Here is a 230,686-nt window from a genome sequence, read left to right on the forward strand (position 1 = left end):
CTGGTCGAGCGCTTCTTCAACAAGCTCAAGCACTTCAGGCGCGTCGCCACGCGCTTCGACAAGCTCGCACGCAACTTCCTCGCTGCGGTCGCCATCGTTTCAATCCGGATATGGGCCCGTGCTTATGAGTCCACTACCTAGCGGCCCAGGGCCAACGCGAAGAAGGCATGAGCATCGGCCAAGGCGTCGCGCATGGCATGACGATCGGGTTCAATCCCATGATGCGCGAACTCTACGCGCTGCCGAAACCGATCGTCGCGGCAGTGAACGGCGTTGCGGCGGGTGGCGGCGTCGGTCTTGCGCTTGCCGCCGACATCGCCATCGCCTCGCATTCGGCTTCCTTCGTGCAGGTGTTCGGGCCGAAGCTTGGCCTGATCCCCGATCTCGGCTGCACCTGGCACCTGCCGCGCCTTGTCGGGCGCGCCCGCGCGCTCGGGCTTGCGCTGACAGGCGACAAGCTGCCTGCCGAGACGGCAGCCGAATGGGGCCTGATCTGGAAATGCGTCAAGGACACGGCGTTGATGGAGGAGGCCATGACAGTTGCCACCAAACTCGCCAATGGACCGACCAATGCCTTTGGCGAAATCCGCAAGGCGATCGACGCCGGCGCGCGTAATGGTTATTCCGAGCAGCTCGATTATGAGCGCGACGTGCAAGGTATGCTGGGCGACCATCCGAATTTCGCCGAGGGCGTCAAGGCGTTCCTGACCAAGAGGGAACCGGCGTTCAAGGCCTGACGACAGGCATCCAAAACAATTGCGATATACAAAACAGGGAGACGGACATGGACTTCGAGCGCGTCAAACTCGACATCGACGGCAATGTGGGCGTTTTGACGCTCAATCACCCCGAGGTGATGAACGCCGTTTCGCCGGAGATGCTGGGCGGGCTTATGAAAGCCATGGATGCGGTTGAAGACCCGAAGAACGGCATGCGCTGCCTTGTCATGACCGGGGAAGGCCGCGGTTTCTGTACCGGCGCCAATCTGCAGGGGCGCGGCGACAATTCGGGTGCGCGGCCGGACGCAGGCTCGGCGCTCGAAACCATGTACCACCCTTTTCTGCGGCGGCTGCGCAACCTGCCGATGCCCTTCGTCACCGCCGTCAACGGTCCGGCAGCCGGCGTCGGCATGAGCTTCGCGCTGATGGGCGACCTGGTGCTGTGCGCTCGATCCTCCTATTTCCTGCAAGCCTTCCGCCGGATCGGGCTGGTGCCGGATGGTGGCTCGACCTGGATTCTGCCGCGTCTCGTCGGCAAGGCGCGGGCGATGGAGCTTTCGCTGCTGGGCGAGAAGCTGCCGGCCGAAACGGCGCTTTCGTGGGGGCTCGTCAATCGCGTGTTCGACGACGAGACGCTGATGGCTGAAGCGCGCAAGCTTGCCGCCGATCTCGCAAACGGCCCAACCAAGGCGCTCGGCATGATCCGCCAGCTCTATTGGGAGAGCACCGACAACACCTATGAAGAACAGCTCAATCTCGAGCGGCAGCTTCAGCGGACGGCCGGCAATGGCGACGACTTCAAGGAGGGCGTGCGCGCCTTCCTCGAGAAGCGGCCGGCGCAGTTCAAAGGTAACTAGCCGATGATGCAGCTCGCCAGCAGGGCGAGAAACATCACGGCGATGAAGAAAATCATGTGAGGCATTTTTGTCTTTCGGGCCGCGCGTCCTATTTTCCGGGGCGCGCGGCTTTTTTTCGCGGGCTCCGACTTTTCCGGGGAACGGGTTTTGCCGCTCTGGCCGCCAGCGCGGCGTCGAGCGCCTTGCGCGCCCAGAGGATCAATTCATCGGGTTCATCATAGAGCCGTTCGGGCAGTTCGTAATACGACATGGCGACCGTCTTGCCCGAGGGCGGCTCGTAGACGAAGGGGCCGCTGTCTTCCGCTTCGTAGTCGGCACGGTTGCGTTCGTCGACCTTGAAGAAAAGCGTCTCGCCGGCAATGAGGCCGAACATCAAATTATCCAGATAGATGCCGGCGCCGCCGAACATGTTGCGAATGCGGATCGGGCCCAGATGCTCAAGTTGCTCGGCCACGAATTCCTTATATTCGTCGCTGACAGCCATGACGACTCAGGCAGTCGCCGGGACAATGGTCACGCTTTCGCCGCAACCGCAGGCGTCGGTCTGGTTTGGATTGTTGAAGCGAAAGCCTGAGGCAAACTTGTCTTCCTCGTAGTCCATCTCGGTGCCGAGCAGGAACAGGATCGCCTTGGGATCGATCAGAATCCTGACTTCCCGATCCTCGACCACTTCGTCGAGCGGCTTGGCGGCTTCGGCATATTCCATCGTGTATTCCATACCGGCACAACCGCCGTTCTTCACGCCGATACGCACCCCGACATATTTTCCGTCGGACGCTGCCATGATTTCCTTCATGCGCGCGGCGGCGGCTTCCGTCAGTGTGATCGCTTTGGGCATCTGTCGCGCCATTTTCGGCTCCATCAGAACATATTCAATGCGACACGCGCTTCTTCGGACATCCGGCTCGGGTCCCAGGGCGGGTCGAAGGTCATGTTGACGCGGACATCGGCTATTCCCTCGACGGTACGCACCGCATCCTCGACCATGATCGGCATGGTGCCCGCGACGGGACAGCCCGGCGCCGTCAACGTCATATCGATGACGACGTCGCGATCGTCGGAAATATCGACCTTGTAGATCAGTCCGAGCTCGTAGACATCGACCGGAATCTCCGGATCGTAGACCGTCTTGAGCGCGGCAATGATGTCGTCCGTTATCTGGTCGATTTCATCCTGCGGGATCGTCGAAGCGCGCGGCGTCTCATCGGCGCTGGCCGGCACCGTTTCCGCATTTTCCATCATGTTCGCGTCTTCGGCCATGATCCGCCTATCCAAAGAACTTCTTGCTGTCGATCAACGCATCGACCAGCCGGTCGACTTCATCAAGTGTATTGTACATCGCGAAGGAAGCCCGTGTCGTCGCGCCGACACCGAAACGCTCCATCGCCGGCTGGGCGCAATGATGGCCCGCCCGGACCGCGACGCCCGCCCTGTCGATGACAGTGGCGATGTCGTGCGGATGGGCGTTGTCCATTACAAAGGAAACGATGCTGCCCTTCGCCTTCGTCGTGCCGACGATGCGCAGACTGTTGATTTCCGAGAGGCGGCGGGTCGCATAGTCTCTCAGGTGCGCCTCATGTGCGGCAATCCGCTCGCGGCCGATATTCTCGATATAGGAAAGCGCCGCGCCAAGACCAATAGCCTGAACGATGGGCGGTGTGCCAGCCTCGAAGCGGTGCGGCGGCGCCGCATAGGTGACGTCGTCCATGCCGACCTCGCGGATCATCTCGCCGCCGCCGCGATAAGGCCGCATCGCCTTCAGATGTGCAGATTTCCCGTAAAGCAGGCCGATGCCGGTCGGTCCATAGAGCTTGTGGCCCGTGCCGACAAGGAAATCGCAATCGAGATCGCAGACGTCGGTCGGCAGGTGAACGATGCCCTGGCAGCCGTCCACCAGCACCGGTAGGCCGCGCTCATGCGCCATGTGGATCATGGTCTTCATCGGCGTGATCGTGCCGAGCGCATTCGACATTTGCGTCACAGCGACAAACTTTGTGCGCGGTGTGAAGAGCTTTTCATAAGCGTCGAGATCGAGATCTCCCTCGTCCGTCGCCGGTATCCATTTCAACACGGCGCCGTGCCGTTCGCGCAGGAAATGCCAAGGCACGATGTTCGAGTGATGCTCCAGCACCGAAAGGATGATTTCGTCGCCCGGCTCGATGCGTGGCGCCAGATATGACGACGCAACCAGATTGATCGCGTCGGTACCGCCCGAGGTGAAAATAATCTCGTCGGTCGAAGCCGCATTCAGAAACGCCCGGGCCGTTTCGCGCGCTTCCTCGAACTTCTCGGTCGCCGCATTGGCGAGGAAGTGCATACCGCGATGGACGTTCGAATATTCATTGGCATAGGCATGCGCCACGGCATCAATCACCGATTGCGGCTTTTGCGCCGAGGCGGCGTTGTCGAGATAGACCAACGGCTTGCCATAGACCTCGCGCGACAGGATCGGGAAATCGGCGCGAATGCGGGCGACGTCATAAGTTTCGGATTTCAGAACCGGACTGTTCATGCCCTGCCCTCCCCGTCCGCGAACCAGCCGGCGGCGAGCAGCTTCAACGCTTCGCGCGCAGCCTCATGCGGCACGAGGTCCAGCGCTTCGTCGAGAAAAGCCGACACAAGGAGCTGGCGCGCTTCCATTTCCGGAATGCCCCGCGAACGCAGGAAGAAGATCGCCTCGCGCGACAGCTCGCCGACCGTCGAGCCATGTGCGCATTGAACGTCGTCGGCGTAGATTTCAAGCTCGGGCTTGGCGTTCATCGCCGCGTCGCGCGACAGCAGCAGCGCGTGCGTCATCTGACGGCCGTCGGTCTTCTGGGCGTGAGGCCGCACGATAACCTTGCCTTGAAAAATACCCTCTGACGCACCGTCCAGCACACCCTTGAAGAGTGTATGGCTGGTGCAGCCCGGCACGGCATGATCGATCACGCAGAACTGGTCGGCATGCTGCGCCGCCTTCAGCGCATAGGCGCCGTTGACATGTGCCTGCGCACCCTCGCCTGCGAAGAGGACGAAATTCTGCGTGCGCGAGATGCCGCAGCCGAGCGTCAGCGTGAAACTCGACAGGCGGGACTTCGCGGCGAGGCGGGTGCGCAGGGTCGCCAGATGAACGGCGCCCGCCCCTTCGTCCTGAAGTTTCACGTGAGAGAGGCGCGCCTCATCGCCCAGCGCCACATCGGTGACGATGTCGGCGAAGGCAGCGGCACCGCCGATATGACTCTCGAAGATCGTCGCATCCGCATCCTCTTCCAGCAAGATCAGGTTGCGGGTGTGCGACGCACCGCCATCGGCGGCAAGGAAAAGCAGGTGCAGCGGCTTGTCGAGGCGAACGCCTTTGCGAATACGCAGGGCCGCTCCGTCGTGCATCAACGCCGTATTGAGATCGACGACATTCTCGGACTGGCGCGCATCGTCGAAACGGCGTTCCACAAGCTCCTTCACCCATTGCTCGTGCAACACATCGTTCAGCGAATGCAACTCGACACCCTTCGGCAGGCGGACCGCTTTCGAAAGATCGGGCCGGTGCCGGCCGTTGACGAAGACGACGACATGGCGGTCGATGGCGGCGAAGGCGGATGCCACGGCCGTGTCGGGCAGGACGACCGCGCCTTCGTGCGCCGGCGCCGGCACAAAGGCGGCCTTCTCCAACGCCTGCTTCAGATCGGTATATTTCCATTCTTCGAGGCGGCGATGCGGCAGGCCGGCCTCGACGAAGGATTTCAGCGCCGCGTCGCGGCGGCGCGCCAGCCAGCCGCCGGCGCCAGGCAGCACCGCGCGCTCCCGGTCATATGTTTCTGCGAAAATCTGTGCAGCCTTGTCGTTCATAGGTTCCTCACGCCGCATCCGCGTCATAAGCGGCATAGCCGGTTTTCTCGAGTTCGTGCGCCAGCTCCCTGCCACCCGTCTTGACGATGCGGCCGCCGGAAAGCACGTGCACAGCGTCGGGCACGATGTAGTCGAGCAGGCGCTGGTAATGCGTGATGACCAGCATCGCGCGCTCCGGATTGCGCAGTGCGTTGACGCCTGCCGCAACCGTTTTCAGCGCGTCGATATCGAGCCCGGAGTCGGTCTCATCAAGCACGGCCAGAGCGGGCTCCAACAGCGCCATTTGCAGGATTTCGGCGCGCTTCTTCTCGCCGCCCGAGAACCCGACATTCAAGGCGCGCTTCAGCATCTCGTCCGGCACATTGAGCGGTTTTGCCTTTTCGCGCACCAGCTTCAGGAAACGCACCGCGTCGAGTTCGGCTTCGCCGCGCGCCTTGCGCTGCGCGTTCAGTGCCGTTTTCAGGAAGGTCATTGTCGTGACGCCAGGAATCTCGATCGGGTACTGGAAGGCGAGAAAGATGCCTGCAGCCGCTCGTTCGTCGACATTCAGTTCCGTCAGGTCGCGACCCTTGAAGCGGATCGAGCCCTCGGTCACTTCATAGCCTTCACGACCGGACAGAACATAGGAAAGCGTCGACTTACCGGACCCGTTCGGACCCATGATGGCATGGACTTCGCCTGCACGGATATCCAGATCGATCCCTTTCAGGATTTCCTTGCCGTCCACCGACACATGCAGGTTCTTGATCTCAAGCATATTCATTCTTTCACATTCCAGCGTCAGCCGACGCTACCTTCGAGGCTGATGCCGACGAGCTTCTGGGCCTCGACGGCAAATTCCATCGGCAATTGTTGCAGCACGTCGCGGCAGAAGCCGTTGACGATCAGCGCGACCGCCTCTTCCTCGCCGATGCCACGCTGCCGGCAATAGAACATCTGGTCGTCGCTGATTTTCGACGTCGTCGCCTCATGTTCCAACACGGCGCCCGGGTTCTTCGTTTCGATATAGGGCACCGTATGCGCCGAACAACGATCGCCAATCAGCAAGCTGTCGCATTGCGTAAAATTTCGAACGTTCTCCGCCTTGCGGTGCACGCTGACGAGACCGCGATAGGTGTTGGACGAACGGCCGGCCGAAATGCCCTTTGAGACGATGCGGCTCGACGTGTTGCGCCCGAGATGGATCATCTTGGTGCCGCTGTCGACCTGCTGGCGTCCGTTCGAAATCGCGATCGAGTAAAACTCGCCGCGCGAATTGTCGCCGCGCAGAATGCAGCTGGGGTACTTCCAGGTGATGGCCGATCCTGTTTCGACCTGGGTCCATGAGATTTTCGAGTTCGCGCCGCGGCAATCGCCGCGCTTGGTGACGAAATTGTAGATGCCGCCCTTGCCGTCTTCATCGCCCGGGTACCAGTTCTGGACGGTCGAATATTTGATCTCGGCATCGTCCAGCGTAACCAACTCGACAACCGCCGCATGAAGCTGGTTCTCATCGCGCTGCGGCGCCGTGCAGCCTTCGAGATAGCTCACATAAGAGCCCTTCTCGGCGATGATAAGCGTACGCTCAAATTGACCCGTCTGCTTCTCGTTGATGCGGAAATAGGTCGACAGCTCCATCGGGCAGCGAACGCCTTCAGGAATGTAGACGAAGGATCCTTCCGAAAAGACCGCCGAGTTCAGCGTCGCGTAGAAATTGTCGGAAGTCGGCACGACGGAACCGAGATATTTCTGTACAAGCTCCGGATGGTCGCGCACAGCCTCGGACATCGGACAAAAGATGACGCCGACCTCGCGGAGTTTCTCCTTGAACGTCGTCACCACCGACACGCTGTCGAACACCGCATCGACTGCGACCCCGGCCAGCATTTTCTGTTCGGTCAGCGGAATGCCGAGCTTCTTGTAGGTTTCAAGAAGTTTCGGATCGACTTCGTCGAGACTGTTCAGCTTCACCGACTGCTTGGGGGCCGCGTAGTAATAGGCATCCTGGAAGTCGATCGGCGGATAACTGACCTTCGCCCATTTCGGCTCTTCCATCGTCAGCCAGCGGCGAAAGGCGGCGAGCCGCCACTCGAGCAGCCAGCCGGGCTCACTCTTCTTCGCCGAAATAAAACGCACCGTCTCTTCCGTCAGCCCCAGCGGGGCCTTGTCGGATTCGATGTCGGTGGTGAATCCGTATTTGTATTTCTCGACTTCACCAACCGTTTTGACGGTCTCTCTCACGGCAGCCATTTCAACTCTCCACAACCGCAAGCCGAGGCGACGGCGCCCTGCTCGCGTAAACAACGGTATCCGCCTTCGAGCGGTTGCGGTCATAGGCACGCAACCAGCTCTCGACAAAGCGGTCGACATCGCGGGCAACGCTCGACCAGCCGAGGCTGACGCGAACGGCACCCTTCGCTAACGCCGGATCAATACCCATTGCGTCCAGCACGCGGGGACGGCCGACCTTGCCCGACGAACAGGCAGCGCCAGCACTGACCGCCACGCCGTCGAGATCGAGGGTCATCAGCAGCGTCTCGGAGTCGAGGCCCGGCGCCGCGACATAGCTCGTGTTGGGCAGGCGCCGTGCACCCCGCCCAAAAAACACGACATCGGGCACGGCGGCAGCGATGCGTGCCTCCAGTTCGTCGCGCAATTCTGCCAGCGCGGCAAATTCTTCGAGCGCATCGTGCGCCGCGCGCGCGGCCGCGCCGAAACCGGCAATGCCCGAAACATTCTCGCTTCCGGCGCGACGGCGCATCTCCTGACCACCACCGACGGCGTCGGTTGCGAACGGCAAGCCGTCACGAATGACGAGTGCGCCGACACCCAGCGGGGCACCGAGCTTGTGACCGCCCAGCATCATCATGTCGGCGTCCAGCGTGGCGAAATCGAGCGGAACTTTGCCCACGGCCTGAACCGCGTCGCAAAGCAACAATCCTCCGGCCTCATGTGCCAGCACCGCGGCCTCGGCGACCGGCTGAAGAACACCGGTTTCGTTGTTGGCATACATCAGTGCGACCAGGGCCCGCTTGTCCGAGGCCGCCAGGCACGCTGCCAAGGCAGCCAAATCGAGCCGGCCCTCGCCGTCCACAGGCGCTATTTCGATGGCAAGGCCCGAGGCCTCAGCCGCGGCGCGTACCGCGTCATGCTCGACGGCGGAAACAATCAGGCGCCCAACGCCCTGCGCCGCCTTCGCGGCATGGAACGCGAGACGCGCGGCCTCAGTGCCGCCGCTGGCGAAAATCACCTCTGCGGGCTTGGCGCCAGCCAGTACCGCGACCTCGCGCCGGGCCGCCTCGATGAGCGCGCGCGCCGCCCTGCCCTCGGTATGAACCGAGGACGGGTTGCCCGTCACCTCCAATGCGCGCAAGACCGCCGCGCGCGCCTCGGGGCGCAGCGGCGTGGTCGCATTGTGATCAAGATAGGCACGCTTCATCGTCATCGCGCAGCGAAACTCCCGTTCATCGACAAACTTGCGGTCAGTCGGCAGCGTTGGCGATGCCAGCCGATTTGCGGCGCGTGTCCGAGCTGACAACCTGCTGTTCCGCGACCCGACCATCGATCACATCGCCGAGAGATACAGAATTCAGGTAAAGCTGAATCTGGTGGCTGAGACCCTCCCACAAATCATGGGTGATGCAGCGTCCTGACGATGGCAAGCAGCCCCGGGGTGAGCCCAGCTCGCAACGGGTTGCCTTGATCGGTTCGTCGACCGCGAGGATAACGTCCGCAATCCGGATGTCGTCGGCGACGCGCGACAGCAGATAACCGCCGCCCGGCCCACGAACGCTCTTCACCAAGTCGCCACGGCGCAGCTTGGCGAAAAGTTGTTCCAGATAGGACAATGAGATCTCCTGGCGATCGGCGATTTCTGCCAACGCCACGGGACTGCCGTCCGAATGCCGTGCCAAGTCGGCCATGGCCATCACGGCATAACGCCCCTTGGTTGTGAGCTTCACGGCCAACTCCCTCGTTTGGCAGGCAAAGAACGGTCAAAAGCTTGCACAACCGGCCATTGCCTGTGTTAAGAACATGCGCCCCGATGGACCGGAAAACGGGCCTGCGACAGTAATAAACGCAGGCGGCAGATCCGGATCGGCGAGGCTGGCAGCGCAAGGCTCAACGATTTCCGAGCGCCGTAGTCAACTATTTAGCATCTCGCGGCCGAATTTCCAGAGGAATTGCTGAAACAAAGCAAAAATATCTCCCTGTTCTTTAGTGGGATATTACGCGTCAGCACCTCGCCGGCCGCATAGCCCGAGACAGACCCAGACATGCCTGAAGTGATTTTCAACGGCCCCGCCGGCCGGATCGAGGGCCGGTACCACCACAGCAAGAAGTCGAATTCGCCGGTCGCGCTGGTGCTGCACCCCCATCCGCAATTTGGCGGGACCATGAACAACCCCGTCACGTATGCCCTTTACCAGGCATTCGTAAACCGGGGTTTCTCGGTGTTGCGGTTCAATTTCCGTGGCGTCGGGCGCAGTCAGGGCGCGTTCGATTCCGGCATTGGCGAGCTTTCGGACGCCGCCTCGGCGCTCGACTGGCTGCAATCTCAAAATCCGGATGCGGCACAATGCTGGATCGGCGGTTTTTCATTCGGCGCCTGGATCGCAATGCAGGTTCTGATGCGGCGCCCGGAAATCGAGGGTTTCATCTCCGTCGCCCCGCTGGCCAACATGTATGACTTTTCCTTCCTGGCGCCCTGCCCCTCGTCCGGCATCATCATCAATGGCAGCACCGATCAGGTGGCGCCGCCTGCGGATGTGCTGAAACTCGTCGAGCGGCTGAAGACGCAAAAGGGCATCACGATCGAACACGCGTCCGTAGAAGGCGCCAATCACTTCTTTGAATCGCATCTCGAGCCGCTGGCGAATACCATTGGCGCCTATCTCGACAAGCGGCTCGCGGTGGCGCCGGAGAAAGCCTGACCCTCAGTCGTCGGCCGTTCCGCCCGCCCGGTGGATCGTGCCGCCGGGCATCGGCTTCGGAACGCCCGTCGTCGTCGGCAGGCTGAGCGGCAACCCGCGCAGCGAACGCACCGCGAGATAAGCAAAAGCCTCGGCCTCCACATCGTCGCCGCGCCAGCCAAGGTCCTCGGCCGGAAGGACGCCGCCCTGCAGTCGCTTGCTCAGCATCGCCATCAGCACTGGATTGTGCCGTCCCCCGCCACAAATGACGAAGCGCGAGGGTATTCCGGGTACATGTGCAAGGCTGCGCGCGATGGCCTCGACAGTGAAGGCTGTCAGCGTCGCCGCGCCGTCGGGCGGAGACAGATGTCTCACGGCATCCGGCGAGAAGGAGAAACGATCAAGCGATTTCGGCGGCGGTGTTTCGAAAAACTCATGCGACATCAAGTGCTCCAGCACATCCATGTCGACATCGCCGCCAGCCGCCAGCGCGCCGTCGCGGTCAATCGGTTCACCGATATGCTCCAGCGCCCAATCGTCGATCAATGCGTTGCCGGGGCCGGTGTCGAAAGCCAGGAGCACGCCATCGGGCGATACATAGGTGACATTTCCGACGCCGCCGATATTGATGATTGCGACTGGCTCCACAATCCCGGTGCTGCCGACAAGTGCCTGATGATAGAGCGGCACCAGTGGCGCGCCATGGCCACCGGCGGCAACGTCAGCGCTGCGGAAATCGTTGACCACGTCGATCCCGGTCAGCCGCGCCAGCACATCGCCAAGACCGATCTGCACCGTCCGGTGGCGGCCCGGTTGGTGGAGCACCGTCTGACCGTGAAACCCGATCACCGAGATATCGGCGGGCTTCAGCCCGGCCTCAACCAGCAGCGCCCGCACTGCCAGCGCATGGGCGAGCGTCAGATGCCGCTCGGCCTCGGCCACCTCCTCGGGCATGGGTTCGTCCGGCTCCCAGCTCATTGCGGCGTCAAGCGCCAGGCGAAGAAGCAGGCGCTCCTCCGGCTTGTAGGGGACGGCGAGCGACGCGCCCGGGCGCACCGCACCCTCGCCGTCGGTTTCGATAATGGCGGCGTCGATGCCGTCGAGCGAGGTCCCGCTCATCAGGCCCAAAGCGCGGATCATGGCTGTTTGTCCGTTTTTCACTCAGCCAAAGCGTGATACACCAGCCGCGCCTTCAAGCCTATCCGAAACCCGAGCCGATCATGACCAGCTTCAAGTCCGACTTCCTGCGCGAGCTTTCCGCCCGCGGGTTCATTCACCAGACCTCCGACGATGCGGGCCTCGACGCGCGCGCGCTGGAAGGACTATTGACGGGCTATATCGGCTTCGATGCGACGGCGCCGAGCCTTCATGCCGGTAGTCTCGTCCAGATCATGCTGTTGCGCTGGCTGCAGAAGGCCGGGCACCGGCCGATCGCGCTGATGGGTGGCGGCACGACGCGGATCGGCGATCCGAGTTTCCGCGACGAGGCGCGGCCTCTGCTGACCGACAAGAAAATCGAAGAGAACCTCGCCGGCATCAAGGCCGTGTTCTCGAAATTCCTGAAATTCGGAAACGGCAAGACAGATGCCGTCATGGTCAATAATCGCGACTGGCTCGACAACCTGAATTATATCGACTTTCTGCGCGACTACGGCCGCCACTTCTCGGTCAACCGGATGCTGTCTTTCGACAGCGTGAAAATCCGGCTCGAACGCGAACAGAACCTGTCGTTTCTCGAATTCAACTACATGATCCTTCAGGCCTATGACTTCGTGGAGCTGAACCGCAAATATGGCTGCACGCTGCAAATGGGCGGCTCGGACCAGTGGGGTAACATCGTCAACGGAATTGAGCTCGGACGGCGCACTGATGGCGCGCAGCTTTATGGCCTGACCAGCCCGCTGCTCACGACGTCATCGGGCGCCAAGATGGGCAAGACCGCGTCAGGTGCGGTGTGGCTCAACGCCGACATGCTGTCGCCCTATAACTACTGGCAGTACTGGCGCAACGCCGAGGATGCCGATGTCGGACGCTTCCTGCGACTCTTCACCGAGCTGCCGCTCGACGAAATCGCGCGCCTCGAAAAATTCGAAGGCGCGGACGTCAACGAGGCGAAGAAGATCCTCGCCACAGAGGCGACAGCGATGGCGCATGGTCGCGCCGAGGCCGAAAAAGCGGCCGAAGCCGCCCGCACGGCTTTCGAGGAGGGCGCGATCAGCGCCGATATGCCGACCGTCGAAATCGACGCCGATGCGCTCAAGGTCGGACACGGCCTGCTCAACGCCCTTGTTCAGGCCGGGCTCGTCGCTTCGACCAGCGATGCCCGCCGCCAGATCAAGGGCGGTGCCGTGCGCGTCAACGATGCGCAGGTCGGCGACGAAAAAATGGTGCTTTTCTGCGAGAACCTGACACCGGAAGGCGTCATCAAGCTCTCGCTCGGGAAGAAGAAGCACGTGCTGCTGAAGCCCAGGGGCTGATCGGCGGCGACCGGAACGAATGAGCCCTCCCCGGTTTCCCGGGAAGGGCTTCTTCCTGAACGCTCCCTAAAGCGCGTTCCACGGCTTATTGAGCTGCCGCGTTTGTGGCTCCTGTCGGTCCGTCTATTCGGCGGCCGTCGACGTGCCGAGCGCGAAAATTGCCGCGTCGCCGCCGGCGCCGTTGATCGCCTGAAGATATTTGATGCCTTCCTCGGCAATGTCGTCGCCGACCATACGGTCGCCTTCACCGTAAAGCTCGGCCATGTCCACATAGGCCGCATACATCGGCGCCGTGCGGCTCGTCACGATGCCGGCCTTGACCAACGTCTTGATGAGTACGCGGAAGATGTTGGTCGCTTCCTGCAACTCGCCACGCATGTTCTTGTCGGTCAGTGCTTCGGCCAGCGCACCTTGCACCCAGCGCCAGTCGAGGCCGACCTTCTCGTAGATCGCCTTCTTCTGTTCGGGGCCAGTCGAATTGCGCATCAACGTCATGAAGACTTCAAGCGCCCAATCCTCGATCATGTCGCGCTCGGCCGGCGGCAGGTTCGGCACAGTGCGGTCGGCCCAGATCTTGCCGAACTTGTGATGGAAGGCTTCGTCGGTCATCGTGAGCTGCATCAGCCGCCGCATCACCGGATCGTTGGTCTTGGCATAGAAAGTCGCGAAGGCGCCCATCGCCAGCCCTTCGACGATCATCTGCATGCCGACGAGCTTTTTCCACACAAGCGGCGAGGCGACGATCTCGCAGAGCAGCTTTTCGAGCACCAGACCGCAGGCCGTCGGCCTGCCCCAACGCGCCTGGATGTATTTTGCAAAGCCGGTGACGTGACGCGCTTCCTCGCGCGTCTGGTTGGCGGCATATTCCTGCGCGCCGGGATCTTTCAGAATGTGGCAAAGGCTCGCCGACAGCGCCAGCGCGCCCTGCTCGCCATGCAGAATCGACGACATGCCCCAACGGACATTCTCGTTGACCAGATATATCTTCTGCCTCTCGTCGAGCTTGTCCGACACCGCCGTCTTCAATTCCATATTGAAGTCGATCGGCATCAGCAGTTCGTTGTCGAGGTCCCACGGTTCGGAGAAGTCGATGTACTTGCTGTCGAGTGGATCCCAGAAATGATCGTGGGTCGCCGAAATGATCTTGTCGAAAGCGCTCGAACGTTTGCCGTAACGGTCGACATCCATCATGGCCGGAAAGTCGTCCGGTGCGACCGCTTCATAGGCGGCGTCCATCGTCATTTTCTGATTGGTGGACATGGGCTTCCTCCCCTTGCCAAGGCAATAGCGAAGTCAAAGCTTACATATACGGAGTGACACTCCGCAATCCTGAATCGTACATGGCTGTCAGTTTTGCGGTGCGGGAGAAATATCAGGCATCAGTACAGGCGGCCCGACATCTTCCGGCTGTGGCGCGGAGTCCTGAACGGGCGGCAGCTCGGAGGACGTCGTTGCGCCGCCAAACTCAAACATCCGGCGCAGGAAGCCCGGCGCAAGCGCCGAGAGCGGATTGACGATGACCGTCGGGTCATCAGACGGTCCGCGCACCCGGTAGGTCAAGGCGAATATCCCCTCGCCCTCGCGACCGACAATCAATGGTCCGAACAGCGGCACCTGCCCGAGGAAGGAATTGATGGTGTAGGCGGGAACCAAGGTCCCTTCCATATCGATCCGGTCCGTCGCACGGTCGACGTGACCCTTCATCGTCAGTCCGATGGCCGGGCCGGAGGTTCGGGCATCGTCGACGTCGATGCGACCTTCGGAAATGCCAAATGCCAACTGCAATCCGTTGAACAGGATTCCCTCGCCATTCAACGTGTCACGAATGCCAGTCAGAGATCCCACCGTCAGAATGTTCGCCAGCACTGGCGCATCGACAATGCGAAACTCGTCAATGGTCGCGGTGCCCTTCAATGGCGATCCCGCGATTGTGTCGTCATAGATACCCGTCGCACTGAGCGTTCCGCCTCTCATGCTGTCGGTGAAATCGAGGGCACGAAAAACACTGCCGGCATCGTTCGATGCCAGCGCCAGATGGCGCACACCGGCATCGTCTGGGCCGATTTTGATCGTCAAGGGCGCTTCCTGCATATCAACTGCAGTCACGTTCAGTGTCCAGATATGACCGTCCACCTGAACGATGTTCGCGCTGACGGCATTGAACGTCGTGTCGTTGTTGCCCGTTGCCCGTGCAATTTCGGCGTGTATCGCGGTTCGACGCGCCGGATCGGCGACCACCTCGGGGGACAATAATGGAGGTTGGGGCCCTTCATCGTCTTGCGCTTCTTCGTCATCTCCCTTTCGGCCAGATATGATTTCGGCGAGAAGCCGACGGGCATCGAACCGCGCACCGCGAACGGTCATTGTCACCGACGTATCGTCAGTCGGGCCTGCCACAAAAGAAAAGTCGTTGTCGGGACCGAGCCTGACAACGGGCAGATTCGCAGCCGTCAACCGACCATCGGACCCGAGAGAAAAGTCGCCACGCGCCTCGATTTTGTCCCCCGTCAGTTGGAAGCCGGAAACCTCAAAGCCGCCGCTCAAGAATGCCAGCCGGAGGTCCGCCGTTGCCGGAACGCCTGCCGCCTTCCACCAACCGGCGTAGTCAAGCTTGACGATGGCATCCGTCAGATCGGCCTTGATGGCGGCGCGATTTACGTCCTTGCCGTCGCCGCTGAATGTGGCGTCGAACGCCGCGGGGCCATGGAGAAAATCGTTCAGACCGACGCCCACTGCTGTGCGCCCGTTATCGTCCAGTACGCCGGACAGTCGATAGGACGAACCGACACCGCCGGCGCGTGCGAAGTTTTCGCGCCATTCCAGATCGAGCGGCGGCGCGCCGTTGATGCCGACCGGGCCGCGTGCAACCAACCCGCTGCGCGAGACATCAATGTCGAGTGTGCCGGAGGTGATGGAAACGTTCTTCAATATGCCGGGAATGGCGAGATCGACAGCCTTGGCCGTACCGGAAAAATCGATATCTTCCATGGTCACGTCCTTCACCAGCGGCAATTCGAGACGGCCCTCCACATGGCCGCTGCCCCCGACATCGCGCGGATCGACACTGAAATTTCGGATCAGGTTCAGCGGTTCGTGGTCGAGAAGCGCCAGAATGTCGGCCGTCGGACCGTCGACGGTGAACGCGATGCGGCCGGGGGCGCCTTTCCTGTTCAACTCGTCGGCGTCGAAATGCCCTTTGCTGACCGTGAGCGTCCCGCCGCCGTCGAGACCGATCTCGGCCGATGACACCCAGGCGTCGAACCGATTACCGGTCACCCGGCCGTTTGCCTCGACATTCTCCATCGGCGGCATCTGGCCGATATATCTCAGCGTCGCTCCCTTGACCGCGAATTCGACATGAAGGTTTTCGTCGGGAATCGGGATCCGGTTGTCGGCGTCGTCGATCATGCCGGCGGGCATGTCGATCTCGAACGATCCACCGGTGACGTCGCCGCCGGAGAGATTCTTTCCCACCCATTCGCGGGCGCCCTTGGCGAGCGGCAAGGGCCAGATCGCCTTGAAGGCATCGAGCGGCATCGCATCGAGGCGCCCGGAGACACGAACCGCCGGCGATCTCTCGCCATCGCGCACGGTTCCGTTCACCGAAACGCCGCCGCCCGCCGTTTCGATGGTCAGTTCCTCGATTTCGGCGCTTAATGATTCAAAATCGAAGTCACCCTTGAGGCGCGCCGTTTCGAGATCGACGGGCCCCTCGAAGAAGCCGGGCACCTCGGTGTGGATATTGCTGGCGACCAAATCGACCGTTGCACCGGCAATATTGAGGCCGTCGCCAATGCGGTAGTCGAGCTGTCCGACCAGCGACGCAAAGTGGGGTCCGGCCTCGAATGTCAGCCCGATAAGATCGATGCGACGCGCGACGCCGTCGAATTCGACTTCGGCATGCGCCTTCTCGATCGGTATCGACGCATCCCACGGGTTCGGCAGGTCGATCTCGCCCGGGCCGGCATCGAGCGTCAATCGTGCGGACAGCATATCGCCATTTGCCCTGATCCGCAGCTCACCGCGCGCGTCGACAGGCGCATTGAACACCGCATAGTCGGCGAAGGCGGACGACATGCGCGCAAAGGCAGCCGGAACCACATTGGTTGCGCGTGCCTCAATGTGGGCGGAATCGGCACCGGATGGCAGCAACCCGTTCATTTCGACGGTTGCGAATGTGTCGTCGATCGCGATGTCGGCCTGCAATGTGGCGGCAAGTCCGCCCACGCCTCGAAACACCACCAGATTGGCGGAAGGTGCGTCGAAGGCAACGCCATTGACCTCATCGACAAGCCGCAATGTTCCGTCGCGTATGCCGACATGCGTCAGATAGTCCAGCGGGGTCCCGGTTTCCTCACCAGCCGAAAGGGCTTCGATCAGCCGCCCGACAAATGCGGCGGCCTCCGGATCGGCCGGCTGTGCCGGCGTCCCGGCGCCGGCCATGGCCAGCGTGATGCCGGAATCGGGGCGCCGGAGAACGGTGGCACTGACGCCATAAAAATCGATCGCGGTCGGCGCCAGCACACCACGCAAGAGCGCCGGCATACTTATCTGAAAAGCGAGTTCGGGAACGAATGCAACGGTGTTGTCGTCAGCGCCGGTCAGCCTGACATCGACCAGGCGCAACGACAGTCGACGATCAGCTGCAGACCAGCGCAGGACAGTGTCGCCAACGTTGAGCTTGCCGCCCTGCAGCGAGGGCGCAGCGGCAGTTTCGATCATGCCCCCGAGAAAGGCCACGGATACCGGACCGGAAGACAGGCGCCATGCAAGAACCGCCAGCAGAACAGCCGTCGCCGCCACGGCAACGCCAACAACTTCCAACGCGATTTTACTGGTCCGGCGGATCAAGAAGCGACATCTCTCCCAATGCTGCCTGCCCATGCAAACAGCAGAAATAAGGCAAAAACGAGTCGGTCACCTATCTAGCCGCAGTCCACCGTCAAGTCTGCAAAATTGGCGCCGTGCGGCGCGGTTCTGCACAAATAAGCTTAACACGGCTGGCCTCGAGGGCGGCGGCAATCCATATTGTGCCCTGCCCGGCCAAGGCGGGCATAAACATCTCCTGCAAGCGAGAATGAGGCTGATATCGATGGCGACGGCACCCACGCGCAAGACGGCCAAGGCCGCTCCGAAAACCGCAGCAAAGGCCGTCGTGCGGCCCCGCGCGAAGGCAGCGGCACCTGCCGACAGCGCCCTTCCGGCGGCCGGTGCCAAGGCGCCCGCCTTCAAGCTGCCGGCCGATGACGGAAGCGCGGTAACGCTGAAGCAGCTCGCCGGCAAAAAGGTCGTCCTCTATTTCTATCCCAAGGACGACACGCCGGGCTGCACCACCGAGGCAATTGCCTTCAGCGCGCTGAAGAAGAAGTTCGATGCCGCCGGCGCCGTCGTGCTCGGTGTTTCAAAGGACACGGTCGAGAAACACTGCAAATTCCGCGACAAGCACGGCCTGACCGTCCGGTTGCTCTCGGACGAAGATGGCAAGACGCTGGAGGCGTATGGCGTCTGGGGTGAAAAAAGCCTTTATGGCCGCAAGTTCATGGGGATTACCCGGACAACCGTTCTGATCGACGGCAAGGGTATGGTGAGCAAGGTCTGGCCGAAGGTGAAGGTCAAGGACCATGCGGAAGAAGTGCTCGCTGCCGTCAAGGAACTCTAGGCCTGTGACCGGGACGTCGCTGGTCGAAGGCGCCTATGCGGTACTCGCCTGCGCCGATCCCGATGAAAAGGCGCATCTGGCGGGGAGTGTTGCCGAAGCGTGGCGCGCTTCGGCGCTGACATTGATGCCCGCCAATGGCGCCATGATCGCAATGCCCGACCGGCCGTCGCGGCCGGCAACACCGGCCCTGCTTGCGCCGCGCGATATGCCGCGACGAACCTTCAAGGGAACCCGCGGGCGCATCGCGCTACTGCATTCGCTGGCCCATATCGAACTGAACGCCATCGATCTTGCCTTCGATCTCGTCGGGCGTTTTGCCGGCGCCGATCTGCCGCGCGCCTTTTTCGACGACTGGGTTTCGGTCGGCAATGACGAAGCGCGGCATTTTGCGATGCTGCAAACGCGGCTCGCGGCCCTCGGCGCCCGCTATGGCGACCTGCCCGCTCATGACGGTTTGTGGCAGGCCGCGACCGAAACGCGCCACGACCTGATGGCGCGGCTGGCTGTCGTACCGCTGGTGCTCGAAGCGCGCGGTCTCGATGTCACGCCGGGCATGATCGAACGGCTTGAAACGTCAGGCGATTCCGAAAGCGCTACGGTGCTGAAGACGATCTATCGCGACGAACAGGACCATGTGCGCGCCGGCGCGATCTGGTTTTCCCATTTGTGCCACGCGAAGGGCCTCGAACCGCAGGAAACCTTTCAACAGCTCGTGCGGCGGCATTTTCGCGGTGTGCTGAAGCCGCCCTTCAACGAGGCGGCAAGACGCGCGGCCGGGCTCACGCCCGAATTTTACGAGCCATTGGCCAGCCGCCCGGACGGCGAAATTCAGACGCAGCGGACGCCTATGGTGAATTCAGATTAACCATTAACATCAAATGTTAAGGCGAGTATGTTGTAATTCTGTGCCAATTTGGGTGAGATGGGGCAGCAAACAGAGGGGGACGTGGGGCATTGAGGGGCATGCACCATCGGGCGGGGTGGCCTGATAGATTCCGGGGTTTTCTGCGGCATATGTACGTGGAGCGGCAGATTTATATCCGCAGCCACGGGCATGTTCAGTTCATTTCGCTGTCGCCGCTGACACAGACTTTTTTTGCGACAATTGCCCTGGCTTTCGTCGGCTGGATCGCTTTTGCGTCGGTCAATGTGGTGTTCAAGGAGCAGATCATCGCTTCGAAGGACCGCCGCTACGTTAAAATGCAAGGCGCCTATGAAGAGCGGATGGCGCAGCTGCAATCGGCCTATGATGCGCTTAATGGCCAGCTGGTCATTACCGAAGAGCGCTTCATGGCGACGACCATGCAGCTTGAGGACAAGCACCGCCAGCTGGCCGCGCTGATGAGCCAGCGCCAGACCGCCAGTTCCCGGCTCGAGACGATGCGCCGGCACTTCGCGGCCACCACGGGCGGAAAAACCGAGGGCGAACGGGGCAACAAGGTGCTGATGCGGGTCGAGCGGCACTCCGAGGGACCGGATTTCGCCGACACGACGACCGGACCCCGGCAGATGGCCGGAACCGACCGTTTTATCATCGATACGGCCGAAAATACCGGCGGACCGATCGACCTTGCCGGCCTGACCGAGCTCACCGGCATGGCGGGCCTGGCCGGCAACGAGGCCGACGGAAACGGCACAGTGGCCCAGATCGACACCCGGCTGGCCCAGATTGACCGGGCCCAGCTGACGCTGATCAACAATATCGAGGAAGTGACCGACCGGCGGGTCCGCGAGCTCAAATCGATCATCGGCATGACCAAGGTGATCGACCCCGAGACGCTGATCGAGCGCCGCGGCAAGGCCAAGGGCGCGGCGCAGGGCGGCCCCTTCATCAGCCTGGCAGACCACGAGGCGCTGGCCGGCGGCGCCGGCGACAGCGGCTTCGGCAAACAGCTTTACCGGGTCAGCCAAAATCTCAGGACATTGGCCGATCTTGAGGAAACTATTGCACAAATGCCGCTCGCCGAGCCGCTTGTCAGCTACCGCAAAACCAGCAGCTACGGCTCGCGCCGCGACCCTTTCAACGGCCGCATGGCTTTCCATTCGGGCGAGGATCTGGCGGCGCCTTATGGCGAGCGCGTCTATGCGCCCGGCGCCGGCACGGTGAGCTTTGCCGGCTGGCGTGGCGGCTATGGCCGCATCGTCGAAATCGATCACGGCAACGGCTTCCGGACCCGCTACGGGCATCTCGGCCGCATGGACGTCAAGACTGGCCAGAAAGTTGCATTCCGGGAGATCATCGGCAGAGTAGGGTCTTCTGGCCGCAGCAGCGGGCCCCATCTTCACTATGAGGTCTGGTTCGACGGTATCGTTCGTAACCCCTCCAAGTTCATTGAGGCAGGGCATTATGTTTTCGCGAAGCAAGGATAGAGACACCGACAAGGCAGCGGCTCCCGCAGTGGCGGCCCCTGCCCCCATGCCGGGCAAGCGCCCCGGCCCGCGCACCGCGCCGTCGATCATCTCCAACGATCTGGTGGTCCACGGCAACATGACGGCGACCGGCGACATCCAGGTCGACGGCACCGTTGAGGGCGATATTCGCAGCCAGTCGCTGACGATCGGCGAAAAGGCTTCGATTACCGGCGAGATCGTCGCCGAGGACATCGTGATCCGCGGCCGCGTTATCGGCACCATTCGCGGCCGCCGCGTGCAGCTTTCCTCGACCTGCCATGTCGAGGGCGACATTCTGCACGAAGCGCTGGCTGTTGAAACCGGCGCCTTTTTCGAAGGCAATTGCCGCCATTCGGACGACCCGATCGGCCAGGCCTCGTCCGGCGCCAGCCTGCGCCCGTCGGCGCCGCGCCCGGGACCGGCCGCCAACAGCCCCGACGCCCCGCGCCCGGCACCGCGCGCCGCGCTGGGCGAGAGCCCGGTGGTGGTCAATGACGGCGGCGTCGTCGTCAAGCGGCCGGCCGCACAGTAAGACAGATCGACCGTTCTTCGGGGGGAGAACGGCAAAACCGGGGCGGTGCGCGCAAGCGCCTGCCCCGGTTTTTCGTTGCGCGGCGGCACAGACTGTCATCGTTCTGTCACAAAACCCCGCGCCGCGCCTGAAAGCGCAATGGCCCCAGAGACTTGCGCCCGATTTGCGCGGATCGCGACAGCAGCGCGGCGACAGCGCACCCCCCCTCTGTCACGGAACTGTCAAAAAACTGTCACAAACGGATTTGGGCGCTGGAATGGCGCGGGGAGAAAGCATGTTTATCCCCGGGGCAAACATGATTTATCCCCGAGGAGGAGATCATGCTTATCCCCCGGGGATAAAGCCATGCCGCGACGGCGGCGGGGAGAAAGCATGTCGCCGGCGGCAGCGTTGCGGTGAAGGGCGACAGGCGTCGATCTACAACACCAGGTCTACATGCGCCTTCAGTTCGCGCTTCACGGCGTGCCCCATATGGTCGAGATAAACGCGAACACCTTCGCGCCGGGCGAACTTGAAGGCGGGAACCATGTCGCTGTCTCCCGTTACAACCACAATAATCTCTGCCAGCCGGCGCAAGGACAAACGCGCGATGTCGAGACCGATGCGCAAATCGACCCCTTTTTGTTCGATGTTCGGAACGAAATCCCTTGCCTCCAGAACCCGTGGCCCCTTTTCCACGATGCTGCGCAGCGCGGCATCGCCGAGCGCCCATCCGTGAACGGATGTTTCGCCGGAACGCAATGCAAAATCCGGCTGGAGCTCCAACCGCTGCTGAAGACCGATATTGTCGGCAAAGTTCCGATTGGCGGTGAGGTCGACAATCGAGCTGTCGACGGGGTTTGTCAAAATGCCGGATGCGGGGGGTGCATCGTAGTAATAAACCCGAAGGAGCTGGTGGTCGGCGAGCACCGGGTTTGCCTTGATCCGGTCGATCTCGGCCTTGATCTCGTCCACCGTCGGGAAGTGCTTGTTGCGTTGCCTGAGCTTGACGCGGATAAACCCGCCATCGATGAGAATGGCAAAATTTGCCTTCATCTGCCCCCACAAATGAATTGACCCTGCCCACTCGTAGCGCTTGCACGCTTTCCATCAAGGACGAATGAACAGGGCCGTCTTCTATCAGCTCAATATAAATAGGAAGAGTTGACGATTTCGTCAATATTGGAGATTGCGGCAAGCGGAAGCGCGGGAGCGGATGGCGGCGGCGCGGGCTACGACATTCTTTCATTCACCGCGCGCGGCGAGGAACGCTTTCTCGAAGTGAAGACGACGTGTCTTCACCTCGCCACCCTTCGGTGTCACCCCGGCACTTGTTGCCGGGGCCCACTCGCCTCTCCATCCACCGAAGCGCTTAACGGATTTGAGGTTGTCGCGCCCATCGTGCGCTATCGCGCTTGCTGAGGGAACCAATGGGTCCCGGGCACAAGGCCCGGGATGACACCTGTGGGTGGGGGGCGCGCGGAGTTTCAGCGGCAGAAGGAATTTTGCGAAGAGAGAAGGCGCGTGTGGGGGCAAAGGAAATCGTCGCGCAACGCCTCACTCAATGCCGCTTCATCCCCCGCCCCAGCCACCAGAAGGCCGCGCCGGGCAGAACGATCCACTGGGCGACCGGCGAAAGGCCGGCGTTGAGGATGGGGATGACCGGCATCAGGTCGCGATAGGCCCATGAAGCGCGGATGACGATGTTGAGCCATTCGCTGAACAAAGTGTAGGCAAGGCCGATCGCGATGGTGGCGGCGGCGACGCGGCCATAGGTCTGCGCCGGCCAGAAGCCGTTGCCGAAAAGGAAGAGAGCCGCCATGAGGGCGGCAAGCGCGATCAGGATGTCGCCGCCGGTGCAATGGATCGCGGCGAAGACGATTTCGCTTCGCGTTCCGGTTTCCCAGAGCGTGTAGAGCGGCATATGCGCAAATTCCCAGGCGAGATTGCCCAGCGCCATGAAAACGATGTAGCGCCGCAGGAAGGGGAGCCAGTCGTTCCGGCCGTTGTTCAACATCGGCAGCCGCCTCACAGCGTGAAGACCTGGTCCTGGCGCGGAACGGCGACGTTCCAGCCGAGCTCCCGGGCGATGCGGACGCGCAAGGCTTCCGAGGCGTCGGGCTCGCCATGGACGACGAAGGCCTGTTGCGGCGGGCGGCGGAGGCCGGAGAGCCAGCGCATGATTTCGTCGCCATCGGCATGGGCCGACAGCATCGGCAAATCGGCGATCTCGGCGCGGACCGGCACCCACTGCCCATGGATCTTCGTTTCGCGGGCGCCCTGCAGCATGGCGCGGCCGCGCGTGCCGGCGGCCTGAAAGCCGGAAAAGAGGATCGTGTGCTTGCGGTCCGGCGCGAAGGACTTCATGTGATGCAGGACGCGGCCGCCGGTCGCCATGCCGCTCGCGGAGATGACGATCTTGGGATAGGCGTTGGCGGTGACCTCTTTCGAGTCGTCGACCTCGCGCACATAGGTCGCGATGTCGCAAACTTCCTTGCAAAGTGGTGGCGACAGACGGTGGTCGTCGAGATGGGCGCAAAGGAGCTCGCTCGCATCGATCGCCATCGGGCTGTCGAGATAGACCGGCACGTCGCGGAGGCGCCCGGCCTGCTTCAGCGCCCAGATGTAATAGAGAAGCGACTGGGCGCGGCCGACCGCAAAGGCGGGGATCACGACCGTGCCGCCGCGCGCCACCGTGTTCTCGATCACGGCGCCGAGCTGTTCGACCGGATCGGCCCCGTCATGCGCGCGATTTCCATAGGTCGATTCAACGACGACATAATCGGCCTCCGGCACCGGTTCGGGATCGACCATCACCGGGTCGCCGTAGCGGCCAAGATCGCCGGAAAAGAGGATATTCCTGCCGCCCCAGCCGATCTCGGCCGTGGCGGCGCCAAGAATGTGGCCGGCATGGCGGAAGGTCAGCGTGGCGCCGCCGGGCAGCGAAACGGATTTGTGGTACGGGACGGCGGTGAAGGCCTCGATTGCGCGCTCGGCGTCGCGAATGCCGTAGAGCGGCAGCGCCGGCTTGTGCTTCGAAAAAGACTTGCGGTTGGCGTATTCGGCGTCCTTCTCCTGAATATGACCGCTGTCCTTCAGAATGAGCGCCGCCACTTCGCGCGTCGCGTCGGTCGCGAAGATGCGGCCGCGAAAACCCTCACGCACGATCTTCGGCAGATAGCCCGAATGATCGAGATGGGCGTGGGTGAGCACGATGGCGTCGATCGAGCGAGGCTCGACCGGGAACGGCGCCCAGTTGAGTTCGCGCAGGTTCTTCAGCCCTGGAACAGGCCGCAATCGACGAGGATGCGGTGTCCGTCCAGCGTCAGCAGATGTTTGGAGCCGGTGACGGTGCCCGCGCCGCCCAGCGAAGTCAGCGTGAACATGCGATGCTTTCTCCTGTTGAAGGCCGGCTGGATTGCCGGCCCTTTTCGACCGGCATCATCCATGCCGCCTGTAGAAGCGCAGGAATTGTGCGTTGATGGCAACGATGACGGTGCTCGCCGACATGAAGACGGCGGCAACGGCCGGCGTCATCATGAAGCCGGTTCCGAAAGTGATGCCGGCCGCCATCGGGATGGCTATGGCGTTATACCCCGTCGCCCAGATCAGGTTCTGGACCATCTTGCGATAGGTCGCACGCGACAGGCCGAGGATCGCGGCCACGTCGCGCGGATCGCTCCTGACCAGCACGACGTCGGCCGATTCCACCGCCACATCCGTGCCGGCTCCGATGGCGATGCCGAGATCGGCCTGCACCAGAGCAGGGGCATCGTTCACCCCGTCGCCGGCCATGGCGACCTGAAGCCCGCGGTCCTGAAGTTCCCTGATCTTGTCCGACTTCCGGTCGGGCAGCACTTCCGCAAAATACTCGGCGATGCCAAGTTCGTCCGATACCGACTGTGCCACACCCCTGGCGTCCCCGGTCAGCATGACGGACCTGATGCCGAGACGCGCCAGCTCGGCGATGGCTTCCTTCGACTCCGGCCTGACGATATCGGCCAGCGCGATCAGCGCGCGCGGTTGCCCGCCGCGCGTCAGCACCACCACCGTCTTGCCTTGCGCTTCGAGTTGCTTCAGCCGTTCGCCGCCCGCGGCCCTGCCCTGCCGCGCAAGATGCCCGGGGCTGACAATGCGCACATCCTCTCCCCCGACGTTTGCCGCGATGCCTTCGCCGGTGATGTTCCGGACATCGCTCGCCCTGGGGACAACCAGGCCCCGCCGTCCGGCTTCCGCCACGATGCCACGGGCTATCGGATGCTCGGACTGACTTTCGGCCGCCGCCGCGAAGGCAAGTTCCTTCGCTTCGTCGCCATCGTCCAGCATGACGATGTCACTCACGCCGAACCGGCCCTCGGTCAGGGTGCCCGTCTTGTCGAAGACCACGACGTTCAGATTGCGCGCACGCTCGAACGCGGCACGATCGCGGATGAGAAGGCCGTTGCCGGCACTGAGCGACGTGCTGACGGCGACCACCAGCGGAACGGCAAGACCGAGGGCATGCGGGCAGGCGACGACCATCACCGTCACCATGCGCTCGAGAGCGAATTCGGGCGACTGTCCGAGCGCGAGCCAGACAACCAGCGTACCAAAACCGACAATCAGGGCGATATATGTCAGCCAGGATGCGGCGCGGTTCGCGATGTCCTGGGTGTGCGAACGCGTCGCCTGGGCTTTCCTGACAAGATCTATGACCTGGGCGAGGTAGGTTTTATCGCCAGTGGCCGTTACCTCGATCGTGACCGCATTTGCGCCGTTGATCGCGCCGCCAATCGCGCGGTCGCCCGCCGATTTGGCGACCGGGCGGGATTCGCCCGTCAGCATCGCTTCGTTGAAACCCGAAGATCCCTCAATGATCGTGCCATCCACAGGGACCTTGGCACCCGGCCGAACAAGGACCCTGTCGCCCGGCCGCAGGGCGGAGATCGGCACTTCGTGCATTCCGCCATCGGCATCGACCTTCGTCGCGCTGTCCGGCAACAGCCGCACGAGTTCCTCAAGGGCACGCGACGCGCCCATGACGGAGCGCATTTCGACCCAATGACCGAGAAGCATGATGGCGACCAGCGTTACCAGCTCCCAATAGAAGGGTTCGCCGGGAAAGCCGAACGTCGTCGCGGCGGAGAAAAAGTACGCCGCCGAGATCGCCAGCGCGATCAGCGTCATCATTCCGGGCTGCCTCTTGCGCAGCTCGGACAGGAAGCCGGTGAGGAAAGGCCAGCCGCCATGGAGGTAAACGATGGTGGAGAGCCCGAAGAGCACGAGCCCATCGCCGGGAAACGCCAGCGTTTCGGCAAGGCCGAACCAGCGCTGGATCATCGGCGAGAGCAACAGGACGGGCGGCGTCAGGGCCAATGCAACCCAGAACCGGCGCCGGAAATCCGCAACCATGGCTGTGTGATCATGGCCGACATGTTCCGCGTGAGAAGAACCGGCCGCCGCCACGATCACAACCCCGCCTGAAGCGTGATGATGTTTTCCGGCGCCGGCGGGTTCTTCGCGGTCGTGGCCGGGCGGCGCGTTGCCATCCTTCACCATCTTCAGGCGTTCCCGGATTTTGCGCCGCGCGCGACGAAGAAATTGTAGATCGGTACGAAGATCACCGCGACGTACCAGCCGAAGACGAATACCCATACAAGGCCGATGAAGAAGCTCGGCCATGTGATCCAGGTGAAACCGGGCAACAAATCGGACAGGAGCCGGTGCATGCCGGGGTCCGACACCAGAAGGCCGAAGAGCACGCACAGAATGTAGGTAACGACGAGGAACGTCCCGAGGGTCATTCCCAACGGAACAATTGCCATACGTCCTGTCTTGTCCATAGCCATTCTCCCTTTGTCTCGACACCATCGATATTGCGCCGGCCCTGAACGGGCCTCTTTCAAGCCTGAAACCTCAGCCCACGACGATCCGGCCTTTCATGCCGACTTCGGAATGACCGATCAGGTTGCAGGAAAATTCGAAGGTTCCCGCCCTGGTGAATGTCCAGACAAGCTCCTTCGTCTCGCCGGCATCGAGCGTGAGGGTGTTGCCGGCAGGGGCGTGCATCGCCGCATGTTCCGGCGCGGCCGGATCCATTCCCATCTCGATCATGTGCCTCATCATCTTGCGCGCCGTTTCCTGATAGGCCGTGTCGCCGATCGTGAATTCATGCGGCTGCTCGCCATTGTTGACGACCACGAAACGCACCGTCTCGCCGACATTGAAACTCAGCCCGGTTGTGCCGAACCTGATATCGGCGGCTTCGATCTCGACGGTCCTTGTGGCTTTCGCCGCGTCGCCCTTGTGGCCGAAGGCCGAGGTATCGGCCATCTGCCGGTCCATCTCCGCCATCATGCCCGTCATATCGTCCGCCATGCCCGGCATCGATCCATGGTCGTGACCTTCCCCGGCGGCGACGGCCGGGCCCGCCAACAGACCGAGGGCCACCGCCATCAAGAACGATTTCCGGATTGCGTGTTTCATTTTTCACAGCTCCTTGAGGTTTGAATGATGCGCCGTCAAAACCAGGCCCTGACGCCGACGCGCAATGTCGTGTCCTCGACATCGCCGCCGGCGGCGCGGGTGAACGATGCCGTCTCGCCAAGATCGCGCTCCCAGACGAGGTCGATGTAAGGCGCGAATTTCCGCACCACTTCGTAGCGAAGCTGAAGGCCCGCCTCGATGCTGCTGAAGCCGGCGCCGATCCCGCGCTCGGGGACGTCCTGCGCGAAGAGGTTCAGCTCGACATGCGGTTCGGCGATCAGCTTCTGCGTGACCGGAAGATCGAAGCTCTGTTCGAAGCGCGCCGACAGATCGCCTTCCGTCGAGAGGAAAGCGGTCGCTTCCGTTTCGAAGAAGTAAGGCGCGAGGCCGACGGCGCCGGCGGCGAGATATGTTTCGCCGCGCGGCGCGAAATCCTGCCGGACGCCGATGAGCAGGTCCCAGAAGGGATGGACATTCCGGCCGTAGAAGAGCTGGGCTTCCGCTTCCTCGAAATCGCCATCGGCAATCTCGCCCTCCGACCTTATCCAGAGGCGCTCGACATCGCCGCCGACCCAGCCATCGAGGTTCCAGTTCCACAAGCCGTCATGCGCATCGGCATAATCGGCCTCCAGCTTGATCATGTTGAAAAGACCGGGGCCGTGATCGTCCGGCACCGGTTCCTGCGCACGGGACGCCGAGGCGATGCCGACAACGAGGAGGAGAGCGAGCGCAAGGGTGTTTTTCATCACATGCCTCCATGCCCGGCATGCGACCCATGCGCCGCACCGTCTTTCGTGACGCCAATCGGCACCACCGCGCCATCCGGCGTGATTGCACTATCGGCCGTCTCCGGCGGTTCGACGATGAAGGTCGTCATCATGCCCGACACCATGTGATAGAGCAGGTGGCAATGAAGCGGCCAGCCGCCGACCTCGCGCGCGGTCAATACGACGGACACGGACTGCCCCGGCGGCACGATGACCGTGTCTTTCAAGGGCCGGCGATCCTTGCTGCCGGTTTCGAGCTCGAAGAACATGCCGTGCAAATGCATCGGATGCGCCATCATCGTTTCGTTGACGAAGGTGAGACGAACGCGCTCGCCATAGCGCACGCGGACCGGCCGGGCCTCGACGAAGCGCGCATCGTCGAGCGTCCAGACATAACGTTCCATGTTGCCGGTGAGGCGCATTTCGATGGTGCGGGTCGGCTCGCTGTTGTCGGCGTTCGGGCGCAGGGCGCGCAGGTCGCTGTAGGCCAGTACCTTTGCGCCTGGCGGAAAGCCTGAGGCCCAGCCGACCGGCCGGCTTTCAGGCGCGTCCGCCTCCATGGCGTTGCCCGCGGCGGCGTGCCCCATCGCACTGTGGTCCATGGTGCTGTGATCCATGGTGCCGGGATCCGGGGCGCCGGAATCCATCGCTTCCATGTCGTGCCCCTCATGCGCCATACCCATATCGGCCATGCCGAGCAGCGCACGCGGCCGCCGCTCCGGGATCGGTCCCGCCTCGCCTTCCGAGGTCGCCAGCGTCGCGCGCGCATAGCCCGCGCGGTCGATCGACTCGGCAAAGAGCGTGTAAGGCATGTCTTCCTTCGGCTCGACGATGACGTCGTAACGCTCGGCGACACCCATCCTGAGTTCGTCGACGGGCACCGGGTTCACATCATTGCCGTCCGCCGCGACGACGGTCATTTTGAGGCCCGGAATCCGCACGTCGAAAAGCGTCATCGCGGCGCCGTTGATCAGGCGCAGGCGAATGCGTTCGCCCTTGCGAAAGAGAAAGGTCTCGTTCCGTTCGGGCGTCTTGCCGTTGACGAGGAAAGCGTAACCGGTGACGTCCGCGAGATCGGTCGGGTCCATGCGCATGGCGCCCCAGTCGAGACGATCCTGGACGGCGGCGCCGACGCCCTCCTCGCCGACATCGGCAAAGAAGTCGAGCAGCGTGCGCTTGTTGTAGTTGTAGTAGCCCGGATCGGCCTTGAGATTGCGCAGGACGCGATCGGAATCCTCGGGCGTGGCGTCGCCGAGAAGCACGACGTAGTCGCGGTCCGCGCTGAAGGGCGTGGGCTTTGCCGGTTCGATGACGATCGCGCCGAGCACCGTCTGATCCTGCGTGCCCGAATGGCTGTGATACCAGTAGGTGCCGCTCTGGCGGATGGGGAAGGTGTAGGTGTAGGAGGCGCCGGGCGCGATCCCCATGAAGCCGTTGAAACCCGGGGAGCCGTCCATGATGCCGGGCAGAAGGATGCCGTGCCAGTGGACCGATGTCGCTTCATCGGTCTTGTTGGCGACCGTGATCGTCGCGTCCTCGCCTTCGCGGAGGCGCAAGGTCGGCCCCGGAACGCCGCCATCGATCACCATTTTCTCGACCATGCGGCCGCCGACCTCAAGTCGCGCCGTGTCGACGGTCAGGTGGTATTCACCGGCGACAGCCGGCGCGGCGCCGGGCAGCGCCCAGAGCAGCGCGGCGCCGAGGATTGCACTTGTCCGTCCACGCATGAAACGCGCAGGGCCGGGGAAAATTTTCGGAAACATCGTGAAGCACTCCATTCAATGGCAAAAAGGACGCGCGGGGCGCCCCGTTCCAGAGAATGGAGGCTCTAGATCAGCAGACGCCCGGTGCGGGCGAAGGCTTCGGCATAGCTGTGGAGGGAATGCGTTCGTCGGTCCGGCGGCCCGCGGGAGGTGAAGGCGCCGGCGGGCATCGCGAAAGCCCGCGCGGCCGGTGCCGGCAATACGACGTTTTTCGACAGCGGATCGGGCAGCGCCGCCAGGGCGGGCAGCAGCGCCGGGGACGAGATCGCGATGGCGCAGGCGGTTTTGTCGCCAAGGCATCCTTCGGCGGAGACGCCGTCGGGCTGCCCGTGCGCCCCGTGTGCAACAGCTTCATCGTGACTGTGAGACGCGGACGCCGCATTTGCCGGCGCGGCGTTGGCCGGGGACGCGGGCCAGCAATGACCGAGCGCGACGAAGACCACGCTCAGGACGTACAAAGCCGATATATGGGCCCGGAACCGTTTCATCTTTTTATAATGCGACCTTCCACCATGGGAAGGTCAAGCATCAAATTGCGACGGTTGTGCTTCGGAGGGCTGACGCCGCCGCGAAGGCCGACGACCAGGCCCATTGGAAGTTGAAGCCGCCGAGATGGCCGGTGACGTCGAGGGCTTCGCCGATGAAATAAAGGCCGGGGACGGTTTTTGCTTCCATCGTCTTTGAGGAGAGATCGCGCGTGTCGATGCCGCCGGCGGTGACTTCGGCGGTGCGGTAGCCTTCGGTGCCGGCGGGGGTGAGGCGCCAGTCGTTGACGCTGTCGGCCAGCGCGCGCAAGCGGGCATCCGAAATGTCGGCGAGGCGGCCGGTGACTTCGGCCTGTTCGCAGAGGCGATCGGCGAGGCGCTTCGGGACAAGGCGGGCCAGCGCGGTTTCGGCTTCCTGCTTTGGATGAGCGGCGCGTGCTTCCTTCAGCATACGGAAGACATCGGTGCCCGGCGCGAGGTCGATGGCGATTTCCTGTCCGGGGCGCCAGCAGGACGAGATTTGCAGGATGGCGGGGCCCGACAGACCCTTGTGGGTGAAGAGCAGCGCCTCGGCGAAGCGCGCCTTGCCGCATGTGACAGTGGCATCGACGGCGACGCCGGCGAGGCCGTCGAGCGCGGCCTTCTGCGCGCCGTCGAAGGTGAAGGGGACCAGGGCGGCGCGCGGCTCGACGACGCGAAGCCCGAATTGCCGGGCGATGTCGTAGGCAAAGCCGGTGGCGCCGATTTTCGGGATCGATAACCCGCCGGTTGCGACGACGAGGCTTGTGCAGGCAAGCACGCCCTCGCCTGTCGTCACACGGAAGCCGGTTCCGTCTCTTTCGACGGCGGTGATTTTCGTCTGTAGACGGACGGCGGCGCCGGCGGCGGCGCATTCGGTGAGCAGCATGTCGATGATCTGTTGCGAGGAACCGTCGCAGAAGAGCTGGCCCAGCGTCTTTTCGTGCCAGGCGATGTTGTGGGCTTCGACCTTCGCAATGAAATCATGTTGCGTGTAGGAGGCGAGCGCCGAGATGCAGAAGCGCGGATTTTCGGAGAGGAAGTTTTTCGGCGTCGTGTGGAGGTTGGTGAAGTTGCAGCGGCCGCCGCCGGAGATGCGGATTTTCTCGCCCGGCGTTCTGGCGTGATCGAGGACCAGGACCGAACGCCCGCGCCGGCCCGCTTCCGCGGCGCAGAAGAGCCCGGCGCCGCCCGCGCCGAGGATGATGACGTCGTGATGTTCGGGGGCGGTCATGCGGGGGTCCTGGTTGGTGTGGAAGGAGGGAGCGCGTATTCCGGCCCTTCGCTTGCGCTTCGGGCGTTCGAGGCTCGAAAAGGTCCAGCGGACCTTTTCGTTCGCTGGCGCGAACCGCCTCTCACCCCCCGCCCCGAAAAATTCTACGAATTTTTCGACCCTCCCCCCAGGGGAGGGTGGGAAGCTGGGGTTGGCCTTCGGGCACCGTTCCGGATCGCATCCCTTTCAAATAGAAACAACGCCGTCATTGCGAGCGCAGCGAAGCAATCCAGAAGCGGCAGGTGCCGAGATTGCCGCTTCTGGATTGCTTCGTCGCTTCGCTCCTCGCAATGACGATTCAGATTAAATCTGGAACGCGCTACTCGATATCCTCGACTTCCGCCGTCGTGCCCTTGACGCGGGCGGCAAGGGCGGCGGCCATGAAGGGGTCGAGGTCGCCGCCGAGGACGCCGTCGGGGTCGGAGGTTTCGACGCCGGTGCGCAGGTCCTTCACCATCTGATAGGGCTGCAAGACGTAAGAGCGGATCTGGTGGCCCCAGCCGATATCGGTCTTGCCGGCGGCTTGCGCGGCGGCGGCGTCTTCGCGCTTCTGCAATTCGGCTTCGTAGAGGCGGGCGCGCAGCATGTCCCAGGCGGTGGCGCGGTTCTTGTGTTGCGAGCGCTCGTTCTGGCAGGCGACGACGATGCCCGTGGGCAAGTGGGTGATGCGCACGGCGCTGTCGGTCGTGTTGACGTGCTGGCCGCCGGCACCGGAGGAGCGATAGGTGTCGATGCGAACATCGGCCTCGCTGACCTCGATGTTGATCCTGTCGTCGACCACCGGATAGACCCAGACGGAAGAGAAGCTCGTGTGGCGACGGGCGGCGCTGTCATAGGGCGAGATGCGGACGAGGCGGTGGACGCCCGATTCCGTCTTCAGCCAGCCGAAGGCGTTGTGACCCTTGACGACGATGGTGGCCGATTTGATGCCGGCCTCTTCGCCGTCATGACGCTCGATCAGCTCGACCTTGTAGCCCTTGCGCTCGGCCCAGCGCGTGTACATGCGGAGCAGCATCTGCGCCCAGTCCTGGCTTTCGGTGCCGCCGGCGCCGGCATGGACTTCGAGATAGGTGTCGTTGGCATCGGCCTCGCCGGCCAGCAGCGTTTCAAGCTCGGCTTCGTCGGTTTCAAGCTTCAGCGCCTTCAGCGCCTGCTCGGCTTCGCTGACGATGTCGGCATCGCCTTCCGCCTCGCCCATTTCGATCAGTTCGAGATTGTCGGCAAGCCCGGCCTCGAAGCCGCGCAGACGGGCGATCGCCTCTTCCAGCCGCGTACGTTCGCGCATCAGGTTCTGCGCGTTTTCGGGGTCGTTCCAGAGATCGGGGTCTTCGGCCTTGGCCGTCAGTTCGTCATAGCGACGCAGCGCTGCATCCCAGTCAAAGATGCCTCCTCAGCAGCGCGAGCGACTGCTTGATTTCATCGGCCAGGGTCTGGGTTTCGGCGCGCATGGGATTTTTTCCGGTGCCTCGATTGGAGGCGGAAAATAGGGGGTTGGGGCGTGGGTGTAAAGGGTTTGGCGGCGCGGGCTGCGTCGAAGGCTGTTTTTTGCACGCGGAGACGCGGAGGCGCGGAGAAGGAAGAATTGGTCACGCGAAGGCGCGAAGACGCGAAGAAGGAAGAAGGGTTCACGCAGAGGCGCAGAGACGCAGAGGTTCAGAACATGCGGGTAAGGCACTGCGTCGCCCCGACCGGATGTGTCATCCCGGCGCAAGCCGGGATCCATGGGCGCATCCGCAGCGATGAAGGAGAAGGTTTTCTGGCGCTTCCACCTTCGCTCCTAGCGGAGCTTCGGTGGACAGGTCGCGCCGGAAGACTCTTCGCGCCGCAGGCGCAGTCATTGAGACAATATAGGCACGGCCGGCCTCAAGGGCACGGCACCTCTGCGTCTCTGCGCCTCTGCGTGCCCATTCCAAAAGCACGTAGCGCACTGAAGCTGCAACTGGCCTCAGTACAAGCCGCCGGTACCGGCGCTTGCGAAGGCATGGCCCTCGGGCCTTACCTTTGGAAATACGCGCGGATGACCTGAAAGTCGTCCCGGCTCATCTCGACCCCGAATGCCGGTATCTTGCCGGGACTGCCACGCACCTGCCTGGCCTCTTCGGGGGACACGGCGGCGTCGATGAAGAGCACGGCAAGCGTCGAGTCGAAACGAAGGATCTCCACCCTGTATTTCGACAGATCGAGGCCGGCGCGCTCGAATTCCGGCATCGCCACCTGCAAGGCGCGCACGCCTTCAGCCGAAACCAGTTCGGTTTGCGCTTCAAGGTCGCGCGCGAATGAGAGGCTGTGCGGGAGAAAGATGGAAAGGCCGAGCAAGAAAGCGAAAAGACCTCTCATCGTCGTGCTGCCATCTCAATAAAGGCCGCCGGTGCCGGCGCCGATGTCGCGGCTCTGGCCGGTGGCGGTGCGGGGCGGCGGCGGGGGGCGGTCTTCGTCTTCAACGACACCGGTATCGCTGGGTTCGCCACCGGAGGCGGCGTCGTTGTCGTCAAGGGCGATGGCGTCGTCGGCCGACATGCCGGCGAAGGGGGCGCGCGGGCGCGTGTCTTCGGGGCGCGCCTCTCCGGCGCCCCCCTCTCCGGCGCGAAGCGTTTCGGGCAGCGCGAAGGGATCGACGGCGCGGACCGGCATGGCGCCGGGTGCATCGTAACCGGGACCGCCGCGGCCGGGCGTGCGGTCGGTATTGATGTCGCCCGACATGTCGCCGCGCAGGAAATCGCCGGAGATGTCTTCGCCGCGGTCGAGCGGACCGGTGTCGCCGGGAATGCCGCCGGCAATGCCGAGCGTCGGGGCGACCGAGGTCAGTTGCGGTTCGGTGCCGGCCTTGAAGGCTTCGAGGATCGTGCCCGGACCGTCGCCATTGGCCAGTGCGCCGGTCTTGCGGTCGACCTTGACGAGGCTGATGCCCGAGGGCACGCGGAAGGGAATGGCCGGCTTGCTGCCGATCGCCCTGGTCATGAAATCGCGGAAGATCGGCGCCGCGGTGCGGCCACCGGTTTCGGCGCGGCCCAAGGGCGCCGGTTCGTCGAAGCCGACAAAGACGCCGACGACCAGATTGGGCGAATAGCCGAGGAACCAGACGTCGCGGGCCTCGTTGGAGGTGCCGGTCTTGCCGGCCAGCGGCACGCCGACCGCCTTGACCGCCGTGCCGGTGCCGCGCTGGACGGCGCCTTCGAGCATCGAGGTGATCTGATAGGCGGTGCGCGCATCCTCGATGCGCTCGCGGGTGTCGGGGAGCACCGGCGGCGCGGGCGCGTCCTCGAAGTCGAGCGTGCAGGCCTGACAGGCGCGGGCATCGTGTTTGTAGACGGTGCGGCCGAAACGGTCCTGCACGCGGTCGATCAATGTCGGTTCGACTTTCAGGCCGCCATTGGCCAGCACCGCATAGGCGCCGGCCATGCGCAGCAGCGTGGTTTCGCCGGCGCCCAGCGACATCGACAGCACCGGCAGCATGTTGTCGGCGATGCCGAAGCGGCGCGCATAGTCGGAGACGGTTTCGGGGCCGGCATATTGGGCCAGCCGCACTGTCATCAGATTGCGCGAATTTTCGAGACCGAAGCGCATGGTGGAGGGGCCGTGAAACTTGCGCTCGTAGTTTTCGGGCTTCCAGAGGCCGAGGCCCGGACCCTGGTCGATGACGAAGGGCGCATCGAGGACGAGGCTTGCCGGGGTGAAGCCGCGATCGAGGGCGGCGGCATAGACGAAGGGCTTGAAGGAGGAGCCGGGCTGGCGCAAGGCCTGCACCGCGCGGTTGAACTCCGACATGCCGAAGCTGAAGCCGCCCTGCATGGCCAGCACGCGGCCGGTATGCGGGTCCATGGCGATGATGGCGCCGTTGACGGCCGGCACCTGCTGCAAGGTGTGACGGCCCTTCTCTTCCGCATGCGGCGCGGCATGGACGACATCGCCGACCTTCAGCACATCGGCGGGTTTCGTCAGTTCGGGGCCGAGATGGATGCGGTTGACGTTGGGCCGCGCCCATTTCATGTCTTCGAAAAGGATCGTGCTCTTGACGATTTCGGTGGCGATGCCGCCGCCCGGCAGGCGCGCGGGGCGCAGGCCGATGGTGACGCGGTCGCTCGCGAGTTCGAGAACGACGGCCAGCGTCCAGGGCGCGAGGTCGGCGGGTATGTCGATGGCGGAGAGCGCGTCCTGCCAGTTGGCGCCGGGTTCGAGCTCAGCCACCGGGCCGCGCCAGCCATAGCGGCGGTCATAGGCGATCAGGCCGTTCTTCAGCGCCTCGGAGGCATATTCCTGCAAGGCCGTGTCGATGGTGGTGCGGACCGAGAGGCCGCCTTCATAGAGTTTCTGCTCGCCGAACTGCGCCAGCAATTCGCGGCGCGCCTGTTCGAGGAAATATTCGGCGTCGCGCATCTGCAAGCCGCGCGGGCGCAGCGTGACATTGAGATCGGTGGCACGCGCCTCGGCGGCCTCATCGGCGGCGATGAAGCGCTCCTCGGCCATGCGCGAAATGACCCAGTTGCGGCGTGCCAGCGCGCGTTCGCGGAAGCGGAAGGGATGATAATTGCCGGGCGCCTTGGGCAGCGCGGCCAAATAGGCGACTTCGGCAACGGTCAGTTCGTCGAGCGGCTTGTCGAAATAGTTCAGCGCCGCGGCGGCGACGCCGTAGCTGCCGGCACCGAGATAAATCTCGTTCAGATAGAGTTCGAGGATCTGGTCCTTGGTGAAGGCGCGTTCGAGACGCAGCGCCAGCAGGGCCTCGCGCAGCTTGCGGTCGAAGGTGACGTCGCTCGAGAGCAGGAAGTTCTTGGCCACCTGCTGGGTGATGGTGGAGGCGCCGACGAGACGGCGGTCCTGCATGACGTTGTAGACGTTGTCGATGGTGGCGCGCAGGATGCCGGCCGCATCGACGCCGCCATGGGTGTAGAAATTCTTGTCCTCGGCGGCGAGGAAGGCCTGAACCAGGCGCGGCGGGATCGCCGTGATCGGCACATAGAGACGGCGCTCGCGCGCGAACTCGCCGATCAGCTGGCCATCGCCGGCATGGACGCGCGTCGTCACCGGCGGCTGGTAATTGGCAAGCCTTGTGTAGTCCGGCAGGTCCTGGTTGAGACGCCAGGCATAATAGCCGCCGGCCAGCACGGCGCCGGTTATCAGCACCAGAATGACGCTGGCAACGATCGAGAGAATTTTCAGTATCGAGGGCATCGGGGCGCTTTGCCCTCCGTCAATTCATGGCTCAACATTATCGCCGTCAGCTAAAGCCGAAATATGGCCACTCCGTGGCCAAATTCCGCCTATCCCTTAAAGAGGCCCCTCGGCAAGACGGTCACCGAAATAGCGGTCGATGGCGCGGGTGAAGGAACCGGCAACGCCGGCGCGCCAGGCGGACGAAACCAGCTGCTTCTCGTCGTTGGGATTGGTGAGAAAGCCGAGTTCGATCAGCACCGAGGGCACATCGGGCGCCTTCAGCACGACGAAACCGGCGAAACGGTGCGGCTTCTGCAGCACCGCCGTTTTCTGACCGGCATAATCGACGATCGATTTGGCGAAGCGCGAGGAATAGTTCTTGGTCTCGCGCTGGGCGAGGTCGATCAGAATGCCGGTCACTTCCGGGCTCTCGCCCTGGAGGTCGAGACCGCCGATCAGGTCGGCCTGGTTTTCCTGACGCGCCAGCGCGGCCGCTTCCTGGTCGGAGGCGGTTTCGGAGAGCGTGTAGACCGAAAGCCCGCGCACATCCGGCCTTTCGATCGCATCGGCATGGATCGACATGAAGAGATCGGCCTTGTGCTGGCGGGCAATGGCGACGCGCTGGCGCAGCGGGATGAAAACGTCGGTCTCGCGGGTCAGATGGACGTCGTAGCGGCCGGTGGCGCGGAGCTGGGAGGCCAGCTCGCGGGCAAAGGCCAGCACGATGTTTTTTTCATGGACGCCGCTCCTGCCGGTGGCGCCGGGATCGACGCCGCCATGGCCGGGATCGATGACGATGATGCGGCGGCGCTCGAGGCGCTGGGCCGGCGGGCTCATCGGCACGGCGGCGACGGCCTGAATCTGTTCGGCAGCCTCAGCGGCGGCGGCGATGTCGGCGGCCGGGGCGCCGGCGCTTTGCGCGAAGGTGGCGCCGTCGGTCGGGGCGAGGTCGAGGACGATGCGGCGGCCGAAGCCGGCCTGCGGGTCGAGAACGAAATTGCGGGCAATCGCCACCGGCTGCTTCATGTCGATGACGACGCGGAAGATGTCGTTCTGGAAGCGGCCGAAGCGATAACCGGCAACGACGCCCTGCGCGGCGGGCACGGCGGTCTCGTCGAGACGGAAAGGCACTCCGGTCATGTCGATGACGACGCGCCAGGGATCGGCCAAAGTGAAGACGCTGTACTGGACGGGGGCATCGCCCGTCAGTTCCATCACGAAGCGGGTCTGCGCGCCCTGATCGCCGAGCCGGATGTCGGTGACGGCCGACATGCCGGGCGGCAGGGGGGCGCCGCGCGGGACGGCGGCGGCCGGCGGCGCATCGCTGAGCGCGCCGGTGGTCAAAAGATCGTTTTCGAGATCGCGGGCCAGCAGATCGGCCAATTCGTCGAGGGTCAGGCCGTCGGCCGAAAAATCGGCGGCCTGGGTCGCCGGCCGGCCGAGGGTCAGGACGACAAACAGCACGGCCGCGCCCGCCAAGCCGAGCGGCCGCAGGAAACGCCCCCAGAACTGCCGATTTCGTCCCATTTACACCCGCCGCAGCGACACCGTGGGACCTGCTCCTGTGTGCCGTCCGTCACGGTCTCCCGAACGCCACTGCCGATCGGGTCATCCGGCCGGACGGCCCGGGAAAACCCGGCAGACCGCCGCGGATCGAGGCCCGCAAACAATTCACCTCAATATAAAGGCGAGATTACTTCATAATTGGTTATCACGCCAAAATTTACGGAATTTCAACGGGTCGAATGGTTAATAACCGGGCCGTTGGCGGCAATGGAGGCCGCCGAGACCGAGCTTGCCAAATCAACGCAGCAGCGGGTACAAACGGTTCGCGTCCGGCGGGCCCCAGGCTTGCCACGGCGCCGACACAGGATTTCGGGCAAACCGTCGCGCCATTCCCCCCAAACCGCCTCAAAACGGCCGGGAGACGGCATCGACCGCGTCAAGCCCGGCGTTTCCCCAGGCAATCATCCCGGACAACGCCAAACAGACGCGGAAAGCGGGCCCTCGCGCCCGCAACGCCCGTCCGGCCGCAAGGCCTGAGTCGACGCGGCGGAGACCAGAACACGCCGGCACCCGGCGGCTTATCGGGTGCGCCACAGGTAGAGATGCACAACGCAGTTCCGCGACTTCACAACCGGCAGACCGGACAGGGCTTTTCCAAAAGCCAGGTCCGCCCGGTTGCGACACCGGCCGCGCGGCGCGCACCTGCCCTTCTTTTACATATCCCGTCCGGATCTGCCGCGGCGCGCCTCGATGGCGCCGGCGCGGACGCCTGGACGCGTATAACAACCGGCGCCCGCCCGCGCCTGGCCTCCCGCATGAATGTGCGGCGGGGCAGGCGCGGCGGACAGCGCCCCGGAGACATTCCCAATGGCAAAGACCATGCTGATCGACGCGGCCCACCTCGAGGAAACTCGGGTTGTGGTCGTGAGCGGCAATCGCGTTGAAGAGTTCGACTTCGAGTCGGAAAACAGAAAGCAGCTTCGAGGAAATATCTATCTCGCCAAGATTACGCGCGTCGAACCGTCGCTGCAGGCGGCGTTCGTCGAATATGGCGGCAATCGGCACGGCTTCCTCGCCTTCAGCGAAATCCATCCCGATTATTACCAGATTCCGGTCGCCGACCGCGAAGCGCTGCTGAAACAGCAGGCCGCCGAAGCGCGCCGCGAACGCGAAGAGGAAGACGCCGAAGACGCACCCGCGAGCAACGAGGCCCGCAGCGAAGCGGCGGCGCCTGCCGAGGGCGATGACAGCAATGGCGACGGCGAGGACCAGGGGGCGGATGCCGACGGCGCGCCGAGCAATGGCGAGGCCGACGACAATGGCGGCGCGGAAAGCAAAAGCGAAGCCGCTGTCGAGCGCGGCGAGACCGAAACCGTCACCTCCGACGAGACGATCGAGTCGGTGGGCGCCGAAGACGCGATGGAAGAAGCCGCGCCGCGGCGGCAGCGCGTCAATTATCGTTCCTACAAGATCCAGGAAGTCGTCAAGCGCCGGCAGATCATGCTGGTGCAGGTCGTCAAGGAAGAACGTGGCAACAAGGGCGCCGCGCTGACGACATTTCTGTCGCTGGCCGGACGCTATTGCGTGCTGATGCCCAATACGGCGCGCGGCGGCGGCATTTCGCGCAAGATCACGGTGGCGGCCGACCGCAAGAAGCTCAAGAGCATCGCCGAGACGCTCGACGTGCCGGAAGGCATGGGACTGATCGTGCGCACCGCAGGCGCCAAGCGCACCAAGGCCGAGATCAAACGCGACTATGAATATCTGCTGCGGATGTGGGAGAGCGTGCGCGAGCTGACGCTGAAATCGACGGCGCCGGCGCTGGTCTATGAGGAAGGCAGCCTGATCAAGCGTTCGATCCGCGACCTTTACGACAAGGACATCGACGCGATCCATATCGAAGGCGACGAAGGCTACCGCGAAGCCAAGGGCTTCATGCGGATGCTGATGCCGAGCCATGCCAAGAACGTGCAGCCCTACAAGGACAAGCAGCCGCTCTTCCAGAAATACGGCGTCGAGCAGCAGCTCGACTCGATGCTCAATCCGACCGTGACGCTGAAATCGGGCGGCTACATCGTCATCAACCCGACCGAGGCGCTGGTTTCGATCGACGTCAATTCGGGGCGCTCGACCAAGGAGCGCAATATCGAACAGACGGCGCTGAAGACCAATCTCGAAGCGGCCGAGGAAATCACGCGGCAGATGCGCCTGCGCGACCTTGCCGGTCTCATCGTCATCGATTTCATCGACATGGACGAGAACCGCAACAACCGCGCGGTCGAACGCAAGCTGAAGGATTGCCTGAAAACCGATCGGGCGCGCATCCAGGTCGGCCGCATCAGTCATTTCGGTCTGCTGGAAATGTCGCGCCAGCGCATGCGCTCCGGCGTACTCGAAGGGTCGACCATCACCTGTCCGCATTGCGCGGGCACCGGGCTTGTGCGCTCGGTCGAATCGATGGCGCTGCATGTGCTGCGCGGCGTCGAGGCCGAGGCGGTCAAAGGCCGCGCCGCCGCGTTCACCGTCAAGGTGCCGGCAACGGTGGCGATCTACATTCTCAACCAGAAGCGCGGCAAGGTGCTCGATATCGAGGACCGCTACGGCGTGTCGGTCTATATCGAAGCCGATACGACGCTGACCGGATCCGATCACCGGATCGAACAGGCCGAAGCCCGCGCGCTGACACGGACGCGGCCGGCGCTGGGCGCGATCAATATCGAGAGCGGTTATATGGCGGAAGACGAGGATATCGTCGATGCCGTTGAAGAAGACGAGGCCGAAGCCGAGGACGAGGCCGAACAGACAGCGGAAGCGGTGTCGACGCGCGGCGCTTCCGAGGAGGGCGATGGCGACGGTCAGCGCAAGCGCAAGCGGCGCCGGCGCCGGCGCAAGCCCGGTGAAGAACGCGAGACGCGCGGCGAGAGCGAAGCGACAGCGGATGCCGATGCCGATGCGGTCGATGACGGCGCGGATGACGATGGCGAAGCTGAAGCCGGCGACGGCGAAGCCGGCCCCGCCACCGCGCAGGATGAGCTCGACGAAAACGGACAGCGCAAGCGCCGCCGGCGCGGACGGCGCGGCGGACGGCGCAATCGCCGCCGGCCGGGCGAAGAAGGTGCGGATGGCGAGACCGTTGCCGATGCGGCAGCGACCGAGCACACCGCCGAGGCCGATGCACCGGCCGATGCGGACCGCGACGACGACATGCCGGTGCTGCTCTCCTATTCGCGCCACGAGGCGGCGGCCGACGAAGAGGCCGATGCGGAAGCCGATCACGGCCGCCAGGCGCCGGAGATCGATCCCTCCGATGCGCCGGTCACCGATCGCGAGGTCGAGATGGCGATCGAAACGGCATCCGATCCGCTGACCGCCGATGTGACGCCGCTTCGTTCGACCGAGCCCGACCGGCCGGTCGAACCGACGCGGCGCGGCTGGTGGCAGCGCCGCTAGACGGCGCCGACGCACAAACGAACAGGGCCTGAGGCGCGATCCTCAGGCCCTTTTCGATTCAAGCAGGATGTGGCGGATCAGGAGCCCGAACCGGCCGCGACAATGCCCATGCCATCGCCGCGCGGGCCGGCGACAGGACTGCAGGCACTCGCCGCCTGCCCTTCGGGACAGGCAATGGCATGAGCCGGCGAGCGCGCATCGGCGGGCGAGGCCGCCAGTGCGGCGGCGACCGCGTCGGGTCCGGCGAGCGCCGACCGTGCCGCATGTTGAATGGCCGCCGCCCCTTTCGGCGCGCCGGCGCCGGCGCCGCTGAAGACGATGCGGCTGCCGTTGGCGCCGGTGACGATGACCGGCATCAGAAAGGCGGAGGCGATGCCGCGCGCGGCCTGCTGCGGATTGGCGGACAAGACAATGCCGGTGCCCTCGGCGACATGGCCCAACCCGAAAGCCCCGTTCATGGTGACGGCGCAGGCGACCGCACCGCCTGCCCCGTCGACTGTCGCAAAGGCCGTCGAACCGAAATCGCGATCGATGTTCTCGGTGACGCCGAGCGATACGGCCGTGCGCCGCGCCGCTTCGGCCAGTTCGGCGGGGCCCGTTTTTTCGAGATCGCGCCAGAGCGCGGCGGCGAAGACACCAGCGCCCGCCGTCGGTGCCGGCACGGCCACGGCGGCGGCGGCCGGCATGGACAGCATCTGCGCGGGCGCGACCTCGGGCCGGTCGTCGCGCAGATCGTCGAGGCTCAGCGCACCGCCGGCGCGGCTTGCCTCGGCGACAAGGGCACGGGCGGTCTGGCCGGCATAAAAGCCGTTGACGCCCAGACTGCGGATCAGGGCCAGCGTCCCGGCCAGTTCAACACGGGTGACACGGTCGAGCTCGCGCGGGCGTTCGCCGTCCGGTCGAGCGAAGCCGGCCTGCAGCGAGGGCGAGGCGGCGATGAGCGGCGCCGCATCGGCCAGCTGGCGCGCGCCGGCGCGCGACAACGGGAAGCCCGTCGCCGCCAATCGTTCGGCCGGTCCGACGATCGCGGCCCATGGACGCGTGCCGTAGCGCGATTGCAGCAGCGCGAAACCGCGCACATTGCCCGGAATGGCGACGGCGCCACCGCCGCGCGGGCTGCGGGCGAGGAAGGCGATGCTTTCGACCGTGCGCTCTTGCGCATCGCGAACCAGACAGACGCCGCCGCCGCCAAGGCCGGCGGCCGCCGGGTATGTGACCGAGAGCGCGAAATAAAGTGCGGCGGCCGCATCGGCCGCGTTGCCACCCTGCTCGAGGATCTCGCGGGCGACCAGCACCGCCGAGGGCTCGTCGGCAACGGCGACGCCGCCGAAGAGCGGGTCGGCACGGTCGCTGTCTCTCTCGGTCAAGCGCCCCTGACGCTCGGTGCGGGTCTCGACGCCGCGGCTGACCGCTTTCCCGCGGACCGGCTCGGGTGGCTCTTCCAGCGCACAGGCCGCCAGCGAAACCGTCATGGCCAGACCGGCCAGCAGGATGAGCGCACGCCGCGCCGTGATCGAAACTTCACAGTTCTGCCCCATTCGCCCTGTTTCCTCTATTTTCCGCTGACCGACGGAATCGCTCGTTTCGGCCGTTTGTTTGCAGATTGGCTGTTCAAGATCGGCGGGACAAGATTGACGGCTTGCGAGCCCACCCCTACCGTTTAGTCTTGTCGGGTCCGTATCGTCAACGCGCCCGGCCAACGGGCAACATAGCGGGGCGGCCCCGAAGAGTGCCGTAAATGCCAGTGACGCGTATGAAAGATTGCCCAATGAGACTCAGCCCGAATTCCGGCCGGCCGGCGCTCCGCCGCGCCGTCCATGCGCTGGCGCTCGGCGCCGCGCTGACTTTTGCCGGCGCCGGCGCGGCAAGCGCGCAGGGAATTTCGATCATCAGCGACGCCGAAACCGAAAACATGCTTCGGGAGTTTGCCGATCCGATCCTGAAGGTTGCAGGTCTCGATCCGGCGGCGGTGAAAATCCATCTGGTCAACGACCAGCGGCTGAACGCCTTCGTCGCCGAAGGCCAGCAGATGTTCTACAACACCGGCCTCATTACCATCGTCGAAGCGCCCTCGGAGCTGATCGGGGTGATGGCCCACGAAATCGGTCACATGGCGGGCGGACATCTGGTGCAGCGGCGCGAGCATATTTCGCAGCTGCAGGTGCCGATGATTGCCTCGATGATCCTCGGTGTCGGCGCCATCGCCGCCGGCGCGGGCGATGCCGGCATGGCCCTGATCCTGGGCGGGCAACATCTCGCAACGCGCGGTTTCTTCGCCTATACGCGCGAACAGGAGGCCAGCGCGGACCAGGCCGGTGCCGGCTATCTGCAGCGCGCCGGCATGTCAGGCCAGGGCATGCTCGATCTGTTCTCCCGGATGCGCGATCAGGAAATGCTGTCGGAAGAACGGCAAGATCCGTTTGCCCGCTCGCATCCGATGTCGGCGGCGCGCTTCAACGCGCTTGAAGAGCGGGTGAAGGCGTCACCCTTCTTCGACCGCCCGGAATCACCGGAGCGCATTCATCAGTTCAAGATGGTGCAGGCCAAGCTGCACGGCTTTCTCGACGAACCGAATGTGACGTTCAACCGCTATCCGCTCACCGACAAGAGCGACTATGCCCGCTATGCGCGTTCGGTCGCCTATCACCGGACCGGGCAGCTTTCCGAAGCGTTGACCGAGATCGAACCACTGCTCGCGAGCGATCCGAAGAACCCCTATATCCACGAGGTCAAGGGCCAGATCTATTTTGAAAGCGGCAAGATCGAGGAGGCAGTGACATCCTATCGCCAATCGGTCGCTCTGAAACCGGACGATGTGCAGCTTCATCTTGGGCTGGGCCGCGCGCTGCTTGGCCGCGACGGCGAGGAAAATGCGCGGGCCGCCATCCCGCATCTTCAGACCGGAACGCGCGGTGCGACACAGCCTTTCGGCTACTATCAGCTCTCCATCGCCTATGGCCGCCTCAATGACATCGGCATGGCGGAACTGGCGACAGCGCAATATTACAATGCGCTTGGCCGCGTCGAGCAGGCGAAGGCGCATGCGACGCGGGCGCAGAAAATTCTGCGTCAAGGGTCGCCCGAATGGCTGCAGGCACAAGATATCGCCATGCAGCCGTCGCCCGACGGGCGCGGCTGAACGGCGGCCCCGACCTTTTCCCATCCACATTTTTTTGCGAAAGAAACCGATGCTGCGTTTCCGCTCCCTGCCCCGCCTTGCGCTTACCGCCCTGCTGCTGGCGGCGTCCGCCGTGCTTCAAGCACCGGCAGCGGCGGCCGACGAGACCGCCCGCTTCAATCCGGCCGACCGCGCCGCCATCGAACAGATCGTGCGCGACTATCTGATGCGCCATCCGGAGCTTGTGCTCGAAGCGCTGCAGACGCTGGAAGAAAAGCACCAGGCAGAGACACAGGCCGAAACGCGCGCGGCCATCGAGGCGCGGCGGGCAGCGATCTTCGAAGACGCCGACGATTTCACCTACGGCAATCCGAAGGGCGACGTCACCATCGTCGAGTTTTTCGACTACACCTGCGGCCACTGCAAGCGCAGCTTCCAGCCGCTGATGGATTTCGTCGACGCCGACGGCAACATCCGCCTGATCCTGAAGGAGTTCCCCATTCTGGGGCCGCGCGCGCTCGACGCCGCCAAGGCCGCGCTGGCGGCGCGCAAGCAGGGCCGCTACCTCGAGATGCACCGGGCGCTGTTCGAGCATGAAGGACAGCTCACCGAAAAGGCGCTCATGGAGATTGCGGCCAAGGCCGGGCTCGACGGGCCGAAGCTGAAAAAGGACATGGAAGACCCGAAGCTGATGGACATTTTCAGCCGTCACTATGCGCTGGCCGAAGCACTCGGCATCGAGGGAACGCCGGCCTTCATCATCGGCGGCGAGATGCTGCCGGGCGCGGTCGACAAGGAACGGCTGACACGGGTGGTGGCGGAGGCGCGCGAGGGGCGGTAGAGGAACGGCCTCTTTCCGCACCGGTCCGCCCGCCGAGCGATGCCGCCAGCCTTTTATGTTGCGTCGCAACATGAACCGGTCTAACAAGACGCAACTCGACTGGACCCGGTGAAATGCCGGGTGGCTCTGCCGGCCGCCAATCCGCCGGATATTCCCAACAAATGGCAGTTTTCCCGGACGCGGATCGTCCCGATCCCGTGCGGTGTTGTGTCTTTCCGGATTCCCATGATCTCAGTAAGTGCGTATCGCCAGCAATGGTTCGGCAATATTCGTGGCGACGTTCTCGCCGGTCTCGTTGTCGCCCTGGCCCTCATTCCTGAAGCCATCGCCTTTTCGATCATTGCCGGCGTCGATCCCAAAGTCGGGCTCTACGCCTCGTTCTCAATTGCCGTCATCGTCGCGATTACCGGCGGGCGGCCCGGCATGATCTCCGCCGCAACGGCGGCCACCGCCGTCCTGATGGTGACGCTGGTCAAACAGCACGGGCTCGAATATCTGCTCGCCGCAACGGTTCTCGCCGGCCTGATGCAGATTGCCGCCGGCCTGTTGAAACTCGGATATGTGATGCGCTTCGTGTCCCGGTCGGTGATGACCGGGTTCGTCAATGCGCTGGCGATCCTGATCTTCATCGCACAGATACCCGAACTGATCGGCGTGCCGTGGCTGACCTATGTGATGGTCGCTGCCGGGCTCGGCATCATCTATCTCTTCCCGATGCTGACGAAATCCGTTCCCTCGCCGCTGATCTGCATCGTCGCGTTGACCGGCGTTGCGATGTATTTCGGCCTCGACATCCGCACGGTCGGCCATATGGGCGATCTGCCCTCCACCCTGCCCATCTTCCTCATTCCGCAAATACCGCTGAACCTCGAAACGCTGATGATCATCCTGCCCTATTCGGCGGCGGTGGCGGCGGTGGGCCTGCTGGAATCGCTGATGACCGCATCGATCGTCGACGATCTGACGGACACGCCGAGCAACAAGAATCAGGAATGCATCGGCCAGGGCATCGCCAACACGGCGACCGGCTTTATCGGCGGCATGGCGGGCTGCGCCATGATCGGCCAGTCGATCATCAATGTGAAGTCGGGCGGCCGCGGGCGGCTGTCGAGCTTCTGCGCCGGCATCTTCCTGCTTTTCATGATCGTGGTGCTGGGCGACTGGGTGAAACAGATTCCGATGGCCGCCCTCGTCGCCATCATGATCATGGTGTCGGTCGGCACGTTCAGCTGGTCGTCGATCAAGAACCTGCGCGATCACCCGCGCAGCTCTTCCGTGGTGATGCTGGCGACGGTCGTCACCGTCGTCGTCACCCACAATCTCGCCATCGGCGTTCTGGTGGGCGTGCTTCTGTCCGGTCTCTTTTTCGCCTGGAAGATCGCACAGATATTCCGCGTTACATCCGTCGTTTCCGAAGACGGACGCGAAAGAACCTATGTTGTCGAAGGGCAGATTTTCTTCGCCTCCGCCGACAATTTCCTTGCCTCGTTCGACTTCAAGGAAGTGCTGGAGAAAGTCGTCATCGATGTCAGCCGCGCGCATATCTGGGATATCTCAAGTGTTGCGGCGCTCGACATGGCGGTGCTGAAATTTCGCCGCGATGGCGCGACGGTCGAGATCATCGGGCTGAACGATGCGAGCGAGACCATTGTCGACCGGCTGGCGATCCACGACAGGCCCGGCGCGCTCGAAAAGCTGATGGGACATTGAGGATGAGCGAAATGACACAGAAGATTATCGCGCTTGTCGATGGGTCTATCTATTCGCATAGCGTCTGCGCGCATGCCGCATGGATCGCGACGCGGACGGGCGCGGCCATCGAGGTGCTGCATGTGCTCGGGCGGCGCGAGAGCACGGAAGCGTCCGATCTCAGCGGCAGCATCGCCCTCGGCGCCCGCAGCGCCCTGCTGGCGGAACTGACCGCGCTCGACGAACAACGCGCCAAGCTGCAGCAGCAACGCGGACGCGCCATTCTTGAAGATGCAAAGGCCGTGATTGCCGAAGCGGGCATCGACAATGTCACGACGCGACTCAGGATCGGCGACATTGTTGAAACGGTCGCCGAAAGCGAAGCGACCGCCGACATGCTGGTGATCGGCAAGCGCGGCGAAGCGGCGGACTTTGCCAGGCTGCATCTCGGCTCGAACATCGAACGCATCGTCCGTTCCAGCCACAAGCCGGTCTTCGTCACCGCGCGCGCGTTCCGGCCGATCGAGCGCTTTCTGATCGCCTATGACGGCGGCGCAAGCAGCATCAAAGCCGTCGACCATATTGCGCACAGCCCGCTCTTTCAGGGGCTCGAGTGTCATCTGCTGATGGCCGGCGCGAGCACGCCGGACCTTCGCCGCAAGCTCGACGACGCCTGCGCCCCGCTCACTGCGGCGGGATATGAGGTAAAGGCCTTCGTCGCGGAGATGGCGCCCGAAACCGCCATCGCGGAGCATGTGGCGGCCCAGCAGATCGGCCTCGTCGTGATGGGCGCCTATGGCCACTCACGCATCCGCAGCCTGATCATCGGCTCGACCACGACCGAGATGATCCGTTCCTGCAAGGTGCCGGTGGTGCTGTTCCGCTGAGGTGGGGCGCTTAGATAAGCCCGCCCATCGGCGATGACGGATCGGCGTACAACTTCTTCGGCATCCGCCCCGCGAGGTAAGCCAGCCTACCCGCCTCCACCGCCAGCTTCATCGCGCGGGCCATCCTGATCGGGTCCTTGGCTTCGGCAATCGCGGTGTTCATCAGCACGCCGTCGCAGCCGAGTTCCATCGCAACAGCCGCGTCCGATGCCGTGCCGACGCCGGCGTCGACCAGCACCGGGACTTTCGACTGTTCGACGATCAGGCGGATGTTGATCGGGTTCTGGATGCCGAGGCCGGAGCCGATGGGGGCGGCGAGCGGCATGATCGCGCAGCAGCCCATCTCTTCCAGTTTCTTCGCCATGATCGGATCGTCGGTGCAATAGACCATCACCTCGAAGCCGTCCTTCAGCAGCGCTTCCGCCGCGCGCAGGGTTTCGATCATGTCGGGATAGAGCGTCTTCTTATCGCCCAGCACTTCGAGCTTGACGAGGTTCCAGCCGCCGGCCTCGCGCGCCAGGCGCAGCGTGCGCACCGCGTCGTCCGCCGTGTAGCAGCCGGCGGTGTTCGGAAGGTAGATCACCTTCTTCGGGTCGATGAAGTCGACCAGCATCGGCTCGTTCGGATTGGTCACGTTGACGCGGCGGACGGCGACCGTGACGATTTCGGCGCCGGCCGCTTCGACGGCGGCGGCGTTCTCGGCGAGGTCTTTATATTTGCCGGTGCCGACAATCAGGCGCGACTTCAGCCGGCGCCCGGCAACGATGAAGGGATCGTCGTCCACATTCGGCGTTTCGATGCGCTTGGCGGCTTCCGTCACTTTACCAACTCCTGATTACCTGCCGCTGCAGTTGTATCAGCGGCTCCCGTCCCTGAAAACTGAGCATCGGGCAGATGCTCTTCAAGGGCGTCCCACGGGTCGGGTCCATAATCGTTCTCGCCCAGGGTTCCAGACACGAAGTTCAACTCAATGGAAAGCCAGGCGAACATGCCAAGCCCGACAAGCGCCACAACGATACCCAAGCCTCCGCCCATATATATCCCCAGGCTCGCGCATCCAATCCCGCCGACATACATGGCGATCATCCACCAGATGGAATGATCGCGATCATGCGCGCGCTTGGCGGTGACTGCGAATGCGGGCCACAAAGTGAGAACCGCGAATATCGTCCCGACCATTGCGACATTGACGCCCTGCTGCTCTGCAACAGCCAGCGCGATGGAAATGGCGACGAAGGGCAAGTTGAATCTCACCCAATAGTCGAAAAGACGCACACGCCCCTTGAGAGAAAAAAGAAACCAGCCCCACTGAAATCGCGGCATGTCGCCCCCACCCCGTTGTCCCCTAACCACCGCCGACAAAATTGACGATCTCCAACCGGTCGCCATCCCTCAGCGCCACCTCGCCATAGGCCGAGCGCGGGACGATTTCGAGGTTGCGCTCGACGGCGATCTTGGCGGCGGGCAGGCCGAGCTTGCCAATCAGGCCGAGCACCGTCAGCGGGCCCTCGAGCTCCCGCAATTCGCCGTTCACCGTCAGTTTCATGCCTTCGTTAACGCCTTTCCCGTTCGCCCGGATAATGGGTGAGCGGGAAGCCGACTTCAAGACGCCTTCCGCCCTCCACAGGACGCACATAGCCCCAAGCCTTTTACAGGCCCCGCAGTTTGCGTATAAAGAGACGCCGCGATTCGGGGATATGAGAGGTTGCGGCGGGGACCACAATTTCGCCTATTTGCGGCCCTAGAGCCTGAGCCTCGCGCCCCCGGGGTTACGGAAAGCCACCCCGCCCCGACGACCGCCCTTGAAGCCGCCAGAAAGCCCGCCCGACCGCATGGCAAAAGCAAGCTCCAGCAAGGCCTCGAAGCCGGTGTTCGTGCTCAATGGGCCGAACCTCAACCTGCTCGGCCAGCGGGAGCCGGAAATCTATGGCTCGACGACGCTGGCCGAGATCGAAAAACAGGTGAAGGCCAAGGCCAAGACGCTCGGCCTCGCCGTCGATTGCCGGCAATCGAACCATGAGGGCGAACTGGTCGACTGGATCCAGGAGGCGCGGACCAAAGCCTGCGCCGTGATCCTCAATGCGGGCGCCTATTCGCACACCTCCATCGCCATTCACGACGCGCTGGCGACGCTCGACATTCCCGTCGTCGAGGTCCACATCTCCAATGTCTACAAGCGCGAAAGCTTCCGGCACCATTCGACGATCTCGCCGGTCGCCACCGGCGTCATTTGCGGGCTCGGCACCATCGGCTATGCGCTGGCGCTGGAAGCGATCAAGTCCAGACTGTAATTCTGCAATTCGACCGAGGAACCAGCGACGTGGCAGCACCCCGCCCCACCGGCAAAAACGGAAGCAAGAAGAGCGAGATGAGCAAATCGGGCGTCGATCAGGAACTGATCCGGCAACTGGCCGCTCTCCTCAAGGAGACCGAGCTCAGCGAAATCGAGATCGAGACGGACAATCTGAAGCTGCGCGTGTCGCGGCAGGTGCAACAGGTGTCGGCGCATTTCGCCGCCGCGCCGGCCGCGCCCGCATCGGTGGCCGCTGCAGCGCCGGCGCCCGCCGATGCCGCCTCGCATCCAGGCGCCGTGGCCTCGCCGATGGTCGGCACAGCCTATCTGGCAGCCGAACCCGGTGCGGCGCCCTTCATCGCCATCGGCACAACGGTCAAGGAAGGCCAGACGGTGCTGATTATCGAAGCGATGAAAACCATGAACCACATCCCTGCCCCGCGCGCGGGCAAGGTGACCGCGATCTTCGTGGAAGACGGACAGCCGGTCGAGTTCGGCGAGCCGCTTCTCGTGATCGAATAGGCAGGGGCCGGGCCAACGACATGTTCGAAAAGGTCCTCATCGCAAACCGCGGCGAAATCGCGCTGCGTATCCATCGCGCCTGCCGCGAGATGGGCATCAAGACGGTCGCCGTGCATTCGACGGCGGATGCCGATGCGATGCATGTGCGGCTCGCCAATGAAAGCGTCTGTATCGGCCCGCCGGCCGCCAGCGAGAGCTATCTCAACATTCCCGCGATCATTTCGGCCTGCGAAATCACCGGTGCCGATGCGGTCCATCCCGGCTACGGGTTTCTCTCCGAGAATGCGCGCTTTGCCGACATTCTGAAGGCGCATGGCATCACCTTTATCGGCCCGAGCGGCGACCATATCCGCCTGATGGGCGACAAGATCCAGGCCAAGACCACTGCCCGGTCTCTCGGCATCCCTTGCGTGCCGGGGTCGGACGGCGCCATCACCACCGACGAGCAGGCCTACAAGGTCGCCGAGGAGACGGGCTATCCGGTTCTGGTCAAGGCGGCGGCCGGCGGCGGCGGGCGCGGCATGAAGGTGGCGCGCTCGCGCGACGAAATGTCGAGCGCCCTTTCGACGGCGCGGGCCGAAGCCAAGGCTGCTTTCGGCGACGATGCGCTCTATATGGAGAAGTATCTCGGCCAGCCGCGCCATATCGAAATGCAGATCATCGCGGACAGCCACGGCAATGTGGCGCATCTGGGCGAGCGCGACTGCTCGCTGCAGCGCCGGCACCAGAAGGTGCTCGAGGAATGCCCCTCGCCCGCCCTCAACGACACGCAACGCGAGAAGATCGGCGAGATCGTCCGCAACGCCATCGCCAAGCTCGGCTATCTCGGCGTCGGCACGATCGAGTTCCTCTATGAGGAAGGCGAGTTCTATTTCATCGAAATGAATACGCGCTTGCAGGTCGAGCACCCGATCACCGAGGCCGTGACCGGCATCGACATTGTGCGCGAGCAGATCCGCATCGCGGCCGGGCTCGAAATGAGCTTCACGCAAGCCGACGTCACCTTTTCCGGCCACGCCATCGAATGCCGCATCAATGCCGAGGACCCGAAGACCTTCATGCCCTCACCCGGCACGATCAAGGACTTCCACACGCCGGGCGGGCTTGGCGTGCGCGTCGACAGCGCGGCCTATTCGGGCTACCGGATTCCGCCCTATTACGACAGCCTGATCGGCAAGCTCGTCGTGCATGGGCGCAACCGCAATGAATGCCTGATGCGTCTCCGGCGAACGCTGCACGAATTCGTGATCGACGGCATCAAGACGACGATTCCGTTGTTTCAGGATCTCGTCAACGAGCCCGATTTCATGAATGGCGAGTACCATATCCACTGGCTTGAAGATTTCCTCAAGAAGCAATCCTGACGCCGGCAAGCTTCGCACTCGCGCCGGAGATGACGCGGACGGACGGCCATGAGCGATATCAACGCCGATGTTCTGTTGCGCGCCTATGCTTTTGGCGTGTTTCCGATGGCGGAATCGCGCGACGATCCGGATCTCTACTGGATCGATCCCGAGCAGCGCGGCATCCTGCCGCTTGACGGCTTTCACGTTTCCAAGAGGCTCAGGCGGCGCGTCCGTTCCGGCGTTTTCGATGTCCGGGTCGATACGGCGTTTCGCGAAACCATGCTCGGCTGCGCCGATACCGCCCCCGGCCGCGACGGGACCTGGATCAACGACCGGATCATCTCACTCTATTGCGAGCTACATGCGCGCGGAAACGCGCATTCGGTCGAAAGCTGGCGCGACGGCAAACTTGTCGGCGGGCTCTACGGCGTTTCGATCGGCGCGGTCTTCTTCGGCGAAAGCATGTTCAGCCGCGAAACCGATGCCAGCAAGGTGGCGCTGGTGCATCTCGTGGCACGGCTCGTCGCCGGCGGCTACAAGCTGCTCGACACGCAGTTCGTCACGGAACATCTGCGACAGTTCGGCGCCATCGAAATTTCGCGCGATGCCTATCGCGCACGGCTCTCCGAGGCGACGTCAGCGCAGGCGGATTTCTATTCGTTGCCCGCGGGGGCCTCGCCGCTCGAATTCCTGCAGTCAACCACCCAGATGTCGTAGACGGGATGTTCGAGCGCGTTGAGGCCGGGACTTTCAGCGTACATCCAACCTTTGAAAATGGCATGCGGCTGCACCTCGCCGGTGCCGGGGTCGAGTTGATGAACCTCAACATAAGCGGCCGTACGCGGTGTCTCTTCGGGCGGCGCCTTGTGACAGGCCCGCACCAGCACTTCGAGGGCGCCATAGCGCTGCGGCGTATCGACGGTAGCGGCGAAACTCGTGGCGCGGGCGGTGATCTTGTCGAGGCCGCTGAATATGGCGACCGTGTATTTCTCCGCATGGGCGGGCGCCGGCATAAACATCAGCATCGCGACGACGGTCGCGCATGAAGCCGAAAATCCTGAATAACGCATCGGCATTTCCCTGACGGGTATTGTTACGGGCTCATACGGAGCCACGGACGAAACCTATTCGCCGCCGCCCGTCGAGAAGACAGCCTGGCCGATCAATCCCATCAGATCGACCGATCCTTGCGTGAACATGATCTGGCTGCCATCGGCCAGATAGTCGAGGCTGCCGCCTGGCGTCAGCGAAATGTAGCTGCCGCCGAGCAGACCGTCGCTGGCAATCTTGGCGCTGGTGTCGTCGGGAATTTTGACATTGCGCGCGAGATCGAGGGTGACGACCGCCTGATAGGTGTCCGTGTTCAAGCGCTGCGAAACGACGGTGCCGATCTTGATGCCCGACAGACGCACATCCGAACCATTGGCCAGGCCATCGACGGCGCTGAACTCGGCGGTGACCTTGTAGCCGGCGCTGCTGCGCATGCCCGACGTCGTGTAGCCGTAAAAAAGAAAGAGCGCGGCAACGACGACAACGATGGTGCCGATCAGGGTTTCGACGAGATTGCTTTGCATGTCAGTCCTCGGAAAATCGGTTTCGGGGCCGCGCCTATTCGGGCCGCCACGCCTGATAGTCGCCAGTGGCGCCGGGGCGGTGGCCGCCCTTGTGCAGGCTGCCTTGGGGGCGCCATGCCCGGGAAGTGCCGGTGAGGTTGGGCACATGCGGCTTTTCCCACTCATGTGCGACATAGCCGTCTTCAGTGGGCGGGACATCGACCGTGTGATGGAGCCAGCCGTGCCATTCGGGCGGCACGCGCGATGCTTCGGCAAGACCGTTATAGATCACCCAGCGGCGCACATAACCGTCGATGGCGGTGCCGTCCTTCGCCTCAAAATAGCGGTTGTCCTGTGCATCCGTGCCGACAAGACGGCCCTTGCGCCACGTGTAGAACCGGGTGCCCATGGTCTGTCCGTTCCACCAGGTGAACACTTCCTGCAGCAGCGTCATGGGCAAACTATCCTGTTGTACGGGCACGCAAAATCGCATCACCCGACCGATTCCGGCAAGGCCGGAATCCGCGCCGAATATGACACCCGTTGGAAGGATGGTCCAGACCGAAGGAAGCGCCGGGGCGTCAGTCGATCGCCCAGGTCCTGATCTTTTCGGTCTTGCCTCGCCGCATCGCGCTGTCTTGGATGATCATCGGCTGGCGGTAGATGTTGCCGGAGACCTCGAATTCACGGTCGTCGTTGAGAACCCAGCCGATACGGTGAAGGAGGCTCGACGGCGTCACCGGCTTCACCAGGAGATGCGTCGCGCCGATCTCGAAGGCTTCGGTGATCAGGGAGCGCGAGGCGTGGCCGGTCAGGACGATAATGGGGGTAAAACAGACCGGCTCATTGCCGACGGCGCGGACGCGGCGGATGAACTCACGGCCGTTCATCGGCTGCATTTCCCAATCGGAAATCACCAGATCGATGTCGTAAATATCCAGCTCGGCGAGGCCCTCGGTACCGTCATGGGCCTGACGCATATAGGTCACCCCAAAGGTATTCAGCATGGTGCGCAACAGCAGCCGCATGCTGCCATTGTCATCCACCATGAGAATCCTCAGGTCTTTCAGTTCCTTGCCGAACGCCTTGCTGAGCTCACCCACGCTGATCTCCACGGGTCCCGGGTGAAAGAGGTAGAGGCATTGATAACCGATTCCGGGTTGCGGCTTTGTTAACCGCCGATTCGGGGTGGCCACTTACCAGATATCGCGGGCAGGAAGGCCTGTCCTGCCTACATCTTGTGACGAGTGCTTGACGGGGCATGGTCATCATCCCTAGGATTTCATCTCCCCTCATGGGGCGAGGCGAGAGACAGGCGGACACCCGAAAAGAGCCACGGCTCGGCGACGAAAGCTCAACGGAATCAACCCTTTAGAAGGGGCGTTCCGGGCGGCGCGGCGCAACGGAAAGCCATGCCCGGGCGGCATGTCGCGACCATGCAAAAAGCATGGTTCGGCATGATGCGCGGACCATCTCCCGACCCCGCCCGCGAGGGCCAGGTGGGCGAAGTCGAGGAACCGGGGGTCAGGATGCGTATCCAGCGTTGTTTCACTGTCGAGGGGCAGTCGCCTTATGAGGGCGTCCCCTTCCGGACGACGGCCAGCGAGATCCGCAATCCGGACGGCTCGGTCGTGTTCCGGCTGCAGGACATCGCGGTCCCCGCCGAATGGAGCCAGGTCGCCTGCGACGTGCTGGCGCAGAAATATTTCCGTAAAGCCGGCGTTGCCGCCGTGCTGAAGCGGCTGCCCGAAGACGGCGTTCCCGAATTCCTGTGGCGGCATGCGCCCGACGACGAGGCGCTGGCGGCGCTCCGGCCCGAAGACCGCTTCGGACCCGAGATGGACGCCCGCCAGGTGTTCGACCGGCTGGCCGGCGCCTGGACCTATTGGGGCTGGAAGGGCGGCTATTTCGACGGCGAGGCCGATGCGCGGGCCTTTTTCGACGAGTTGCGCTTCATGCTGGCGGCGCAGATCGCGGCGCCCAACTCCCCGCAATGGTTCAACACCGGGCTGCACTGGGCCTATGGCATCGACGGCCCGGCGCAAGGCCATTGGCGCACTGACCCCGACACGGGCGTGACGGCGCGGACGGAGAGCGCCTATGAATTTCCGCAGCCGCATGCCTGCTTCATCCAGAGCGTCAATGACGATCTCGTCAACGAGAACGGCATCATGGATCTCTGGGTGCGGGAAGCGCGGCTGTTCAAATACGGCTCGGGCACCGGCTCCAATTTCTCGGACCTCAGGGGCGAAGACGAAAAGCTGTCGGGCGGCGGCAAGTCGTCGGGGCTGATGAGCTTCCTCAGGATCGGCGACAGGGCGGCCGGCGCGATCAAATCCGGCGGCACGACGCGGCGCGCCGCCAAGATGGTGATCGTCGATGTCGACCACCCGGACATCGAGGCCTTCATCGACTGGAAGGTGACCGAAGAGCAGAAGGTGGCCGCGCTCGTCACCGGCTCGAAAATCAACCGCAAGCATCTCAATGCGATCATGCGCGCCTGCGTCAATTGCGAGGCCGATGGCGATGCCTGTTTCGACCCGAAAAAGAACCCGGCGCTGAAGCGCGAAATCATCGCGGCGCGGAAAGCGCATGTGCCCGAAAACTATGTGCAGCGCGTGATCCAGTTCGCCAAGCAGGGCTATGACGAAATCGACTTCAAGGTCTATGACACCGATTGGGACTCGGAAGCCTATCTGACCGTGTCGGGGCAGAACTCCAACAACACGGTGCGGGTCAGCGACGATTTCCTGCGCGCGGTGGAAGACGATTCCGAGTGGACGTTGACAAGCCGGCTGAACGGCAGCGCCACCAAGGTGCTCCCGGCGCGCGAATTGTGGGAGAAGATCGGTCACGCTGCCTGGGCCAGCGCCGATCCCGGCATCCAGTTCCACACCACGATCAACGACTGGCACACCTGCCCGGCTTCGGGCCCGATCCGCGCCAGCAATCCGTGTTCGGAATATATGTTCCTCGACGACACGGCCTGCAACCTCGCCTCGCTGAACCTGATGCAATTCCGCGAGAGCAATGGCCGCTTCGACGTCGAGGCCTTCGAACACGCGGTCAAGCTGTGGACCATCGTGCTCGAAATCTCGGTGCTGATGGCGCAGTTCCCGAGCCGCGAGATCGCCGAACGCTCCTATCGCTTCCGCACGCTCGGCCTCGGCTTCGCCAATATTGGCGGGCTTTTGATGTCCTGCGGCATCTCCTACGACTCCGACGAAGCGCGCGCGCTGACCGGCGCGATCAGCGCCGTGATGACCGGCGTTTCCTATGCGACCTCGGCGCAGATGGCCAAGGAGCTCGGACCTTTCGCGGGTTATGCCGACAACGCCGAACACATGCTGCGCGTGATGCGCAATCACGCCCGCGCCGCGCATGGGCTGACCTCCGGCTATGACGGCCTCAACGTGGCGCCGGTGCCGCTCGACGCCGCCAATTGCCCGCAGCCCGATCTCGTCGATCACGCGCGCGCCGCCTGGGACCTCGCCGTGTCGATGGGCGAGCGCAATGGCTATCGCAATGCGCAATCGACCGTCATCGCGCCGACCGGCACGATCGGCCTCGTCATGGATTGCGACACGACCGGCATCGAGCCCGATTTCGCGCTGGTCAAATTCAAGAAGCTCGCCGGCGGCGGCTATTTCAAGATCATCAACCGCGCCGTACCGCAGGCCCTGCGCACGCTCGGTTATGACGACGCGGCAATCGCCGCCATTGTCGACCATGCGGTCGGCAAGGGCACGCTGGCCGGCGCGCCGGGCGTCAATCACGAGCGCCTGCGCGCCCGCGGTTTCACCGATGAAAAGATCGAGGCGATCGAGGCGGCGCTGGCCACTGCCTACGACATCCGCTTCGTCTTCAACAAATGGCAGATCGGCGAAGACTTCTGCACCGGCGTGCTCGGCCTCGATGCCGAGGAGACCGACAATCTCGATTTCGACATGCTGGGGGCGCTCGGCTTCACCAGGGCCGAAATCGACGCCGCCAATATTCATGTCTGCGGAACGATGACGCTGGAGGGCGCGCCGGGCCTGAAGCCCGAACATCTCGCCGTTTTCGACTGCGCCAATCCTTGCGGGCGCACCGGCACGCGGGCGCTGTCGGTCGAAAGCCATATCCGCATGATGGCCGCCGCCCAGCCCTTCATCTCGGGCGCGATCTCGAAGACCATCAACATGCCGAATGCGGCCAGCGTCGAGGATTGCAAGGCGAGCTACATGCTGTCCTGGAAGCTCGCCTTGAAGGCCAATGCGCTTTACCGCGACGGCTCGAAGCTGTCGCAGCCCCTGAGCGCGCAACTGATCGAGGACGAGGACGGTGAGGCGGAGGAAAGCGCCGTCGAAACGCTGGTGGCGCAACCGGCGCAGGAGCGCGCCCGCATCGTCGCCGAGCGCGGCGTGGCGCAGCTTGTCGAGCAGGTGAAAGCGGCCGAGCAGCGGCGCGACAAGCTCCCCGACCGGCGCAAGGGCTACACGCAGAAGGCGCTGGTGGGCGGCCACAAGGTCTATCTGCGCACCGGCGAATATGACGACGGCAAGATCGGCGAAATCTTCATCGACATGCACAAGGAGGGCGCCGCCTTCCGCAGCCTCATGAACAATTTCGCCATCGCGATTTCGCTCGGGCTGCAATATGGCGTGCCGCTGGAGGAATATGTCGAGGCCTTCACCTTCACGCGCTTCGAGCCGGCGGGTCTCGTGCAGGGCAACGACCGGATCAAGAACGCGACCTCGATCCTCGATTATGTGTTCCGCGAACTCGCCGTCTCCTATCTCGGCCGTTCCGATCTCGGCCATGTCGATCCGAAGGAAATGGCCTTCGACGCGATGGGCGGCGGCGCCGACGAGGGCAAGGCGCCGGTCCCCGCCTCCACCGTGGTCAGCCCCGGCTATACGCGCAATGCGCAGATGGGGAACCTCTATCTGGTGCGCGGCGGCGCCGCGGCGGTGGCGCGGGCCGACGTCGCCGAGGCGGTCGCCGCGCCGGCGATGCGCGAGCAGACGGTGAAGGCCGAAGTCATGGCTGCCGGCGCGCTGATGCGTTCGGGCAAGGGCGAGACTTACGCCGCCGTCGCCGCCAGCGCCGTCAGCGTTTCATCGGGCGGAAGCGGCGGCATCAGCCGCGTCGCCGAAGCGCGCATGAAAGGCTATGAGGGCGAGGCCTGCGGCGAATGCGGGAATTTCACGATGGTGCGGAACGGCACCTGCCTGAAATGCGACACATGCGGCGGAACCAGCGGCTGTAGTTGAGGCACACAGACAACGAGGTTTCACCCCGTGCAGGGTGCTCGAGACTCTTTTGCCACCTCGGGACTTTCGGCTGACGCTTGACGATTTCACTTGAAGACGTTTATTGTCAAAGTTGACAATATTCGTTTTCGTGAGAGATGCGATGGCACGGCCAAGGGTTGGCGAGGAGAGGCGAGAGGAAATTCTCGCAGCGTTCGAGACGTGCGTCGTGCGTAAGGGATTCGCCAAAACCACACTGATCGACGTTGCGGAACAGGCAGGCCAACCGCGTTCGCTGGTGCGCTATTTCATCGGCAACCGGGCGGATATGGTGAGCGCACTGATCGATCGGCTGCTTGAGCGCGGCGAGGCGCAGTTCAGACAATTGCCCTCGGACGGCACGGCCGGGCAGGCGCTTGACCTGGTGCTCGACACCGTCTTTGCCGACTACACGACCAATATCGTCATCATGGAATTGTGGCATCTCTCGATGCGCGACGCGCAACTCCGCGCGCGGCTGGCGGCGCTTTATGAGCGTGTGATCTCGGAAGTGGCAGCGCTCATCACGGACGATGAGACGTCCGGTCGGGACCGGGCCTTTGTCGCTGTGTCGCTGGCGTTCGGCGCGGCCTTTTTCCGCCATCTCGGTCTTGCACCTCATGCGCCGGACACCGTCCGTGCGGCGGCCCTTCATGTGGCGACCCGTCCTTTTGTCACCCCTGCAAAAACCGGAATCTGACGCCATGACCGACAAGCACATTACCGATCTCGCCCTGTTCACAGGCAAACCCCAATATGAGAATTTTTCCCGCTTCAAGGAGATGCTGCCTGTCTCCCGCATGGCGGCGTCCTCAGCGCCATATCAATTTGCGGATGGCCAGACGATCGCCTTGCCTGCGACCTATGCGTTCGAAGGCGAGGAGCGGTCATCGGACACTTTCCTCACGGAAACCGACACGTCCGCAGTGCTGGTGCTCAAGGACGGCGCAGTTCGCCATGAGCTTTACCGGCTGACCGGCGGGCGCGATGTGCAGTGGATATCATGGTCGGTGGCCAAGAGCTTTGTCTCGGCGCTGGTCGGCATCGCGGTCGCCGAAGGTCATATCCGCGGGATCGGCGACCCGATCAGCGACTATATCAGCGTCGAGCCCGGTTCCGCCTATGACGGGGTGCGTATCAAGGACGTGCTGCAAATGTCCTCCGGCGCGCGCTGGAACGAGGACTATACCGACACCGGTTCCGACGTGCACCGGCTGGCCGCAGCGATGGCGGGCGTAATGCCGCTCGATACCTTTGTCGCGACGATGGTTCATGAGGCGGAACCCGGCACTATCTGCCGGTACAATAGCGGTGACACGCAGGCGCTGGGCGGCCTGCTGGTCCGCGCGACGGGCCGCTCGCTGACCGATTACATGCGCGAGAAGCTCGTCGAGCCGCTCGGCTTTGAATCTGATGCCTATTGGTTGATCGATGGCGTGGGGATGGAGATGGCCTTTGCGGGTCTCAACGTCACCGCGCGCGACTTTGCCAAGCTGGGAGAGCTCTATCGCAACCATGGCCGCTGGGACGGAAAGCAGATCGTGCCGGAAACCTGGGTCCATGCCTCTGTGCGGGCGGATGCGCCCGCTCATCAGCCGGGCCAACCCATACTCGCCGATCACCCGCTCGATCTGGGCTATGGCTATCAATGGTGGCTTCCGAATGGCGATCGCGGCGAATTCAGTGCAATCGGCATCTACAACCAGCTGGTCTATGTCGATCCCTCGCGCGGCGTGACCATCGTCAAGCTGTCCGCCAATCCGGCCTACGGCACGAGCATGGATGAGCGCACCAATCGCGAGATGGAAAATATCGCCTTCTTGCGCGCTATCGCGGCGTCTTTTGACATCCAATAAGGGAAAATCGCCCCACGATCTTTTCCGCCATTTTCGACCGCTTGCGTCTGCCAGCCATCGGCTCGGTCAACATGTTGCGGCATGTCAGGACAGGCCATGTCGATGCCCTTCAGACCCGAAAATAAACTTATCCCCGTCCCCTGTTCCGCCCCCATATTAAGTCCACTCGCTCCACCGAAGGGCGCGTCCGGACTGGCCGAATGCGTGGAGAGGGTGTCGCGGTCCTGCGGTTTGTGGTGCCAGACCACATTCTCCGGGAGGTCCGAATTGTGAGCCGGACATAACGACCCGGGGACGCCACCGCCGATAAAAGCGGCTGGAGGTCATGGCTGGTTGGTCGGAACATAAATCCGCGGCGCGCGGGGCGCGCCCGTCAACCGAGATGTTTTGCGAGGGTCTCCAGCAGGGCCGCCGGGCGGAAAGGTTTGCCGATGTGGTCATCCATGCCGACCTCGAAACAGGCCTCGCGGTCATGCGCCATGGCATTGGCGGTGAGCGCCAGTATCGGGATCGCGACGCCCATTTCGCGCAGCTTGCGTGTGGCGGTCAGGCCGTCCATCACCGGCATCTGCAGGTCCATCAGGATGAGGTCGAAGGTTTCGTTCTGCATTTTCTCCACCGCCGCCGCGCCATCGAAGACGAAGGTGGTGTCGATGCCCGCGAGGTCGAGCACGGAGCCGATGACCTTGCGGTTTATTTCATTGTCCTCGACGACGAGCACACGGCGGCCGGCCAGCGCGGATGCGGCATGTTTCCTGCCGGTCTCGCATGCCGCCGGCGCGGCGCCGGGTGCGAGCGGCAATTGGACGCTGAAGACGGAGCCCCGCCCCGGTTCGCTCCTGACATCGATCTTTCCGCCCATCGCTTCCACGAGACGCGAAACGATGGCGAGGCCGAGCCCGGTGCCGTCCATCCGCTGGGCGTCCTCATCATTCGCTTGCTCGAACTCCTTGAAGATGAGGCCGATCTTGTCCGCCGGAATACCGCGCCCGGTGTCACGCACATGCAGGACGAGATCGAGCCCGCTATCGGTAGAGCGCGTTTCCGCGGCAAGCGAAACCTCGCCCGTATCGGTGAACTTCACCGCGTTGCCGATGAGATTGAAGAGAATTTGCGAGATGCGGTCAGGGTCGCCTTTGAGCCAGACGCGTGCCGACAGCGGCAGCACGGCATTGAAGGCGAGGCCCTTCGCCTCCGCGCGCGCCGCCATCATGTCGCAGACATTGCGCAGAAGCGTCTCGGCATAAAAGTCCTTCTTCGCGATCTCGACCCTGCCCGCCTCGAGCTTGGCCATGTCGAGAACATCGTTGATGATGGAGAGCAGCATTTCGGCGGAACTGCGCGCGGTGTTGATGAGCGAAAGCTGGTCACCGCTGACGCCGCTTAGTTCCAGCATGTCGAGCATGCCCATCACACCAGTCATCGGCGTGCGGATTTCGTGGCTCATGGACGCGAGAAAGGAGTCCTTTGCCGCACTGGCGTGTTTCGCTGCGTCGCGGGCAGCAACAAGTTCGACGGCAATCCGCTTCTGCGCGGTAATGTCCTGGATTTGCGAGACGAAATAGAGCGGCTCTCCCGCATCCGTGCGCAGGATGGCGACCGCAAGGTGGACCCAGATGATTTCGCCATCGCTGCGGAAGTAGCGCTTTTCCATCTGATAGGTATTGCGCTTTCCCTCGATGCATTCGTGGAGGAGGTCGAGGTCGCTCTCCAGATCGTCCGGATGCGTGATATCCTGAAAGGTGAGTTTGAGGAGATCTTTCTCGCTGTATTGAAGCATGTCGCAGATGGCGTCGTTGACCTGGAGCCAGCCGCCGTCGAGGCCGACAAGCGCGATCCCGTGCGCGGCGCCCTTGAGCGCCATGCGAAAGCGCAGATCGCCCTCGGCATTCGACAGTTCGCCCGAGCAATCCTGCATCAGCCCGCGAACCGTCGTCCCGCTGCGCTCCGTGCAGAGGATGCGGACGCGGATCGGGCTGCCGGGCAGAGCGAAATCCTCCGTCACGGTGCTGCCCGCGGCGCAGCTTTCCAGCCAGCGACGCAACTGCGTCCTGGCCGGCAACTGCGCGTCGTGCGCGAGACTGAGACGGCGCGCAACATTGCGCGTGTCGAAGGTCGGCGAATGAAGTTCGAGATGCTGCGTGAGCAGATCGTAGGACCAGCGGCCGAGGCCGAATGCCTCGACGACAAGGCCCATCGCCCCGTCCGGCGTGTCGCCGACAGGCTGGTGTCCGGCGGCGGGGTCCGGTCTGGGCGGGTGCATTGGAATTCCGATGATTGTCCGAAGCCGGCTGGATGGCGTTGTCTCTTCGCCTACTATTAACGCGAGGGCGTTAACCCGATCTTGCCATTGGGGCGCCCGGTTTCTTTTTTTGTCCCGAACGACCCGACCGAAAGCGGCCACGATTGTGCTTTGCGCGCCGGAATTTTCGACATTCCGGCTGTTTCTGCCGGTTTGTGTTATTGCGCCGCAATAAGTAAACACGCCGGAATGCCGCCATTGGACTGTCTCTGGATTGCCGCAGTCGCCGTCTCGACCAGCATTTACCAAAAAAGTTCGTTGACCGTCCCACCCTGGCACAACATAGAATTGGCGTTTCATCGATTAGGGGGGTAACCAGATGAAGACCTTCACCACAGCTGCCGCAGCGGCAGTACTGCTTGGCGCCATGTCGGCACCGGCCTTTGCCGAAGGCGGGCTCTATGGCAAGCTTTCGGCCGGCGCGCTCATTCTCGACGATGTCGGCGGCAATGTCGGCGGCCCGCCCGTCTCGATCAGCTTCGATACCGGCTGGACCGTTTCCGGCGCCATCGGCTCGCAGATTAACGAGAATTTCGCCATCGAGGGCGAGCTCACCTATCTGACTGCCGAGTTCGACCAGGGTACAGCCCTCGGCGTCAGCGTGCCGATCGACGGCACACTCACCTCCATCCTCGCCATGCTCAATGCCAACCTGCATCCGATGGCGGGCAACAGCTTCGATCCCTATGTCGGTGCCGGCGTCGGCGTCGCCTTCTCCAACACCGACATCAAGTCCGTGGGCGGCGTGCCGGTCAATGCCGACGACAGCAGCGAAGATCTGGCCCTGCAGGGCACGGCCGGCCTCAACATGGCGCTCGGCGGCGGCACCAAGATCGGCGCCCAGTACCGCTATATCTGGACCGATACCGGCGGCGGCGGCGTGGACAACATTACCGGTCACGCCTTGACGCTGCATCTGATCGCAGCTTTCTGAGCAAATCCGCTTGAGAAACGACATGGCCCGGCCTTGTGCCGGGCCATTGTCTTTCCGGTTCCTGCCTTTCGGCGCCGCCCGCGCCATCCTGTCGCATTCTGGTCAAGATCGGAGGCTAGATAGTCTGGCGCTCGGGGCGCAGGCTTTATTGCCCGGATCGTTCGGGCCAGGAAAAGGAACCGGATCATGAAGAAGATCGGAGCTTTCTTGTCAGCTCTATCGTTGCTGGCGTTCTCGGCCGTCATGGCCGCGCCGGCCTCGGCCGCCGACGTCTATGAGACGCTGAAAGGCGATCCGCAGTTTTCGTTGCTGGCGCGGATGATCGAGGCCAATGATCTCAAGTTTCGCTATACGCAAGGCACAATCACCGTTTTCGCGCCGACCGACGCGGCGCTTCGCGCGCAGCCGGGCGGCGTCGACGACATGCTGACGGGCGACAATCCGAGCGGGAAGGAAAATGCCCGCGCGCTGCTTCTCTACAGCATTGTGAGCGGCCGCCACACGCCCGAGACACTTGGCGGCAAGGTGACGGAAGCGACGACGCTGCAGCGGGGCAAGGTCCGCATCGACGGCACGCGCGATCCGATCCGCTATGGCGGCGAGTTCGGCGCCAATGTCGCGGGCGCGGCGATCAGCGCGTCCAACGGCAATATCATCCCGATCGACGCCTTGCCGATCCCGGTCTTCGAGGAGACGACGCCGCCCCAGGCACAATAAGTGACGGCGCTCAGACGTTGAAGTCGTTCGAAAGCTGTTCCTTGATCTCGCGCGGCGTCAGCTGGGTGTAATCCTTCGCCCTTTCGCCGATGAGGAGTGCTTTCGTTTCGGGTGCCATCGCCGCGCGCAAATCGCCCAACATTTCAGGCGGCGCGACGATGATCAGCTTGTCGAAGGCGCCTTCTCGGGTCTTTTCAAGCAGGGTCTCGGCGACCGCGCGGGCGAAGTCGCGCTTTGCCTGCCGGTGCAGGTCGGTCGGCGGCTCATAGGCCGAGCGGCGGGCGCCGGTGCTTTCGAAGACGCGGCCAGGACGTTCCGTTCCCTGCTCGCGGGTCGGCGGATTGAGAACCGTCATGTCGGGCAGTGCCGCAACGGGGTCTTCGTTGCGCTTTTCGCTGGCAAGAAAGCGGGCTTTCTGGCCGTCGGCGACGAGAATCCAGATCAGCGCGGGGCGCATGGCCTCCTCCTTTGCGGGTGGAGGACCATCCTAACAGCAATGCGGCGGCAACGTCACCGCGACCGAGGCACGCAGGCCCTCAGACGCTCAGGCGCTCAGGCGTCCTTCTTCTTTTCGAGCGGCAATGCCACGCGGATGTGCAGTTCCTTCAACTGCTTCGGCTCGACTTCGGAGGGCGCCTGCATCAGCAGGTCCTGCGCCTGCTGGTTCATCGGGAACATCGTCACTTCGCGCAGGTTTTCGACGCCGGCCAGCAGCATCACCATGCGGTCGATGCCGGGCGCCAGACCGCCATGCGGCGGGGCGCCATATTTGAAAGCGTTCAACATGCCGCCGAATTTCGTTTCGACCACCGACTTTTCGTAACCCGCAATCCCGAAAGCCTTGTACATGACATCCGGCTTGTGATTGCGGATGGCGCCGGAGGACAGCTCGACGCCGTTGCAGACGATGTCGTACTGGAAGGCGGTGATGCCGAGAATTTCATCGGCGTCGCCCTCGCCCAGCGCAAGGAACCTGTCGAGCGGATAGTTCGGCATCGAGAACGGGTTGTGCGAGAAGTCGATTTTCTTCTCGTCCTCGTTCCATTCGAACATCGGAAAATCGACGATCCAGCAGAACTTGAAGACGCCGTCTTCGGTCAGGCCAAGCTCGGTGCCGACGCGGGTGCGCGCGAGGCCTGCAAAGCTGGTGAACTTCGCGGGCTGGCCAGCGACGAAGAAGACCGCATCGCCCGCCTTGAGGCCAAGCTGGGTGCGGATCGCTTCGGTGCGTTCCGGACCGATGTTCTTGGCAACGGGGCCGGCGCCTTCGAGCCCACCCGCTTCTTCGCGGAAGAAGATGTAGCCGAGACCCGGCTGGCCTTCGCCCTGCGCCCAGGCGTTCATGCGGTCGCAGAAGGCGCGGTTGCCGCCGGTCGGGGCCGGGATTGCCCAGACTTCGACCTTGGGGTCCTTCTCGATCAATCCGGCAAAGACCTTGAAGCCCGAGCCGCGGAAATGATCGGTGACCGACTGCATCTCGATCGGATTGCGCAGGTCCGGCTTGTCGGAGCCGTATTTGCGCATCGCCTCGGCATAAGGAATGCGGATGAACGGGTAAGGCGAGACCTTGCGGCCGTTGGCGAATTTCTCGAACAGGCCATGCAGGACCGGTTCGATGGCCGAGAAGACATCGTCCTGATCGACGAAGCTCATCTCGACATCGAGCTGGTAGAACTCGCCGGGCGAGCGGTCGGCGCGGGCGTCCTCGTCGCGGAAACAGGGCGCGATCTGGAAGTAGCGGTCGAAGCCCGCCACCATGATGAGCTGCTTGAACTGCTGCGGCGCCTGCGGCAGCGCATAAAACTTTCCTGGATGCATGCGCGAGGGGACCAGGAAGTCGCGCGCGCCTTCGGGGCTCGAGGCGGTCAGGATCGGCGTCTGGAATTCGTTGAAGCCGGCTTCGGTCATGCGGCGGCGAATGTCGGCGATGATCTGCGAGCGCAGCAGGATGTTCGCGTGCAGCGTCTCGCGCCTGAGATCGAGAAAGCGATAGGTCAGGCGGATGTCTTCCGGGTAGTCCGGCTCGCCGAAGACCGGCAGCGGCAGGTCCTGCGCCTCCGACAGCACTTCCATCGCGGCGACCGCGACTTCGATATCGCCGGTCGGCAGGTTCGCGTTGACCGTCTCGGCGGTGCGCGCCACGACCTTGCCCTCGACCATGATGACGAATTCGGAACGGAGCTTCTCAGCCAGTCCGAAGGCTTCGGCCCGGTCGGGGTCGAAGACCAGCTGGGTCAGTCCGGCGTTGTCGCGCAGGTCGATGAAGAGCAGACCGCCATGGTCGCGCTTGCGGTGGACCCAGCCCGAGAGGCGGATGGTCTCGCCGACATGCGATTTGCGAAGCTCGCCACAAAGGTGGCTGCGAAAACGGGTCATGGTGTAACGCCTTGAGATTCCAGCACGAATCGGCGGGAAATATGCATATTGTTATCCGGTCGGAGGCGAAAAGCGCATGGATCGGCGGGGCTTGTCAAGGGTTGGGCGGGCGCCACAGGCCCCGCGACAGGGGCCGCCGGATCGGTTATAGAGCGGCGCATGGAAATCATCACGACGAATGAGGCCCTGAGGGCCGCTTGCGGCCGGCTCTCCAAAGCGGGCTTTGTCACAGTCGATACCGAATTCATGCGGGATTCGACCTTCTGGCCGATCCTCTGCCTGATCCAGCTTGCCGGACCGGAAGACGAGATCATTGTCGACCCGCTGGCGCCCGATATCGACCTTGCGCCCTTCTACGAGCTGATGCGCAACCAGAAGGTCGTGAAGGTCTTTCACGCCGCACGGCAGGACATCGAAATCTTTGCCCATGAGGGCGACACGATCCCCGATCCGCTGTTCGACACGCAGGTGGCGGCCATGGTCTGCGGCTTCGGGGATTCGGTCGGCTACGAGACGCTGGTCAAGCGGCTGGCCGGCGGCGAGGTCGACAAATCATCCCGCTTCACCGACTGGTCGCGGCGGCCCTTGAGCGACAAGCAGCTCAATTATGCGATGAAGGACGTCACCTATCTGCGGACGATCTATGAGGTTCTGGCCAAGCGGCTGACCCAGACCAAGCGGGTGCGCTGGGTGACGGAAGAAATGTCGGTGCTGCAAAACCCCGAGACCTATGCGATGCGCCCCGAGAATGCCTGGAAGCGGGTCAAGGGCCGTTTCCGGGGCACACGCGGGCTGGCGGTGCTGGTCGAGGTGGCGGCGTGGCGCGAGCGCCAGGCGCAGGAGCGCGACATGCCGCGTTCGCGCATCATGAAGGATGACGCGCTGGCCGAAATCGCCACGCAGATTCCACGCTCGCTGTCGGATCTCGACGGGCTTCGCGCCGTGCCCAAGGGCTTTTCCAACAGCCGCTCGGCGGCGAGCCTTATGGAAGCGATCGAGCGCGGCCTTGCGATGAAGGAAGAGGACATTCCGGTGGTCGACGGGCCGGCGCCCCTGCCGCCCGGCATCGGACCGCTGGTCGAACTGCTCAAGGTGCTGCTCAAGATCAAATGCGAGGAGCATGACGTGGCGCAGAAGCTGGTCGCCAATGTGTCCGACCTGGAACTGATCGCGGCGCAAGCCGAGCCCGACGTGTCGGCGCTGACAGGCTGGCGGCGCGAGCTGTTCGGCGAAGATGCGCTGAAGCTGAAGCGGGGCGAACTTGCGATTGGCGTCAATGGCAAGCGGATTGTGCTGATCGAGACGAAGCGATAGAGCGCGGCCGTCCGTCGCTCACCTGCCGATGCGGATATCGCCCTTGCGGCCGATGGTGCGGGCGAGCGCACCCAGTCGCTTGACGACGATTTCACCGATCAAGGGCTCGTGACGCTTCGGCACAACCAGCGTCAGCGCGTTCTTTCCGGCTTCGAGCCTGGTCTTCGGCAACATGCCCATGGTGGCGCCCGACAGGGTGAAGGCAAGGCGCAGCGCGAGGCCCAGCACCAGCGCGCGCGCATGCTCACGCTCGCCGATAAGACCGGCGAGATTGCCCAGCATTTGCGGTTCTCCCCTGCCCTCGTGACGGTGATAGCCGACGCGGGCGAGAAACAACCGCCCGGCGTGGTCGATGCCCGAAAAAGGTGCCAGCAAGATCTGCGTCATCGCATGATGGGCGCGGTAGTCCGGATGCACGTACCAGCCGATGTCGGCCAGGATGCAGGCGGCGCGGCGCAAGCGCTCCTCCGCCGGCGTTTCGCCCAGCACGCCGTCGGCAAAAAGCGGCGCCGTCCATTTGAAGAACTCGCCGCCATGCTGCGGGAAGCGCGCAAGACGACCGGCCAGGTCGCGGCAGCCGGCGATCAACGGGTCTTTCGCCTGCTCCTTCTTGTCGAGGCGGTCGAAGAGGATACCTTCGCGCAAGCCATAGGCCGAAATCACCACTTCCTTCGCCTTCATCGCGGTGATGACCTTGTCGAGAACCAGCGCGCCGAAAGGCAGCGCCTCAACGCGACGTTCCGAGACGTCGGGAATCTGGGCGAGCGACTTCGGACCCAGCTTTTCGATCAAGCGGGCGATATCGGCGGCGTCGCGCGCCGGAATTGTATATTGGTGGAGGACGTGGATCGGGTAGTCGCGATGCGCCATGTGGATGCGGGCGAGGTTTCGCCAGACGCCACCGACGGCATAGAAGCGCTTGCCCTGCACATCCTTCAGCCATTCATGCTCGCCGAGCGCCCGATCAACCACGGCTTCGGCCTCGGCGAGGCTGCCATGGGCCAGATCGATCAGGCGAAGCGGACCAATGGGAAGCGTCGTGCCGGGCCCGGGTTTGCCGCTCGAGACAGGCACCAGCTCGAGGCTGCCGCCGCCAAGATCGCCGACCAGTCCTTCGGCCTCGGGGATACCCGACAGGACCCCCTGCGCCGAGAGGCGCGCCTCATCGGCGCCGGAGAGCAAGTCGATCGAAAATCCGCAGATATTTTCGGCGCGCGCCAGGAAGGCTGCCCCGTCCTCGGCATCGCGGACGGCCGCCGTCGCCGCGGCGACAAGCACCGGCACGCCGATCTGCTCGCGCAACGCCATGAAACGCCGGAGCGCGTCGAGCGCGCGCTCGATGCCCTTGGGATCGAGCCGCCCGGTCGAACCGAGCGAGCGGCCGAGACCGGCCATCACTTTCTCGTTGAAAACGAGCACCGGATTGCGCTCGGCGCCCGCATAGACGACGAGGCGCACAGAATTGGAACCGATGTCGACAATGCCGAACCGGCCGCCGGGTTTTCCGCGGCTCAATGCATAACCTCCGCCGTTGGACGCCGGAAGTTAGCGCTCGGCGGTCTTGATGTCGAATTTCGGCGGGATGCTCTTCTTGAGGGATGTGCCACGCCCGGAAAGGCTCGCATTGTTCATGAAATAGGTATGGGCGTTGAACGGCTCTTCGCCGGGCCGCATGGCGATTCGCTCATAGCGGCCATCCGACTTCAATGCGTAACTTTGCTGATTGTCCTTGAGGTTCGCAACCATGATCTGGTCCATGACCTGATCGTGGACGGTAGGATTGAGAATCGGCACCAGAACCTCGACCCGGCGGTCCAGATTGCGCGGCATCCAATCGGCAGAGGAAATATAGACCTTGGCCCTGTCATTTGGCAGGCCGTGACCATTTCCGAAGCAGACGATTCGTGAATGTTCGAGGAAGCGGCCGATAATGCTCTTGACACGGATGTTTTCCGAAAGGCCGGGCACGCCGGGGCGCAGACAGCAAATGCCGCGGATGACGAGCTCGATTTTGACGCCCGCCTGACTGGCCTTGTAGAGCATGTCGATGATCTGCGGATCGACCAGCGAATTGAGCTTCGCCCAGATGGCGGCCGGACGGCCGGCCCGGGCATGCTCGATTTCGGCTTCGATATCGGCAACGAGGCGCGAGCGCATGTTGATCGGCGAAATGGCCAGAAGCTGCAATTCCTTCGGCTCAGCATAACCGGTGATGTAGTTGAAGACCTGCGCGGCGTCGTGGGCCAGGCGCGGATCGCAGGTGAACATCGAACAGTCGGTATAGATCTTGGCGGTGACGGCGTGATAGTTGCCGGTGCCGAAATGAACATAGGAGCGCAGCGCCCCGCCTTCACGGCGGGCGACTAGCGAAATCTTGGCGTGGGTCTTCAATTCGATGAAGCCGAAGACGACCTGCACGCCGGCGCGCTCGAGATTGCGTGCCCAGACGATGTTGGCCGCTTCGTCGAAACGCGCTTTCAACTCGACCAGCGCGGTCACCGACTTGCCGGCTTCCGCCGCCTCAATCAGCGCCTGCACGATGGGGCTGTCCTTCGAGGTGCGATAGAGCGTTTGCTTGATGGCAACGACATCGGGGTCGGCAGCAGCCTGACGGATGAATTGAACGACGACGTCGAAAGACTCATAGGGATGGTGGACGATAATGTCCTTGGAGCGAATGGCGGCGAAGCAATCGCCCCCATGGTCGCGGATGCGTTCCGGGAAGCGCGCATTGTAAGGCTTGAACTTGAGGTCCGGACGATCGTCGACGATGAGCTGGCTGGTCTGGGCAAGGCCGAGCAATCCGTCCACCGTCACCAGTTCGCGTTCGGTAACACCGAGCTCGCTGACCACCAGGTCGCGCAGCGAGGCCGGCGTGCGCGCCTCGATCTTCAGGCGGATGACGCTGCCGCGGCGGCGGCGCTTCAGCGCGCTTTCGAAAAAGCGCACGAGATCTTCGGCTTCTTCCTCGATTTCGATGTCGCTGTCACGGAGAAGACGGAAGGCGCCCTGCCCGATCACAGTGTAGCCGGGAAACAGGCGATCGAGGAAAAGACCGATCATGTTTTCGAGGCTGATGAAGCGGATGCCCGCATCGTCTTCGCGTGCCGGCAGACGGATGAAGCGCTCGACCTGGGTCGGCACCGGCAGCATGGCGTCCATCAACTTGCCGTCGGCGATGCGGCGCAACTGCATCGCAACGGCAAAACCGAGATTGGGAATGAACGGGAAGGGATGCGCGGGGTCGATGGCGAGCGGCGTCAGAACCGGAAACACCTGCTCCAGGAAGCGCGTTTCAAGCCAGGAAAATTCATCCGGCGTCACCTCGCCCGGTTCGATGACGGCAATGCCGACGTCACGCATTTCGCGGCGCAGATCGTCCCACTGCTTCTGCTGCTCGCGCATCAGCTCGTTGGCCATGGCGTTGACCCGGTCGAGCTGCTGGGCCGGCATGCAGCCGTCCTGGCTCAGCGTCTCGATGCCGGCGCTGACCTGTCCGCGCAGGCCCGCGACGCGGACCATGAAAAACTCGTCGAGATTCGAGGCCGAGATCGAGAGGAAGCGCAGCCGCTCCAGAAGCGGGTGGATGGTATTTTGCGCTTCTTCAAGCACGCGCATGTTGAAGGCAAGCCATGACAGTTCGCGGTTGATGAAGCGCGCCGGGTCGTCCATGCCGATCGCCGGAGCGGCAGCGGGCATTTCTTCTTGTGCGGCCTCGGCATTGGGCGGCGTGGTCATCGGACAGCTTTCGGAAAAAGGGCGCGTAAGTCTCTGCTATCGCTCAAGATTACGACAAACATATGACCGAGTCATTGCAGCCGGCCTGTCAGCGCCCGGCAAGGGCCCGCCAGACCGCCTGTCCGGTCGCCCGCATCAGCACCTTGCGCCGCCGGGGCGGGACGGGAAGTTCCAGAATGCGCTGAAACGAGCCATGGATCAGACCGGCCATCACCTCGAAGGGAAGGTCGGCCACGGCGTCGGCCTTCACCCAGCCCTGCAGCACGGCTTCGGAGCGGCGGTCGAGTTCGGCCCTGAGCGCCAGGCTTTCAGCGTCATAGGCATGGCCGATGGGGTTGCGCTCGTTATAGAGCGCCATGTCGCGGTGCTTCTCGGCAAAGGTGCAGAGCCGCTCCCAATAGAGGCTGAACTGGGTCTCGGGCGGGGCGGCATCCGGCCAGACATCGAGCGTCGCCGCTGCCCAGGCGCGCTTGCAGCGGCGGAAAACCGCGTTGCCCAACGCCTCCTTGCTCGGAAACCGCTGATAGAGCGTGCCAAGGCCGACACCGGCCCTGGCCGCCACTTCCGGCACGGAGACGCTTGCATATCCTTCGGCCGCGAAGAGTTCGATGGCGGCAGCCATGATGCGCTCCTCGGGTCCGGGTCGGGCCGGCTTCGCTGGGGCTCTTTTCAGCATCGGACTCGCAAACAGGGTTGACAGCGCCGTCTTCGGCAATAATGATCATTATTGCAGTAATGATCGTTACTGGCAATGGCGGAGGAGGACCATGGGATGTCGCTGTCGAAGCCGTTCGTTGCCGGACTTGTTGTCCTTCATGCCGGCCTTCTCGTCTGGGCCGTGATGGGCTTTGCCGAGTGGTTTCGCCTCGACGTGCCGTGGCCGCATGTCGCCAATCCGCTGTTTCCGCATGGCGTCCTCCTCGCCCACTGGACATCCGTGCTGGTGACGGCGTCGCTCTTTCTCGGCGGGCTGGCGCTGCGCTGGCCGGCGACGCCCACGGCGGTCGCCTGCGGCTATGCGGCGATGGCAACCGTCTGCCTGATCGAAACCACCACCTATCTCGTTCACGACGCGCGCTGGCTGGCGATGGGGCTCGAATATGCCGCCTATATCGGCATAGGCTGGTTCCTGTTCCGCTCGACCTGGACGCAGGCGCATTTCGGCGGCACGGGAGGGCTTGCCGGATAATTCCTTTACGAACGCAAACAAGAGGGAGGAGACAAAAATGAAAACCGGCATGGCGCTGATCTTCCAGAACCCGGAAGGATGCGGACGCGACGACCGCGAGGTCTACACAAAAGAGCTGGCGCTGGGCGCGATGGCCGAGCCGCTCGGCTTCCAGTCCCTGTGGAGTGTCGAGCATCATTTCACCGACTACACGATGTGCCCAAACGTCACCCAGTTTTTGTCCTACTTCGCAGGCAGTACGAAAAATATCGAACTCGGATCGGCGGTGATCGTGTTGCCATGGCACGATCCAATGCGCGTTGCGGAAGAAGTGGCGATGCTCGACCACATGTCGAATGGCCGCATGATCCTCGGCATCGGCCGCGGCCTCGGGCGGATCGAATTCGAGGGCTACCGCCTCGACATGAACAAGAGCCGCGGCGCCTTCGTCGAATATGCGCAGATGCTGCTCGAGGGTCTTGAGCAGGGCTATTGCGAGCTCGATGGCGAACACATCAAGCAGCCGCGCCGCGAAATCCGACCGCGCCCGTTCAAATCATTCCGCGGGCGCTCCTATGCGGCGGCGGTCAGCCCCGAGTCGGTCGAGATCATGGCGAAGCTCGGCGTCGGCATTCTGGTGATCCCGCAAAAGCCCTGGGAGGAACTGATCCCGGAACTCGACAGTTACCGCGCCAAATATCTGCAATACACCGGCTGCGAGGCGCCGCCGACACTGCAATTCGGCTGGACCTATTGTCATGAAGACGAACAGGCCGCCTATGAGGGCGCGGTCAAATATATCGGCGCCTATTACGACTCGGTGCTGAAGCACTACGAGCTGCGCGCCGATCACATGAAGAACCTCAAGGGCTATGAGTACTACGCCAAGATGCAACAGGGCATTCGCGAAGTCGGCGAGGATGCGGCGGTCAAATTCTTCCTCGATCTGCAAATCTGGGGCACGCCCGAACAGTGCTACCGGAAAATCGCGGAAACCTCGGCGCGGATTCACTCCGATCACTTCACCGGCGTCTTCTCCTATTCGGGGATGCCGTGGGATGACGCCGAACGCAACATGCGGCTCTTCGCGAGCAAGGTGATGCCGGAACTGCAGAAGCTTCCGCCGGTCAAACAGCGCATCAAGGCGGCGGCCGAATAAGGCCGGAGGGAAACGCATCATGGGACGGGTTGAGGGCAAGGTCGCCATCGTCACGGGTGGCGCATCGGGCATCGGCGAGGCTTGCGCGAAAGTGCTGGCGCGCGAGGGCGCTTCGGTCGTCGTCAGCGACATCGACAGGTCAGGCGGCGCGCGCGTCGTGAAGGAAATCGGGAATGCGGGCGGCAAGGCCCGCTTCCTCGACCACGACGTCACCTCCGAAGTGCGCTGGGCGGAGGTCGTCGCCGCGACGGTGGCGGATTTCGGCGGACTCCATATTCTCGTCAACAATGCCGGCATCGGCGTCGGCGGGCTGTGCGAGAGTTTTTCGCTCGATGATTGGCGCAAGCAGACCGCGATCAATCTCGATGGCGTGTTCCTCGGCACCAAGCATGCGATCCCGGCGATGCGCGCTTCCGGCGGTGGCTCCATCGTCATCATGTCGTCGGGCGCGGGGCTCACTGGCGCGCCGGGCATGTCGGGCTATTGTGCCACCAAGGGTGCGGTGCGTCTGTTCGCCAAGGCCGTGGCGCTCGAGATGGCGCAGCTCGGCGACAATATTCGCGTCAACTCGGTGCATCCCGGCGTCATCGACACGCCGATCTGGACCAAGGTAACGCCGGAGACGCGCGCGGTTTTCGGCGGTGCGGCGCAGGGCAACGCGGTCGATCCGGCGGCACTGGCCGCGGCGATGGCGCCGGTCGGCAAGGCCGGCGTGCCGGAAGACATTGCGATGGGCGTACTCTTTCTCGCGTCCGACGAATCCCGCTACATGACCGGCGCCGAACTCGTCATCGACGGCGGCGCGACGGCGGGCTGATCAGAGTTTCATCTCGCCCTGCCCCGCCAGTATCTCGGCGGCGAGCGGCACGGTGATCGGCCGTTTGCCCGAGAGCGAGGCGCGGTCGAGCGCCGCCACCACATCGCGGGCGGCTGCAACCGAGCGTTCGATGCGCGCCGCCAGATAGGCGATCAGCGTTTCGGGTACGCGCAACTGGCGGTCGTCGAACAGTTTAACCAGCACACCCGAAAGCAGCGCGTCGTCGGGCGCACCCAGCGCCGCATGCGGAAGCGCCCGCAGTCGCGACGCCAGGTCCGGCAGCCGAATGGCGATATGTCCGGGCGCGGCGCGCGCCGTCAGCAGCAGGAAGGCGTCATCCTGCGCCGTCAGGTTGAGCAGGTGGAAGAGCGCCCGCTCGGCCGCGTCGGAGAGTATGGCGACGTTCTCGACAATGGCGGCACGGGCCGCAACGAGCGCCGGCACGTCAACGGTTTCGAGTTCGGCCGCCTCAATCCGCCGCGCCTGTGCTTGTTTGCGCCAGACTTCGGCCAGATGTGTCTTGCCGCTGCCGGCGGGGCCCGACAGTATCGCCGCGGGACCCGCCCAGCCCGGCCATGAATCGATCAGCGCCACAGCCGCCGCGTTCGACGGCGCGACCAGAAAATCCTCACGGCCGAAGGCCGGGCGGTGGCCAAGCTCGAAAACCAGTTGCTGCGCCATTCAGTTTCCCGGCCCGCCCGGCGTGCCGCCCGTTCCGAGATAAAGCTGGCTTGCCCGATAGTGCTTGATGCCGAAGCGCGTCAATACGCCGAGCGCCGCGGCGACCGGCAACGCCAGCAGCGCGCCGACAAAGCCGAACAGCGCCGCAAAAGCGAAGATGGCGAACATCACCCAGACGGGATGCAGGCCGACGCGGTCGCCGACCAGCTTCGGCGACAGGAAGTTTCCCTCAATGAACTGACCGACGGCAAACACACCCACCACCAGACCGATCGACACATAATCAGGCCAGAACTGGAATAGCGCCAGCGCCACGCCGACGATGAAGCCGACAATCGTGCCGAGATAAGGAATGAAACTGATGATGCCGGCGATGATGCCGACCGCAAGCCCGAAGCGCAGCCCGACAAGCGACAATCCGACCGCGTAGATGACGCCGAGCACCAGGCAGACGATGACCTGTCCGCGGACAAAGCCCGCCAGCACCGCGTTGATGTCGCGCGCCAGTTGGCGGATCGTTTCGGCGTGGTCGCGCGGCAACAACGCGTCGATGCGTTCCACCATGCGGTCCCAGTCGAGCAGCAGATAGAAGGCGACGACCGGCGTCACCACGATCAGCGAAATCAGACCGACGAACTGCAGTCCTTGCGAACCCAGCGACGGCAGCAGATCGACCAGCCACTTCACCGAGTTGCCGACACTGTCGGCGATCGCCTTCTCGACATCGGGGGCGCGCGCGCCGAGCAGTTGCGCCAGCCTGCCGTCGCCGAGTTCGAGCAGGAAGGTCTGACCGCGCAGGATCAGGTTCGGCATGATTTCCAGCAAAGCCATCGACTGGTTGTAGAGGATGGGCAGCAGCAGGATTATCGCCACAACGGTCAGCGCCAGAAACGTCACCGTGATCAGCGCCGTCGCCAGCATTCGCGACAGGCCGAGGCGTTCCAGCCGGTCGGCCAGCGGATCGAGCAGATACGCGATGGCCATGCCGGCGACGAAAGGCAGGAGAATGCTCTTCAGCAGCCACAGCGAAAGCACAAAGACGCCGATGACAAGGGCCCAGATTGCAAACTGGCGTTGAATGGTCATCACAATCTTTTCCGATGCTTCCGGTCCGCGCGTCACGGGGCGACGCTAAGGTGCCAGGCCGGCGCGGACCTCACGGCGGCAGGCGGCTCGACGCTTGAGGAGGAGCCGGAGGCGGCGCTCGCAAAACGCACATTGCGTTGCGCCAGCGACAACGCCAGCATATCGGCGCTGCCTTTGATGGATATTCGCAGCTCCGCACCATGCGAAGAAATGCCGAGCACTTCGAGGCCTTGCACCAACGGCGCCGTCGTCAAGCTGTTGCGGATGCGCTCCCATTCCTCAATGCTGGCGAAGCTCGCCGAGGCCGTGAGAATCTGCTGCGAGGCGTCGCGGACGATGATCTGCCGCTTCCATTGCAACTCCAGCGCTTCCAGCATGGCGCGCGCCGCGATGCGCAATTGTTCAGTTTCGTTGGCACCCTCGCTGAAGGTCTGACGGATCGCTGGGGCCGGCGCCGCCCCGCCGCGATGGGCAAGGGTCACATCAAACCGGCCCCCGGTCCGTGTTGCCTCCGTCACCACGACCTCGGACACCCCATAGGTCATCGCCAATGCCGCCATGGCCGTTTGCGCCGTTTCGTCATCGGACAATGCGAGGTCGACCGGAACTGCATTGATCTCCGCAATGTCACCCAGTGGCAAAACCAGCGGCGTCATCGAATTGGCAAGATCGAGCGAGGCCCAGGCGTCGCGCCACGGATTGCCGTCATCCCAGAGAATCCGGCTGCCGTCGCGCTGAAGCACCGCAAGCAACACGGCGGGCCGGGCCTGTGTTTCGCCGAATGGAACATTTGCATCGCGCAGCAGGCGGCGCACGGCGTCGGGCTGGAAGCTGACAATCATCCGCGCGATATAACGTGTGGCGCTGGTGCGTTCATCGACGACCTGGAAACCGCGCACCGCGCGCTGGGCCGCAGCCTCGTCGACCGTCGGCAGCGATGTCCAATCTTCCGGGAGCGTCAGCTTCTTCATCACCTCGATCAAGGCAAGGCGCTGACCTTCGGCCTGCGCCGCGGTGCGCGCCGCGGTGGCGCTGTCAGCGGTCCGATCGACAGCGATGCCGTGCACGGTGAAAATGTCGCTGGCAAGCGCCGGTGCCGCCAAACCCAGCATCATCGTGAGGGCGAGGCCCGATGCACGCAGAATTCCGATCACAGAAATCATCGATAGGCCCTTGATTCATCACGATATTCGGCGCCGGAGCGGCGCGCCTTGCCGGACACTATATCACCGCCATGGGGGCGCGAAGAAAGGCCTTGCGGAATTTTAGCCTTTCTCTTGCGCCGGAGGACGATTTCGGGTGATTTGTGCCCCTCTTTCCCCCATTCGAGTCCCGGAAACCGCAGCGATGGCCTCCACCCCCCCAAAGGACCGCCCGAACCGCTACACCTATGCGGGGGCGGGCGTGGACATCGACGCCGGCAACGAACTGGTGCGCGCCATCGGGCCGCTGGCGGCCTCGACGCGGCGGGTGGGCTCGGACGCGGCGCTGGGTGGCTTTGGCGGGCTCTTCGACCTGGCCGCCTGCGGCTTCAAGGACCCGGTGCTGGTCGCCGCCAATGACGGCGTCGGCACCAAGCTCAGGGTCGCCATCGATGCCAATATCCACGACACGGTCGGCATCGACCTTGTGGCCATGTCGGTCAACGACCTCGTGGTGCAAGGTGCCGAGCCGCTGTTCTTCCTCGATTACTATGCCACCGGCAAACTGCATGTCGATGTGGCGCGCGAGGTGATTGCCGGTATCGCCGAGGGCTGCCGGCAGGCCGGCTGCGCGCTGATCGGCGGCGAGACGGCCGAGATGCCCGGCATGTACGCCAAGGACGATTACGACCTTGCCGGCTTCGCGGTCGGCGCGGTCGAGCGCGACGGCGTGTTGCCGCGCGGCGACGTTGCCGAGGGCGATGTGCTGCTGGGGCTGGCCTCCTCCGGCTTCCACTCCAACGGTTATTCGCTGGTACGCCGCATCGTCGAGGATAATCGCATTTCCTACTCGGCCCCCTTTCCCGGCGGCGACGGCGCCAGCATCGGCGAAGTTCTGCTGACGCCGACGCGCATCTATGTGAAGAGCGTGTTGAAGGCGATCCGCGAGACCGGCGCCGTCAAGGCGCTGGCGCATATCACCGGCGGCGGTTTCGTCGAGAACATTCCGCGTGTGCTTCCCGAAGGGCTGGCCGCCGAGATCGACGGCGCGGCATGGACCATGCCGCCGGTTTTCCGCTGGCTGATGGCGCTTGGCGGCGTCGACGACACCGAAATGGGCCGCACCTTCAATTGCGGCATCGGCATGATCGTTGTCGTGCGCGAGGACCAGTCGCTTGAAGTCGCCGACGCGCTGGCCGAAGCGGGTGAGACCGTCATGCGCATCGGCCGGCTCCGCAAGCAGGATGCCGGCGAACCGCGCGTTGTCATCCGCGGCGGCCTGGGCTCGAAACCGTGAAGATCGGCGTCCTCATTTCCGGGCGCGGATCCAACCTTGCCGCATTGATCGGGGCATGCGCCGAACCCGGCTTTCGCGGCCGCATCGCCGTCGTCATCTCCAACCGGCCCGGTGCGGAGGGCCTCAAGGTCGCCGAGGCGGCGGGCATTCCAACACAGGTGATCGACCACAAGAATTTTGCCAGTCGCGAGACATTCGACGCGGAGCTCGACCGGGCGCTGCGCGAGGCGGGCGTCGAACTGATCTGCAATGCCGGCTTCATGCGCATTCTCTCCGACGGATTTGTCGACAAATGGCGCAACCGCCAGCTCAACATCCACCCTTCCCTTCTGCCCGCGTTCAAGGGTCTGCATGTGCATCAGCGCGCCATCGAAGCTGGCGTGAAGATCACGGGCTGCACGGTGCATTTCGTGCGGCCGGAAATGGATGAGGGCCCCATCGTCGCGCAAGCGGCCGTACCGGTGTTGTCCGGCGACACGCCCGAAACGCTGGCCGCGCGCGTGCTCGAAGCCGAACACAAGCTCTACCCGATGGCATTGAAGCTGGTGGTCGAAGGTCGCGCCCGTGTGGTCGGCGAGCAGGTAACGCTGATGGAGGCGGACGGGACGGAGGCGGCGCCGCTTTTTGTGCCGGCAATCTGACGACGACAGAAAGGCCCGCCGCATCAGGCGGGCTATTAGCATATGATCAGATCAGATCAGATCTAGGCGACTTAAGGAAATTACATTGATGCGCATCAAGAAGCTCGGTCATTTCGCCTATGCGGTCTGCATTGCAGCTTCTCTTAATGGCTGCTCGGAGCAATCAAATAACGAGATTTCTGATGAATACTTATCACAACTCGATCTCTGGGTAGATCAAGGTGGCGAAATTAACGAGATACAAACCGAGCTCGTCGAGCCGTGCGGGAAGTTGGTGATGGCAAAAGGCTCAACAGCTGACAGAGCGGCGTACATTTCAACACGACAAGAAGATTTCCACATGATGGTGGACATCTGCGTCAAGCTAACCGTTCATCGCGTTTACCCGCAGCCAGAATTTGAAAATCCAAAGATTGTCGCAACGATATGCGGAGCTAAAGACGAACTGCTAACGAACCTTTGTGATCGCTCAAGTCTAAAGTAACCCTCACATTCTCCGCAGCATTTGGCGTGCAGCCAACAAACAGTAGGCCAAAGATGCAAAAAGCCCCGCCGTTTCCAGCGGGGCTTTCGAAATTCAGCGGCTGTCCAAATCAGCCGACGATCTCTTCATCCTTGAAGAAGTATTTGATTTCCTCGGCCGCCGTTTCCGGGGCGTCGGAACCGTGGACCGAGTTGGCCTCGATCGACTCGGCGAAATCCTTGCGGATCGTGCCGGCATCGGCATTGGCGGGGTTGGTCGCGCCCATGATCTCGCGGTTCTTCGCGACGGCGTTCTCGCCTTCCAGCACCTGGACGACGACCGGGCCCGAAATCATGAAGGAGACCAGATCGTTGAAGAAGGGGCGCTCCTTGTGGACAGCATAGAAGCCTTCGGCCTGCGCCTTCGACATGTGGATGCGCTTGGAGGCGACCACACGGAGACCGGCGCTTTCGAAGCGGTCGATGATCTTGCCGGTGAGATTACGCCGGGTCGCGTCCGGCTTTATGATCGAGAAGGTCCGTTCGAGGGCCATGCGTCAGCGTCCTGTACCAGATGGGGTGAAGATTTGGCGCGGTTTATAGCCGGGGTTGGTGACGCGGGCAACCGGGGGTGCTAAAAGCCCGCCATCATGCTGCATATCAACGATCTCACCTTCCGAATGGAGGGGCGCCTGCTCCTCGACCGTGTCACCGCCGCCATCCCGCCGGGGCAGCGGACGGGCTTTGTCGGCCGTAACGGCACCGGCAAATCCACGCTCCTGAAGCTCATCACGGGCGAATACGGGCCCGAATCCGGCAGCCTTTCCTTTCCCAAGAACTGGCGCGTCGGCATGGTGCGGCAGGAGGTTCTCGCCGGACCGACCTCACTGCTGGACACGGTGCTTGCCGCCGATATCGAGCGGTCGTCGCTGCTGGCCGAGGCGGAGACCGCCACCGACCCGCACCGGATCGCCGATATCCATTTGCGCCTCGCCGATATCGGCGCCCATGCCGCTCCCGCCAGGGCGGCCACGATCCTTTCCGGCCTCGGCTTCGACGAGGCGGCGCAGGGCCGTCCCTGCGCCGATTTCTCGGGCGGCTGGCGGATGCGCGTCGCGCTCGCGGCCGTGCTCTTCTCCGAACCGGACCTGCTGCTGCTCGACGAACCGACCAACTATCTCGATCTCGAAGGCTCGATCTGGCTCGAGGAGTATCTGCGCACCTATCCGCATACCGTCCTGATCGTCAGCCATGACCGCGACCTTCTCAACAATGTCGCGCAGAACATTCTTCACCTCGAGCACAAGAAGCTCAGCGTCTATAGCGGCAATTACGACCGCTTCGACCGCACGCGCCGCGAAAAGCTGATGCTGCAGCTGTCGATGAAGAAGAAGCAGGAAGATGCCCGGCGCCACATGGAGAGCTTCGTCGAGCGCTTCAAGGCGAAGGCCTCGAAGGCGCGACAGGCGCAGAGCCGCATGAAGGCGCTCGCCAAGATGGAGCCGATTGCCGACATTCTGAGCGAACGCGTGCTGCCATTCCGTTTTCCGGCGCCCGACAAGCCGCTCGCCTCGCCGATCATCCGGCTCGAACATGCCTCGGTCGGCTACGAGCCGGGCAAGCCCGTGCTGAAAAACCTCGACCTCCGGATCGACCAGGACGACCGCATCGCTCTTCTGGGCGCCAATGGCAACGGCAAATCGACTTTCGCAAAACTCCTTTGCGACCGGCTGACCGTGAGTGCCGGGCACAAATACGATTCCAAAAAACTGCGCATCGCCTATTTCGCGCAGCATCAGCTCGACGAGCTCAACATGGGCGATACCCCTTACGAGCATTTCCGCGAGCTGAAGCCCGACGCCACCCAGGCGCAGACGCGCGCCATCGCCGGTTCCTATGGTTTCGGCGCCGACAAGGCGGATACGAAAGTCGAAAAGCTCTCCGGCGGCGAGAAGGCACGGCTGCTGTTTGCCGTTGCGACCTTTCACAAGCCGCACATCATCATCCTCGACGAGCCGACCAACCATCTCGACGTCGACAGCCGCGAGGCGCTGGTCATGGCGATCAACGATTATGACGGCGCCTTCATTCTGATTTCGCATGACCGGCATCTGATCGAGACCTGCGCCGACCGGCTGTGGCTGGTTGCCGACGGTACGGTCTCGCCCTATGACGGCGACCTCGACGATTACCGGAAATGGCTGCTCGATCCGGCAAGGCGCATCAAGCCGCTGGTGGCAGAGGACGACGCCGTGGCCGATGCGGCTCGCGCGCCGCGCCCCTCCAACGACAAGAAAGAGGCGCGACGGCTCGCCGCGCAAAAGCGGGAGCAGTTGGCGCCGCTGAAAAGGAAAGCGCAGACCGCCGAACAGGAAATCCAGCGTATCCAGAAGATCGTCGACGCACTGGACGCGAAACTTGCCGATCCGAAGGTGGCGGGCGATCCGGCCGCCATGTCGGCGACGGCGAAGGAACGCGCCGAGGCGTTGAAGGCGCGGGCGCGGGCGGAAGAGCTGTGGCTTGAGGCGAGCGCGACTTATGAAGAGGCGATGGCAGATTAGCTAGCGGCCGAGTGGAAGCACCCTGCCCTCGGCACCCTTGCCGGGCTGCAACCCAAGCAGCTTCATGACGGTCGGGTGAACATCGATCATGCCGATCCGGCCCAGGCGCTTGCCGCGGTCGACGCCCGAACCCCACGCATAGAAGATACCGTGCATCTGCGGTACGGATGCCGGATCGTATCCATGTGCGGCGCGCTGCACGTGTACCGGCGGCGTGAAGATTTCCGGCCAGACCTGCGTGACACCGAACATGTGTGCATAGTCGGGAAAAACTTCCGGGCCCTCGATCCAGTGCGGCGGCTTCGCCACGATCATCAGATCACCGGAACGCGGACCATTTCCGAGGCGGGCGAACGCCGGGTGTGCACCCTTGCGATAAACGTCAAATGCGGCGCTGTATTCCGCCAGCGCCTTTTCAACGCGGGCCACGCTTTCGTCCCGGTCGAGATAGATATAGGCGCTGGTACCGGCTGCCGCGACGCGCCCCTTGATGGCGTGCTTGATCATGATCCGGCCGATATTGATCAGCGGACCAACATCGATCATGCCATGGTCGGTGCCGACAATCAGCGTCGCCTCACGGCCGCGCGGCAGGGCACGGATCGCCTTCATCAGTTTGCCAACAATAGCATCGCTCTTGCGCGCGGCTGCCAGCGCTTCGTCCGACTGTGTGCCATGTCTGTGCGCGGCGCCATCGGGACCGGTGAAATAGAGGGCAATCAAACGTGGTCGATCGCTGCCGGTCATCGACAGCAGTTCGATCGCACGTTCGACGACCTGGTCGTCGGTCATGTGTTGCCGCAGACGGTTTGCGTAGGTCGCAAGCTTGCCCTTCGTGCCCGACCCGCGACCTGCGATCTGCAGCGCCGCCGAAACGACACCCTGACGCTCCGCCGCCTCCCACATCGTCTCGCAACCGGTGCGCCAGTCGGCGTCATAGCTGTGGTCGAAGCGCCCCTTCTTCGGGTCGAAGAAAACATTCGAGAGAATGCCGTGCCGGGCTGGCCAGCAGCCTGTCGTGAAGCTCGTATGGTTGGTCAGCGAGACCGACGGGAAGACCGGTGCGAGCCGATGCGACCACGCGCCTTCCGCGCGCATTTTATCCAGATGCGGCGTGGCGCCGGCCCTGATCATTGAAGGTGCAAATCCGTCGAAGAGAGCGACGACAACGGTTCTATCGGCAATCGACGCCGATGCCGGCCCGGCCGCAAACCCGAGCGCCGCAACCGCCACGAGCATCATGCGCGTCCGCCAAAACATTGGCACCTCCCCGGCGCAGCCCGTTATGCGGCTATTCGATTGCGAAACCCTGCTTCAAAATGCCGGATTCGAGAAGACCATTGACAATCCCCCCATCGTGGCCAGGCACGAGTGCGATGTCGGGTTCGGCCTCATGCAAACGGTGCAGCGCCGCCAATTGACCAAACACAGCCGTGCGATCTTCCTTGAGGAAGAACTGCGTCATGAGCCGCGCGCGTTCGCGCAACACTTCGATATTGCGATAGTGCCAAGCGACGTCGCCGAGAAAGAGCAGTTCCTCGCCATTCGCCTTCTGCACATAGACCATTTGACTGCCGGGCGTGTGACCTGGGGCCTTGATCAGCGCAACGCCGGGCGCAATCACACGATACTGTTCGTAGTCGAGCGGCTGATATCCTTCGAGCAGACCTTCAGGAAAGCGTGCAGGCAAGCTGCGTTCGGGATGCGCGAGCTGCTCGCGGGTCAGTTTCGTCGACGGCAGCACGGCCGCAAGTTCCGGATGCACCGTCAGGCCACCGATATGGTCCATGTGCTCATGCGTGATGACGATCAGCGATACCGCCGCCATTGCGCGCTCCATGCGCGCATAAGCCTCCGCGTCGAAGGTGACGAGATTGCCGCCGCCAAGCTCTTCGTTCAGCGCCGTATCGATGAGGATGCTTGTGCCGGGATAAACCAGACGGAAGGAATAGACCGGCACGTCGCGCGGGCCCCAGCCGTCGCCCGCGACAATGGCCGTGGCCGGAAACTGGAACGAGCCGATCAGCTCGACCTCGACAGAACCGGGCTTGTCGCCGGGTACAGCCGCCACAGCGCGACGAACCTGATTGATGTCGAGCGGGAAATCGGCATCCGACGGCATCCGGCTCTCTACAATGAGCCAGTAGTAGGCGGCGCCCGCGACAACAACAAGCGCGCCAAGCGTGACCAGCGTACGGCGTAACCAGACCGGCATGATATCCCCTCCCCTTTCATCGAATCTGCCAGAGACTATGAGCCTGCCGCCGCGGGCGATCAATCACCGGCGAATGCATGACCTCTATTCGGATTCCCGTGTATCCGGCGCCTCAGGCCCTCTTCTCCCACTTGCCGGCATCGTTCTGCTGCCAGTAGGTCGCATCGTGGCCCTCGGCTTTCAGGACCTTCCAATGCTCGCGCGCGGCGGCCAGCGCGGCGGCGTCGCGACCGTCAAACATCAGGACGCAGCGCTCATAGCCCGAGAGCGGCCCCGGCCCTGCGCCGTCGACCAGAAACAACACTTTGGCGCCGTTGGGATTTTCATCCTCGGTTGTCAGAAAAATCGGTGCCGATTCCGGCGCGCCATCGTCGCGGCTGCCATGCGGCAGAAAGCTCTCATCGCTATAGGTCCAGAGCGCGTTGTTGAGGGCTTCAAGACGCTCCGGCCCGCCTGCCCGCACCACGGCGCGCCAGCCGCGTTCCAGCGAACGCTCCAGCAATTGCGGCAGAACGCGCTCCAACGGCGCGTTCTGCAGATGGTAAAACAGCACTTCTGTCATCGTTCTGTCACTGAACTGTCACGCTTCGTAGTGGTCGGCAACCAGACGATTCAGCAGACGTACGCCCCAGCCCGAGCCCCAGCTCCGGTTGGTCGCGGTCTTGGGCGAGGCCATTGCCGTGCCGGCGATGTCGAGATGGGCCCAGGTGGTCTTGTTGACGAAGCGCTCGAGAAACTGCGCAGCGGTAATCGAACCGCCATCGCGACCGCCGGTGTTTTTCATGTCCGCGAACTGCGAGTCGATCTGCTTGTCGTAGGCTGCACCCATCGGCAGGCGCCAGACCTTCTCGCTTTCGGCCTCGCCCGCGTCCGCCAATTGTTTCGACAGTTTGTCGTTGTTGGAAAAGAGACCGGCGTACTCCTTGCCGAGCGCGACCATGATGGCGCCTGTCAGCGTCGCAAGATCGACCATGAATTTCGGTTTGAAACGATTTTGCGTGTACCAGAGCGCATCGGCGAGCACGAGACGGCCTTCGGCATCGGTGTTGATGATCTCGATGGTCTGACCCGACATGGAGGTGACGATGTCGCCCGGCCGCTGCGCTTTGCCATCCGGCATGTTCTCGACGAGGCCGATGACACCGATCGCGTTGACCTTGGCCTTGCGCGTCGCAAGTGTGCGCATCAGGCCGGTGACGCAGGCTGCGCCGCCCATGTCGCCTTTCATGTCTTCCATACCCGCTGGCGGCTTCAGCGAGATGCCGCCGGTGTCGAAACAGACGCCCTTGCCGACAAAGGCCACTGGCTTCTCGCCGGCCTTGCCGCCCATCCAGCGCATGACCACAAGCTTGCTCTCGTGCTGGCTGCCATAGCCGACGCCAAGCAGTGAACCCATGCCGAGCTTCGTCATTTGCGCCTCGCCCAGCACCTCGACCTTGAGGCCGAGCTTCGACAGCGCGCTGGCGCGTTTGGCGAATTCGCCAGGAAAAAGAATATTCGGCGGCTCGTTGACCAGATCTCGCGCCAAGAACATGCCATCGGCAATTTTTGCCAGCGTCGCATAGTCCCTGCGCGCAGCGACCGCGGCGCGCGTCATCACGATCAGCGATTTCAGGCTGACGGCTGCATCGTCGGCTTTCTTCTTCGTCTTGTATTTGTCGAAGCGGTACGAACGAAGCTTGACGCCGAAGGCGACGCGGGCGGCAGCCTCGCCGGCCGGCAGCTTGGCGCCCGATATGCCATCCAGAACGATCGACAGCGAGGTTTCCTTTGACTTTTCGAGACGGCCGAACAACTCGCCGCCCGCCTTCTCCAAGCCCGCGGCAGAGAGGTCCGCCGATTTCCCGAGGCCGACAAGAATGAGGCGACTGGCATTGACACCACGCGGCCCCATCACCTCCAGCATGGCGCCGACCTTGCCGGAAAACCCGGCGGCCTTCATTGCCCGCTTCAGCGCGCCACCCGTTTTGGCGTCCAGATCGGCTGCGGCGCCACGAAGGGCCGCGCCTTCGGTCACCAGGACAGCGAGCGCGCCCGATTTTGCGAGCGAGATGTCGGCGAAGGAAATATTCATCTATGCCTCTCTTGATTAGCTTTACGTCCGGTTTCGGGCGTGCGACTCACCGATTCGCATGATCACCGGTCCGGAAAAGGCCCCCTGCCGCCTTTTCCCGCCCGTCGAAATGGGATAACCATTTCTCTCAATAGAGCCCGACAAACCGCCGTACATCCTAGCTGAATCGCCGGCAAGGGAAAGCCATCGCCGACCGGGCAGGCAACAGACCGTCCGGACGTTTCCACAAGCGCAGAGACCAGATTTCCGGGCGGGAGCCGGACTCATGCTGAAGGGCCTATCGCGGTACATATTTTTGCAGGCGCTGGGGCCGCTCGTCCTGGCGACTGTGGTGCTGACCGGCATCGTCTGGCTGACACAGGCGTTGCGCATGCTCGATGTGCTGATCATGCAGGGACAGACTCTCGTGACATTTTTTCAGCTCACCGCACTCGCCCTGCCCAGCACACTCGTCATCGTCCTTCCAATCTCGCTCTTTTGTGCGCTGCTCTATACGCTGCACAAACTGATCACCGACAGCGAAATCGTCGTAATGTTCTCCGCTGGCGTCAGCCTGTGGTCGGTCGCACTGCCTATCCTCACAATTGCGTTTGCCGTGTCGGTCCTCGTGCTTTCCTTCAGCGTCTATGTCGCACCGGCGGGGTTGCGCGAACTCAAAACCCGCCTCTATGACGTCCGAACCGATGTCGCGTCGTCAATGATCCGGGAAGGCACGTTCACCAATCCGACCGCGGGATTGACTGTCTATGTGCGGGATCGCGCAGCGGACGGAACCACGCACGGCATCCTGGTCCATGATGGCCGCAATCCCGCCGAGCCCATTACCTACATGGCTGAGACGGGCAGTCTTGTAAAAGGACCAAGGGGTCCACTTCTGGTAATGTTCAACGGCAACATCCAACGCGTTTCGCGCGGCGCCGGCAAGGAGATGGGCGCGGCAACGCTACTTTATTTCGACAAATATACTTTCGATATGTCGGCTTACATTCAAGATCATCCAGCGGTCGTCTATGTAGGCCGCGAGCGCTATTTCAGCGAACTCATCAATCCGGCACCGGACGATCAATATGGGCAGTTGCGACGCGACAAGTTACGGGCGGACGCTCATGAACGGCTCGTGGAAGGCATATATCCGGTAGCGCTGGCGTTGATCGCTCTTGCGGCGCTGTTGCCGGCGCCATTCAATCGGCGTGGCTATGCAATGCGGATGGTGGTGGCGGCGGGCGCGGCCTTGGGGCTGCGGGTCGTCGGATTTGCGCTCGCCAATGCGTCCCAGAACAACTTGGATTTCGTTCCCCTGGTATATCTCGTACCTATTGCGGCATGTGCCATTTCGCTTGCCGCACTCGGCGGCGTGCGCTTCGGCCGGACTCTGCGATGGCTGCCGCGGCGTCCCGGCAGAGAGAGACGCGCATGAACATGTCATGGACGCTTTCACGCTATCTGGCCCGGCAGTTTTTCACCGTCGTGCTCATTACCTTTTTCATCTTTCTTACGCTCATTTTCATGCTTGGGCTGGTCGAGCTACTTCGGCGGAGCGCCGAGAAACCGGACATTTCGTTCGGGCTAATTGCATCAATGGCGTTGTTGGACCTGCCCCGGATCGGCGGAAAGACGCTTCCCTTCGCTTTTCTCTTCGGTGGTATGGCGGCATTTCTGCGGCTCAGCCGCAATAACGAACTGGTTGTTGCGCGGGCGGCCGGCGTGTCGGTCTGGCAGTTCATCACCCCGGCACTCGTTGTCTCCTTTGTCATCGGCTCATTTGTTGTGATGGTCTACAATCCAATTTCGGCGACGCTGGCCACGCAATTCCAACAACTGGAGTCGAAGCATCTCAGTCAACGGTCGAGCTTCCTTGCTCTTTCGTCAAACGGGCTATGGTTGCGTCAGGCCGATTCGACCGGCCAGTCGGTTGTCCACGCCCTGCGCATCGGCGAGCAGGGCATCGAGCTCTATGACGTCACGATTTTTCTTTACAGCAATGCCAATGCTTTTCTTGGACGAATCGACGCGCGCGAGGCGGTGCTGAAAGACGGGTATTGGGCCCTCGGGGACGTGTGGATTCTGCTGATCAACGACCAGCCACGCCGCTATGAGACCTACCGGCAGGAAACCTCGTTGACGGCCGAACAGGTGCATGACAGCTTCGCAAGGCCCGATACGATTTCGTTCTGGGACCTGCCGCATTTCATTCAGACCGCCGAAGCAGCCGGCTTTTCGGCACGGCGATATCGGCTGCATTTCCACCAGATACTGGCCACACCCGTATTGCTCTGCACCATGGTGCTGGTTGCGGCCGCATTTTCGATGCGCACGGCGCGCTTCGGAGGGGTCGTTCAAGTCATCCTCGGCGGCATATTTTCCGGCTTTCTGGTCTATTTTCTTGGCGACCTGTCGCTCGCCCTTGGCCTGTCGGGGATATTGCCGACACTGCTGGCGGCCTGGGCGCCGTCGGCTGTGGTGATGCTTTTGGGGCTTGCTGTTCTCTTTCACCTCGAAGACGGTTAGATATTGGGCGGTACCGGGTGCGAATCCGGGGCAGTTGGGGGCGGGACGCAAACGTGACATGGGGGCGATGGATGGAGACTGGCGGCCGCTGCCGAGGCAATGGCGCGCTCATGGTTGGCGCGGCGCTGGTATTTTGCCTGCATGGCGCCGGCCCAGCGGTGGGTCAGGCCAATGTGCAAACCTTGGCGGGAGGCCCTGAGCAGTCGTTTCAGCAGTCCGGCGACGTGCTGATGCAGGCCGACGAGCTGGCCTATGACCGCAACGCCCGACTGGTCACGGCGACGGGGCATGTCGAAATCGCCTTCGGGAGTCGCGTGCTCCTGGCCGATCGTGTGACTTATGACGAGTCAACAGGTGTGGTGACGGCCGACGGCAATGTCGTATTGCTCGATCCGCAGGGCGAGGTTGCCTTCGCCGACCGTCTTGTTCTTCGGAATGAGATGAAAGACGGCGTGATCCAGACGCTCCGGATATTGCTGAGCGACAATTCCAAACTTGCCGGACACGACGTCGTCCGCACCGGGGGCAACATGACGACGCTGCATCGCGGCGTCTACAGCCCTTGCGATATCTGCGAGGAAAAGGGACAGACCACTCCGCTTTGGCAGATCAAGGCGTTCCGCGTCATCCACAACAAAGAAGAACAACGCATTATCTATGAGGATGCCTATCTGGAATTCTTCGGCATTCCTGTCGCCTATATTCCGTTTTTCTCCCATCCCGATCCGACCGTAAAGCGGCAATCCGGTTTTCTGCCCCCAAAACTCGCGAGCTCGACCGACCTCGGCCAGGAAGTGGAAATTCCCTATTACTGGACGATCGCACCCGATAAAGACGTGACGCTGATGCCGCGTTTTACGACCAAGGAAGGTATTATCTACAAAGGTGAGTATCGACAGCACGTTGAGAGCGGGAAGTTCAAGATGTTCGGGACCGGCACATGGCCACGCACCCAGACAGCGGGCACGCCGGGCGACGCCGATTTTCGAGGCAGCCTGTTCGGCGACGGCGATTTCGTCATTGATGACAACTGGCGTTGGGGGTTTCGTTCCGAGCTCACGACCGACGATACCTATCTGCGTAAATACGACCTGTCGTCGGCGACCGATCTGATCAGCAACGTAAATGCGCGCTATGCCAACGGGCGCAACAGCTTTACGGCGGACGCTTATTACTTCCGTGGACTGCTGGCGGCGGATCAGAATGCCACGACGCCTTGGGTCGCACCCATCCTGCAGTATAATTATTTCTATCCCGAACAAATCGCAGGCGGGCGTGTGGGCTTTGCAGCCAATGCCATGGTGCTCGACCGCGAACAAGGCGCGAGCTCGCGACGTCTCTCCGCCCAAGTCGACTGGGACCGACGTGAGACGACCGCAGCCGGGATCGTTTACCGGCTTTTCGCCAATCTTCGCGGCGACTTCTATTCGGTGAGCGACGTACCCAATCCGGCGCTGCCGGGCACAACTTTCGATAGCACGACCATCGCCCGCGGCCTGCCGACGATCGGGGCCGAGTGGAGCTTTCCGATGGCGCGCTCCGACGATCGGTTCCGGCAGGTCGTCGAGCCCATCGTTCAACTCATCTATTCGCCCGACGTCGGCAACACTGTTAAAATCCCCGATGAAGACTCGCTGAGTTTCGAGTTCGACGATACCAATCTCTTCTCTGAAAACAGGTTTGTCGGTCTCGATCGCTGGGAAACTGGCGCCCGCGCCAATGTCGGCGTGCGTTACGCCGTTTTCACACCGAGCGGTGGACAGGCATCGGCGCTGCTGGGGCAAAGTTTTCGTACTAACGACAATACGAGCTTGGCGCCCAGCTCGGGGCTCAGCGACCAATCTTCCGACTATGTCGGCGGCCTCAGCGTTGCTCCGTCGAACGACCTTCTGTTGACTTATCGCTTCCGGATCGACGACGAGCGGTACAAGATACGGCGCAACGAGGTTAACCTGATGGGTCGCACCGACCGTGTGAGCGCGCAATTCGGCTATGCTTACTTCGCGGCCGACCCGTCGGTTGCACTCGCGTCCCGCGAGGAAGTCTTTCTCGGCGGTGTCCTGAAACTTGACGAATACTGGCGCCTATTCGGACGAACGCGGCACGATATCGCCAATGACCGGGCCATCGCTAACCGAATCGGATTTGGTTATGAGGACGAATGTTTCGACTTCTCGGTCGCCTTCAACCAGTCATTCATCCGCGATCGCGACATTGAGCCGGAAAGTTCGGTAATTCTGCAGATTACGTTCAAAACGCTGGGCACGGCGCGGGTGGCCGGCAGGCCACAGGTCGACTGATGACGCGCAGTCCGCAAGCATTTGAAAGCGGCCGCTTTTTAGTGCTCCGCGAACGAGCGGGGACAGGTTGATTAGAGGCCTGATTCAAGTATTCTGTCGCCCAGCGGATCGGGAAAACCCGGCACCACGCTCTAACCGGAGGGGCCTTCGGCCCTCATGAAAGTTACGATGACGTCAGACATGCTTGCGAGCGCCAACACGCCCGCCGGAGGCCATTGTTATCGGTCAATACGCGGCATTGTGCTGGCTTGCTTCGTCGTTTCAGTCGCCCTGTCCGCCAAGGCAACCATCGCCCAGAGCGCCGACCAAGCGGCGGACTCGCAGGCAATTGCAGCAATCGTCAACGACCAGATCATTTCGTCCTACGACCTCGAGCAGCGGGTGCGGCTGGTCATGGTGAGTTCGGGGATTCCAAATACACCCGAAAACGTGTCGCGCATCCGGGGTCAGGTTTTACGCGCGCTGGTCGACGAATATCTGCAGACACAGGAAGCGCGGCGGCTCAACGTCAAGGTCGAAGAAGCCGAACTGAGTTCCGCGCTCGAAAGGATTGCGCAACGATCGAATATGACGGTCGCACAGATCGAGCAGTTCCTGCTGGATGGCGGCATTTCCAAATCGACGTTGGAAGCGCAGATTGCAGCCGATATCGCTTGGCAGCGTGTCGTTCAGCAACAGTTCGGTGGGATGGTGACCGTCGGCCAGAATGAGATCGATGAAGTGTTACGCCGGCTGGAGGAAGAGGCTGACCAGCCCCGTTACCTCGTGTCGGAGATTCTTATCACCTTCGATGGCCCCGCTCACGCCGAGGAAATTGCCGCGGGGACACAACGCCTTGTCGAGCAGATGCGCGAAGGGGCGCCCTTTGAGGCCGTGGCCCGGCAGTTCAGCCAGTCCGCTTCAGCCGCCAATGGCGGCGACATCGGATGGGTACATGCCAGCCAGCTTCCTGCCGGCGTCAGCGACGTCGTGGCAAATATGCAGACCGGCATGATCTCGGATCCGATCCGCACGGTGAACGGATTTTACATCGTCCATGTTCGCGCCATGCAGACGGGCATCGGCGGCGACCCGATGCGCGACCAATACTCACTGATGCAAGTGGTCCTGCCGCTGACGCCGGACGCGGAACCGGCAGCCGTCGCCCGGCGTGCGCGCGAAGCGGAGGAGTTCAGATCTCAGGTCACGTCCTGTGAAGACGCGCCTGCGCTGATCCGCAAGTATCTGAGCGGCACATCGTCGCCGCCGCAACAAGTGATCGCCGGAAACCTCGAACCACGGATCCGGCAGGCGCTGGCCAATGTTCCTGTCGGTCGCGCGACGGTTCCGCTCCGGAGCGACCGCGGCGTCGAAATGCTGGTCATCTGCGGACACCGGCCGACACAAGGCCAGATGCCAACGCGCGAGCAGATCGACGACACGCTATATGAGCAACAACTGTCGATGATGGGACGACGCCACTTGCGCGACCTGCGCCGCGACGCCGTCGTCGTTTACCGCTGAGGACGGGCCGGAGCCTTACTCCAGCCCTTCGCCGAAGCCCGAAGGGGTGCGCCAGCCATGTCGCGCGTTGCAGCATCCAGCGGCATTTTACCCTTGGCCCTGACCATGGGAGAGCCGGCCGGCATCGGCCCCGAGATCACGCTCAAGGCATGGCGTTCCAGGGAAGGCATGTCATTGCCTTGTTTTTTTGTAACCGGCGACCCGGCGCTTTATCGCGCCCTCGGCGGACCGGTGCAGGAAATCCGACGGGCCGAAGAAGCGATCGACGTTTTTCCGCGCGCCTTGCCTGTGCTGCCCGTGCCGTTGGCCGAGATGGCTGAACCGGGACGGCTTGCGACTGCCAACGCAGGCGCTGTCCTCACCGCCATCGATCTTGCCTGCGATCTCGCCATGCTGGGCGAAGCGGGCGGCATGGTCACAAACCCCATTCACAAGAAAACACTTTATGATGCCGGACTGGAACTGCCGGGCCACACAGAATATCTCGCGGCACGGACGGGCGGCGCTCCCGTCGCGATGATGCTCTCCTGCCCCGGCTTGCGCGTGGTGCCGGCGACGGTACATCTGTCGCTCAAGGAAGCCGCAACGACATTGAGCATGCCCGCCATCGCGGCGCAGGGAACGATCCTGGCGCGCGCGCTGCGTGACGATTTCGGCATCGTTCGCCCGCGCATTGCGGTGGCGGCGCTCAATCCTCATGCCGGCGAAGGCGGGCATCTCGGCCGCGAAGAAATCGACATCATCGCACCTGCAATCGATGCCATCCGTGCCGCGGCGCCCTATGTCGAGATCTGGGGACCGGCGCCGGCCGACACGCTGTTTCACGCGGCGGCGCGGGCGCGCTACGACGCCGTGCTCTGCATGTATCACGACCAGGCCCTGATTCCGCTCAAAACCATCGATTTCGAGCATGGTGTCAACACAACGCTGGGGTTGCCGATTATCCGCACTTCGCCCGATCACGGCACGGCACTCGATATCGCCGGGAGTGGTACCGCTCATGCGGGCAGCCTTGTGGCGGCACTTCAGGCCGCCGGTGAAATGGCGCGCCGGCGGGCGCACGCATGACCGGGGTGGCGCTGCCGCCACTGCGCGACGTCATTGCCCGCCACGGGCTCGCGGCGCGAAAAGCGCTTGGACAGAATTTTCTGCTCGACCTGAACCTGACAGGACGCATCGCCCGGGCGGCCGGTCCCCTGGAGGGGCATGACGTCATCGAAGTGGGCCCCGGGCCGGGCGGGTTGACGCGGGCGCTGCTCGACAATGGCGCACGGCGCGTTATCGCCATAGAGCGCGACAGGCGCTGCATTGCGGCACTGGAAGAGGTTGCCGCTGCCTATCCGGGGCGGCTGACGCTTGTCGAAGGCGACGCACTGGAAACAGAGATGGCTTCACTGGTCGACCGCCCTGCCCGCATCGTTGCCAACCTGCCCTACAACATCGCCACGCCGCTGCTTGTCGGCTGGCTTCAAACCGAGCCATGGCCGCCGTGGTTTTCGAGCCTGACGCTGATGTTCCAGCGGGAGGTGGCCGAGCGGATCGTCGCCGTGCCGGGCGGCAAGGCCTATGGGCGACTTGGCGTCCTGGCCCAGTGGCGGACCCGGCCCCGCATTCTGTTCGATGTGGATCGCCGCGCCTTCACGCCACCGCCATCCGTTACCTCCTCGATTGTCGAGCTCGTGCCGCGCGACACGCCGCTGGCTCCCGCTGACCCGCGCGCGCTCGAAACGGTGGTTGCGGCCGCCTTCGGCCAGCGACGGAAGATGTTGCGTGCCAGCCTGAAATCGCTGGGACGCGATCCGGCATTGATGATCGAGGCGGCCGGCGTTCTGCCGACGCAACGCGCCGAGGAATTGACCGTCGAGCAGTTCTGCGCGCTGGCTCGCGCTTATGTTCAGGGACCCTGAATTTTCTCGCCGAGGTTGTGAGCGTCGCCGCCGCATGCCACATTAGCGGCCAATCTGCTGTCGCAAAGCTGCGCCGCGCCGAAACTCCCGGGAGACGACCCTATGAAATCCGAAGCCATTGTCGAGTACGGCCAGGCGCTGCATATCGTCGAAAGTGAAACGCCCAAGCCGAAAGGTACGGAAGTTCTGCTGAAGGTGACGCATTGCGGCGTCTGCCACTCGGACGTGCATATCCATGACGGATATTTCGATATGGGCGGCGGCAACAAACTCGATGTGCGCGGCGGGCGGCAACTGCCTTTCACACTGGGCCACGAGATCGAAGGCGAAGTGATCGCCGCGGGGCCCGAGGCCGGCGATGTCGAAATCGGAACGCGCCGTGTCGCCTATCCCTGGATCGGCTGCGGCGAATGCCCGACCTGCAAACGCGGCGACGAACATCTGTGCAACAAGCCGCGCAACCTCGGCATTCAAGTGGCCGGCGGCTACGCCACTCATGTCATCGTTCCTCACCCGCGCTATCTGATCGATTATGCGGGCGTCGCAGACGGGCTGGCTGCTACCTACATGTGTTCGGGTCTGACGGCCTATGGTGCGATGAAGAAGCTCGGCGAAATTTCCGCCGAAGAGCGCGTGATGGTAGTCGGTCTGGGCGGTGTCGGCATGATGGGCCTTCAGTTCGCCCGTGCGATGTTTCCCGCAGCACCGCTCGGCGCGGATGTCGACGACAGCAAGCTGCAGGCGGCCAAGGGCGCGGGAGCGCATGAGGTCTACAATCCGAAGGACCCCGAGGCGATCAAGAAAGTGCTGGCAGACACGAATGGTGGCGTCCCGGCGGCGGTCGACTTCGTCGGTTCGGAAGCGTCGTTGAAGTTCGCAACCAGCATCGTGCGCAAGGGCGGCCAGGTGGTCATCGTCGGCCTTTTCGGCGGTGGCTTCTCGATGCCCATTCCGATGTTTCCGATGCGGGCCATCTCGATCGGCGGATCCTATGTCGGTTCGCTTGGCGAGACGCATGAGATGATGGAGTTGGTGAAGGCCGGCAAGATCGACCCGATCCCGGTCAGCGAACGTGCCCTCGGGCAGGGCTCGCAAGCGCTTGACGATCTGCGCAAGGGCGGCGTGATGGGACGAATCGTTCTGAAACCCTGACCTTCCGCACCCCGGGGCGTTGCTCAGAGTGCTTCGCGAAGCTGCTTTACGAAATTGGACAGGCCCGTCAAACGGCGGCGCTTCAAACGCTCGGCGCGCAAAATTGCAAGCAACGCAGCAAAGGCCCTGTCTGCATCGTCATTGACGACGATGTATTCATATTCCTGGTAGTGGCTTATTTCGTCCGATGCCTTTTCCATGCGAGAGGCCACGACATCTGCCGGATCCTGCGCACGCCGCTCAAGGCGCTTTTCAAGCTCTTGCGCCGAAGGTGGAAGGATAAAGACCTTGACCAGATCTTCCGGCGCGGTTTCGTCGAGCTGTTGCGTTCCCTGCCAGTCGATGTCGAACAGAACGTCGCGGCCTTTGGACAGCGCCTCCTCCACCGGCTGGCGCGGTGTACCGTAATAATTTCCAAAGACCTTGGCGCTTTCGAGGAACTCGCCCTTGTTGCGCATGATCCCGAAATCTTCGGTGCTCAGAAAGAAATAGTCCTTTCCATCGACCTCGCCCGGTCGCGGCTTGCGGGTGGTCGCGGAGACGGACATGTCGATCTCCGGATCGCTCTCAAGGAGCCGGCGCGAGAGCGTCGTCTTGCCCGCACCGGAGGGCGAGGAGAGAACCAGCATCAGACCGCGGCGATGAATGTCGATTTCTGTCATTTCAGGCCCGTCATTCCACGTTCTGGACCTGTTCGCGAAGCTGATCGATGGCGGTCTTCAACTCCAGGCCAATACGGGTGAGGCCGATGTCGGCGGCTTTGGAACAGAGCGTGTTGGCTTCGCGATTGAATTCCTGGGTCAGAAAATCGAGACGTCTGCCGGCCGCCTCGGTGCCGGCAAAGATGTCCCGCGCCTGCGCGATGTGGGCATTGAGACGATCGATCTCCTCGCGCACATCGGCCTTGGTGGCGAGCAACGCCGCTTCCTGAGCCAGACGTTCTGCGGAAAGCGAGGAGGAAGCGCTGAGAAGTTCACTGATTTGCGCCGACAGGCGGGTACGCATCGCTTCGGCGGTCGCGGCGGGCGATGCCGCAGCCGCCTTCGTCAGACGTTCGATTTCATCGACATGGGCCCGGAGCATGGTTTCGAGCTTTGCCCCTTCTTCGGCACGGGCGCGGGCCAGCATTGCCGCCGCCTCGCCAAAGGATATGACAACAGCCTCCTCGAATGCCTGACGCACCTCTTCGCTTTCCTCGACAATATCAGCGCTTTCGAGCACACCCCTCAGGGCCAGAATACCTTCAGGTTGCGGCGGTTTCATTTCGATATCGCGCCGCAGCTCGACAATGGCTTCGAGCACAACGCGCAGCGCCTCCTTGTTGACGCGAAGCGGCGCAGGTGCCGCGCTCCGGTCGACAGTGAGGCTTGCCTGGCAATTGCCGCGCTTCAGATGTTTTGCCATTTCAGCCCGCAATCGCGGCTCCACCGCATCGAAGCCCGCCGGCAACCGGAACCGCGCATCGAGCCCCTTGCCATTGACGCTCCGCAACTCCCAGTGCCAGCGCGCGAGGCCCGCTTCGCCCTCGACGCGGGCAAAACCTGTCATGCTGGTCAGCGGCATTGGGTCTCCTTGGCGGGAATCATGGATACTGGCGGGCCGATTATAGCAGGCGACAGACGCAAACCGGCGTCCGACGCGTCATCGGATCGCTTCTTTTTCGACGCTTCCCCGGGCCTTTTCACGTTCGATCCGCCGCCATTCCAGCACACGGCGCTGATGTTCAGCCAGCGTCCGGGAAAAGACGTGGCCGCCCGTGCCGTCGGCGACAAAGTAATACTCGTCCGTTACGGGCGGGTTCAGAACGGCCTCGATCGACGCCCGGCCGGGATTGGCAATGGGCGTCGGAGGCAGGCCGTCGATCTGATAGGTGTTATAAGCGGTCGGTCTGTCGATCTCGCTGCGACGGATCGGACGGCCCAGTGCGCCCTTCCCGCCAACCAACCCATAAATGATTGTCGGATCGGATTGCAGGCGCATCGGTTTGCGGAGACGATTGACGAATACGGCCGCGACGCGCGGACGCTCGGAAGCGACGCCCGTTTCCTTCTCGACGATGGAGGCCAGAATGATCGCCTCTTCCGGCGTGTTGAAAGGCAGGTTTTCGGCGCGGGCCGCCCAGAGCTCCGCCATCAGATCGCTCGCGGCCTTCTGCATCAACACAACCAGTTCGGCCCGCGTCGCCCCGCGCGTGAAGCTGTAGGTTTCAGGCAACAAGGCGCCCTCCGGCGGCGTCCGCGGCACTTCGCCAACGAGGATCGGATCTGCGGCAACGATCAGCATCGCCTGCTCGCTGGTGCGCCCTTCGGGGATTGTGATGCGATGAAGGATCGAACGGCCCTCGCGCAGGATGCCGACGATCGCCGACATGCTGGCATAGGCGGGAATTTCATATTCGCCGGCCTTCAGCGTCGCATCGGCCTTGCTGAGGCGCACGCCCGCCAGAAAAATTTGCCGGTCGGAGATGACCCCCGCCTCGTCGAGCCGGGTGGCGATGGCGCGGACGCCCATGCCGGGCGACAGCATGACGATGCGCGGTTCCGCATGCGGTCCCGCCGCCTCGAAACGATGCTTGCCATAGAGAAACAGGGCGCCCACCGTCAGTGCGGCCAGCGACGGCAGGACGATCAAGGCGATCAGAACAAGGCGCATGATGCGCCGCCGAGGTGGGGCTGCATTAGCGGCGGCAGCGGGAACTTCCGGTGTGTTTTCCCCGTCCGTCAACCGGTGACCTTTTTCACCACCAGCGAGGCGTTGGTGCCGCCGAAGCCGAAGGAGTTGCTGAGCGCATAGTTGACCTCCTTCTTGCGGGCCTTGAGCGGCACGAGATCGATCTCGGACTCAACGGAGGGATTGTCCAGATTGAGCGTCGGCGGGATGATGCCATCGCGAATGGCCAGCATGCAGAAGATTGCTTCAACGGCGCCGGCCGCGCCGAGCAGATGCCCGATCGAGGATTTGGTCGACGACATCGAGACCGTGCTGACCGCGTTGCCAAGCATGCGCGTAACGGCGCCGAGTTCGATCGTGTCTGCCATGGTCGAGGTGCCATGCGCATTGATGTAGTCGATATCCGACGGCGAAATGCCGGCGCGTTTCAGCGCGGCCTGCATCGAACGGAAGCCGCCGTTGCCGTCCTCCGGTGGTGCCGTAATGTGATAGGCATCGCCGGAAAGGCCGTAACCGGCGACCTCGGCATAAATCTTCGCGCCGCGCGCCTTGGCATGTTCATATTCTTCAAGCACCACAACACCGGCGCCCTCGCCCATCACAAAGCCGTCGCGATCCTTGTCATATGGACGGGACGCGCGCTCCGGAGTGTCGTTGTAGGCGGTGGAGAGCGCGCGGCAGGCCGCAAATCCGGCGATGCCGATGCGGCAAATTGCCGATTCCGCGCCGCCCGCAACCATCACATCCGCATCATCGAGCGCGATCAGACGCGCCGCATCGCCGATCGCATGAGCGCCGGTCGAACAGGCCGTGACAACCGCATGGTTCGGGCCCTTCAGCCCGTGCTGGATCGAAACATAGCCCGACGCAAGATTGATCAGCCGACCGGTAATGAAGAAGGGACTGACACGGCGCGGGCCCTTGTCGCGGAGTGTATAGGCCTCTTCGGCGATGCCTTCGAGGCCGCCAATCCCCGAGCCGATCATCGTTCCGGTGCGGCATTTTTCTTCTTCGGTCGCCGGGTGCCAGCCCGCGTCGTCCAGTGCTTGCGTCGCGGCACTCACCGCGAAAACGATGAAATCGTCGACACGCCGGGATTCCTTCGGGTCCATCCAGTCGTCCTGGAGGAACGCCCCCTCGCCTTCGCGCGGGACAGGCATCGCAATTTTGCAGGGAAGATCGGCGGTCTCGAATTTTTCGATCTTGCGGGCCGCGGACTCACCGTTGAGGAGCCGGCGCCATGTGGTTTCAACGCCGCAACCCAGCGGCGAGACCATACCCAATCCAGTGACGACGACGCGTCTCATATCGATCCCAACTCCACATCAGAGTCCGAAAACGGCGCGAAGTTGCAAAGATACGAGGCCGGGTGCGATTTGCGCGCCCGGCCCTCGTACCTTGCACACAAAATCAGGACTTGGCGTTCGCCTTGACGAATTCGATCGCGTCCTTGACGGTCAAAATCTTTTCCGCCGCATCGTCCGGGATTTCCACGCCGAATTCTTCTTCGAACGCCATGACCAACTCGACATTGTCGAGGCTGTCGGCGCCGAGGTCATCGATGAAGCTCGCGCTCTCGGTGACCTTGTCCGGATCGGCGCCCAGGTGCTCGACCACGATCTTCTTCAAGCGTTCCGCGATATCACTCATTTTAAATCCTCAGATCTTTTGGTTTCGACCGGCCTCTAGCACCCTGCTGCTCGCTTCATGCGGCGAGGAACGGATACTGTCGATTTCGGCGGAAAGGATGCCCCTCTTCTGGCCCATTTCAAGGCAGGACCGCAAGCCAAATCGAGCGCTTAGGTAACACACTTTTCAACCCTGCACCAGCGAACGAAAACTTCGCCCGCCCGTGTCTATGGCACTGTATTTACTAACATTTTTCTGCCGCATCGTCGCGATGCGTCAGATCATCGCCATGCCGCCGTTGACGTGGAGGGTCTGCCCGGTCACGTAGGCCGCCTCTTGGCTCGCCAGATAGACCGCGGCGGCGGCAATTTCGTCGGCCTCGCCAAGACGGCCCGCAGGGATCGTCCCCATGATGCGGGCCTGCTGGTCTTCGTTCAGCGCGTCGGTCATGGCGCTGCGAATGAAACCGGGCGCGATGCAATTGGCGGTGATGTTGCGGCTGGCGACTTCCTGCGCCAGCGACTTCGTCATGCCGATCATGCCGGCTTTTGACGCCGCGTAGTTGCCCTGACCGGGATTTCCCATCACACCGACGACCGACGTGATGCCAATGATGCGGCCCCAGCGTCGTTTCATCATGCCACGCAGAACGCCACGCGAGAGGCGGAAGGCCGCCGTGAGATTGACGCGAATGACCTCGTCCCATTCCTCGTCCTTCATGCGCATGAAGAGGTTGTCGCGGGTGAGGCCCGCATTGTTGACGAGAATGTCGAGGCTGCCCATCGCTTCCTCGGCCTGCTTTGCAAGCGCGTCGACGGCTGCGGCATCGGAGAGATTGCAGGGCAGCACATGCGCCCGCTCGCCGAGCTCACCGGCCAGTGCATCAAGCGCTTCCTTGCGGGTGCCCGAGAGGCCGACCGTCGCGCCCTGACGGTGAAGGGCACGAGCGATGCTGGAGCCGATGCCACCCGAAGCACCTGTGACAAGAGCGCTTTTGCCGCTGAGATCGAACATCATGGGCTCCTTAAAGGATCTTGAGAATGGCCTCGACATCGGCCGGAGTGCCGACGGCGTGAATTTCGGGTTCCTTGGCGATACGCTTCACCATGCCGGAAAGCGCCTTGCCTGTGCCGATCTCGACGAAGCCCGAAACGCCCTGCGCTTCCATGTAAAGCACAGATTCGCGCCAGCGCACCATGCCGGTCACTTGCTCGACCAGAAGCTGGCGGATGGTCGCGGGATCGGCAACACGGGAGGCGGTCACATTGGCGACCAGCGGCACGACGGGCGCTTTCAACTCCACCGAGGCCAGCGCCTCGGCCATCTCGTCGGCGGCGGGCTGCATCAATGCGCAATGAAACGGCGCGCTGACGGGCAGCAGCATGCTGCGCTTCGCGCCCTTTGTTTTTGCGATTTCGATGGCGCGCTCGACAGCCGCCCTGGCGCCGGAGACGACGACCTGTCCGCCACCATTGTCGTTGGCGGCCGCGCAGACTTCGCCCTGCGCCGCTTCGGCCGCGACCTCGGCGGCAGCCTCATATTCAAGGCCCAGAACGGCCGCCATCGCGCCGGCACCGACCGGGACCGCACGCTGCATGGCCTGCCCGCGGATCTTCAGAAGGCGCGCCGTGTCGGAGAGCGTGAAGGCGCCTGCCGCGGCCAGCGCTGAATACTCGCCGAGCGAATGGCCCGCCACGAAAGCCGCCTTGCCGGCGAGACTGACGCCACCCTCGCTTTCCAGCACACGCATCACGGCAAGGCTCACGGCCATGATCGCCGGCTGGGCGTTCTCGGTCAGGGTCAGGTCCTCCTGCGGGCCTTCCCACATCAACTTGGTGAGGTTCTGGCCGAGCGCCTCGTTGACCTCGTCGAAGACCTCACGGGCGCTGGCAAACGCCTCGCCCAGTTCGCGGCCCATGCCGACCGTCTGGGACCCTTGTCCCGGAAAGATGAAAGCCCTCGTCATCGACGCTCCCCGCTCCTGCCACCCGGCTCGATATCTGGCTGATTTCCAGACCTTTTTCGATGTCCGACGGGTGCCGGACCGGAGCGCCAAGAAATACCGGCTGGCGACCCCGAGTCAAGCCACGGCGGCGACCATTTGATCCTTGCCTCGCCCCCGCTTTTCCGTATATTGCGCGGCTTCTGAAGGCCTTGGTTGGAGGCTGAACGGAACACCGCGCCCAAGGGCGCGGCAGGGCATGCAAGTCCGGGTTCCGGTGTCTCCGCTTCTTTGGTGGTCCTTTCGAGCCTTTTGAGGGCTCAAAGGGGGCTTTGCACCGGGGCCGGATACAACAGGAAAAAGGCTCATGGCTCTTTACGAGCATGTTTTTATTGCGCGGCAGGACGTGTCGCAGCAACAGGTCGAGGGGCTCACCGAGCAGTTCTCGACCATCATCAAGGAAAATGGCGGCCAGATCGGCAAGGCCGAGTATTGGGGTCTTCGCAACCTCACTTACAAGGTCCGCAAGAACCGCAAAGGCCATTACACGCTTTTGAACATCGATGCTCCGCATGCGGCCGTTGCCGAAATGGAGCGTCAGATGGGCATCAACGAAGACGTGCTGCGCTTCCTCACCGTGCGTGTCGAAGAGCATGAGACCGAGCCGTCGGCCGTGATGCAGAATCGTGGCGACCGCGGCGAGCGTGGAGATCGCGGCGACCGTGGCGATCGCGGCGGCCGTTTCGGCGACCGTGAACGCAGCGACCGCTTCGGCGGCGACCGTGGTGGCAGCCGCTTCGGCGGCGACCGCGAGCGCGCACCCCGTCGCGACCGTGAAGACACAGAAGGAGGCGCGGCATCATGAGCACGTCACAACCTGCACGCCGGCCTTTTTTCCGCCGCCGCAAGACCTGCCCGTTCTCCGGCGCCGATGCTCAGAAGATCGACTACAAGGACGTGAAGCTTCTGCAGCGCTACATCTCGGAGCGCGGCAAGATCGTCCCTTCGCGCATTACGGCCGTGTCGGCCAAAAAGCAGCGTGAACTCGCCCGTGCCATCAAGCGCGCGCGCTTTCTCGCCCTGCTTCCCTATGTGATCGGCTAAGGCCCGGGAAAAGGAAAACAACGATGCAAGTCGTACTTCTGGAACGGGTCGAGAAGCTCGGTCAAATGGGCGAAGTCGTCAAAGTCAAAGACGGCTTCGCGCGCAACTTCCTGCTGCCGCGCAAGAAGGCTCTTCGCGCCACCAAGGAAAACATCGCTCGCTTCGAAGGCCAGCGCGCCCAGCTTGAGGCGCGCAACCTGGAACTGAAGAAAGAAGCCGAACAGTTTCTTCCGAAGGTTGCGGGGCAGTCGTTCATCGTGCTGCGCCAGGCCGGCGAAACCGGCGTTCTCTACGGTTCGGTCAGCACGCGGGATATTTCCGATGCGATGACGACGGGCGGTTTCACGACCGCGCGCAACCAGGTGGTGCTCGACAAGCCGATCAAGACGATCGGCCTGCACCCGATCCGCATCGTGCTGCACCCCGAGGTGTCGGCGACGATCACGGTCAATGTCGCGCGCACCGAAGAAGAAGCCAACCGGCAGATGGCGGGCGAAGATCTGACGCAGCGCCACGACGACGACGACGAAGAAGCCATCGAGGCGGCCGCATTCTTCGAATCCGAGGAGCTGGCGCCGCACGACGAGGACGAGGCCACCGAGGGTGAGCCGGAAGCCGCGGAAAACAAGGAATAGAGTTTCGTCCCTTTGCGGGACCGGACTTTCGAAAGGGCGCTCCCGAGGGGCGCCCTTTTTCTTTGGGCGCTTGCATGTGCGGCGCGATTAAACTTAGATGATCAAACGGAAACGGTCGCGCCGCACGGCAGACCGAGGACCTGATGTTCAGGCGAACCTCGGTGCAGGAGGGTTCGATGCTGTTCAGTTCGCTTCTCAGACAAATCGTCAAACGCGGTGCGCTGACGGTGGTGAGCGCAAATGGCCGGATACGCGAGTTCGGCGACGGGCGCGGCGTGCGCGTGACCGTTCGGCTGCACGACAAATCCGTCGGCACCGAGATGGCGTTCAATCCCTATCTCAAACTCGGCGAAGCCTTTATGGACGGTCGGCTGACCATCGATCCGCCGGCGACGATCTATGAATTTCTCGACATCCTGACGGCCAATCTCGGCACGCGCTTCGCCGGTCCGATTTTTGAAGTCTATGGCGCCTTGCGACGCGCCAAACGGCGCATCGACCAGCGCAACCCGATCGGCCGCGCGCAGAAAAACGTCGCCCATCACTACGATCTCGACGGCGGCATCTACGATCTCTTTCTCGATGCCGACAAGCAATATTCCTGCGCCTATTTCGCGCAAGCCGACATGACGCTGGAAGAGGCACAGACGGCCAAGAAGCGCCACATCGCGGCGAAACTGCGCATCGAGCCCGGCATGCGCGTGCTCGATATCGGCTGCGGCTGGGGCGGCATGGCGCTGACGCTGGCGGAGGAAACCGGCGCCGAGGTTGTCGGCGTGACGCTGAGCCACGAGCAGCACAAGGTCGCCTGCCGCCGCGCCGAGGAACGCGGGCTGACGGGCCGCGTCGATTTCCGGTTGCAGGACTACCGTGCACTGACGGAAAATTTCGACCGTATCGTCTCGGTCGGCATGTTCGAACATGTCGGCGTCGGACATCACCGCGAGTACTTCAACCGCGTGCATGACCTGCTGACGGATGACGGCGTGGCGCTGATTCACACGATCGGGCGGCTCGACGGGCCCGGCTCGACCAATCCGTGGATCGCCAAATATATCTTTCCCGGCGGCTATATTCCGGCCTTGAGCGAGATCACCAGCGCGGCGGAACTGAGCGGCGTCTGGATGACCGATGTCGAAGTGCTGCGGCTCCACTATGCCGAAACGCTGCGCGAGTGGCGGCGGCGCTTCATCGAAAAGCGCGACACGGCGGCGCATATCTATGACGACCGCTTCTGCCGGATGTGGGAATTCTATCTCGCCGGTTCCGAAACCTCGTTCCGCAACGAAGGCATGGCCGTGTTCCAGTTGCAGCTGGCGCGCAACATCGCGACGCTGCCGCTGACCCGCGACTACATGATCGAGGACGAACGCGCACTCAACGCGGCGGCGCATGGCGCGCGGCAGCTGCGCGCCAGCGACTGAAACGAAAAAGCCTGCGGCGCATCGGATGCATGCGCCGCAGGCATTTGTTCAGGCGCCGCGGCGCGCGTCGAGACTGTAGCGACCGGCGCCGTGGGCGAAGACATAGAGCATGCCGCCGGCGATGGCGAAGTTCTTCAGGAAGGACGGATCCGACAAGCTCGGATGAAAGATCACGGCCGCCAGCACACAGAAGATCGCGAAGGCGAGCGCCACGAGACGCGCCTGATAACCGATCAGCAGCAGAATGCCGCCGCCGAGTTCAAGCGCCACCGTGGCCACATAGACGATTTGCGGCAGCGGCAGGCCCTTGGATTCAATGAAACCGATGGTGCCTTCAGCGCCCATCGCCTTGTTGATCCCTGCAAGGATGAAAAGCGCGGACAGAAAAATGCGGCCCACAAGGGTCGCGTAGTCATTGGCGGCGTTCATGGAAGTCCCTCCCCCATTGGTTGCAACGGGTCGAGCCTAGGCCGTCCGGAGGCGGGGATAAAGCCGGGGAAATGACAGCGCGGCGGCAGCGAAAACGGCTGCGGCCCCCCCCTCTGTCACAAAACTGTCAAAAAACTGTCACAAACGGTGCCGGGCCCGACTTATCCCCCGGGGATAAGCCGACTTATCCCCGTTTTCGCGACTATTCCACAGGGCCCGATGGAAAATTCCCGTGACGCGACAGGCGCTTGTGAATGATCTCTCCACTTATCCCCACCCCTGTATAACGAAGTTGGGGACGACGGCGAATCACCCCTCATTCGCATACCATCGGGCGGCCTGTTTCGACTAGAACGAGTGCCATGGAAAATTCGCAAGCCGCCTATTCGCCGACGCCCGAAGCCAACGACGCCACCGCCTACCGGGTGCAGCCGCACAATATCGATGCGGAGCAGGCGCTGCTGGGCGCGATCCTGGTCAACAATGAGTCCTATGACCGCGTGGCGGGCTTCCTCGAGGTGGCGCATTTCTTCGACGCGCTGCATGGCCGCATCTACGAGGCGGCGGCGAAGCTTATTACGCAGGGCCACCTCGCCTCGCCGGTGACCTTGAAAAACTATTTCGAGCGCGACGCGGCGCTCAGCGAGATCGGCGGCCCGCAATATCTGGCGCGGCTCGCCGGCGCGGCGACGACAATCATCAATGCCGAGGAATACGGCCGCACGATCTACGACCTGGCGATCCGCCGCGAGCTGATCCAGGTCAGCATCGAGATGCATTCCCGCGCCTATGACGCGCCGGTCGACGACACGCCGGCGCAACAAATTCTCGATGCGGAGCAATCGCTCTATCAACTGGCCGAGCGCGGCAAATATGAAGGCGGCTTCCAGAGCTTTCACGAGTCGCTCAACACCGCGATCGACATGGCGGCCGAAGCCTTCAAGCGCGATGGCGGGCTTTCCGGCATTTCGACCGGCTTGCGCGATCTCGACAATCGCCTCGGCGGCTTGCAGCGCTCGGACTTGCTGATCCTTGCCGGCCGGCCCTCGATGGGCAAGACGGCGCTTGCCACCAACATCGCCTTTCACGCCGCCAAGGCCTACAAGGCCGAGCACCACCCCGACGGCACGGTGACGGCGCTGGACGGCGCCATTGTCGGCTTCTTCTCGCTCGAAATGTCGTCGGAGCAGCTGGCGACCCGCCTGCTGGCCGAACAATCGGGCGTGCCGTCGGAACGCATCCGCCGCGGCAACATTCATGAGGACGAGTTTCACCAGCTTGTCGAGGCGGCGCGCGAGCTGCAGAGCATTCCGCTTTATATCGACGACACCGGCGGGCTGACCATCGCGACGCTGGCGGCGCGTGCCCGGCGGCTGAAGCGGCAGCGGGGCCTCGGGCTTCTGGTCGTCGACTATCTGCAATTGCTGGCGGGCAGCGGCAAGGCCGGCGAGAACCGCGTGCAGGAAGTGACGCAGATCACCACCGGCCTCAAGGCGCTGGCCAAGGAACTCGACGTGCCGATCATGGCGCTGTCGCAGCTCTCGCGCCAGGTCGAAAACCGCGACGACAAGCGGCCGCAGCTATCGGATCTGCGCGAGTCCGGCTCGATCGAGCAGGACGCCGACGTGGTGATGTTCGTCTTCCGCGAGGAATATTACGCCTCGCGGCGCGAGCCGACCGAGGGCACGCCCGAACATCTTCAGTGGCAGGAGGAAATGGGTCGCGTGCACGGGCTGGCCGAATGCATCATCGGCAAGCAGCGCCACGGGCCGACCGGAACGGTGAAGCTGCAGTTCCAGGCCGATGTGACGCGGTTCTCGGATCTGGATCAGGTGCATACGGAGGGGTTTGAGTGAGGGGTTGACTTGTTAAAATTTTTCCCCTCAAATGAGGGAAGAATTTTTAACAAGGATTTCCAAGATGCTGCCATGCACGATCTTGAAAGACACTGACGAGGTCGAAGCTCGCCTTCGGGAGCATTTCGGCCTCGGACGGGTCGAAGTCATGCGGATTGCCCTAGGTGCGCTTGCCGCGAGAAATGACAGCGTCGCTTTTGACCCCCGCATCGCTAAGGGCTTGCTTGCATATATCTACGGGGTACGGACCCTCCGCGAGGTTTGCGCTGACGCCGGGGGTTACGAACCCGTAAGCCATTACAATATTGAGTCCGCATACAACGCCGCGCGCTCGCTAAAGATTATGTTCCAGACTGCGGACTGCACATGCATCGACGGACGCGATCCGAAGGCGATTTCAGCGATTGGCCCCGCGAAGGAGCTCTTTATCAAGGAAGCTTCAACCGGTTTCCTGTTTCCCGAAATGGAGAAGGAACGCGAAGAGCGACTCGCCCACCTCAGTGAGTTTGACAGGGCTGAGGCGTGGTATGTGTATGTTGCCTTTCCCAACAATACCGTGACTTGCGAGCTGTCTCGTCCGCTTGGCGTGACGGGTGGGCAGTTTTCAAACATTGTCGAGCGGATTTTCATTCTTGGTGAAGGCGACTTGGGGCCCTCCGGGCTGCTCGATTTCAGCGATGAGGCACCAGCGTCCGAGATCAAACCTGTAGTCTCCAAGAAGTAAAATGCCTGTATTCAACAGCAGTCGCCTGAAGCTGGCCCGCAAACGGCGGCGTATGACCAGCACCGAACTCGCGAGAATATCGGACATTAGTGCGGTCACAATTTCCAGGATTGAAAGAACCGATAACGAACCAACGGACGAAACAATTAAGGCACTCGCTACCGCCCTCTCTTTTCCTATCGAGTTTTTCTTCGGCCCTGATGTGGAGGAAGTTGAAAAAGACGCTGCCAGCTTTCGCAGTTTGAAATCTATGTCCGCAAAGGAGCGCGACGCTGCGTTGGCTGCTGCCTCGGTTGCGTTTCTTGTCTCGGATTGGGTCGAAGTCAGGTTCAATCTGCCGTCAGCTGACTTATTTGATTTCGGACATGAACGTGACCCACAGATTGCAGCAAGGCGCTTGAGGTCCCGTTGGGGATTGGGCGAGCAGCCCATCAGCAACATGATTGAGTTGCTTGAGGCAAAGGGCGTCAGGGTTTTTTCTCTCTCAGAGAACACTCGCTCAGTCGATGCTTTTTCGTGTTGGAGAGGAGCTATTCCCTACATTTTTCTCAACACCTTCAAATCATCTGAGCACAGCCGGTTCGATGCAGCACACGAACTTGGACACCTCTGTCTGCACCGACATGGCGGCCCTCAGCAAAAGAACGCTGAAGCTGAGGCTAACATGTTTGCAGCGAGTTTTTTGATGCCTGAGGCTGATGTTCGCTCGCGTATTCTTTATATCAATTCGCTTGATCAAATCAGGATAGCCAAAAAACGCTGGGGAGTGTCACTCTCCGCGCTGACATATCGCTTGAGCAAACTCGGCATACTGAGCGAGTGGCAAAGCCGGAGGTTCTTTATCGAAATAAACAGACTCGGCTTTAGAACAACTGAGCCTGATCCAATACCCCACGAGTTTTCATTTATCTGGCAAACCGTATTTCGGGAGCTTTGGAAAGATCGAATTACAAAGCACGATATTGCAGAAGCGCTTCATATCCCCGCTGAAGAACTGGAAAGCGTTGTTTTCGGTTTGGCATCCCCCGCATTTGACCCTCGTGCCAGATTGGACGCTGAAAGCAATGGTCGCCCAGTTTTGGCTATCGATAACAAATGAATTGATTTTTCTCGTGACCGCGTGGGCGAAGATAGCGAGGCCGACATGCACAAGGTTGGACGCGACATCAAGCAAGGCTTGAAAGAGGCCCTCGCCTTTTCGCGCGGCAAGGCGGCGGGGGCGCGGGTTCATATTCCGGCCGAGATCGACGTCAAGGCGATGCGGGCGCGGCTCGGGATGACGCAGAAGGAATTTTCGGAGACGTTCAAGATTCCCGTCGGCACGCTGCGCGACTGGGAACAGGGCCGCCGGGCGCCGGACCAGCCGAGCCGGATGCTGCTGCGCGTGATCGAGCGCGAGCCGCAGGCGGCGAAGCGGGCGCTGAAGGGGGTTTAAGGGGTTTCACGCGGAGACGCGGAGCCGCGGAGAAGGTTTGCTGGCGCTTCCACCTTCGCCAAGGCTACGGCAGACAGGTCGCGCCGGAAGCGGATTTTTCCCCTGCCCCTCCTCCCCTCGGTGTCATCCCGGCGAACGCCCGGGCGACAGTTGTGGTTGTGGAGAGTGTGAGGGCAAAAGCGCGCGATGGACGATGTGACAACGCAAACGAAGGCTGTCTATGAGGCTCATGCGGCGGCGTGGGATGCAGAGCGGAGCCGGGCGTTGTTCGAGAAGGGGTGGCTCGATCGGCTGCTGGCGTTCGGCGCGGCAGGGGACAGTGTTCTCGATGTGGGCTGCGGCGCGGGGGAGCCGGTGGCGGGGTATCTCGTCGCGCAGGGGCGGCGCGTTTGCGGGGTCGATTTTGCGGGCCCGATGCTCGATATCGCGCGGGCGCGGTTTCCCGGCGCGCGCTGGCTTGAGGCGGATATGCGCACGCTCGATCTCGGCGCGACCTTCGCCGGCGTGATCGCCTGGGACAGTTTCTTTCATCTGACGGCGAACGAACAGCGCGCGACGCTGCCGCGGCTCTGCGCCCATGTCGCGCCGGGTGGCGCACTTCTGGTGACCGTCGGGCCTTCCGAGGGCGAGGCCATCGGCTCGGTCGACGGGGCGGCGGTTTATCATGCGAGCCTGTCGATCGGGGAGTATGAGCGACTGTTGAACGAGGCGGGAATGCGGCTTGTCGCGTTCACGCCGGACGACCCGGACTGCGCGGGGCATTCGGTATTGCTTGCGGCGCGGTGAACAGGGGGTTCACGCGAAGGCGCGAAGCCGCGAAGGAAGGATTCACGCAGAGGCGCAGAGACGCAGAGGGGGTGTCGTATGGCGGTGTGCCTCAATCGGTTCCGGGTTGCTTCGCCTTCGGCTCGCAATGACGATTTGGGGTTTGCCCCTGCCCGCCCGCGCGCCGGCCTCTTCAGTAACCCCTGTCGAGATAGACCTGCCATTCGTTCAGTTCGCGGCGGGCATCTTCCACCGCACTCAGGATGTAGGCGTTCTGGCTCGCTGCGTCTTCCAGCGCAACGGTGCCGGCACTCAGTCTCATGTTGCTCGTCAATTCGGCGGAGGTCGGCACCCGGCCCTTGAAATGATCCCGCGTATAAAAGAGGTCCGGCACATTGATCCGCCGCGTCTGGCCGTTGGAGAGGCTGCCGCCGCCGACACGGACGATCCGCACCATCTCGGGATCGAGGCCGTCGCCCAGACCGATGAAATCGAGATACACAAGATCCCGCGACAGCCGCGACCCGTCCTTGCGGTCGAACAGCTCGAACTCGACCTGCACCAGGCCGAGGTCGAGCCCGGTCCGGTTGGTGAGCACGAAGTCGGCGTCGACATAAAATTCCCTGTAGTCCGGCATGTGATCGGGAAGCCGCGCCGCCAGACGATTCTGATGGCCGCTGAAGCGGGTCAAGGCGACGTCCACCTTGGCGAGCATGGCGCGGATTTCCGGCTCGCGGGCGATTTCGGCCTCGAGGCGGCGCACTTCTTCGCGGCCGCGGGCGACATTGGCGAGGCGTGACGCCTCGGCATCGCGCGCATATGCGGCCTCGATCGCCGCGACTTCGGCCTGATGGGCGGCGCGGTGGCGGGCGACCAGGCGCGCGCCGGTGTAGCCGTGCCAGGGCGCGAACCGGGCCATGTAGTCAGGCCTCTCGCCCGTCGCGCGATCGATGCCCCTCCAGCTCAGGTAAGTGAAGATGGTCTGGAATTCCTCCTCTTCCTCCTCCGGCAGCGCGGCGACGATTTGAAAGATGGAGCGCTCGAGGGCCTCGAGCGAACTGGCGTCGATGACGGGGCCGCTCGCAAAGAGCGCAGCGGGATGAAGCGCGGGGACCGCATCGGTCGCGACGATCGCGCCGTAGAGCAGCACGAGAACAGCGGGCACGGCCAGTATCTTCGCCCAAAGCGGCAAGCCGCCCTTGCGTCCCTCGCCGCCGGCGCCCTGCCCCGTTTTCTCCGAACCCGCCATCAGCCTTGCCCTTTCCCGTTTGTGAAGGGCGCATTTTAGGGAAAAGACGCGTGTGTGCAATTTCGCGGTGCCAGGCTTGCGATGGCATGCGGGGCGGCGCGGCGATGGGAAGGGAAGGACTCACGCGGAGACGCGAAGGAAGGGCTCACGCAGAGGCGCAGAGACGCAGAGGCGGCGTCGCATGGCGATTATTCTGTACCTCAATCGGTTTTGAGTTGCTTCGCCTTCGGCTCGCAAGAACGATTTGGGGATTGCCCCTCCCACCCTCAGGTGTCATCCCGGCGCTTGTTGCCGGCTTTCGCCGGGGTGACAGTTTTATTTTGGGAGATGCCTGAGGCCATCGCCGGCATTTGCGGAAATTCCGAGGGCCATCGCCGGTGCTTGGCTTGGTAGTTTCCGAGTCTCGCCGGCGGCACGCTTCGCCGCGACAATGCGTTTGCCGCGTCCGTTCGCGGCCGAACGCGCCCGCGGCGCGCTGACATTTTGAGGTCGATCCCGTGAAAACAAAAATCCTGACGATTGGCGGCGTGGCGGCCGTGCTGGCGCTGGCCGGTTGCGTCGAGCCCTATCCGCAGCAGCCGCGCGCGACGATGCAGAGCAAAGCCCCTGTCTATAGCAGCGGCTATACCAACATCTATGACGGCTATTATGACGGCCATTACGGCCCGCATGCCGGCGGCTACTGGGGGCCCGACGGCGCCTATTATTATCTCGGCCGGGACGGCAATTATCACCGCGACGACAGGGGCCATTATCGCCGCGAGGCCTTCAAGGGCGCCACGCCCTTCCACCGCGACGACCGGCATCGCGGCACCGACAACCGATACGGCCAGAACTACGCCAACACGGAAGGCGGCTATTATAACGGCTATTACGGCCCGCATCTCGGCGGCTATTGGGGGCGCGACGGCTACTATTATTATCTCGGCCGGGATCGCAACTATCACCGCGACGACCAGCGGCACTACCGTCACAACGCCTTCCAGGGGGCCACGGCCTTTCGCGGCGGCGACGGCTATCGCGGCGACGACAGCCGAAACGTCCCGACCAACATCAGCAGCACGGAAGGCGGCTATTACAATGGCTATTACGGCCCGCATCTGGGCGGCTATTGGGGGCGCGACGGCTACTATTACTACCTCGGCCGGGATCGCAACTATCACCGCGACGAGCAGCGGCATTATCGTCACAACGCCTTCCAGGGGGCCACGCCCTTCCGCGGCGGCGACAGCTATCGCGGCGACGACCGGCAATCCCCCTACAAGAACGATCCGGGCCACGGCTCGAAGCGCTGAACATGTTTCACCGCGCGCAGCGATGCGCGCGGTGTAAGGGCGCCCGCCGCCGCGGCGCTCAGGCCGCGGTGCCGTGCCGGGCTTGCGCAGGGGCCGGGAAGTAGACGGTGACGGTGGTGCCTTCGCCGAGGCGGCTCTCGACTTCGAGGCGGCCGCCATGCAGTTCGATGAAGGATTTGGTCAGCGCCAGGCCGAGGCCGGTGCCCTCATGGGTGCGGGCCAGCGCGCCCTCGACGCGGACAAAGGGTTCGACGACGCGGGCGATATCTTCCGGCGCGATGCCGATGCCGGTGTCGGCGACCGACAGCGCGATCTCGCCGGCGCGGGTGCGCCGTGCCGTCAGCTCGATGCGGCCGCCTTCGGGCGTGAACTTCAACGCATTCGAGAGCAGGTTCAGCAGCACCTGCTTGGCGAGGCGCGGATCGGCATGGACGGTGCCGGCGCCGCGGCGGATCGCGACCGAGAAATGCTGCCGCTTTTCGCGGATGCGGCCGCCGACGATCACCTTGCAGGCATCGGCCAGCTGCCGGATCGAAATGTCCTCGGGCTCGAAGTCGATCTTGCCGACCTCGACGCGCGAGACGTCCATGATGTCGCTCAGCACATCGAGGAGATGGCGGCCGCTTTTCAGGATGTCGCCGACATATTCGCGGTATTTCGGCACGGCGAGCGGGCCGAAGACCTCGCGCTGCATCATTTCGGAAAAGCCCAGGATCGCATTCAGTGGCGTGCGCAATTCGTGGCTCATATTGGCCAGGAATTCCGACTTGGCGCGGTTGGCGACAACGGCCTCGTCGCGCGCCGCGACAACGGCCAGTTCGGTCAGCTTGCGCTCGGTGATGTCCTGGACGGTGCCGCGCGACAGCAGCGGGTTGCCTTCGGCGTCAAATTCGGTGGCACAACGCTCCTCGACCCATTTGACGGTGCCGTCGGCCAGGCGCAGCCGGTGGGTGACGACGTAAGGCGTGCGATCGACCAGCGACTTGCGGTAGGCCGCATTGATGAGGTCGCGGTCGTCGGGATGGACCGCATCGAGAAAGGCCTCGTAGGTGGCGCCGAATTGCTCCCGGTCGAGACCGAACATCTCGTAGATTCCGTCGGTCCAGATGAGTTCCTCCGTCCTGATGTCGAGTTCCCAATGGCCGAATTTCGCCATGCGCTGCGCTTCGGTCAGGCGCGCCTCGCTTTGCCGCAGGGTTTCGAGGGCGAGGCAATAGTCGGTGACGTCCTGCGCCACGCCGGCCAGAAAGAGCGGCACGCCGTTGTCGTCCATGATGCAGCCGCCATGGGCACGGACATGCAGGAAGCGGCCGCCGGCGGCGCGAATACGAAACTCATGGGTGAAGTTCTCGGCCCGGGTTTCGACAGCCCCGGCCAGCGCCGCGTGAAAGCCGTCGAGATCGTCGCGGTGCACATGCCGGAAGAATTGATCCTGTGCCGCCACGCGGTCGTCGGCGCCGATGCCGAACAATGTGCCCGATTCCGGACTCCAGGACATGCGGCCGGTCGGCAGGTGGATGTCCCAGACCGCCATGCGCGCGGCTTTTTGTGCCTGGTGCAGCCGGCGGTCGCTGGTCTCGCGCGCTTCCTCGGCCGCCACGCGTTCGGTCACGTCGCGGGCATTGATGACGATGCCGCCGATGGCCGGATGTTCAAGGCAATTGGTGCCGGTCAGATGGAGGGTGCGCGGGGTGCCGTCCTTGTGCCGGAAGCGCGCTTCCAGTTCGGTGCGTTTGCCGGCTTCGGCCAGGATCGAGAGAAGGGCGGCCTCGACGCGCGGCCGGTCGTCGGGATCGACGAATTCAAGCGCGTTGACCCCCGCCAGATCGTCGTCGATATAGCCGAGAATGTTCTTGGTGAAGGGACTTTCGAAGCAGATGGCGCCGTCCGCACCGACAACCGTGGCGATGTCGGTTCCGAACTCAAGCAGCGCGCGCAGCATCGCCTCGCTGCTGCGCAAGCTCGCGTCGCGCTGCCGGCGTTCGGTGACGTCGCGCGCGATGGCGAGGAACATCGGGCCGCCATCATCGGCGATCCTTTCGACAACGATTTCGAAGAACCGCTCTTCGCCGCACTTTCCCTTCACCGGAATTTCGTGCGCGCCCCGGCCAACAATGACAGGCGACGCGCCGGCCGCATAGGCGGCGATCAGGCTTGCGAGCTCCCTGCGCTGCGCGGGGGCGACCAACATTGTCAGCGACCGGCCGCGCACCTCGTCGGGCGCGTAGCCGAGTATCCGTTCGAGCGCCGGATTGGCCGCCTCGATGCGGCCCCTGGCGTCGAAAATCAGGATGACATCGCCGGCCGCCTCGAAGAGGCGCACAAACATCGAGCGGGCGGCGTCGTTCGACAGCGACAGGGGGAGCGTGGCCGCCCGCCCTGCCTTGCCGCACGCATCGTCTTTGCCGTCGATGTCCATCTCTACAACGCACTCAACTCGTCCGCGCCATCCCGACGCCACCATCGGCGCCAAGCGACCTCCAGCATTCAGATTAGGCCGCCACCGGTAAAGAAATTCTCCGTTTCAGGCAGCAACAGCAGCGCCGGCGCTTCCCTTGGGCAACAAACACAGACTGGCGGCGCTTCTCAAACAAGCCGCCGCGGCGGCGGGCTTCAGCCGGCGCCAGCGACGGCGCGGGCATGCTCGAAGCGGCAGCGCCCGGGCGGCAGGATGACGGTGACGATGGTGCCGCGTCCCGGCTCGCTTTCGAGGGCGAGGCGGCCGCCATGCTGATCCGTGAGCGACTGCACGATCGAGAGACCGAGTCCGAGGCCTTCATAAGTACGGCTGAGATGGCCCTCGACCTGGCCGAAGCGGGAGAGCGCCTTCGGGATGTCGTGCTGCGCAATGCCGATGCCGGTGTCAGAGACGGCGATGCTGTAGCCGCCGGCGTCGCAGGCGAGCGTCACGGCGACCGTGCCGCCGGGAACGTTGAACTTGATCGCATTGCCGACGAGGTTGGTGACGATCTGACGGATCTTGCGTTCGTCGGCGCGGACGGACGGCAGGCCGGCCGGCATCTCGATGCGACAGGCGACACCCGCTCTTTCGGCTTTCAGCTTCACCGTGTCGAGCACCTGACGGGCGACTTTCTCGACGCGGACTTCCTCTTCATTGAGCGAGTCGGTGCCGGATTCGACGCGCGAGATGTCGAGGATGTCGCTGACAAGGTCGAGAAGATGACTGCCGCTCTCGTTGATGTCCTTCGCATAGTCCGCATATCTGGCATTGCCGAGGGGGCCGAACATTTCGTGCTTCATGATTTCGGAAAAGCCGATGATCGCGTTCAGCGGCGTGCGCAGTTCATGGCTCATCGTCGCCAGGAATTCGGTCTTGGCGCGCGAGGCCTGTTCGGCCAGCTGCAATGTGCGGCCCAGTTCGTCGGCGCGCGCCGCGAGAACGGTGTTGGCTTCCTTGAGGTTATGCGTCAGCTCGTCGCGCTCGCGTTCGGTGCGGCGGAATTTCAGGACGAAGGCGCGTACATGCAGGGTCGTCACGAAGATGATCAGCAGGCTCGACAGTTCCATCGAGGAGGTGACGACCTTCATGCTCGACAGGACTTCGTAGCCGAAGGTGGCGGCGGCCGCGACCAGAACGACCAGCGCATCCCGGCGCGCGTTTCTCTGCAGCAGCAAGGTGCGCACGAGCGTCGTGCCGAGACTGAGCGCGATGACGGCCCAGAGCAGCTGAAAGGGCTCGCGCAGCAGCGTGATCGTGCCGGGCGCAAAGAACGGCGCGCCGACAAGGGCAAAGAGGCAGAAGGCCGCCGAGACCGCATAGATCAGCTTGTCGATCCACAAGACGCGGCCGTCGCGGAAAAGATAGAAGATGAAGGCGTAATAGGCCGGCGCGATCAGGAACAGCGAGAGATATTCGAGATCGTATTTGCGCGCTTCCGAAAACTCCGGCAGATAGTCCCAGACCAGATTGCTGACGAAGAAGACGCGGAAAGCGGTGGCGGCGGCCAGCCCCGCGAAGATGACATGGCCGCCGTAGCGATCATAGGAACGGCCGACGACCAGCGTGGCGGCGGCGACCACCAGCATCACCAGCACGATCGCCGTCGGCAGCGCGCTGGCGCGGCGCTGCATCGAATCCATTTCCTGCAGGAAGCCGATCCGCGGCACATCGACAATGCCGCCCTGCTTGTGGACATGGTTGGCCAGCTGGACGACCAGCCGGAACTGCCGCAGATCGTGCGGCAGCGCAATGACCGGCGCGGTCGGGTTGTTGGCGACAAGCTGTTGCGCCCGCGCCGGGTCGCCGTTCTGATGCAGCAGATGATCACGGACAGAGCCATCGGCCGCTTTCGCCACCGCATGGATCGCGTAGATCGAGCGCGTCGTGCCCATCGAGAGAGCCAGGAATTGCGAGGTCTGCGGCAGGACGAGATCGATGCAATAGGTGGCGACGCCATGACCGGTCGTGACATCGGCCGTCAGCGCCGGGCCCCAGATGTCGGGAAGCGAAACCGGTTTGGCCGCCAGGGCGGGATCGGGCAGAAGACAGCCTGCGGCGGCGAAGCGTTCGGCCGGTACGATCGCGTCGCGATAGACGGTCCAGCCATCCGCCAGCGACATGCGGTCGCCGGGCTCGAATGTCTTCGGCGCCGCGACCGGCGCGCCGGCGGCGTCAGCCGACAGTGCGGCACCGGACGCCAAAGCGACCACGCCGGTGAGCAGAGATGCTGCCAGCCGCATGATCCATCTCTGATTTGGCGATTTCCGGTACATTGCGGGACGCTCCAAAGGCACCACCGATTATCCGACCGTTTTGTTAAGAAGTTGTTGGTCAGCGGCGTTGAAACCGAGGCGATTCGGCCCGGCGCCGCGGGCGGAATCGCTTCCCGCCCCGGCTGCGACCCGGGCGCGCATGCGGCAATTTGATCGGCGCCGGACCGGATTAGGGTATTGACCCTAGATTTCCCGGCCCCAAGATAGGCGCAGGGACATTCGGCGACAGATCAGAAGCGCCGCCAAGAAAGAGAGACCGGGAAATGACTGGGACGGACACACTGACAAGGCCGCAGCCGGCGGGCGCGGCGACGAAGGATGTCGAACATTTCGACGTGCTGGTCGCGGGCGCCGGCATTTCCGGCATCGGGGCGGCCTATCACCTGAAAGAGCAATGCCCGGACAAGAAATTCGTCATTCTCGAAGGGCTCGACAGTTTCGGCGGCACCTGGCACATGCATCGCTATCCGGGCATCCGCTCCGACAGCGACCTCTTCACCTTCGGCTATCGCTTCAAGCCATGGACCAGCGCCCCGATCGCCTCGGCCGAGGAAATTCTCAAATATATGGGCGAGGTGATCGAGGAAAACGATCTGGCGCGCCATATCCGCTATCACCACCGGATCGTTTCGGCGCGCTGGTCGAGCGCGGACAATCTGTGGACCATCGACGCCCTGCGCAGCGATACCGGCGCGACGGCGCGTTTCACGGCCAATTTCCTCTGGATGTGCCAGGGCTATTACCGCCATTCGGAGGGCTATACGCCGGAATGGCCCGGCATGGACAAGTTCCGTGGACGGATCGTCCATCCGCAGACATGGCCCGAAGATCTCGACTACAAGGGCAAGCATGTGCTGGTGATCGGCTCGGGCGCGACGGCGGCGACGCTGGTGCCGGCGATTGCCGGGGACTGTTCCCATGTGACGCTGTTGCAGCGCTCGCCGACCTATTTCATTCCGGGGCGCAACGAAAACGTGCTGGCCGACCAGCTGCGCGTGCTCGGCATCGACGAAAACTGGATTCACGAGATCACGCGGCGGCAGATCCTGTTCGATCAGGCCGAGTTCACGCGGCGCTCGTTCGAAGAGCCGGCGGCGGTGACCGAGGAGCTGCTGGCGGCGGTCGGCATGTTCCTGCCCGAAGAGACGGTGAAGGAACATTTCACGCCGCGCTACCGGCCGTGGCGCCAGCGCATCGCCTTCGTGCCCGATGGCGACATCTTCCAGGGCATCGCGTCCGGCAAGGCGAGCGTCGTCACCGACGAGATCGAGCGCTTCACCGAAAAGGGCATTTTGCTGAAATCCGGCAAGGAGCTCGAAGCCGACATCATCGTGACCGCGACCGGCTTCAACCTTTCGGTGCTTGGCGACATCCAGTTCGAGATCGACGACAAGGCGCTCGACTTCGCCGATACCGTCACCTATCGCGGCATGATGTTCACCGGCGTGCCCAATCTGGTCTGGGTGTTCGGCTATTTCCGGGCGAGCTGGACGCTGCGCGTCGATCTCCTTGGCGATTTCGTCTGCCGGCTGCTCAATCATATGGGCAAGCGGCAGGCCCGGAGCGTGACGCCGATGCTGCGGCCCGAAGACAAGGACATGGAGCTCAAGCCCTGGATCGACCCGGAGAATTTCAATCCGGGCTATCTGATGCGCTCGATGCATCTGATGCCCAAGCGCGGCGACAAGCCCGAATGGGAACACACGCAGGATTACTGGCGCGAGAAGGACGAGCTGCCGGCGATCGATCTCGACGGGCCGGAATTCGTCTACAAGTGAGGCGTTAACCGCTTCGCGCGAGGCCGGGTTTCGCCGGGCGCGCCTTCCTTCTATGATCGCGGCCGTTTCACCGTCCGCGACCAGGAGGGGCGCGCCCTGCCCTCATCGTCCTCCCCCGTTCCGAGCAGACCCGACGCGGCCGCGCTGGCGGCGGCGGGCGGCGTGCTGACGGTCGATCTCGATGCGGTGGCGGCCAATTACAACATCGTCAAGGCGACGGCGCCGGGCGCCGAGGCGGGCGCCGTGGTCAAAGCCGATGCCTATGGGCTCGGCATGGTGCCGGTGGCGCGGCGGCTGGCGGCGGAAGGCTGCGGCAGCTTTTTCGTCGCCGAGGCGCGGGAGGGCGCGGCGCTGCGCGCTGCTCTGCCCGGCGTCACCATCTATGTGCTCAACGGGCTCTTTCCCGGCACGGCGGCGCTTTACCGCGAGGCGGGGCTCGTGCCCTGCCTTGCCTCGATCGACGAGCTTGCCGAATGGCGCGCCGAGGCGGCACGCGCGGGCACGCGCCTGCCGGCGGCGCTGCATTTCGACAGCGGCCTCAACCGGCTCGGCATGAGCGCCGCCGACGCTGCCGCCATCGCCGAAGAGGGGGCGCTCAGCGCCGGCGTCGATGTGCGGCTGATCATGAGCCATCTCGCCTGCGCCGACGATGCCGCGCATCCGCAGAACGCGGCGCAGCTCGGCCTCTTCCGCACGGTGCTCGACCTGCTGCGGCCGCGCTTTCCGGCGGCGCGGATCAGCCTCGCCAATTCGCCGGGGGTGTTTCTCGGGCCCGATTATCATTTCGATCTGGTGCGGCCGGGCGTCGGGCTTTACGGCGGCAATCCGCTGACGGGCCGAGCCGCCCCGTTTCGCCCGGCAGTGACGGTCGAGGCACGGGTGATCGCGCTGCGGCAGCTTTCAGCCGGCGACGCGGTCGGCTACAGCGCCAGCTGGCGGGCCAGGGGCCCTGCCCGCATCGCCGTTCTGGCCGCCGGCTATGCCGATGGCTATTTGCGGGCGCTCGGCCGGACCTCGGGCGAAAAAGCGCAAGAAAAGGGCGGACAGGCGCATATTGCCGGGTACACTGTGCCGGTTGCGGGGCGAGTCTCGATGGACATGCTGGCGGTCGATGTCAGCGCCGTTCCGGAAGGGCTGATCCGCCGCGGCGACATGGCCGAACTGATCGGCCCCAATATTAGCGTGGACGATGTCGGCCTCCGGGCCGGGACCATCGGCTACGAGATTCTCACCAGCCTCGGGCGGCGATACATGCGGCGCTATGTATCCGAAGCCCACGGCGCGAGCGACGAGCCCGGGGGGCCGATTTGACTTTCTTCACGATTATCGGCCGGGTCGTGCTGGCGCTGCTTGCCGAGATCGGCCGGCTGGCGCTGTTCGTCTGGCAGGCCGTCAGCCATATCATCCGGCCGCCCTTCTTCTGGCGCCTGACCGCACAGCAGATGATGCGAATCGGCTATTTCTCGCTGCCGGTGGTGGCGCTGACCGCCTTCTTCACCGGCGGCGCGCTGGCCCTGCAGATCTATTATGGCGGCAACGAATTCAACTCGGAATCGATCGTCGCCTCGATCGTGGCACTCGGCATTACCCGCGAGTTGGGCCCCGTGCTTGGCGGGCTGATGGTGGCCGGGCGCGTGTCGGCGGCGATCGCGGCCGAACTCGGGACGATGCGGGTCACCGAGCAGATCGACGCGCTGACGACGCTGTCGACCAATCCGTACAAATATCTGGTGGTGCCGCGTGTCGTCGCCGCCGTCGTCACGCTGCCGATCCTGGTCTTCTTTGCCGATATCATCGGCATCATGGGCGGCTTTGTGGTCGGCACCTCGACGCTCGATTTCAATGCCGGCGTCTATATCAAGAACACGGTGGACTTCCTGAAGCTCAGCGACGTGACATCGGGCCTGATCAAGGCGGGCGTGTTCGGTTTCATCATCGCCACCATGGGCTGTTTTCACGGCTTCCATTCGAAAGGCGGCGCACAGGGCGTCGGCCGGGCCACGACCAATGCGGTGGTCAGCGCCTCCATCCTCATCCTCGCGGCGAACTATGTGATGACGTCGCTGCTGTTCGCGAATTGAGGAGGCCGCAATGAGCGATGCCAAGATCGAACTCAGGAATGTCCACAAGCGCTTCGGCTCGAAGGTGGTGCTGGACGGCATCAACCTGACGGTGCCGAAAGGCCAGTCGCTTGTCGTCATCGGCGGCTCGGGCACCGGCAAGTCGGTGATGATCAAATGCGTGCTCGGCATCATCCGCCCTGACCGCGGCGAGATTTTCGTCGACGGCAAGAATGTCCTGAAGATGGACCAGAGCGAGCGCGAGAAGTCGCTGCGCAAGTTCGGCATGCTGTTTCAGGGTGCGGCGCTGTTCGACAGTCTGGCGGTCTGGGAGAATGTCGCTTTCGGCCTCATTCAGGGCCGGCGCATGAAGCGCAAGGCGGCCAAGGACATCGCCATCGAGAAGCTGGCGAAAGTGGGGCTCGGACCGGAAGTCGGCGAGCTCTATCCGGCCGAATTGTCGGGCGGCATGCAGAAGCGCGTCGGCCTGGCGCGCGCCATCGCCGCCGATCCGGAAATCATTTTCTTCGACGAGCCGACGACCGGGCTCGACCCGATCACGGCCGATGTCATCAATCAGCTGATCGTCGACCGGGTGAAGGAACTCGGCGCGACGACGCTGTCGATCACGCATGACATGGCGAGCGTCAGGAAGATCGCCGACCGGGTGGCGATGATCTACAAGGGCAAGATCATCTGGGACGGGCTGCGCGCCGATATCGACAAGAGCGGCAACGATTATGTCGACCAGTTCATTCACGGCCGCGCCGAAGGGCCGATCGGCATGGATGTGCTGAAGCCCTGAGGGGTCTCCCTCCACGGTCGTCATTGCGAGCGACCGTCAGGGAGCGAAGCAATCCACAAGCGGCAAGTTCCGAGCGTGCGGCTTCTGGATTGCTTCGTCGCTTCGCTCCTCGCAATGACGTTTTGTTTCTGATTTTGTAGGGCATTCGGAAATCCCCCATGGCCAAGGCATCGCGCAATTTCGTCTGCCAGTCCTGCGGCGCGGCCTCGCCGCGCTGGTCGGGACGCTGCGAGGCCTGCGGCGAGTGGAACACCATCGTCGAGGAAGCCGGCGCGAGCGCCGGCATCGGCGCCGGGCCGGCCAAGGCCGGCGGCCGGGCCAAGGGACGGCGGATCGAACTCGTCGAAATGAGCGGCGAGACGGCAGACCCGCCGCGCCACATCACCGGCATGGCCGAATTCGACCGGGTGACCGGCGGCGGGCTGGTGCCGGGATCGGCGGTGCTGATCGGCGGCGATCCGGGGATCGGCAAGTCGACGCTGCTGCTGCAGGCGATGGCGGCGCTGGCGGTCAAGGGTGGGCGCGCGATCTATATTTCCGGCGAAGAGGCGATCGCGCAGGTCAGGATGCGGGCGCGGCGGCTGGGGCTTGGGGAAGCGCCGGTACAGCTCGGCGCCGAGACCAACCTCAAGGACATTCTCGGCACGCTGGAAAGCGGGACGCCGCCCGATGTGGTCGTCATCGATTCGATCCAGACCATGTGGACCGAAGCGCTCGATTCGGCGCCGGGCACGGTGGCGCAGGTGCGCGCCTCGGCGCAGGAGCTGGTGCGCTTCGCCAAGCGGCACGGAACGGCGGTGATCCTGGTCGGCCATGTGACCAAGGAAGGGCAGATCGCCGGGCCGCGCGTCGTCGAGCATATGGTCGATGCAGTGATCTATTTTGAGGGCGAGCGCGGGCACCAGTTCCGCATTCTCCGGGCGGTCAAGAACCGCTTCGGGCCGGCCAACGAGATCGGCGTTTTCGAGATGGGCGAAAAGGGTCTGGCCGAAGTGCCCAATCCGTCTGCCCTCTTTCTCGGCGAGCGCGACGGGGAGACCAGCGGTTCGGCGGTCTTTGCCGGGATCGAGGGGACACGGCCGGTGCTGGTCGAAATCCAGGCGCTGGTCGGCAAAAGCGCATTGGGGACGCCGCGCCGGGCCGTGGTGGGCTGGGATGGCGGCCGGCTGTCGATGGTGCTGGCGGTGCTGGAGGCCCGTTGCGGGCTGACGCTGGGGGGGCAGGATGTTTACCTCAATGTGGCCGGCGGCCTCCGGATCAACGAGCCGGCGGCCGATCTGGCCGTGGCGGCGGCACTGATTTCGTCGGTTACCGGCCAGCCGCTGCCTTCCGATTGCGTGATTTTCGGCGAAATCAGCCTTTCCGGCGCCGTCCGGCCGGTCAACCAGATGGAAACGCGGCTGAAAGAGGCGGAAAAGCTCGGGTTTTTGCGCGCCATCCTGCCCGCCATGGCGGCCAGGTCGCGGCCCGGGACCGGGCTCGCCTTCACCGAAATTTCGGACCTTCAGGGTCTAATTGCCCATCTGGCGACCAAATCCGGCGCCAAACGGCGCGGCGGCGAAATGTGATAGGCTGCGGCTGTTATGGGAGAGTGATTTGACGCTGTTCGACGGTATCGTCATTGCGGTTCTGCTGATTTCGAGTGTGCTGGCGCTGCTGCGCGGTTTCACCAACGAAATGCTGTCGATCGTGGCCTGGGTGGCCGGGGCGCTGGCGGCGCTGTGGCTCTTCCCCTATGTCGCACCCTATTTCGCCAAATTCATCACCTCGCCCTGGCTCGCCGCCGTGGTGGCGGCGCTGGTCGTGTTCCTGGCCGGCTACCTGCTGGTGGCGGCGCTGACGGCGCGCTGGTCGGACGCGCTGATGGATATTCACGACCGGGCCTCGCTGATGGACCGGACGCTGGGCCTTCTGTTCGGGCTGGCGCGGGGCCTTCTGATTGTCACCGTCGCCTATCTGTTTTTCGTCTGGCTGGTGCCGAATCCGGACGATCACCCGGACTGGATCCGCGACGCGCGGTTCAAACCGACGGTCGAAAGCACGGCCAGCCTGCTGTTTTCGCTGGCACCGACCAGCGAAAACCGGCCGGTCGAGACAGCGCCAGCGCGCGCGCCGGCGCCGATACCGCAGGCGGAGCCCGCGCCCCGCGACGGACCTGTCAATTCAGGCGCTGACAGGGCAAATGGGCCGGGGTATAACCCGACCGAACGGAGGGGGCTCGATCGACTTTTCGAGAACACGACCGGGGAGTGAATGCCGACCCGTTGGGTGGCCCGATGTCGTTCGGGCGGCCCGTTTCCTCCGGAGGCCAGCGCGGAGTCCCGTCGATGCCCGAGCAGTTGCAGCTCCCCTTTTCGTTTCCTACGCCTGAATCCATGCCGCCACGCGTGTCCCGCTTCATCACCGATGACGATCTGGCGGATGACCGTCCCCGCGAGGAGTGTGGCGTGTTTGGGGTGTTCGGCCATCCCGACTCGGCCGCGCTGACGGCTCTCGGCCTGCACGCGCTGCAGCATCGCGGCCAGGAAGCGGCCGGTATCGTCGCCTATGATGGTGAGCATTTTCATTCGGAGCGGCGGATCGGCCTTGTCGGCGATCATTTTTCCTCGGCCAAGGTCATCGATCGCCTCAAGGGCGACATGGCCATCGGCCATGTGCGCTATTCGACGACCGGCGAGACGGTGCTGCGCAATGTGCAGCCGCTTTTCGCCGATCTCTATGGCGGCGGTTTCGCGGTGGCGCATAACGGCAATCTGACCAACGCCATCACGCTTCGCAACGAGCTGGTGCGCGGGGGCGCGATCTTCCAGTCGACGTCGGACACCGAAACCATCCTGCAATTGGTGGCACAAAGCCGGAAACCGCGTGTGATGGAACGCTTCGTCGATGCGCTGGCGCAGATCGAGGGCGCCTATGCGCTGGTGGTGCTGACCAACAAGAAGCTGATCGGGGCGCGCGACCCGCTCGGCATCCGGCCGCTCATTCTGGGGCAGCTTGCCGGCGCGCCGATCCTCTGTTCGGAAACGGTGGCGCTCGACATTATCGGCGCCGAGTTCGTGCGCGAGATCGAGCCCGGCGAGATCGTGGTGGCGACCAAGGACGGCATCGAATCCATCCGCCCCTTCCCGCCGCAGCAGGTACGGCCTTGCGTTTTCGAGTACATCTATTTCGCGCGGCCCGACAGCATTGTCGGCGGCAAGAGCGTCTACAATGTGCGCAAGCGGCTCGGCCAGGAACTGGCGATCGAATCCGCCGTCGATGCGGATGTCGTCATCCCGGTGCCGGATTCGGGCGTGCCGGCGGCGATCGGCTTTGCCGCACAGTCGGGCATCCCGTTCGAGCTCGGCATTATCCGCAACCATTATGTGGGGCGGACCTTCATCGAGCCGACGCAGCATATCCGCCAGCTCGGCGTCAAACTCAAACACAATGCCAATCGCGCGATTGTCGAAGGCAAACGCATTGTGCTCGTCGACGACAGCGTGGTGCGCGGCACGACGTCGGTCAAGATCGTCAAGATGATGTACGAGGCGGGCGCGCGCGAGGTGCATATGCGCATCGCCAGTCCGCCGATCACGCATCCGGATTTCTACGGCATCGACACGCCGGAGCGGCAGCAGCTTCTGGCCGCCAACTACGATCTCGAAGGCATGCGCGCCTATATCGGGGTCGACAGCCTCGCCTTCATCTCCGTCGACGGGCTCTATCGCGCCATGGGCTTTGCCCATCGCGACCAGGACCACCCGCAATTGACGGATCATTGTTTCACCGGCGACTATCCGACGCCGCTTCTCGACCGAGACGGCGAGCAGCGGACAACGCAATTGTCGTTGCTCGCCGAAATAGCCTGAGTATTCAAAGATCATGAGTGGACGTTTGCAGGACCGCCTGGCGGTGATCACCGGCGCATCGCGCGGCATCGGACGCGCGGTGGCGCTGGGTATGGCGGCGGAGGGCGCGCATGTCGTGCTCGTTGCGCGCACGGTGGGCGGGCTCGAGGAGGTCGACGACGAAATCCGGAAAGTCGGCGGCAAGGCCACGCTGGTGCCGCTCGATCTGACCGATCTTGCCGGCATCGACCGGTTGGGGGCGACGATCTTCGAGCGCTGGGGCAAGCTCGACATCCTGATCGGAAATGCCGGTTCGCTCGGTACGCTGACACCGCTTTCGCATTTGGATCCCAAGGAGTGGGACAAGACGCTCGCCATCAATGTGACCGCCAACTACCGGATGATCCGTTCGTTCGAACCGCTGCTGAAACGCTCCGATGCGGGGCGCGCCGTTTTTGTGACTTCCGGCGCGGCGCAGAAATGCCAGCCCTATTGGGGCGCCTATTCGGTGACCAAGGCGGCGCTCGACGCGATGGTCAAGACATGGGCGGCGGAACTGGAAAAGACGACGGTGCGCGCCAACCTGCTGTCGCCCGGCCCGACACGCACCGCGATGCGCAAGAAGGCGATGCCCGGCGAGGATCCGACCACGCTGACCCGGCCTGCCGACCTCGTGCCGCTGTTCATCGAAATGTCGACGCCGGCCTATACGAAGAATGGCGAGATCGTGCGGTATGAGAAGGCGTAGGGTTGACGCTCCGACGCGACCGCTACTTCTTCTTTGCGTAGGGGTTCTTGCCCTTGCGCATGAAGAGACGGATCGGAACACCCGGAAGGTCGAAGGTTTCGCGCAAGGCGTTGACCAGGTAGCGGCGGTAGGAGGTGGGCACTTCGTCGGCGCGGCTTGAAAAGACCGCAAAAGTCGGCGGGCGCGACTTCACCTGCGACATGTATTTCAGATTGACCGGGCGGCCCTTGGCGGCCGGTGGCTGGTGGCGGGAGACGGTTTCCTCCAGCCAGCGGTTGAGCTTCGCCGTCGAGACGCGCGCATTCCAGAAGGTGTGTACGCGTTCAACCGCCGGCATCAGCTTTTCGGCGCCGCGGCCTGTCAGCGCCGAAAGCGTGACGATCGGCACGCCACGGATCTGCGGCAGCAGACGCTCCAACTCTTCTTTCAACATGCGCAGCGTTGCCTGCGTGTCGGTCACCGTGTCCCATTTGTTGACGGCAATGAGGAGGCCGCGGCCTTCCTGTTCAACCAGATCGGCGATGTGCAGATCCTGACGCTCGAAGGGCTGGCTGGCGTCGAGAACGATGACAACGACCTCGGCAAAGCGGATGGCGCGCAGCGTGTCGGCGACCGACAGCTTTTCGAGCTTGGCGACGACGCGGGCGCGGCGGCGCATGCCGGCGGTGTCCCAGAGTTTGACGCGGCGGCCGCGCCAGAGCCATTCGATGCCGATGCTGTCGCGGGTGATGCCGGCTTCCGGCCCGGTCAGCATCCGGTCTTCGCCAAGGAGATGATTGACCAATGTCGACTTGCCGACATTGGGGCGGCCGACCATGGCGATGCGCAAGGGCGCTTCGAGATCGGCCTCATAGGGTGCATCTGGATCGAAGCCCTCGGCTTCGTCCTCGGCCAGCGCATCCTCCAGCGCCTGTTCCTCGTCGTTCTCGGCAAAGCCATCGGCGAAAGCGGCCAGCGCGTCGTAAAGATCGCTCAGACCCTCGCCATGCTCGGCCGAGAGCGGCAGCGGCGCGCCAAGGCCAAGTTCGAAGGCCTCCATGCGTCCGGCCTGTCCTGCCCCGCCTTCGCATTTGTTGGCAGCGAGAATGACGGGCGTCGGCGACTTGCGAAGAATTTGCACGAAGCGCTTGTCGAGCGGCGTGACCCCGGCGCGGGCGTCGATCAGCAGCAGGCAGACATCGGCTTCGGCAATCGCCTGATCGGTCTGGCGGCGCATGCGCGCCTCGAGACTGTCGTCGGTCGCCTCTTCGAGGCCCGCCGTATCGACAACCTTGAAGGAGAGGTCGCCGAGCTGCGCGTCGCCTTCACGCCGGTCGCGCGTGACGCCGGGCGTGTCGTCCACCAATGCAAGCTTCTTGCCCACCAGCCGGTTGAACAGCGTGGACTTGCCGACATTGGGCCGACCAACAATGGCGACCGTGAATGACACGTCAATCAGCCTTTCTCACGGCCGGCGCCTGCCGTCCGGACCTCGCCCGCACCAGAGCGGGCATTAACGCAGGGCGATCAACGACGCGCTGTCCGTCAGGACATAGACCGTGCCGTCGGCGACGATCGGCGGGATCAGCGAACCACCCGACAGCGAAATACGGTTGTCGATTTCACCTGTCAACGGTGACACCACCAAGGCCGCGCCATCCGAGGAAACAAGGAACAGGCGTTCGCTGATCAGGATCGGGCCGCTCCATTCGATGTTGCCGGTGCGTTTTTCGGGGTTCTTGTAACGCGGCAGCGCCGATATCCAGCGGATGCGGCCGTCGCGACGCGAAATCGCCAGCAGCTCCTGCGACGTGGTGACGACGAAAATAAACTCGCCGGCAACCCAGGGCGTCTGTACGCCGCCGATGTCGCGCGTCCAGACGCGCTCGCCGGTGCGCAGATCGATCGACACCATTCGACCCGAATGGCTGATGGCGATAACGCGATCACCATCGATGACGGGGCGGCCGGCGATGTCATTGAGTTCGCTCAAGGAGGTGACGTTGCCGGTGCGGGTCAGTGAATCGGTCCAGACCGGCGTTCCGTTTTCGACACGCAGCGCCACAAGTTCGCCCGAGGAATAGGGCGCGATGGCAACCGCACCCGAGACGGCAGGGCTGGTCGAGGTCAGGATGCCGGCACTTTCAACGATGCCCCGATGACGCCACAAGACGTCGCCGCTCTCCTGCGAGAGGCAGATCATCTGATTGTCGGCCGTGACGGCGAAAACACGCCCGTCGGTCGCCGTGGGCGCGGCGCGGAACGGATCGCCGATCGGCTGCACCCAGAGCTCGGCGCCACTGGCCGCGTCAAGCGCGTGGACGTTGCCAAAGCCGGTGGTCACGAAAAGCTTGCCATTGTCCCAGGCGACACCACCACCGCGCGCTTCGGCAGCATTCTCTTTTTCTGGGACCAGCGATGCGGTCCAGACCGATTTGCCGGACTGCCGCTCGAAGGCGCGGACACTGCCACGCGCGTCGAGCACGAAGATTCTGTCGGCGGCGATAACCGGGACGGCCACCAGCCGTGCGGCGCCCGATGAGCCGGAACCGGCATTGACCGACCAGATCCGCTCCAGTGAACCCGGTGCCACGAGATGGGACGGTGCGTTGTCCGGTAATCCGCCTGGCTGCGGCCAGTCCGTGTTGGCACGCGCCGAAGGCAGAAATACCGGTGCATCGGCAACCGCCGGATCGACTTCCAGCATGGCGCCAAGTTCCATCACCGAAAGACGCTCACCCGGCAGCACGGCCTTGTCGTCGGACGAGAAGATTCCCGTCACGGTGTCGCAGCCCGCCAGACCGGCCATCGCAAGGCCCAGCATCGCGAACCGAAGCGCCTTGCGGCGCACGGCCCCAAAGCGATGCACATTCGAGCCGGCCAACATGAATTCCGCCGTCATCTCCGATTACTCCGTCTCTTGCTGAGCGTCCGGCCCTGGTTCGACCGTTTCTGCTTGCGCCGGCTGCGCTGCTTCTTCTTCCGGCACGGGCGCGGCCTGTTCGCCGGCGCGCGGCAAATAAGGCGCCGCCAGCGCCTGCATCACATGGGCGCGGTCGCGAAGCCCCGGTGGCGTCGCCGGATTGTCGATGATCGACTGCGCGTTCGTGTTGACGTCCTGCCACACGCCCGCCTTCGCTGCCGACAAGGCCAGCAGCTCCAGCGCATTCTCGCGCCAGGGCGAAGACGAAGCCAGCAGGGGCTGCAGACGCGCCTTCATGTCGTCATAGCTGGCCTCATCGACCAGGATGAAAGCCGCCTTGATGCGCGCCATGCCGCGCATGATCGCCGGGGCATCGGACTGAGCGGCCACACGCTCGTAAGCCGCCAGCGCCGCAGCGCGATCGCCGGCTTCGAGCAAGGCTGCGGCTTCCCGCAGCCGCGCCAGTGTTTCATAGCCGCCTGTTGTCCCGGCCGCCAATTCGCCGAACAGCAACGCCGCCTCGTCGGGCGCGGCACGCTCGGCCTGCCTTGCCACCTCGTCAAAGCGTGCCGAAAACTCAACCTTTTGCGCATGTGACCAAGCGCGCCAGCCGATAATTGCTGCCGCGATCAATACAATGCCGGCGGCGACAGCAATGAGATGAAGGCCGTATTTGTCCCAAAGCTTGCTGAATTGTTCGCGGCGAAGGTCTTCTTCGACTTCGCGAAAGAGATCGGTCAAAACATTACTCCGCGGAGAGAATTCGGTGGGCGTGGGAGCAAAGCCTCATGCCCGGCACCTGCCCCCTTGCAGGCCGCGTAAAATAGCCCGGCAAACCGCCAATGGCAAACCGCCCGGCAAGCCGCCCATATCCCGCAACAGATTGAGCTATTTTACCTTTTTCATGCTGTAGGTGTTTTCGACGCCGGGGAAGCTGCGGTCGCGGACGGCGCGGGCATAGGCCTCGGCGGCACCCGCGATCTGGGCCCCGAGCGTGGCGAATTCGCGGACGAATTTCGGCGGCTTCGGCGACAGGCCCAACATGTCCTCCAGCACCAGAATCTGGCCGTCGCAATGGGGCGAGGCGCCGATGCCGATGGTCGGGATGTCGATCTGGCCGGTGATGCGGGCGGCCAGCGGCTCGGCCATGCCCTCAAGCACGACCGCAAAAGCGCCCGCTTCGGCGACGGCGGCGGCATCGGCCTCGATGGCGGCCCATTCGCCCTCCTCGCGGCCTTGCGTCTTGAAGCCGCCCATCACCTGGATGTTCTGCGGCGTCAGGCCGATATGGGCCATGACCGGGATGCCGCGCAGGCTCAAATAACGGATCGTTTCGGCGATGCGGGTGCCGCCTTCAAGCTTTACGGCCGTGCAGCCGGTTTCCTTGATGACGCGGCAAGCATTGCGGAACGCGATTTCAGGGCTTTCCTCGTAGGAGCCGAAGGGCATGTCGACCACGACCAGCGCGCGCTCGGTGCCGCGCACCACCGCCGCGCCATGGGCGATCATCATGTCGAGGGTGACGCCCAGCGTCGTCTCCATGCCGTACATGACCATGCCGAGGCTGTCGCCCACCAGCAGGAAGTCGACATAGGGGTCGATGTAGCGGGCCGTATGGGCGTGATAGGCGGTCAGCGAAACGATGGGCTCGGTGCCCTTGCGGGCGCGGATTTCCGGCACGGTTATGCGCTTGATCTTCGACTGTACGGACATTCGGATCATCCCTTTACGCGTGGCCACGGACTTTGCCCATACATGAGGCTGCCCGCGGGGAATTGCGACGGCGGCCGGATGCCGCTGCGAAAAAGGCTTACAGAACAAGCCCTTAGATGCCTCCCGGCATCTTTCCTGATCCTTCTGAGCGGACCATACAAAGAATGGGCCTGAAGCGCAATCAGGCGGCCGGGAACGGTTCCGGCGCGCCTTCAGCTGGCACTTCGCCTGGCAGGCTGATGATCTCGCGGTAGGCGACGGAGAGCATGGTGACCTGGAGCATCAGGAGGTAGGCGTATAGGGCGGCGACATAAGTTGTGCCAGCGACCAATGAAATAGTCAGCATCGCGCCGCCGATCGAAGCCAACGCCCCCAGAATCACACTAACTACCAAAGTGGTGATGAAGGCGAAGGCCGCACTCGCAAGAAAAACGAGCACAACATAACTGAGTATGCGCCAACTATTTCCCCGCGTTTCTCGCAACGCGGAAGCAATGCCCATCCTGCTTACTGCTGCGCCCGGCAGCGCCAGCGCCATACGAAAAATTAAGGCGATCGCAAGGGCTCCCGACGACAAGATGAACAATGCCAACAAGGCCGTGAACCCTACAGTCGCCGTATCTCGCAGAATGGTCTCTTCTGCAGTGAGGCCAATGATCTGAGGCGCAAGGTGGCCAAACCCCAGAAAAGCTGCAAATCCCACCAGCGCAAATGCCGCAATAACGATTGCGGCCAGGACAGCCACCTTTATAGACGCCCAGATGTAACGAAAATCTTCGGAACGCAGCAGCATCGAGCGGGACTCGCCGAGAAGAACGAAGCGGTGCCAGCGAACGGCCATTGCCGCCGACGCCAGCAGGTTCATTGCCAACACGCCAAACAAACCAGGGATGGAAAACGCAATTGCGAATGCAGCATATGCCTCCGCCAACTGTTCCTGCGTAGGATTGCTTTGCGTTAATTCGATCAGAGTCGAATATCCGGCTCTTTCCAGCAACCAATAGAGAATTGCAAAACCGGCAGCCAGAAGAACGAGTGCCGGCCAGGCAACGAAGAGGAGCTGGAAATAGTGACGGGTGACACCTGCAAAAACTTCCCTCACAGAACGGAAAACCCGCAGCTTTCTCATGAACTCCCCCCGAAGCCAAAGAATGACGGTTTCAGTCTATGGCACAGGAGGCGGGGCCGCTATGGCAAATCGCAGGGATCAATAATCGTCATCGTCCGTGACCGGAGCTTGTGTGCCGGGCGGGCCGACCAGCTCCCGATAGACGACTGAGAGGACTGCGACATTGACGACGGCAAAGAAGATCGAGATGAGCGCGAAAGCGGCCGCAACCAGTATAGAAAGCGCCGGGATGCTCTGTGCCAATGCCCCGAGAAGCAAGAGGCAGACAACAATGGGCAGCACCACCAGTGCGAACACGGCGACCATCCGCCAGAAGTTGCCACGGGTGCGCTCCAGCACGAGGCCCGCGTCGATGCGATCGTCCACGGCCGCGGCCGGAAGGAGAAGCGACAGGCGCACAAAGAAGTAGAGAGCCACCAGAATCAGCATCATGCCGACAAAGCCCAGCAGCGAGCCCGTTGTGGATTGCGGGTGTTCTTCCGCAAGGGCTGTGCCGGCGATCGCCATCAGCATTCCCGGCAGAAGCAACAGGAAGAGGAAAATCGAGATCATCAGAAAGCGTGCTTCGCGGCGTCCGAAATGCAGATGGAACCGGCCGGCGGGTGCATCGCCGATGAGGATGAAGCGGTGCCAGGTGACGGCGATGATCGGCCAGAGGAAGAGCGCCACGACATTCAGCAGCAACGACAAAAGAAGCTGCTCTCGCGGGTCGATATATGTCGCGACAATGGATGTGCCCATATAGAGCAGGCCCGGCAACCAGATCAGCCGCAGCATCTCTCCGATATGGGCCCAAGCGCCGCCATAGGCTTCGCGAACCGTCCGAATGATGTCGAGCTTCAACGGGGTCATCGATTCAACCCGAGGAATTTGTCCTTGTAGGCGTCGTTCTCCGGATCGAGATTGAGCGCCGTGCGATAGTCGTCGCGGGCGGCGTCGCGGTCGCCGCGCGCTTCGTTGATGGCGCCGCGGACATACCAGGCGCCGGCGCGTTCCGGGTCGATTCCGATCGACTGTTCGACATCGGCAAGCGCGGCATCGAGATTGCCCATCTCACGCAACGCATTGGCGCGGTTCTGGTAGAGCAGCGCGTCACGCGGCGCCATGCCGAGGGCCCGCGTGTAGTCGCTCACGGCGGCGGCAAGGTCGCCGACATTCTTGTAGGCGACACCGCGATTGATCAGGGCGGCGATCAGATCGGGATCGTCGAGATCGCCCGATGCGATGGCGCTACTGCAATAGGCGATCGCCGCCTTGTTGTCGCCGGTGCTGAACTGGGCATAACAGAGATTGCTGTCGGCAATCGCATCCGCCCGGACTGAGACCGGTGCGGCGATCAATATAGCCGTCGCCACCAAAAGAACTGGCCAGTTCGTCATCCGATTTTCCCTCTCGGCCCACCCCGCGCGAAGAGAGACTATCCGTTTCGGCTCTCAAGAGAAAGCGGCGACCGCAACGGCGGTATTCATGAAATCGCGGAACCGGAGCCACTTTTCGTCCTGCAGGGTGATCACATGGACGAAGTCGGAGTCGATTGTCCGGCCGGTCGAACGGGCCGTGAGATTGAGATGGCCGGTCACGATGACCTTGTCGCGCTCGGCGATGAACTCCTCCGCGTCGAATTGATGGATGTCGACCGAGGAGAGGACTGTCTCGAAGAAGCGACGGCTTTCGTTCAGACCGCGATAGGTGCCGGCATAGGGGATCGCCGACGGGCCATAGAACTCGATCACGATGTCGGGATGGAGCCAGATCATGATGGCGGGGATGTCCTTCGCACCGAAAGCGGCGAAGAGCGATTGCGTCGCGGCAATGTTGCGCGCGGTTTCGGTGGCGGTCATTCGGCGGCCTCCTTGCGGGCTGGCGTGAAACGGAGGGTCAGGCTGTCGAATCCGTGATTGAGGAGGCTCGCGCGCTGCGGCACCGGCGGCGCATCGCCGAGACGTATTTCGGACATGCGCGCCAGCATGGCCTCGACAAGCGCCCGGCCTTCCATACGCGCCAGAGCGGAACCTAGACAGTGGTGGATGCCGACGCCGAAGGTGAGCTGTTTGTTGAGGTTCGGCCGCGTGATGTCGAAGCGACCCGGATCCGGGAACACGGCCGGATCGTGATTGGCGGCGGCAAAGAAGAGCGCCACCCAATCTCCCTCCGCGATGTATCGGCCGCCGATCTCGACGTCCCGCGTCGCAACGCGGAACAGGCGTTGCGGCGGGCCGCTGTGGCGCAAGCTCTCATCGATGAAGGCGCCGACAAGCTTGCGGTCGGCAGCGAGTTGCGCGCGGACTTCCGGCATGGCGGCCAGGTTGTGAAGCAGGTTGCCGAGCAGGAAGGTCGTGGTTTCGGAGCCCGCCACCACCAGCGTGATGCAGAAGCGGATCACTTCATCGAGGGTCAGCTTCTCGCCGCCGGCATCCGCCTCAAGTAGGGCGACGATCAGGCTGTCCGGCAGCGCACCCCCTGCCCGCAGCGCGCGGTCGTGTTCGGTGACGACGCCAACGAAATATTCGACCAGTTCGCGGTTGCTCGCCTCGCGTTCGACCGGCGAAAGATCGGCTGAAAGCATGAAGGCGGTTGCCCAGTCGCGGAAGCGATCGACGACGCTTTCGGGGAGGCCGAGCAGGCCGACCATGATGCGCGCCGGAATGCGCGCCGAGAGCGCCTCCATGACCTCGACGTCGCCATCGCCCAGTTCGGCAACCATGCCGTCGACAATTTCTCGCACCCAGGGGTCGAGCGCCTCGACGCGTGGGCGGGAGAAGGCCAGATTGACGATGCCGCGCAAACGGTCATGTTCGGGGTTGTCGTGATTGACCAGCATCAGGGTCGGCGCGGAGGACTGTTCCTGCAGCGGGTCGCGCGACGAGAACAGGCGATGATCGCGAGCCGCAGCGGAAACCTGGTCGTAGTCCAGCAACACCCAGGCCATGACCGGCTCATCGGCGTCCGGCACCGTGCCGGGCGGATAGTCGCGATAGCCATAGACCGGCGCGTGGGGCCGCAGCCTGTCATAGAGCGCGTAAGGCGCGGCGATGGTGTCGCCGGTCGGGAGCGCGGCAACCAGCGCCTCCAGGTCGACCTCTCCGGCATCGGCAATCCGGCTGTTTGGCATTCTTCCCTCCCCGATTTCATCCATGGCCGGTTCCGGCATCCGGCTATTCATTCATTTCATAAACTGTTTCTTTTGTAAATTGTTTATACGACCGGGGCGGCGGTGTCCGCGCTAGGATGCGCCGAAGGAATCGCGCGCCTTCGGGCCGCGCAGCGAAAGGACGAATGTGTGGCGACCAAGAAGGCCGGGAGCGGAAAGCCGGGCGGCAAGGCCGCATCGCAGATCCCCGACGCAGCGCTGCGGTTTCTCGAATATTACTATCCCATTCACTACAAGGCCGGCATCGGCGTGGAGGACGCGCTGCGCGGCGGGCAACTCGGCCGCCATCAGGTGGCAATGCTCTGGCTGATCCATTCGGAGGGCAAGGGCGGCCGGGAGATGAACCGCAAGGCCATCGAGCGGTCGCTCGAAACCTGGTTCGAGATTTCCGGCGCCGCCATTACCAAGGCGCTGCGGGCGATGGCCCAGCCGCCGCTGGAGCTGGTGCGGCTGGTCGAGGACCCGAAGTCGGGGCGGGAGAAGATCGTCATCCTGACGCCCAAGGGCGAGGCGCATATGAAGAAGATGATCGCCGGCGGCGAGGCCTATGTGCAGCGGATCATCGACCATATGTCGGACGAGGAAATCGAGCGGGGCCTGCATTTTTTCAAACGGATATCGGAGATCGTCGAGGGCTTCAGGCAGGACTGAGCCGCGCGCCTCCGCCCCTTGCAGGCGCCGCGCGGCACTGTTATAGGCACGGCGCAAATTCAGAGGGCCGGTGTGCGGCCCGATCCGGAGCGTGACCCATGATTTCGAACCCCGTCGTCGCCATTGCGGGTGCGACCGGCGCCGTTGGCGTCGAGATGATCCGCTGCCTTGAGGAACGCAACTTCCCGGTGAAGGCGCTGAAGCTGCTCGCCTCGGCGCGCTCGGCCGGCAAGACCATGAAATTCCGGGGTCAGGGCATCGTCGTCGAGGAACTGACGGAAGCGAGTTTCGCGGGCGTCGACATCGCCTTCTTTTCGGCGGGGGGCGGCATATCGCGGCAATTCGTCAAGGCGGCGAAGGACGCGGGCGCGGTGATGATCGACAATTCGTCGGCCTTCCGCATGGACGCCGACGTGCCGCTAGTGATCCCCGAGATCAATCCGGAGGCGGCGCTCAAGCATAATGGCGTCATCGCCAATCCGAACTGCTCGACCATCATTGCGATCACGCCGCTGTGGCCGATCCACAAGGTCAACCGTGTGAAGCGCATCGTCGCCGCGACCTATCAGGCGGCGTCGGGCGCGGGTGCGGCGGCGATGGAGGAACTCGAAGAAGCGACGCGTGCTTTCCTCAAGGGCGAGCCCTTTGAGCAGAAGATCATTCCACATCCCTACCCCTTCAACGTCTTCAGCCACAACTCGAAGGTCGACCCGGAGACGGGCTACAACGAGGAAGAGATGAAGATGGTGAAAGAGACCAAGAAGATTTTCGGCGACAACGATATTCGCGTGACGGCGACCTGCGTGCGCGTGCCGGTGCTGCGCGCGCATTCCGAAGCCATCGACTTCGAATGCGAGCGGCCGATCACGCCGGCTCAGGTGCGCGAGATTCTTTCCACTGCGCCGGGCATCAAGATTGTCGATGATGTGGCGGGAAACTATTTCCCGATGCCGAAGGATGCGTCCGGCCAGGACGACATTCTGGTCGGCCGCATCCGGCAGGATATTTCCGATCCGAGCGGGCGCTCGATCGCGATGTTCGTCGCCGGCGACCAGTTGCTGAAGGGCGCGGCGCTCAACGCGGTGCAGATCGGCGAGATTCTCGTCAGGGGCTGAGCGGGATCACTCCCACTCGATCGTTCCCGGCGGCTTCGACGTCACGTCGTAGACGACGCGGTTGATGCCGCGGACTTCGTTGATGATGCGGGTCGAGACGTGGCCCAGGAAATCGTGGCTGAAGGGATAGTAATCCGCCGTCATGCCGTCGATCGAGGTGACGGCGCGCAACGCGCAGACATAGTCGTAGGTGCGTTCGTCACCCATGACGCCGACGGTGCGCACCGGCAGCAGCACCGCAAAGGCCTGCCAGATCGTATCGTAGAGGCCGGCCCTGCGAATTTCGTCGAGATAGATGACGTCGGCCTTACGCAGGATTTCGAGCTTCTCGCGGGTGATTTCGCCGGGAACGCGGATGGCGAGGCCCGGGCCGGGGAACGGGTGGCGGCCGACGAATTCTTCCGGCAGGCCGAGTTCACGGCCGAGGATTCGCACCTCATCCTTGAAGAGTTCGCGCAGCGGCTCCACGAGCTTCATGTTCATGCGCTCGGGCAGACCGCCGACATTGTGGTGGCTCTTGATCGTGACCGATGGACCGCCAGCGAAGGAAACGCTTTCGATCACGTCCGGATAGAGCGTGCCTTGCGCCAGGAAGTCGGCGCCACCGATCTTCTTCGCCTCCTCCTCGAAGACGTCGATGAAGGTGGCGCCGATGATCTTGCGCTTTTTTTCCGGATCGGAAACACCGTCGAGCTTGCCGAGGAAGAGGTCCGTCGCGTCGCGGTTGACCAGCGGGATGTTGTAGTGGTGGCGGAAGAGATTGACGACCTGATCGGCCTCGCCGGCGCGCATCATGCCGGTGTCGACGAAAACGCATTGAAGCTGGTCGCCGATGGCCTCGTGCAGCAGCACCGCAACCACGGATGAATCAACGCCGCCCGAAAGGCCACAAATCACCTTGCCCTTGCCGACCTGGGCGCGGACCTTGGCGATCTCTGTTTCCCTGAAGGCTGCCATCGTCCAGCCGCCCTTGCAGCCGGCAATCCTGTGCGTGAAGTTCTTCAGCATCGCGGCGCCGCGCGGCGTGTGCATCACTTCGGGATGGAACTGCACGCCATAGAAGCGGCGGCTTTCATCCGCTATGGCGGCAAAGGGCGCATTGCGGCTGACCGCGATGGTCTTGAAGCCCGGCGGCAGCGCGACCACACGATCGCCATGACTCATCCAGACCGGTTCGCTCTCACCGGCCTGCAGCAGACCCTCGAAGAGCGGGCTGTCATCGAGAACCTCGATGATGGCGCGGCCGAATTCCCGTTCGTCGGAGCTCTCGACCTTGCCGCCGAGCTGGGCGCACATGGTCTGTTCGCCGTAGCAGATGCCAAGGACGGGCACGCCCGCCTTGAACACCCATTCGGGCGCACGCGGCGTGCCGATGCCGGTGACGCTGGCCGGTCCCCCCGAAAGAATGACCGCCTTGGGCGCGAAGCTCTTGTCGAGCCCCTCAGCCTTGTTGAAGGGAACAATCTCCGAATAAATACCGCTTTCGCGCACACGCCGCGCGATCAATTGCGTTACCTGGCTGCCAAAATCGATAATGAGGATGCGGTCTTCGGTCATCGTCCTTCTACCAGGTTCATGGGGCACCGGGCCCGGATTCGAGCATGCGGGCAATATCCCGCGTCTGTTCACAAGATTCACAATGGATGCGAAGGACGCGGAGCCTCTCTGCCGCCGCCTCGCGATTGCCCTCGGCGATGTCGAGACGCGCGAGGCCGCTCAAGGCATCCAGCTCAGTCGGATCGATGGAGAGCGCGATGCCAAAATACTTGCGGGCAAGGCGCACATCGCCCGTCGCATGGTGCACAGCGCCGAGATGGGCGTAGGCAGGCGCATTGGCCGGGTTTGCCACAATGGCGCGTTCGAACAGTCTCTGCGCGCCAGCGAGGTCGCCACGCGCAACCGCCTCAATGCCGCGCTCACCGAGCACAATCGATATGCGGGCCGATGCATCGTCAACCGCCATCGCCACGCCCGGCAACAGCGCCAGCAGGAGCGCCAGCGCGGGCGGGCAAACCATTCGGAGCCGGTTTCGGAGAGAGGCAGCGGGCATGTGTCCATGCTTTCGGGGGATGCTTGGTCCGATAGACCACCCTTGCCGAAATCCGTCAAGCCTCACACTGCAGCGCAACATTCTCAGCCCTCCCGCCGCAGAACGGCAATGAAAAAGCCGTCCGTTTCTGTGCTGGCGGGCGTCAGCCGGAGGAAGGGATCATCGCCGATACCGGGCGGAGGCGGAAAATCGGCGGGCCAGATCAGGCGCCATGATAACGCCGCGAACCCGCGGTCGGCTGTCAGAAACGCGGCAACCTGTTGATCGTTTTCCGACGGCAGCAGCGAGCATGTGACATAGACAAGACGGCCGCCTGGCCTGACCAACCGTGCCGCGCGCGCCAGCACCTCGGTTTGCGCGGCGTGGTAGCCGGCGAGAATTTCCGGTGTCAGGCGCCAGCGCGCATCGGGATTGCGGCGCCACGCGCCGGTACCGCTGCAGGGTGCGTCGACCAACACACAGTCCATGCGGGCCTCGAGGTCGGCCAGGTCCGCATCCGGTGCATCGGGCGCGAAGACACCGAGCGCGCGGGTCTGGATGTTGCGGATGCCGGCGCGCTGGGCACGCGGCATCAGCTTGTCGAGGCGGCGGCTATCGTTGTCGCAGGCATGGACCTGGCCGCGATTGCGCATCATCGCGGCCAGCGCCAGCGACTTGCCACCGCCGCCGGCGCAGAGGTCGACCACCTGCTCGCCGGGTTTTACACCGGTGGCCAGGCATGCCAGTTGCGAGCCCTCATCCTGCAATTCGACCAGTCCGTCGCGAAAGCTCGGGAGGCCCAGAATGTTGGCCCGCCCTGCCAGTCGCAACCCCCAAGGCGAGAGTGGCGTCGGTTCAGTCGCTACATTCTCATCGGCGAGCACCGACTTGGCGTGGTCGCGAGACCCTTTCAGCGCGTTGACGCGCAAATCGGTCGGCGCACGCTCCATCAGCGCTGCCATTTCGCGTTCGAGCCTCGCGCCAAGCGCCAATTCAAACGCGGGATGCAGCCATTCAGGATAGTTGAGTCTGACCCATGACGGTGCATCCGGTCCGGGCAAGGCAGCTTCGCAGAGCGCGGCATTCTCTTCGATGGTCAGGGGCGCGGGTGCGTGGGGTGTTCCATCGGCGCGTGCCGCGGCAGCTTCCGCGCCCTCCCCTTGCAACAATGCGATGGCCGCGAAAGCGAGCAGGCGTGGTGCGTCCGAGCCGGTGGCGGCCACAAGCTGCGCACGGTGACGGAGCACAGAAAAGACAAGTTCACTGACGGCCCCACGGTCCTTCGAACCGGCAAACCGGCTCGACCGCGACCATGTGTCGAAGGCCCGGTCGGCCGGCTGCCGCGTTTCGAAAATGCCGGTCAGAATATCGATTGCCGATTGCAGACGTGCCCCGGGCGTCATTTGAAGCTCCCGGTGTCGCTATACGCGATCAGCTCACACCGCCGGGATAGTTCGGTGCTTCACGGGTGATCGTCACGTCGTGCACATGGCTTTCACGCAGGCTTGCCGACGAGATGCGAACGAACTCGGCGTTCTTCTGGAAATCGGCGATCGTGGCGTTGCCAGTGTAGCCCATTGCGGCGCGCAGGCCGCCGACAAGCTGGTGGATGATACCACCGACCGGGCCCTTGTAGGGCACTTGACCCTCAATGCCTTCCGGCACCAGCTTCAGCGAATCCTTGACGTCCTGCTGGAAGTAGCGGTCCGCGGAACCCACCGCCATGGCGCCGACCGAACCCATGCCTCGATAGGATTTGTAGGAGCGGCCCTGGAACAGGAAGACCTCTCCGGGACTCTCCTCTGTGCCGGCAAAAAGCGAGCCGAGCATGGCGCAGTCGGCGCCTGCCGCAATCGCCTTGGCGAGATCGCCTGAAAACTTGATGCCGCCATCGGCGATGACCGGGGTGTTGGTTTTCTGCGCTGCCTCGGCCACGTCCATGATCGCCGTCAATTGCGGGACACCGACGCCGGCGACAATGCGTGTGGTGCAGATCGAACCCGGACCGATGCCGACCTTGACTGCGTCGGCGCCGGCATCGATCAGGGCGCGCGCGGCATCGGCGGTCGCCACATTGCCGGCGATCACCTGCGTTGCATTGGAGATCTTCTTGATACGCTCGACCGCTTCCGAGACGCGCTTTGAATGTCCGTGCGCGGTGTCGACGACAATCACGTCGGCGCCAGCGGCCATCAGCGCCTCGGAACGGGCAAAACCCTCATCGCCGACGGTGGTGGCGGCGGCAACGCGGAGGCGGCCCTGCTCGTCCTTCGCCGCATTGGGGTGAAGCTGCGCTTTTTCGATGTCGTTGACGGTGATGAGGCCGATGCAGCGGTAGGCGTCGTCGACCACCAGAAGTTTCTCGATGCGATGCTTGTGCAGCAGCCGCTTGGCGTCTTCCTGGCTGACGCCATCCGTCACCGTGACAAGGTCTTCCTTGGTCATCAGATTACGCACGGGCTCGCGCATGTTGGTGGCGAAGCGCACATCGCGATTTGTCAGGATACCGGCGAGTTTTCCTGTCGCCTCGACAACGGGAATGCCTGTGATGCCGTGCCGCTTCATCAGCGCGAAAGCATCGGCCAATGTTGCGTCCGGATCGATCGTAACCGGATTGACCACCATGCCGCTTTCGAACTTCTTGACCTGGCGCACATGCTCGGCTTGCGCTTCCGGGTCCATGTTGCGATGGAGGACGCCAATACCGCCGGCCTGCGCCAGCGCTATGGCCAAGCGGGCTTCGGTGACGGTGTCCATGGCAGCGGAGATGATGGGAATGCCGAGTGCGATCGACCGTGTCAGTCGCGTCTTTGTGTCGGCCTGGCTTGGGAGAACCGTGGAAGCGGCAGGGAGCAGGAGGACATCGTCGAATGTCAGCGCTTCACGGATCATACTGCCAGCCTTTACCTTGGCCCCGATGCGGGGACACACCCTATCGTGTGTTGGCGCTGGCTTTTAACATCTATATCGGGGAATGCAAAGGCAGTTTTGGGGCGTTATTCGGTGTCTACCGAATCGCTTGCGGAACGGCCCTTAAAGCCTTGGGCCAGCACATACATCTCGGCCGAATCGGCGCGGCTCGCCTTGGGTTTGACGTGGCGGACGGTCTGGAAGTGGCGCTTCAGGAGGACCAGCAGTTCGTTTTCGGTGCCGCCGCGCAGCACCTTGGCGAGGAAGGTGCCGCCGGGCGCCAGCACTTCGACCGCGAACTGCGCCGCGATCTCGCAGAGCGACATAATGCGCATGTGGTCAGTCTGTTTGTGGCCGGTGGTCGGCGCTGCCATGTCCGACAAAACGACATCGGCCTCGCCCGCCAACAACTCTTTCACGCGTGTATCGGCACCTTCGTCAAGGAAGTCGAGCTGCAGGATGGTGGCGCCGGGCACCGGGTCCATTTCGAGGTAATCGAGGCCGATGACGCTGCCCTGCTTGTTGCCGGCCGTACCTTGCGCATTGACGCGGGCGACGGCGACCTGGGTCCAGCCGCCCGGCGCGCAGCCAAGATCGACCACCCGGCCGCCGGGCTTCAGGAAGCGATATTTGTCGTCGATCTCAGTCAGCTTGAAGGCGGCGCGCGAGCGATAGCCTTCGCGTTTTGCCGCATGGACATAGGGATCGTTCAACTGCCGCTGTAGCCAGCGTGTCGACGAGTTGCTGCGCTTGCGGGCGGTCTTGACGCGCACTTTCAGCGCACGGGCACCGCCGCCAACGCCTTTGCCACCGCTTTTGTCGCCTGTGGCCATCTCACTTCACCTGAACCGGTTGTGCTATTGCTCCGTCGAACCGCTTTGCATTACGGCGGCGCCTTCGGCGCCGACGGCGACCGCGTCGCGCATCTCTTTCGATCAAGGACATCAGTATTCCCTCGCGCAAACCGCGATCGGCCACCCGCAGCCGTTCGGCCGGCCAGGCACGCGCAATCGCCTCGAAAATTGCGCAGCCAGCGAGCACAAGGTCGGCGCGCTCGTCACCTACACAGGGATGTGCAGCGCGCATGCTGTGACTCATTGCGAGGAGCGACTGCGTGACGCGGTGAACGTCGACGGGGGAAATCCAGATACCGTCCACACGCGTTCGATCATAGCGATCGAGGCCGAGATGAACGCCAGCGATTGTGGTAACGGTGCCGGATGTGCCGAGCAGATGGAAGCCGCCCTGCCCTGCATCCAATTCACGTACGCGTTCCAGAAATGGCTCAAGCCGTTCACCGACTTCGGCGACCATTCGGTCATAGAGCGCGACCGGTACGTCAACACCACCGTGGTGCTCGGCCAGCGTGACAACGCCACAAGGCAATGAGATCCAGTCACCTATCACCGGGCGGTGCCGCGTATCTCCATCCGGCATCCTGACCCAGATCAGCTCTGTCGAACCGCCGCCGATGTCGAATACCAGCGCGGAGGAACAGCCCGGATCGAGGAGCGGCGCACATCCGGCGACCGCCAGGCGCGCCTCGTCTTCGGTTGAGACAATCTCAAGGGAAAGGCCCGTTTCCTTCTTGACCCGTTCGACAAAGATGTCGCTGTTAGATGCCGTTCGGCAGGCTGCGGTGGCGATGGTCCGGGTACGAACAACGCCGCGTCGCGCCATCTTGTCGGCGCAAATTTTCAGCGCTTCGATGGCGCGGGTCATTGCCGCCTCGCTCAGCGCGCCTGTGCGGCCAAGCCCTTCGCCCAAACGTACGATTCGGGAGTAGGCGTCGACAACCTTGAAGCCGTCATTGTTTCGACGGGCGATCAGCAAGCGGCAATTATTGGTACCGAGATCAAGCGCCGCATAGAGAATGTCAGCCGCCGCTCGCACGGTATGCGTCTTTTGCTGACGCAGAGCGACGGGTTGCTTTGGCTGGTCGGCGCGCTCAGCCTGACGCCCGCCCCGACGGCCACGACGGCGGCGTTTCGGGCGAGGTTCGTCATGGCCCGTCGGCTGTTCGTTCCCGGCATGCCCATGCATTGCCCCCGACGCATCGGTGGCTTGGCTGGCGGCCTCGGCAACGCCCTCCCCGGAGGGCTGGTGCGGCGCGGAAAGGCCCTTTTCAGCGACGGCGGCCAAATCGAGGCCGCCGGAACCGCCGTCGGTTTCTGGGCGCACGGCTCTCAGACCCGGGAAGCGGCGAGGCATCGCTTTACGCGCACCGCGCTTCCGACCGGATTCCCTGTTCTTTCAGTTGGAGGCAGTCTAGCAGCTTGGAACGCGGGGTAAAGCGCGTGGGGTGACGCGATTGGGAATCGGATATGCCTGCATTGCATGTCCGCCTCCGCTAAAACGCCGGCGGGACAGCCGGCGCCCATTCACGGCTTGCCCAGCCGAAGCCCGCTCGGGCGAAGGCTGGCTGGGGGACTAGGATTCGAACCTAGATAGGCAGAGTCAGAGTCTGCAGTCCTACCGTTAGACGATCCCCCAAGATGCCGATTCTGCCCGGCTCTCCGCCATTAAGGCGGTGCGGCCCGGGCACGGCGCAGCTCGGTTGCGCGCGGCGAACCTATTCGCCACTGCCTCAGCCGTCAACACCTTGCCGTCGCTCACCAATTGCCCCGCAGGGGCGCCGCGCATTTCATGCCCGGCACCCCCAAAACCTTTCCCCTCAACCTCACTGCACCATGAGACCCGGAAGGTCGCCCTTATCCCGCCAGTCTTCGAGGATCTTGATAAAAGCGACCGAACCGCCCCCGTAGAAGCCGTTGCGAATGGCGAGTTCCGAGGGCTTGCCCTCGTTATTGTAGTAGCCGGGCGTGCATTCTTCGAGGAAGCGGCGGTTGAAGGCCGACGCCTTGATGACGGCGTCCACCCATTCCTTTTCGGCGTCTTCCGCCACTTCGACGACACGCGCCTGACGGTCGATGCATTCCCTGACGATGTAGGCAAGATGCTTCGACTGCTCGTTGAGCATGTGCGGGAAGTTGGCGGTGAAGCCAGATTGCGAATTGCTGACGATGAAGCAGTTGGGGAAGCCGCGCGTGTGCATGCCGTGCAGCGTCGAGACGCCGTCCTGCCACTTCTCGGTAAGCGAAAGACCCTCACGGCCGCAGATCTCGAAGCCGGCACGGCGCGTGTAGCTGGTGCCGACTTCGAAGCCGGTCGCGTAGATCAGGCAGTCGATCTCGAATTCCCAACCATTGGCGACAATCGAGTGCTCGCCGATGCGCTCGACGCCGCGCCCTTGTGTGTCGATCAAGTGGACGTTCGAGCGATTGAAGGTGTCGAGATATTCGTCGTGGAAGCAGGGGCGCTTGCAGAACTGGTTGTACCAGGGCTTCAACGCCTCAGCCTTGGCCGGGTCCGTGACCACGGTTTCGACGCGCTTGCGGATCGATTCCATTTTCTGAAAGTCGGCAAGCTGAACCATCTCGGCCATGTCGGCCGGCGAGCGGTCGCCGGTGTTCTTGCGCGCCATCATCAGGAGATTGCCAATGATGTCGGTCCAGCCGTCGTTGACGAGGTCTTCTTCCTGATAGCCGCCAGAGACCAGCGTGTTGAAATTGTCCATACGGTGCTGCTGCCAGCCGGCCGGCAGGCCTTTCGCCCAATCGGAATCGGTCGGGCGGTTGTTGCGCACGTCGATGGATGAGGGCGTGCGCTGGAAGACGAAGAGCTCCTTCGCCCAGGCGCCGAGATGCGGCACGCATTGCACCGCCGTCGCGCCGGTGCCGATGATGCCAACGCGCTTGTCCTTCAGGCCGTCGAGGCCGCCGTTACAATCGCCGCCGGTATATTCGTAGTCCCAGCGACTGGTGTGAAAGGAATGCCCCTTGAAGCTCGCGATTCCAGGGATGCCTGGCAGCTTCGGCCGATGGAGCGGGCCGCTCGCCGTCACCACGAAGCGCGCCTTGATGGCGTCGCCGCGATTGGTGCGCACGATCCAGCGCGCGATGCCGTCGTCCCAGCGAAGTTCAGTCGCTTCGGTCTGAAAGAGTGCGTCGCGATAGAGATCGAAATGCCGGCCGATGGCGCGGCTGTGTTCGAGAATTTCGGCCGCCTTCGCGTACTTCTCCACCGGCATGTAGCCGACTTCTTCGAGGAGCGGCAGATAGATGTAGGATTCGATGTCGCAGGCTGCGCCCGGATAGCGGTTCCAGTACCAGGTACCACCGAAATCGCCGCCCTTCTCGATCATGCGGACGCTTTCGACGCCGGCCTCGCGCAGTCGCGCGCCGGCGAGCAAGCCACCAAAGCCGCCACCGACGACCACGACATCGACTTCATCCGTCAGCGGCGCGCGTGCGAAGCCCGGTTCGACATAGGGGTCGTCGAGGTAGTGCGCGAACTTGCCCTTGATCTCGACATATTGCTCGTTGGCGTCGGCGCGGAGGCGCTTGTCGCGCTCGGCACGATATTTTTCCTTCAGGGCCGTCGGATCGAATCCGAGTTCGGCATTGCCTGTTGTGTCAGCCATTCGGCCTGCTCCATCCCTTGCGTGTCACGATTTCTTTGGTCAAATGATAAAATTTAATTACTACATGTCAAAGGGTTCGGGATTCATCCCGGTTTCGCGACGTCAGATAGCGATCGGGCCCCGTCTTTCGACGGAGCCCGAAGCTGTCGGCGCTGGCGCGAGCGCCTAGCCGTAGCGGTAGGGCGCGCCCGCCTTGCGCATCGTGTCGGCGTAGTTCTTCAGGATTTGCACGATCTTGGCGTTGCGCGGGCTCTTCTGGGCGATCTCATCCCAGAATTTGAGCGCCTCGTCCTCGACCGTCTTCCACTCCGCTTCAGGAATGGTCGTCAGTTCGAGCTTGCCGCCGGTCGTGCGGTAATGCGCCTCGCCCCACCAGTACCAGTGCTGACGATAGTAGTGAGAGCTGTCCATGGAGAGCTTGAAGAGCGTCTTCAGGTGCTCGGGCAGCGCGTTCCACTTGTCGGTGTTGGCGATGTAGGAACCCGCCCAGGCACCGGAGATGTTGTTGGTGAGGTAGTACTTGGTGATGTCGGCCCAACCGACCGTATAGGTCTCGGTCGCGCCGCACCAGGCGACGCCGTCGAGCTCGCCGGTCTGGATCGCCACTTCGATGTCTTCCCATGGCAGCGTCACCGGCACGACGCCGAAGCGCTGCAGGAAGGTGCCGCCTGTCGGGAAGGTGAAGACGCGCAAGCCCTTCAGATCTTCAAGCGAACGGATCGGTTTGTTGGTGACGAAGTTGCACGGGTCCCATGCGCCGGCGCTGAGCCAGGTGACGCCCGGCACTTCGGCATAGGCTTCTTCCCAGAGTTCGCGCAGGCCGTACCATTCCCACAGCACCGGCACGTCGAGGCCGTAGCGCGAAGCGAAGGGGAAGTAGGCGCCGAAGACCGAAACGTCCACGGGCGAGGCCATGCTGTCGTCGTCGCTTTGTGCGGCGTCGATGGTGCCGTTCTGCACGGCGCGGAAAAGTTCGCCCTGCGGCACCAACTGGTCGGCATAGAAGAGTTCGATTTCCATTTCGCCGTTGGCGGCCTTGTTGAACTCATCGATCGACGGCTTGATGACGTGTTCGGCAAGCGAGGCACCTGCATAGGTCTGCATGCGCCACTTGATCGGGCTCTGCGCCTTCACGTAAGGCGCGGCCAGGGTTGTTGCGCCGACGGCGGCAACCGATGCCACGCCGGCCTTTTTCAGAAAGTCGCGTTTGTTCAGTTTCGTGCGGTCGTTCATCTCGATTGGTCCCTATCCACTGGAATGTTCCGGGTTGCGCCCGATGGACAACGGGCGCCAATCCGCTCGAATGAAGAAGTCCGTTCGCGGTCTTAACGTCGATCCCCTTTTTTCAGGCCCCGGATGACCGCTGAAATCCGGCGCTGATCGTCCCACTCATCGTCCTGCGTACAAATCAGGCAGCCAAAGGGCCAGCTGAGGAAATGCCATCACGATACCGATTGTGAACAGCATAATGAATACAAACGGTACGATTGACCGGTAGATGTCGACAAGCGTTATCTCCGGGGGCGCCATCGCCCTCATCAGAAACAAATTATAGCCAAAAGGCGGGGTGATGTAGGCCACCTGGCAGGTCATCACGTAGAGCACACCGAACCAGATTGGATTGAACCCGAGACTGATGATCAGCGGGACGTAGAGCGGCGCGACGATGACCAGCATTGCAGTATCGTCGAGGAACATGCCGAGAATGACGAAAGAGACCATCATCATAATGAGGATTTCCCACGGGGTGAGGTCCCATGTTTCGAGAAACAGCGCCGAGATAGCACGCTTGGCACCGAGGCCGTCATAGACGGCGCCGAAACAAAGCGCCGCAAGAATGATCCACATGAACATGCAGGTGATGCTGAGCGTCTTGCGCATCGTTTCGTCGAGCACATGCCCGGTGAGACGGCGCTTGAACAGAGCCACCAGCGTCGCCGCCGCAGCGCCGACCGCCGCACTTTCGACGAGGCTCGTCACGCCCATCAGGAAAAGCCCCATCATCGCGAAAAATATCGCCAGCGGCGCGATGCCGGCGCGCAGCAGCAGGAGCTTTTCCTTCAAACCGACATCAAGATCCTCGGGCGGCAAAGTGGGTGCGAGCGCAGGGTTGCGACGGCAGCGGATGTAGATGTAGATGGCGAAGAAGGTCGCCATGATCAGTCCGGGCACGACGCCGGCAAGCCAGAGTTGCAGCACCGGCTGTCGCGCGATCATCGCGTAGAGGACAAGCACAACACTGGGCGGGATGAGGATACCGAGCGAACTGCCGGCCTGGATGACGCCCGTCACCATGACCTTGTCATAACCGCGCCGCAACAGCTCCGGCAGCGCGATGCTGGCACCGATTGCCATGCCGGCGACGCTCAATCCGTTCATGGCCGAGATCACGACCATCAGACCGACCGTACCGATCGCCAAGCCTCCGCTGAGCGGGCCCATCCAGACGTGAAATGCCTTGTAGAGATCGTTAGCGATGCCGGATTCCGACAGCATGTAGCCCATGTAGATGAAGAGCGGCAGCGTCAGTAGCGGATACCAGTTGAGGACGATGAAGCTGGCGTTGAACGGCATTTCAGAGCCGCCATCGCCCCAGAGCAGCAGTGCTGCGGCCGCGGCGACGAAACCGATCGCGCCGAAGACGCGCTGGCCGGTGAGCAGCAGCAGCATCAGCGACGAGAACATCAGCAGCGTGATCAGCTGGTAGCTCATTCGAGTTCCTCACCGCGAACGCGCGCAAGGTCCCGGAAAAAGATCGCGACTGCCTGCAACAGCATCAGGCCGATGCCGATGGTCATAATGATCTTGATGGGCGCCAGCGGCGGGCCCCAGGCGGTGTAATTTTTCTGGCCGTAGGTGAGCGCATATTCGGTGCTCGATATGCCACCCATCAGCAGCACCACGAGGTAGAAGATCAGGAAGAAGGCGGTGATGGTGTCGGTGAAGGCCTTCTTGCGCGGTGACAGCCGGCCATAGAGAAGGTCCATCCGGACGTGACCGTCGATCTGCATGGCGTAAGCGCCGCCCAGAAGATAATAGGCGGCCAGCAGAAACTGGCCCATCTCCATCACCCAGACGATGGGCACGTTGTAGACGGTTCGCGAAAAGGAGGAATAGAGCAGGATGCCGATCATCACAAAGATCAAATACATGGCGAGCCGTCCGACCACGCGGTTCACGGCCTCGACATATCTGACATAAATCCTTACAGCCCCAGGCAAATGCAGCACCCCAAACCGACACGACGCCCCGACTGACGCACCCATCCCCGGGCGCGCCAAGTCAACAGGCTGCACCGGCTGGCGCAAAGAGGCAAGATTTTCAGATATGGCGCGCGCCGGAATTGCGCCGCCCGAAGCCGCAGCGCAACAGTCCACTTCCCGGCATTCACCGCGCAGCAATCAACGCGCCGGCAGGGCCTTTGCAAAGGTCAGGCCGCCAATGGCGCCGGCCGCCATCTGGGCGAGGAAGCCGAGCGTCGAGCGGGCGCCGGCTATCGCTGTGATTTCGAAAATAAAGTTCATCACCAGAAGCGTCACACCAAGAGAAACCGCGCCTGCCACAGTGTAGATCAATGTGCGCTGAACCCCGGCCAGTTTGAAGACCAGTGCGCCGGCCGAAAGCGCGACAATGAAGCCCGCACCGACGATCGCGCCGAAGAGTGGCGCCATGCCGACGATGTCGTGCAGCGTCGTCGACAGCCGCTCGCCGAGCGATATATCGACACCGAGGCCGGTAAGGCGCGCCAGAACAAACTGCGTATGCGCGACCGCGCCCAGCACCGTGGCAACGACAACCGCCAGAACATAGGCCAGCACGACCCTCAAGACCCACATATTCGTCCCCATGATTTCTTTCTGCCCCGATCTCACGCTAGGATTGCACAGAATGGAAGCACAGGGGACGGGAATCGGGCAAATGAGCAAACGGATATTGATGGGCCTTGCGCTGACGATTTCTCTTTCTACGGCCGCCGCGGGGGTGGCCCTCGCCCAGGAAGCGGCGCCTACGAGCGCCGACTACCGCCTCGTGCCTGTGGCCGAGGGCCTCGACCACCCCTGGAGCCTGACCTTTCTGCCCGACGGGTCGATGCTCATCGTCGAGTTGAGCGGCCAGATCAGGTCGATCAAGGACGGCGCGCTGTCGCCCGATCCGGTGGCCGGTGTGCCGCCTGTGTTCTTCCGCAGCCAGGGCGGTCTCTTCGACGCCGTCCTCCATCCCGACTTTGCGACCAACGGTCTGCTCTATCTTTCCTACGCGCACGGCACCGCAGATGCCAATGCGCTGCGCGTCGCCCGGGCGCGGTTCGACGGCGCTTCGCTGCACGATCTCGAGGTGATCTTCGAGGTCGAGCCACTGAAGGACACGCCCGTTCACTATGGTGGCAGGCTCCTTTTCCTGCCGGATAGCACGCTGCTGGTGACAACGGGCGATGGTTTCGACTATCGCGAGCACGCGCAAATGCTCGGCAACCATCTCGGCAAGATCATCCGCATCAACGACGACGGCAGCGTGCCGGCGGACAATCCGTTTGTTGGGCGCGAGGGCGCGCTGCCGCAGATATGGACCTACGGCCACCGCAACGTGCAAGGTATTCTCCGCGATGATGCATCGGGCCGGGTCTACGCGCACGAACACGGCGCGCAAGGCGGCGACGAAATCAACATCATCGAGCCCGGCAAGAACTACGGTTGGCCGGTCATCACGCACGGCATCGATTATTCGGGCGCACGCGTTTCTCCGTTTGTCGAATATGAAGGCATGGAACAGCCTTTCCTGCACTGGACGCCGTCTATCGCACCTGCGGGCTTCACTCTCTATCGGGGCGACAAATTCCCGCAATGGCAGGGCGATCTCTTTGTCGGTGCGCTGGCGGGGCAGCACGTCCGCCGCATCCACCTGGTCGATGGAGCCGTCGCCGGTCAAGAAGAATTGTTTGGCGAGCTCGGCCAGCGTATCCGCGAAGTGCGCACGGGACCCGACGGCTATCTGTATCTGCTGACCGACAAGGAGAACGGCAGCCTGCTGCGTGTCGAGCCGGCGAGGTGAGAATAAAGACTATATGCCCAGTCGACGGGGCGCATGGATGGTCAGATAGCGATCACAGGCCGACCGGTCGTTGACCATCATCGTGTGACTACCCCTGACCTGTTTGACCTGTTCAAGGCGGGTGATGCGGGTGGTCTGGATGTTGTGGGCATGAACATGCGTCCATGACCCGTAAGGGTGCTTTCCGTCCATCACGACCGTATCGCCCTTGTGGTCGAACGAGACCATAACAAATGGCAACAATGTGCGCGCGTCGAACCAGATCTGTTTCCTGCCGACCGGCGCGCGCGGAAACATCACCGGCGCAGCCTCGACGACAAGCGCTTCCGGCACGAGCTGCACTTTCGTGTCCCAGAAGCTGTCGCCAGACGCGGTTGGTGGCGTCGAGCGACAAATAGAGGCTGCGGACCAGCAGCTCGCCCTCGCCGGGCGCTTTCAGGCATCCGATCCTCCCCCGATGGCGCGGGATGCGCGGATTTTCTTCCACGAATCCAGTTACTTACCGATTTCAGCACCCGACCCTCCCCGGTGGCCACGCCGATGGCGCCTTGTTGTTGAGGGGATGCTGAACCGGATTGCCCCTCCCATACCCACCCGAAAGGGTGGGTATGGGCATGGCACAAAGCGAATCTCAACGGGCAGGTTTGACGCTAATTTTCCGGTTCCGCAGCGGTGAGGGTCAGTTCCAAGGGCACGACGTCTGCCGGATAGCCAGTCGGAAAAGGAAGAAGCTGCCGGCTCTGCCGGATTGCCTCGATGAAAGCGCCATCAAGCCGGGGATTGCCGCTGGATCGAACCATCTTCGCATCGAGCAACACGCCGGATCTGTGCACAAGCAGCATGAAATCCGCCGTGCCCCTCAAGCCCGTGATTTCATTCAGATCGACCTTGCTCGTGATCAGTGCTTTCAGCTTATTGAGATAGGCGTCGCCACCGCTGGCGCTGCTGGTCGTGGTGGATGGCGCGGGCGCCGAATAGCTGCGCTCCACGGTGCGGGCCCAGTCCGGGATGTCCAATCTGCCGGTTTCTTCTTTCCTTTCAACGGGTTGTGGTTCGGGCTCCGGTTCGGCGGGCGGGGCTTCGTCGGTCTCGTCAGGGCCGGGGACTGTTTCGGCCTCGCCGCCCGAACGCGTAAAGGTCCGTGGCTGCAAGGGTTTTTCCTCCTCGGCCGGGGCCTCTTCCGGCGCCGGCGGCGGCGGGGCCTCTTCCTCGGTGACCAGCTCGACGGTGATGGCGGGCGGATCGGCGGCCGGGTTCGGCGCCGGATTTGTCAATAAAAACGGGAGGATAAGGGCAAGGTTCAAGAGCAGCGCCAGGGCCAGCGCGATGACGAATTCGCTCCAGCGGCGCGGGCGCGGCGGCGGCGGCGGCACGACATGGAAGCTCGCGGCCGGGCTTGTGCTCATCGTGGTTACAACCATTTCCGGCCGGTTTTCCGCTCTTTTTTTACCTCACCCGCCGGCACACATGACGCCGGCGGGAGCGGGCGAGCATAACAAGGCACAGCAGCAAAGACAGCCGTACCCCCCCCTCTGTCACGGAACTGTCAAAAAACTGTCACAAATGACGATCAGGGGTCGATGCGCGTGCCCGCTTCGCCGGCCAGCACGGCGCCGGCATCGTCGAGATTGCCGATCAGGGCCGGGTGGCCGGTCTCGAGCGCGAAGCGTCGGACGGCCTCGATCTTCGGCCGCATCGAACCCGCCGCGAAATCCGCGGGGTCGAGGGTGCGGGCCGACACGGAACTCAGCCGGCGCTGGGTGGGCCTGCCCCAATCGGCCTGGACGCCGTCGACATCGGTCAGGATCAGCAGACGCTCGGCGCCGAGTTCGATGGCCAGCAGACAGGCGGCGAGGTCCTTGTCGATGACGGCCTCGACGCCCTCGGGCGCGCCGCCGGCGCCGGCTTTGACCGGGATGCCGCCGCCGCCGGCGCAGATCACCAGACAGTTCCACTCAATCAGTCTACGGATGGTTTCGATCTCGACAATGCCGTGAGGTGCCGGCGAGGCGACGACGCGGCGCCAGACTTTTCCATTTGGGCCGTCGGGCGCCACCGTCCAGCCACGTTCGGCGGCCAGCGCCTTGGCGGTCGCCTCGTCATAGAGCGGGCCGATCGGTTTCGACGGCGCGGCAAAGGCAGGGTCTGCCGGATCGACCAGGGTCTGGGTCAGGAGCGTCGCGATTTCCCTTTCCGGCAGGGCACGGCGCATCGCCTCCTCGATCACATAGCCGATCATGCCCTGCGATTCCGCGCCCAGCACGTCGAGCGGATAAGGCGGCGCCTCCTTGTAGGCATCGGCTTCGAGCGCCAGCAGGCCGACCTGCGGGCCGTTGCCGTGCACCAGCACCATTTCGTGTTCGCGGGCGATGGCGGCCAGCGCCTCGGCGGCCTTCCCGATGTTGCGGCGCTGATTGGCGATGCTCAGCGCCTCGCCGCGTTTCAGCAGGGCGTTTCCGCCAATGGCGACCAGCACGCGCATCGGATCAGGCCCTCGACATCCGCGGCGCGGGCTGCTGCTGGGTGATGCAATGGATGTTGCCGCCCCCCAGCAGGATTTCGCGCGCCGGGACCGGCAGCACCTTGCGGTCCGGAAAGAGGGTTTCCAGCTTCGCCGCCGCCTCGCCGTCGCGCGGATCGCCGAAGGCCGGCATCGCGATCACGCCATTGGCGATGTAGAAATTGACATAGGAGGCAGCCAGACGCGCACCGGCGCGGCGCGGCTGCGTGCCCTCGACCGCATCGACGCCGCGACTTTCCTCTTCGGAGATGTACAAGGGGCCCGGCTGGTGCAGCTTGTGAATCTCGAAGCGGCGGCCGCGCGCATCGGTGGCGGCGGAGAGGCGCTCGAAGGCGTCGCGGGAGATTTCGTATTGCGGATCGCTCTTGTCGTCGGTCCATGTCAGGGCGACGACGCCCGGCCGCACGAAACAGCAGAGATTGTCGATATGGCCGCTGGTTTCATCATCGACCACGCCGAGGCCGAGCCAGACCGTTTTCTCGACGGCGAGATAGCCGGCGAGCGCATGTTCGATTTCCTCGCGGGCGAGACCGGGATTGCGGTTCGGGTTGAGCAGGCATTCCTCGGTGGTCAGCAGCGTACCTTCGCCATCGACATGAATGGAGCCGCCTTCAAGCACGATCGGCGCGCGGTAACGGTCGACGCGCTCGATCTCGGCGACCTTGGACGCCACCAGGTCGTCCTGGTCCCAGGGGAAATAGAGGCCGCCATCGAGCCCGCCCCAGGCATTGAAGATCCAGTCGACGGCGCGCAGCGCGCCGCCTTCATCGACAACAAAGGTCGGACCGCAATCGCGCATCCAGGCGTCGTTGTTCGACAGTTCGACGACGCGGACCTGCGGCGTAAGCATGGCACGCGCATTGGCGAATTGCCGCGGCGAGGCGCCGACCGTGACCGGCTCGCCCTGCGCGATGGCCGCGGCCACGGCCACAAAGGCGTGCTGCGCCGGTTTCGCGCCGAGACGCCAGTTGTCCGGCCTTTCGGGCCAGAGCATCCATGTACCGGCATGGGGCTCGAATTCAGCGGGCATGCGAAAGCCATCCGCCTTCGGCGTTGTCGTCAGCAATCGCACCATCACACTCTCCAGCAAGGGTATGGACGGCGGCATGCTGGGCCGCCGCCCGTCCGGTCAGCCCTGCGCGCCGCCCCGGCCCGCAAGACGGACCAGGATTTCGCCGATCAGCAACGTAATGGCAACGCCGATCACGATCGAGACCGCATAGGTCGGATCGAATTCCCCGGGCGTGTAGATGAAGAAGACGATCGCCTGGACAATGAAGGCCATGCAGAGCCCGACAAAGACCAGCGCCCCGCCCTTGCCGCCCGGCACCCGATAGGGACGCGGCCGATCCGCGTCGATGCTGCGCAGTTTCAGGAAGGCCATGAACATCGCCAGATAGGGCAGCAGGAAGATGATCGAGGAGAAGGCGAAGAGCGTCCAGAAGAGGTCTTCGGCATCGACCGCCAGCAGACCGTAGATGACGATCACCACGGTTGTGACGATGCCCGTCACGATGGCCGCATTGGCCGGCGTCCGGTGCTCGGGATGAAGGCGCGCAAACATCGACGGCAGGTTGCCGTCGAGGGCCGCTTCGGCGGCCGAGCGGTTGGCGCCCATCGTCCATGTGACCATGTTGGCGACGAAGGAATAAAGCGCCATCAGGCCCAGCAGAATGACGAATGTGCCGGCCATGCCACCTTCGCCCAGCAGTACGCGCAGCGTGTCGACAATGCCGCTGACAAGATTGATGTCGTCGAGCGGGAGCGCGATCAGGATGCCGATGGTGGCGAAGAGATAGAAGGCCGCAATCAGGATACCGGAGACGGCAATCGTCAGCGGCACGTCGCGGGCCGGATTTTTCATCTCGGCGCTCGCCCCCGACATCAGTTCGAAGCCCATGAAGTTGTAGACAATGACCGGCAGGAAGGCGAGCGTGACACCCCAGCTCGGCGTCATGCTGGCGAAGGTCAACTCGTTGGCAACGCCGTGATTGCTCGCATAGACGAAGCCGCCGATGCCGATGACCAGCATGATGGCGACCTTGAAGATGGCGCCGATATTGGGCACCCATTTGCCGACATCGAGGCGGACAATGTTGATCCAGACCGTCAGCCATGTCAGCGCGACAGCAATGGCGATCTGTGTCCAGAGGCCGAGATCGGGCATGAAGAGGGCGGCGAAAATGCCGGCGAAGAGGATAAAGACCGATGGCTGCCAGAGCGCAACGTTGATCCACCAGAGCCAGGCCGTGCGGCCGCCCCAGCGCGCGCCATAGGCGCGCCGGACCCAGGCATAGATACCGCCCTGATCGGGGTAGGTGCTGCCCAGTTCGGCCGTAATGAGGCCGTAGGGCACAAAGAAGAAGATCATCGTGAAGATCCACCAGAAGACGGCCTGCGGGCCGATGGCGGCAGATGCCGCCAGCTGGTCGATCACGAGAATGGCGCAGACCGTGAACAACGTCAGGTCCAATCCCCGCATGACTTTCTTGTAGCCGCGCGGATTTGCGGCTGCCGATGTATCGGTCATCTGTATTCTCCCCGGTTGAGTAAAACCCGTTACTCACGGCAAGAGACGCGCCGCGCCATCACGCAAGGTCACATGAAATCCGACAGAAAATCCTCCGCAATGCCCCGATGGCGCGCCAGCAACGCGTCCGACGGCCGTTTCAGACGCGGATAGACGAACCAGACCAGCAGCGCCTTTTCGGTGTGCAGGCGGTTTTCGGACTGGTCGAGAATGATCGATTGCGGACCGTCCATGACTTCGTCGGTCGCCTCGACGCCACGCGACGCAGGCAAGCAGTGCATGAAGCGCGCGGCCGGCGGCGCCTTCGCCATCAGTGCCGCATTGACCTGGAATTTCGGCATGAAAGCCACGCGGCGCTCCGGCACCTCGTCTTCCTGCCCGATCCACCACCAGAGGTCGGTGTAGATGAAATCGGCATCGGCGACGGCGGCAGTCGGATCCTCGGTGAAGGCGATGGCGCCGCCCGACTCGGCGCAAGCTTCGCGGGCGGCGGCGCGATTGGCTTCCGATATCTGGTATTTCGCCGGTGCGGCCTGCGTGAACGACATGCCGAGCCGGGCGCAGATGAACATCAGCGAGCTGCAGACATTGGTCGCGTCGCCGACAAAGACCAGCTTCAGGTCTTCAAGCTTCTTCCCCTTCGGCGCATGCTCGGTCATCGTGAAGGCGTCGCAGAGCACCTGGGTCGGGTGATTGAAATCCGTCAGGCCGTTGATGACGGGGACAGTCGCGTATTTCGCCAGATCAAGCACGGTCTGATGTTTCAGGGTGCGCGCCTCGATGACATCGACCATGCGCGAGACGACACGGGCGGTATCGGCGATCGACTCGCGGGCACCAAGATGGATTTCTCCGGGACGGAGGTAAAGCGCATGGCCGCCCAGCTTGGTCATGGCCACCTCGAAGGACACGCGCGTGCGGGTGGACGGCTCCTCGAAGATCATGCCAAGCGAGGCGCCCTGCAAAAGCCGCGGACATGCCCCATCCTTGTCGGCTCGCTTCAGCATGGCCGTCAGTTCCATCATCCGAAGGAGCTCTTCCTTCGGGAAATCGAGGATATGAACGAAATGACGCAACATTGGCCAAGCCCCCCTTTACCCGCCATCCTTTCGGCAGGAATATCGCCTCAAGCCCGCAACGAGTTCGCCTAAGGTGATTAGAAGCCTCGTGGCACCCCGGTTCAAGAGCCGGCGAGGTGGCAAATCGAAGCGAGACGAACAAAACGCCGTCCTTGCGCCATCATGGCACAAGATCACCGACCCCGCCCACCTGCGGTTCATCGTAACGACACCAATTGCCGGAGTTTCCGTATGACCGAGATCACCGTTGCCGCCACGCAAATGGCCTGCGGCACCGACCGCGACGAGAACATCGCGCGGGCCGAAAAGCTGGTGCGGGCGGCGGCCGAAAAAGGCGCACAGGTGATCCTGCTGCAGGAGCTTTTCGAGACACCTTATTTCTGCAAGGACACCGAACCGGAGCTGATGCATCTGGCGACACCTGTCGCCGACAATCCGGCCGTGCATCATTTTCGCGCGCTGTCGGCGCAATACAAGGCGGTCCTTCCCATCTCGATCTATGAGCGCGCCAACAACGCACAATATAATTCACTGGTGATGATCGATAGCGGCGAAATTCTCGGTATCTATCGCAAGTCGCACATTCCCGACGGGCCGGGCTATCGCGAGAAATATTATTTCAGCCCGGGCGATACCGGTTTTCACGTCTGGAACACCAGCGCCGGTCGCATTGGTGCGGCGATCTGCTGGGACCAGTGGTTTCCCGAGACCGCGCGTGTTCTCGCCCTCAAGGGCGCCGACGTCATTCTATATCCGACCGCCATCGGTTCGGAGCCGCATGACGAGACGATCCATTCGCGCGACCACTGGCAACGCACGATGCAGGGGCATTCGGCGGCCAATCTGGTGCCGGTCGTTGCCTCGAACCGGGTGGGCCGCGAGGAAGGAACGAGCTGCGCCATCACCTTCTACGGCTCGTCCTTCATCACCGATGCGACGGGAGAGAAAGTCGCCGAAGCGGACGAGCGGGACGAGGCCGTTCTCACCGCCACATTCGACATCGAGAAGAACCGCCGGCAACGCGTCAACTGGGGCGTCTTCCGCGACCGGCGGCCGGAGCTTTACAGCGATATTCTGACTCTGGACGGGACGCCGCGACGGTAGGGCCGGTGCGCATGAAAACCGCTGCGCCGTTGCCATTCGCGAGGGAGAACGGTGCAAAGACCTACTGCGCCGCGCAGCCGCCATCGACGGCCAGCGCATGGCTGGCGGCCGAAGCCGGCCTTGCACAGACGGCCTCCGAGACGGCGCCTGGCATGTCATCGGCAGCGCTCAAGGACCCGAAAAGCAATTCCAAAACATGCGGCGTGCCGAGATCACCCCCGATATAGACGCAATTTGCAGGCAAGTTGACAATTGCGGCTTTGTCGCTTGCCGGGGCAGACGATACGCTTCGTGCAACTGACCAATTGTCATTACAGGCAATCGGCAAAAAACTCGCCGCAGCGAAACCGACGGCGGGAACAGGGAGAAAGCAGCATGAAGACCAACAAGGCATCGTGCCTCGTCCTTGCCATGACATTTTCCGCCCTGATGGCGGGCGCCACCAGTGCCGACCCGGCGCGGCTCGGGGCCGATCTGACGCCGATGGGCGCCGAACGCGCCGGCAATGCGGCCGGCACGATCCCCGAATGGACGGGCGGCATCGCGACGCCGCCAGCCGGCTATGTGGCCGGGCAGAAGCATGTCGATCCCTTCGCCGGCGATGCGGTCCTCTACACGGTGGATGCGGGCAACATGGAACAGCATGCCGCCCATCTGACCGAGGGCCAGAAGGCGATGATGCGGGCGCATGCGACCTACAAGCTAAACGTCTATCCGGCCCGGCGCTCTTGCGCCTATCCGCAGGCCGTTTACGACGCGGTGAAGCACAATGCCGCCAACGCGCAGCTTGTCGCCGACGGCAACAGCGTCGAGGGCGCGCGAATGGCCTCGCCCTTCCCTGTTCCGACCGAGGCCAAACAAATCATCTGGAACCACATTCTCGGCTATCGCGGGCACAAGAGCACGATGCATGTGGCGGCGGCCGCGCCAAGCAGCGGCGGCAACTACACGATCGTTCAGAGCTTCGACCGGCGCATCGTCAGCTACACCGATCCGGCGCTCGGCGATATCGGCGAGCTCAACAACGTCGAATCGAAGTGGATCCGCGTCAACTCCGCGCCGGCGCAACTGGCCGGGGCGGCCTTCCTGTTTCACAACACAATCAACCAGAAGCAGCAGGAACGTTTCGGCTGGCTCTACAGCCCGCAGAACCGCCGGGTCGTCGCGGCCAGCCGCAGCGCTTATGACAGCCCCATTCCGGGTACGGACAATTTGCGCTTCAGCGACATGCAGTTCATGTATAACGGCGCGCCCGACCTTTACGACTGGACGCTCAAGGGCAAGCGCGAAATCCTGACGCCCTACAACACCTACAAGCTGAGTTCGGGCGACTTCAGTTATGCTGATATCCTGCAGGCGGGCCACCTCAATCCGGAAGCGGTGCGCTATGAACTGCATCGCGTGTGGGTGCTCGATGGACGGCTGAAGGACGGGCAGCGCCACGCCTTCCACCGGCGGACACTCTATGTCGATGAAGACACGTGGATGATCGTGCAGACCGACCTCTACGGCGCCGACGGCGCGGTGACGCGGGCGCAGGAAGCCCATGTGCAGAACTATTACGAGGTGCCGTTCTGCGCGATGGATACCGAGATCGCCTATGATTTCGCCAGTGGGCGCTATCATGTGCAGGGGTTGAAGGCGCAAGAAGCCGCGCCTGACTATCATGCCGATACGCTGAAGGACGACGACTTCACACCCGCCGGGCTTCGACGCCTGGTGGTGCGCTAGGGTTCGAGTTCGGGCAGCGGCGCGTTGCGCACGGTGCGAAAGCCGAGATGGGAGGTGGCAAGATCCATCTCCTGCGGCTGGCGCGCGCCGGGCCTGTAGCGCATGCAATAGTTCGGCGCGCAGAGATAGGAACCGCCCTTGATGACATGGGCGTCGCGGCGGCCGTCCCATGCGTCGGCCGTCCATTCCCATAGATTGCCGATCATGTCGTGGAGGCCGAGCGCGTTGGCCTCGAAACAACCGACCGGCGCGACACCGACGAAGCCGTCCTCGGCGGTGTTGACGACCGGAAAGAGGCCCTGCCAGGTGTTGGCCTCCTTCGGGCGTTCATGCGCCGGGCGCGCGTCGGGATCGGCGGCGCGGGCGGCCCATTCCCATTCCGCTTCGGTTGGCAGGCGATGGTCCTTCCAGCGCGCATAGGCGCGGGCATCCTCGAGCGCGACGGCGGTGACCGGAAAATCGTCGCGGCCGTCGATCGAGGTTTTCGGGCCGCCGGGATGGCGCCAGTCGGCGCCGGGGATGTATTGCCACCATTGCGAAATATCGCCCATGCCGTCGACGTCGTTGGGCATGATGAAGACGACGGCGCCGGGCTCTTGCATTTCCGGCGGCAGGTGCGGATGCAGCGTTGCATCGACCGGGCGCTCGGCGACCGTCACATAGCCGGTGGCGGCGACGAAAGCCGCGAAGTCGCGATTGGTGACCTCGGTGCGGTCGATCCAGAAGCCATCGACCGCGACCGTGCGCAGCGGTCCTTCTTCGGGATAGACCGTATCGCCCATCGCAAAAGTTCCGGGGGGCACCCAGACCATGCCGGGATGCGGGCCCTTGTCGGGCAAAGGTGCGAGACAGCGCGACGGCTCGGCGGCGGCCATGCGCGCGGTCTTCGATCCGCCCAGCAGCCACAGCGCCGTCGCCGCGGCGGCCGCGACAAGCACGGCCGCCAGCAGAGACAGGGCGACGGTTCTAGAGACGTTCATCGTTTCACGGAAACGATGAACGTCTCCAAGTCTTTGTTTTGTCGCGTTTCCGGACGGTGAACCGGCTTCCACTTCACCTGGAAACGCTCTAGTTCGCCCAGTAGACATATTCGTCGTCCGGTCCACGCGGCGCGCCGCCCAGCGGCCGGTCGATCATCACCGGCGCCTCGATCAGCGATGGCCAGATCGGCTCGGATTGTTCGCTATCGATTTCGTTCAGAGCTGCGATCATTTCGGCGAGTTTGGCGGGTTCCGCTTCGGAAAGATCGTTCTTCTCGGTCGGATCGACGGCGAGATTGAAGAGCCATGTGCGCGCCGGCCGCTCGGAGACCTGCAGCTTCCAGCCGCCGCTCAGCAAGGCCTTGTAGTGACCCGAGCGCCAGAAGAGCGGGCGATCCGGCACCGGCGCCTCGCCAAGCGCCAGCTTCACCAGATCGACACCATCGACGATGCGGTCGGTGCGCGGGCTGACGCCGGCCGCCGCCGCTGCGGTGGTGAAGATGTCGACATGCGCGGCCGGGCCGTCATAGAGGGTGCCGGCCGGAATGCGCGCCGGCCATTGCATGAAATAGGGCACGTGAATGCCGCCCTCGAAGAAGGTGATCTTCCAGCCGCGATAGGGCTTGTTGAGATCGGGAAGGCCGACATAGTTGGCGCCGCCATTGTCGCTGGTGAAGATGATGATGGTGTTTTCCTCCAGCCCGTTTTCGCGCAGGGCTTCCGTCACCTTCTTCACGCCGCGGTCGAGGGCGACGATCATGGCCGCATAGACGCGCTCGGTGTGGTTTTCGATGTGGGACAGCGCGTCGTAGTCGGACTTCAGCGCCTGCAGCGGCGTGTGCGGCGCGTTGTAGGAGAGATACATGAAGAAGGGGCGGTTGCGGTTGGCATGGATCGCCTTGACCGCCTCGTCGGTCAGATAGTCGGTCATGTAGTGCGACGGCGCGAAGCGCTGCGAACCGTTGAACTGCACGGCGAAGGGCAGATTGGCCCAGAGGAACTGGTCGATCGGGTCGAAGTCCTGCTTCGAGTTGACGACGTTGGGATCGTTGACCGGCAGGAACAAGGCCGCGCCGGGCATGAAGCCCAGCGCCTCGTCGAAGCCGCGCTTGTCGGGCCGCGAGGTTTCGGTGCCACCCAGATGCCATTTGCCGAGCATCAAGGTGCGGTAGCCGGCGCCCTGCAAGGCTTCGGCGATGGTGATTTCGTCGGCCGGCAAGGTCATCGCATCGGGTTCGGGCACCAGCGGCTCGCGGTCGGCGAAATAAACCGCGCCGGCATCGCGATTGAAGCGCGCAATGTTTTTGGCGAAAGCCTTGGGGGCGGGCGTGAACTCGAAGCCGAAGCGGGTGGCGAAGCGGCCGGTCATGATGGCGGCGCGCGACGGCGCACAGGTGGCGTTGCCGGCATAGCCGTTGGTGAAGGTAACGCCGTTCCTTGCGATGGCGTCGATATGCGGCGTCGGCACGGTGCCGCCGGCCAGGCCGCCATGGAGCGACAATTCGTTGAAGCCCATGTCGTCGACCAGAATGACGACGATGTTGGGGGCGCGCTCCGACGGAGCTTGCACGGGTTCGACCGGACCTTCCTGCCAGGCAATTTCAACGTTCGGTCCGATCGGGCTGCGCCAGGTGTCGATCAGGCCCGGAATGTAGATCCAGTAGCGGCTCAGCAGTACGCCCGCAACGACGACGACAACCGCCAGACCGGCCAGAACGCCGATGCCACGCTTTCCGATGCTCATGCCCCTCTTCCCCCCTGTGCCGGCACCCCGTCCGGATGATTTAATGTCTTTCATTAATATAGATGCCGCCGGTCCGAATGACAAGCGGGCCCCGAAGGGCCCGCCGTCATCGTGTCGAACCGAAGAACCGCCTCAATCGGCCATCTTGACGGCGAAGGGAGCGGCCGCGCTAGACGCGGCTCTGCGCGGCCTGGCGGCGAAAGGGCGCGGTTGTGGCGCCTCGTCGAGGAAATCGCGGATCAGCGGAATTACTTCGCTGGCGCGCGAGACCAGGAAGAGATGACCGCCCTTGACGATTTCGAGGCGGGCGCCGGGAATGATCTGCGCCAGAAAGCGGCCATTGATCAGCGGCACGATCTGGTCGTTGTCGCCGGCCAGCACCAGCGTCGGCTGCTTCAGGAAGGGCAGAAAAGGAACGCTGGTCCAGCCGATGCCGGCCAGCAGCTGGTAGAAATAGCCGCGCATGGTCGGCGCGCGCAGGCGGCTCGAATGGTCCGGCGCCTCGGCCGTCTCGTCGCCATAAAGCATCTCGAAATGCTTCATCAGATAAGCGGGATCCATATAGCGGCGCGGATGGGCGAGCTTCATCAGCGCCTTGGGATTGCCCGGCACCATCAAGGAACCGGCGGAGGTCGCGCAGAGAATGAGCCGGTGGACTCGCGCGCCGAACTGGAAGGCGAATTGTTGCGCCATCGCGCCGCCCCAGGAGACGCCCATCACATCGACTTCGTCGTAGCCGAGCTCATCGAGAATGGCCGCCGCCATGCGCGCCAGATGCCAGGGACGATAAGGAATGCCCGCCGCCGCCGAACCACCGACGCCGGGCGCGTCGAAAGCAATGATGTCGCGGTCGGTCAGCGCTTCGGCCAATGGCGCGATCAGTTCGATATTGGCGCCGATGCCGTTGAAGAAGAGGAGCGGACGGGCCGTTGCCTTGCCCTTTCCCTCGCCATGCCACACTGCGGTGCGCAGGATGTTCGATCCCGCTCTGACGTCTCGGTAACGAGGCTTTCTTTCTGTCATCACAGCTCCGGCTGGAGGGCTTCACGCCCGTTGCCCACTCCACGGGGCGACTCAACAATGAGCATTCAGTCTAATACAAAGTATGAACGCCTAGCCCAATACATAGGTGCCCGGCGCGGCTTCCATAGGCTTGTATTTGCGATTCCCCAGTTTTTTCGGCACGGGAATCGTCTCGCCCGAGCGCTCACCCAGCCATGTTGCCCAGCGTTCCCACCAGGAACCGTGGACTTCCGAGGCGCTCGCCGCCCATTCGTCGGCGGTGTCCGGCAATTTATCGTTAACGAAATATTTCGCCTTCGGGTTGCCGGGCGGATTGAGGATCGCCTGGATGTGGCCGCTGTTCGACAGCACGAACTCCCTCTTGCCGCCCAGCATTCTTGTTGTGCGGTAACAGGCCTTCCAGGGCGTGATGTGGTCGGTGACGCCGCCGACGATGAAGGCGTCGATGTCGACCTTTCCGAGGTCGATCGGGTTCCCCAGGATTTCCTCCTTGCCCGGATTGGCGAAGGGCTGCGTTTCGTAAAGCGAAAGATAGTCCGAGTGCAGGCCGGCGGTGAGGTTGGTCGAATCGTTGTTCCAGAAGAGCACGTCGAAGGCCGGCGGCTTCTGGCCGTGCAGGTAATTGTTGACGACGTAGTTCCAGATCAGATCGTTGGGCCGCAACCAGGCAAAGACGCGCGACAGATCGGAGCCCGCCAGCACGCCTTTTTTCGCCGAGCGTTTTCGCGCCATTTCGATGCCGCGCCTGGTGACCAGCACACCGACATCGCTGTCCTCCATGCGCGGATCGAGGACACAGACCCAGAAGGTGACCGAGTTGACGCGCGTGTCGCCGATGGCCGCGAGATGACTGAGCAGCGTCGCCGTGGTGATGCCGCCGGAACAGCCGCCCGAGATGTTGAGCTTTTCGGAATCGGTGATCGAGCAGACGACGCCAATCACCTCGACCAGCGCCGTGACGTAATCCGCCAGGCCCCAGTCACGATGTTCCGGACCCGGATTGCGCCAGCTGACGACGAAGACCTGATAGCCTTGACGCACCAGATATTGCGACATGCTCTTTTCGGGCGTCAGATCGAGAACATAGTACTTGTTGATCTGCGGCGGCACGAAGAGCAGCGGCACCGCATGGACGGTTTCGGTTTTCGGCGTGTATTGCAGCAGCTCCAGCATTTCGGTGCGATAGACGACCGCGCCTTCGGTGGTGGCCAGATTGCCGCCGACCTTGAATGGCGACTTGTCGACCTGCGAGGGCATGCCGTGATTGTTGCGCAAATCGTCGATGGCGTTGCGGAAGCCCTGCACAAGCGACGAACCGCCGGTGTCGAGGGCGAGCTTCACGGCGGAGGGATTTCCGACGAGGGTATTGGTTGGCGCGACGGCATCGATCATGATGTCGGCGACCAGCATGGCGCGGCCGTGTTCGACCGGGTCGAGATCGAGCGAGCGGATGAAACCGTGCACCTCCGTCTGGAAGGCCAGCCAGCCCTGCATCATGCGGCGATAGACCGGACTTTTCTGCCAGGCCTGATCGACGAAGCGGCGATCCTTGGGCTGGGGCGCGAATTTGCCCTCACCGGCCACAATGTCGACCACGTTGCGACCGAAGGAGCCGATATGCTGCATGACGGTGAAGGGCTGACGCGCCGCGCCGCCCAGGATTGATCCGATGGCCGCGAACACATCCTCGCGGCTTATGCCGACAATCGGACTCAGAACATTCGGCGTTTCGGCGGCTTCCTCGCCGATGCCCGCACCAATATCGTCGCGACGCTTCGACATGCATCCACCTCCCCGTTTGACTTTTCTTGCCGGCCCGCCTCCCCTCCCCGAGAGGCCGCTCGATGGACCGGCATTCTCGTTGCGCGTGTGCAACAGCGATATATGATGCGCCGCCGACGGGGGCACGGCAAGGGGTTCATGGCGCAGCCATTGGCCGGAATCGGCGAATTTTCGTATTCTCCCGACCTCCGGACGGGCGCGCGATGCGGGTGCCGCCGAGCGCGTATGGTGCAATGCAGGGGCACGATGTGGACAGACGACGGAAAATCATTCTTCACATCGGCGCCGGCAAGACCGGCAGCTCGGCCATCCAGAATTTCCTCGACCTCAATGTCGATGCCCTGCGCCGGGAAGGCATTGTCGTTCCGGACAACGATCTCAATCTCAGCGGGCGCATATATGGCAATCACGTCCGGGTGTTTCGCGAGTGGAACGACGATCCGGCCGCCGGCCGCCAAGCGCTCGAGGCCGCCATCGCGGCGCTGTTCGAGAAGGCGGGCGATGCATCAACGATCGTGATCAGCGCCGAGAACCTGGCCTCCTATGGCGCAGGTCCCTCGCTGTTCGAGGGATTGGTCAAAGATCACGATATCGAAGCGATCCTCTATATCCGGCGGCAGGACGAATTCATCCTGTCGGCCTGGCAGCAGTGGAACGCCAAGGTGCAGGAGGATTTGCTGGCGTGGCTCATCGCTGTGGTCGGCGCGCTTGGCAACTGGCAGGCCTATCTGGTCAACTGGGAGAAAGTCATCCCGCGCGCCAATATCAGGGTACGGATATTCGATCGTGCGCAGCTCAAGGACGGCGACGTCATTGCCGATTTTTTCGATCTGCTGGGTCTTGCCGCCCCATTCGACTCATTCGCCTATCCGGAACGGCAAGCCAATCCGAGCTTCGCGGAAGCCATCATGGAAATGGTCAAGGGCAACAAGCGGATTTTCAGAGATGCCCATGACAACCGGTTTCAGGAATTCGTGCATGACATCACGGGAGACCGGTACGTCAAGAACAGCAAGGAGTCGATGCTGACATCCGCGCAACGGCGCGCGATCGTCGCAAAATACACTTCGTCCAATCTCTGGGTGCAGAAAGTTTACTTTGCAGAAAAGAAAGACAGCTTGTTCGCGCCGATCAAGGACGATGCCTACTTCCTGCCCGACGCGAGGACGATGATACGCCAGCAACTGGGATTCCTCGTCGCCATTGTCCTTGGCTTGTACCAGTGGCGAAAAAATCCAAAAAAGGGCCGTGGCAGGAAACGATCCTGAATGCCGCTCGACCGACAGCGCTCAAATCCGGCACCGCGGATCACCTGCTATCGACCAGAGACATAACGATGCGCCAAAAACTGTTCATTCATATCGGCCCGCACAAAACGGGCACTTCGTCGTTGCAGAGATTTCTCTTCAACAACCAGAAAGCACTGCTGAAGCGCGGCGTCTTCTATCCGATCGCGCATCTAAGCGACTTCGACGCACAGCACCGCCTTGCTTTTGCGATCCTAGGAAAGACCGATCCAAATGACCGGCAGATACCGTCGCGCGAGGCCGATATCGTACCGATTCTCAACGAGATTAAATCCTCCCGTGCTGACACGGCGATCATTTCGAGCGAGGCATTCTTTCCTGCAGACACGACGGCGATCCAGTTCCTGCACGACCAGCTCCATGAATTCACGCCAGTCGTCGTGTTTTATGCACGGCGGCAGGACGAAGGATATGTGTCGACATATACGCAGCGTGCGAAGAGCCCGCGCCATCGCTATGCCCAGCCGATCCATACCCACCTCGATCACCCTGTTAGCATGAGCCGCGACCTCGACATATACCAGCAGGTGTCCAACTGGGCGCGGGTCTTCGGCAAGGAAAACGTGGCGGCGCGCCTCTATAACCGGGAGATCACCGTACCCGCGGATTTCCTACGTTGCGTCGACGAACGACGCACGGAGAGCCCTCCCCTTGCCTCTATGATGGATCGGTTCAAGGCGAGCAAGGATATCAACAAGAGTCCCTCGCTCGAGGCAACCGAGCTGATGCGCCTTTCCAAATCTCAATGCGACGATCCAGAAGTCCGCCAGATAACTATCGATTTACTGCAGAAGCAATTCGAAAGCGGACGCTCTGCGGCAAAACTACTGTCGACGGCAGATCGTCGCGCCATTCTAGAGTTCTTCCGGCCGTCCAACGACAAGCTGTTTCGCGAATATTTTTCCTGCGAGAATAAATTTGCGCCGGAACTGTTGCTAACGGGCGAGGAAACTGGCCGCGAGACCCTGACGATCGGAGAAGCGGCAAAGATGATTGTGGAGCTGGTAGAGGGGACGCCCTATGCGCGCGCGCGACGTGTCATTGCAGCGGCATCTCGGTGGCAACGAGTTCGATGGCGAAAATCGAAGATGGAATTCTGACAAATGTTTAAGATTTCCCGATGCGATAGAAAGCTTCATATCGACCCGTACATGACCGACACACCCTCATTGCAGCGCATCTCTATAGCAATCTCGAGACCACCGCAGAACGTCGATGTCGACCATTCGCGTGACGTCTCTCCAAGCACGATGCCTGAGATTTTCAGGGTCTCCTCGCTCTAACCTGTTGCAACACCCGGTGGGACCGGCTCAAATATTTGCAAGAACTCTCATTCCAGATGAACGAGAGTTGGGGCTCATGACGCTCAGGTTACTTCTTCCGGCGAGGGGGCGAATGGAGTCATATCCTATCGAAACAGCGAGATGGCCAAGGCCATCCACGCCCGACGTCCGTCATGGCGTTCTGATCCTCCCCTATTTCCGCGCGTGGGTTGGAGGCCCGGACCACAGTGTAATTCCGGAACATGGACGCATCATGCGGCATGGCCGGGTGCGCGACAGGTTCCCGAGTGAGCTGCCTCTGGTTCAGTCCTCACCACTCAAGGGCACCTATCTCTATGGGGGTCCGCTCAAAGTCCACTTCGGGCACGTCATAGTTGACAGTATCATCCGCCTATGGGCGTTTGATCGACGGCGCCACAAAGGCGTCGTCTTTGCATTTTTTCCGCGCCCTGTTGATGTGGTTCCGAATTGGTTCTTCGATGTTGTCTCGCTATTCGGGGTAATGCGAGACGATGTTTACATCATCCGCGAGCCAACTATTGTGGAGACTTTGGAGTTCTTCGAACCAGGTAGCCGACTTGGAAGTACGCCGCACAATTGGTATCTGCACTATCTCGAAAGCCTTCCAATCGTCAAAACCTCACGCACACCAAAGAACATATATTTCGGACGAACACATATCCTCCATAGGGGGGCGATGCTCGGCGAAAGATACTTCGGTCGCCTCCTTGAAGAATCCGGTTTTCAGTACGTGAAGCCGGAACATCACGACATTCATACACAGGTTTCTATGATTGAAAATGCGGACCGCATTGTCTTTGCCGAGGGTAGCAGCATTTACAGTGCTGAATTGTTGCCTAGAACAAAGGCCCGAATTTTCATGATTCCCCGCAGAAAAACCGGAGAGAAGATTTTTGCGTCTACGCTACGTCCTCGCGGTTCTTTTACGGTTTTGGGCAAGCCGGATACTCTTATTGACGGACTAAATAGACGCGGCCTGAATCATGCAGACTGTCCTAGTTACATAAGGGATCCTGAGGCGCTACATGCTGACATGGTTCAACATGGCTTAATTGACGGTCGGCCATTTTCAGATCAGGCATTCAGAGAGGCCGAGCGGATTGATTTTTTGACCTACTACAAAGACATCGACCAATCTTACGCTCGAAATTTCAGCAAACTGAGCGGGTGGGTGGAATATGTACGGAATCTATTTCAGCGGAAAAAGACATAGACAACCCCGTCACCCGCGCCGCACACCTATATCGAGCTGGCTGGGAATACCCTCCTCGCGATGGATGTCAATGGCCTTGTATTCGGGTGACTCGGTCATGCTGCGGAAGGCCGCGAGGGATGGATATTCGATCAGGGAAACCCTGTCCCACATTTCCTCGACATCGCCTGCCAGTATACCGTCGTTTCAGCCGAACCAGATGAAATCGCCACCCAGCACCGCAGTCAGATTCGCCACTTCGTGGCCATAGCGCACACATGCCTTCCCGCCGCTCACATGAGCGTCGCGTCATAAGGGATGATGGCATTGGGGACGAAACTTAAGGAGATTGAGCAGCGCAACCGGGCCATTTGCAACCGCGCCGGCTTTTGCGAAGTATTTGTCCACCTGGTCTGCGGTTGCAGCGGATTGACCGCCGTATCCACCCGCCATATATTGACACTATAATTGCCAATATATGGGCTTTCGCCATGCCGGCGCGCCGCCATGCCATATGGACATTTCTGCGCAGCCATGTGTGCGCGGACGGCGCTGGAGGCCCTGCGGCGCAAGTGACATCATCTGCGTTATCGCCATACTCGACGCCGAAAGGACAGCAAATGACCGCAGCGACACAGGATTTCATCGTCAACCGTGCCGATCTTGCCCAGACCAAATGGGTCAGCGGCCCCGCACCGGCCGAGGTTGCCCTCGATGAAGGTCAGGTGCTGGCCGAGATCGAAAAATTCGCCTTCACCGCCAACAACATCACCTATGCGGTGGCGGGCGACATGCTGAACTACTGGTCGTTCTTTCCGGCCGAGGCCGGCTGGGGCCGGATTCCGGTCTGGGGTTACGCAACGGTGGTGCGCTCACGCTCGAATGAGATTGTTGAGGGCGAGCGCCTTTATGGCTATTTCCCGATGTCGTCGCATCTCGTGATGCAGCCCGAGAAGGTGACGCCCGGGTCGTTTCTCGATCTCTACAAGCAGCGGCGCGAACTGCACCCGGTCTACAACACCTATACGCGGCTGAAGACGGACAAGGCCGCGCCGCCGGCCCTCGACGACCTCAGGCCGATCCTCAATCCGCTCTATACGACTTCATTCCTGATCGACGACTGGCTTGCCGACAATAATTTCTTCGGCGCCAAACAGGCGCTGCTGCTGAGCGCATCGTCCAAGACCGGGTTCGGGCTCGCCTTCGGACTTTCACAGCGGCGGCCGCAGGGACCGGAAGTCGTCGGGCTGACGTCCGCCGGAAACCTTGCCTTCGTCGAAAGCCTCGGTTGCTACGACCGCGCGCTGACCTACGACAAGATCGCGATGCTGGATGCGAGCAAACCGGCGCTGGTGGTCGATTTTGCCGGCAATGGCGAGGTGCTGGCCGCCGCTCACAATCATTTCGGCGACAAGCTCGTGGAGAGCACACAGGTGGGGCTGTCGCATTGGGATGCGCCGCGCGTCTCCGGCGCTTTGCCAGGCGCCAAGCCGCATCTCTTTTTTGCGCCCGACCAGGCGCGCAAGCGGATGGAAGACTGGGGACAAAAGGGTTTCGACGCGAAGCTCGGCGAGAGCTGGCGCGCCTTTGCCGCCAAGGCCCAGACTTGGGTCAAGCTCGAACGCGGCAAGGGTCCGGACGCCATAAGCCAGGTCTATTCCGAAACGCTGGCCGGAAAGATCGACCCGGCGGCCGGAAACATTCTCTCGCTCCGATAAAATCAACAGGGACAGGAAACGAACATGACGCTCGCAACACCTCTGCTTCTGAGCGGCGCGCCCGGCTCGCCCTATACGCGCAAGATGCTTTCGGTGTTGCGCTATCGTCATATCCCCTATCGTTTTCTGCTGACCGGACACAACGTGCCGGAGAACCTGCCAAAGCCGAAGGTGGCGCTGCTGCCGACTTTCTATCTGAAGGAAGGCGACGGCGCTTACGAAGCAGCGGTCGATTCGACGCCACTGATCCGGCGCTTCGAAAAGGCGTTTGCGGGGCGCAATGTCGTGCCAGCCGACCCGGTCGTCGAATTCATCGACTACCTCCTCGAAGACTATGCCGACGAGTGGCTGACCAAGGCGATGTTCCACTATCGCTGGCACTACAAGGCCGACATCGACCGGGCGGCGGCCATTCTGCCGATGTGGCGCGGCATCACCGCACCGAAGGACGAGCTTGCGAAATTGAGCAAGCTCTTTTCCGAACGACAGATATCACGGCTCTATGTCGTCGGCTCGAACGAGACGACCGCGCCGGTGATCGAGGCGAGCTACCAGCGCTTTCTCGATGCACTGTCCGCGCATCTCGAAGTGCAACCTTTCCTGATGGGCGGACGACCGGGCGGCAGCGACTTCGGCGTGTTCGGCCAGTTGACGCAGCTCACGCATTTCGATCCGACTCCGATGGCGGAAACGCTCGCGCGGAGCCCGCGCGTTTTTGCCTGGGTCGACATCATGGAAGACCTGTCGGGACTTGAGCCGACCGATGGCGACTGGATGAAACACGACGCGATCCCCGAAACGATACGCGGGCTGCTCACAGAGGTCGGGCGTGTCTACGCCCCTGCTCTCATCGCCAATGCAAAAGCGCTGGCGGCCGGCGCCGAGACCGTCGAAACCGAGATCGACGGAAAGCGCTGGACGCAACAGCCCTTCCCCTATCAAGGCAAGTGCCTGCAATGGCTGCGCGAAAAGCGCGAGGCATTGTCGACCGCGGACCGGAAGACGGTGAATGACGTGCTGGCGGGAACGGGCGTGGAAGCGCTGTTCGGCTAACGCGGCGGCGCAGCGGCCAGCGCTTTCGCCGTCTTCTCCATTACACGTTTGGCTTGCGCCACCGACAGCCCCTGATCTTCCCGCAGGCGATGCCAGAACTCGAAGCTCATCGTCGCATCCAATGCGTCGAACAAGGTGCGGTCTCTGGTCAGCGCCGCTGGCAGCGATCCGCGCAAGATGCCCCGGAGGGCCTCGTTCATCCAATGCCGGTCTTCACGCAGGAAGGGCGACGTGTGACTGTGCACATCGGCCGCAATTCGCAGCGGCATGATTTTTTCGAACAATTTCGCGCGGCGGGCGACGAGTTGTTCCAACAAATCGGGCGCATCGGTTGGTGGTTGCTGCTCGGCCAGAACGGGACGCAGTTCGGTACGCATCAGCGCCGCGATTTCGCGATAGAGACTTTCCATGTCGTCGAAATGCCGGAAGACACTGCGCAGGCCGACATCGGCGCGGGCGGCCACATCTTCGGCGCGCGGCGCGACCTGGCCTTCGCGAATCAGATCGCGCATGGCCTCCACAATACGAAGCCTGCTCGCCTCGCTGCGGAGGCGGCGGCCATCCTTCGACTTCGGTTCTGTCTTGGCGGGGGACATTGAGCCCTTCGGGGGAAATACATCGATTTTAGCGGATGATTTTGCCGCTCCATCATCCCAAAGGCGGCCCACAAAAGCCATAAGCAGCGGCGCGATTTGTGTCAAAAAGCGGTGACAAGCCGTCGGATATGCGGTTAACTGCTTTCGACGGGGTACGTCAGCGATCAATCGGGCTTCAGCTGCCAGCGACACGGTGGAGAGGCCCAGGGGCGCAAGGAAGAGAAGCCATTGAGGCTCTCCTTGCCACCTTCAAAATTGATCGCCGTTGGCGAGGCCCCGGTTCCATGTACGCCCCCCTTTCGCATCCCGTTCGACGGATGCATCCGCGATTCGCGATGATGCTTGCCGTCGTTGCCGCATTGACGCTGTGGATGTCCACCGCGACGCCCGCCAGTGCCGGCTATTATCCACCGGCCCATTCCGATGCCGCCTATTTCCACGATTCGCTTGCGCCTTATGGCACATGGACGCATCACGCGAGCTATGGCGCGGTCTGGTATCCACGCGGCATGTCGCATGGCTGGCGGCCCTATACGCAGGGCCGCTGGGTCTGGGACGACGGCTATGGCTGGACCTGGGCATCGGGCTTCGCATGGGGCTGGGCCCCTTTCCATTACGGCAGCTGGATATGGGACGCCGCCTTCGGTTGGATCTGGGTGCCCGGTCGTGTGTGGGCACCGGCCTGGGTGACGTGGCGCTACAGCGACAGCTATATCGGCTGGGCGCCCATCGGCTACGGCGTCAGCTGGCGATCCTACAATCCGGGCTGGAGCTATGGCGGATGGAACTATGTCCATCGGCAGCATTTCGGCGCGCCGGTCGTCCATCAGCACATCATCGTCGTCAATAACTACAAGACGATCTATCACAACACCCATCACTGGGCGCCGCCGCGCAACAAGCACAACCGTGTCGAACATCGCGGCTTCGATCGGGGTTTTGTCGAACGCGGCAGCCGCTACAAGATCGACCGCGTGCATGCGCGGCCCGAGCACTGGCAGCGAAACGACCATCGGCAAGGACCGGCTGGCAGGGACGACTGGCGCAACAACAGACAAGACGGCGTGCGCTATGTTGCGCCAGAGCGGAGAGTCGAGGGACGGCCGGACAGCCAGCGCGACCCGCAGTGGAGCGAGCGACAGGACGGGCAGCACGTCCGTCCTGTCGATAATCGACGTGATTCCCGGCAGCCGGACCGTCAGCAGCACATGCAGGAATGGCAGCAGATACAGCAACAGCAAAGGCTGCCGCATCAGGGGCAAGTTCCACAACGTCAGGCGCAACAGCCGCAGCGGCAAGAACAGCAACGGTCGCGGCAGGCCATGGACCAGCAGCGCCAACAACAGATGCAGCAACAGCAAAGGCTGCCGCATCAGGGGCAAGTTCCACAACGTCAGGCGCAACAGCCGCAGCGGCAAGAACAGCAACGGTCACGGCAAGCCATGGGCCAACAGATGGAGCAACAGCAAAGTCGGCCGCCGCAGGGGCAAGTGCCACAACGTCAGGCACAACAGCCGCAGCGGCAGCCGCAGGTACAAGAGCAGCGCGCACCAGAAGCGCAACGCCAACCGCAACAACGCTATGAGCAGCGTGTCGAGCGCCGCGACGAAAGCCGCGATGGGGGTCGCGACGGTGGTCGAACCTGGCGCTGACCGGGGCATGGTCCGGTGCGATCGGATCGGACCATGCTTCCGGCGCGCTCGGCTGGCCGACGCGCCGGAGGATCTTCAGGCTCAAAAAGAGCGTTACTCCGACTTCTCCTCCAAAGCTCGGCGCATTCGGCGAATAACGACCTTGCGCGCACGGTCGTCGGCCGCTGTTTCGAGTTGTTCGCTTATGTCGAGCCATAGTTTCGACAGATCATTGTGCCAGTCCATCCGCCCGACGAGTTCGGGCTGCAAACGGCGTGGCGCGGGCCGCCGCCGCGCTTCAGGCGCCTCGACGAGCAGATCGAACACCTCATCGAGGTCGGGGGCGAAAATGCGTTCGCCATCGAGTCCGAGATCGGTGAGGCGTGCATGGAGGCCCGACAACCCTTCCTGTTCGCCATGCACCAGTATCGTCCCTCGCATGACCGGGCCGCGCTCTTCAACCCAACGGGCCAGCGCCGGTCCGTCGGCATGACCGGAATAGACATCCAAGGTTCTGATGCGTGCGCGCACCTTGATTTCCTCGCCCTGGATGCGAACGGCCTTGGCACCCGACAGCAATATGCGGCCGAGCGTCGCTTCCGCCTGATAGCCAACCATGATGACCGTCGTGTTCTCGCGCCACAGCCGGTTCTTCAGATGGTGGCGGATGCGGCCGGCGTCGCACATACCGCTGGCGGCGACGATGATGTGACTGCCATCCATACGTTCGATCATCATGCTTTCGGCGACGGTTTCGGTTGTGCGCACGCCGTGTGCACGCATGGCACGACGAAACTCATCTCCGTTCTCCAGGCTGTCAGCATGATCGAGAAAGATTTCGGTGGCGCGGATCGCCAGTGGTGAATCGAGAAAGATCGGCACATCACGCACCCGCTTCCCGGCGACCAAAGACAGCAGATCGGCAAGCAACTCCTGTGTGCGCTCAACGGCGAAGGTCGGGAAAATCAGGACACCGTTCTTGTTCAGCGCCGCATTGACTTCGTTTGCCAGAAGATCACGGCGCGCTTCGAGTGTCATCGGCTCGCGCTCGCGAGAGCCATAGGTCGCTTCACAGATCAGATAGTCGAGGTTCTCCGGCGACTCCGGCGCTGGATGAAAGCTCTTCACTTCCGGGCCAATGTCACCCGAGAATAACAATCTCAGCTTGCGCGGCGTTTTCAGATCGGTATCGATCTCGATTTCAATCGAGGCCGAACCGAGAATGTGGCCCGCATTCCAGAAGCGGGCGCGAACGCCTTCCGCCGGCTCAATCCATGTGTCATAGGCAACAGGATTGAATGCGCGAAGCGATGCGTCTGCATCGGCCACTGTGTAGATTGGCGTTACCCTGGGCCGCCCACGCTGAGCGTTGCGACGGTTGAGCTGTTCGACTTCGAACTCCTGGATATGACCGGCGTCCGGAAGCATGCAGGACAGAAGATCAATGGTTCCGTGGGTCGCATAGATCGGCCCCGTAAAGCCATGCTTCACAAGTTTCGGGATGAGGCCCGAATGATCGATATGGGCATGCGTAAGCAGCACGAAGTCGATCTTTCCCGGATCGAAGGGAAAGTCGGCATAGTTCAGCGCCTTCAACGTTTTCGCGCCCTGGAACATGCCACAATCGACGAGAAAACGCGTCTTTTCAGTCTGCAAAAGATAGCAGGAGCCGGTGACGGTGTGGGCCGCGCCGTGAACGCTCAGCGTGATCGACATTACTTCCGTTTCTCTTCTGTTGTTTCGTCGCGAAGTGCGTGCGCCAGAAGTCCGGCCAGCGGGATCGCATTGGTCGGGTGCGGCACCGAGTCTGCCGACCATATCGCGCGCGCGCCCGCTGCGCGAATGTTCGCTTCAATCTTCGCGTCAAAGAGCGCATGCGTGACAGCAACGACGATATCGGCGGCGCCCGCCTGTTTCAGACTTTCGACAGCCACGGTCACCGTGCCGCCGCTCGAGACGATGTCATCGGCGACGAGGATTCTGCGTCCGGCGATTTTCGCTGCGGGAAAGGCAATTCGAACTTCGCGGTCACCCAGCCGCTCCTTCTTGCCGGTAATCGCCTCGGCATCGAGGGCGCCCGCGATACGGGATACCCATTGAATCGACTCCGCGTCCGGCCCGGCAATGAGCGTGGACTGCGTGAGGCCCTGCCCGCGGGCGAAATCGGCGATGACTTCGGCCGCAGTGAGATTTTGTGCCTCGACGCCGGGAAAGACGTCGCGGATATCGGCGACCCGATGGAGATGGGCATCGACCGTCACGATGCGATCGAACATGGTGCCGAGCCAGCCACCGATGACCTTCTGGCTGATTGCCTCGCCCGCGTGAAAGACCTTGTCCTGACGCATGTAGCAGAGATAGGGTGCGACCAGAACAAGACGCGCAGCGCCGCCGCGCCTGAGTGCCTCGACGGCCAGCGCCAGTTCGACAAGCTTTCCATTCGGCCGGTCGAGCGGACAATAGAGAATTGTCACCGGCGCCGGCGTCATGATTGTCACACGCGACTCGCCATCAGGAAAAGTGTGAACCGCGATTTCCCCGAACGGCACACCCAGCGCCTCCGCCATCGCATGCGCGTGGTCGCTTCCGTGGGCAAAGGACTGCACCGCTACGGCGGTCACTTTCCGGCTCCGTTGACACTGAGACCGCCCAGAGCATAGCCATTCGTCTCCCGAGCCGCTTCGATTGCGAAATCGAAATGGGACTGCCCGGCCGAATAGATCCGGTAGAGCGGCTCGCCGGCCTCGACCTGGTCGCCGACCCGCTTCAGCAGATCGAGCCCGGCGCCGCGGTCCAGTGGCGCGCCAGCAAGGCGCGCCAGCTGCGCGATGCGAAAACAATCGATCGAGGCAACAACCCCGTCCGCCGGCGACAGGACGTCCGTCGTCAGGGCCCCAAGCGGGGGACCTGGCGGTGCGTGCCCCTGAGTATCGATGATGCGATGCATCCGTCTTGCCGCCTCGCCACTGTCGAGCAGTTCGCGCGCACGGGCATAGCCGCCGCCGCCCCTCATCGCCGGATCGCCCTCAATGATGCGGCCCGCGAGACGCAACGACTTTTCGCGAAGATCGGTGGGCGCATGCGCTTCGTTGTTCAGCACGGCCATCACGTCGCGCGCCTCGAGCACGGGCCCTATCCCGCGGCCGACGGGCTGGGCGCCGTCCGTCACCATGACATCGACATGCAACCCCACCTGATCGGCTACATATTCGAAGAGCTTGCGCAGACGCATCGCCTCATGCGCGTCGCGTACCTTGGCGGTTGGACCGACAGGAATGTCGATCACGAGATGTGTCGATCCCGCGGCCATCTTCTTGGACATGATGGACGCCACCATCTGCTCGCGCGTGTCGAGATTGAGCGGCCGCTCCACGCCGATCAGAATGTCGTCAGCCGGCGAAAGATTGACATGACCGCCCCAGACGAGACAGCCGTTGCACTCGCCGACCACGGTACGCATCTCCTCGATCGTCAAGTCGACACGGGCAAGAACCTCCATCGTGTCGGCCGTGCCGGCCGGCGAGGTGATGGCACGCGAGGACGTCTTCGGGATCGTCAATCCATGCGCGGCGACGATCGGCACCACGACCATCGAGGTCCGGTTTCCGGGAATGCCGCCGATACAATGCTTGTCGACAACCATCGGCGACGACCATGCCAGGGTGTTGCCGGCGCCGGCCATGGCGCGCGTGAGCTCGAGAAGTTCGCCGGTGGTGAGGAAGCCTGCGCACGCGACGAGGAAAGCGGCGATTTCCATGTCGGAGTAGCGATAGCCGACAATGTCGCGGATGATCGCCTCGATCTGATGCGCGTTCAGCGTTTCTCCGATGATCTTGGTGCGCACATATTCGAGACTCTGCGGGCGGCGCGCCGGCGCGATCGTGACCGACGTGCCTTCGGGCAGGCCCATACGTCGAAAAGCCGGTTCGGCAAGGCCAATCTCCTCCGGACCGACGACCGAAAGGTCATGGCAGATATCAAGGCTCGCAATGATCGAGTGACCGTCATGGACGATTTCCAGCCGCTTGAAGGCCTGAAAAGCTTCCGGTCGCAACGCCGCGCAGTTCGACGCCAGAACGGCGACGTTCTCGCGCAGTGTGTCGAGCGGTATACGGCGAATCTTCAGCTGCATGGTGTCCGGAAATCACTCTCTTGCGCCGGTCAGGCGGCGTAGATGGTTTCGCCCCGCTTGATCGTCTCGACGATCGTGAGTTCGCGCAGAGCGGACGGATCGATCACTTCGGGGTCTTCGGCCATAATCACAAAATCGGCCAGCTTGCCTTCCTCGATCGACCCCTTGATGTCGTCTTCGAAATGCTGATAGGCCGCATCGATGGTGATACCGCGCAAGGCATCGTAGGCGCTTATGCGCTGATCTTCTCCCAATACCTGGCCGCTGCGCGTGCGCCTGTTGGTCGCAGACCAGAGCAGCATGCGGCAATCGGAGGGAGCCACCGGCGAATCATTGTGCAGCGTGTAACGCATGCCGCGGTCGACGGTCGAACGCACCGGACTGATGCGCGCCGCGCGTGCCGGACCCAACACCGAATCGCGGTGCCAATCGCCCCAATAGAATGTATGCGTGACAAAGTAGGACGGCATTACGCCGAGTTTTTCCATTCGATCAAGCTGGTCCTCGCGCAAGGTCTGGGCGTGGATGACTGTTGGTCGCCGATCACCGAGACCGTACTTCGCCGTCGCCTTTTCGATGGCGGCGATGAACTGGTCGGCGGCCGCGTCGCCGTTGCAATGGGCGTATACCTGCCAGCCACGGGCGAAGGACTCATCAACATAGTTGGCCGCCGTCAGGTCGTCGACGATCCGATATCCGCGATAGTCCGGCTTGAAACCCGGCGGCACGACTTCATAGGGTTCGGTGAGCCAGGCCGTCTTGGCTTGCGGCGAACCATCGAGCATCAGCTTGATGCCACCGATCTTGAAGCCGTTGTAATCCTTTCGCACCTCGACATCGCCGCGCGCGAGATCGTCGATGTGGGTAAAGAAGGGATAACCGATCACGTCGATTTTCAAGCGATCACGCTCGGCCGCGAGCGTCAGCAGGTCGTAGTCGGGGCGCCGCGTCGCGCCGTCCTGCGCAGTCGTGATGCCCCAGGCGGCGTATTGATCCTGCACCTTGTCGAGCAGATCGAGCAACTCATCCTTCGACGCCTCCGGCAGGCGCGGCAGGGCGAGCGAAATGGCGCCTTCCTCAAGAATGCCGTTCGGTTCTCTGGTACCGGGCCAGCGGCGGATGACACCGCCGGCGGGATCGGGCGTATCGGCCGTGATGCCGAGCAGGTTCAGCGCATATGAATTCACGACTACGACATGGAGCGAAGCGTGATAAGCGAGCACCGGTTGCTCGGTCGACACTTCGTCGAGATCGGTGCGGGTGATGGCGCGCTTTTCAGCCAATAACGAGTCGTCGTAGTTCGCGCCGAGAATCCAGCCGCCGCGTCCGCCACCGGTTTTCTCGCGATATTTCAACAACTCGTTCCTGATGTCGGCGATGCTCCCGACAGGGCCTGCCGGGATCGGCGCGAGGTTCTGGAAGCCCATCAGCAACGCCGTCAGGGAAACATGGCCGTGGCAGTCGATGAAACCGGGCAACATTGTCTTGCCGCCGAGATCGACGATGCGGGCGCCGCTGCCCGCACGCGACGCAACGTCCGCCTCTCGGCCGACCGCGAGAATGCGTCCTCCCTTGACAGCGACCGCTTCGGCGACCGGCAGGGCCGCATTCATCGTGCGAATGGTGCCGCCGCGATAGATCGTGGCGCCGCTGGACGCTGCGCGGGCGCGCCGCGTCGACCCGCCGGCGATGGCGGGCGCGGTGAAGGCGAGCGCCACGGCAGCGCCTGCAAGCACGTCGCCGCCGGCACGCGAGACGCCGAGCGCCGTCAGCATGCCGGCCGTCAACGCCGCGCCGGCGCCAAAAAAGCCGCGGCGGCTCAGATGTTCGCGTTTCGGCGGATAGGCGCCCCAGACATAGGGTGTGCAGCAGGGACAGTTTCCACGATGGGTCTTCGGATCGTCGTATGACATCGATACCTCGGATAGCGGCGTCTCAGCGCCCGGTGAAATTCGGCGACCGCTTCTCAAGGAAGGCCGCGATGGCTTCGCGGCTGTCTTCGCCGGTGGCGGCGAGCGCAAACTGGTCGGCATCCATGAAGGTCACAGCAGCGTTGAGCGCCGTCGCCGCCTGCGTGATGCCACGCTTTGCCATACGCACCGAGACCGGCGGCAGAGCGGCGACCTTTTCGGCCCAGCGGTGGGCGCTCTCGAGCGCCTTGCCATCGTCGCAGATTTCGTCGATGAGGCCCCATTGTTCGGCTTGCTCTGCGCCGACCCGTTCGCCGAAGATGGTAAGTTGCTTGGCGCGAGAGGGCCCTATCAAGTTCACCATACGCGGCTGCGTGTGCCAGCTCATGTTCATGCCGAGCGGGATTTCCGGGAGACGGAAATGTGCGCCGCGTCCGGCAATGCGGAAATCGCAAGCAACCGATAATGCGACGCCTCCGCCGATACAGAAACCTTCGATGGCGACAATCGTGACCTGGTCAAGCGCTTCCCAAGCGTCACACATATCGGGGCCGGCACGCAGCATTTCGCGCCGCTCCAGAAGCGATGCCGAAGCGCGTTTTACCATTTCGGGATCGGCGAGATCAGCGCCCCCGGTAAAAGCCTTCCCGCCGGTCAGGATAACGGCGCTTGTTGTCACATCATCGCGCAACAGGCGTGCGGTCGCGGTGAGATCGCGCAGCAGGCGGGCCGAAAGCGCATTGACGCGATCGCCGCGGTCGAAGCGGACGGTGGCCACGCGGCCGGCGCGCTCAATCGTAATGAACTCGCCGACTTTTTCGCTCTGCACCATACCACCCCCTTGTTTCTTGCGGCCGCGCGCAGACCGCGGGGCGTTTCTTGGGCGCAATGATGGCGCGGCTACCGCCCGCTGCAAAGGGTTTTCCGGTTTGGCGGCGTAAAAAGAAGAGGGGCGGCGCCGAGGAGTGCGCCGCCCGCTCCCGTCCGGCCCGCCAGGACCGGACACCCCTCAACTCAGGAGTTGACGATCTCCCATGAGCCGTCGGGCTGACGGCAGGCCTTACCGTAAGCATCCTCGGCGCGACCACCGATGGTGATGACGGTCTGATACTCGCGGCAATAGTGACCGGGATGGGGCTCATAGGTGCGGACCGGCGTGACCTCGTAGCCATATCCAGAGCGGATGTCTTGCCAGGAAACCGGATGGTGGTTCGGTGCATATTCGAGCACATCGCCGACACAGGCCCAGTTGCTGGCATCGACGGCATGACCGAGCGCGCCGCCAAGGACAGCACCGATCAGGGCGCCGCCAATCACCGGCCCGGCACCCCTGCCCTGGTCGGCACCGATCACGCCGCCAAGGATAGCGCCGATGACGGTGCCAACGGCCTGGCTGTTACAGGCGGAATAGCGATAGCCGTATCCATGGCTGCCATAGGACGCATCATAGTAACCCGCTGGCGGGCGCATATAGACCTGCTGCGGGACCGTCACATAATGATAGGTGTTGCGATAGACGACGGTCGTGCTGGTTCGGGGCGCCGCGCCGGTGCGTGGTCCGTAGTGTCCGTACCAGGGTCGGTCCACATAAACCGGACGATATGTCTGCCGCGTTGCTCCCGGCAGGTGACGCTGCTGAATCTGCTGTTGACGAACCTGCTGCCGGTGCTGCCACAGCGGATCGGCTTGCGTGCGCGATGGATGTCGTGTCTCGACCGGATGGTCCTGGCGGTGGCGCATTTCGCCGCGTTGACCATATCGGTCGTCCACATGACCTGCCAACCAGACGTCACGCTCCATGCGCTCGACCGGCGCCGCCAGCGCTGCGCCGCCAAAGCCGACGCATAGCAGGGCAGCGATGGCCGCGCTCGCCAAATTTCCAGTTTGTCGCACCATGGTGCGCCTCCGTTCCAAGGACGGAAATCCACTTCCGCCAACATCGACAGATTTTCATCGGGCGCCTGAACGGTCCCTGAACTGGCCGTTAATCTTCAGGTCGGCATTGCGACAGGCCACCGCAGTTGAATTCGCCGGCCGTTTCCTCTCGAATCCCCCATGTCGGGATTGCCGCGATCTTCCCCCCCCCAAAAAACCCTGGAGATTCGATGTCCAACACACACGCAACGCCTACGTCCTACGAGATTTCCGTTGGGGCGGCCTGCAAACGGTTGGGGTACGGTCCGACGATCGAATCACTGCTTTCGCTCGCGGCGCTCGAGCTCAAAGTCGAGATTCCGATCGTGCGCGACAATGGAGAACTTGCGATTTTCACCGGTTACCGCGTCCAACATCAAAATGTGCGCGGACCTTGCAAGGGCGGACTCCGCTACCATCCGGACGTCGACATCCAAGAAGTGCGCGAACTCGCGGCGTTGATGACCATGAAGACGGCGCTCGTCAATATTCCGCTTGGCGGCGGCAAAGGCGGTATCGCCTGCAATCCGCATGAAATGAGTCAACGCGAACTGGAAGTTCTGACGCGGAAATTCGTCAAGCGCATTCATCGCGAGATCGGCCCAAACTCCGACATCATGGCACCAGATGTGGGAACCAATGCCCAGACGATGGGCTGGATTCATAGCGAATATTCCGCCATCTACGGGCACTCGCCGGCGGCCGTCACCGGAAAGCCGCTTGCCCTTGGCGGTTCGCCAGGCCGTAACACCGCGACGGGGCATGGGATCGCGATCGTCGTTGCCGAGTATGCCAGGCACCACCGGATGCCGCTGAAGGGTTCGACAGCGGTCGTTCAGGGTTTTGGCAATGTCGGATTTCACGCAGCTCAGGCACTGGCAGCACTGGGCATAAAGGTCGTCGCAATCTCCGACTCGCGCAGCGCTGTTTACCGTGACGGGGGGATCGACCTTGCAGCATTGTCGGATCAGAAGCACGCGCGGGGTTCGCTCAAAGACACGGAAGGTCACGATTCACTGGAGCCGGATGCTTTGTTCGAGATACCATGCGACTTTCTGGTTCCCGCCGCGCTCGGCGATGCCATTCATGCGGGAAATGTCGCTCGCCTCGCATGCCGCATCATCGTCGAGGGCGCCAATGCGCCGGTTACCGCCGAGGCGGATCTGACGCTCCGGGAGCGCGGCATAGCCGTCATTCCCGACATTCTCGCGAATGCGGGCGGCGTGATTGTCAGCTATTTCGAATGGGTGCAGAACCTTCAACGACAGGTATGGGCGCTGGAGACAGTCGATGCCGAGCTCGAACGCCTTCTTGGCAATGCAACCCGCGAGGTGCTGGCACACGCTGCTGGAGCCGATCTCGACCTTCGATCCGCAGCCTTCGACATTGCCGTGAGACGGGTCAAGGAAGCGCTGGAGGCCACCGGACTCTGAGCCCTCATCTCTCTGACATAAGGTTCATGTAACGCTTGGCATGTTAGGCTCTAGCGGAATCAGTCCCCCCGCAGCGCAGGAACGCCCGCGACATGCCAGAGACCAGTTTTCTGCAGGCCCTGTTTCTCGGCATCATCGAGGGGGTAACCGAATTTCTGCCGGTTTCGTCGACCGGACATCTCATTATTGCCGGCGAGCTGATCGGTTTCGACAGCGTGCCCGGCGAGGTCTTCGAGACCACAGTTCAGATCGGCGCCATTCTGGCGATATGCACCCTCTATCGGGAGCGGTTGACGTCCGTTACGCGAGGCCTCCTCAACGGCGACGCCGCAGCGCGCTCCTTTCTAACGAGCATTCTCATCGCCACGCTACCGATGGTCATTCTGGGCGCGCTCTTTTACGACTTTATCGTCGGCGTCCTGTTTTCGCCCTATGTGGTCAGCGTGGCATTCATTGTGGGCGGCATCGCGATCATTGTGATCGAACGGCTGAATATCGACCAGCGTATCGAGTCGATCGAAGCTATCGCGCCTTTTACTGCCGTGAAGATCGGGATTTTCCAGTGTCTTGCGCTCATTCCAGGGATGTCGCGCGCGGGCGCAACCATCATTGGATCGCTGCTGGTTGGTGTCGAGCGGAAGACGGCGGCTGAATTTTCCTTCTTCCTGGCAATTCCTGTCATTGTCGGCGCCACTATCGTTGACCTTTGGGGCAATCGCGCATTGCTCGACGGTGCGCATGTTCCGGTTCTGGCGGTCGGCTTTGTCGCAGCGTTCCTGTCGGCGCTGGTCGTCGTAAGGTGGTTTGTCGGCTTTGTCAGCCGTCACGGCTTCTCAGCCTTCGGATGGTACCGAATCGCCCTCGGCAGCCTGTTGCTCGTCTATTTCCTGATGTGAGCCTGAGAACGCGCCCTACTCGGCAGGCGGTTCGCCGCCGGCGCGGCGCTGCCCACCGGCGTCCTCCGACGGCCGGGCGACGCGGCCAGAGCGGCGCGGAACCTGACGCGGACCCGCCGCCGGTTGCAATGGACGGGCGACGCGCAAATCCTTCGGCATGTCGCGGCCATGTGCATCGAGATCAATCGGCGGCGCTGTCGGCCGGCCATCGAAATCGATCCACTGCTTGCGGTCATAGTCGAACAGCTTGCACGCGCGGACAATCTTCAGATATTCGCCGAGGGACAGCCGGTAGCGGACGACATCGTCGCCATAGGCTTCAATCAGCTTTGCCTGCGCGTCAGTCAACTTGTAGCCTGGTATCGAAGGCAGCGCGTGATGCGCGTGATGCAGCATCACCCATTTGAACAGCGGCAGGAAGTCGAACGGCAGATCGACATGCGCTGTGCCGCGTATATTGCCACCGTAAAACGTCCATTCTTTCGGGTCGTCGAACCAGGGCACGGCCGGATGGTTGTGCTGCAGGAATATCGACAGCGCCATCAGGTAGTTCCAGACCGCAAAGGGAAGCAACCAGCCAAGTAGCATGGTCAGCCAAAGCGCGCGATCCGGCGACAACCAGCTACCCAGAACACCGATTGCCGCGACCATGCCGCCACCGACGAACACCACAAAAAGTGTATCAGGGAGATGCCGACGCCACTCGTTGCGCGATTCAGGAGATGTCGGCAAGACCAGCTTCGGGATCCAGAAAGCGATCCAGTAGTAGATCAGCGGTCCGAAAACACCGCGATAGACGCGCTCCAGTCCCCGGCGCAAGAGCGGTGCTGCATCGAACTCACCCTTCGACATCGGGGCCCACACATAGTCGAACCCCTTGAGGTTCGTATAGCGGTGATGAATCCGATTGTGGACGACGTCCCACAGACTGCGAGAGTGCAAACAGGGGATGAAGACCAATCGGGTGATCCAGCGATTCATCGTACGGCCGGGCACAAAGGCCGAATGTCCACTGTCGTGACCGATCAGGAACAGAAGGCCGATCAACGCCCCGTTCGCGACCGCGAAGACAATGTTCACAGCGAGAGGCAGTGGCGCTACCGCGCCGGCAAGCGTCGCAAAATAGAGAAAGTAATGAATGCCGAGAATGCGCAGGCCACGACCCAACGATTTTTCAGTGACATCCGCTCGTTCGGCGGCAGTCAACCAATCAGCCGGCACGCCGGCCTTCAAAGGCCTCCGGCTGTCTCTCGCGCTTTCCGTCGTTACAACGTTCACGTCCGGCCAAGTCCAATCGTTAACCAATGCCTGAGACTTTCTTTGGCACTTAGAACTTTAGGTTAAGCACCTCTTAATTGTGAAGCGCAAGTTTTAATCAGGGGTCCGGAAAATCAACATTTAAGACGATTTTAGGGAAGGTCATGCCAAAAAGAACCCGGGACCTGATGTTTCTACGAGCCCGGCGCATCGCCGAAGACCGGCAGCGGCCTGGATCGGCAATTGGCGTGGATCAGTATATTGACCCTCGATGACAGTGCCGCGCTCACGGTGGATCGACGCGATTTCTCGATGCATTGGCTCACGTTGCAGTTTCGTGAAGCCGAGCTTGAGGACAACTTCGCGGCAGACAACTATGCGCGCCAGATTTCCATCACCCGTCTTTCGGTGGTGATGGGTGCATTTGTCTTCTCGCTTTTTGGCATTCTCGACAGCTACATCGTTCCGGAGGTCCTCTACGAGGCGTGGTTGCTTCGTTTCGGCCTTGTATGCCCCGTTCTCCTCGGCCTCGTCGCATTCTCCTATTCCGGTCACATTTCCTATAAGAACTCCGGCTGGCTTTCGCTTGCCATGGTTGCCCCTGGAATTACGGTCGTCACATTGACCGCAATCGCCGATGCACCAGGCGCATATCTTTATTACGCTGGCCTCATTGTCGTGATTGCCTACAGCAATTGCCTTTGGCGGCTCAGCTACATCTATTCGACCGCAGTCTCGCTGACGACGGTCGCCGCCTATCAGTGGGTCATCGTATTCGTCAATCCCGTGCCCTTCGAGATATTCATCAGCAACAATGCGTTCATGGGCTCGGCCGTCGGCATAAGCATGTTTTTGAACTACGTTCAGGAGCGGCAGTTGCGGGTCAGCTTTGTGGACAACGAGAAATTGCGCTTCGAACAGCGGCGCTCAGAGCGGCTATTGAGCCGGTCGGAGGCTGCCAGCCGCGCGAAGAACGACTTCCTCGCGATCATGAGCCATGAGCTGCGAACGCCACTCAATGCCATCATCGGGTTTTCGGAAATCATCGCAAATCAGATGTTCGGGCCCGTCGGGCAGGCCAGATATGTCGACTATGCCGGCGACATCCGTTCGAGCGGCGCACATCTATTGAGTATCATCAACGATATTCTGGACATTTCGAAAGCGGAGGCCGGCAAGCTCCAGCTGGAAGAAGAACCGCTCGATCCGGTCGAGTCGCTCAATCGGACCATGCGTATGTTCCGCCAGCGCGCCTCGGAACTCAGCGTCGATCTTACCTTCCGCGTAAGGGACGACATTCCGTGGATGATTGTCGATCCACGTCTGTTCAATCAGGTGGCGATCAACCTGACTTCGAACGCGCTCAAGTTCACGCCTGAAGGTGGGCAGGTTCGGGTGGACCTCGGCCTCGACAGCGCCGGTGACCTGGTGCTCAGCGTCGAGGACACCGGCATCGGCGTCAAGGCATCCGACATCACTCGAATATTCGAGCCCTTCGTGCAGGTCGAGGATGCCATGTCACGCACTCAGCAAGGCACGGGCCTTGGGCTACCGCTGGTCCGAAAGATCATGAGCCTGCACGGCGGAACGGTCGAACTCGAGAGCCGCGTCGGCGAGGGAACGACGGTCAAGGCCACGTTCCCGAAGAGCCGCTTTGTCGCTCCCGACGTCGAGAATGTCAGCCGGCAGGCGCACTGAACGGACCTGTTCGCGATCCACTATGCCGGCTTGTCCACCACCATCAAATAGATGCACTTCGTCGAATCGACCTCAACCGTGACATTGGCGACATCAAGACCGTCGATCAGCGCCAGCATATCCGCCTCGGTGCGGTAGACCAGGCTCCAGTCCGTCACGAATTCAAGCGGCCATTCGCACGCTTCGCGGCCCTTCTTGACGTTTGCGAGTATGAGCTTTCCACCAGGCTTCACCTGTGCGTAAAGATCGTGCGTCAGTGCGCGGGCGCGGCGGGCAGAGAGGTAGTCGTAGAGGCCAAGGCTGTAGATCACATCCTGTGGCGGCAATGTCTTGAAAAGAGCGCCGGCCTTCAGGAGTTGAGCAAACGACGCCTGCAGGCACTGAACCTTGGCGCGGCCCGCATGGCGGACCACTTCGGGATAGGCGTGCTCGTAGGCATGGTTCAGCGCCCGGTCGTCCTGGTCGATAAGTGTGAAGTTGACCGGCGACGGCAGGCGATCGATCGTCAGATAGTCATAGACTTCGTAGGCCGAACCGCAGCCGAGATTGGCGATGTTCAACGGCGTGTCGCTGGCGTTTTCCGCAACACGTTCCGCAATCAGCTTCTGTGTCATGCGCAATCGCGTGCCGACGCAGGCGCCGGTCTCGATGCCGATGCGATGCAGCAGCTTTTCATAGGGCGTATTGCCTACACGCTGCCACTCGTAGACGTAGTTCATGATCCGGAAATCCCCCGGATAACCCAGCGGCTTCTCGTAACAGCGCTTCATCACGGCGCCCGGCATGAAGTCGGGCGTCAGCACGCGTTCGGCATAGCGTTTGTGCCGCGCCAGCATCACCGGATCGCTCCAGACCGGCGTCAGAATATCGTTGCCCCGATACCAGAGTTCCTTCCACTGCGGCACGATCCGATCCTCACAGGCGATCAGTGCGTCGAGCAGCAGTTTTTCCCGTTCGCTACCGGTCGCCGTGAGGCGCGCCTCGAAGGTTTCAAGGATGCTCTTGTAGGACCGGAAGAGATTGAGAATCTCCGTGCTGAGTTGCTGGAACGCCGGCAGGATGCCCTGCGACGTGCCGAACGCCGGATCGGCCAGCGCTTGCGTCAATACCAGGCTGTCGTGATCGGTTACGATCGTCGGAATGTCGAGAAAGCCGGTGGTGAATTCGAGCGCCACCGTTGTTCGCATTCCGTGGGGTTCGATCCGGCGAACCCGGCCGGCACCGGCAAAAAGGCGGGCATCGCCCAGGCGAAGCTCGAAAGGCATTTCGGCGCCGATCAAATTGTCCCAGCCTCCGGCTCTCCCGCTCTGGACGGCGATACCCGTCATGCTGAGGTTTTTGAGCGTCGCTCGCTCGTCATCGATGAATACGGCTGGGACCGCGTCGCGAAAGAGCTGTTCCGGTTTGAAACGCTCCGCGCGGTAAAACATCTTCCGCCCCTGCTCACCCGTCAGTTGCTCATAGGTCCGCATTGCCCACCCGCCCGTTACTCGCAGAAACTGTATCCGTAGATACCGAGGTCTAGAGAATCATAATGGCTAACAAATTACAAATATTAACAACTAGTTAATGGATGCCTTTAAAGCATTCCATAACGGAGAGTCTAGGGATAATCGCGAATCTAGTATGGAGAAGCTCCGGCAACTACTAGCCGGCTCGCTTCGCCGCCATGGCGCGGCTGTTTTCGATGATCCGCATCACCGGCGGCAGCATCAGCCAATCAATGAAGAGATTGGACATGATGACCATGGCGGTCATCGCGCCGAGCGAGCGGTTAACCTCGAAGCCCGAAAAAACCAGCGTCCCGAAGCCGAGCGTCAGCGAAGCCGTGATGACCAGCATGGCGACGCCGACAGTTGCGAAGACATAGTTGATCGATTGCTCCGGGTCGAGGCCGCGTGCGCGCGCCTGCCTGTACATCAGCAGGAAATAGATCGTGTCATCGACGACGAGGCCGATGGTCATGGCGGTCACGACGGAGGCAGCCAGGCCGATGTCCTGATAAAGCAGTCCCCAGAGACCAAAACCGACCAATGATGGCAACATGTTGAGAAAGATGCTGAGAAAGCCCAGAAATGCACTCCGCAGCGCGAGCCCCACAATGACGGCGATCAGTAAAACCGACACGGCTGTGCTCAACATCATTGAGCGAATGTTGACTCCCGACAATTCGGCAAAAAGAAGGTTGATGCCAGTACCGGCACTATGCATTGGCGGCGGTGCATTGGCCGACAGCCACGCCGTTGCCGCCGCATTGAGGGCGCGGATCTCACTCGAAGTTTTGTGGCGCAAGATAACTGTAACGCGGCTCGACGAGCGGCCAACATTGATCTGATCGTTGAGCGAGGCGCCATAAGGCAGCGACATTTCGTAGAGCAGGAAGTATTGGGCGATCAGGTCTCGGTCGTCCGGTATTCCACCCGGGTCAACCGTTTTACCGCCGTTCATGGCCTCATGGACACGGCGGGTGATATCCGGAATGGCGATTACACTGACGACGCCGTCCTGTGTGCGCAACCAGCTCTCGAAACCCGCGAGGTGGCGCTGGTAGGCCGGATCGTATACGCCGCCTTCCTCGCCGGCGCCAACATCGAACTCGACAATATTCAATCCCGTCAGCCGATCTTCGGCAAAATCCGATGCCTGCCGATAGTCAAAACGCCAATCGAAATATCGCGCGAAATCGTCATCCAGTCGAATGTTGCCGAGCCAGAATGCACATGAAACGACAACCACGCCGCATAAAAAGAAGAGCTGCTTGTAGTAGCGGTTTACAAAGTGGCCGAGCGAGACCATCACGGCCTCGGACCGCTGGACGGCCGGCCGCAACGGCATCAAGACAAGCATGGCCGGTAGCCATGTGAAGGTGAAGCAATAGGCAATCGCGATGCCGATGGCGACAATGTTTCCCTGCTGGCGCAGCGGCGGCGCGTCGGCCAGATTCATGGCCAGGAAGCCGATCATCGTGGTGGCATTGGTCAATGTAACGGGCCAGAGGTTCATCCGTACCGCCTCGGCAATTGCCTCGCTTTTCGACAGACCGCGCCCGAGCGCACTGAGCGCCGTGGTGACGATCCGGACGGCGGCAGCCATGTTGACCGTCATGATGATGATCGGACAGGCGACGGTGGCCGTATTGATTTCCCAACCGTACCAGCCGGCGATACCCATCGCGGTGGCGCTGGAAAGGCCCAGCAGCGACAGGATCGCGATGCTGGGCAATACAGCACGTACAAACACGAACATGACGAGCGCGGTGACGACCAGACTGATCGGGATCAGCACCATCGCGTCATTCATCGCCGCTTCCGAGAATGTGCCCATCAGCACCACATTCCCGGTGATCTTGACCTCGATACCCGGGTGATCCGCCTCAAAGGCGGCCACAAGCGCCCGGCTTGCGGCGATGATGGCGCGTACCTCGACCGAGGCTTCGGACGGGAGATTGAAATTGACCAGGAGGCCCGCCGCGCGCCCGTCCTCGGCCAGAAGTCGGTTTCTCACCATCGGATCGCCGAGCGCGATCCGTTCAATCTCACGCGCTTCCGCCATCGTAACGCGAGACGGGTCGGGAACGAGATCGGCAACGGTAAAACTGTCGTCGTCGGCCGAAACATGAGGGAAATTGGTCAGTGCATCGACACGCGTCGAATGGGGCAACTGCCAGGCCCGTTCGACAAGGTCACCGATTGCCGCCAGCACATCGGGCTCGGTTACCTTTCGCCCACCCGCCCATACAACCAGCAACACATTGTTGTTCTGGCCGTATCTGGCGTCGAATTCCTGCAGGGTCTTGATCCCCGCGCCGTCAGGCGCGAAGAACACGCGTGTGTCGGAAGAGATCGCGAACTGGGCAATGCCAGCTGCCGCAACCAGAAAAATACCCAAGCACAGCGCGATCGTTGCGCGCGGCAGCCTCAATACCGGATTTATCACTCTGGCCATGAAACGGCGCCGCCCCACCCAACTCCCAATCAGCGCGAGGCTAACTTGGGCGATTTCAGACGCAAAGAAAAGTGGCGAGTTCAGGATACGTTAACAATCGGGTCGATACGTCGGAAACGAGGATTTAACCTACATGGCAATATTATGGGGTTTGAGCCGCTGCCCCGCGCCGACTTAACTGGTGACGTGAAGCCGGCGTGAGGCATCGAGGAATCGAAGATCGAAGGGGGAATGGCCCGCGCGAATGCGTGGACTGGCCTCGGGGAAACCGGCGGACCGACCATGGGCGACACAACGCTCGTCAATCTGGCTACAGTCGGCAGCGACGAGCTGCAGGCAATGTCGGTCGCTGCTTTCACGTCTGGTCTCGAATCCATGTCCGGGGATGCAATCGCGCGCTTCCGGCGAATGCGCAGGCTCAGCGCCAACCATCGCCAGGCGCTCGAAAAATATCTCGTCGCACATCCCGAGAAGCGGCCGGGCCAATCAGGTGCGGCGGCCCCGGACGTTGAGGAGAAAACCGGCGTCAAGCCAGTCCGACCGAAAGAATCCGGTCTTGTCATGGAATTCCTGCTCCGGATCATTGCCTGGTGGGAAGGTATGGATACCGACGATGTTGCTCGGGCCAAGGGCATCGCACGACGGAAAAAGAAGAAGAAAAAGAAGAAAGTCCCGGCGGTGCCCGCACCGAAGCCGCAAGCCATTGCCAAGCCAGCGGTTGCGGCGGCTGTTCCGGACGAGGTGCCCGAACCGCCGCCGCTCGGCCGCATAGACATTATCCAGAAGCTCTGGGGTGACGGTTTCAGCCTGCCTGGCGGCAGCGAATTCGCAATCAAACTGGTTCGCCCGCTGACGCTCGAAAAGGGCGCGCTCTATCTCGACCTTGCACCCGGCCTCGGCGGTGCGATGCGCGCGGTCTCCAAGGCCTTCGGCGTGACGATCAAGGGCCTTGAGGCCGATGCCGAACTCGCCGCGGCCGGACACGAACTCTCCGAACGCGCATCGGTCGCTGCGACTGCCCCCATCATCGCTCGCCCGGACGGATTTGCAGCCGACGACTTTCAACCACACGGACAGTATGCGGCCATTTTCATGCGCGAAGCGCTCTTTGCCGTTGAAGATCGGGACACCATGTTCGCGTTCATCGCCGAGGCATTGCGCGACAACGGTTCTCTGATGTTCACCGACTTTGTTCTCGCTAAAGACGAACCCGACAACGACGCAATGATCGTCTGGGAAAATGCGGAAGCGGCAGCGGTATTTCCATGGACAGAGGCCCAGTATCGGGAAGCACTCGAAACCCAACATTACAAAATCGACAGGATCGACGACCTGACCGCCGAATATCTGCCGCTTGTTCATGCTGGATGGCGGCATTTTCACGATTGCCTGCAAAACGCCAAACTTCCGCCCGAAACGGTGGCCATGTTGATGCGCGAAGGCAATGCATGGCTCGCTCGCAGCCGCGCGCTCGAAACCGGAATGCTACGTCTCCTGCGTGTTCATGCGCTTCACCAACCGGCCGGCACGAGGACGCAGGAATCAGCCGGCGACGGGCACGGCGCGGACGCGGAATTGGCCGATGCGCCGCAATGACGACCGAACAGACGGAGCTGCCGAAATGTCGGCGGAACAAATGATGCGCGATACAAATACCTCGCCGAACCGCGATGCCAATCGTGTCGAACCGATTTTCGACGCGTCCGGTACGCTCCGGCACAACGTGCTCCGCAGGCTCGGTGCAGCGCGCGGTGAACAAACCGAATGCAGCATCGCGGACACAAATTCGAAATCCACGCGCTAAACCTGCCGATATTTCCTCAGTCCAGTTCCAGATCGCTGGTCTCTTCCGCCTTGGGATCGAGCGCTCCAGTGCGCATCTTGTGATGACGATAGCGCATCACGGCGATCGGAATGGACACAAGATAGACTGCGGCGAGCGTCGTGAAGGTCCACCACGGATAACTCAAAATCACGGCGGCGCCGAAGCCGATCAGCAGCAGGATCGGCAACACCATGTCGCGACGGATGCGCAAGCCCATGCGCTTGCCCGAGAAGGTCGGAATCCGGCTCACCATCAGGAAGGCGACGGCGAGCGCGTGCAGCGCAATAAGAATCGGTACTTCCTTGAGCCAATCGACGCCGATAAATGTGAGATAGAGCGGCAGCATCACGAGGCCGGCCGCCGCAGGCGCCGGAACGCCAACAAAATAATTTCCTGTCCAGGCAGGCTTGTCCGGATCTTCCAGCGCAACATTGAAGCGCGCCAACCGCAGCGCGCAACAAACCGAGAATCCCAGTACCGCAATCCAACCAATGCCACCGATTTCGACCAGCGACCACAGGTAGAGAACGACCACGGGCGCCACGCCGAAGTTGACGAAATCGGTTAGCGAGTCGAGTTCGGCGCCGAAACGGGTCGACCCCTGGAGCAAGCGCGCGACACGCCCATCCAGCGCATCGAACACCGACGCAACGATGATGGCGGCGACCGCGATCTCGAAACGGCCTTCGATGGCGAAGCGGATCGCCGTCAGCCCTGCACAAAGGGCCAGCACGGTCAGCGCATTCGGAATGATTGTGCGAACGGGCAGTTGTGCAAATTGGCGCGCGCGGCGCATGCGCAGGCTCTCTCCAGCCCGGAAACCGGGGCCTGGACGAGGCTCGAAAGGCGGAATCGGATCGGCCATTCCTATCTACTCGCTTTCATCCGCAACTCAGACGTGGTGCGGCTCCACGGAAATGGAATCGGCAAGAACCGTCTCGCCGCCAATCGATGTCTGCCCGACCGCAACCAGCGGAATTGCGCCCACCGGCAGATAGACATCAAGCCGGCTACCGAAACGGATGATGCCGAAGCGCTCACCCGCCGCAAGGTCAATGCCTTCGGCCACGTCGCAGACGATGCGGCGCGCCACAAGGCCGGCGATCTGAACCACCACGACCTGCTCGCCATCGGCGCGTTCGATTACCAGAGAATTGCGCTCGTTGGCGTCACTGGCCTTGTCGAGATCGGCATTGAGGAAAAGACCCGGCCGGTAGGCGACGCGCTTGACCTTGCCGGCAACCGGTGCGCGGTTCACATGGCAATTGAACACGTTCATGAAGATGCTGATGCGGGTGCGTGTCATGTCGCCGAGACCGAGTTCCTCGGGCGGCGACGCCTCCGTAATCATGTTGACGACACCATCGGCGGGGCTGATGACCAGCCCTTCACGCGACGGCGTCACGCGATCGGGATCGCGGAAGAAATAAAGGCACCAGAGCGTCAGAACAACGCCGATCCAGCCCAGCGGGTTCCAGATCAGGAACAGAATGATCGTCGCGGCGGCAAAGATGATGACCCAGCGATGGCCTTCTTTGTGGATGGGCGTCAGGATCGAAGTCAGGCTGTCCATGTCGGTCTTTCTGTCCTGGTTGGGCAATAGTTGCGGTGCGGGCAGTGTAGCCCGCCGGGCCGCCGGGGTTAAGGATAACCGGAATCGGCAGCAATCAGGGGTTCTGCAGGCGCAGGTTCGACGATCGGCTCCGGCTCCCTGTCGCTTGCGGGCATGGTTTCGAGCTTCTGACGGGCAGCGTCGGCCTCGCGCTGGCGATCCCACATCGCCGCATAGATTCCGCCTTTTGCCAGCAGGTCATCGTGACGGCCGCGCTCCATCACCCTGCCCTGTTCCAGCACCAGAATCTCGTCGGCGTCGATGACCGTCGAGAGGCGATGGGCAATGATCAGCGTGGTACGATTTTCGGAAATGCCCTTCAACGCCGTCTGGATTTCCTTTTCGGTGTGGGTGTCGAGTGCCGAAGTGGCCTCGTCCAGCAGCAGGATCGGCGGATTTTTGAGGATTGTGCGGGCGATGGCGACGCGCTGCTTTTCGCCGCCAGACAGCTTCAGTCCGCGCTCGCCAACCCGCGTGTCATAGCCTTTCGGCAGACGCTCGATGAAGCCGGCGATCTGGGCCAGCCGCGCCGCTTCTTCCACTTCGGCATCGCTCGCGTCGGGGCGGCCATAGCGGATGTTGTAGCGGATGGTGTCGTTGAAGAGCACCGTATCTTGCGGAACCATGCCGATGGCGGCGCGCAAGGAGGCTTGCGTCACCCCGCGAATGTCCTGTCCGTCGATGCGGACGCTGCCTTCGGCGATGTCGTAAAAACGATAGAGGATGCGCGAGATCGTCGACTTTCCGGCGCCCGAGGGGCCGACGATGGCCAATGTTCGGCCCGCGGGCACGCGAAACGAAACGTCGTCGAGAATGCGCCGGTCCGGATCGTAGAAAAAGCCGACATTCTCGAAAACCAGTTCGCCGCCTCTCACGTCGAGCGATCGCGCATCGGCGGCATCGCTTATTTCCGGCGGCACCTGCAGCAGGTCGAACATGGTCTCCATGTCGATCAGCGCCTGACGGATTTCGCGATAGACCGTGCCGAGGAGATTGAGCGGCTGATAGAGTTGGATCAAATAAGCGTTGACCATGACGAAAGAGCCGACGGTCAGGATGCCGGTGGCGACGCCTTGGGCGGCCATCAGCATCAGCGCCGCGAGGCCGGCGGTGAAGATCAGCGTCTGGCCGGTGTTGAGCAACGAGAGCGACGTGGTGGTCTTGACCGCGGCATGCTCATAGCCCGCCATCGAACGGTCGAAGCGCCGCGCCTCGTGGTCTTCGTTGCCGAAATACTTGACCGTTTCGTAGTTGAGCAAGCTGTCCACGGCCTTGGTGTTGGCTTCGGTATCGAGGTCGTTCATCTGGCGGCGGAAGCGCGTGCGCCACTCTGTCACGGCAAAGGTGAAAATCATGTAGACGATGACGGTCACGGCGGTAACGACCGCGTACCAGATGTCGAAAGCATAAGCGAGGATGATGCAGACGAGGATAAGTTCGATGATCGTCGGCACGATGTTGAACAGAGAGAAGCGCAGCAGGAAGTCGATGCCCTTGGTGCCGCGCTCGATAACGCGCGACAAACCGCCGGTGCGACGTTCGAGATGAAAGCGCAGCGAAAGCGCGTGGAGGTGGCGGAAAGTCTCCACCGCAAGCTCGCGCACCGCATTTTGCCCGACCTTGGCGAATACCGCGTCGCGGAGCTGGGCCAGTGCCACCATCAGAATGCGGCCGACGCCATAGGCGACGATCAGGGCAACGGGAACGATGACGGCAGCGGCGGCGGCCGTTTCCGGCGACAGGCGGTCGACGGCTTCCTTGTAAAGAAAGGGTACGTAGACGGTGACAGCCTTGGCGCCAATCAGCGCGACCATCGCCACGACGACGCGGGTGTGCAGGTCCCTGCGGCCGGCCGGCCAGAGGCGCGGCAGCACCGAGGCGAGCGTCCACCAATGGCCGCGCGGGACCAGCGGCGGGGGGCCGCTTTCCGCGGCGCGGGCGAAGTGTCTGGACATCGGGACCGAGGGTCTCCGGTTTTGCGGCCTTCGGCAAGCCGCACGCCTCCATGAAGACGCCCCGCCCGGAACCCGGACGGGGCGACTTTCTCTACTCTAGATAAGCGTCTTTTCCCGAATGGCAACAGGCGTTTAGCGGGTGTCGGACGGCGTGGCGAAGATCTGCCCCGGATAGATCAGGTCCGGATCGCGGATCTGGTCCTTGTTGGCCTCGTAGATGACCGTGTAGCGGAAGCCCGAGCCATAGAGGCGGCGGGCGATGTTCCAAAGGTTGTTGCCCGGCTGGATGACAACCTTGCCGTCCTTGAGCGCGGCAATGACCGCCAGCGGCTCGCCGCGTTCGAAGGGCACCTCGACGCGGCCGACAACGCGGCCCTCGTCGTCGAGCTGATCGACGCGCAGGGCATATTGGCCGGGCGCGATTTCGACATCGGGGCGCAGTTCCCAGCGGCCGGTGGGATCGGTCGTGGTCTGGCCGACGGGATCGCCGCCGACATAGACGCGGACCGTGGCGCCGGCATCGGCGCGGCCGGCGATGATCAGATTGCCGTTTTCGTCGTAATCGACGGTCTCGAGGATCAGGCTGCCGGCATCGGCGGGGACGCCCGGCCCTTGCAGCACAATGCTTGCCTTGCCGGGCTCGCTGCGGACGACGAGGGCCGGTTTGTCGGGCTGGTCGGGCACGACGACCGAGACGACCTGCAGGGAATCCCTTGTGCTGCCGTCCGGATTGATGGCGGTCAGGGTCAGTTCGACCGTGCCGGGTTGAAGCGGCTCATCAAGGACGGCAACCCATTCGCCGCGCGTATCGGCGGTGGTTTCGGCAACCACTTCGCCATTGGCCTTGAGCTGGATGCGGGCGCCGGGAAGGGCGCGGCCGGCGGCCAGCGTGGCGCCGTCGCGCTCGACGCGGACGATGTCGAATGTGGGGATGGCGGGGTCGGCTGCTTCGTCGAAAACATCAACATCTTCAGGGACTTGATCCTCGACCGCGAGATCGGATGGCGCCGGTACGCCGTCGCCGCGCAGGAAGTACCAGTAGCCTGCGGCCAGAAGCGCAAGGGCCACCACCAAGGCACCGACGATCGCTCCGAGTTTCATTGTCCTGTTTCCTTACCCGTTGGAGTGCGTGCCGAAATGAGGCGACAATCCTGCTGCGCACAGTCTATCGCCTACCTTGCAAATACGGCACCAATGTGAATGCTCCGCATCAAATAACTCAACAAGGAAAAAGGCTTAACGCAGATGAAACTCGAAAGCCTGTGCGTTTATTGCGGCTCCGGCATCGGCCGCGAGCCCCGATTCATGGCGGCGGCGGAAGGCTTTGGGCGGCTGATGGCCAAGGCCGAGGTGCGGCTGATCTATGGTGGCGGCGGCGTCGGGCTGATGGGCGCGGTGGCCCGCTCGGCGCTGGCCGAGGGCGGGCAAGTCACGGGAATCATTCCGAAATTCCTGACCGAGATCGAGGTGCAGCTCGACGATGTCAGCGAGCTGATCGTCACCGACAGCATGCATGCGCGCAAACAGCTGATGTTCGAGCGTTCGCAGGGTTTCGTCGCCCTGCCCGGCGGCATCGGCACGCTGGAGGAAACGGTCGAGATGCTGACCTGGGCGCAGCTCGGGCGGCACAGCTATCCCATTGTGATTGCTAATCTAAACGGTTTCTGGGACCCGCTGATCGAATTGCTCGACCACATCATCAAGACCGGATTTGCGCGCTCCGACATCCGCAGAATCTATTCGGTGGTCGACCGCATCGAGGACATTCTGCCGCGCATCGAGGCAGCGCTGTGAACAGCGTTACCCCCCCTCTGTCACAAAACTGTCAAAAAACTGTCACAAATCACGCCGCCGGTTCGCGCGCGGACCGCTTGCCGTTCAGCCCTGAGCGGCACGGATGGGCGATGCCGGAACTTATCCCCGGTTTGCGAAAGCGGCTGCCGACTCGCGCAGCACGTCTGTGGAATTCACACTGCCGCCGCCAGGACAATTTTGAATGACGTCCTGATCACGTAAATCAGTTCACGGTCACCAACGCCGTTCGGTGGATGGTCGCCCGCGTCATCCCGGTGACGTCGGGCGCAACCGCCGGCTACATTTCCGAACCGTTTCGCTCAGAACTGACCGAGCGCGACACGGCGCACCGCGTCGGTGTCGGTCGGTTTGTGACCGACATCATGCGTCGGCGCCGGCACCTCCTGAACGGTGTTCGAGATGCGTCCAATGCCCGTCACTTCGACCTCGACGACATCGCCGATATTCATCGGACGCGAATTAGCGGGCGTGCCGGTGAGCACGATGTCGCCGGGCAGGAATGTGATGTGGCGGGAGAGATCGGCGAAGATGTAGTCGATCGGGAAGGTCATCTCGCTGACCGGTCCGTCCTGCACCACCTTGCCGTTGATATAAGTGCGCACGCTCTCTTTCCGGATATCGACGCCACGGACAATGCCGGGTCCGACGGGACAGAAACCGTCCTGGCCCTTGACGCGCAGCATCGAGCCCGCATCGGTATCGCGGAAATCCTGCGCGCCGACATCGTTGGCGGGCGCGAAGCCTGCCAGGTGATCCCAGACATCGGCCGGCGCGACATTGCGCATGGGCTTGCCGACAATGGCCGCGATCTCGCCTTCATAGTTGAGATACTGACAATCGGCGGGCCGGTTGAGGAAGCCGCGATGCGAATTGAGCGTCGTCAGCGGCTTCTGGAAATAGGTCGGCGTGACAAGCGGCGGCGCCTTGAACTCGACGCGGCGGGAATCGTAGTTCAGATGGATGCAGATGATCTTGGTGGGATCGCAGGGCGGCAGATAGGTCGCACTCGCTTCATCGACCAGCCTTCCGTCGCCAAGCCGCAGCTTGCCGCCCTCCGCCGGCTTCACCCAGGTGGGCGTTCCCTGATGCAGAATACGCCGCCATTCCTCGCGCGGACCTTCCAGAACCGACATGCTTCTTCTCCCTGCCTGTTTTATGCGTGGCGTGGCGCCGACCTTCCGGTCAGACCTCCATCAGCCCCTTTTTCATGACCTGCTCGTTCTGTTCGTGGCCATAGGTGTCGCGCTGGTAATATTCCGATTGATGCGTCGCTTCGCGTGCGCCCCAGCCCACTTCGCACATCCAGCCGGACGGATTGAGGAAGTAGAAGGAGTACATGTGATCGTTCGCGTGCCGGCCCGGCATCATGGTGATGGGGATGCCCGCCTGGCGGACGATCTCATAGGTGAGGCCGACATCGTCCAGATTGTCGACCTCGATCATCAGATGATTGATGCGCTTTTCGCCGGGCGGGCCGAAAGCCACCGTGTGGTCGCGCGCATTGCAATGCATGAACATCAGGTCGAACGGCTTGTCGAGGCCGGGGAACGGAATGCGGTATTCGATGCCGCCGCGCATACCGAGCAGCTTGTAGAACTCGTAGGTTTTCTCGAAGCCGACCGTTTCCTTCTGGATCAGGTGGCCGAGCCCACCCTCGCCGGTCTTGAAGCGGCCATGCATGCGGCGGCCGGGATGGAAGGGCTTGTCGGCCTGCACCTGGGGTCCATGGAAAATCTCGATCGGAAAGCCGCTCGCATCCTTGAGTTTCATGATCTCGAGAACGCGGCGGTCCGCCGCTTCTTCATAAGTGCCGATCCGCACGTCGATACCGGCATTGACGAGTTTTCGGTGCATCTCGCGGAACTCCTCGACGCCGGCAACGCGGAAGCCGAGATAGTTCAAATCGTCCGTTCCATCCTCTTCGAGAATGAGGCGGTGATGCCAGTAATCCATCCGCAGATAGCAGCGGCCGGGCTCTCCCTCATCCACGACTTCAAGCGCCAGGATATTGGCGGCGTAATCCTTCCACTCCTTGAGGCTTTTGACCCCGAGGCCCATATAGCCGAGCTCTGTTACCTGAACCATTTTCTGCGCTCCCTCAGGCGAACGATCCCTTGCGGACCGATATGTTTTTTATGTCGGTGTAGAAATCGAAGCTCCAGACGCCGCCTTCGCGGCCGATACCTGAATCCTTCGAGCCGCCGAAAGGCGCCGCGAGATCGCGGATGAAGAAGCAGTTGACCCAGAAGGTTCCGGCGACGACCCGCGCGGCAATGTCCATCGCCCGCTTTTCGTTGCGGCTGAAGAGTGTGCCCGCGAGGCCGTAGCGCGTGTTGTTGGCGAGTTCGACCACCTCGTCGTCGGAGGAAAAGCTCTGCCAGGTGAGGACCGGACCGAAGACTTCGCGCTGCGCGATTTCGAGTTCGGGGCTCACATGGGCAAAAAGCGTCGGTTCGAAATAGAGCTCGCCGAAATTCGCGCGGTTCCCGCCCCAGAGCGGCACCGCGCCGTCCGCCTTCGCACGCTCGACGAAGCCGGCGACACGCTCGAAATGCTCCTTGTGGATCAAGGGCCCGACGCGGGTGTCCTTGTCGCGCGGATCGCCGACGACCATGTGGCTTGCCGCACTGCGCACCTTTTCGAGGAATTCCTCCTCGATCTTCTTTTCGACCATAATGCGAGTGCCCGCGAGACAGACCTGACCGGCATTCATGTACTGACCGGCCACCGTTTGTGCCGCCGCGTCGAGATCGGCATCGGCGCAGACGATGAAGGGCGACTTGCCGCCAAGCTCCGCGCTCATCGGCGTGATCGAACGCGCGGCGGCCTGACCGATGATCTTCGCGGTATCGGTCGAACCGGTGAAGCTGATGCGGTCGATGTCCGGATGGTTCACCAGCGCATCGCCCGCGACCTCGCCGATCCCCTGCACGACGTTGAGCACGCCCGGCGGCACGCCCGCCTGATGCGCGATGTCGGCCATCAACGAACAGGTGAGCGGCGCCCATTCCGGCGGCTTGACGACGATGGTGTTGCCGGCCGCAAGCGCCGGGCCGACCTTCCAGGTGGTCAGCATAAGGGGCGCGTTCCATGGCGTGATCAGCACCGCGACGCCCGCCGGATCGTATTTCACATGGTTCACGACTTCGGGCGAGTCGATCGAATGACCGTCGAGCGTCATCGCCCAGTCGGCGAAGAACTCGATGTTCTGCGCCGCGCGCGGCACGACGCGATGGACATTGCCCATGAGGAGCGAGCCATTGTCCATGGTCTCGACGGCGGCCAGCTCGTTTACCCGCGCCCTTATGCCGTCCGCGAATTTCTTCAGGATCGGCAGCCGTCCCCTGTGGCCAAGTGCCGCCCAGGTCGGAAAGGCTTTCCGTGCCGCAGCCACCGCCGCCTCCGCCTCCGCCTTGCCGCCCGCCGATATGTCGGCGAGATGCGAGCCGTCGACCGGCGAGAAATCAGCAAACTTCTCCTTCGACGCGACGCGCTTGCCGCCGATCCAGTGATCGGTGGAGATGTCGACGCCCGCGACCGAGACTGTGTTCGCGCTCATGCTGCCTGCCCTACCTTCTTGCTTTTCCTCGCGGCGCCGCCCGACATGTCCGCATCGCTGTATGGTTCCGTCATGAAGCGATCGACAAGACGGTCCGCACGCGCACGCTCGCCGAGCTTGTGAGCCAGTTGCTGGTTGCGGGCGCCCGATGCCAGATAGAAGCGTTCATATTGCTCATTGCGGCTGGCCAGCGCGCTGCCGGAGAAATCCCAGGCCAGCCGGAAGATGCGGGCGCGCGTTTCGGCGCTGACATCGCCCGCGCCATGCATGAACTCGTCGATCAGGGGACGCAGTCTGGGGTCGGCAAATTGCGCGGCGGTCGGTGCGGCGAGCAGATTGTGCGAACCCGTGAGGCGGATGATCTCGTTCACGCGCGGGAACCAGTAAGGCAGCGAGGCGCGGAGCGCGACAAGCGGCGCGCCTTGCGGGAACCAGACGCCGTTGCCGTGGTCGTGTGCATTGTCTTCGGCCGCCTGCACGGCGGAACGGGCCAGTTCGGCGAAGGTCCAGATTTCGCCCAGCATCTGCGCCGTGCCGGGCTGAACGGAATTGATCGATTCCGCCATGCGCGTGGCAAGCCCCCAGGCAAATTCGAGCTTGGTCTGCGCCCGGATCATGGTCTGCTGCATGATGTTGGGAAACCAGCCCGTCCACATGACCTGATTATAGACATCCATGTTGCAGTCGATATGGACGCGGTCCCACGGCACTTCGACATCGTCGAAGATGACGAAGGCGTCCTGTTCGTCGAAGCGGCTCGACAGCGGGTGGTCGAAAGGATTGAGCGAGCCTGCACAACTGTCGCGGCAAATGAACTTGAGGCCGGGCGTATTCATCGGAATGCAGAAGGCGAGCGCATAATCGTCGGTGCCGGGCAGGAGCGGCGCGCCGGGATAGACGGCCAGCTCATCGGCGAAGGGGGCGAGCGTCGCGAGAATGCGCGCGCCGCGCACGATGATGCCGTGCTCGGTTTCGCCGACCTTGCGCAACGACACTGTGTTGCCGGGCTTCGGCGCGTCGCCCTCGGCCTTGTCGACCGTCGGCTGGATGATCGTATGGGTCAGCGAGATGTCGTTGCGGCGCAGGAACTTCTGGTAGTTGACGAGATTCTCGGCGCCCCGCTCGTTGCCGTTCGCGCCCCATTCGTCGGGACGTCCGGCAAAGCCCGCATAGGTGACGTTCATGTAGTCGGGCGTGCGGCCCATGACGCCGACCGTATATTCGGCGGCGCGCTGCAACCCCTTGTGGCGCTGCATGAGATCCGCTTTGGAACGCGGGATCATGTGGCTCACATTGATCTTCTCGCCCGTTTCCGGATCGGGCATCAGGCATTCATCCGCATGCTCGTATTGCAGATCGAACGTGCCGGCGAGGCCGCGCGCGGCGCCTGCAAAAGCCGGATGGTCGGTCACGTCGGAAACCTTTTCGTTGCCGACCCAGATTTCGCGGCCGTCGGCCAGACCTTTCAGAAATTGCTCCCCTGTGCGTGCGGGCATGTCGTTTTTCCTCCCCGTTGATCGGCCATTCGTCCGGCGCGGTGTTCGCGCGCTGCGGCGGGCTTGTTGAGACGATATTTATGATTCATCTCATTTATGACTATAATCAGTTTATGAGGAAAGCAGGTCCTGTCAAGCCGCGGCCTTCTCCGCCGATGGACTTGTGACCGGAGGCGAATGACAATAGGAGGGTAACTGCCCTGTTTTGTTGGCATTTGCGATTTTCGGGAAAGTGACAATTCGTGCCGGGAAAAAAGCTGGTGAACCGCAGTTCGGGCGTTCGGGCGAAGACTTCGCGGGCGCAGCGCCCCGTCGAGCCCGGACGCCGCGAGCGCAACAAGCTGGAAAAGCGCGCCCGGATCGTCGCCGCCGCCAGGGCGCTTTTCGGCAGCAAGGGATTTGCCGATACGACAACGCAGGAGATCGCCGAGAAGGCCGATATCGGCACCGGCACGCTTTTCCTCTATGCGAAATCCAAGGAAGAGCTGCTGGTCATGGTGTTCAGCGGCGACATGCTTGAACAGGCGCAAAATGCCTTCCTGCATCTGCCTGCTTCAGCATCGCTTGTGGACAAGCTGATGCATGTCTTCCGCTACATGATCGAATATCACGATCAGGACAAGGAACTGGCAAAGGCGCTGCTGAAAGAAGTAACGATCCTCAACACGCCGGGGCCACGCCGCGATCTCGCCCGGCTGATGCGCTGCATCTATAGCGGGATCGGCGACATCCTCGCCGCAGGACAAGGCGCAGGCACCATCCGCCAGGGCGTCGATCCGCTGCTGGCGGCAGAAAATCTCTTCAGTATCTATTATCTGACCTTGCTCAACTGGGTCAGCGGCGAAATATCGAAGCCGAGATTCCTGAAAAGACTTCGCGCCAAGCTCACCATCGGGGTCGAGGGGCTGATCGAGCCCGCCAAGACACCGCCAAAATCCGCGCGCAAGGCCTGACCGCGCGCCCTTCGCGCCTTCGGTCGATTATTGACTTTCATCATTTATGATGACACTCAGTATTTAGCGGTCCACCGAGACCGCAAGCATGAGGGGAGGTCGGCTTGGGCACGTCGTTGAAAGCGCGCTGGGCGGCGGGCGAGGTGACGCTCGGCGCCTGGTGCATGATCCCGGAACCGCTGACGGCGGAGGCGCTCGGCCGCGCCGGCTTCGACTGGGTGCTGGTCGACATGCAGCATGGCTGCATGGATTACGAGACGGCGCTCGCCATGATCCGCGCCATCGATCTCACCCCTGCCCTGCCCATCGTGCGCGTGCCGTGGAACGATCCGGGGATTATCGGCCGCATGCTCGATGCCGGCGCGCTCGGCATCGTCATTCCGATGATCCAGACAGCGGCGGATGCCAAGCGCGCCGTCGATGCTTGCCTCTATCCGCCGAAGGGACGCCGCAGCTTCGGCCCGATCCGCGTCGGGATGCGGGACGGGCCCGGCTATTTCATGGACGCGAATGCGCGCGTTGCCGTGGTGCCGATGATCGAAACGCCGGAGGCGCTGGCCAATGTCGAGGAGATCGCGGCCGTGCCGGGCGTCGATGCGCTGTTCGTCGGCCCGTTCGATCTGTCGATCGCGCTCGGCCTACCGCCGGGCGACAATGACGGCAAGCCCGCCTTCGACGCGGCGATTGCCAAAGTCTCGGCGGCTGCCCGTGCGGCCAAAGTCGCGACCGCGGTTCTGTCGAATGCGAAGGTCGCACCGCTTCGCATCGAACAGGGTTTTCAGATGATTTCGACCACCACCGACATCACCGCCCTTTCCATGGCGGCGCGCAGCGATCTCGAAGCCGTGAAGGCGGCCGGAAAGAAGGAATCCTGACATGCTCGACAAGGCGACACGCGAGAAGATCGTCGACGATTTCTTCGAGGTCTATCGGAGCCGGAAGCCGATGCCGCTTCTGACCGCGACCTATCCGGGGATCGAGGTCGAGGATGCCTACCGGATCCAGCAAGGCTTCGTGGCGCGGCAGGTGGCGGCGGGATCGAAAGTGAAAGGCTACAAGGTCGGCCTCACCTCGAAGCCGATGCAGGAATTTTCCGGCACGACCGAGCCCGATTTCAGCGCCATTACCGGCGATTTCTTCGTGCCCGAGGCGACGCCCATCCCGATGTCGCGCTTCTTCGCGCCGATGGTCGAGATGGAAATCGCCTTTGTGATGAAGGAACCCCTCAAGGGACCGGGCGTGCTGCCGGTCGATGTGATCCGCGCCACGGATTTCGTGCTGCCCGCCATCGAGATCGTCGATTTTCGCGTCGAACGCGCGCCCGGCCTCAACGTCATCGACAATATCGCCGATCTGGCCTTTTGCGGCGCGGTGGTGCTTGGCGCCAATCCGCGGCGGCTCGACCAGATCGACATCCGGCGCGTCAAGGGCGCGCTCTACCGGAACGGCACGAAGGAACTCGAAGGCGAGGCATCGGCCGTGCTCGGCAATCCGGTGACGGCCGTCGCCTGGCTCGCCAACAAGCTCGGCGAATTCGGCACCGCCTTCGAGCCGGGCGACACGATCCTCACCGGCTCCTTCGTGCGTGTCCTGCCGATTTCAGCCGGCGACGAAATCGTCTGCCAGTTCGATCAGGGCCTCGGCGAGGTCGCGACAAGTTTCGTCTGAGGCGCGTTCGGCAAGGCGCAGCCGGCCGACATCACATCAGCGGCTTGCGAGCGCGGCCAGACGGCGCAGTTCGCGTTCGCGCCGCCATGTGTCGAAACTGAAGATCGAAAGCCCCACCCAGATCAGACCGAAGGTGAGCAACTGGGAGAGCGCCAGCGGCTCGCCATAGAGCAGCACGGCGATCAGGAACTGCGTCGTCGGCGCCAGATATTGCATCAGGCCCAGCGTGGCGAGGCGGATGCGCTGGGCGCCGAAGGTGAAGAGCAGCAGCGGCACGGCGGTCATCGGCCCCGTCAGCGCCAGGAAGGTGAAGGTCCACCAGCTGCCATTGCCGAAGCTGGTGCCGCCATGGCCGGACAGCCACCAGAGATAGAGCAGCGCCAGCGGCATCAGCAGCGCGACCTCGACCAGCAGCCCCTCCAGCGGGTCGGCCTTGGTGATTTTCCGCAGATAGCCATAGGCCGCGAAACTGGCCGCCAGGAAGAGCGAGATCCAGGGCAGCGTGCCCAGCACCAGCGCAAAGTTCAGCACACCGATGAATGCGAGCGCGACCGCGAAAATCTGCGCCCGCGACAGGCGCTCGCCCAGCAGGGCGACGCCGATCAGCACGCTGACCAGCGGGTTGATGTAATAGCCGAGGCTGGTTTCGACGATGCGCGCCTCGTTGATCGAATAGATGAAGACGAACCAGTTGGAACCGATCAGCATCGAGGTGCCGAACAGCGTCAGCATGGCGCGGCGGTTGCGCAGCAGCGCCATCAACTGCGCGCGGCGGCGCATGACCAGAATGACGAAGAGGACCAGCACCACGCTCCAGATCGAGCGGTGGGCCAGCACCTCGAAGGGCGGCACATCCATCAACTGCTTGTAGAAAATGACCGAAACGCCCCAGAGCAGATAGCCGGCGGCGGCCGCCGACGCGCCAAGCGCGGCTTCGCTGACAGGCGTGGACGGGGCGGCGGGTTTTTCCTGCATGGCGCAGGCTCCTGTTCTCGGTCGGCCGGAGCGGCGGGCCCGAGCTATAAACCTGTTCGGCCTGTTTGGGGAGATGCGACCCGGTCAGTCGGGCTCAGCCATTGGCCGTTTCCGGACCCGCCGTCGCCCTTCGCCAGGTCGCCGGGGGCGAGCCGAAATTGCGTTTGAAGGCGCGGTTGAAGGCGGCTTCGGATTCGTAGCCGGCCTCGAAGGCGATGCGGGCGACGGGTTCGCCGGTGTCCATCAACCGGCGGGCGGCGAAGGTCAGCCGCCATTTGCCGAGATAGCGCATCGGCGGCTCGCCGACGAGGTCGGTGAAGCGGGCGGCGAAGGCCGAGCGCGACATGCCAATTTCGGCGGCCAGCACCTCAGTCGTCCAGTGGCGGTCGAGGCCGCGATGGAGCAGCGCCAGCGCACGGCCGATCGCCGGATCGCGCAGGCCGACGAGCCAGCCCGTCTCGCCGTTGGGCAGGTTGGCGAGATAGCGGTGAACCGCTTCCTCGAACAGCAGTTCGGCGAGCTTGCCGAGAACGGCGGCCGAACGCTCGCCGCCGCCAGCGAGGATCGCGGCGGCGAAGCGGAAGGTGCTTTCGATCCATTCGGCGGTCGCGCCTTCCGGCGCCGCCAGCTTCAGCACCGGCGGCATGATGGCAAGGATCGGATCGCTCGGGATGTCATTGCCGAGAAAGCCGCACATCACATGCGTGCGTTCGCCGCCGCCGCCATGAACGATGCGAGCAAGGCCACCGGGCATGGGCTGGATCAGCCCTTCGGCATCGGCCGGCGGCAGGCCGGGATCGCTGCCGATCAGATGTTTGTGATTGTGCGGCAGCAGGACGATCTCGCCGCGTTCGACCGCGACGGGCGGGGCGCCCGCGACCTCGAGATGCAGGCGGCCGGTTTCGACATAGTGCCAGGAGACGATGTTGTGCGGGACGGCACCGAAGGGCGCGCAATCCTCCGCCGTCACCGACGAGGCCAGGCACCAGGGCGCTGTCAATTCGGCGTCGAGAAAGATGCCGCCGGTGAGGCGCATCGAGCGGAGAACGTCGGATAGCGGGTCCATCGGCCCTGCCCCCTCACAGATTCGGCGGATCGGCAAAACGATCCGGCGTCCCGCGCATTATTCCGCAGCGCGGACGCGGCTAGCTTCGCGGCGACTGAAGAGCCGCCGGCCCAGAGTCGTTCATCTTTTCGCGGAAACGATGAACGACTCCAAGTCTTTGTTTTGTCGCGCTTCAGCACGGTGAACCGCCCCCTTTTTCAAGGAGGCACTTCACCTGGAAACGCTCCGGGGCCGGCGCGCCCCTTCGTGCGCCCCCAAGCATAAGGATTTTTTATCATGGCCAAATACAGAAATCGCCTGCCGCAACTGGATGGCGGGCTGTTCCTCTCCGACGGCGGCATCGAGACGACGCTGATCTATCTCGATGGCTTCGAGCTGCCCTACTTTGCCGCCTTCCACCTGTTGCGGGATGAGACGGGCACGGAAGGTTTGCGCGCCTATTTCCGCCGTCATGCGCGGGTCGCGCGCGCGGCCGGCACGGGCTTCATTTTCGAAAGCCCTACCTGGCGGGCAAGCCCCGACTGGGCCGCGAAACTCGGCTACACGCCCGGCAAACTCGAAGCGGCCAACCGGCGTTCGATCCAGATGATGCATGAACTGCGCGGCGAATTCGAGACCGAGCGTTCGCCGATGGTAGTGAGCGGTTGCATCGGCCCGCGCGGCGACGGCTATGTCGCCGGCGAGGCGATGAACGTGAAGGATGCACAAGCCTATCACGCGCCGCAGATCGCGATCTATGCCGAGGAAGGCGCCGACCTGATCACCGCCATCACGATGACCAACATCAACGAGGCGATCGGCGTGACGCGCGCGGCGCAGGCGGCGGGAATGCCGGTCGCGATCTCCTTCACCGTCGAGACCGACGGCACGCTGCCGGCGGGCGACAAGCTCGGCGACGCGATTGCCGCCGTCGATGCGGCGACGTCGCGCGGACCGGCCTACTACATGGTCAACTGCGCCCATCCCGACCACTTTGCGGATGTGCTGAAGGGCGAATGGACGAAGCGCATCGGCGGCATCCGCGCCAACGCGTCGCGCTGCAGCCATGCCGAACTCGACGTGGCGACCGAGCTCGACGCGGGCAATCCGGACGAACTGGGGGCGCAGTATCGCGATCTGCGGGCGCGCTTTCCGCAGATCAACGTGCTGGGCGGCTGCTGCGGCACCGATCACCGCCATATGGAGGCGATTTCATCGGCCTGCCTCGAAGCGGCTTGAGGCGACGGGCGGGGCCGGCGATGCGCGGCCCCGCCTTCACTTCTGCGGCATGACTTTTCGCAGTGGCAATGCCGTCAAGGGTTTGCACGCGAAGGCGCGGAGGAGAAAGTGTTTGCACGCCCACGGGTATTGCCTTCGGCGATCCCGAGGACAGGCTCCGGCGCGAAGACGCGAAGAAGAGGGTATTTGCACGCAGAGGCGCAGAGACGCAGAGGTGCTGCGATCTGGCGCAAATGCACAAGACTCCCGCAAGCGCCACTTCATTTTTTGCCGGGCTTTGCCCGGCAAAGGCAATCAGGCGACAGAAAACGGGAACCGGTTACGCATACATTCCCCTCTGCGCCTTCCTCCTGCGCTCCTTCGGAGCTTCGGCGGACCGGCTGCGCCTCTGCGTGAGTAATCTTCCTCGCGGCGGTGCCTTACGCGCCGGCTTTCGCTTTTGCCGACGGTTTCTTTTTGGCCGGTGCGCCGTCGCGGAGGAGTTTCCAGGTGATCGAGTCCGACAAAGCCTGGAAGGAGGCATCGACGATGTTGGGCGAGACGCCGACGGTGAACCAGCGGTTGCCGCGCCCATCCATGCTTTCGATCATCACGCGGGTGACGGCTTCGGTGCCGCTGGTCAGGATGCGGACCTTGAAGTCGACGAGGCGCAGATCCTCGATGAAGGGCGAGTATTTGCCGAGGTCTTTCCTGAGCGCCTGATCGAGCGCGTTGACGGGGCCGACGCCCTCGCCGACCGAGATGAATTTCTCGCCATCGACCACAACCTTGACGGTTGCTTCGGAGACGGTGACCAGATCGCCAAGCGCGTTGTAGCGGCGTTCGACCAGCACGCGGAAGGATTCGACGTCGAAATATTCCGGCACCTCGCCGAGGATGCGCCGCGCCAGCAATTCGAAGGAGGCTTCGGCGCCGTCATAGGAATAGCCGAGAAACTCGCGCTCCTTGACCTCATCGAGCAGGCGGGAGAGGCGGCGGTCGGCCGGATCGGCGGCGATGCCGGCCTCTTCGAGACGGGCCAGGATGTTCGATTTGCCGGCCTGATCGGAGACCGCGATCTTGCGCTTGTTGCCGACCGTTTCCGGCGGCACATGCTCATAGGTGCGGGGATCCTTCATGATCGCCGAGACATGGATGCCGGCCTTGGAGGCGAAAGCGCTTTCGCCGACGTAAGGCGCATAGCGGTCGGGCGCACGGTTGAGGATTTCGTCGAGCGTGCGCGAGACATGGACGAGACTTTTCAGGCGTTCGGGCGTGACGCCGATTTCGAAACGATCCGCATAGAGAGGTTTCAAGAGCAGGGTCGGGATCAGCGAGACCATGTTGGCATTGCCGCAGCGCTCGCCGAGGCCGTTCAGCGTGCCCTGCACCTGACGCACGCCGGCGCGGATGGCGGCCAAGGAATTCGCGACCGCATTTTCGGTGTCGTTATGGGCGTGGATGCCGAGCCTGTCGCCCGGCACGCCGGATGCGATCACCTCGCCGACGATGCGTTCGACTTCATCGGGCAAGGTGCCGCCATTGGTGTCGCAGAGCACGGCCCAGCGGGCGCCGGCGTCGAGCGCGGTATGCACGCAAGCCAGCGCGAATTCGCGGTTGGCCTTGTAGCCATCGAAGAAATGTTCGCAGTCGATCATCGGCTCGCGGCCGCGCGCGGCAACGGCGCGGACGCTTTCGTCGATGCTTTCGAGGTTTTCGTCATTGGTGATGCCGAGCGCGACCGCGACATGAAAGTCCCAGCTTTTCGCAACCAGGCAGACGGCGGCGGTGTCGGCTTCGAGCACGGCGGCGAGGCCCGGATCGTTGGAGGCCGAACGGCCGGCGCGCTTGGTCATGCCGAAGGCGGTGAACTTCGCATGGGCGAGTTTCGGCGGATCGCCGAAGAAGGCCGTGTCGGTGGGGTTGGCGCCCGGATAGCCGCCTTCGATGTAGTCCAGCCCCAGCTCGTCCAGCAGGGTCGCGATCAGGCGCTTGTCCTCGACGCTGAAATCGACGCCGGTCGTCTGCGCGCCGTCGCGCAGCGTGGTGTCGAAGAGGTAGAGGCGGTCTTTACTGGCCTTGCTCATGGTTCGGTTCCGCATCGTGGAGGGCGCGAAGGCGCCGAAATCGGGTGACATCCGCCACCGACCGGTCCGTTTTCCACAATGTTTGCAGGCGTGTTTGTACGGCGGCGGCGGATAAAAATCAGCCGCTAATAATCAGACCCTGGATGATCGAGCGTGCCGGGTTCATGCCGGTATCCTCGCTGGGTGCCGTTACAAAAACCTTAACGAAATCAATCCGTTAAGCCACGGAGCCGGGCGTCGGCCCGCTTCCGTCCGATCAGAGGTAGCAGGTTTTTCAGTTCCGGTCCATGCGGCAGGCCGGTGAGCGCGAGGCGGAGCGGCATGAAAAGCGCCTTGCCCTTGGCGCCGGTGGCGGCCTTCACCGCCTCGGTCCAGAGGGCCCAGGTGGCCTCGTCCCACGGCTCGGGCGGCAGGGCGGTGGCGGCGGCGGTGGCGAAGGCCGCGTCCTCGATGACCGGGGCGAGCGGGCCTTCGACCACGCGCGCCCAATCCGCCGCCTCGGCGAAGAGCGCGAGATTGGGGCGCACGGCGGTCCAGAAATCTTCGCCCAGATCGCAGCCCAGCGCGGCAAGGCGGGGCTTTGCCTCGGCATAGGGCGTCAGATGCAGGATCGCGGCATTGACGCGGGCGAGATCGGCCGGGTCGAAGCGGATGTCGGCGCGGCCGAGACGCGTGATGTCGAAGGTTTCGGCAAGCGTATCGAGCGACAGGCAGGCCTCGACGGGATCGGGCATTCCGAGGCGGGCCAGCAGCGCGTTGAGCGCCATCGGCTCGACGCCCGCTTCGCGCAGCGCGGCGAGCGAGAAACGCTCGGCATCGTCGCGTTTCGAGAGCGGCTTTCCTTCCGGACCGTTCAGCAGCGAGTAATGGGCATAGGCCGGCGGCTCCGCACCCAGCGCGCGGATCAACTGGATCTGCACACCGGTGTTGGTGATGTGGTCCGAGCCGCGAATGACATGGGTGACGGCGAAGTCGATGTCGTCGACGACGCTGGGGAGCGTGTAGAGGAAGCGGCCGTCCTCGCGGATCAGCACCGGGTCCGACAGCGAGGCGCCGTCGACCTCGACATGGCCCTGGATCAGATCGTCGAAGGCGGTGTGGACCTGTTCGAGCTTGAAGCGCCAATGCGGTTTGCGGCCTTCGGCTTCGAGCGCCGCCCGGTCTTCATCGGTCAGCTTCAGCGCGGCGCGGTCATAGACCGGCGGCAGGCCGCGCGCCATCTGGCGCTTGCGCTTGCGGTCGAGATCCGTCGCGGTTTCGTAGGCCGGGTAGAGGCGGCCTTCGGCTTTCAGCCTCGCGGCGGCGGCTTCATAGGCGGCGAGACGTTCGGACTGGCGGGCGAAGATGTCGTGGGCAAGGCCGAGCCAGGCCATGTCGGCTTCGATACCGGCCGCGAATTCGGCCGTCGAGCGTTCGTCGTCGGTGTCGTCCATCCGCAGCATGAACTGGCCGCCGGCTTTCTTCGCGAAGAGCCAGTTGAAGAGCGCGGCGCGGGCGTTGCCGACATGGAGGCGGCCGGTCGGCGACGGCGCGAAGCGGACGATGGTGTTGGAGGGGGCGGCGGCGCTCACAGGTCGACGTCCCGGAAGCCGTTGACGATCGGGTAGCGGCGGTCACGGCCGAAATTGCGCGTGGTGACTTTCACGCCCGGCGCGGCCTGGCGGCGCTTGTATTCGGAGATGTAGAGGAGGTGCTGGATGCGCTTGACCATGTCGCGGTCATGGCCGCGGGCGACGATGTCGCGGGCCGACATTTCCTCCTCGATCAGGCAATGGAGAATGTCGTCGAGCACGTCATAGGGCGGCAGCGAATCCTCGTCCTTCTGGTCGGGACGCAGTTCGGCCGAAGGCGGCCGGGTGATGATGCGTTCGGGGATCACCCTGCCCTTCGGCCCGACACAGCCTTTCGGCATGTTCTCGTTGCGCCAGCGGGCGAGGCGGAAGACGCGCGACTTGTAGAGATCCTTGATCGGATTGAAGCCGCCATTCATGTCGCCATAGATGGTGGCGTAGCCGGCCGAGACTTCCGACTTGTTGCCGGTGGTTAGCAGCATCGAGCCGAACTTGTTGGAGATCGCCATCAGGATGACGCCGCGGGTGCGCGACTGCAGGTTTTCTTCCGTCGTGTCGGACTGGCGGCCTTCGAAAAGTGTTTCGAGCGCCGAGGTGAAGCCGGCGACGGGAGCTTCGATCGGTACCACGTCGTAACGGACCTTCAGCAGCTTCGCGCAGGCTTCGGCGTCGGTCAGGCTTTCCGACGAGGTGTAGCGGTAGGGCAGCATCACGCAGTGGACGTTTTCGGCGCCGAGTGCATCGACCGCGATGGCGGCGACCAGGGCGCTATCGATGCCGCCGGAGAGACCGAGCACGACGCCCGGAAAGCGGTTCTTTTTCACATAGTCGCGCAGGCCTTGGACGACGGCGAGATAGAGCGCCTCGTCGCCCTCCTCCACCAATGCCTTTTCGCCGGGCGCGCAGACCCAGCCCTTGCCGGTGCGCGTCCAGTCGGTGATGGCGATTTTTTCTTCCCAGGCCGGCATCTGCAGGGCCAGCGAGAAATCGGCGTTGAGGACGAAGCTCGCGCCGTCGAAGACCAGTTCGTCCTGGCCGCCGAGCTGATTGACATAGGCCAGCGGCAGGCCGCTTTCGCGGATGCGGCTGAGCGCGAGCTGCATGCGGGCGTCGAACTTGTCGAAGTCGAAGGGCGAACCGTTGGGGACCAGCAGCAATTCGGCGCCGGATTCTTCCAGACATTCGACAACGTCGGGATACCAGATGTCCTCGCAGATGGGGACGCCGATGCGGACGCCGCGAATGTCGAAGGGACCCGGCATCTGGCCGCCGGCGAAAACGCGCGGTTCGTCGAAGACCGAATAGTTCGGCAGGTGGACCTTGAAGCGGTGGCCCTTGATTTCGCCCTTGTCGAGATGGAGGACGGCGTTGTGGAGCTTGCCATTGTCGACCCAGGGGGTGCCGATCAGCACGGCCGGGCCGCCATCGGCCGTGTGGCGGGCCAGCTCGGCGGCGGCGGCCATGGCGGCGCGCTGGAAGGCCGGCTTCAGGACGAGGTCTTCCGGCGGGTAGCCGGTCAGAAAGAGTTCGGAAAAGACGATGAGGTCCGCCCCTTCGAGACCCGCAACGCGGCGCGCCTCGATAGCCTTTTCGATATTGCCCGCGATGTCGCCCACGACGGGGTTCAGCTGGGCCAGCGCGATGCGGAGCTTGTCGGTCATGGGGGCGGCGGAATCCGGTGCTTCTGAGGGATATATGGGGCCGGGAACGGTGTTTCTAGCGGTTGAGGGACGCAGTCACAATAGTAGGCGGATGAACGGGCTTTCAGGGGTGCGCCGGGCGATCCCTGGCGCTAGGCTCCCCGCCAGCAGGAAATTTCCGAGGGAGAACACGTCATGACCGTCAACCGCCAGATTCTGCTGGTCGAAAACCCCAGCGGCAAGCTCGCGACCAGCCATTTCCGGCTGCATGAGGGCGAAGTGCCCAAGCCGCAGGACGGCGAGGTGCTGGTGAAGACGCGGCTGATTTCGCTCGACGCGGCCAATCGGGCCTGGATGCAGGGCGCGACCTACCGGGCGGCGGTGGAGGCCGGAACGGTGATGGCCGGGGGTTCGGTGTCGGAGGTGATCGAGTCGAAGGCGCCGGGATTTGCCAAGGGCGACCTCGTGTTCGGCGACACGGGCTGGCAGGAATATGCGGCGCTGAAGGCGAAGACCGTCAACAAGCTGCCGAAGCTCGAACCGTTGTCGCATCTCCTCAGCGTCTACGGCATCGCGGGGCTGACCGCCTATTTCGGGCTGCTCGATATCGGCCAGCCGAAACCGGGCGAGACGGTGGTGGTTTCGGCGGCGGCGGGCTCGGTCGGTTCGATCGTCGGGCAGATCGCCAAGATCAAGGGCTGCAATGTGATCGGTATCGCGGGCGGGGCCTCGAAGTGCAAGCTGCTGACCGACGAACTCGGCTTCGACCACGCGATCGACTACAAGGCCGCGCCTGTGGGCAAGGCGCTCCGGGCGGCGGCAACGAAGGGGATCGACGTCTATTTCGACAATGTCGGCGGCGACATTCTGGAGGCCTGCCTGTTCGGCATGAACAATTTCGGCCGCATCGCCTGTTGCGGGGCGGTGTCGCAATATGACGGGGCGGCGCCGGCGCATGGGCCGCGCGGCATTCCGGGCCTGATCGTCGTCAAGCGGCTGACGATGCGCGGTTTCATCGTGATGGATTATCAGGACCGGCACGAGAAGGCACTGGAAGAGCTGCAGGGCTGGGTTGCCTCGGGCAAGCTCAAGGTCAAGGAAGACATCATGCAGGGGCTCGAAAACACGCCCCAGGCACTGGTCGGCCTGCTTGCCGGAGACAATATTGGTAAGCGGATGGTTCGACTCGACTGAAAACGGCGGATTTCCGCGACGGAACCGCCCTGTCAGTCCGTTCAACCTCTCAAACGGGGCATTGAAACGGACCGGCGGCAGATGGGTTATGACAGCGGCGGCGCGATGACTTCAACGGCATGGGCGCGGGCCCGGGCGATCCCGGCCGCGCTGACAGCAAGATGGCACCAGCTTTCGCCGGGCTGGCGGCGCATCAGCATGGGCGTCGCCATTTTTGTCGTGCTGTGGGGGGTCTACAGCGCCTTCAGCGGCGGCGAGGCCGAAACCTATCGCACGCAGACAATCATACGTGGTGACATCGAACAGACGGTGACGGCACTCGGCTCGCTGCAACCGAAGAACGACGTCAATGTCGGCGCGCAGGTTTCCGGCCAGCTCAAGGAAGTGCATGTCGAGATCGGCGACGAGGTGAAGGCCGGCGAGTTGCTGGCCGAGATCGACGCCAAGATCTATGAAACCGAAGTGCAGGCGGCTCGCGCGCGGCTGACCGATCTCGAGTCGCAGCTTGCGGGGCGGCAGGCCGAACTGGTGCTGGCCGAACGGCAATACCGGCGCAATGCCGATCTCGCCCGGATCGACGCCGTCAGCCGCAACGAACTCGACACCAGCGAGACGCTGGTCAAGACGCTCAGGGCATCGATCGGTTCGATCACGGCGCAGATTGCCCAGCAGCGTTCGACGGTCGAAGGCGGCGAAACCAATCTCGGCTATACGCGCCTCTATGCCCCCATGGACGGCACGGTGGTGGCGCAGCCGGCGGTGAAGGGACAGACGCTCAACGCGACGCAGACGGCACCGACGATCCTGCAAATCGCCGATCTTAACACGATGACGGTGAAGGCGCAGGTCGCGGAGGCCGATATCGGCAAGCTGCATGTCGGCATGTCGGTCTATTTCATGACGCTCGGCCATCCCGGGCGCCGGCGGGAGTCGACGATCCGGCAGATTCTGCCGACGCCCGAGGTGCTTAACGATGTCGTGCTCTACAATGTGCTGATCGATATCGACAATGCCGACCGCCTGCTGATGAGCGAGATGACGGCGCAGGTGTTTTTCCTGCTTGGCGAGGCGCGGGACGTGCCGCTGGTGCCGGTGGCGGCGTTGCGGCCGTCGCGCGAGGGCGACAACATCTACAATGTGAGCGTGATGACGCCGCGCGGACCCGAGACACGGCGCGTCGAGACGGGGATCGCCAGTCGCGTTTCGGCCGAGGTCGTGTCGGGGCTCGAACCGGGCGAGGAGGTGGTCCTCGGCACGGGCGGCCTCGAGACCGAACAGCGCGGCGGCGGCGGATCGCGGCGTTTCGGCGGGCCGTTCCTGTGACCGCGCCGACCCATCCACCGCTTGTCGCGTTGCGCGACGTCACGCGCGTCTATCGCACCGGCGATACCGAAGTGCGGGCGCTGGACGGCGTGTCGCTGACCATCCGGGCCGGCGAGTTCGTCGCCATCATGGGGCAATCCGGTTCCGGCAAATCGACGCTGATGAACATCATCGGTTGTCTCGACCGGCCGAGCGCGGGGCATTATCTCGTCAATGGCGCCGATGTGGCAACGCTTTCGGGCGACGAGTTGGCGGCGCTGCGGCGCGACACATTCGGTTTCGTGTTCCAGCGCTACAATCTGCTGGCAACCATGACGGCAACCGAGAATGTCGAGCTTCCGGCCGTCTATGCCGGCAAGAGCCGGCAGGTGCGGGCCGCGGGCGCACAACGATTGATTTCGCGGCTCGGCCTGGCCGACCGCGGCAACCACCGGCCCAACGAGCTTTCCGGCGGTCAGCAGCAGCGCGTCTCGATCGCGCGGGCGCTGATGAACGACGCGCAGGTGATCCTGGCCGACGAACCGACCGGCGCGCTGGACAGCCAGAGCGGCGCCGAGGTGCTGGCGCTGCTCGCCGAACTCAATGCCGATGGCCATACCGTCATTCTGATCACCCACGATCCGACGGTCGCGGCGCATGCCAACCGGCTGATCCGGCTGGCCGACGGGAAGGTCGTCGAGGACAGCGTCACGACGCCGGACGAGACGCGGCGCGGCGGCGCGGATCGCGGTGCGCCGGCCCGGCCGCTGATTTTCGGTGCCGATGTGGGCGAGGCCGTCAAGATGGCGTTCCGTTCGCTCAGAATGAACCTCTTCCGCACCGCGCTGACGCTGCTCGGTGTTGTGATCGGCGTCGGCGCCGTTGTCGTGATGCTCGCCATCGGCGATGGCAGCAAAGCCAATGTGATGTCGCAGATCCAGGCGATGGGGACCAATCTGCTGATCGTGCGCGCCGGCGGGCCCGGCGTGCGGACGGCCGAAGTGACCACGCTCAACATCGAAGACGTGCATGCCATTCTCGAATTGCCGAATGTTGTCACCGCCGTGCCCGAACGCAGCACCGGGGTGACGATGCGGTTCGGCAATCGCGATCACCGGACGCAGATCCAGGGCACATGGCCGCAATTTCCGCTGGTCAATGACTGGGACGTCGCCGAGGGCGGGTTTTTCAATCAGGCGGATGTCAACGGCTATGCGCCGGTGATCGTACTCGGGCAGACGGTCGCCGAAACGATGTTTCCCGACGGCGAGAGCGCGGTCGGGCAGTATGTGCTGGTGCAGAGCGTGCCCTTCGAGGTGGTCGGCACGATGCAGGCCAAGGGCGCGGCGATGTTCGGCCGCGATCAGGACGATGTGGCGCTGGTGCCGATGACGACCGGCACGATGCGGCTGTTTGGCCGGCATCACCTGTCCTCGATCAGCGTCAAGGTGACGGATGCCGCCTATATCGATGAGACGCAGGCGGCAATCGAGGCGTTGCTGATGGCGCGGCACGGCACGGAAGATTTCCGCGTCCGCAACACCGCCTCGCTGCTCGAAATGGCCGATGCGACCTATACGACGCTGACGATCCTGCTCGGCTCGGTGGCCGCCATCTCGCTGCTGGTGGGCGGGATCGGCGTGATGAACATCATGCTGGTCAGCGTGACCGAGCGCACGCGCGAGATCGGCATTCGCATGGCGACCGGGGCGCGCAAGCGCGACATCCTGCTGCAATTCAATACCGAGGCGCTGGTCGTGTGCGGGATCGGCGGCGCCAGCGGCATTCTGCTCGGGCTCGGGCTTGCGGGCATCGCACAATGGGCGGGCATGAATGTCGCCTTTTCGGCCGGGCCGCCCATTCTTGCCTTCAGTTGCGCTTTCCTGACGGGATTGCTTTTCGGCTATCTGCCGGCGCGCAAGGCGGCCAATCTCGATCCCGTGGCCGCGCTGGCAACCGAGTGAGGATGCGACGATGAGCAGATATCTTCATTCTCATATTGCGTGCCGCGCGCCCGCGCTTCGGCGGCGGGTGACAAAGCGGATGGCGCCGGCACTTGCCTCCCTCATGCTGGCGGCCTGCAGCATGGTGCCTGACTACAAGCGGCCGGGGATCGAGACGCCGGCGGCGTGGAGCATGGCGGATCCAACCGGCGCGCAAGCGGTGAGCGCCGAATGGTGGAAAAACTTCGGCGATCCGGAGCTCGACACATTGATGGCGGCGGCGCTTGAGACCAATCTCGACATCGTGTCGGCGCTGGCGCGGATCGACCAATCGCAGGGTGCGTTGCGCGCCAGCAGCGCCGCGCTTCTTCCGAACGTGTCGGGCAGCGGCAGCGGCGCCAGCCGGGCAATCGACGGCGGGCCGTCGCGCGAGAGCGCCAGCATCGGGCTTTCGGCAAGCTACGCGCTCGACCTCTGGGGCCGCTACCGCGCGCAGAGCCAGTCGGCGCGCTCGACGCTGGATGCGACCGTGTTCGACCGCGACGCGACGCGGCTGATGGTGCAGTCGCAAGTGGCGACGGTCTATTTCAACATTCTCAATGCCAAGGACAGGCTGACGATCGCCGAGGAATCGCTGGCGGCCGCGCGCGAGACCTACCGGATTGCCGAGGCACGCTACAATGCCGGCAGCACATCGGCGCTCGACATCGCGCAGCAGCGCAACAATATCGCCAATATCGAAGCGGGGATTCCGCCGCTCGAACGCGACCTCGCCGCCAACAGCCACGCGCTGGCGATATTGCTGGGCCGGGCGCCGCAAGGCTTCGCGGTGACGGGTAGCGGCACGGCCCATCTTGCCCTGCCCGTCATCGCCACAGCACAGCCGGCGGCGCTGATCGAAAGGCGGCCCGACATTCGCCGCGCCGAGGCGCAGCTTCTTGCCGCCAATGCCGATATCGGCGCGGCGCGCGCTGCGTTCTTCCCCAGTCTCGACATTTCCGCTTCGGTGACGCGCAGTTTCGCGACGATGAGCCCGGCCGAGACGGCAACGTCGCTGGCGGGATCGCTGCTGGCGCCGATCTTTTCGGGTGGATCGCTGGAGGGCAATCTGCAATCAGCCACGGGACGGCAGGCGGAGCTGGCGGCGAATTACCAGAAGACCGTGTTGACCTCCTTCGGCGAAGTCGAAGACGCGCTGGCGAGCGCCGACGCCAATGCGCGGCGCGAGGCGCTGCTTACAATCGCCGCCGCCGAAGCAAGGCGGGCCTATGATGTTTCCGAGGCGCGCTATCGCGCCGGCGCCAGCGACTTGCTGTCGGTGCTGGATGCGCAGCGCAACTGGCTTTCGGCACGCGACAGCGCCGCGCAGGCGCGCCTCAACCGCTACAGCTCGGCCGTCGATCTTTATGTGGCGCTGGGCGGCGGCTGGGAGAGCTGAGCGCCCTTCCCTGCCCGTCCATTTGCTCACAACGTGTTGTTCAAGGGCGGCGCTTGTACGGCTTTCACCGCAGGGCAAAGGCCGCTAGGCTGCCTCCAATTCAAAACATGTTGGAGGCCCCCCCATGAAAAACCTCATTTCCAAGGAAATTCGTCTCAAGGCGCGACCCGTCGGCACGCCGAAGGAAAGCGACTTCGAACTGGCCAGCGCCGACGCCCGCCAACCCGGCGACGGCGAGGTGCTGGTGCGCAACATATGGATGTCGGTCGACCCTTACATGCGCGGGCGGATGATGGACCGCGAAAGCTATGTGCCGCCGTTCCAGATCGGCAAGGCGCTGGAAGGCGGCGCGATCGGCCAGGTGGTGGCGTCGAACAGCGACAAGCTGAAGGTCGGCACTTTTGTCAATCACATGCTGGGCTGGCGCGAATATGCGACGGCGCCGGCGGCCGGCTTCTCGCCGGTCGATCCCTCGCTCGGACCCATCGAGGCGTTTCTCGGCACGCTGGGCATGCCGGGCATGACCGCCTGGGCCGGGCTTTTCAAAGTGGCCGATCTTAAGGACGGCGAGACCGTGTTCGTGTCGGCCGCGTCAGGCGCTGTCGGCTCGGTCGTCTGTCAGCTCGCCAAGGCGCATGGCTGTTATGTCGTCGGCTCGGCCGGTTCGGACGACAAGTGCAAGTGGCTTGAAGAGGTCGCCGGTATCGACAAGGCGATCAACTACAAGACCTGCGGCGATCTCACTGTAGCCGTCGCCAAAGCTTTTCCGAAGGGCATCGACGTCTATTTCGAGAATGTCGGCGGCGCGCACCTGGAAGCGGCGATCAATTCGATGCGGCCGAACGGCCGGCTCGCCATGTGCGGCATGATCGAGCAATACAACGACACCGAGCCCCGGCCCGGCCCGACCAACCTGATCCAGATCGTCGGCAAGAGCCTCCGCCTGCAAGGCTTCATCGTTTCCAATTATTTCCAGCACCTGCCGGAATTCTTTGCCGAGATGGGGCCGCTGATCAAAGGCGGAAAGATGAAATGGGAAGAGACGGTGGAAGACGGTATCGAGAACGCGCCGAAGGCGTTTCTCAAGCTCTTCTCCGGCGGCAATTTCGGCAAGATGCTGGTCAAGATCGGACCGGACAAAGTGGTCTGACCGTTCTTTTCGCTGACGGCATGGTGGCCCGGGTTCGAAGCCCGGGCCATAATGATTCAAAATGGGAGGAAGAATCATGCCGATCAAAGCGAAGCGCTGGGTGCTGGCGTCGCGGCCCACGGGCAAGCCGAAGGCCGAGAATTTCCGGCTGGAGGATGTGACGCTGCCGGGTATCGGCGAGCATGACATTCTCATCCGCACCGAATTCCACTCCGTCGATCCGGGAATGCGCGGGCGGCTTTCGGGCGACAGCTACACGGCGGCGCTGCCGGTGGGCCAGACCATCGACAGTGCGATGGTGGGCATTGTCGAGGCATCGAACAACGAGAAGTTCGCCGTGGGCGACCGGGTGACCGGCGGCTTCGGCTGGGTCAGCCACGCCGTTTCGAACGGGCGCGGTGTGCAGAAGCTCGATCCGGCGATCTATCACGGCAAGTTGCGGCCGACGGCCGCAATCGGCGTGCTCGGCATTCCGGGCCTCACCTCCTATTTCGGGCTGCTCGATCTCGGCCAGCCGAAAGATGGCGACACGGTGCTGATTTCATCGGCCGCCGGGCCTGTGGGCGCGACGGCGGGGCAGATCGCCAAGATGAAGGGCTGCCGCGTCGTCGGCATCGCCGGATCGAAAGAGAAATGTGACTACGTCAAAGGGCTCGGCTTCGACGATTGTTTCTCTTATCGCGGCGCCGATCTGCGCAAGGCGATCGCGGCGGCCTGCCCCGGTGGTGTCGACATCTATTTCGACAATGTCGGCGGCGAAATGCTCGATGCGGCGATCCTCAACATGAAGGAACATGGGCGCATCGTCGTTTCGGGCCAGGTCAGCGAATATAACCGCGCCGAGAATGAGCTCACCGGCATCCGCAACGTGACACGCTTCATCACGCATCGGCTGCGGATGGAAGGGCTTGTCGTGTTCGACTATTTCAAGCGGTTCCGCGAGGCGCAGGCCGAGATGGCGGGCTGGATCCACGAGGGGAAGCTCGTCTACACCGAAGACGTGTCCGAGGGCTTGGAGGGGTCGGCGGACGCTTTCATCGGACTGTTCGAGGGCGAGAATCTCGGGCGGCGACTGATCAAGGTCAGCTAGAACTCGTAGCGCAGACCGAGTGTCAGGAAGTTCGAGGCGTCGGTGACGCCGTTGAAGGCGCCGAAGACGCCCGAGCGGTGCTGCAGGCGCGCGACGAGCGAAATGTCCTGCCGCGACGGCAGGGCGAAGGTCGTTTGCAGGTTGAACTGGTTCAGGGTGCGCGAGCGGCGGCCGTCGGGCTGTTGCTCGAGCTGAGGAAACGCGGTGGTGTAGGATGGGCCCATGCCGACCGCGAGTGTGGTCGCGACATAGTTGTTCCACGGAAAGTCGTGCCAGCGTGCGTAAGCCGCGGTACCGAACTCGTGATAGGCCTCGCGGCCATAGTGGTAGGCATAGAGCAACTCGGCTTCGAAACTGAGCGACTGGCCATACCAGCCGAGAAGGCGCGAAGCGGTGACGGCCACTACGTGGTCGGTCGAGCCTTTGACGTCGAAGAAATTTTCCAGCACGTCGCTGAAATTGTCCTCCGTGCCCTCGCCCATGAAAATCGTGACGGCATAAAGCCTGTCGTCGGGGGCGGGCGCCCGCCAGCCGGATGGATTGCTCGCCTCTGCCACGCCTGCACCAAGCAGGAGCGGCGCGGCCGCGGCAACGCATATCGATTTCCAGCTGTTTATCAGGCTCATCGGCGAATCCCTTGCTAAATTGCCGAAACAGCCCCCGCTTTCTTTTAGCGCCATCGGCGCAAAAGAAAAAGGCCCGGACTTACCGGGCCTTTTCTAATCATCCGTGCGCGGGATTTTGTCTGGTCGCGTTTCCGGACGGCCAACCGGCATCCACCCGGCATGGAAACGCTCTCACCAGGCGCCGAGCGCGGTCGCGGGCTGGGTGCGCGCATTTTCCATGCGTTCCTTCTTCAGCCCTTCGGCAATCAGGAAGGAGAGTTCCAGAGACTGGCTGGCATTGAGCCGCGGGTCGCAATGGGTGTGGTAGCGGTCGCCGAGATCCGTTTCCAGGATCGCCTGCGCGCCGCCGATGCATTCGGTGACGTTCTGGCCGGTCATCTCGAAATGAACGCCGCCCGCATGTGTACCTTCGGCGCGGTGCACCGCCATGAAGGCCTGCACCTCGGCAAGAATGCGATCGACGGGCCGTGTCTTGTAGCCGGACGAGGCCTTGATCGTGTTGCCGTGCATCGGGTCGCAGGACCAGACAACCTTTTTGCCTTCGCGTTCGACGGCGCGGATCAGCTGCGGCAGATGCTTTTCAACATTCTCGGCGCCGAAGCGGCAGATCAGCGTCAGCCGGCCGGCCTCATTTTTCGGGTTGAGAATGTCGGTCAGACGGACCAGCTCTTCGGGGTCGAGCGAAGGCCCGCATTTCATGCCGATTGGATTCTTCACGCCGCGCAGGAACTCGACATGGCCGTGATCGGGCTGACGCGTGCGGTCGCCGATCCAGAGCATGTGAGCCGAGGTGTCGTACCACTCGCCGGTGGTCGAATCGACGCGCGTCATCGCCTGCTCGAAGCCGAGCAGCAGCGCCTCGTGGCTGGTATAGAACTCGGTCGTGTGAAGCTGCGGCTGCGTCGCGCTGTCGACGCCGCAGGCGCGCATGAAGTCGAGCGCTTCCGTGATGCGGTTCGCCAGTTCTTCGTAGCGGGCGCCTTCGGCGCTGTCGGCGACAAAACCGAGGTTCCAGCGATGCACAAAATCGAGATCGGCGTAGCCGCCATTGGCGAAGGCGCGGATCAGATTCAGCGTCGAGGCCGACTGCGAATAGGCGCGCAGCAGGCGCTCGGGATCGGGCACGCGCGATTTCTCGTCGAATTCGATGCCGTTGATGTTGTCGCCAAGATAGGACGGCAGCGTCACGCCGTCGATGGTCTCGGTGGCCGACGAACGCGGTTTCGCGAACTGGCCGGCAATGCGGCCAACCTTCACGACCGGCGAGGAGGCGGCGAAGGTCAGCACGACCGCCATCTGCAGCAGCACGCGGAAGGTGTCGCGGATGTTGTCGGCGGAGAATTCGGCAAAGCTCTCGGCGCAGTCGCCACCTTGCAGAAGGAACGCACGGCCCTCGCAGACCTCGCCGAGCTCTGCCTTCAGCTTGCGGGCCTCACCTGCAAAAACGAGCGGCGGATAGGAGCGCAAGCGCTCTTCCACGGCGGCAAGCGCCGCCTGATCCGGGTAGCTCGGGAGATGCTTGGCGGGCTTGGCGCGCCAGCTCTCCGGTTTCCAGGTCTCCGCCATCGTCTTCTCTCCAAAGGCACAAAAGAGCGCGCCGCGCGGGCCTTCGGACACAATCGCCCTACACCGCTGCCACGCACTCCTCATATGGAAGGCGGAGTTATAGGCCACAAGGGCTCTAAAGGGAAGCCTAAGCCCTTGATTGCGCTCAAGGACCGGGAAATGCGGTTAATCCGCCGCCTGCGCTGCCGGCGGCTGCCATTTTTCCTTCAGCGTCACCAGTTCCTCCGATGCCGTCGGATGCACCGCAACGGTGGCGTCGAACTGCGCCTTGGTGGCGCCCATGGTGACGGCAATGCCGATCGCCTGGATGATTTCGCCGGAGGCCGGCCCCAGAATGTGAACGCCCAGCACGCGCTGCGACTGCGGCTCGACGACCAGCTTCATGAAGGTCTTTTCCTCCGAGCCAGAGAGCGTCCCCTTCATCGGACGGAAGCTGGTCTTGTAGATGTCGATCTCGCCGTGTTTCGCGCGGGCTTCGGCTTCGGTCAGCCCGACCGTGCCCATTTCGGGCTGCGAGAAGACGGCCGTCGGGATCACCGAATGATCGACGGCGACGGGGTTGCCGTTGAAGACCGTTTCGGCGAAGGCCTGGCCCTCGCGGATCGCCACCGGCGTCAGATTGGCGCGATCCGTGACATCGCCGACCGCATAGATGTTGTCGATATTCGTTTTCGAGAATTTGTCGACAAGAATCTCGCCCTTGGGTCCGAGCGCGACGCCAGCCGTCTCGAGACCGAGGCCCACGGTATTGGGTGCCCGGCCAGTCGCGTACATCACCGCATCGGTCTCGTGCACCGATCCATCGGTCAATGTCAGCGCGAGCGCGCCGACAGTCGTCCTCTCGATCTTCGCGATATCGATATTCATCCGCAGATCGACACCCTTTTTCACCATCTCCTGGGCAAGGATCTCGCGCAGATCGTCATCGAAGCCACGCAAGAACAGCGGCCCGCGATAAAGCTGCGTCGTTTGCGCCCCGAGACCGTTGAAAATACCTGCGAACTCAACCGCAATGTAGCCGCCGCCAACCACCACAATGCGTTTCGGCAACTCCGCCAGATGAAAGGTCTCATTGGAGGTGATCGCATGTTCGATGCCGGGAATTGCCGGCATGAACGGCCAGGCGCCTGTTGCGACCAGGATCTTGTCGGCCGTGACGTCGCGAGCTTCCTTGACCAGATGGACCGTATGCGCATCTTTCAGCACGGCACGGCTCTCGACGATCTCGACGCCGGCGCTCTTCAGATTGCGGATATAGATGCCGTTGAGACGGTCGATCTCCCGGTCCTTGTTGGCAATCAGCTTTTTCCAGCTGAAGCGCGTCTCGCCGACGGTCCAGCCGAAGCCGGCTGCCTCCTCGAAGTCCTCGGCGAAATGGCTCGCATAGACCAGCAGTTTTTTCGGCACGCAGCCGCGAATGACGCAGGTGCCGCCGACGCGATACTCCTCCGCAACCGCGACCCTCGCACCATGCCCGGCCGCAATGCGCGAGGCGCGTACACCGCCCGAGCCCGCGCCGATGACGAAAAGGTCGTAGTCGTATTTTCCGGCCATGGTTCGCTCCCGACGGCTTATTTCGCCTCGATGATATTGGTGCCTGAGGGCGTGCCAACAATGGCCAAATTGGCGATACCGATGAACAATCCATTATCGACGACGCCGGCGATGCGGTTGAGCGCCGCGGCAAGACCGTCGGGATCGGGAATCGTCCCGAATGTACAATCGAAAATGAAGTTTTCGCTGTCGGTGAAAAACGGTTCGCCGTATTCGTCCGTGCGCCGGGCAATCTTGCCCGTGCAGCCGAAGGTGCTCGCGACATCAGCCATTTTTCGCGCTGTCGCCGTGCAACCAAAAGGGATGACTTCGACGGGAAGCGGGAAAGCGCCAAGTGTCGTGACCAGTTTCGAAGCGTCGGCTATGACGATCATGCGGTCGGAGGCCGTCGCCACGATTTTCTCGCGCAACAGCGCGCCGCCGCCGCCCTTGATCAGGCGCAATTCGATGTCGAGCTCATCGGCACCATCGATCGTGATATCAAGATGCGGCGTGTCGTCGAGATTGGTGAGCGGAATGCCGAGGCTCCCGGCAAGCTTGCCGGTGCGCTCCGAGGTCGGAACGCCGACAATACGGAGACCCTCCTTCACCCGCTCGCCCAGCACGCGGACGAAATGTTCCGCCGTCGAGCCAGTGCCAAGGCCGAGCTTCATGCCCGGTTCGATGAAATCGAGCGCGCGGACCGCCGCCGCCTTTTTCTGTTCGTCGGCATTCATCGGTCAGAGCCCCGCCATTGCGACATATTTCACTTCGAGAAATTCCTCGATACCCCAAGGTCCGCCCTCGCGACCGAGTCCCGACTCCTTGTAACCACCGAAAGGCGCAACTTCGGTCGATATCAAGCCGGCATTGACGCCGACAAGCCCATATTCCAGCGCCTCGGCCATGCGCCAGACGCGGCCGATATCGCGGCTGTAGAAATAGGAGGCAAGGCCGAACGGCGTGTCGTTGGCAAGGCGTACCGCCTCCTCTTCGGTCTTGAAGCGGAAGACCGGCGCTAGCGGCCCGAAAGTCTCCTCGCGGGCGGCCTTCATATCCG

At 62.9% G+C, this 230,686-nt stretch carries 200 protein-coding genes, 1 tRNA gene, 2 pseudogenes and 1 other annotated feature (1 of these 204 cut by a window edge); of the genes and pseudogenes, 84 read left to right on the top strand and 119 right to left on the bottom strand.

The genetic code is table 11. The features are described 5' to 3' along the window. From Q7V31_RS04465 to Q7V31_RS04475, 3 genes and pseudogenes are all read left to right on the top strand, one after another. Positions 1 to 141 (top strand): annotated as a pseudogene (locus Q7V31_RS04465) (IS5/IS1182 family transposase); the annotation flags it as partial. A gap of 26 nt (positions 142 to 167) precedes the next feature. After that, positions 168 to 737 (top strand): enoyl-CoA hydratase-related protein, encoded by a 570-nt coding sequence (locus Q7V31_RS04470; protein WP_304732640.1) that lies wholly within the window; start codon positions 168 to 170, stop codon positions 735 to 737. A 47-nt stretch (positions 738 to 784) separates the two neighbouring features. Further along, positions 785 to 1,576: an enoyl-CoA hydratase/isomerase gene (locus Q7V31_RS04475; RefSeq protein ID WP_304732641.1), complete on the top strand. Its 792-nt coding sequence runs from the start codon at positions 785 to 787 to the stop codon at positions 1,574 to 1,576. A gap of 88 nt (positions 1,577 to 1,664) precedes the next feature. On the opposite strand, the gene Q7V31_RS04480 is transcribed toward Q7V31_RS04475, so the two are convergent. Genes Q7V31_RS04480 through Q7V31_RS04520 form a run of 9 tightly spaced genes read right to left on the bottom strand, consistent with a single transcriptional unit; the run spans position 1,665 to position 9,342 of the window. Next, on the bottom strand, positions 1,665 to 2,060 hold the full coding sequence (locus Q7V31_RS04480) for a TfoX/Sxy family protein (protein WP_304732642.1): 396 nt from the start codon (positions 2,058 to 2,060) through the stop codon (positions 1,665 to 1,667). A gap of 6 nt (positions 2,061 to 2,066) precedes the next feature. After that, positions 2,067 to 2,426: an iron-sulfur cluster assembly accessory protein gene (locus Q7V31_RS04485; protein WP_304732643.1), complete on the bottom strand. Its 360-nt coding sequence runs from the start codon at positions 2,424 to 2,426 to the stop codon at positions 2,067 to 2,069. A gap of 11 nt (positions 2,427 to 2,437) precedes the next feature. Continuing rightward, positions 2,438 to 2,818 (bottom strand): SUF system Fe-S cluster assembly protein, encoded by a 381-nt coding sequence (locus tag Q7V31_RS04490; protein ID WP_304733937.1) that lies wholly within the window; start codon positions 2,816 to 2,818, stop codon positions 2,438 to 2,440. Between the two features lie 25 nt (positions 2,819 to 2,843). After that, positions 2,844 to 4,088, bottom strand: coding sequence for a cysteine desulfurase (locus Q7V31_RS04495; RefSeq protein WP_304732644.1), 1,245 nt, complete (start codon positions 4,086 to 4,088; stop codon positions 2,844 to 2,846). Continuing rightward, positions 4,085 to 5,401 (bottom strand): Fe-S cluster assembly protein SufD, encoded by a 1,317-nt coding sequence (gene sufD / locus Q7V31_RS04500; RefSeq protein WP_304732645.1) that lies wholly within the window; start codon positions 5,399 to 5,401, stop codon positions 4,085 to 4,087. Before sufD ends, Q7V31_RS04495 begins: the two co-directional genes overlap by 4 nt. Positions 5,402 to 5,408: 7 nt before the next feature. After that, positions 5,409 to 6,158: a Fe-S cluster assembly ATPase SufC gene (sufC, locus tag Q7V31_RS04505; protein ID WP_304733938.1), complete on the bottom strand. Its 750-nt coding sequence runs from the start codon at positions 6,156 to 6,158 to the stop codon at positions 5,409 to 5,411. A 23-nt stretch (positions 6,159 to 6,181) separates the two neighbouring features. Further along, positions 6,182 to 7,630: a Fe-S cluster assembly protein SufB gene (gene sufB, locus Q7V31_RS04510; RefSeq protein ID WP_304732646.1), complete on the bottom strand. Its 1,449-nt coding sequence runs from the start codon at positions 7,628 to 7,630 to the stop codon at positions 6,182 to 6,184. A 1-nt stretch (position 7,631) separates the two neighbouring features. Then, positions 7,632 to 8,825, bottom strand: a complete 1,194-nt coding sequence (locus tag Q7V31_RS04515) for a cysteine desulfurase family protein (RefSeq protein ID WP_304732647.1) — start codon at positions 8,823 to 8,825, stop codon at positions 7,632 to 7,634. Between the two features lie 37 nt (positions 8,826 to 8,862). Then, positions 8,863 to 9,342: an Rrf2 family transcriptional regulator gene (locus tag Q7V31_RS04520; protein ID WP_304732648.1), complete on the bottom strand. Its 480-nt coding sequence runs from the start codon at positions 9,340 to 9,342 to the stop codon at positions 8,863 to 8,865. A 315-nt stretch (positions 9,343 to 9,657) separates the two neighbouring features. Between Q7V31_RS04520 and Q7V31_RS04525 the strand changes: the two genes are divergently transcribed. After that, on the top strand, positions 9,658 to 10,314 hold the full coding sequence (locus Q7V31_RS04525; RefSeq protein WP_304732649.1) for an alpha/beta hydrolase: 657 nt from the start codon (positions 9,658 to 9,660) through the stop codon (positions 10,312 to 10,314). Between the two features lie 3 nt (positions 10,315 to 10,317). Here Q7V31_RS04525 and Q7V31_RS04530 read toward each other — a convergent pair whose 3' ends face one another. Then, on the bottom strand, positions 10,318 to 11,433 hold the full coding sequence (locus Q7V31_RS04530) for an anhydro-N-acetylmuramic acid kinase (RefSeq protein WP_304732650.1): 1,116 nt from the start codon (positions 11,431 to 11,433) through the stop codon (positions 10,318 to 10,320). 80 nt (positions 11,434 to 11,513) lie between these two features. On the opposite strand from Q7V31_RS04530, the gene tyrS reads away from it, so the two are divergent. Next, positions 11,514 to 12,770 carry a tyrosine--tRNA ligase gene (gene tyrS / locus Q7V31_RS04535; RefSeq protein ID WP_304732651.1) on the top strand — a complete coding sequence of 419 codons (1,257 nt, stop codon included), beginning with the start codon at positions 11,514 to 11,516 and terminating at the stop codon, positions 12,768 to 12,770. A 123-nt stretch (positions 12,771 to 12,893) separates the two neighbouring features. On the opposite strand, the gene Q7V31_RS04540 is transcribed toward tyrS, so the two are convergent. Beyond that, complete coding sequence (locus Q7V31_RS04540) at positions 12,894 to 14,030, bottom strand: ferritin-like domain-containing protein (protein WP_304732652.1); 1,137 nt, start codon at positions 14,028 to 14,030, stop codon at positions 12,894 to 12,896. Positions 14,031 to 14,117: 87 nt separating this feature from the next. Further along, on the bottom strand, positions 14,118 to 17,621 hold the full coding sequence (locus Q7V31_RS04545) for an AsmA-like C-terminal domain-containing protein (RefSeq protein ID WP_304732653.1): 3,504 nt from the start codon (positions 17,619 to 17,621) through the stop codon (positions 14,118 to 14,120). A 241-nt stretch (positions 17,622 to 17,862) separates the two neighbouring features. Here Q7V31_RS04545 and bcp point away from each other — a divergent pair, with 241 nt between their 5' ends. From bcp to Q7V31_RS04565, 4 genes are all read left to right on the top strand, one after another. Continuing rightward, positions 17,863 to 18,429 (top strand): thioredoxin-dependent thiol peroxidase, encoded by a 567-nt coding sequence (gene bcp / locus Q7V31_RS04550; RefSeq protein WP_304732654.1) that lies wholly within the window; start codon positions 17,863 to 17,865, stop codon positions 18,427 to 18,429. Then, a complete protein-coding gene (locus Q7V31_RS04555; protein WP_304732655.1) occupies positions 18,392 to 19,294 on the top strand; it encodes a ferritin-like domain-containing protein in 903 nt (300 codons plus the stop codon). Before bcp ends, Q7V31_RS04555 begins: the two co-directional genes overlap by 38 nt. A gap of 98 nt (positions 19,295 to 19,392) precedes the next feature. After that, positions 19,393 to 20,799 (top strand): peptidoglycan DD-metalloendopeptidase family protein, encoded by a 1,407-nt coding sequence (locus tag Q7V31_RS04560; RefSeq protein WP_304732656.1) that lies wholly within the window; start codon positions 19,393 to 19,395, stop codon positions 20,797 to 20,799. Between the two features lie 46 nt (positions 20,800 to 20,845). Next, positions 20,846 to 21,352 (top strand): polymer-forming cytoskeletal protein, encoded by a 507-nt coding sequence (locus tag Q7V31_RS04565; protein WP_304732657.1) that lies wholly within the window; start codon positions 20,846 to 20,848, stop codon positions 21,350 to 21,352. Positions 21,353 to 21,769: 417 nt separating this feature from the next. Here the strand turns inward: Q7V31_RS04565 and Q7V31_RS04570 are convergent, their stop codons facing one another. Next, positions 21,770 to 22,306, bottom strand: coding sequence for an NYN domain-containing protein (locus Q7V31_RS04570; RefSeq protein WP_304732658.1), 537 nt, complete (start codon positions 22,304 to 22,306; stop codon positions 21,770 to 21,772). A gap of 207 nt (positions 22,307 to 22,513) precedes the next feature. On the opposite strand from Q7V31_RS04570, the gene Q7V31_RS17330 reads away from it, so the two are divergent. After that, positions 22,514 to 22,753 carry a protein NO VEIN domain-containing protein gene (locus Q7V31_RS17330; protein ID WP_370690642.1) on the top strand — a complete coding sequence of 80 codons (240 nt, stop codon included), beginning with the start codon at positions 22,514 to 22,516 and terminating at the stop codon, positions 22,751 to 22,753. Positions 22,754 to 22,892: 139 nt separating this feature from the next. On the opposite strand, the gene Q7V31_RS04575 is transcribed toward Q7V31_RS17330, so the two are convergent. The 13 genes and pseudogenes from Q7V31_RS04575 to Q7V31_RS04635 all read right to left on the bottom strand — a co-directional run bounded on the left by Q7V31_RS04575 (position 22,893) and on the right by Q7V31_RS04635 (position 38,780). Next, positions 22,893 to 23,348, bottom strand: coding sequence for a hypothetical protein (locus tag Q7V31_RS04575; protein ID WP_304732659.1), 456 nt, complete (start codon positions 23,346 to 23,348; stop codon positions 22,893 to 22,895). An 11-nt stretch (positions 23,349 to 23,359) separates the two neighbouring features. Continuing rightward, a pseudogene (locus Q7V31_RS04580) lies at positions 23,360 to 24,717 on the bottom strand (MBL fold metallo-hydrolase RNA specificity domain-containing protein). A 55-nt stretch (positions 24,718 to 24,772) separates the two neighbouring features. Then, positions 24,773 to 26,869 (bottom strand): heavy metal translocating P-type ATPase, encoded by a 2,097-nt coding sequence (locus Q7V31_RS04585; protein WP_304732660.1) that lies wholly within the window; start codon positions 26,867 to 26,869, stop codon positions 24,773 to 24,775. Positions 26,870 to 26,871: 2 nt separating this feature from the next. Continuing rightward, positions 26,872 to 27,153: a DUF5676 family membrane protein gene (locus tag Q7V31_RS04590; protein ID WP_304732661.1), complete on the bottom strand. Its 282-nt coding sequence runs from the start codon at positions 27,151 to 27,153 to the stop codon at positions 26,872 to 26,874. A gap of 73 nt (positions 27,154 to 27,226) precedes the next feature. Next, positions 27,227 to 27,796 (bottom strand): plastocyanin/azurin family copper-binding protein, encoded by a 570-nt coding sequence (locus Q7V31_RS04595; RefSeq protein ID WP_304732662.1) that lies wholly within the window; start codon positions 27,794 to 27,796, stop codon positions 27,227 to 27,229. Positions 27,797 to 27,831: 35 nt separating this feature from the next. Then, a complete protein-coding gene (locus Q7V31_RS04600; protein WP_304732663.1) occupies positions 27,832 to 28,542 on the bottom strand; it encodes a copper resistance protein B in 711 nt (236 codons plus the stop codon). Beyond that, the gene (locus Q7V31_RS04605; RefSeq protein WP_304732664.1) at positions 28,542 to 30,326 is read right to left on the bottom strand and encodes a copper resistance system multicopper oxidase; all 1,785 of its coding nucleotides are present in this window, start codon (positions 30,324 to 30,326) and stop codon (positions 28,542 to 28,544) included. The genes Q7V31_RS04600 and Q7V31_RS04605 overlap by 1 nt, the downstream gene beginning before the upstream one ends. Before the next feature lie 65 nt (positions 30,327 to 30,391). Continuing rightward, positions 30,392 to 30,784 carry a hypothetical protein gene (locus Q7V31_RS04610; protein ID WP_304732665.1) on the bottom strand — a complete coding sequence of 131 codons (393 nt, stop codon included), beginning with the start codon at positions 30,782 to 30,784 and terminating at the stop codon, positions 30,392 to 30,394. Between the two features lie 70 nt (positions 30,785 to 30,854). Then, positions 30,855 to 32,063 (bottom strand): NAD(P)/FAD-dependent oxidoreductase, encoded by a 1,209-nt coding sequence (locus tag Q7V31_RS04615; protein ID WP_304732666.1) that lies wholly within the window; start codon positions 32,061 to 32,063, stop codon positions 30,855 to 30,857. Positions 32,064 to 32,421: 358 nt separating this feature from the next. Beyond that, a protein-coding gene (gene prfB / locus Q7V31_RS04620) for a peptide chain release factor 2 (RefSeq protein WP_304732667.1) occupies positions 32,422 to 33,550 on the bottom strand; the annotation gives its coding sequence in 2 pieces (ribosomal slippage) (positions 32,422 to 33,480 and positions 33,482 to 33,550; 1,128 coding nt in all). A gap of 547 nt (positions 33,551 to 34,097) precedes the next feature. After that, the gene (locus tag Q7V31_RS04625) at positions 34,098 to 34,439 is read right to left on the bottom strand and encodes a hypothetical protein (RefSeq protein ID WP_304732668.1); all 342 of its coding nucleotides are present in this window, start codon (positions 34,437 to 34,439) and stop codon (positions 34,098 to 34,100) included. A 15-nt stretch (positions 34,440 to 34,454) separates the two neighbouring features. After that, a complete protein-coding gene (locus Q7V31_RS04630; RefSeq protein ID WP_304732669.1) occupies positions 34,455 to 37,271 on the bottom strand; it encodes a penicillin-binding protein 1A in 2,817 nt (938 codons plus the stop codon). Positions 37,272 to 37,367: 96 nt separating this feature from the next. After that, positions 37,368 to 38,780, bottom strand: coding sequence for an N-acetylmuramoyl-L-alanine amidase (locus tag Q7V31_RS04635; protein ID WP_304732670.1), 1,413 nt, complete (start codon positions 38,778 to 38,780; stop codon positions 37,368 to 37,370). A gap of 846 nt (positions 38,781 to 39,626) precedes the next feature. Here Q7V31_RS04635 and Q7V31_RS04640 point away from each other — a divergent pair. Further along, positions 39,627 to 42,209, top strand: a complete 2,583-nt coding sequence (locus Q7V31_RS04640) for a ribonuclease E/G (protein ID WP_304732671.1) — start codon at positions 39,627 to 39,629, stop codon at positions 42,207 to 42,209. A gap of 77 nt (positions 42,210 to 42,286) precedes the next feature. Here Q7V31_RS04640 and Q7V31_RS04645 read toward each other — a convergent pair whose 3' ends face one another. Then, positions 42,287 to 43,747, bottom strand: coding sequence for a gamma-glutamyltransferase (locus tag Q7V31_RS04645; protein WP_304732672.1), 1,461 nt, complete (start codon positions 43,745 to 43,747; stop codon positions 42,287 to 42,289). Positions 43,748 to 43,977: 230 nt separating this feature from the next. On the opposite strand from Q7V31_RS04645, the gene Q7V31_RS04650 reads away from it, so the two are divergent. From Q7V31_RS04650 to Q7V31_RS04665, 4 genes are all read left to right on the top strand, one after another. Continuing rightward, positions 43,978 to 45,348, top strand: coding sequence for a M48 family metalloprotease (locus tag Q7V31_RS04650; RefSeq protein ID WP_304732673.1), 1,371 nt, complete (start codon positions 43,978 to 43,980; stop codon positions 45,346 to 45,348). A 49-nt stretch (positions 45,349 to 45,397) separates the two neighbouring features. Continuing rightward, a complete protein-coding gene (locus Q7V31_RS04655; RefSeq protein ID WP_304732674.1) occupies positions 45,398 to 46,168 on the top strand; it encodes a DsbA family protein in 771 nt (256 codons plus the stop codon). 98 nt (positions 46,169 to 46,266) lie between these two features. Beyond that, positions 46,267 to 46,322 (top strand) — a sequence feature (sul1 is cis-regulatory element that is thought to sense ions involved in sulfur or methionine metabolism; They are found in Alphaproteobacteria). Between the two features lie 71 nt (positions 46,323 to 46,393). Then, a complete protein-coding gene (locus tag Q7V31_RS04660) occupies positions 46,394 to 47,878 on the top strand; it encodes a SulP family inorganic anion transporter (RefSeq protein ID WP_304732675.1) in 1,485 nt (494 codons plus the stop codon). Positions 47,879 to 47,889: 11 nt separating this feature from the next. Next, positions 47,890 to 48,744, top strand: coding sequence for a universal stress protein (locus Q7V31_RS04665; protein WP_304732676.1), 855 nt, complete (start codon positions 47,890 to 47,892; stop codon positions 48,742 to 48,744). Between the two features lie 10 nt (positions 48,745 to 48,754). On the opposite strand, the gene Q7V31_RS04670 is transcribed toward Q7V31_RS04665, so the two are convergent. The 3 genes from Q7V31_RS04670 to thiS are packed head-to-tail and all read right to left on the bottom strand — an operon-like array spanning position 48,755 to position 50,290. Beyond that, the gene (locus tag Q7V31_RS04670; protein WP_370690643.1) at positions 48,755 to 49,528 is read right to left on the bottom strand and encodes a thiazole synthase; all 774 of its coding nucleotides are present in this window, start codon (positions 49,526 to 49,528) and stop codon (positions 48,755 to 48,757) included. Positions 49,529 to 49,560: 32 nt separating this feature from the next. Next, positions 49,561 to 50,067, bottom strand: a complete 507-nt coding sequence (locus Q7V31_RS04675; RefSeq protein WP_304732678.1) for a DUF805 domain-containing protein — start codon at positions 50,065 to 50,067, stop codon at positions 49,561 to 49,563. Between the two features lie 22 nt (positions 50,068 to 50,089). Then, entirely contained in the window at positions 50,090 to 50,290 is a 201-nt protein-coding gene (thiS, locus tag Q7V31_RS04680) for a sulfur carrier protein ThiS (RefSeq protein ID WP_304732679.1), read from the bottom strand. Between the two features lie 286 nt (positions 50,291 to 50,576). Here thiS and aroQ point away from each other — a divergent pair, with 286 nt between their 5' ends. The 4 genes from aroQ to aat all read left to right on the top strand — a co-directional run bounded on the left by aroQ (position 50,577) and on the right by aat (position 53,622). Beyond that, the gene (gene aroQ, locus Q7V31_RS04685) at positions 50,577 to 51,035 is read left to right on the top strand and encodes a type II 3-dehydroquinate dehydratase (protein ID WP_304732680.1); all 459 of its coding nucleotides are present in this window, start codon (positions 50,577 to 50,579) and stop codon (positions 51,033 to 51,035) included. A 77-nt stretch (positions 51,036 to 51,112) separates the two neighbouring features. Further along, complete coding sequence (gene accB / locus Q7V31_RS04690) at positions 51,113 to 51,559, top strand: acetyl-CoA carboxylase biotin carboxyl carrier protein (RefSeq protein ID WP_304732681.1); 447 nt, start codon at positions 51,113 to 51,115, stop codon at positions 51,557 to 51,559. A gap of 20 nt (positions 51,560 to 51,579) precedes the next feature. Beyond that, positions 51,580 to 52,923 carry an acetyl-CoA carboxylase biotin carboxylase subunit gene (gene accC / locus Q7V31_RS04695; RefSeq protein WP_304732682.1) on the top strand — a complete coding sequence of 448 codons (1,344 nt, stop codon included), beginning with the start codon at positions 51,580 to 51,582 and terminating at the stop codon, positions 52,921 to 52,923. Positions 52,924 to 52,971: 48 nt separating this feature from the next. After that, positions 52,972 to 53,622, top strand: a complete 651-nt coding sequence (aat, locus tag Q7V31_RS04700) for a leucyl/phenylalanyl-tRNA--protein transferase (RefSeq protein ID WP_304732683.1) — start codon at positions 52,972 to 52,974, stop codon at positions 53,620 to 53,622. Here the strand turns inward: aat and Q7V31_RS04705 are convergent. The 4 genes from Q7V31_RS04705 to Q7V31_RS04720 all read right to left on the bottom strand — a co-directional run bounded on the left by Q7V31_RS04705 (position 53,559) and on the right by Q7V31_RS04720 (position 55,561). After that, positions 53,559 to 53,975, bottom strand: a complete 417-nt coding sequence (locus Q7V31_RS04705) for a DUF2155 domain-containing protein (RefSeq protein ID WP_304732684.1) — start codon at positions 53,973 to 53,975, stop codon at positions 53,559 to 53,561. The two genes, aat and Q7V31_RS04705, sit on opposite strands and share 64 nt — an antisense overlap. A gap of 54 nt (positions 53,976 to 54,029) precedes the next feature. Next, entirely contained in the window at positions 54,030 to 54,479 is a 450-nt protein-coding gene (gene mlaD / locus Q7V31_RS04710) for an outer membrane lipid asymmetry maintenance protein MlaD (RefSeq protein WP_304732685.1), read from the bottom strand. 34 nt (positions 54,480 to 54,513) lie between these two features. Further along, a complete protein-coding gene (locus Q7V31_RS04715) occupies positions 54,514 to 54,912 on the bottom strand; it encodes an NADH:ubiquinone oxidoreductase subunit NDUFA12 (RefSeq protein WP_304732686.1) in 399 nt (132 codons plus the stop codon). Between the two features lie 127 nt (positions 54,913 to 55,039). After that, a complete protein-coding gene (locus Q7V31_RS04720) occupies positions 55,040 to 55,561 on the bottom strand; it encodes a response regulator (RefSeq protein ID WP_304732687.1) in 522 nt (173 codons plus the stop codon). Positions 55,562 to 55,987: 426 nt separating this feature from the next. Here Q7V31_RS04720 and Q7V31_RS04725 point away from each other — a divergent pair, with 426 nt between their 5' ends. The 3 genes from Q7V31_RS04725 to Q7V31_RS04735 all read left to right on the top strand — a co-directional run bounded on the left by Q7V31_RS04725 (position 55,988) and on the right by Q7V31_RS04735 (position 61,587). After that, positions 55,988 to 59,713 carry a vitamin B12-dependent ribonucleotide reductase gene (locus Q7V31_RS04725; protein ID WP_304733940.1) on the top strand — a complete coding sequence of 1,242 codons (3,726 nt, stop codon included), beginning with the start codon at positions 55,988 to 55,990 and terminating at the stop codon, positions 59,711 to 59,713. 208 nt (positions 59,714 to 59,921) lie between these two features. Then, positions 59,922 to 60,431 (top strand): TetR/AcrR family transcriptional regulator, encoded by a 510-nt coding sequence (locus tag Q7V31_RS04730; RefSeq protein ID WP_304732688.1) that lies wholly within the window; start codon positions 59,922 to 59,924, stop codon positions 60,429 to 60,431. 4 nt (positions 60,432 to 60,435) lie between these two features. Further along, entirely contained in the window at positions 60,436 to 61,587 is a 1,152-nt protein-coding gene (locus tag Q7V31_RS04735) for a serine hydrolase (RefSeq protein WP_304732689.1), read from the top strand. A 373-nt stretch (positions 61,588 to 61,960) separates the two neighbouring features. Here Q7V31_RS04735 and Q7V31_RS04740 read toward each other — a convergent pair whose 3' ends face one another. Next, positions 61,961 to 63,850 carry an ATP-binding protein gene (locus tag Q7V31_RS04740; protein ID WP_304732690.1) on the bottom strand — a complete coding sequence of 630 codons (1,890 nt, stop codon included), beginning with the start codon at positions 63,848 to 63,850 and terminating at the stop codon, positions 61,961 to 61,963. 358 nt (positions 63,851 to 64,208) lie between these two features. Between Q7V31_RS04740 and Q7V31_RS04745 the strand changes: the two genes are divergently transcribed. Both Q7V31_RS04745 and Q7V31_RS04750 read left to right on the top strand, forming a co-directional pair. Further along, positions 64,209 to 64,823, top strand: a complete 615-nt coding sequence (locus Q7V31_RS04745) for an outer membrane beta-barrel protein (protein WP_304732691.1) — start codon at positions 64,209 to 64,211, stop codon at positions 64,821 to 64,823. Positions 64,824 to 65,009: 186 nt separating this feature from the next. Continuing rightward, on the top strand, positions 65,010 to 65,540 hold the full coding sequence (locus Q7V31_RS04750) for a fasciclin domain-containing protein (RefSeq protein ID WP_304732692.1): 531 nt from the start codon (positions 65,010 to 65,012) through the stop codon (positions 65,538 to 65,540). A 10-nt stretch (positions 65,541 to 65,550) separates the two neighbouring features. Here Q7V31_RS04750 and Q7V31_RS04755 read toward each other — a convergent pair whose 3' ends face one another. Beyond that, positions 65,551 to 65,997, bottom strand: coding sequence for a host attachment protein (locus tag Q7V31_RS04755; RefSeq protein ID WP_304732693.1), 447 nt, complete (start codon positions 65,995 to 65,997; stop codon positions 65,551 to 65,553). Between the two features lie 95 nt (positions 65,998 to 66,092). Continuing rightward, positions 66,093 to 67,916 (bottom strand): aspartate--tRNA ligase, encoded by a 1,824-nt coding sequence (aspS, locus tag Q7V31_RS04760; protein WP_304732694.1) that lies wholly within the window; start codon positions 67,914 to 67,916, stop codon positions 66,093 to 66,095. Positions 67,917 to 68,075: 159 nt separating this feature from the next. Between aspS and rnd the strand changes: the two genes are divergently transcribed. Then, positions 68,076 to 69,230: a ribonuclease D gene (gene rnd, locus Q7V31_RS04765; RefSeq protein WP_304732695.1), complete on the top strand. Its 1,155-nt coding sequence runs from the start codon at positions 68,076 to 68,078 to the stop codon at positions 69,228 to 69,230. 18 nt (positions 69,231 to 69,248) lie between these two features. Here rnd and ppx read toward each other — a convergent pair whose 3' ends face one another. The 3 genes from ppx to Q7V31_RS04780 all read right to left on the bottom strand — a co-directional run bounded on the left by ppx (position 69,249) and on the right by Q7V31_RS04780 (position 73,590). Further along, complete coding sequence (gene ppx, locus Q7V31_RS04770; RefSeq protein WP_304732696.1) at positions 69,249 to 70,745, bottom strand: exopolyphosphatase; 1,497 nt, start codon at positions 70,743 to 70,745, stop codon at positions 69,249 to 69,251. A gap of 30 nt (positions 70,746 to 70,775) precedes the next feature. Further along, positions 70,776 to 72,968: an RNA degradosome polyphosphate kinase gene (locus tag Q7V31_RS04775; protein ID WP_370690629.1), complete on the bottom strand. Its 2,193-nt coding sequence runs from the start codon at positions 72,966 to 72,968 to the stop codon at positions 70,776 to 70,778. Positions 72,969 to 73,056: 88 nt separating this feature from the next. Further along, a complete protein-coding gene (locus tag Q7V31_RS04780) occupies positions 73,057 to 73,590 on the bottom strand; it encodes a TetR/AcrR family transcriptional regulator (protein ID WP_304732697.1) in 534 nt (177 codons plus the stop codon). Positions 73,591 to 73,740: 150 nt separating this feature from the next. On the opposite strand from Q7V31_RS04780, the gene Q7V31_RS04785 reads away from it, so the two are divergent. The 3 genes from Q7V31_RS04785 to Q7V31_RS04795 are packed head-to-tail and all read left to right on the top strand — an operon-like array spanning position 73,741 to position 76,112. After that, positions 73,741 to 74,157, top strand: a complete 417-nt coding sequence (locus Q7V31_RS04785; RefSeq protein ID WP_304732698.1) for a hypothetical protein — start codon at positions 73,741 to 73,743, stop codon at positions 74,155 to 74,157. A gap of 37 nt (positions 74,158 to 74,194) precedes the next feature. Next, on the top strand, positions 74,195 to 75,295 hold the full coding sequence (locus tag Q7V31_RS04790) for an LLM class flavin-dependent oxidoreductase (protein ID WP_304732699.1): 1,101 nt from the start codon (positions 74,195 to 74,197) through the stop codon (positions 75,293 to 75,295). A gap of 16 nt (positions 75,296 to 75,311) precedes the next feature. Continuing rightward, on the top strand, positions 75,312 to 76,112 hold the full coding sequence (locus tag Q7V31_RS04795; RefSeq protein ID WP_304733942.1) for a glucose 1-dehydrogenase: 801 nt from the start codon (positions 75,312 to 75,314) through the stop codon (positions 76,110 to 76,112). Here the strand turns inward: Q7V31_RS04795 and Q7V31_RS04800 are convergent, their stop codons facing one another. The 3 genes from Q7V31_RS04800 to Q7V31_RS04810 are packed head-to-tail and all read right to left on the bottom strand — an operon-like array spanning position 76,113 to position 79,042. Then, a complete protein-coding gene (locus Q7V31_RS04800; RefSeq protein WP_304732700.1) occupies positions 76,113 to 76,793 on the bottom strand; it encodes a DnaA/Hda family protein in 681 nt (226 codons plus the stop codon). Further along, entirely contained in the window at positions 76,794 to 77,879 is a 1,086-nt protein-coding gene (locus Q7V31_RS04805; protein ID WP_304732701.1) for an AI-2E family transporter, read from the bottom strand. Between the two features lie 32 nt (positions 77,880 to 77,911). Then, entirely contained in the window at positions 77,912 to 79,042 is a 1,131-nt protein-coding gene (locus Q7V31_RS04810; RefSeq protein WP_304732702.1) for a DUF2066 domain-containing protein, read from the bottom strand. A 184-nt stretch (positions 79,043 to 79,226) separates the two neighbouring features. Here Q7V31_RS04810 and purM point away from each other — a divergent pair, with 184 nt between their 5' ends. The 3 genes from purM (at position 79,227) to Q7V31_RS04825 (ending at position 81,443) form a co-directional block, all read left to right on the top strand. Then, complete coding sequence (gene purM, locus Q7V31_RS04815) at positions 79,227 to 80,318, top strand: phosphoribosylformylglycinamidine cyclo-ligase (RefSeq protein ID WP_304732703.1); 1,092 nt, start codon at positions 79,227 to 79,229, stop codon at positions 80,316 to 80,318. Continuing rightward, entirely contained in the window at positions 80,315 to 80,959 is a 645-nt protein-coding gene (gene purN / locus Q7V31_RS04820; protein WP_304732704.1) for a phosphoribosylglycinamide formyltransferase, read from the top strand. The genes purM and purN overlap by 4 nt, the downstream gene beginning before the upstream one ends. 88 nt (positions 80,960 to 81,047) lie before the next feature. After that, positions 81,048 to 81,443 (top strand): hypothetical protein, encoded by a 396-nt coding sequence (locus Q7V31_RS04825; RefSeq protein WP_304732705.1) that lies wholly within the window; start codon positions 81,048 to 81,050, stop codon positions 81,441 to 81,443. A 109-nt stretch (positions 81,444 to 81,552) separates the two neighbouring features. On the opposite strand, the gene ndk is transcribed toward Q7V31_RS04825, so the two are convergent. Then, positions 81,553 to 81,975 carry a nucleoside-diphosphate kinase gene (ndk, locus tag Q7V31_RS04830; protein WP_304732706.1) on the bottom strand — a complete coding sequence of 141 codons (423 nt, stop codon included), beginning with the start codon at positions 81,973 to 81,975 and terminating at the stop codon, positions 81,553 to 81,555. A gap of 96 nt (positions 81,976 to 82,071) precedes the next feature. On the opposite strand from ndk, the gene Q7V31_RS04835 reads away from it, so the two are divergent. Next, a complete protein-coding gene (locus tag Q7V31_RS04835) occupies positions 82,072 to 83,982 on the top strand; it encodes an ABC-F family ATP-binding cassette domain-containing protein (RefSeq protein WP_304732707.1) in 1,911 nt (636 codons plus the stop codon). Here the strand turns inward: Q7V31_RS04835 and Q7V31_RS04840 are convergent, their stop codons facing one another. From Q7V31_RS04840 to Q7V31_RS04855, 4 genes are all read right to left on the bottom strand, one after another. After that, positions 83,983 to 85,242, bottom strand: coding sequence for an alkaline phosphatase family protein (locus Q7V31_RS04840; protein ID WP_304732708.1), 1,260 nt, complete (start codon positions 85,240 to 85,242; stop codon positions 83,983 to 83,985). 31 nt (positions 85,243 to 85,273) lie between these two features. Then, the gene (locus Q7V31_RS04845) at positions 85,274 to 86,197 is read right to left on the bottom strand and encodes an MBL fold metallo-hydrolase (protein ID WP_304732709.1); all 924 of its coding nucleotides are present in this window, start codon (positions 86,195 to 86,197) and stop codon (positions 85,274 to 85,276) included. Positions 86,198 to 86,309: 112 nt separating this feature from the next. After that, complete coding sequence (locus Q7V31_RS04850) at positions 86,310 to 86,759, bottom strand: DNA polymerase III subunit chi (RefSeq protein ID WP_304732710.1); 450 nt, start codon at positions 86,757 to 86,759, stop codon at positions 86,310 to 86,312. Between the two features lie 18 nt (positions 86,760 to 86,777). Continuing rightward, on the bottom strand, positions 86,778 to 88,271 hold the full coding sequence (locus tag Q7V31_RS04855; RefSeq protein ID WP_304732711.1) for a leucyl aminopeptidase: 1,494 nt from the start codon (positions 88,269 to 88,271) through the stop codon (positions 86,778 to 86,780). Between the two features lie 265 nt (positions 88,272 to 88,536). Here Q7V31_RS04855 and lptF point away from each other — a divergent pair, with 265 nt between their 5' ends. The 7 genes from lptF to Q7V31_RS04890 all read left to right on the top strand — a co-directional run bounded on the left by lptF (position 88,537) and on the right by Q7V31_RS04890 (position 97,641). Continuing rightward, positions 88,537 to 89,688 carry an LPS export ABC transporter permease LptF gene (gene lptF / locus Q7V31_RS04860; protein WP_304732712.1) on the top strand — a complete coding sequence of 384 codons (1,152 nt, stop codon included), beginning with the start codon at positions 88,537 to 88,539 and terminating at the stop codon, positions 89,686 to 89,688. Beyond that, the gene (lptG, locus tag Q7V31_RS04865) at positions 89,685 to 90,779 is read left to right on the top strand and encodes an LPS export ABC transporter permease LptG (RefSeq protein WP_304732713.1); all 1,095 of its coding nucleotides are present in this window, start codon (positions 89,685 to 89,687) and stop codon (positions 90,777 to 90,779) included. Before lptF ends, lptG begins: the two co-directional genes overlap by 4 nt. 110 nt (positions 90,780 to 90,889) lie before the next feature. After that, complete coding sequence (locus tag Q7V31_RS04870) at positions 90,890 to 93,079, top strand: LPS-assembly protein LptD (protein WP_304732714.1); 2,190 nt, start codon at positions 90,890 to 90,892, stop codon at positions 93,077 to 93,079. A 168-nt stretch (positions 93,080 to 93,247) separates the two neighbouring features. Next, a complete protein-coding gene (locus tag Q7V31_RS04875) occupies positions 93,248 to 94,582 on the top strand; it encodes a peptidylprolyl isomerase (protein ID WP_304732715.1) in 1,335 nt (444 codons plus the stop codon). Positions 94,583 to 94,639: 57 nt separating this feature from the next. Further along, positions 94,640 to 95,650 carry a 4-hydroxythreonine-4-phosphate dehydrogenase PdxA gene (pdxA, locus tag Q7V31_RS04880; protein ID WP_304732716.1) on the top strand — a complete coding sequence of 337 codons (1,011 nt, stop codon included), beginning with the start codon at positions 94,640 to 94,642 and terminating at the stop codon, positions 95,648 to 95,650. Next, on the top strand, positions 95,647 to 96,489 hold the full coding sequence (gene rsmA / locus Q7V31_RS04885; protein WP_304732717.1) for a 16S rRNA (adenine(1518)-N(6)/adenine(1519)-N(6))-dimethyltransferase RsmA: 843 nt from the start codon (positions 95,647 to 95,649) through the stop codon (positions 96,487 to 96,489). Before pdxA ends, rsmA begins: the two co-directional genes overlap by 4 nt. A gap of 102 nt (positions 96,490 to 96,591) precedes the next feature. Next, positions 96,592 to 97,641: an alcohol dehydrogenase gene (locus Q7V31_RS04890; RefSeq protein ID WP_304732719.1), complete on the top strand. Its 1,050-nt coding sequence runs from the start codon at positions 96,592 to 96,594 to the stop codon at positions 97,639 to 97,641. Between the two features lie 23 nt (positions 97,642 to 97,664). Here Q7V31_RS04890 and gmk read toward each other — a convergent pair whose 3' ends face one another. The 7 genes from gmk to fabD form a co-directional block, all read right to left on the bottom strand. Then, positions 97,665 to 98,303: a guanylate kinase gene (gmk, locus tag Q7V31_RS04895; RefSeq protein WP_304732720.1), complete on the bottom strand. Its 639-nt coding sequence runs from the start codon at positions 98,301 to 98,303 to the stop codon at positions 97,665 to 97,667. Between the two features lie 10 nt (positions 98,304 to 98,313). Continuing rightward, positions 98,314 to 99,204, bottom strand: a complete 891-nt coding sequence (locus Q7V31_RS04900) for a YicC/YloC family endoribonuclease (protein ID WP_304732721.1) — start codon at positions 99,202 to 99,204, stop codon at positions 98,314 to 98,316. Positions 99,205 to 99,282: 78 nt separating this feature from the next. Then, positions 99,283 to 100,293, bottom strand: a complete 1,011-nt coding sequence (mltG, locus tag Q7V31_RS04905) for an endolytic transglycosylase MltG (RefSeq protein ID WP_304732722.1) — start codon at positions 100,291 to 100,293, stop codon at positions 99,283 to 99,285. Positions 100,294 to 100,361: 68 nt separating this feature from the next. Then, a complete protein-coding gene (gene fabF, locus Q7V31_RS04910; protein WP_304732723.1) occupies positions 100,362 to 101,618 on the bottom strand; it encodes a beta-ketoacyl-ACP synthase II in 1,257 nt (418 codons plus the stop codon). 103 nt (positions 101,619 to 101,721) lie between these two features. After that, on the bottom strand, positions 101,722 to 101,961 hold the full coding sequence (locus Q7V31_RS04915) for an acyl carrier protein (protein WP_304732724.1): 240 nt from the start codon (positions 101,959 to 101,961) through the stop codon (positions 101,722 to 101,724). 255 nt (positions 101,962 to 102,216) lie between these two features. Next, positions 102,217 to 102,954 carry a 3-oxoacyl-[acyl-carrier-protein] reductase gene (fabG, locus tag Q7V31_RS04920; protein ID WP_304732726.1) on the bottom strand — a complete coding sequence of 246 codons (738 nt, stop codon included), beginning with the start codon at positions 102,952 to 102,954 and terminating at the stop codon, positions 102,217 to 102,219. A 10-nt stretch (positions 102,955 to 102,964) separates the two neighbouring features. Then, the gene (fabD, locus tag Q7V31_RS04925; protein WP_304732727.1) at positions 102,965 to 103,906 is read right to left on the bottom strand and encodes an ACP S-malonyltransferase; all 942 of its coding nucleotides are present in this window, start codon (positions 103,904 to 103,906) and stop codon (positions 102,965 to 102,967) included. A 343-nt stretch (positions 103,907 to 104,249) separates the two neighbouring features. On the opposite strand from fabD, the gene rpsF reads away from it, so the two are divergent. The 4 genes from rpsF (at position 104,250) to Q7V31_RS04945 (ending at position 107,045) form a co-directional block, all read left to right on the top strand. Continuing rightward, entirely contained in the window at positions 104,250 to 104,747 is a 498-nt protein-coding gene (gene rpsF / locus Q7V31_RS04930; protein WP_304732729.1) for a 30S ribosomal protein S6, read from the top strand. Next, the gene (rpsR, locus tag Q7V31_RS04935) at positions 104,744 to 104,986 is read left to right on the top strand and encodes a 30S ribosomal protein S18 (protein WP_304732730.1); all 243 of its coding nucleotides are present in this window, start codon (positions 104,744 to 104,746) and stop codon (positions 104,984 to 104,986) included. The genes rpsF and rpsR overlap by 4 nt, the downstream gene beginning before the upstream one ends. 23 nt (positions 104,987 to 105,009) lie before the next feature. Continuing rightward, positions 105,010 to 105,621, top strand: coding sequence for a 50S ribosomal protein L9 (gene rplI, locus Q7V31_RS04940; protein ID WP_304732731.1), 612 nt, complete (start codon positions 105,010 to 105,012; stop codon positions 105,619 to 105,621). Between the two features lie 176 nt (positions 105,622 to 105,797). Next, positions 105,798 to 107,045: a cyclopropane-fatty-acyl-phospholipid synthase family protein gene (locus tag Q7V31_RS04945; RefSeq protein WP_304732732.1), complete on the top strand. Its 1,248-nt coding sequence runs from the start codon at positions 105,798 to 105,800 to the stop codon at positions 107,043 to 107,045. Between the two features lie 48 nt (positions 107,046 to 107,093). On the opposite strand, the gene Q7V31_RS04950 is transcribed toward Q7V31_RS04945, so the two are convergent. After that, positions 107,094 to 107,474, bottom strand: a complete 381-nt coding sequence (locus Q7V31_RS04950) for a DoxX family protein (RefSeq protein ID WP_304732734.1) — start codon at positions 107,472 to 107,474, stop codon at positions 107,094 to 107,096. 362 nt (positions 107,475 to 107,836) lie between these two features. On the opposite strand from Q7V31_RS04950, the gene Q7V31_RS04955 reads away from it, so the two are divergent. The 5 genes from Q7V31_RS04955 (at position 107,837) to Q7V31_RS04975 (ending at position 112,275) form a co-directional block, all read left to right on the top strand. Further along, on the top strand, positions 107,837 to 109,330 hold the full coding sequence (locus Q7V31_RS04955; protein ID WP_304732736.1) for a replicative DNA helicase: 1,494 nt from the start codon (positions 107,837 to 107,839) through the stop codon (positions 109,328 to 109,330). A 64-nt stretch (positions 109,331 to 109,394) separates the two neighbouring features. Further along, positions 109,395 to 110,054: a hypothetical protein gene (locus Q7V31_RS04960; protein ID WP_304732737.1), complete on the top strand. Its 660-nt coding sequence runs from the start codon at positions 109,395 to 109,397 to the stop codon at positions 110,052 to 110,054. A gap of 1 nt (position 110,055) precedes the next feature. After that, positions 110,056 to 111,153, top strand: a complete 1,098-nt coding sequence (locus Q7V31_RS04965) for an XRE family transcriptional regulator (RefSeq protein WP_304732739.1) — start codon at positions 110,056 to 110,058, stop codon at positions 111,151 to 111,153. A gap of 45 nt (positions 111,154 to 111,198) precedes the next feature. Next, on the top strand, positions 111,199 to 111,489 hold the full coding sequence (locus Q7V31_RS04970; protein WP_304732740.1) for a DNA-binding transcriptional regulator: 291 nt from the start codon (positions 111,199 to 111,201) through the stop codon (positions 111,487 to 111,489). A gap of 186 nt (positions 111,490 to 111,675) precedes the next feature. Then, positions 111,676 to 112,275: a trans-aconitate 2-methyltransferase gene (locus tag Q7V31_RS04975; RefSeq protein WP_304732742.1), complete on the top strand. Its 600-nt coding sequence runs from the start codon at positions 111,676 to 111,678 to the stop codon at positions 112,273 to 112,275. Positions 112,276 to 112,447: 172 nt separating this feature from the next. Here Q7V31_RS04975 and Q7V31_RS04980 read toward each other — a convergent pair whose 3' ends face one another. Then, positions 112,448 to 113,503, bottom strand: coding sequence for a hypothetical protein (locus Q7V31_RS04980; protein ID WP_304732743.1), 1,056 nt, complete (start codon positions 113,501 to 113,503; stop codon positions 112,448 to 112,450). A gap of 497 nt (positions 113,504 to 114,000) precedes the next feature. On the opposite strand from Q7V31_RS04980, the gene Q7V31_RS04985 reads away from it, so the two are divergent. Beyond that, positions 114,001 to 114,798, top strand: coding sequence for a hypothetical protein (locus tag Q7V31_RS04985; protein ID WP_304732744.1), 798 nt, complete (start codon positions 114,001 to 114,003; stop codon positions 114,796 to 114,798). A gap of 58 nt (positions 114,799 to 114,856) precedes the next feature. On the opposite strand, the gene Q7V31_RS04990 is transcribed toward Q7V31_RS04985, so the two are convergent. Both Q7V31_RS04990 and Q7V31_RS04995 read right to left on the bottom strand, forming a co-directional pair. Further along, positions 114,857 to 117,217 carry a PAS domain-containing sensor histidine kinase gene (locus Q7V31_RS04990; protein WP_304732746.1) on the bottom strand — a complete coding sequence of 787 codons (2,361 nt, stop codon included), beginning with the start codon at positions 117,215 to 117,217 and terminating at the stop codon, positions 114,857 to 114,859. A gap of 194 nt (positions 117,218 to 117,411) precedes the next feature. Then, positions 117,412 to 119,499, bottom strand: coding sequence for a HAMP domain-containing sensor histidine kinase (locus Q7V31_RS04995; RefSeq protein WP_304732747.1), 2,088 nt, complete (start codon positions 119,497 to 119,499; stop codon positions 117,412 to 117,414). Between the two features lie 296 nt (positions 119,500 to 119,795). On the opposite strand from Q7V31_RS04995, the gene Q7V31_RS05000 reads away from it, so the two are divergent. The 8 genes from Q7V31_RS05000 (at position 119,796) to Q7V31_RS05035 (ending at position 128,753) form a co-directional block, all read left to right on the top strand. Further along, positions 119,796 to 121,310 carry an NAD(P)/FAD-dependent oxidoreductase gene (locus Q7V31_RS05000; protein ID WP_304732748.1) on the top strand — a complete coding sequence of 505 codons (1,515 nt, stop codon included), beginning with the start codon at positions 119,796 to 119,798 and terminating at the stop codon, positions 121,308 to 121,310. A gap of 162 nt (positions 121,311 to 121,472) precedes the next feature. Beyond that, complete coding sequence (alr, locus tag Q7V31_RS05005) at positions 121,473 to 122,621, top strand: alanine racemase (RefSeq protein ID WP_304732750.1); 1,149 nt, start codon at positions 121,473 to 121,475, stop codon at positions 122,619 to 122,621. Further along, positions 122,618 to 123,391 carry an ABC transporter permease gene (locus tag Q7V31_RS05010; RefSeq protein WP_304732751.1) on the top strand — a complete coding sequence of 258 codons (774 nt, stop codon included), beginning with the start codon at positions 122,618 to 122,620 and terminating at the stop codon, positions 123,389 to 123,391. Before alr ends, Q7V31_RS05010 begins: the two co-directional genes overlap by 4 nt. A 10-nt stretch (positions 123,392 to 123,401) precedes the next feature. Then, positions 123,402 to 124,175 carry an ABC transporter ATP-binding protein gene (locus Q7V31_RS05015; RefSeq protein ID WP_304732753.1) on the top strand — a complete coding sequence of 258 codons (774 nt, stop codon included), beginning with the start codon at positions 123,402 to 123,404 and terminating at the stop codon, positions 124,173 to 124,175. Positions 124,176 to 124,333: 158 nt separating this feature from the next. Next, positions 124,334 to 125,743 (top strand): DNA repair protein RadA, encoded by a 1,410-nt coding sequence (gene radA / locus Q7V31_RS05020; RefSeq protein WP_304732754.1) that lies wholly within the window; start codon positions 124,334 to 124,336, stop codon positions 125,741 to 125,743. Between the two features lie 28 nt (positions 125,744 to 125,771). Beyond that, a complete protein-coding gene (locus tag Q7V31_RS05025; protein ID WP_304732755.1) occupies positions 125,772 to 126,428 on the top strand; it encodes a CvpA family protein in 657 nt (218 codons plus the stop codon). Positions 126,429 to 126,550: 122 nt separating this feature from the next. Continuing rightward, positions 126,551 to 128,026, top strand: coding sequence for an amidophosphoribosyltransferase (purF, locus tag Q7V31_RS05030; protein ID WP_304733943.1), 1,476 nt, complete (start codon positions 126,551 to 126,553; stop codon positions 128,024 to 128,026). 13 nt (positions 128,027 to 128,039) lie between these two features. Continuing rightward, positions 128,040 to 128,753, top strand: a complete 714-nt coding sequence (locus tag Q7V31_RS05035) for an SDR family NAD(P)-dependent oxidoreductase (protein WP_304732757.1) — start codon at positions 128,040 to 128,042, stop codon at positions 128,751 to 128,753. A gap of 22 nt (positions 128,754 to 128,775) precedes the next feature. Here Q7V31_RS05035 and der read toward each other — a convergent pair whose 3' ends face one another. The 9 genes from der to Q7V31_RS05080 all read right to left on the bottom strand — a co-directional run bounded on the left by der (position 128,776) and on the right by Q7V31_RS05080 (position 137,609). Further along, entirely contained in the window at positions 128,776 to 130,182 is a 1,407-nt protein-coding gene (der, locus tag Q7V31_RS05040) for a ribosome biogenesis GTPase Der (protein ID WP_304732759.1), read from the bottom strand. Positions 130,183 to 130,245: 63 nt separating this feature from the next. Further along, entirely contained in the window at positions 130,246 to 131,634 is a 1,389-nt protein-coding gene (locus tag Q7V31_RS05045; protein WP_304732760.1) for a PQQ-like beta-propeller repeat protein, read from the bottom strand. Positions 131,635 to 131,640: 6 nt separating this feature from the next. After that, complete coding sequence (locus Q7V31_RS05050) at positions 131,641 to 132,396, bottom strand: tetratricopeptide repeat protein (protein ID WP_304732762.1); 756 nt, start codon at positions 132,394 to 132,396, stop codon at positions 131,641 to 131,643. A 147-nt stretch (positions 132,397 to 132,543) separates the two neighbouring features. Next, positions 132,544 to 133,368, bottom strand: coding sequence for a 3-methyl-2-oxobutanoate hydroxymethyltransferase (gene panB, locus Q7V31_RS05055; RefSeq protein ID WP_304732763.1), 825 nt, complete (start codon positions 133,366 to 133,368; stop codon positions 132,544 to 132,546). Between the two features lie 181 nt (positions 133,369 to 133,549). Then, positions 133,550 to 134,497 (bottom strand): hypothetical protein, encoded by a 948-nt coding sequence (locus Q7V31_RS05060; protein WP_304732764.1) that lies wholly within the window; start codon positions 134,495 to 134,497, stop codon positions 133,550 to 133,552. A gap of 78 nt (positions 134,498 to 134,575) precedes the next feature. Then, positions 134,576 to 135,349, bottom strand: coding sequence for a hypothetical protein (locus tag Q7V31_RS05065; protein WP_304732766.1), 774 nt, complete (start codon positions 135,347 to 135,349; stop codon positions 134,576 to 134,578). After that, complete coding sequence (locus tag Q7V31_RS05070) at positions 135,346 to 135,876, bottom strand: tetratricopeptide repeat protein (RefSeq protein ID WP_304732767.1); 531 nt, start codon at positions 135,874 to 135,876, stop codon at positions 135,346 to 135,348. The genes Q7V31_RS05065 and Q7V31_RS05070 overlap by 4 nt, the downstream gene beginning before the upstream one ends. 54 nt (positions 135,877 to 135,930) lie before the next feature. Then, entirely contained in the window at positions 135,931 to 136,338 is a 408-nt protein-coding gene (locus Q7V31_RS05075) for a nuclear transport factor 2 family protein (RefSeq protein ID WP_304732769.1), read from the bottom strand. Further along, complete coding sequence (locus Q7V31_RS05080) at positions 136,335 to 137,609, bottom strand: cytochrome P450 (protein WP_304732771.1); 1,275 nt, start codon at positions 137,607 to 137,609, stop codon at positions 136,335 to 136,337. The genes Q7V31_RS05075 and Q7V31_RS05080 overlap by 4 nt, the downstream gene beginning before the upstream one ends. Positions 137,610 to 137,777: 168 nt before the next feature. On the opposite strand from Q7V31_RS05080, the gene Q7V31_RS05085 reads away from it, so the two are divergent. Both Q7V31_RS05085 and Q7V31_RS05090 read left to right on the top strand, forming a co-directional pair. Further along, on the top strand, positions 137,778 to 138,299 hold the full coding sequence (locus Q7V31_RS05085) for a MarR family winged helix-turn-helix transcriptional regulator (RefSeq protein ID WP_304732772.1): 522 nt from the start codon (positions 137,778 to 137,780) through the stop codon (positions 138,297 to 138,299). Positions 138,300 to 138,397: 98 nt separating this feature from the next. Beyond that, positions 138,398 to 139,414 (top strand): aspartate-semialdehyde dehydrogenase, encoded by a 1,017-nt coding sequence (locus Q7V31_RS05090; RefSeq protein WP_304732774.1) that lies wholly within the window; start codon positions 138,398 to 138,400, stop codon positions 139,412 to 139,414. A 6-nt stretch (positions 139,415 to 139,420) separates the two neighbouring features. On the opposite strand, the gene guaA is transcribed toward Q7V31_RS05090, so the two are convergent. The 12 genes from guaA to Q7V31_RS05150 form a co-directional block, all read right to left on the bottom strand. Then, positions 139,421 to 140,971, bottom strand: coding sequence for a glutamine-hydrolyzing GMP synthase (gene guaA / locus Q7V31_RS05095; protein ID WP_304732775.1), 1,551 nt, complete (start codon positions 140,969 to 140,971; stop codon positions 139,421 to 139,423). A gap of 16 nt (positions 140,972 to 140,987) precedes the next feature. Next, positions 140,988 to 141,431 (bottom strand): tetratricopeptide repeat protein, encoded by a 444-nt coding sequence (locus Q7V31_RS05100; RefSeq protein WP_304732777.1) that lies wholly within the window; start codon positions 141,429 to 141,431, stop codon positions 140,988 to 140,990. Between the two features lie 116 nt (positions 141,432 to 141,547). Then, positions 141,548 to 142,846 (bottom strand): RsmB/NOP family class I SAM-dependent RNA methyltransferase, encoded by a 1,299-nt coding sequence (locus tag Q7V31_RS05105; RefSeq protein ID WP_304732779.1) that lies wholly within the window; start codon positions 142,844 to 142,846, stop codon positions 141,548 to 141,550. Positions 142,847 to 142,874: 28 nt separating this feature from the next. Beyond that, the gene (guaB, locus tag Q7V31_RS05110; RefSeq protein ID WP_304732780.1) at positions 142,875 to 144,335 is read right to left on the bottom strand and encodes an IMP dehydrogenase; all 1,461 of its coding nucleotides are present in this window, start codon (positions 144,333 to 144,335) and stop codon (positions 142,875 to 142,877) included. A gap of 104 nt (positions 144,336 to 144,439) precedes the next feature. Continuing rightward, positions 144,440 to 145,186: an RlmE family RNA methyltransferase gene (locus Q7V31_RS05115; RefSeq protein ID WP_304732782.1), complete on the bottom strand. Its 747-nt coding sequence runs from the start codon at positions 145,184 to 145,186 to the stop codon at positions 144,440 to 144,442. A 1-nt stretch (position 145,187) separates the two neighbouring features. Further along, a complete protein-coding gene (locus Q7V31_RS05120) occupies positions 145,188 to 146,534 on the bottom strand; it encodes a Ppx/GppA phosphatase family protein (protein WP_304732784.1) in 1,347 nt (448 codons plus the stop codon). A 238-nt stretch (positions 146,535 to 146,772) separates the two neighbouring features. Then, positions 146,773 to 146,846: transfer RNA gene (locus Q7V31_RS05125), tRNA-Gln, on the bottom strand. Between the two features lie 187 nt (positions 146,847 to 147,033). Then, positions 147,034 to 148,836 (bottom strand): NAD(P)/FAD-dependent oxidoreductase, encoded by a 1,803-nt coding sequence (locus Q7V31_RS05130; RefSeq protein ID WP_304732786.1) that lies wholly within the window; start codon positions 148,834 to 148,836, stop codon positions 147,034 to 147,036. 165 nt (positions 148,837 to 149,001) lie between these two features. Further along, complete coding sequence (locus Q7V31_RS05135) at positions 149,002 to 150,069, bottom strand: TRAP transporter substrate-binding protein (RefSeq protein ID WP_304732788.1); 1,068 nt, start codon at positions 150,067 to 150,069, stop codon at positions 149,002 to 149,004. A 156-nt stretch (positions 150,070 to 150,225) separates the two neighbouring features. Further along, positions 150,226 to 151,548, bottom strand: a complete 1,323-nt coding sequence (locus tag Q7V31_RS05140; RefSeq protein WP_304732789.1) for a TRAP transporter large permease subunit — start codon at positions 151,546 to 151,548, stop codon at positions 150,226 to 150,228. Further along, a complete protein-coding gene (locus Q7V31_RS05145) occupies positions 151,545 to 152,057 on the bottom strand; it encodes a TRAP transporter small permease subunit (protein ID WP_304732791.1) in 513 nt (170 codons plus the stop codon). The genes Q7V31_RS05140 and Q7V31_RS05145 overlap by 4 nt, the downstream gene beginning before the upstream one ends. 180 nt (positions 152,058 to 152,237) lie before the next feature. Beyond that, a complete protein-coding gene (locus tag Q7V31_RS05150) occupies positions 152,238 to 152,684 on the bottom strand; it encodes a hypothetical protein (RefSeq protein WP_304732792.1) in 447 nt (148 codons plus the stop codon). Between the two features lie 88 nt (positions 152,685 to 152,772). Between Q7V31_RS05150 and Q7V31_RS05155 the strand changes: the two genes are divergently transcribed. Beyond that, complete coding sequence (locus Q7V31_RS05155; RefSeq protein WP_304732794.1) at positions 152,773 to 153,885, top strand: PQQ-dependent sugar dehydrogenase; 1,113 nt, start codon at positions 152,773 to 152,775, stop codon at positions 153,883 to 153,885. Positions 153,886 to 153,894: 9 nt separating this feature from the next. Here Q7V31_RS05155 and Q7V31_RS05160 read toward each other — a convergent pair whose 3' ends face one another. The 6 genes from Q7V31_RS05160 to ptcA form a co-directional block, all read right to left on the bottom strand. After that, positions 153,895 to 154,227: a DUF1329 domain-containing protein gene (locus Q7V31_RS05160; RefSeq protein ID WP_304732795.1), complete on the bottom strand. Its 333-nt coding sequence runs from the start codon at positions 154,225 to 154,227 to the stop codon at positions 153,895 to 153,897. 308 nt (positions 154,228 to 154,535) lie between these two features. Next, positions 154,536 to 155,258, bottom strand: coding sequence for a TonB C-terminal domain-containing protein (locus Q7V31_RS05165; RefSeq protein WP_304732796.1), 723 nt, complete (start codon positions 155,256 to 155,258; stop codon positions 154,536 to 154,538). Positions 155,259 to 155,455: 197 nt separating this feature from the next. After that, positions 155,456 to 156,367, bottom strand: a complete 912-nt coding sequence (gene arcC / locus Q7V31_RS05170; RefSeq protein WP_304732798.1) for a carbamate kinase — start codon at positions 156,365 to 156,367, stop codon at positions 155,456 to 155,458. Between the two features lie 4 nt (positions 156,368 to 156,371). Continuing rightward, positions 156,372 to 157,481, bottom strand: coding sequence for an agmatine deiminase (gene aguA / locus Q7V31_RS05175; protein WP_304732800.1), 1,110 nt, complete (start codon positions 157,479 to 157,481; stop codon positions 156,372 to 156,374). 54 nt (positions 157,482 to 157,535) lie between these two features. Continuing rightward, positions 157,536 to 158,936 carry an APC family permease gene (locus Q7V31_RS05180; protein WP_304732801.1) on the bottom strand — a complete coding sequence of 467 codons (1,401 nt, stop codon included), beginning with the start codon at positions 158,934 to 158,936 and terminating at the stop codon, positions 157,536 to 157,538. Positions 158,937 to 159,004: 68 nt separating this feature from the next. Beyond that, entirely contained in the window at positions 159,005 to 160,015 is a 1,011-nt protein-coding gene (gene ptcA / locus Q7V31_RS05185; RefSeq protein ID WP_304732803.1) for a putrescine carbamoyltransferase, read from the bottom strand. A gap of 231 nt (positions 160,016 to 160,246) precedes the next feature. Here ptcA and aguB point away from each other — a divergent pair, with 231 nt between their 5' ends. Beyond that, a complete protein-coding gene (aguB, locus tag Q7V31_RS05190; protein WP_304732804.1) occupies positions 160,247 to 161,119 on the top strand; it encodes an N-carbamoylputrescine amidase in 873 nt (290 codons plus the stop codon). Positions 161,120 to 161,494: 375 nt separating this feature from the next. Continuing rightward, positions 161,495 to 162,850, top strand: coding sequence for a DUF1329 domain-containing protein (locus tag Q7V31_RS05195; RefSeq protein ID WP_304732806.1), 1,356 nt, complete (start codon positions 161,495 to 161,497; stop codon positions 162,848 to 162,850). Here Q7V31_RS05195 and Q7V31_RS05200 read toward each other — a convergent pair. From Q7V31_RS05200 to Q7V31_RS05215, 4 genes are all read right to left on the bottom strand, one after another. Then, the gene (locus tag Q7V31_RS05200; protein ID WP_304732808.1) at positions 162,847 to 163,830 is read right to left on the bottom strand and encodes an SUMF1/EgtB/PvdO family nonheme iron enzyme; all 984 of its coding nucleotides are present in this window, start codon (positions 163,828 to 163,830) and stop codon (positions 162,847 to 162,849) included. The genes Q7V31_RS05195 and Q7V31_RS05200 overlap by 4 nt on opposite strands. Before the next feature lie 88 nt (positions 163,831 to 163,918). Continuing rightward, positions 163,919 to 165,574, bottom strand: a complete 1,656-nt coding sequence (locus tag Q7V31_RS05205; RefSeq protein ID WP_304732809.1) for a sulfatase-like hydrolase/transferase — start codon at positions 165,572 to 165,574, stop codon at positions 163,919 to 163,921. A 132-nt stretch (positions 165,575 to 165,706) separates the two neighbouring features. Continuing rightward, on the bottom strand, positions 165,707 to 166,597 hold the full coding sequence (phaZ, locus tag Q7V31_RS05210; protein ID WP_304732812.1) for a poly(3-hydroxyalkanoate) depolymerase: 891 nt from the start codon (positions 166,595 to 166,597) through the stop codon (positions 165,707 to 165,709). Positions 166,598 to 166,687: 90 nt separating this feature from the next. Beyond that, entirely contained in the window at positions 166,688 to 168,379 is a 1,692-nt protein-coding gene (locus Q7V31_RS05215) for an alpha/beta fold hydrolase (protein WP_304732814.1), read from the bottom strand. Between the two features lie 248 nt (positions 168,380 to 168,627). Between Q7V31_RS05215 and Q7V31_RS05220 the strand changes: the two genes are divergently transcribed. The 3 genes from Q7V31_RS05220 to Q7V31_RS05230 all read left to right on the top strand — a co-directional run bounded on the left by Q7V31_RS05220 (position 168,628) and on the right by Q7V31_RS05230 (position 172,203). Then, positions 168,628 to 169,647, top strand: coding sequence for a hypothetical protein (locus Q7V31_RS05220; protein ID WP_304732815.1), 1,020 nt, complete (start codon positions 168,628 to 168,630; stop codon positions 169,645 to 169,647). Beyond that, entirely contained in the window at positions 169,602 to 170,786 is a 1,185-nt protein-coding gene (locus tag Q7V31_RS05225) for a hypothetical protein (RefSeq protein ID WP_304732817.1), read from the top strand. Before Q7V31_RS05220 ends, Q7V31_RS05225 begins: the two co-directional genes overlap by 46 nt. A gap of 436 nt (positions 170,787 to 171,222) precedes the next feature. After that, entirely contained in the window at positions 171,223 to 172,203 is a 981-nt protein-coding gene (locus Q7V31_RS05230; RefSeq protein ID WP_304732819.1) for a glycosyltransferase 61 family protein, read from the top strand. Between the two features lie 9 nt (positions 172,204 to 172,212). Here the strand turns inward: Q7V31_RS05230 and Q7V31_RS05235 are convergent, their stop codons facing one another. Further along, complete coding sequence (locus Q7V31_RS05235; RefSeq protein ID WP_304732820.1) at positions 172,213 to 172,356, bottom strand: DUF1330 domain-containing protein; 144 nt, start codon at positions 172,354 to 172,356, stop codon at positions 172,213 to 172,215. A 446-nt stretch (positions 172,357 to 172,802) separates the two neighbouring features. Here Q7V31_RS05235 and Q7V31_RS05240 point away from each other — a divergent pair, with 446 nt between their 5' ends. Together Q7V31_RS05240 and Q7V31_RS05245 are read left to right on the top strand one after the other, a co-directional pair. Continuing rightward, complete coding sequence (locus Q7V31_RS05240; protein WP_304732821.1) at positions 172,803 to 173,900, top strand: DUF2855 family protein; 1,098 nt, start codon at positions 172,803 to 172,805, stop codon at positions 173,898 to 173,900. Between the two features lie 24 nt (positions 173,901 to 173,924). Beyond that, on the top strand, positions 173,925 to 174,953 hold the full coding sequence (locus Q7V31_RS05245) for a glutathione S-transferase (protein WP_304732823.1): 1,029 nt from the start codon (positions 173,925 to 173,927) through the stop codon (positions 174,951 to 174,953). Here the strand turns inward: Q7V31_RS05245 and Q7V31_RS05250 are convergent. Continuing rightward, positions 174,950 to 175,741, bottom strand: a complete 792-nt coding sequence (locus tag Q7V31_RS05250) for a TetR/AcrR family transcriptional regulator (protein ID WP_304732824.1) — start codon at positions 175,739 to 175,741, stop codon at positions 174,950 to 174,952. The two genes, Q7V31_RS05245 and Q7V31_RS05250, sit on opposite strands and share 4 nt — an antisense overlap. 125 nt (positions 175,742 to 175,866) lie before the next feature. Here Q7V31_RS05250 and Q7V31_RS05255 point away from each other — a divergent pair, with 125 nt between their 5' ends. Beyond that, positions 175,867 to 177,201, top strand: a complete 1,335-nt coding sequence (locus Q7V31_RS05255) for a DUF6600 domain-containing protein (RefSeq protein ID WP_304732826.1) — start codon at positions 175,867 to 175,869, stop codon at positions 177,199 to 177,201. A 93-nt stretch (positions 177,202 to 177,294) separates the two neighbouring features. On the opposite strand, the gene Q7V31_RS05260 is transcribed toward Q7V31_RS05255, so the two are convergent. From Q7V31_RS05260 to Q7V31_RS05285, 6 genes are all read right to left on the bottom strand, one after another. Then, positions 177,295 to 178,896, bottom strand: a complete 1,602-nt coding sequence (locus Q7V31_RS05260) for an MBL fold metallo-hydrolase (RefSeq protein ID WP_304732828.1) — start codon at positions 178,894 to 178,896, stop codon at positions 177,295 to 177,297. Next, positions 178,896 to 179,801: a ribose-phosphate diphosphokinase gene (locus Q7V31_RS05265; protein ID WP_304732829.1), complete on the bottom strand. Its 906-nt coding sequence runs from the start codon at positions 179,799 to 179,801 to the stop codon at positions 178,896 to 178,898. Before Q7V31_RS05265 ends, Q7V31_RS05260 begins: the two co-directional genes overlap by 1 nt. Continuing rightward, positions 179,798 to 181,312: a thymidine phosphorylase family protein gene (locus tag Q7V31_RS05270; protein ID WP_304732831.1), complete on the bottom strand. Its 1,515-nt coding sequence runs from the start codon at positions 181,310 to 181,312 to the stop codon at positions 179,798 to 179,800. The genes Q7V31_RS05265 and Q7V31_RS05270 overlap by 4 nt, the downstream gene beginning before the upstream one ends. Positions 181,313 to 181,341: 29 nt before the next feature. Beyond that, positions 181,342 to 183,225: an amidohydrolase gene (locus Q7V31_RS05275; RefSeq protein WP_304732833.1), complete on the bottom strand. Its 1,884-nt coding sequence runs from the start codon at positions 183,223 to 183,225 to the stop codon at positions 181,342 to 181,344. A 22-nt stretch (positions 183,226 to 183,247) separates the two neighbouring features. Beyond that, complete coding sequence (locus Q7V31_RS05280) at positions 183,248 to 184,054, bottom strand: enoyl-CoA hydratase/isomerase family protein (RefSeq protein WP_304732834.1); 807 nt, start codon at positions 184,052 to 184,054, stop codon at positions 183,248 to 183,250. A gap of 182 nt (positions 184,055 to 184,236) precedes the next feature. Then, the gene (locus tag Q7V31_RS05285; RefSeq protein WP_304732836.1) at positions 184,237 to 185,118 is read right to left on the bottom strand and encodes a glycine zipper 2TM domain-containing protein; all 882 of its coding nucleotides are present in this window, start codon (positions 185,116 to 185,118) and stop codon (positions 184,237 to 184,239) included. Between the two features lie 125 nt (positions 185,119 to 185,243). On the opposite strand from Q7V31_RS05285, the gene Q7V31_RS05290 reads away from it, so the two are divergent. Both Q7V31_RS05290 and Q7V31_RS05295 read left to right on the top strand, forming a co-directional pair. After that, a complete protein-coding gene (locus Q7V31_RS05290) occupies positions 185,244 to 186,569 on the top strand; it encodes a Glu/Leu/Phe/Val dehydrogenase (RefSeq protein WP_304732838.1) in 1,326 nt (441 codons plus the stop codon). Between the two features lie 92 nt (positions 186,570 to 186,661). After that, positions 186,662 to 187,465, top strand: coding sequence for an undecaprenyl-diphosphate phosphatase (locus Q7V31_RS05295; RefSeq protein WP_304732840.1), 804 nt, complete (start codon positions 186,662 to 186,664; stop codon positions 187,463 to 187,465). A 15-nt stretch (positions 187,466 to 187,480) separates the two neighbouring features. Here the strand turns inward: Q7V31_RS05295 and Q7V31_RS05300 are convergent, their stop codons facing one another. Then, a complete protein-coding gene (locus Q7V31_RS05300; protein ID WP_304732841.1) occupies positions 187,481 to 188,632 on the bottom strand; it encodes a fatty acid desaturase in 1,152 nt (383 codons plus the stop codon). Positions 188,633 to 188,983: 351 nt separating this feature from the next. Here Q7V31_RS05300 and Q7V31_RS05305 point away from each other — a divergent pair, with 351 nt between their 5' ends. After that, the gene (locus Q7V31_RS05305) at positions 188,984 to 190,420 is read left to right on the top strand and encodes a HAMP domain-containing sensor histidine kinase (protein ID WP_304732843.1); all 1,437 of its coding nucleotides are present in this window, start codon (positions 188,984 to 188,986) and stop codon (positions 190,418 to 190,420) included. Between the two features lie 20 nt (positions 190,421 to 190,440). On the opposite strand, the gene Q7V31_RS05310 is transcribed toward Q7V31_RS05305, so the two are convergent. Together Q7V31_RS05310 and Q7V31_RS05315 are read right to left on the bottom strand one after the other, a co-directional pair. After that, the gene (locus tag Q7V31_RS05310) at positions 190,441 to 191,892 is read right to left on the bottom strand and encodes a class I SAM-dependent methyltransferase (protein WP_304732845.1); all 1,452 of its coding nucleotides are present in this window, start codon (positions 191,890 to 191,892) and stop codon (positions 190,441 to 190,443) included. Between the two features lie 175 nt (positions 191,893 to 192,067). Then, complete coding sequence (locus Q7V31_RS05315) at positions 192,068 to 194,365, bottom strand: RND family transporter (protein ID WP_304732847.1); 2,298 nt, start codon at positions 194,363 to 194,365, stop codon at positions 192,068 to 192,070. A 282-nt stretch (positions 194,366 to 194,647) separates the two neighbouring features. Between Q7V31_RS05315 and Q7V31_RS05320 the strand changes: the two genes are divergently transcribed. Together Q7V31_RS05320 and Q7V31_RS05325 are read left to right on the top strand one after the other, a co-directional pair. Further along, positions 194,648 to 195,961 (top strand): methyltransferase domain-containing protein, encoded by a 1,314-nt coding sequence (locus tag Q7V31_RS05320; RefSeq protein WP_304732849.1) that lies wholly within the window; start codon positions 194,648 to 194,650, stop codon positions 195,959 to 195,961. After that, on the top strand, positions 195,948 to 196,169 hold the full coding sequence (locus tag Q7V31_RS05325) for a hypothetical protein (protein WP_304732850.1): 222 nt from the start codon (positions 195,948 to 195,950) through the stop codon (positions 196,167 to 196,169). The genes Q7V31_RS05320 and Q7V31_RS05325 overlap by 14 nt, the downstream gene beginning before the upstream one ends. Before the next feature lie 16 nt (positions 196,170 to 196,185). On the opposite strand, the gene pssA is transcribed toward Q7V31_RS05325, so the two are convergent. The 4 genes from pssA to Q7V31_RS05345 all read right to left on the bottom strand — a co-directional run bounded on the left by pssA (position 196,186) and on the right by Q7V31_RS05345 (position 200,858). Beyond that, positions 196,186 to 196,986, bottom strand: a complete 801-nt coding sequence (gene pssA, locus Q7V31_RS05330) for a CDP-diacylglycerol--serine O-phosphatidyltransferase (protein WP_304732852.1) — start codon at positions 196,984 to 196,986, stop codon at positions 196,186 to 196,188. A 96-nt stretch (positions 196,987 to 197,082) separates the two neighbouring features. Next, complete coding sequence (locus Q7V31_RS05335; protein WP_304732853.1) at positions 197,083 to 197,790, bottom strand: phosphatidylserine decarboxylase; 708 nt, start codon at positions 197,788 to 197,790, stop codon at positions 197,083 to 197,085. Between the two features lie 41 nt (positions 197,791 to 197,831). Next, entirely contained in the window at positions 197,832 to 199,757 is a 1,926-nt protein-coding gene (locus Q7V31_RS05340) for an ABC transporter ATP-binding protein/permease (RefSeq protein WP_304732855.1), read from the bottom strand. Between the two features lie 132 nt (positions 199,758 to 199,889). After that, positions 199,890 to 200,858 carry a LysM peptidoglycan-binding domain-containing protein gene (locus Q7V31_RS05345; protein WP_304732857.1) on the bottom strand — a complete coding sequence of 323 codons (969 nt, stop codon included), beginning with the start codon at positions 200,856 to 200,858 and terminating at the stop codon, positions 199,890 to 199,892. A 144-nt stretch (positions 200,859 to 201,002) separates the two neighbouring features. Between Q7V31_RS05345 and Q7V31_RS05350 the strand changes: the two genes are divergently transcribed. Then, a complete protein-coding gene (locus Q7V31_RS05350; protein WP_304732858.1) occupies positions 201,003 to 201,551 on the top strand; it encodes a TIGR00730 family Rossman fold protein in 549 nt (182 codons plus the stop codon). A 320-nt stretch (positions 201,552 to 201,871) separates the two neighbouring features. Here the strand turns inward: Q7V31_RS05350 and Q7V31_RS05355 are convergent, their stop codons facing one another. From Q7V31_RS05355 to Q7V31_RS05370, 4 genes are read right to left on the bottom strand one after another with little or no spacing between them, the layout of a single operon-like run. After that, entirely contained in the window at positions 201,872 to 202,705 is an 834-nt protein-coding gene (locus tag Q7V31_RS05355; RefSeq protein ID WP_304732860.1) for a fumarylacetoacetate hydrolase family protein, read from the bottom strand. 49 nt (positions 202,706 to 202,754) lie between these two features. Next, positions 202,755 to 203,657: a VOC family protein gene (locus tag Q7V31_RS05360; protein ID WP_304732861.1), complete on the bottom strand. Its 903-nt coding sequence runs from the start codon at positions 203,655 to 203,657 to the stop codon at positions 202,755 to 202,757. A 13-nt stretch (positions 203,658 to 203,670) separates the two neighbouring features. Further along, the gene (locus Q7V31_RS05365; protein WP_304732862.1) at positions 203,671 to 205,131 is read right to left on the bottom strand and encodes an aldehyde dehydrogenase; all 1,461 of its coding nucleotides are present in this window, start codon (positions 205,129 to 205,131) and stop codon (positions 203,671 to 203,673) included. Beyond that, positions 205,128 to 206,627: a 4-hydroxyphenylacetate 3-hydroxylase family protein gene (locus Q7V31_RS05370; RefSeq protein ID WP_304732864.1), complete on the bottom strand. Its 1,500-nt coding sequence runs from the start codon at positions 206,625 to 206,627 to the stop codon at positions 205,128 to 205,130. Before Q7V31_RS05370 ends, Q7V31_RS05365 begins: the two co-directional genes overlap by 4 nt. A 260-nt stretch (positions 206,628 to 206,887) precedes the next feature. Between Q7V31_RS05370 and Q7V31_RS05375 the strand changes: the two genes are divergently transcribed. The 3 genes from Q7V31_RS05375 (at position 206,888) to Q7V31_RS05385 (ending at position 209,248) form a co-directional block, all read left to right on the top strand. Then, positions 206,888 to 207,580 (top strand): TetR/AcrR family transcriptional regulator, encoded by a 693-nt coding sequence (locus Q7V31_RS05375; protein WP_304732866.1) that lies wholly within the window; start codon positions 206,888 to 206,890, stop codon positions 207,578 to 207,580. A gap of 104 nt (positions 207,581 to 207,684) precedes the next feature. Beyond that, a complete protein-coding gene (locus Q7V31_RS05380; protein ID WP_304732868.1) occupies positions 207,685 to 208,455 on the top strand; it encodes an HpcH/HpaI aldolase/citrate lyase family protein in 771 nt (256 codons plus the stop codon). Between the two features lies 1 nt (position 208,456). Then, positions 208,457 to 209,248: a 2-keto-4-pentenoate hydratase gene (locus tag Q7V31_RS05385; protein ID WP_304732869.1), complete on the top strand. Its 792-nt coding sequence runs from the start codon at positions 208,457 to 208,459 to the stop codon at positions 209,246 to 209,248. 36 nt (positions 209,249 to 209,284) lie between these two features. Here the strand turns inward: Q7V31_RS05385 and rarD are convergent, their stop codons facing one another. Both rarD and Q7V31_RS05395 read right to left on the bottom strand, forming a co-directional pair. Beyond that, entirely contained in the window at positions 209,285 to 210,223 is a 939-nt protein-coding gene (gene rarD / locus Q7V31_RS05390) for an EamA family transporter RarD (protein ID WP_304732871.1), read from the bottom strand. Positions 210,224 to 210,317: 94 nt separating this feature from the next. Further along, positions 210,318 to 211,289 (bottom strand): AraC family transcriptional regulator, encoded by a 972-nt coding sequence (locus tag Q7V31_RS05395; protein WP_304732873.1) that lies wholly within the window; start codon positions 211,287 to 211,289, stop codon positions 210,318 to 210,320. Positions 211,290 to 211,565: 276 nt separating this feature from the next. On the opposite strand from Q7V31_RS05395, the gene Q7V31_RS05400 reads away from it, so the two are divergent. Then, positions 211,566 to 212,507: a homocysteine S-methyltransferase family protein gene (locus tag Q7V31_RS05400; protein ID WP_304732875.1), complete on the top strand. Its 942-nt coding sequence runs from the start codon at positions 211,566 to 211,568 to the stop codon at positions 212,505 to 212,507. Positions 212,508 to 212,926: 419 nt separating this feature from the next. Here Q7V31_RS05400 and cimA read toward each other — a convergent pair whose 3' ends face one another. From cimA to Q7V31_RS05415, 3 genes are all read right to left on the bottom strand, one after another. Further along, the gene (gene cimA, locus Q7V31_RS05405) at positions 212,927 to 214,573 is read right to left on the bottom strand and encodes a citramalate synthase (RefSeq protein ID WP_304732877.1); all 1,647 of its coding nucleotides are present in this window, start codon (positions 214,571 to 214,573) and stop codon (positions 212,927 to 212,929) included. A gap of 209 nt (positions 214,574 to 214,782) precedes the next feature. After that, positions 214,783 to 216,144 carry a glutamate--tRNA ligase gene (gltX, locus tag Q7V31_RS05410; protein ID WP_304732878.1) on the bottom strand — a complete coding sequence of 454 codons (1,362 nt, stop codon included), beginning with the start codon at positions 216,142 to 216,144 and terminating at the stop codon, positions 214,783 to 214,785. Then, on the bottom strand, positions 216,141 to 217,805 hold the full coding sequence (locus Q7V31_RS05415; protein WP_304732880.1) for an NAD+ synthase: 1,665 nt from the start codon (positions 217,803 to 217,805) through the stop codon (positions 216,141 to 216,143). The genes gltX and Q7V31_RS05415 overlap by 4 nt, the downstream gene beginning before the upstream one ends. Positions 217,806 to 217,979: 174 nt before the next feature. Here Q7V31_RS05415 and Q7V31_RS05420 point away from each other — a divergent pair, with 174 nt between their 5' ends. The 6 genes from Q7V31_RS05420 to Q7V31_RS05445 all read left to right on the top strand — a co-directional run bounded on the left by Q7V31_RS05420 (position 217,980) and on the right by Q7V31_RS05445 (position 225,901). Continuing rightward, positions 217,980 to 218,978 (top strand): NADP-dependent oxidoreductase, encoded by a 999-nt coding sequence (locus Q7V31_RS05420; RefSeq protein WP_304732882.1) that lies wholly within the window; start codon positions 217,980 to 217,982, stop codon positions 218,976 to 218,978. Between the two features lie 81 nt (positions 218,979 to 219,059). Next, positions 219,060 to 220,301 (top strand): efflux RND transporter periplasmic adaptor subunit, encoded by a 1,242-nt coding sequence (locus Q7V31_RS05425; RefSeq protein WP_304732884.1) that lies wholly within the window; start codon positions 219,060 to 219,062, stop codon positions 220,299 to 220,301. Beyond that, on the top strand, positions 220,298 to 222,244 hold the full coding sequence (locus Q7V31_RS05430) for a MacB family efflux pump subunit (RefSeq protein ID WP_304732886.1): 1,947 nt from the start codon (positions 220,298 to 220,300) through the stop codon (positions 222,242 to 222,244). Before Q7V31_RS05425 ends, Q7V31_RS05430 begins: the two co-directional genes overlap by 4 nt. A 10-nt stretch (positions 222,245 to 222,254) precedes the next feature. Then, a complete protein-coding gene (locus Q7V31_RS05435) occupies positions 222,255 to 223,661 on the top strand; it encodes an efflux transporter outer membrane subunit (RefSeq protein WP_304732888.1) in 1,407 nt (468 codons plus the stop codon). Positions 223,662 to 223,785: 124 nt separating this feature from the next. Then, complete coding sequence (locus Q7V31_RS05440; RefSeq protein ID WP_304732890.1) at positions 223,786 to 224,811, top strand: NADP-dependent oxidoreductase; 1,026 nt, start codon at positions 223,786 to 223,788, stop codon at positions 224,809 to 224,811. A 76-nt stretch (positions 224,812 to 224,887) separates the two neighbouring features. After that, the gene (locus tag Q7V31_RS05445; protein WP_304732892.1) at positions 224,888 to 225,901 is read left to right on the top strand and encodes an NADP-dependent oxidoreductase; all 1,014 of its coding nucleotides are present in this window, start codon (positions 224,888 to 224,890) and stop codon (positions 225,899 to 225,901) included. On the opposite strand, the gene Q7V31_RS05450 is transcribed toward Q7V31_RS05445, so the two are convergent. The 5 genes from Q7V31_RS05450 to Q7V31_RS05470 all read right to left on the bottom strand — a co-directional run. Beyond that, positions 225,898 to 226,527 carry a hypothetical protein gene (locus Q7V31_RS05450; RefSeq protein ID WP_304732893.1) on the bottom strand — a complete coding sequence of 210 codons (630 nt, stop codon included), beginning with the start codon at positions 226,525 to 226,527 and terminating at the stop codon, positions 225,898 to 225,900. The two genes, Q7V31_RS05445 and Q7V31_RS05450, sit on opposite strands and share 4 nt — an antisense overlap. Positions 226,528 to 226,698: 171 nt before the next feature. Further along, a complete protein-coding gene (locus Q7V31_RS05455) occupies positions 226,699 to 228,093 on the bottom strand; it encodes a class II 3-deoxy-7-phosphoheptulonate synthase (protein ID WP_304732895.1) in 1,395 nt (464 codons plus the stop codon). A 165-nt stretch (positions 228,094 to 228,258) separates the two neighbouring features. Then, positions 228,259 to 229,647, bottom strand: coding sequence for a glutathione-disulfide reductase (gene gor / locus Q7V31_RS05460; RefSeq protein WP_304732897.1), 1,389 nt, complete (start codon positions 229,645 to 229,647; stop codon positions 228,259 to 228,261). Between the two features lie 17 nt (positions 229,648 to 229,664). Further along, the gene (gene rpiA, locus Q7V31_RS05465; protein ID WP_304732898.1) at positions 229,665 to 230,363 is read right to left on the bottom strand and encodes a ribose-5-phosphate isomerase RpiA; all 699 of its coding nucleotides are present in this window, start codon (positions 230,361 to 230,363) and stop codon (positions 229,665 to 229,667) included. 3 nt (positions 230,364 to 230,366) lie between these two features. Continuing rightward, positions 230,367 to 230,686 carry the 3' portion of an NAD-dependent succinate-semialdehyde dehydrogenase gene (locus Q7V31_RS05470; protein ID WP_304732900.1) on the bottom strand. 1,141 nt of this gene lie beyond the right edge of the window, so 320 of the gene's 1,461 nt are visible here — the last part of the coding sequence; its start codon lies beyond the right edge, outside the window; the stop codon is at positions 230,367 to 230,369.

The sequence above is a fragment of the Parvibaculum sp. genome (assembly GCF_030651915.1).
In the GTDB taxonomy this organism is placed as follows: Bacteria; Pseudomonadota; Alphaproteobacteria; order Parvibaculales; family Parvibaculaceae; genus Parvibaculum.

Coding starts and splice junctions, on each gene's coding strand:
- Q7V31_RS05260 (WP_304732828.1), bottom strand. CDS start 178,896: ATGTCGATCACGCTGAGCGTTCACGGCGCGGCCCACACCGTCACCGGC.
- Q7V31_RS05455 (WP_304732895.1), bottom strand. CDS start 228,093: ATGGCGGAGACCTGGAAACCGGAGAGCTGGCGCGCCAAGCCCGCCAAG.
- Q7V31_RS04660 (WP_304732675.1), top strand. CDS start 46,394: ATGATCTCAGTAAGTGCGTATCGCCAGCAATGGTTCGGCAATATTCGT.
- Q7V31_RS04825 (WP_304732705.1), top strand. CDS start 81,048: ATGCGCATCAAGAAGCTCGGTCATTTCGCCTATGCGGTCTGCATTGCA.
- Q7V31_RS04490 (WP_304733937.1), bottom strand. CDS start 2,818: ATGATGGAAAATGCGGAAACGGTGCCGGCCAGCGCCGATGAGACGCCG.
- Q7V31_RS04495 (WP_304732644.1), bottom strand. CDS start 4,088: ATGAACAGTCCGGTTCTGAAATCCGAAACTTATGACGTCGCCCGCATT.
- lptF (WP_304732712.1), top strand. CDS start 88,537: ATGCTGAAGGGCCTATCGCGGTACATATTTTTGCAGGCGCTGGGGCCG.
- Q7V31_RS05415 (WP_304732880.1), bottom strand. CDS start 217,805: ATGACCGACAAGCTCCGCATCGCGCTGGCCCAGCTGAACCCCGTCGTG.
- pssA (WP_304732852.1), bottom strand. CDS start 196,986: ATGCGCCGCGCGCGCCAATTTGCACAACTGCCCGTTCGCACAATCATT.
- accB (WP_304732681.1), top strand. CDS start 51,113: ATGAGCAAATCGGGCGTCGATCAGGAACTGATCCGGCAACTGGCCGCT.
- Q7V31_RS04640 (WP_304732671.1), top strand. CDS start 39,627: ATGGCAAAGACCATGCTGATCGACGCGGCCCACCTCGAGGAAACTCGG.
- Q7V31_RS04475 (WP_304732641.1), top strand. CDS start 785: ATGGACTTCGAGCGCGTCAAACTCGACATCGACGGCAATGTGGGCGTT.
- Q7V31_RS04585 (WP_304732660.1), bottom strand. CDS start 26,869: ATGGTGAAGGATGGCAACGCGCCGCCCGGCCACGACCGCGAAGAACCC.
- Q7V31_RS05360 (WP_304732861.1), bottom strand. CDS start 203,657: ATGGTTCAGGTAACAGAGCTCGGCTATATGGGCCTCGGGGTCAAAAGC.
- Q7V31_RS04875 (WP_304732715.1), top strand. CDS start 93,248: ATGACGTCAGACATGCTTGCGAGCGCCAACACGCCCGCCGGAGGCCAT.
- Q7V31_RS05135 (WP_304732788.1), bottom strand. CDS start 150,069: ATGAACGACCGCACGAAACTGAACAAACGCGACTTTCTGAAAAAGGCC.
- Q7V31_RS04805 (WP_304732701.1), bottom strand. CDS start 77,879: ATGACCATTCAACGCCAGTTTGCAATCTGGGCCCTTGTCATCGGCGTC.
- fabG (WP_304732726.1), bottom strand. CDS start 102,954: ATGTTCGATCTCAGCGGCAAAAGCGCTCTTGTCACAGGTGCTTCGGGT.
- rnd (WP_304732695.1), top strand. CDS start 68,076: ATGGAAATCATCACGACGAATGAGGCCCTGAGGGCCGCTTGCGGCCGG.
- mltG (WP_304732722.1), bottom strand. CDS start 100,293: ATGCGCCTTGTTCTGATCGCCTTGATCGTCCTGCCGTCGCTGGCCGCA.
- Q7V31_RS05340 (WP_304732855.1), bottom strand. CDS start 199,757: ATGTCCAGACACTTCGCCCGCGCCGCGGAAAGCGGCCCCCCGCCGCTG.
- gor (WP_304732897.1), bottom strand. CDS start 229,647: ATGGCCGGAAAATACGACTACGACCTTTTCGTCATCGGCGCGGGCTCG.
- Q7V31_RS05065 (WP_304732766.1), bottom strand. CDS start 135,349: ATGACCCCGTTGAAGCTCGACATCATTCGGACGGTTCGCGAAGCCTAT.
- Q7V31_RS04635 (WP_304732670.1), bottom strand. CDS start 38,780: ATGGGACGAAATCGGCAGTTCTGGGGGCGTTTCCTGCGGCCGCTCGGC.
- Q7V31_RS04790 (WP_304732699.1), top strand. CDS start 74,195: ATGAAAACCGGCATGGCGCTGATCTTCCAGAACCCGGAAGGATGCGGA.
- Q7V31_RS05235 (WP_304732820.1), bottom strand. CDS start 172,356: ATGTGGGACAGGGTTTCCCTGATCGAATATCCATCCCTCGCGGCCTTC.
- Q7V31_RS05440 (WP_304732890.1), top strand. CDS start 223,786: ATGAAAAACCTCATTTCCAAGGAAATTCGTCTCAAGGCGCGACCCGTC.
- Q7V31_RS04810 (WP_304732702.1), bottom strand. CDS start 79,042: ATGATTTCTGTGATCGGAATTCTGCGTGCATCGGGCCTCGCCCTCACG.
- Q7V31_RS04915 (WP_304732724.1), bottom strand. CDS start 101,961: ATGAGTGATATCGCGGAACGCTTGAAGAAGATCGTGGTCGAGCACCTG.
- Q7V31_RS05195 (WP_304732806.1), top strand. CDS start 161,495: ATGAAGACCAACAAGGCATCGTGCCTCGTCCTTGCCATGACATTTTCC.
- Q7V31_RS04665 (WP_304732676.1), top strand. CDS start 47,890: ATGACACAGAAGATTATCGCGCTTGTCGATGGGTCTATCTATTCGCAT.
- Q7V31_RS04630 (WP_304732669.1), bottom strand. CDS start 37,271: ATGCCCTCGATACTGAAAATTCTCTCGATCGTTGCCAGCGTCATTCTG.
- Q7V31_RS04900 (WP_304732721.1), bottom strand. CDS start 99,204: ATGCCGCTGACCAGCATGACAGGTTTTGCCCGCGTCGAGGGCGAAGCG.
- guaB (WP_304732780.1), bottom strand. CDS start 144,335: ATGATCCGTGAAGCGCTGACATTCGACGATGTCCTCCTGCTCCCTGCC.
- Q7V31_RS05420 (WP_304732882.1), top strand. CDS start 217,980: ATGACCGTCAACCGCCAGATTCTGCTGGTCGAAAACCCCAGCGGCAAG.
- accC (WP_304732682.1), top strand. CDS start 51,580: ATGTTCGAAAAGGTCCTCATCGCAAACCGCGGCGAAATCGCGCTGCGT.
- Q7V31_RS05435 (WP_304732888.1), top strand. CDS start 222,255: ATGAGCAGATATCTTCATTCTCATATTGCGTGCCGCGCGCCCGCGCTT.
- Q7V31_RS04715 (WP_304732686.1), bottom strand. CDS start 54,912: ATGACGCTGCTGCAGGAAGTGTTCACCTGGTGGAACGGACAGACCATG.
- Q7V31_RS05070 (WP_304732767.1), bottom strand. CDS start 135,876: ATGACGAACTGGCCAGTTCTTTTGGTGGCGACGGCTATATTGATCGCC.
- Q7V31_RS05370 (WP_304732864.1), bottom strand. CDS start 206,627: ATGCCCGCACGCACAGGGGAGCAATTTCTGAAAGGTCTGGCCGACGGC.
- Q7V31_RS05000 (WP_304732748.1), top strand. CDS start 119,796: ATGACTGGGACGGACACACTGACAAGGCCGCAGCCGGCGGGCGCGGCG.
- Q7V31_RS05200 (WP_304732808.1), bottom strand. CDS start 163,830: ATGAACGTCTCTAGAACCGTCGCCCTGTCTCTGCTGGCGGCCGTGCTT.
- Q7V31_RS05105 (WP_304732779.1), bottom strand. CDS start 142,846: ATGACGCCCGGGGCACGTCTGCAATCGGCAATCGATATTCTGACCGGC.
- Q7V31_RS05270 (WP_304732831.1), bottom strand. CDS start 181,312: ATGCAGCTGAAGATTCGCCGTATACCGCTCGACACACTGCGCGAGAAC.
- thiS (WP_304732679.1), bottom strand. CDS start 50,290: ATGAAACTGACGGTGAACGGCGAATTGCGGGAGCTCGAGGGCCCGCTG.
- Q7V31_RS05245 (WP_304732823.1), top strand. CDS start 173,925: ATGACGCTCGCAACACCTCTGCTTCTGAGCGGCGCGCCCGGCTCGCCC.
- Q7V31_RS05275 (WP_304732833.1), bottom strand. CDS start 183,225: ATGTCATACGACGATCCGAAGACCCATCGTGGAAACTGTCCCTGCTGC.
- Q7V31_RS04800 (WP_304732700.1), bottom strand. CDS start 76,793: ATGGCGCAGCAACTGGTTTTCGAGCTTGGCCACCGCCCGGCCTTCGGC.
- Q7V31_RS04855 (WP_304732711.1), bottom strand. CDS start 88,271: ATGAATATTTCCTTCGCCGACATCTCGCTCGCAAAATCGGGCGCGCTC.
- Q7V31_RS05365 (WP_304732862.1), bottom strand. CDS start 205,131: ATGAGCGCGAACACAGTCTCGGTCGCGGGCGTCGACATCTCCACCGAT.
- Q7V31_RS04785 (WP_304732698.1), top strand. CDS start 73,741: ATGTCGCTGTCGAAGCCGTTCGTTGCCGGACTTGTTGTCCTTCATGCC.
- Q7V31_RS04735 (WP_304732689.1), top strand. CDS start 60,436: ATGACCGACAAGCACATTACCGATCTCGCCCTGTTCACAGGCAAACCC.
- Q7V31_RS04525 (WP_304732649.1), top strand. CDS start 9,658: ATGCCTGAAGTGATTTTCAACGGCCCCGCCGGCCGGATCGAGGGCCGG.
- Q7V31_RS04625 (WP_304732668.1), bottom strand. CDS start 34,439: ATGAGAGGTCTTTTCGCTTTCTTGCTCGGCCTTTCCATCTTTCTCCCG.
- panB (WP_304732763.1), bottom strand. CDS start 133,368: ATGTCCGTACAGTCGAAGATCAAGCGCATAACCGTGCCGGAAATCCGC.
- Q7V31_RS04955 (WP_304732736.1), top strand. CDS start 107,837: ATGGAAAATTCGCAAGCCGCCTATTCGCCGACGCCCGAAGCCAACGAC.
- rpsR (WP_304732730.1), top strand. CDS start 104,744: ATGAGCACGTCACAACCTGCACGCCGGCCTTTTTTCCGCCGCCGCAAG.
- aat (WP_304732683.1), top strand. CDS start 52,972: ATGAGCGATATCAACGCCGATGTTCTGTTGCGCGCCTATGCTTTTGGC.
- rpiA (WP_304732898.1), bottom strand. CDS start 230,363: ATGAATGCCGACGAACAGAAAAAGGCGGCGGCGGTCCGCGCGCTCGAT.
- aguA (WP_304732800.1), bottom strand. CDS start 157,481: ATGGTGCGATTGCTGACGACAACGCCGAAGGCGGATGGCTTTCGCATG.
- Q7V31_RS05350 (WP_304732858.1), top strand. CDS start 201,003: ATGAAACTCGAAAGCCTGTGCGTTTATTGCGGCTCCGGCATCGGCCGC.
- Q7V31_RS04845 (WP_304732709.1), bottom strand. CDS start 86,197: ATGCCGGTCTGGTTACGCCGTACGCTGGTCACGCTTGGCGCGCTTGTT.
- Q7V31_RS05045 (WP_304732760.1), bottom strand. CDS start 131,634: ATGACGGCGGAATTCATGTTGGCCGGCTCGAATGTGCATCGCTTTGGG.
- Q7V31_RS04960 (WP_304732737.1), top strand. CDS start 109,395: ATGCTGCCATGCACGATCTTGAAAGACACTGACGAGGTCGAAGCTCGC.
- radA (WP_304732754.1), top strand. CDS start 124,334: ATGGCCAAGGCATCGCGCAATTTCGTCTGCCAGTCCTGCGGCGCGGCC.
- Q7V31_RS05075 (WP_304732769.1), bottom strand. CDS start 136,338: ATGACCGCCACCGAAACCGCGCGCAACATTGCCGCGACGCAATCGCTC.
- Q7V31_RS04615 (WP_304732666.1), bottom strand. CDS start 32,063: ATGACCGCCCCCGAACATCACGACGTCATCATCCTCGGCGCGGGCGGC.
- Q7V31_RS05425 (WP_304732884.1), top strand. CDS start 219,060: ATGGGTTATGACAGCGGCGGCGCGATGACTTCAACGGCATGGGCGCGG.
- rarD (WP_304732871.1), bottom strand. CDS start 210,223: ATGCAGGAAAAACCCGCCGCCCCGTCCACGCCTGTCAGCGAAGCCGCG.
- guaA (WP_304732775.1), bottom strand. CDS start 140,971: ATGACCGAAGACCGCATCCTCATTATCGATTTTGGCAGCCAGGTAACG.
- Q7V31_RS05445 (WP_304732892.1), top strand. CDS start 224,888: ATGCCGATCAAAGCGAAGCGCTGGGTGCTGGCGTCGCGGCCCACGGGC.
- Q7V31_RS05450 (WP_304732893.1), bottom strand. CDS start 226,527: ATGAGCCTGATAAACAGCTGGAAATCGATATGCGTTGCCGCGGCCGCG.
- Q7V31_RS04995 (WP_304732747.1), bottom strand. CDS start 119,499: ATGCGGCTGGCAGCATCTCTGCTCACCGGCGTGGTCGCTTTGGCGTCC.
- Q7V31_RS04965 (WP_304732739.1), top strand. CDS start 110,056: ATGCCTGTATTCAACAGCAGTCGCCTGAAGCTGGCCCGCAAACGGCGG.
- Q7V31_RS05080 (WP_304732771.1), bottom strand. CDS start 137,609: ATGCCAAACAGCCGGATTGCCGATGCCGGAGAGGTCGACCTGGAGGCG.
- Q7V31_RS04480 (WP_304732642.1), bottom strand. CDS start 2,060: ATGGCTGTCAGCGACGAATATAAGGAATTCGTGGCCGAGCAACTTGAG.
- Q7V31_RS04595 (WP_304732662.1), bottom strand. CDS start 27,796: ATGAAACACGCAATCCGGAAATCGTTCTTGATGGCGGTGGCCCTCGGT.
- Q7V31_RS04650 (WP_304732673.1), top strand. CDS start 43,978: ATGAGACTCAGCCCGAATTCCGGCCGGCCGGCGCTCCGCCGCGCCGTC.
- Q7V31_RS04590 (WP_304732661.1), bottom strand. CDS start 27,153: ATGGACAAGACAGGACGTATGGCAATTGTTCCGTTGGGAATGACCCTC.
- Q7V31_RS05285 (WP_304732836.1), bottom strand. CDS start 185,118: ATGGTGCGACAAACTGGAAATTTGGCGAGCGCGGCCATCGCTGCCCTG.
- Q7V31_RS04740 (WP_304732690.1), bottom strand. CDS start 63,850: ATGCACCCGCCCAGACCGGACCCCGCCGCCGGACACCAGCCTGTCGGC.
- Q7V31_RS04840 (WP_304732708.1), bottom strand. CDS start 85,242: ATGTTTTGGCGGACGCGCATGATGCTCGTGGCGGTTGCGGCGCTCGGG.
- Q7V31_RS04755 (WP_304732693.1), bottom strand. CDS start 65,997: ATGCGCCCCGCGCTGATCTGGATTCTCGTCGCCGACGGCCAGAAAGCC.
- purF (WP_304733943.1), top strand. CDS start 126,551: ATGCCGCCACGCGTGTCCCGCTTCATCACCGATGACGATCTGGCGGAT.
- Q7V31_RS04970 (WP_304732740.1), top strand. CDS start 111,199: ATGCACAAGGTTGGACGCGACATCAAGCAAGGCTTGAAAGAGGCCCTC.
- Q7V31_RS04560 (WP_304732656.1), top strand. CDS start 19,393: ATGCACCATCGGGCGGGGTGGCCTGATAGATTCCGGGGTTTTCTGCGG.
- Q7V31_RS05015 (WP_304732753.1), top strand. CDS start 123,402: ATGAGCGATGCCAAGATCGAACTCAGGAATGTCCACAAGCGCTTCGGC.
- arcC (WP_304732798.1), bottom strand. CDS start 156,367: ATGCGCGTGCTGGTCGCCATTGGCGGAAACGCCCTGCTGAAACGCGGC.
- aroQ (WP_304732680.1), top strand. CDS start 50,577: ATGGCAAAAGCAAGCTCCAGCAAGGCCTCGAAGCCGGTGTTCGTGCTC.
- bcp (WP_304732654.1), top strand. CDS start 17,863: ATGGCGACGGCACCCACGCGCAAGACGGCCAAGGCCGCTCCGAAAACC.
- fabD (WP_304732727.1), bottom strand. CDS start 103,906: ATGACGAGGGCTTTCATCTTTCCGGGACAAGGGTCCCAGACGGTCGGC.
- sufC (WP_304733938.1), bottom strand. CDS start 6,158: ATGCTTGAGATCAAGAACCTGCATGTGTCGGTGGACGGCAAGGAAATC.
- purM (WP_304732703.1), top strand. CDS start 79,227: ATGGCCTCCACCCCCCCAAAGGACCGCCCGAACCGCTACACCTATGCG.
- Q7V31_RS05240 (WP_304732821.1), top strand. CDS start 172,803: ATGACCGCAGCGACACAGGATTTCATCGTCAACCGTGCCGATCTTGCC.
- Q7V31_RS05100 (WP_304732777.1), bottom strand. CDS start 141,431: ATGGTTTGCCCGCCCGCGCTGGCGCTCCTGCTGGCGCTGTTGCCGGGC.
- Q7V31_RS04675 (WP_304732678.1), bottom strand. CDS start 50,067: ATGCCGCGATTTCAGTGGGGCTGGTTTCTTTTTTCTCTCAAGGGGCGT.
- Q7V31_RS05230 (WP_304732819.1), top strand. CDS start 171,223: ATGCGGCATGGCCGGGTGCGCGACAGGTTCCCGAGTGAGCTGCCTCTG.
- Q7V31_RS05400 (WP_304732875.1), top strand. CDS start 211,566: ATGGCCAAATACAGAAATCGCCTGCCGCAACTGGATGGCGGGCTGTTC.
- Q7V31_RS05090 (WP_304732774.1), top strand. CDS start 138,398: ATGATTTCGAACCCCGTCGTCGCCATTGCGGGTGCGACCGGCGCCGTT.
- Q7V31_RS04655 (WP_304732674.1), top strand. CDS start 45,398: ATGCTGCGTTTCCGCTCCCTGCCCCGCCTTGCGCTTACCGCCCTGCTG.
- phaZ (WP_304732812.1), bottom strand. CDS start 166,597: ATGACAGAAAGAAAGCCTCGTTACCGAGACGTCAGAGCGGGATCGAAC.
- Q7V31_RS05255 (WP_304732826.1), top strand. CDS start 175,867: ATGCATCCGCGATTCGCGATGATGCTTGCCGTCGTTGCCGCATTGACG.
- Q7V31_RS04945 (WP_304732732.1), top strand. CDS start 105,798: ATGCTGTTCAGTTCGCTTCTCAGACAAATCGTCAAACGCGGTGCGCTG.
- Q7V31_RS05130 (WP_304732786.1), bottom strand. CDS start 148,836: ATGGCTGACACAACAGGCAATGCCGAACTCGGATTCGATCCGACGGCC.
- Q7V31_RS05140 (WP_304732789.1), bottom strand. CDS start 151,548: ATGAGCTACCAGCTGATCACGCTGCTGATGTTCTCGTCGCTGATGCTG.
- Q7V31_RS04850 (WP_304732710.1), bottom strand. CDS start 86,759: ATGACAGAAGTGCTGTTTTACCATCTGCAGAACGCGCCGTTGGAGCGC.
- rpsF (WP_304732729.1), top strand. CDS start 104,250: ATGGCTCTTTACGAGCATGTTTTTATTGCGCGGCAGGACGTGTCGCAG.
- Q7V31_RS04870 (WP_304732714.1), top strand. CDS start 90,890: ATGGTTGGCGCGGCGCTGGTATTTTGCCTGCATGGCGCCGGCCCAGCG.
- pdxA (WP_304732716.1), top strand. CDS start 94,640: ATGTCGCGCGTTGCAGCATCCAGCGGCATTTTACCCTTGGCCCTGACC.
- Q7V31_RS05115 (WP_304732782.1), bottom strand. CDS start 145,186: ATGGCCACAGGCGACAAAAGCGGTGGCAAAGGCGTTGGCGGCGGTGCC.
- Q7V31_RS04485 (WP_304732643.1), bottom strand. CDS start 2,426: ATGGCGCGACAGATGCCCAAAGCGATCACACTGACGGAAGCCGCCGCC.
- Q7V31_RS04575 (WP_304732659.1), bottom strand. CDS start 23,348: ATGTTGAACAACGGCCGGAACGACTGGCTCCCCTTCCTGCGGCGCTAC.
- rplI (WP_304732731.1), top strand. CDS start 105,010: ATGCAAGTCGTACTTCTGGAACGGGTCGAGAAGCTCGGTCAAATGGGC.
- rsmA (WP_304732717.1), top strand. CDS start 95,647: ATGACCGGGGTGGCGCTGCCGCCACTGCGCGACGTCATTGCCCGCCAC.
- Q7V31_RS05315 (WP_304732847.1), bottom strand. CDS start 194,365: ATGGCCAGAGTGATAAATCCGGTATTGAGGCTGCCGCGCGCAACGATC.
- Q7V31_RS04605 (WP_304732664.1), bottom strand. CDS start 30,326: ATGTTTCCGAAAATTTTCCCCGGCCCTGCGCGTTTCATGCGTGGACGG.
- Q7V31_RS05345 (WP_304732857.1), bottom strand. CDS start 200,858: ATGAAACTCGGAGCGATCGTCGGTGCCTTGGTGGTGGCCCTTGCGCTT.
- Q7V31_RS05155 (WP_304732794.1), top strand. CDS start 152,773: ATGGGCCTTGCGCTGACGATTTCTCTTTCTACGGCCGCCGCGGGGGTG.
- Q7V31_RS04780 (WP_304732697.1), bottom strand. CDS start 73,590: ATGGCTGCCGCCATCGAACTCTTCGCGGCCGAAGGATATGCAAGCGTC.
- Q7V31_RS05150 (WP_304732792.1), bottom strand. CDS start 152,684: ATGGGGACGAATATGTGGGTCTTGAGGGTCGTGCTGGCCTATGTTCTG.
- Q7V31_RS05320 (WP_304732849.1), top strand. CDS start 194,648: ATGGGCGACACAACGCTCGTCAATCTGGCTACAGTCGGCAGCGACGAG.
- aspS (WP_304732694.1), bottom strand. CDS start 67,916: ATGACCCGTTTTCGCAGCCACCTTTGTGGCGAGCTTCGCAAATCGCAT.
- Q7V31_RS04600 (WP_304732663.1), bottom strand. CDS start 28,542: ATGAAAAACACCCTTGCGCTCGCTCTCCTCCTCGTTGTCGGCATCGCC.
- Q7V31_RS04725 (WP_304733940.1), top strand. CDS start 55,988: ATGCGTATCCAGCGTTGTTTCACTGTCGAGGGGCAGTCGCCTTATGAG.
- Q7V31_RS05325 (WP_304732850.1), top strand. CDS start 195,948: ATGCGCCGCAATGACGACCGAACAGACGGAGCTGCCGAAATGTCGGCG.
- Q7V31_RS04515 (WP_304732647.1), bottom strand. CDS start 8,825: ATGACGATGAAGCGTGCCTATCTTGATCACAATGCGACCACGCCGCTG.
- Q7V31_RS05035 (WP_304732757.1), top strand. CDS start 128,040: ATGAGTGGACGTTTGCAGGACCGCCTGGCGGTGATCACCGGCGCATCG.
- sufD (WP_304732645.1), bottom strand. CDS start 5,401: ATGAACGACAAGGCTGCACAGATTTTCGCAGAAACATATGACCGGGAG.
- Q7V31_RS04540 (WP_304732652.1), bottom strand. CDS start 14,030: ATGTCCACCAATCAGAAAATGACGATGGACGCCGCCTATGAAGCGGTC.
- Q7V31_RS04950 (WP_304732734.1), bottom strand. CDS start 107,474: ATGAACGCCGCCAATGACTACGCGACCCTTGTGGGCCGCATTTTTCTG.
- Q7V31_RS05280 (WP_304732834.1), bottom strand. CDS start 184,054: ATGGTGCAGAGCGAAAAAGTCGGCGAGTTCATTACGATTGAGCGCGCC.
- lptG (WP_304732713.1), top strand. CDS start 89,685: ATGAACATGTCATGGACGCTTTCACGCTATCTGGCCCGGCAGTTTTTC.
- cimA (WP_304732877.1), bottom strand. CDS start 214,573: ATGAGCAAGGCCAGTAAAGACCGCCTCTACCTCTTCGACACCACGCTG.
- sufB (WP_304732646.1), bottom strand. CDS start 7,630: ATGGCTGCCGTGAGAGAGACCGTCAAAACGGTTGGTGAAGTCGAGAAA.
- Q7V31_RS05395 (WP_304732873.1), bottom strand. CDS start 211,289: ATGGACCCGCTATCCGACGTTCTCCGCTCGATGCGCCTCACCGGCGGC.
- Q7V31_RS05355 (WP_304732860.1), bottom strand. CDS start 202,705: ATGTCGGTTCTGGAAGGTCCGCGCGAGGAATGGCGGCGTATTCTGCAT.
- Q7V31_RS04890 (WP_304732719.1), top strand. CDS start 96,592: ATGAAATCCGAAGCCATTGTCGAGTACGGCCAGGCGCTGCATATCGTC.
- fabF (WP_304732723.1), bottom strand. CDS start 101,618: ATGAGACGCGTCGTCGTCACTGGATTGGGTATGGTCTCGCCGCTGGGT.
- Q7V31_RS04835 (WP_304732707.1), top strand. CDS start 82,072: ATGCTGCATATCAACGATCTCACCTTCCGAATGGAGGGGCGCCTGCTC.
- Q7V31_RS05310 (WP_304732845.1), bottom strand. CDS start 191,892: ATGCGGACCTATGAGCAACTGACGGGTGAGCAGGGGCGGAAGATGTTT.
- ptcA (WP_304732803.1), bottom strand. CDS start 160,015: ATGTTGCGTCATTTCGTTCATATCCTCGATTTCCCGAAGGAAGAGCTC.
- Q7V31_RS04705 (WP_304732684.1), bottom strand. CDS start 53,975: ATGCGTTATTCAGGATTTTCGGCTTCATGCGCGACCGTCGTCGCGATG.
- Q7V31_RS05295 (WP_304732840.1), top strand. CDS start 186,662: ATGCCAGAGACCAGTTTTCTGCAGGCCCTGTTTCTCGGCATCATCGAG.
- Q7V31_RS04775 (WP_370690629.1), bottom strand. CDS start 72,968: ATGACCACGCCGCCCAATGCCGAGGCCGCACAAGAAGAAATGCCCGCT.
- mlaD (WP_304732685.1), bottom strand. CDS start 54,479: ATGCAAAGCAATCTCGTCGAAACCCTGATCGGCACCATCGTTGTCGTC.
- Q7V31_RS04565 (WP_304732657.1), top strand. CDS start 20,846: ATGCCGGGCAAGCGCCCCGGCCCGCGCACCGCGCCGTCGATCATCTCC.
- Q7V31_RS05385 (WP_304732869.1), top strand. CDS start 208,457: ATGCTCGACAAGGCGACACGCGAGAAGATCGTCGACGATTTCTTCGAG.
- Q7V31_RS04990 (WP_304732746.1), bottom strand. CDS start 117,217: ATGGACATCGACGGCAAAGACGATGCGTGCGGCAAGGCAGGGCGGGCG.
- gmk (WP_304732720.1), bottom strand. CDS start 98,303: ATGACAGAAATCGACATTCATCGCCGCGGTCTGATGCTGGTTCTCTCC.
- Q7V31_RS04745 (WP_304732691.1), top strand. CDS start 64,209: ATGAAGACCTTCACCACAGCTGCCGCAGCGGCAGTACTGCTTGGCGCC.
- Q7V31_RS04555 (WP_304732655.1), top strand. CDS start 18,392: ATGCGGAAGAAGTGCTCGCTGCCGTCAAGGAACTCTAGGCCTGTGACC.
- Q7V31_RS05215 (WP_304732814.1), bottom strand. CDS start 168,379: ATGTCGAAGCGTCGCGACGATATTGGTGCGGGCATCGGCGAGGAAGCC.
- ndk (WP_304732706.1), bottom strand. CDS start 81,975: ATGGCCCTCGAACGGACCTTCTCGATCATAAAGCCGGACGCGACCCGG.
- Q7V31_RS04975 (WP_304732742.1), top strand. CDS start 111,676: ATGGACGATGTGACAACGCAAACGAAGGCTGTCTATGAGGCTCATGCG.
- Q7V31_RS05060 (WP_304732764.1), bottom strand. CDS start 134,497: ATGAGAAAGCTGCGGGTTTTCCGTTCTGTGAGGGAAGTTTTTGCAGGT.
- Q7V31_RS04470 (WP_304732640.1), top strand. CDS start 168: ATGAGCATCGGCCAAGGCGTCGCGCATGGCATGACGATCGGGTTCAAT.
- Q7V31_RS04750 (WP_304732692.1), top strand. CDS start 65,010: ATGAAGAAGATCGGAGCTTTCTTGTCAGCTCTATCGTTGCTGGCGTTC.
- Q7V31_RS05205 (WP_304732809.1), bottom strand. CDS start 165,574: ATGAGCATCGGAAAGCGTGGCATCGGCGTTCTGGCCGGTCTGGCGGTT.
- tyrS (WP_304732651.1), top strand. CDS start 11,514: ATGACCAGCTTCAAGTCCGACTTCCTGCGCGAGCTTTCCGCCCGCGGG.
- Q7V31_RS05180 (WP_304732801.1), bottom strand. CDS start 158,936: ATGACCGATACATCGGCAGCCGCAAATCCGCGCGGCTACAAGAAAGTC.
- Q7V31_RS04645 (WP_304732672.1), bottom strand. CDS start 43,747: ATGGGGCAGAACTGTGAAGTTTCGATCACGGCGCGGCGTGCGCTCATC.
- aguB (WP_304732804.1), top strand. CDS start 160,247: ATGACCGAGATCACCGTTGCCGCCACGCAAATGGCCTGCGGCACCGAC.
- Q7V31_RS04530 (WP_304732650.1), bottom strand. CDS start 11,433: ATGATCCGCGCTTTGGGCCTGATGAGCGGGACCTCGCTCGACGGCATC.
- Q7V31_RS04980 (WP_304732743.1), bottom strand. CDS start 113,503: ATGGCGGGTTCGGAGAAAACGGGGCAGGGCGCCGGCGGCGAGGGACGC.